This window comes from Cupriavidus phytorum (assembly GCF_003254285.1).
Taxonomy (GTDB): Bacteria; Pseudomonadota; Gammaproteobacteria; order Burkholderiales; family Burkholderiaceae; genus Cupriavidus; species Cupriavidus phytorum.
Genome location: NZ_QKZN01000004.1, coordinates 171,066 through 396,278, shown reverse-complemented (window position 1 = coordinate 396,278; position 225,213 = coordinate 171,066). Strand labels below are relative to the sequence as shown.

The window sequence follows — 225,213 nt, the reverse complement described above, 5'->3', positions numbered from 1 at the left end:
GTGCGCTCCTCGATGCGGTCGACGCCGGTGCGGGTGGTCACCGCGGCCGATTCGGTTTCCCAGTCGACCTGCACCGCGGCAATGTCCTCGATCGATTCCACCAGGCGCTGGTTGCGCAGGTAGCCCAGCACCAGGTGTTCGGGCGCGCCGCCCAGCGTCATCAGCGTGACCAGCTCGCGCTTGTCGAGATAGACCGTCAGCGGCCGCTCGCCCGGCAGGTAGGCCGCGCGCACGCGCCCTTGCTCGTCGACGACTTCAACCTCTTCGATCAGGGGAACGGCTGCCTGGGTAAGCTCGGGACGCAAGGTCATGACGAGGGACTCGGGGCTGCGGGTGAGGCCCCGAGCGGCACACGCTGGGGGCGGAAGTTACGGCGCCTTTGCGGGGGATTGTACCGCGCCTGCCGCGGGCGCACCGGCGGTGCTGGCAATGGCCGGGGCTGGCGCCACGAACGGTCCCGGATCGGCGCAGGCGGCGGTCTGCACCGGCTCGCGCGCCTGCTGCCCGTGCGCCTTGCGGTCGGCCAGGTAATGCGCGGCGATCTTGTCCTGGGCACGGCACAGCTGGTACGCCGCAACCTTGTCGGACCAGGCGGCGCGCGCCCTGGTCTCGGCGGCCTTGGCCTGCTGGGCTTCGGTCGGCGTGGGCAGCTTGGCCAGCGCGCTCGGGGCGAAGGCTGTGCAGGCGGCACCGGCAACGGCAATCAGCGTCAGGATGCGTGTCATGGTTGTGGATTCCTGCTGTGTCGTGGGATTCGCTCGCCAGGCCTGCATCAGGCTTCGCCGGGACTCTGCCGCGCCGGCCGGGCCGCGGTGGCATCCGGGCTGGCCGAACGCTGGGCCGGGATCTTGCCGGACTTGATGTCGTCGTACCAGAGCTCGTGGTGCTCCTTGGCCCAGGCCTCGTCGACCCAGCCATCGCGCATGGCGCGGTACGCGCCTTCCATGCCGATGGTGCCCATATAGATATGGCCGCACGCCATGGCAGTCATCAGCACCGCCGAGATCCCGTGGATCACGTTGGCGATCTGCATGGTGGCGCGGTAGTAGTCCATGCCCGGCACGATCATGTCGAGCACCCAGCCCGACACCGACAGCACCAGGCCGAACACGAACACGCCCACCCAGAACCACATCTTCTCGCCGGCGTTGAAGCGCCCGCTCGGCACGTGCTTGGCCGAGGCCAGCCCGCCGAGGCTGGTGACCCAGCGGACGTCGTCGCGGCTGGGCAGGTTGTCGCGCAGGAACACCACGAAGGCGACGATCACCGAGAGCGTGAAGATCGGCCCCACCACGTTGTGCAGGTTCTTCAGGATGTAGCTGAGCCAGCCGAACAGCATATGGCCCATCAGCGGCAGCAGGAAATGCTTGCCCAGCAGCATCACGATGCCCGACACCGCCAGCACCACGAAGGAAATCGCCATGGTCCAGTGGACGATGCGCTCGAGCGGGGTAAAGCGCTCGATCATGCGGCCAGTCTTGGGCGTGCGCAGCGGGATGGTGCCGCGCCACAGGAAGAAGCCGAGGATCACCACCGGCACGATCAGCAGCAGCCAGCCGCCCCAGACCGTGATCACGCCGTTGCGGAACAGCCGCCACGACTGGCCGGTGCGCTGGATCAGCACCCCCGCTTCCTTGTCGGGCAGGCTGCTGTAGTGGCGCTGGTCGGAATTGACCTCGCGCCACATCGGCGCGTTGTTGCCGGGCTGCGTGACGCTGCGCTGCTGCTGCGACCTGGCCTCGGCGGCGATGTCGCGCGGCGGGATATTGAAGATGTTCTCGGACGCGATGCCGGCCAGCGGCTGGGCCGGATGCGTGGCCGGGTTGTTGGCGTCGGCGTTGGCCGATGCGGTCGCCGGTCCGGTCGGCGGCCCCGGCGCGGGTGCCGGGGCCTGTGCCACGGCATTGCCGGCCGCGGCCAGCGCCAGCGCGCCGGCAGTCAGCCAACCCCGCCAGCCACGCCAGCCTCCGGCGCGGCATCGATTGTGCGACGGCGTCATAGCCCCTCCTTCAGTTCCCGGCTGGCGGGAAGTCCACACGGCGGCGCGGTCATTGCACCCGGTTGTACTCGTTCTGCAACTGGTTGCGCTGGCGGATCTGGTTATTCCAGCTGTTGCGGTCGCCCGCGGTCCAGCCCTTGGCCACGAACGGATCGTCCGGGGCGCCCTGGAACGCCTGGGCGTCGGCCTTGCGGTGCGACGGGCCGATGGTCTGCGGCTTCTCGCCGCACGCGGCCAGCAGTACGCCGCACAGCGACACCAGTGCAACGACGCGGATGCGGTTCATGACGCTTTCCCCCCTGCAGGTGCCGTGGCGGCCGGCGCGGTCGGCGCGGCGGGCGCGGCTGGTGCCGGCGCGGGCTGCTGCGCCGGGGCCGCGGGCTTCGTGCCGGCCTGGGCATTGCCATAGGCGGTGCCCCAGCCGAACACGTCACCGCCGGTGCCGCGCTTGATCACGCGATTGCGCAGGATGTCGGCAATCACGTCGCCGTCGCCGCCCAGCAGCGCCTTGGTCGAGCACATCTCGGCGCACAGCGGCAGCTTGCCTTCGGCGAGCCGGTTGCGGCCGTACTTCTCGAACTCGGCCTCGCTGCCGTTTTTCTCCGGACCGCCCGCGCAGAAGGTGCACTTGTCCATCTTGCCGCGCACGCCGAAGGTGCCGGTCGACGGAAACTGCGGCGCGCCGAACGGGCAGGCGTACGAGCAGTAGCCGCAGCCGATGCAGACGTCCTTGTCGTGCAGCACCACGCCGTCCTCGGTGCGGTAGAAGCAGTCGACCGGGCAGACCGCCATGCAGGGCGCGTCCGAGCAGTGCATGCAGGCCACCGAGATCGATTTCTCGGCGCCGACCATGCCGTCGTTGACCGTGACCACGCGGCGCCGGTTCACCCCCCAGGGCACCTCGTGCTCGTTCTTGCAGGCAGTGACGCAGCTGTTGCACTCGATGCAGCGCTCGGCGTCACAGATAAATTTCATGCGTGCCATGGTGTTCCTCTGCGCTTAGGCAAACCGCTCGATCTGGCAAATGGTGGTCTTGGTTTCCTGCATCATCGTCACCGCGTCATAGCCATACGTGGTGGCGGTATTGACTGCTTCGCCGCGCACCACCGGCATCGCGCCCTCGGGGTAGTAGTCCTTCAGGTCCTTGCCCTGCCACCAGCCCGAGAAGTGGAACGGGACAAAGGCGGTATCCGGCCCGACCCGCTCCGTGACCAGCGCGCGCACCTTCAGCCTGGCGCCGGTCGGCGTCTTGACCCAGCAGTAGTCGCCGTTGCGGATGCCCCGGTCGGATGCGGCGCGCGGGTTGATCTCGACGAAGTTCTCCTGCTGCAGCTCGGCCAGCCACGGGTTGGAACGGGTTTCCTCGCCCCCGCCCTCGTACTCGACCAGGCGTCCCGAAGTCAGGATGATCGGGAATTTCTCGGCCACCTTGTTCTCGAGATTGCGCTGCTGCACCGACTTGTACAGCGTCGGCAGCCGCCAGAACGCCATCTTGTCGTCGTGGGTCGGGTACTTCGCGACCATGTCGGGACGCGTGGAGTACAGCGGCTCGCGGTGCTGCGGGATCGGGTCCGGGAAGTTCCATACCACCGCGCGCGCCTTGGCATTGCCGAACGGATGGCAGCCATGGTTCTTCAGCACCACGCGCTGGATGCCGCCGGACAGGTCGGTCTTCCAGTTCTTGCCCTCGGCCTTGGCCTTCTCGGCATCGGTCAGGTCGTCCCACCAGCCCAGCTTCTTCAGCAGCACGTGGTCGAACTCGGGATAGCCGGTGGTGATCTCCGCGCCCAGCGAGTGCGAGCCGTCCTCGGCCAGCAAGTTGACGCCATCGCGCTCCACGCCGAAATTGGCGCGGAAGTTGCCGCCCCCGTCCATCACGTGCTTGGTGGTGTCGTACAGGTTGGGCGAGCCCGGGTGCTTCAGTTCCGGCGTGCCATAGCATGGCCATGGAAGCCCGAAGTAGTCGCCGGTGAGGTCGTAGCCGGTGACCGGGTCCTTGCCCGACTTGCAGCGCAGCGTCTTGACGTCGAACATCTGCATATTGCGCATGTGCGACTTCAGCCGTTCGGGCGACTGGCCGGTGTAGCCGATGGTCCAGTTGCTGGCGTTGATCTCGCGCAGGATCGATTCCGGCTCGGGTTCCATCCAGGTCCGGCCTGCCCGCTTGACCTCGATCATCTTGTAGTTCTTCGACAGCTCCTTGCCGAAGCCGAGCTTGTCGGCGAACGCCTGCATGATGGTCTGGTCGGGCATCGACTCGAACAGCGGCTCGATCACCTTCTCGCGCCATTGCAGCGAGCGGTTCGAGGCCGTGCACGAGCCCGAGGTCTCGAACTGCGTCGCCGCCGGCAGCAGGTACACCGCCCGGTTGGGGTTGACCTTGTCGCCCTCGGCCGGCGGCATGTTGGCCATGGCCGCAGTCGCCGACGGGTAGGGGTCCACCACCACCAGCAGGTCGAGCTTGTCGAGCGCCTTCTTCATTTCCAGGCCGCGCGTCTGCGAGTTCGGGGCATGGCCCCAGAAGAACACGCCGCGCACGTTGTTGTCCTGGTCGATCAGCTCGTTCTTCTCGGTGACGATATCGATCCAGCGCGACACCGTGGTGCCGGACTTCTCCATCATCGCCTGCGACACGAACTGCTTCTTGATCCATTCGTAGTCCACGCCCCAGACTGCCGCGTAGTGCTTCCACGCGCCGGTGGCCAGGCCGTAGTAGCCCGGCAGCGAATCGGGGTTGGGCCCCACGTCGGTGGCGCCCTGCACGTTGTCGTGGCCGCGGAAGATGTTGGCGCCGCCGCCCGCCACGCCGATATTGCCCAGCGCCAGCTGCACGATGCACGAGGCGCGCACCATCGCGTTGCCGATGGTGTGCTGGGTCTGGCCCATGCACCACACCAGCGTGCTGGGCCGGTTCTTGGCCATGGTCTCGGCCACCAGGTAGACCTGCGCCTCGGGCACGCCGGTGACCTCCTCGACCTTGTCGGGGGTCCACTTGGCCAGCACCTCTTCCTTGACCTTGTCCATGCCGTAGACCCGGTCGTTCAGGTACTTCTGGTCTTCCCAGCCGTTCTTGAAGATGTGGTACAGCACCCCGAAAAGGAAAGCGATATCGGTGCCCGAGCGGATCCGCACGTAATGGTGCGCCTTGGCCGCGGTGCGCGTGAAGCGCGGATCGACCACGATCACCTTGCAGCCGTTCTCCTTGGCATGCAGCAGGTGCAGCATCGACACCGGGTGCGCCTCGGCCGCGTTGGAGCCGATATACAGCGCCGCCTTGGCGTTCTGCATATCGTTGTACGAGTTGGTCATCGCACCGTAGCCCCAGGTGTTGGCCACGCCCGCCACGGTGGTGGAGTGGCAGATGCGCGCCTGGTGGTCGGTGTTGTTGGTACCGAAGAACGACACCCACTTGCGCATCAGGTAGGACTGCTCGTTGCTGTGCTTGGAAGACCCGACGAAGAACATCGAGTCCGGGCCGCTCTGCTGGCGGATCTCCTTCATCTTCGCGGTGATCTCGTCGAGCGCCTGGTCCCAGCCGATGCGCTGGTACTTGCCGTTGACCAGCTTCATCGGGTACTTGAGCCGGTATTCGCCGTGGCCGTGCTCGCGCAGCGCCGCGCCCTTGGCACAGTGCGCGCCCATGTTCAGCGGCGAATCGAACACCGGCTCCTGGCGGATCCACACGCCGTTCTGCACCACCGCGTCGACCGCGCACCCCACCGAGCAGTGGCCGCACACGGTGCGCCTGACCACGATGCCGGTCTTGCCGTCGCCGGCGGCCTTCTTGTCGTCGGCGGCGTCGGCCTTGCGCAGCAGCGTCAGCTGCGAGGCCGCGAGCCCGGCGCCGACGCCGATGCCGGAGCGCTTGAGGAAGCTGCGGCGGTCCATGGTCGGCATGGCGCCGGCCAGGCTGGCCGCGAGTCGTTGGGAGAGCCGGCCGGAGCTTGCGCCGGCGGATTCCGGCCGATTGACGAGGCCGTCAGCGAGGCGGGCGGATGCGCCCTGCGCCGCGCGTTTGCGGGTCAAGATCATGTCTCACCTCAGAAACGGACGATTGGATAGCGTCCGGTTGCAGGCGGCGCGCCAGACCACGCCGCCGTGGCAGTTACACCAGCGTGGTCCGGTAATACTTGCGGATGTGGTCGGAGACCCGGTAACCCTTGCTGTCCGACGGAGGATCGGTGGGTTCCGGCAGGGTTGCAGCCTGGCCCGGCATGGCGGGTGTGCGCGTGCTCAGCGCTGCCGCACCGGTGGCGGCGGCTACAACTCCGGCGCCCGCGAGAAACGTGCGGCGCGCGACCCTGGTTGGCTTCTCTCTCATGTGGGGGCTCCTCGGTTGTCAAAGCCCGATGGTTGTGCCGTTATGCGTTGTTATGCATATTCTAGAATCAACTGGAAGGAAAGACCATGACAAGCACGGGTTTTTCCTTACCTTCTGCTCCAACTTGAGCTAAGAAACCTGCGCCTTGCGCCGCATCGGTCCCGCGCTCAGGTCATTTCGAGCGCCACCGCCTCGACCCCGGCGAAGGTGCCCAGCAGTCCGGCCACGCTGCGATAGAAGCGCGCCTGCGGATGCGCCGCCACCGCCTCGCACAAGGGCTCGATCCAGGGCTGCAGATGCTTCGCATAGAAGCGCTGCTGCTCGCCCAGGTTGGACACCGACAGGTCGTCGCCTGCCACCAGGAAGCGCATCACCTCGCACAGCGTGGCGATGTGGTCCTCGGTCTCGCTGACGCCTTCGTGGCGCTCCAGCCCGTAGCGGGCCAGGTCCTCGCGCAGCGCCACCAGCGGGCGCTCGTTGAGGAAGCCCGTCATATAGAAAGAGCCGTAGAGGAACACGTCCTGGCGCCCCACACCGACGAACAATTGCCGGTACTCCTCCTCGGCCTCGGCCGCGGTGGTCTCGCATGCTGCGTCGCACAACGCATTCCACGCCTTGCCCAGCACGGTCTGCGCGTCTTCGCCGACGGCGCGGTTGGCCGCGATGTGATGCAGCAAGGCGGCGTCCGGGGCGCGGTAGAACAGCGTCGCCAGCAGCCCGTACAGGTCGGCGCGGGCGGTGTCTTCGCTGTCCGTGGGGTCGGCGGGCGGCGCGGCGGTGAGCTGGATCGGCTGGAAATCTGTCATGTCGTGATGAATTGTGCCCGGTGGCCCCGGGCCGGGTCTCAGCGCAGGGTGGCGCCGGTGACGGCGCCGGGGTCGTGTTCCATCATGTCCACCACGCGGCAGTCCGGGCACATCCTGAGGCGCTCCGCGGCGGCGCCGGCAAAGGCCGGATGTCCGGCCAGGCGCACCAGCATCGACTCGACCATCTGCGCCGTGCCGAACGGCTTGGCGCAGCGCACGCAATGGAACGGCTGGGCCTCGTTGAGCGTGACCGGGCGCCGGGCCGCGTCGCCGGCCAGCAGGCGCGGCACCAGCGTCACGGCGTCCTCCGGGCAGGTCTTCTGGCACAGCCCGCACTGCACGCAGTTGCGCTCGATAAAGCTGAGCACGGGGCGCTCGGGGTTGTCGCGCAGCGCCTGCGACGGGCACGCGCCGACGCAGGCCAGGCACAAGGTGCACTTGCCGGTATCGACGGCGATGGCGCCGATGGGCGCGCCCGCCGGCAGCGGCACGCTCTGCGCCGGCGACGGCGCATGGCGCACCAGGTGGTCGAACGCGAAGTCGAGCAGCTCGCGCTTGGCCGCGACCGGGCCGAAGGGCGCGGGCGGCAGCGCGTTGCGCGCCGGACGCAGCGCCGCCAGGCCGGCATCGAGCGCGTCCGTGTCGGCGGCCTCGACCAGCGACAGCGCCTCGTCGTCATAACCCAGGCCCGACAGCAGGGCGCGCCCGACCGCCATCTGCTCCAGCAGTGCCGTGCGGTATTGCGGGGCCTCGTCGCCGGTCAGCAGCACCGCGACGCGGCTCGCGCCCCAGCACAGCGCGGCCAGCCACAGCTCCAGTCCCACCGAGGCCGGATGGAACAGCGACAGCGGCATGACCTGCGCGGGCACACCGCGCGCCTTGCCGCCGCGGGCGGCGCGGCCCAGCGCCAGCAGCGCGGGCGTGCCGGATTCCTCGCCGTGCAGCAGCACCACCGGGTCGCGCGCGCCGGCCTGCCGGTAGGCGGACAGCAGCGTGCGCAGCCGCGCGCCGGTGGTCTCCGGGCCGGGGTAGCCATAGCTGATGGCACCGCTGGGGCAGACCGTGGTGCAGGCGCCGCAGCCCATGCACAGGTTGGGCGTGACCTCGATGCGGCCCTTGCCGTCATGCCAGCGAGAGGTGATGGCCTGGGTCGAGCAGATATCGATGCAGGCGGTGCAGCCGGTGGTCTGGTTGCGACCGTGCGCGCACAGGCTGTCCTTGTAGCGGAAGAACTTGGGCTTCTCGAACTCGCCCACCAGGCCGGCCAGCGCCAGCGCCTGGGCCTGCTGCCGGGCGGGGTCGGCGCCGGCATGCAGGTAGCCTTGCGGCGGCTGGTGCATGGTGAAGGCGGGCGTATCGCACAGGTCGAAGACCAGGTCGAAGCGGCCCGTGCCGGTGCCCTGCGGACGGTCGAAGTCGATCGCCGCGGCGGCGCCGCAGGCGCGCACGCAGTCGCGATGCGCGCGGCAGCGCGACAGGTCGATCTGGTAGCTGAAGTCGATCGCGCCCTCGGGACAGGCATCGATGCAGGCATTGCAGCGCGTGCACAGGTCTAGGTCGATCGGGTTGCTGCGGCCCGCGCCGGTTTCCCAGCTGGCCTCGAAGGCGCCGAGCCAGCCGGTCAGCGCGGCCAGCTGGCCGCTGTGGACCGGATAGGCGCGCGCCGCGGGCTGCGCGGCGGTACCGTCGCGCGGGTCGCCGCCGGTCAGCAGCACCGTGACTTCGAGCTGCATCGCCGCCAGCCGCTCGGCCCAGGGCAGCGCGCGCGCGGCCGGCCCCAGCACCAGCACCGCGCCGTCGCTGCGGTAGTCCACCACCGGCACCGGCTCGGGTTCGGGCAGCGCCGCCACCGCCAGCAGCGCGGCGATCTTGGCATTGGCGGTCCTGGGGTCGCGCCGGGCACCCTGCGACCAGCCGCCGGTTTCGCGGATATTGACGAAGCGCACCGGCGCGGTCACGACCGCCTGGCCATCGCGGCCCTGCGCGGCTTGCGCGGCCACCTCGGTAAACAGCTGGCGCTCTTGCGTGCAGGCGACGATCACGTCCTCGGTGCCGTCCAGCGCGGCGGTGAAGTCACCGATTTCGCGCCGGCACAGCAGTCGATGGACCTTGAGCGGCCCCTGCCTGGCGTCGCGGGTTGCGTCTGACAATGCCGCCCCGTCCAGCGGCATGGTGTCGTTGCAATTGCAGATCAGCGTCGGCATGGCGAATGCGGCTGACCGGTCCGGACGTCCCTTCTTGGCGGGGGTCTGCGGGCCGGCGGATTGTGGGGATGCCTATTGTAGGCTGCGCTGCCGCCGGGGGCTACGCGCGATTATGCGGATATTGCCGCGGGTCTTGCTGGCCCTGTTGTTCGCTTTGACTGGCGTGCGGCGGCGGCGTTTCGGCGCCTGCCGGTGCATCGGCCTGCACCAGCGGCGCGTCGGCGTCTTCGCCTGGTGCTGCGGCCGCCTGCTGCGGTTCCTGCTCCGCGACCGTTTGCGCTGCCGGCGGTACCTGTTCCGGCTCCGACAGCCGGGCCGCGGCTTCGGCCGCGGCGCGTTCCTCGTCGGTCGGCTCGAACAGGCCCAGCGTCTCCGCCTGGCGCAGCTGGCGCAGGATCTCGGGCGGGATCGGGTCCGGCTTGCTGTAGTCGTCGATATAGATATCGAGCCCGTCCATCACATTGAAGTGCGGATCGGCAAACAGTGTCTTCAGCGCGGCGCGCTTGACCGACTCGTCCACGCCGCGCGCGACGAAGCGGGCGATCTCGTCACCGGGCCGCAGCGCCGCGACATCGGCCAGCGTCGGCGGCGGATCCCGCGGCGCCTCGGCAGCGGCTTCGACGGTCGCAGGGACAGGCTCGCTGTCGGTCTGTAGCGGCTGCGGCGGTTCGGCGGGAACGGCCACGCCTTCGCGCACCGCGGCCTTGCGGCGCGACCAGCGCGACAGGAAGGACGATTCGCTCATGGGCAGGGCCGCTTGTCGATGGTGTCAGGGATCAGTAGCGGGCGCGCTGGTCGGGCGCCTTGAAGGACTCGGGCCGGCGCCGCTGCTTGGGCTCGGGCCGGTAATGTTCGTTGACGTAGGCTTGCAGCCAGTCGCGCTGCTCCGGCGCCAGCGGCACGTTCTCGACGGTTTCGCCGGCATCCAGCCAGCGGCCGGCCTCGTTGTACGACAGCGCCACGGTGACCGGCACCGGATGCGCATCCTCTGCGTCGCCCTTGCCTTCATCCTCGGGCATGCGCCACAGCACGAACCAGCAGGGCGTGGCCGAGGTCAGGTTCAGGTAATAGCCCTCGCCCTGGTCGCGGAACAGCTCCACCTCGTAGCCCGGGTACAGCCAGCGCGCGCCGTGGGCATCGTGCTCCAGGCATACCGGCTGCGTGCCGAACTCGCCCAGGTCGGGCAGCACCGCGTCCAGCTGCCATTTCCAGGGCTGCCAGCGATTCGCCAGCGCCACCTTGCGCATCACCACGGCCATGGTGACGGCGGGGCGGGCGCCGGGCGGCGGCAGGTTGGCGGTGGGCTGGCTGTCCATGGCGGCAGGCGGGCGCTCAGGTGTTCTGCACGACGATGCTGGGGAACTTGCTGGTCATGTCGCGCGCCTTGTCGGCGACCTTGATCGCCACCTTGCGCGCGATGGCTCGGTACATCTCGGCCACCGGGCTGTCGGGCTCGGCCACCACGGTCGGGCGGCCGGAATCGGCCTGCTCGCGGATGCTCAGGTTCAGCGGCAGGCTGCCGAGCAGGTCGACGCCGTAGTCAGCGCACATCTTCTCGCCGCCGCCGTGGCCGAAGATATGCTCGACATGGCCGCAGTTCGGGCAGCAATAGACCGCCATGTTCTCGACGATGCCGAGGATGGGAATGCCCACCTTCTCGAACATCTTCAGGCCCTTCTTGGCATCCAGCAGCGCGATGTCCTGCGGCGTGGTCACGATCACCGCGCCGGTGACCGGCACCTTTTGCGACAGCGTCAGCTGCACGTCGCCGGTGCCCGGCGGCATGTCGACGATCAGGTAATCGAGGTCGCGCCAGTTGGTCTGGCGCAGCAGCTGCTCCAGCGCCGAGGTCACCATCGGGCCGCGCCACACCATGGGGTTGTCCTGCTCGATCAGGAAGCCGATCGAATTGGCCTGCAGGCCGTGGCCCTCCAGCGGCTCCATGGTCTGGCCGTCGGCGGATTCGGGGCGGCCGTCGATGCCCAGCATCATCGGCAGGCTGGGACCATAGATGTCTGCGTCGAGCATGCCCACGCGCGCGCCTTCGGCAGCCAGCGCCAGCGCCAGGTTCACGGCCGTGGTCGACTTGCCCACGCCGCCCTTGCCCGACGCCACCGCGATCACGTTCTTCACGCCCGGCAGCAGCTTGACGCCGCGCTGCACCGCGTGGGCGACGATCTTCATGCTGACGGCCACGCTGACATTGGTCACGCCCGGCAGCTGCCGCACCGCGGCCACCACCAGCTTGCGGATCGGATCGAACTGGCTCTTGGCGGGATAGCCGAGTTCGACCTCGAGCGATACCTCGCCGCCATCGACGCGGATGTTCCGGGCCGAGCGGGTGGAGACCAGGTCCTTGCCCGTATTGGGGTCGATGACGGTGCGCAGGGCTTCGGTAACCTGCTCAGTGCTGAGGCTCAAGACAAACTCCGCTTGGTATGTGGGAAACGGGCGCATGATGGCCTGCGCCTAATGTATCAAAGTATGCAGCACCGGCCATGAACGCCGGAAATCTGCGCGCAATCCCCTCTGTTGGGTGGGGGATTACAGACAATTACAAATCTCACAAGCTTGCACTTGTGCGCGCGCCGCCATATCCATATTGTAGTGCGGTTGGACGGCCCGGCATGCCGACACCGCCAGCGGTGCCGCGCCCGGCCGGGCCGACGCGCACAATGGGTTACCTGCCGCTTGCCTTGGCGTTACCATCGCGACGCGGTACCAAGAACATTTACGGGAACATCAGAAGGAGAAAGCATGAAGATCAAGCTCGTTACCGTTTCGCTCGCCGCCGCCACGCTGCTGGCCGCTGGCTGCGCCACCGAACAGCAAACCCACACGGCGGTTGGTACCGGCGTCGGCGCCGCGGTCGGCGCGGGGCTTGGCAACCTGATCGGCGGCAACACCACCGGCACGCTGGTGGGCGCGGCCGTCGGCGGCGCCATCGGCGGCGCGACCGGCTACAACTGGAACGCGATCCGCGGCAAGCTGAACAAGGACACCGCGGGCACGGGCACGCAGATCACCGAGCAGCCGGACGGCTCGCTGAAGGTCAACATCCCCAGCCAGGTCACCTTCGACACCGACAGCGCCACCATCAAGCCGTCGTTCCGCTCGGTGCTCGACCAGGTCGCGCAGACCCTGGGCCAGCACCAGGACGTCAGCGCCAACGTGGTGGGCCATACCGACAGCACCGGCAACCCCAACTACAACATGCAGCTGTCCCAGCGCCGCGCCCAGAGCGTGGCCGGTTACCTGGGTGATCGCGGCGTCGCACGCAACCGGCTGAGCGCCGAAGGCCGCGGCCAGAGCCAGCCGGTCGCGGACAACGCGACCGAGGCCGGACGGGCACAAAATCGCCGCGTCGAAATTTTTTTGAAACCAATTCAAGGGTGACCCTGTCATAGAAACAGGTGCCGCTTGCCACCGTTGCTGGCTCGCGATGGGTGGCTGACCTCCCGGGCGGTACCTGATTTCTCCTCCTTTTCCGTTGTGGAAAGCTGCGCCGGCACTGACCGGCGCTTTTTTTTTGCTCGCGAGCAGCCGGCGTGTGTCCCATTCCGCGATGCGGAACCGCCGCGCGGCGGCCGGCCAGTTGTTAAAATAGCCCCTTCCCGGCAAGCGCCCGCCCGTCCTGGCTGGCGCCGTCCCCCTCGATTTCCCCGCTCCTGACCGGCTCCTGTTTATGACCGCACGTCGCATCCTCGTCACATCCGCCCTGCCCTACGCCAACGGCCAGATCCATATCGGCCACCTGGTGGAGTACATCCAGACCGATATCTGGGTGCGGTTCCAGCGCATGATGGGCAACGAGGTCTACTACGTCGGCGCCGACGACACCCATGGCACCCCGGTCATGCTGCGTGCCGAGAAGGAAGGCATCACCCCGAAGCAGCTGATCGACCGCGTCTGGACCGAGCACAAGCGCGATTTCGACAGCTTCCTGGTGTCCTTCGACAACTACTACAGCACCGACGCCGAGGAAAACCGCGAGCTGTGCGAAAAGATCTACCTGGCACTGAAGGCCGAGGACCTGATCGCCGAGCGCGAGGTCGAGCAGTTCTACGACCCGGTCAAGAACATGTTCCTGCCTGACCGCTTCATCAAGGGCGAGTGCCCGAAGTGCGGCGCCAAGGACCAGTACGGCGATTCGTGCGAGGTATGCGGCACCACCTACGTGCCGACCGACCTGAAGAACCCCTACTCGGTGGTGTCGGGCGCCACCCCGGTGCGCAAGTCGTCGGCCCACTACTTCTTCAGGCTGTCCGATCCGCGCTGCGAGAGCTTCCTGCGCGAGTGGGTGGCCGACCTGGCGCAGCCCGAAGCCGCCAACAAGATGCAGGAATGGCTGGGCGCCGAGGGCGAGGCCTCGACCCTGTCCGACTGGGACATCTCGCGCGATGCGCCCTACTTCGGCTTCGAGATCCCGGGGGCGCCGGGCAAGTACTTCTACGTGTGGCTGGACGCGCCGATCGGCTACTACGCCAGCTTCAAGAACCTGGCGCAGCAGCGCGGCATCGATTTCGACGCCTGGGTCGGCCCGCACTCGACCGCCGAGCAGTACCACTTCATCGGCAAGGACATCCTGTACTTCCACACGCTGTTCTGGCCGGCGATGCTGCGCTTCTCGGGCTACCGCACCCCGACCAATGTGTTCGCCCATGGCTTCCTGACCGTCGACGGCGCCAAGATGAGCAAGTCGCGCGGCACCTTCATCACCGCGCAGAGCTATATCGACACCGGCATGAACCCGGAGTGGCTGCGCTACTACTTCGCCGCCAAGCTCAACGCCAGCATGGAAGACCTCGACCTGAACCTCGACGACTTCATCGCGCGCGTGAACAGCGACCTGATCGGCAAGTACGTCAACATCGCCAGCCGCGCCGCGGGCTTCCTGGTCAAGCGCTTCGACGGCAAGGTCGACGAGGCCGCGCTGGCCCATCCGCTGCTGGAGCAGTTGCGCCAGGCCGCGCCGCAGGTGGCGCACCTGTATGAAAGCCGCGAGTACAGCAAGGCGCTGCGCCTGGTGATGGAGCTGACCGATGCCGTCAACGCCTTCGTCGATACCGAGAAGCCGTGGGAGCTGGCCAAGGACGACAGCAAGCGCGCCGCGCTGCATGCGGCGTGCTCGGTCTCGCTCGAGGCGTTCCGCCTGCTGACCATCTACCTGAAGCCGGTGGTGCCCAACGTGGCCGCGGGCGTGGAGCGCTTCCTCAACGTCGCGCCGCTGGACTGGCGCGCGATCGACCAGCAACTGTCGGCCGCCAGCCCGGTGCAGCCCTACCAGCACCTGATGACGCGCGTCGATGCCAAGCAGGTCGACGCGCTGCTGGCCGCCAACCGCGAATCGCTGCAGGCGACCGCGGCGCCGGCCGCCAACGCTGACGCAAACGCCAACGCCGCCGCGATCGAGCCGATCGCCGACACCATCACCATTGACGACTTCGCCAAGATCGACCTGCGCGTGGCAAAAATCGTCGAATGCCAGAAGGTGGAAGGCTCGAACAAACTGCTGCAGCTGACGCTGGACCTAGGCGAAGGCCGCACCCGCAATGTGTTCTCCGGCATCCAGTCGGCCTACACGCCCGAGCAGCTGGTGGGCAAGCTGACCGTGGTGGTGGCGAACCTGGCGCCGCGCAAGATGAAGTTCGGCGTCTCCGAAGGCATGGTGCTGGCGGCCTCGGCCGCGGATGAAAAGGCCGCGCCCGGCCTGTACATCCTGGAGCCGCACAGCGGCGCGGTGCCGGGCATGCGCATCGGCTGATCGTCCGGTATCGTTCCCTCTCCCGACACGCGGGAGAGGGTGCCATCCCGCGGCACGCTCGTGACGCGGTTACTCCCGGTGGCGAATCGCCATCCCATCCCTCGGGGCGCGCCAACGCGCCCGCCACAGCCGCCTGAATTCTGCAATGCAGAACAATACAGCGGCAAATCCCCGTCCTCTCCCCGGCTCTATGCACACGCGGCATGTCATACATGGTTCCGGCGCATCGCGCTTGTGACCCCCAGGCTGGCCGCGTAGATTCCACCTCGCAGAATCACAAACCACAAAAACAAGAAGCCGGCGGCGCAGACCGCTTGCGCGCTTGCGTGCCGCCGCTTCGCATGGAAGGGGACATTTGTGAAGAAGCTCCTGATCGCCAATCGCGGCGAGATCGCGTTGCGCGTGCAGCGCGCCGCCCGCGATCTCGGCATCGCCACCGTGGCCGTCTACGCCAGCGACGACGCCAACAGCCGCCACCGCCTGCTTGCCGACGAAGCCGTCGCACTGCAGGGCGAAGGTGCGGCGGCCTATCTCGACATCGACGCCATCCTCGCCGCGGCGAGGGCCACCGGCTGCGATGCCATCCACCCCGGCTACGGTTTTCTCAGCGAGCGCGCCGACTTCGCCAGCGCCTGCGCGGCGGCACAGATCGTCTTTGTCGGGCCCGAGCCCGAACACCTGGCCCTGTTCGGCGACAAGGGCCGCGCATTGGCGCTGGCCGCCCGCTGCGGCGTGCCGGTCATGCCGGCCACGCCGGGCGGCGCCACGCTCGATGCGGTGACGGCCTTCTTCGACGAGCAGGACGGCGCCGGCGTGGTGCTCAAGGCCGTTGGCGGCGGCGGCGGGCGCGGCATGCGCGTGGTGCGCGAACGCGACGCCCTGGCCGAAGCCTATGCGCGCTGCCGCTCCGAGGCACGCTCGGCGTTCGGCATCGACGCCCTCTACGCCGAGCGCCTGGTGGCGCGCGCGCGCCATATCGAAGTGCAGATCGCCGGTGACGGCGACAGCGTGATCGCGCTGGGCGAGCGCGACTGCACGCTGCAGCGCCGCTTCCAGAAGGTGGTGGAGATCGCGCCCAGCCCGGCGCTCGATGCGGCGCTGCGCCAGCGCATCGTCGACGCGGCCTGCACACTGGCGCGCGAGGCGCGCTACCGCAGCCTGGGCACGTTCGAATTCCTGGTCGAAGCGCCAGAGCATGACGCCGGCCGCGATGGTGCGGCCCTGCCCTTCGTCTTTATCGAGGCCAACCCGCGCCTGCAGGTCGAGCACACTGTCACCGAGCAGGTCACCGGGATCGACCTGGTCGCCGTCCAGCTGGGACTGGCGCAAGGGCGGCGCCTTTCCGAGCTGGGGCTGGACCCGCGCCACCCGCCGCGCATGCGCGGCTTTGCGATCCAGGTGCGCGTCAATGCCGAAGCCACCGACGCGCAGGGGCTGGCGCGGCCGGCACAGGGCCGGCTGGAGCGCTTCGATCCGCCCACCGGGCCGGACGTGCGCGTCGACACGCATGGCTATACCGGCTATGCCCCGTCCGCGCATTACGACACGCTGCTCGCCAAGCTGATCGTGACCTCGGCCAGCGACCACTTCGCCGACGCGGTGCGGCGCCTGCAGCGCGCGCTGGCCGAATTCAATATCGCCGGCATCGCCACGAACCTGGACCTGCTGCGCGCGCTGGCAGAGCGCGATGACTTTGCCAGCCAGCAGGTGCATACCCGCTATATGGAGACGGCGCTGCCCGCGCTGCTGGAATGCGCCGCGCAGATCGGCGCGCAGCACGCGGCCAGGCACGCGCTCGCGGGCGCCGCCGTGGCGCCGGTGGCGGCCTCGCCGAGCAGCGCCAGCTTCGACGAGCAGCTGGGCGAAGGCCTGAGCGCGGTGCGCGCGCCGATGAACGGCCGCGTGATCGAGCTGGCGCGCGAGAACGACGTGGTCAAGGCCGGCCAAACCGTGGCGGTGCTCGATGCGATGAAGATGGAACATGCCATCGTGGCCGAACACGCGGGACGCGTGATCGACCTGCGCACCGCATCCGGCGAGCAGGTGGCCGAAGGCCAGGTGCTGCTGGTGCTGGAGCCCGCCGACGCCGGCGCGCATGCCGGCGCCGACGCCGAACGCGCCGACCCCGCGGCGATCCGCCCGGACCTGCAGCGCGTGCTGGACCGCCATGCCTTCCTGTACGACGCGGCCCGCCCGGAGGCGGTGGCGCGCCGCCGTGCGCGCGGCCAGCGCACCGCGCGCGAGAACGTTGACGACCTGTGCGATGCCGGCAGCTTCCGCGAATACGGCGGCCTGGCGCTGGCGGCGCAGGCCAGCCGGCGCAGCGAGGCCGACCTGATCGCCAACACCCCCGCCGACGGCCTGATCACCGGCACCGGCACCGTCAACGGCAGCCTGTTCGCGCCGGAACGCGCGCGCTGCGCGGTGCTGGCCTACGACGCCACGGTGCTGGCCGGCACCCAGGGCAAGCGCAACCACACCAAGACCGACCGCATCCTCGAGGTGGCACTGCGCAACCGCCTGCCCACGGTGATCTTTGCCGAGGGCGGCGGCGGGCGCCCGGGCGATGTCGACTTCCCCACCGTGGCCGGCCTGTACCAGCCGTCGTTCGGCGCCTTCGCCGAGCTGAGCGGCGAGGTGCCGGTGATCGGCATCGCGTCGGGGCGCTGCTTCGCCGGCAATGCCGCGCTGCTGGGCTGCTGCGACCTGATCGTCGCCACGCGCAACGCCAACATCGGCATGGCCGGTCCCGCCATGATCGAAGGCGGCGGCCTGGGCGTGTTCCGGCCCGAGGACATCGGTCCGGCCGCGGTGCAGTACCACAACGGCGTGGCCGACCTGCTGGTCGACGACGAAGCCGCGGCCGTGGCCGCAGCCAAGCACTACCTGTCGATGTTCCAGGGCCGCATCGACGCATGGCAGGCGCCCGACCCGCTGGCGTTGCGCCAGGTGGTGCCGGAAAACCGCCTGCGCGTGTACGACACCCGTGCCGCCATCGACGGGCTGGCCGACGTCGGCAGCGTGCTGGAGCTGCGCGCCGGCTTCGGCACCGGCATCCATACCGCGCTGGTGCGCATCGAAGGCCGGCCGGTGGGCATCCTCGCCAGCAATCCGCGCCACCTCGGCGGCGCCATCGACGCCGATGCCGCCGACAAGGCCGCGCGCTTCATGCAGTTGTGCAACGCGCACGGGCTGCCGATCGTGTCGCTGATCGACACGCCGGGCTTCATGGTCGGCCCCGAGGTCGAGGCCCGCGCCCAGGTGCGGCACGTGTCGCGCATGTTCGTGATCGGCGCCAAGCTGCGCGTGCCGTTCCTGGCGGTGGTGCTGCGCAAGGGCTATGGCCTGGGCGCGATGGCGATGGCCGCGGGCGGCTTTCGCGCGCCCAGCTTCACGGTGTCGTGGCCGACCGGCGAGTTCGGCGGCATGGGGCTGGAGGGCGCGGTGCGGCTGGGCTTCCGCAAGGAACTGGAAGCACTGCCGGCGGGGCCGCAGCGCGATGCGCTGTACCAGCAGCTGGTGGCGCAGATGTACGAGCGCGGCCATGCCATCAACGCCGCGGCGGCGCTGGAGCTCGATGCCGTGATCGATCCCGCCGCGACGCGGCAGTGGCTGGTCAGCGGCCTCGAAGCGGGCGCGGCCGACCCGCACCGATCGCACCGACCGATACGCCCCTTCGTCGACGCCTGGTAGGCGCGATGGCTGACCACACCAAGCGGACCACACAAGAGCCAAGCAAGAGGAGACAGCAGATGGACGAACAGGCGTTCTTCGCGGACCTGGAAGCCCGGCATCGCAAGATCTGGCCAGCCGGCCTGCCCGACGCACCGATCTACCCCCATGGCGAGGTCCCGCTGGGCGACTACCTGCGCGCGTGGGCGCGCAAGCGCCCGCACCATGCCGCGCTGGTCTGGTACGGCACCACCGTCACCTATGCCGAACTCGACGACCTGTCCGAGCGCTGCGCCGCGCTGCTCAGGGGCCGCGGCGTCGGCGCGGGCGACCGCGTCGCGGTGATGATGGGCAACTGCCCACAGTTCCACGTGGTGTTCTACGCCATCCTGAAGCTGGGCGCGGTGTACGTGCCAGTCAACCCGCTGTTCAAGGAACAGGAGCTGGTGTATGAACTGAACGATGCCGGCGCCACCACCATCATCGTGCAGGACCAGCTGGCGCCGCTGCTGATGTCGGTGCGCGCGCAGACCGCGCTGCGGGCGGTCTACACCACCAGCGCCGGCGCCATGCTGCCGGCCCAGCCCGAACTGCCGCTGCCGGCCGGGCTGGATGCGCCCGCGCTGGCCGTCGATGGCGCCATCGACCTGCTGCAGGCGCTGCGCGAGACCGCGCCGGTGGCGCTGCCGCCGGTCGACCTGGACGCGCTGGCCGCGCTGAACTACACCGGCGGCACTACCGGCCTGCCCAAGGGCTGCATGCACACGCAGCGCGACATGCTGTACACCGCGGCAGCCTCGTATGCGCTGACCGGCGGCGTCGACGCGGCGCGGCTGGCCGAGGGCTCGGACGACGTGATGCTGAACTTCCTGCCGATGTTCTGGATCGCGGGCGAGAACCTCGGCCTGATCTACCCGATCTTCAGCGGCGCGACCGTGGTGCTGCTGGCGCGCTGGGACCCGGTCGCGGTGATGGCCGCGATCGAGCGCTACCGCGTCAACCGCACCTTCGTCGTGGTCGACAACGCGGTCGAGCTGATGAACCACCCGGAGTGCGGCCGCTACGACCTGCGCTCGCTGCAGCATACGCGCGCGGCCTCGTTCATCCGCAAGATCACGCCCGACATCCGCCAGCGCTGGCACGCGCTGACCGGCAGCGTCATTGCCGAAGGCGCGTGGGGCATGACCGAGACCCATACCAGCGACACCTTCACCACCGGCATGCAGGACGACGACATGGACCTGCGCGGCCGCCCGGTCTTCGTCGGCCTGCCGGTGCCGGGCACGCGCATCAAGATCTGCGACTTCGACACCGGCGCGGTGCTGCCGGTCGGCGAGGAAGGCGAGATCGTGGTCAGCACGCCGTCGCTGTTCAAGGGCTACTGGGGCCGTCCCGACGTCGACGCCGAGGTGTTCCGCGACGGCTGGTTCCGCACCGGCGATATCGGCGCGTATGACGAGGCCGGCTACCTGCATTTCCTGGGCCGGCGCAAGGAGATGCTGAAGGTGCGCGGCATGAGCGTGTTCCCGTCCGAGCTGGAGGTGCTGCTGTCGCGCCACCCGGCGGTGCTGGGCTCGGCCGTGGTGGGCCGCCCGGACCCCGACAAGGGCCAGGTGCCGGTGGCCTTTATCCGCCTGCGCCCCGAGCATGCCGACGGCACCAGCGCCGAGGCATTGCACGCCTGGTGCCGCGAACAGATGGCGGTCTACAAGGTGCCCGAAATCCGCATCCTGCCCGAGTTTCCGCTGACCGCCACCGGCAAAGTGCGCAAGGTGGAACTGCAGGCGCTGCTGGACACCGAGGCCGGCGGCTGAGCGCAGCCCGGGCGGCGCAAGCCCGGCCGGCAGTACCGACCCGGCGCAACCATGGAGCCATCGGCCATGCACGATCGATCCACCGGCAACACCAGGGAAGACCGCCACTTCGTCACCGCGCTGGCGCGCGGGCTCGAGGTGCTGGCGTGCTTCCGCACCAGCGACCGCGCACTGGGCAACCAGGAAATCGCGCGGCGCTGCCAGCTGCCCAAGTCCACGGTCTCGCGCCTGACCTCGACCCTGACCCGGCTGGGCTACCTGGCGCGCGTCGAAGGCAGCCAGCAGTACAGCCTCGGCACGGCCTGCCTGCGGCTGGGCAGCGCCATGCTGTCGCGGCTGGATATCCGCAAGGTGGCGCGCCCGCTGATGCAAGAGCTGGCGGATTTTTCCGGGGGCACGGTGTCGCTGGGCACGCGCGACCGCTTCTCGATGATCTATGTCGAACATTGCCGCAGCAGCGCGGCGATTGCGCTGACGCTCGATACCGGCTCGCGCATTCCGGTGGCGACCTCGGCAATCGGCCGCGCCTGGCTGGCGGTGGCCGCAGACGCCGAGCGGCAAGCCTTCATGGAGCAGGTGCGCGATGTCGACGACATGGCCTGGCCACGGCTGCGCCGCGGCATCGAACAGGCGCTGGCCGATCACCGCGAGCTCGGCGTGACCTGCTCGATGGGCGAGTGGCAGGCCGATGTCAACGGCATCGCGCGCGGCTTCGAGCCCGGCCAGGGCATGCCGCCCATGGCGCTCAACGTGGGCGGGCCGTCGTTCCGGCTGTCGCCGTCGTTCCTGCTGCAGGAAGTGCGGCCGCGCCTGCTAGAGGTGGTGCGCCAGCTCGAGAGCAGCTTCCCGCGCTGAGCGCGCCCGTTGTTCACACCCACAGCGCCGCCACGAGACGGCGCAACCGGAGGAGCACCATGCAAGTGAAGACACTGTCTGACGCCACCCGCCACCGGCTGCTGGCCGGCCTCGTCGCCGCGGCCATTGTGCCGGTCGCGCATGCCGCGCCCGCGCCCGCCACCGGCAGCCTTACCGTCGCCTTTGGCGCGGAGTCGACCACGCTCGACCCGGTCAAGATCTCGGCCGGCGTCGACCACTACTTTGTCGGCCAGATCTTCGAGATGCTGGTGCGCCGCAACGCCGCGCTCAAGGACGAGAACTGGCTGGCGGAAAGCTGGAAGCTCGACCCCGGCAAGGACGGCAAGCCGGTGCTCGACGTGCAGCTGCGCAAGGGCGTGCGCTTCCATAACGGCGACCCGCTGACGTCGGAGGACCTGGAGTTCTCGTGGCAGCGCCAGCGCGATCCCAAGAGCAGCTTCTTCTCGCACTATGTGTCGTCGGTCGAGCGCTTCGAGATCGTCGATGCGCACCGCTTCAAGCTGCATTTCAAGGAGCCCGATGCGCAGTTCATCGTCGGCAACATGCAGCTGTGGGCCATGCCAAAGAAATACATCCAGAAGGTGGGCGAGGAAGAGTTCGCCCGCAAGCCGGTGGGCACCGGGCCATGGAAGTTCGTCTCGCGCACGGTCAAGGACGAACTGAAGCTGGAAGCCTTCGACGGCTACTGGAACAAGGACAAGCGCCCCGGCATCAAGGACCTGACGATCAAGGTGATCCCCGAGGACCTTACCCGGGTGGCGGCGTTCAAGACCGGCAAGGTGGATTTCATCGACAACGTGCCGCCGTCGATGGTGGAAGAGTTCAAGAAGATGCCCGGCGTGAAGACCGTCACGCTGGTCAGCGGCAACAACCTGTTCCTGAACTTCAACACGCAGATGCCGAAATCGCCGTTCAATGACGTGCGCGTGCGCCAGGCCGCCGCGCATGCCATCGATGTCGACGCCATCATCAAGCGCGTGCTGTTCGGCCAGGGCGAGCGCTATGCGCAGGTGGGCAAGGCCTCCAACGGCTACGACCCCGCGCTCAAGCCCTATGCCTTCGACCAGAAGCGCGCCCGCGAGCTGCTCAGGCAGGCCGGCTATCCCAATGGCTTCGACACCCCCTGCTACAACCTCACCACGCCGCGCGAGCCGGGCGTGAAGGAAGTCGGCGAAGCCATGTACGCCTACCTGAGCGCGGTAGGCATCCGCTGCCAAGTGCGCAACCTGGAGTACGGCGCCTGGATCAGCCTGGGCAAGCGCGGCCGTTCCGGCCCGCCCGAGATGGACGGCGTGCTGAGCTGGATGTGGTCGCAGGGCCTGCCCGGCGATCCCGGCCTGGCGTGGTCGGGCCACCTGCACAGCTACCAGGCCGGCGGCGGCTGGGGCACCTACTCGTACACCAGCGACCCCGAGGTCGACGCGCTGCTGGAAAAACAGCGCCAGACCATGGACCCCGCCGCGCGCACCGCGCTGCTGCAGCAGATCGCGCGCCTGAAGCAGGAGCGCGTGCTGGGCGGCCTGCCCACCTACCGCCCGCTGGTGACCTTTGCCTGGCGCGACAACAAGATCGACTACGTTCCCTGGCCGATCCGCGACTACTGGCGCTCGTTCCAGGAAGTCAGCTGGAAGCCCCGCTGACCCGTCGCCGCGCCCGGCCGCATCGATCCCTGCGCGCCGGCGCGGCATCCCCGCCGATGACTCCCCCGACGGAGCCCGCCATGCCCATAGCCAAACGCCTGCTGCACGGCCTGATCAGCATCCTTGGCGCGAGCGTGATCATCTTCCTGATCTCGCGCCTGTCCGGCGACCCGCTGGCCTTGCTGCTGCCGGCCGACGCGCCGCCCGAGGTCATCGAACAGACCCGCCAGCACCTCGGCCTGGACCAGCCACTGGTGGCGCAATACCTGGTGTTCCTGCGCAACGCCGTCACCGGCGACTTCGGCAACTCCTACCGCTGGCAGGAGCCGGCGCTAGGCCTGATCCTGGAGCGGCTGCCGGCCACTGTGGAGCTGGCGCTGGCCGCGCTGGCGTTCTCGATCGCGATGGCGGTGCCGTTCGGCGTGCTGTCGGCGGTCTACCGCGGCTCGTGGTTCGACCGCTTCGCCAAGGTCTTCGCCATGGCGGGCCAGGCCATGCCCAACTTCTGGGTCGGCCTGCTGCTGATCCTGTTGTTCGCGGTGCAGCTGAACTGGCTGCCGGCCTTCGGGCGCGAATCGTGGAACAGCCTGGTGCTGCCGGCGATTGCGCTGGGCTGGTATCCGGTGGCGGCGCAGACCCGCGTGGTGCGCTCGGCCATGCTCGATGTGCTCGACAGCGACTACATCCGCATGGGCCGCGCCATGGGCCTGCCCGAGCGCGTGCTGATCTGGAAGTATGCGCTGCGCAACGCGGCGATTCCGCTGGTGACGATCCTCGGCGTCTACTTCGCGGCGATGCTGGGCGGCGCCTTCGTGGTCGAGGTCATCTTCGCCTGGCCCGGCGTTGGCCGCACCGTGGTCGAAGCCGTGTTCGCGCGCGATTTTCCCGTGGTGCAGGCGGGCGTGATGCTCACCTCCGTGCTGTTCGTGCTGTCCAACCTGCTGGTCGACCTGAGCTACGGCCTGATCGACCCGAGGATCCGCCATGCCTGAGATCGCCATGCCCCCTGCCGGCGCCACCGCGCCGGTGCGCCAGCGTCCGCGGCGCAACCTGCGCGGCCTGCCGTGGTTTGCGCTGGCGGTGCTGCCGCTGCTGCTGGCCTGCGCCATCGGCGGCGAGGCGCTGCTGCCGCACGACCCCAACGGCCTCGACCTCGGGCTCGCGTTCCAGCCGCCGGCGTGGCTGGCCGGCGGCAGCTGGGCCTATCCGCTCGGCACCGACAACATGGGCCGCGACCTGCTCACGCGCATCATGGCCGGCACCCGCATCTCGCTGGTGGTCGCGCTGTACGCCATCCTGATCTCCGGCGGCATCGGCACCGCCGCCGGCATGCTGGCCGGCTACTTCGGCGGGCGCCTGGACGCGCTGATCATGCGGCTGGTCGACATCCAGATGTCGATCCCGGCGCTGGCGCTGGCGCTGGTGCTGGCGGCGGTGCTGGGGCCGGGCTTCGAGACCGTGGTGCTGGTGATCGTGGTCACCTACTGGACCTGGTACGCGCGCATCGTGCGCGGCGAGGTGATGTCGCTCAAGCAGCGCGACTACGTGGCGCTGGCGCGCGTGGCGGGCTGCGGCACGCTCACGATCTTCCGCCGCCACCTGCTGCCCAACCTGCTCAACACGCTGCTGGTGCTGGCCACGCTGCAGGTCGGGCAGGTGATCATCTTCGAGGCCTCGCTGAGCTTTCTCGGCCTGGGCATCCAGCAGCCCGACGTGTCGTGGGGACTGATGCTGGCCGATGCGCGCAACTACATCACCAACGCGTGGTGGGCCATCACCATGCCCGGGCTGGCGATCATGGCCACGTGCCTGGCGTCGAACCTGCTGGGCGACTGGCTGCGCGACCACTTCGACCCGAAACGGAGGCAGCTATGACCGGCCCGGACCCGCACGTGACCCAACGCCCGTTGCCAACGGCCGCCCCCGACACGTGCTCGCACGGCGCGCCGATGCTATCTGTGCAGGGGCTGACCACGCACCTCGAACTGCGTCGCGGCATGGTGCGCGCGGTCGACGGCGTCGACCTGCATGTGAACCAGGGCGAGACCCTGGGCGTGGTGGGCGAGTCCGGCTCGGGCAAGTCCATGACCATCCTGTCGATCCTGCGCCTGCTGCCGCGCCAGGGCGGCGTGCGCCTGGGAGGCAAGGTGCTGCTCGATGGCGTGGACCTGCTGCAGCTGCCGGAAAAGACCCTGAGCACGCAGTACCGCGGCCGCAAGATCGCGATGATCTCGCAGGACCCGCTGACCTCGCTGAACCCGGTGTTCTCGGTCGGCGACCAGGTCGGCGCACCGCTGCCTTACCACGGCCAGGCTAACGGCCGCGAAGCGCGTCGGCGCCAGGTGGTGCAGGTGCTTGACAGCGTGCGCATCCCCTCGCCCGAGACCCGGCTGGACGACTATCCGCACCAGTTCAGCGGCGGCATGCGCCAGCGCGTGGTGACCGGCATGGCCATCGCCAGCGCGCCGCGGCTGCTGGTCGCCGACGAGCCCACCTCGGCGCTGGACGTGACCATCCAGGTGCAGATCATGGCGCTGTTCCGCAGGATCCAGGCGCAGACCGGCGTCGGCATCATCCTGATCACGCATGACCTGGGCGTGGCGGCCAGCATCTGCCACCGGGTCGCAGTGATGTACGCCGGCCGCATCGTCGAGACCGGCGACGTGCGCACGCTGTACCAGCGCCCCGCCCATCCCTATACCCAGGCGCTGCTGCAGGCGATTCCCCGCTTCGGCGACCGGCGCGAGCGGCTCTACGCGATCCCGGGCAGCCCGCCCAGCCTGGTCGACCCGCCGCACGGCTGCCGCTTCGCCGCGCGCTGTCCGCACCGCAAGCCGCTGTGCGACGACGCCTATCCCCCCGAGATCGAACTGGAATCCGGCCACAAGGTCAGCTGCTGGCTGGCCTCGGCCGGCTGAGACCGCGCAAGCCAGGAGGCGCCATGCTGCTTGAAGTGCAAGACCTGAAGAAGCATTTCCCCGCGCGCGGCGGTGGCACCGTGCGTGCCGTCGACGGTGTCAGCTTTGCCGTCGATGCCGGCCAGACCTTTGCGCTGGTGGGCGAGTCCGGCTGCGGCAAGACCACCATCGCGCGCCAGCTGCTGCTGCTCGAGCGCCCCAGCGCCGGCGCCATCCGCTTCGACGGCCGGGACGTGCTGGCGCTGGACCGCAAGGGCGTGCTGGCCTACCGGCGCCAGGTGCAGGCGGTGTTCCAGGACCCGTCGTCGTCGCTCAATCCGCGCCTGAAGGTCAGCATGCTGCTGGCCGAGCCGTTGCTGGCGCACGGCCAGGGCGGCAACCGCGCCGCGCTACGGGCCCGGCTGCTGGAGCTGCTGGAGATCGTCGGCCTGCCGCCCGGCGCGCTCGACCTGTACCCGCACGAGTTCAGCGGCGGCCAGCGCCAGCGCATCGCGGTGGCGCGCGCGCTGGCGCTGCAACCGCGGCTGCTGGTGCTGGACGAGCCGACCTCGGCGCTGGATGTGTCGATCCGCGCGCAGATCGTCAACCTGCTGGCGGAGATCCAGCGCAGCTTCGGGCTGGCCTACGTGGTGATCGCGCATGATCTGGCGCTGGTGGAGCACTTCAGCTCGGCGGTGGGCGTGATGTACCTGGGCAATATGGCGGAAAGCGGGCCCAGCGCCGCGGTCTTCGGCGCGCCGCGCCATCCCTATACGCAGGCGCTGCTGGGCTCGGCGCCGCGGCCCGATCCGGACCACCAGCCCGCCGAAGGCCTGATCCTGGGCGATATCGGCTCGGCGCTGCACCCGCCGCCGGGGTGCAAGTTCCATCCGCGCTGCCCGCGCGCGCTGCCGGCGTGCGCGACGGAGGTGCCGCCGATGCGGCGGCTCGACCCGGCCGCCGGCGCTGCCATGCCGGCGCACCAGGCCGCCTGCCACCTGCTGCAGTGAAGCTTCACTGAAGGCCGGCAGCAGGCAGGCGCGGGCCGCCGGGCCCGGCCAACTGCGTCAGCCGCCCTGCATGCGCGACGGATCGTCGCTGCGCGAGGTGGTGGTGACGCTGCCGTCGCTGTTGAAATGCACGTTGAAGAAGGCCTTGTCGGTCGAGGTTTCCATCCAGCGGTAGCCCCACACCTCTTCCTTCTTCAGCGCGAATGCCTCCACCTTGGTGGGCTTGCCGAGCAGGCGGCGGATGTCGTCCTTGCTCATGCCGGCGCGCACGCGCGCGAAATTCTCGGCCGACAGCACCTGCTCGATCTTCGCCACCTTGCCGTCGGGCCCGATGGTGACCATCCACGTGGTGGTGCCTTCGGGGCCGCGCGGGTATTCCAGCCGGCGCCCGCCGTCGGCCTCTTCCCAGACGATCTCGGGCTTGCCGGCCTGGCGGCGCAGCTCTTCCTCGGTCGACTGGCCCGGCACGATGCCCTTGAACAGCTCGCTGTCGGGCTTGATCGCGTTCCAGGTGTTGCGCGCGGTCTCGCCCGCCTTCTTCATGGCTTCGTCGACCTTCTGCTGGTCGCAGCCGAACAGCGCAAGCATCGAGGCAATCAGTCCCATGGCGGCAAGGCGTCGCGGCGACGCGGCAAAGGTCGAAGGGCGAACGGTCACAGCAAATTCACCGGCGCACCGGCTCGGCAATGACGGCCGAGGCCGCCTGTGCGGCGCTTTCGGGGTCGAGTGGCTGGCTTTCATCCTGCTGGCTCCTCCTGGTGCCGCGATTCGGGGCCCCGCTGAACAGGTTGGCCCAGGTATCGAAGCGGCGGTTGAACAAGACCGACAAACCGTTGATGGAACCGCCCTTGGCAATCAGCGACCAGCGCCGCGAGAACTGCCAGGTCAGCTTCACCACGTTCGAGGCCGAGGTCAGGCTCTGCTCGTAGCCCACCGACATGCGTTCGGTGATGGCCTTGCCCATGCTGACCACCTGCTGGTCGTTCAGGCCCGCGGTGCTGGGCCCGATCGAGAATTCGTCGATGCCGAAATGCGAGACGATGCCCTTGCCGGCCCTGCCGCCGATCAGCCCCAGCGCGGCGCCGCCCAGCGCCGAGCCGCTCAGCTGGCGCTGCTGGCCGGCGCCGGCGCTTTCCGCGCCGTAGCCGAACATCAGCCACGACAGCTTGTCCTCGTCGGGGACGTTGGGCTCCGACACCAGCCGCACGCGCGGCAGCCGCACCGTGCCGGTGACCTCGACGCCGGCCTCGACCTCCTGGTTGCGGCGCATGGCGCGGATGTTCATGTTGGGGTTGTCGATCGGGCCGTTGAAATTGATGATGCCGCGTTCGATGTCCAGCTTGCGGCCGAAGGCCTCGTAGGTGCCGTCGGTGACCCGCACCGTGCCGGTGGCCTTCATCGGCGCCAGCGGTTCGCTCTTCACGCCCATCTGCCCGGCCAGCAGCAGGTCGGCGCCGGCGCCGCGGAAGCGGAAGTTGTTGCCGAGGTCGACGGTCAGGTCGATCACCGGGCTGAAGCGGCTGGCGGGCTTGCTTTCCGGCACCGGCGTGGCCGCCGTCTTGACCGCGCGCTGGTCCTTGCGCCGGATCACCACGACATCGTCGCCCAGCACCGGCGCGCCGGCCTTGGGCAGGTCGAACAGGCCGCGGTCGACGCGGAACTTGCCGCGGATCACCACCTGCTTGTTCTCGTTGGCGATGCTGGCATCGCCCGACACCACCAGGGTGCGTTCCGGGCTGGCGAACAGCTGCAGCTTGTCGGCGACGATGCGGCCGGTCAGGTTGGGATCGGCCTCGCCCAGCTTGATATTGCCGGTGGCGGTGAGCTTGCCCTCGCCGCCATGGAATTCCACCTGCCTGAGTTCGACCGTGTTCTGGTCCAGCACCACGCGCACGGTGCCGTCGGTCAGGCGCAGCCCCTGGTCGTACAGCGTGACCGCGAGGTTGTCGCCGTTGATGGTGCCGGTCAGCAGCGGCGCCGCCACGGTGCCCGCCAGCCGCATCGCCGCGGCCAGGCGGCCGTCGAAGGCGTACTGCGGGCCGGTCAGCGCTTCCAGCGACTTCAGCCGCGGCACGTCGACGGTGACGGTGCCGCCCAGCGTCGAGGCCGGGCCCACGGTCTGCAGCCCCTGCTCCTGCACCAGCCCGGCCGAGGCATCGACCACCACCTTGCCGATGCGGCCCGACACCATGCCGCCGCGCAGCGCGATGCGGTTGCCGCCGGCGTCGGCGCGCAGGCTGGTCTCGCCCAGCCCGAGCGTGGTGAAGCCCCGGCCCGCGTTGACCGACAGGTCGCCGCTGCGCCGGCGCACTTCCGCAAAGCCGGTGGCGGTCTCGGCCAGCGCCAGGTTCCAGCGGCCGTCGATGACCAGGTCGGAGCGCACCGGCGGGCGCTCGCCGGTGATGGTTTCCATCAGCTCCAGCACGCGCGCCACCTGCAGGCCGTCGAGGCTGCCCGCGCTGCGGATGCGGCCGTGGTCCCAGTCCAGGTTGTCGATCGCCAGCGTGGCGCGGTCCAGCAGCAGCCGCGTCGCGCCCAGGCGCACGCGCTGGTCGGCCACCAGCAGCTGCGTCGGCGCGGCCAGGCGCAGATTGATGGTGCTGCGCTCTTCGAGCGTGCGGATGGTGCCGCTCCAGCCCTGCTGGCCGCGCCACGCGCCCTGCCCCGCCAGCGCCAGCTGCAGTGGCCGCTGGTTCAGGCTGCCGGCTGCCTTGACGTCGAAGGCGTGGTTGGCCTGGGTGCCGTTGAGGGTGGCGTCGAGCGTGGCGAGGCTGGCGTGCGGGCCGCGGTAGCCGCGCGCCGCCAGCTGCACCGACAGCGGGCCGTCGAGCCCGCCGCGGATCTCCGCGCGGCCGCTGGCGCTGGCCAGCTTGTGCGGGCCCACTTCCAGCGTTTGCGCGTTGTAGTCGGCCACCACCTCGGGCTTCTTCAGCGTGCCGGTGATGGTGGCGTCGAGCTTGAGCTGGCCGGCCACGCCGAACTTCAGCCGCTCCAGCTGCGGCGCGTCGACCGCCAGCTTCAATGCATCGCCGCGCGCGCCGAAGCTGCCGCGCAGGCTCGCCTGGTTGCCGGCCATGCTGAGCGCGGCCTCGCTCGGCAGCAGGCGCTCGCCCCCCAGGCGCAGCTTGCCGCCGCCGGTCATCGGCAGGCCCGCGTATTCGCTTTCGTGCACGGCAAAGTCCAGCGCCACGCCCAGTTGCGGGGCGAGCTCGCCGGTCGCGCTGAAATCCGCATTGATCCGGCCCGCGGCCACCTTGGCCAGGCGCGACGGATCGAACGCCGACAGCTTGCCCTTGAAGCTGTACGGCTGCTTGTCCTTCAGCCCCAGCTTGCCCTCGGCGGTCAGCAGGCCGGTGCCGACCACGGCGCGCAGCGCGGCCAGGGTTAGGGTCTCGGCGTCCATGCTGGCGTCGGCAAACAGCTTGAGTTGGCCGCCGGACAGCTCAAGCGCCACGCTCTGGCGGCCCGGCTCGATGCGGACCACCACCGGGCCCGACAGGCTGGCGCTGGTCAGCGAGCCATGCAGCGCCGCCGGGTCCAGCCTGCGCACGTCCAGGTCGAAGCCGCCGCGGCCGCCGCGCAGCGAGCCGCTGCCGGCGATCTCGGCCTTGCCCGGCAGCGCCACGCGCAGGTCCGACACCGTCTGCGCCGCCTCGCTCAGTTCGACCCGGGCGCGCACCGACTGCACCGGCAGCCGTTCGCGGTCGAGCGGGCCGGCCTCCAGGTTGCGGATCTCGATCTCGCCGGCGACCGCCAGCGGCTCCGGCGCGGCCGCGGGCGCGGAGGCAGCCGATGCCGGCGACGGCGCGGATGCCGCCGGCGCGGAAGCCGCGGGCGCCGAGGCCCCCGCCGCGTTGCTGCCGGCCGCTACGCCATCCACCGGCCGCAGCTCGGCATGCACGGTCAGGTTGGCGTGCGGCGCCGACGGGCTGAACAGGCGCGGGTTGATGCGGTCGCCGTCGACCAGCAGGTGCGTGAACGGCACCTTGCCGAACGGCGTCAGGTCGGCGCCGGCACGCAGGTGGATGCGGTCGCCGCTGGCCTGGACCTCGGCGCGCAAGGCGTCGAGGTTGCCGTTGGCGGTCGCGTTGACGGCGAAGGCCTCGTGCTGCCAGCTGCTTTCCAGCAAGGCTTCGGCGCTGAGCGCGAACGGCGCGGCGGCGCCCAGCTGCGCGTTGGCGGCGAGCTTGCCGTAGGGCGTTTCCAGCTTGTCGACGCTGACGCGATGGCGCTGGCCGTCGCTGTGCAGCGCGCCGGCCAGGTTGCCGAATACCATCGGCTCGGCCGTGGGCGCCGGGCCCTGCACCAGCGCCAGGCGTTCGAGCGTCAGCGCATCGACATCGATGGCCAGCGGCAGTTCGAGCGAAGCGGGCTTCTGCATCGGTTCGGTGCTCGGCTCCGACGGCCCGAGCCGCACTTCGGCCTTGCCGATGCGCAGCCACTGCACATGCAGCCGCCGCGGCTGCCAGCTCAGGTTCCAGCTGCCGTCGACGCGGTCGACCGTCACGCGCGTCTGGCCGCTTTCGAATACCACGTCGCGCAGGCGCAGGCCGTGCGCCACGGTGCCGCCTTCGAGTTGGCCGCTGAGCATGCCGGCCGACAGCCGCGTGGCCAGCGTCCACAGGTGGCGCGTGCCGGCCTCGGTGCGCAGCGCCGCCACGCCGGCGGCCGCCAGCACCACCACCAGCAACAGCAGGATGCCGGCCAGCCAGGCCAGCGCGCGCCACAGCCGCCGGCGCTTGCGCGGCGCCGGACCGGACGGCGGCGGCGCGGCGTCGCCGCCGCCGGGCACGGAAGGCAGGTCGTGCACGTTCATCAGAACGCCACCCCCAGCGAGATATGCGGCCGGAACTGCTGCTCCTGGATGCCATAGCCCACGTCCAGCTGCAGCGGGCCCACCGGCGTGCGCCAGCGCACGCCGATGCCCACGCCGTTGTAGATGGTCACGCCGCGCAGGTCGTTGGCGGCGGTGCCGGCATCCCAGAACACGGCCACGCCCCAGTCCGGCTTGAACCAGTACTGGTACTCCAGGCTGCCGGTGGCCAGGTACTTGGCCGGCAGGATGCTGGCGCCGCTGGGCGTGCCGATCGACTGGTAGGTGTAGCCGCGGATCGAGTCGGTGCCGCCGGCGCGGAAGCGCAGCGTCGCCGGGATCTGGCTGGCGCTGTCGCCGGTCAGGTCGGCGCCCAGTTCCAGCCGCGCCACCACCAGGTCGCGCTTGCCCACCGGCACGTACTGGCGGATCCGGCCGTACAGCCGCAGGAAGGTGGCATCGCTGAGCAGGTTCTTGGCGGCTACCCCGATCTGGGTGTTGATCACGTTGCCGCGGCGCGGGAACACCGGGTTGTCGACATCGCGCCGGGTCCAGGCAAAGGCCGGCACCAGCGCCTTGCTGATCTGCGCGGGCTGCCCCACCGGCAGCAGCTTGTCGTAGTAGAAATCCAGCGACGTGGTCACGTCGTATTTCTCGCGCGAGCGCGAGCGCTTCAGGCCCGCGCGCAGGCTGGTGGTGTCGGTGTTCTCGATGTCGATGGTGCGCTCGTAGCTACTGTAGACGCTGTTGCGGTAGGCACCGCGCGACGGCGGCATCGCCGCCTCGGCGAACAGGTAGGAGCGCTTCTGTTCGATGCGCGCCTGCGAATCGAAGGTCCAGGCACGGTTGAACAGGTTGTAGTAGGAATAGCGCCCTTCGACCTGGGCCCCGGTATCAGTGGTGAAGCCAACGCCGCTGTTGAGCCGGTGCACCGGATATTCGCGCACGCGCACCGACACCGGCGCGGTGACCACGCCGTCGGGCGCCTGCTCGGCATCGGGCGGCGGCTCCAGGTCGACCTGCACGTTGGAGAAATACGGCTGGTTCTGGATCGCGCGCTGCAGCTCCAGCAGCCGCTCCACCCGGTACGGCTCGCCCTCGTTGAGCGGGTTGACGTTGACGATGATCTGTTCCGGGTAGCGGCGCGTGCCGGTAACCTTGAGCGGGCCCAGGCGGTAGGCCGGGCCGCTGACATAGTGCGCCGACAGGTCCGCGCGCAGTTCGTCCGGCTCGACCCGCGCCTGCGACGCGGCCAGCCGCGCGCCATAGTAGGTGTGGCTCTGCAGCGTCACCAGCGCGTCTTCCTTGGCCTTGTCCCAGTCGTCCTGGCGGAACGGGTCGCCCGCGGGCAGGCCCCACTTGGCCTTCATCTCCGCCACCTGTTCAGGCGACTGGGTCGCCGCCGGGCCGGTCACCTGCAGGTCGACGTTGCGGATCAGCGTGCGCGCGCCGGGGTCGACCATCACATGGACCACGCGCTGGTCGCCCTCGCCCTCGACGCGGGTGGTGGTGGTCGGATCGAAATAGCCCTCGGTCGAGGTGAAGGCCCGCACCTGCTCGCCGACGGTCTCGACCATGTAGTCGAACTGGTCGGGCGACAGGTCGGCGCGGTCCTTGTAGCGGGCCAGGTCGAGGTGCTCCTCGAGCATCTCGCGGATCGGCTTGGGCGCCTCGACCTCGACCTTGTAGGCGGCCTGGACCGGACCCGCGGCAAGTGCCAGCACCAGCGCCGCAAGCACGCCCGGTGCGCGTGCGGCAAAGCGCCTGGCGGCACGGCCAGCCGAGTCAGCGGTGTTAGCGGTGTCTTGCGGCATCGCCCCATTGTCCACACATACAAAGTCGGTATTTGACCACACCCGGCCGCGCGCCCGGAACTTTCCCACGCGTTGCGGTGCCCTCGCGGCCCCCGGCTACGGTCTGGCGTGCATCCCGGGGGGCCGATACTGTAAAATCATGGCCCACTGTACCTATATGGCGCCCGCACGGGTGCATCCCGGTTGAACATGGCCCTCTACGAATCCGATATCACCCAGTTCCTGAAGCAGCTCAAGCAAGAGCGCCCGACGCTGGAGGCCGAGCAGCGCGACGGCCGCGCCCTGCTGTGGGACAAGGCACCGATCGACCTAGAAGAGCGCGCCCGCGCCCAGGCTTCGCGCGTGGCGCAGAAGCCCTACGTCTACTCGCAGGACAACTGATCCGCGCCCCCGACCCCAAGCGCGAGCCCAGCGCATGAGCGCAGCCGACCAGGACAAGCTGCCGCTGCCCGTGGAGCTGCCCGCGGTGGCGCCCGCTGCCGCCGCCGGCCCGGCCGGCCCTGCCGACATGGTCGACGGGATGGCGTTCGCGCGCCTGTACGGCGAGCCGCTGTTCAAGCTGCCGCAGGATCTCTACATCCCGCCGGATGCGCTCGAGATCTTCCTGGAAGCCTTCGAGGGCCCGCTGGACCTGCTGCTGTACCTGATCCGCAAGCAGAACTTCAACGTCCTCGACATCCCGATGTCGCAGGTGACGCGGCAGTACCTGTCGTATATCGAGCAGATCCGCAAGACCAACCTGGAGCTGGCGGCGGAGTACCTGCTGATGGCGGCGATGCTGATCGAGATCAAGTCGCGCATGCTGCTGCCGGTCAAGAAGGCCGACAGCGACGAAGAAGCCGAAGACCCGCGCGCCGAGCTGGTGCGCCGCCTGCTGGAATACGAGCAGATGAAGCTGGCCGCACAGCGCCTGGATACGGTGCCGCAGCTGGGCCGCGACTTCCTGCGCTCGCAGGTCTATATCGAGCAGAGCCTGGCGCCGCGCTTTCCCGAGGTCGAAACCGTCGACCTGCAGGCGGCCTGGGCCGACGTGCTCAAGCGCGCCAAGCTCAACCAGCACCACAAGATCTCGCGCGAGGAGCTGTCGGTGCGCGAGCATATGAGCCAGATCCTGCGCCGGCTGCAGCATGCGCGCTTCATGGAGTTCTCCGAGCTGTTCGAGGACGCGGTGCGCTCCGGCAAGGGCGTGCCGGTGGTGGTGGTGAACTTCATCGCCATGCTCGAGCTGTCGCGCGAATCGCTGGTGGAGATCACCCAGGCCGAGCCGTTCGCGCCGATTTATGTGCGATTGGCGTACAGCCCCAGCTGACCCGTCCGAACCGCCGAGGCCAGCCCCGTCCCAGTTGATCTACAATCCGCCGACAGCCGGCCCAGACCGGCACGGCAGCCGCCGCGCGCCGCGGACCGGCGTCCGGGTTACCCCTACACGACCAGCACACCAAGGCAGATGAAAGTCATTTCCTCCATCCAAGAGCTGCGGGACCAGTTGCGCGGCCAGAACCGCGCGGCCTTCGTCCCCACCATGGGCAACCTGCACGAAGGCCACCTGTCGCTGATGCGCCTGGCGCGCCAGCATGGCGACCCGGTGGTGGCATCCATCTTCGTCAACCGCCTGCAGTTCGGCCCGAACGAGGATTTCGACAAGTACCCGCGCACGCTGCAGGACGACATCGAAAAACTGCAGAGCGAAGGCGTCTACGTGCTGTTCGCGCCCTCCGAGCGCGACATGTACCCGGTGCCGCAGGAATACCGCGTCGAGCCGCCGCACGACCTGGGCGACATCCTCGAAGGCGAGTTCCGCCCCGGCTTCTTCAAGGGCGTCTGCACCGTGGTGATGAAGCTGTTCTCGTGCGCGCAGCCGCGCGTGGCGGTGTTCGGCAAGAAGGACTACCAGCAGCTGATGATCGTGCGCCAGATGGTGCAGCAGTTCGCGCTGCCGATCGACATCATTCCCGCCGAGACCGTGCGCGCCGAAGACGGCCTGGCGCTGTCGTCGCGAAACCGCTACCTGAGCCCGGACGAGCGCGCCGAGGCACCGGTGCTGTACCGCACCCTGCACGACGTGCGCGACACCGTGCTCGGCGGCGACCGCGCCTCGGCCAACCTGCTGTCGGTGGAGGCCAGCGCCCGCGCCTCGCTGGAACAGCGTGGCTGGAAGCCGGACTATGTGTCGATCCGCAAGCGCGTCAACCTGCAGGCGCCGACGCGCGAGGAATTCCTCGCCGGCGAGCCGCTGGTGATCCTGACCGCGGCCAAACTGGGCGCGACCCGGCTGATCGACAACCTGGAAATCTGAGCGGCGCAGCCGCGTCCGCCAAGGAAAAAGGCAGGCCCGCAGGCCTGCCTTTTTTCATGCCCGGCGCATGCCGGCGCGCTGCGCGCTCTTCACCACATGGCGCTGGTGGCCGCGCCGCCGTTTCCACCAGATCAGCGTGCCGGTCACGGCGAACGCCAGCGGCGCCAGCCCGAACAGCGTGACGAAGATCCGCCCCGGCAGGCCGAAGGCCTCGCCGGTATGCAGCGGAAACTGCCAGTTCAGCAGCGTGTCGCCGGCAGGGGCTTGCTGCGGGTCGCGCACGCCCAGCGGCGCCCCGGTCCAGGCATCGAGCCAGAGCCGCGTCGCGCCGGTGTGCTGGCGCACCTCGCCGGGCTGGCACAGCCGTATCTCGAAGGCGTCGCCGGGCTTGCGCGGAAAGCCGATGCGGGTGACCTGCGCCTGCGGGAACTGCGCCTGCGCCGCGGCCATGATCTCGCCCGCTTCCAGGGGCCGCGCTCCCGCCGGCGCCGGCGCCGAGACGTGCTTGGCCGGTGGCGTCACCGTCATCACGCCCGCCACGATCGGCGTGACCCACTTGGGCAGGTTCAGGTACCAGCCGGAAAACGCGATCACGGCCAGCACCGGCGCGGCCAGGATGCCGCCGGCGCGGTGCAGCGAATAGTTGAAGCGCGACCATGAACCGCCATGCGTAATGCGGAACGCCTGCACCACCGAGCGCAGCTTCATCTTGGGCCACCACGCCGCCACGCCCACCAGCGTGGTCAGCAACAGCAGCATGCCGGCCACGCCGGTGATGGTCTTGCCGGTATCGCCCGACAGCAGGTAGCGGTGCAGGTGGAACAGCGTGGGCAGCAGCAGCTGGCGCGACAGCCCCGCCTCGCCCCAGACGCGCTCGCCCTTCACCGCCAGCGTGACCGGGTCGACCATGACCTGGCGCGAGCGCCCCGGAACCACGCCGCCGGGGCCCTTGACCGGATACCAGGCGATAAAGACGCCGTCGGCGTGGGTCGGCAGCATCAGCAGGTTGGGCTTGCCGTAGGGCGGCGCAGCCAGCCGCTCGGTCACGGCCTGGACCGTGTCCGGGGTCACCGGCGCCGTCATCGGCGCGGACGCCACCAGCAGGTCGGGATTGAGCCAGGCGTCGAGTTCATCGCGCCAGGCGATGGTCATGCCGGTCAGCCCCATCAGGACGAACAGCAGGCCGAGACTCAGGCCGATATAACGATGCAGCTTGACGAGGACGACGCGCAGGCGGCCGGTGACCATGACGGGGTGAAGTACGTTGAGCGGACGCTGCAAGGCGCGGAATATGGCGGAAAAGCCATCTCCATGCCACGATGCGAATGCGAAGGATTCGCGATTCTAGCAGGGCCGCTGCTTGCCGCCGCATGCCACGATGGACCGCGCCGCAACCTCAGCGCCGCAGCGGCGCCAGCAGTGCCCCCAGGTCCAGGTGCGCGGCCATGGTGTCGGCCAGGCGCTCGATCGACGCTTCGCGCAGCGCGTCCAGGTCCACCGCCTGGGCCTGGTCCAGCCCGGCCCAGCGCAGCAGCGCCTGGCAGGCCGCGGGGTCGTCGAACAGACCGTGCACATAGGTGGCCAGCACCTGACCGTCGGCCGAGCGCGCACCGTCCGGCCGCATGGTGCCGTCGCCGCGGTCCAGCCACACGGCGGGCCGCTCCAGGCCCTTGCCGGTGGTGACGCCGAGGTGGATCTCGTAGCCACGCACCGGCGCGTCGGCCGCCTCCGGCGCGAGCCGGCCGTGCACCTGGCGCAACTGCTTGTCGGCGGCCAGCGTGGTGTCGTAATCGAGCCAGCCCAGCCCCGCGCTGCTGCCGGCGGGGCCCTCGCGGCCATCGGGATCGTGCACCTGCCGCCCCAGCATCTGCATGCCGCCGCAGATGCCGATCAGCTTGCCGCCGTAGCGCAGGTGCCGCGCCAGCGCCGCGTCCCAGCCGTGGGCGCGCAGGAAGTCGAGGTCGCCGCGCACGTTCTTGCTGCCGGGCAGCACCACCAGGTCGGCCGGCGGGATCGGCCGGCCCGGGCCGACAAACTGCAGGTCGACTTGCGGGTGCGCGCGCAGCGCGTCGAAGTCGGTATGGTTGGCGATGCGCGGCAGCACCGGCACGATCACGCGCAGGCGCTGCGCGGCCTGGCCAGCATCGGCCTGCGCGCCGATGATGGCGTCCTCGGCATCCAGGTGCAGGCCGTGCAGGTACGGCAGCACGCCGAACACCGGCTTGCCGGTGCGCGCCACCAGCCAGTCCAGGCCCGGCTCCAGCAGCCCGATATCGCCGCGGAAGCGGTTGATGATGAAGCCGGTCACGCGCGCGCGCTCGCTCTCGGACAGGCAGTCGAGCGTGCCGACCAGGTGCGCGAACACGCCGCCGCGGTCGATGTCCGCGACCAGCACCACCGGGCAGTCGACCTGCTCGGCAAACCCCATGTTGGCGATGTCGCGCTCGCGCAGGTTGACCTCGGCCGGGCTGCCGGCGCCCTCGACCAGCACCACCTCATGGGCCTGCGCCAGGCGCGCGTGCGAGGCCAGCACCGCCTGCATCGCCTGCGGCTTGTAGGCGTGGTAGGCGCGCGCGTCCAGGTCCAGCCGCGCGCGGCCGTGGATGATGACCTGGGCCCCGGTGTCGCTGCTGGGCTTGAGCAGCACCGGGTTCATGTCGGTATGCGGCGCCAGCCGCGCGGCCTGCGCCTGCAGCGCCTGGGCCCGGCCGATCTCGCCGCCGTCGGCGGTGACGGCGCTGTTGAGCGCCATGTTCTGCGGCTTGAACGGCACCACGCGCGTGCCGGCGCGCGCCAGCACCCGGCACAGGCCGGCGACGATGGTGCTCTTGCCGGCATCGGAGGTGGTGCCCTGGACCATCAGGGTGCCGCGCAGGGCACCCGCCGGCAGGGATTGCGAAGAGTCGGATTGCATCGCCGGATTATCGCACCGGCCCGCACGCGGGCCGTGCCATGCCGGGATGCGGCGGCTACAATACGCGGATGGAAACCCCGGCCATCGCACCCGCCAACGCGTCCGGCACCGCCCCTGCCGCGCAGCCGCGCGCTGCCGCCAGCGGCACTGGCGGCCGCCAGCTCACCCTGGTGCTGGGCGGCGCACGTTCCGGCAAGAGCCACTTTGCCGAACAGCTCGCCACCGACCACGCCACCGTCACCGGCGGGCCGGTCACCTACATCGCCACCGCGCACCAGGACCCGGCCCACGCCGACCAGGAACTGGAGGTGCGCATCGCGCTGCACCGCGCCCGCCGCCCGGCCGACTGGCGCCTGGTGGAAGAGCCGGTGCACCTGGCCGATGCGCTCTATGCCAACGCGCGCCACGACGGCTGCATCCTGGTCGATTGCATGACGCTGTGGATCAACAACCTGCTTTTCCCCAACGGCCGCAGCTATCCCGAGCATGGCGTGATCACGCCGCCGGCGGCGTTCACCGAAGAAATCGAGGCGCTGCTCAACGCGCTGCCGACGCTGCCCGGCCACGTGATCCTGGTCTCGAACGAGATCGGCTTCGGCGTGATCCCGATGGGCGCCATCACCCGCTTCTATGTCGATGAACTGGGTCGCCTGAACCAGAAGCTGGCCGCCGCGGCCGACTGCGTGCGGCTGCTGGTGGCGGGCATCCCGGTGGCGGTCAAGGGGCCCGATCCCGCATGCTGATGCTGGCCTGGCCGGCATGCGTGGCAGCGGCATGGATCGGGACACTGCTGGACCGCTGGCTGGGCGAGCCGCGCCGCTGGCATCCGCTGGTGGGCTTCGGCCGCATCGCGGCTGCGCTGGAACGCCGCCTCAACCCTCCCTCGCAACGTCTTGCGCCCTGGCGCCGGCGCCTTGCCGGCCTTGCCGGCTGGTGCGTGCTGGTGCTGGCCCCGGCCGCGCTGGCATGGTGGCTGGTGGCCGCGGCGGCGCGCTGGCATCCGCTGGCCGCGCTGGCGCTGCATGCGCTGGCGCTGTACGCGGCGCTGGGGGCGCGCAGCCTGCACCAGCATATCGCCCCGATCGCCGACGCGCTGGGCGCGGCCGACCTGCCCGCCGCGCGCGCGCTGACCGCGCGCATCGTCTCGCGCGACACCGCCGATGCCGACGCCGAGGCGCTGGCCCGCGCCGCCTGCGAATCGGCGCTGGAAAACGGCAACGACGCGGTGTTCGGCGCGCTGTTCTGGTTCCTGGTCGGCGGCGCGCCGGCCGTGATCGTGTTCCGGCTGGCCAATACGCTCGATGCGATGTGGGGCTACCGCACGCCGCGGCTGGTGTATTTCGGCTGGGCCGCGGCGCGTCTCGACGATGCGCTCAACCTGGTGCCGGCACGGCTGACCGCGCTGTCGTATGCGCTGCTCGGCGCCACCGCGCAGGCGCTGCGCTGCTGGCGCACGCAGGCACCGGCATGGTCGAGTCCCAATGCCGGCCCGGTGATGGCCGCGGGAGCCGGCGCGGTCGGCGTGCGGCTTGGCGGCCCGGCGCGCTATCACGGTGAAATCGAGCCACGACCGCCGCTGGGCGCCGGCACCGCGCCGCAGGCGGCGCATGTGATGGCCTGCCTGCGGCTGGTCGAACGCACGCTATGGCTATGGCTGGCGCTGGCGACAGCCAGCGCGCTCGCCGCCTTGATGGTTTCCGCACCGGCATGAGCACGGCGCTGCCCCCGATCCGCCATGGCGGCGACCTGCTTGCCGCGGTGCGGCGCTACCGGCGCGCTGCTGACGACTGGCTCGACCTGTCCACCGGCATCAACCCCGACGGCTATGCCGTGCTGATGCTGCCGCCGCAGGTATGGCAACGCTTGCCGCAGGACGACGACGGCCTGGCCGAACTGGCCGCGGCGGCATGCGGCGCGCCCCATGCGCTGGCGGTGGCCGGCTCGCAGGCCGCGATCCGCACGCTGCCGGCGCTGCTGCGCCCGGGACGCGTCGGCATCGCCGCGCTGGGGTACAGCGAATACGCGCCGGCGTTCGCCGCCGCGGGGCACACCGTGGTGCTGCTGGACGAAGCCGACTTCAACCGGCCTGATCTGGCCGACGCGCTCGACCATCTGGTCGTGGTCAACCCCAACAATCCGACCGCGCGCGTGCTGCCCGCCGCCACGCTGCTGCGCTGGCATGGCGCGCTGGCGGCACGCGGCGGCACGCTGCTGGTCGACGAAGCCTTTATCGATTGCCTGCCCGGCGGTTCGGTCGCCGCGCACAGCGGGCGGCCCGGGTTGGTGGTGCTGCGCTCGATCGGCAAGTTCTACGGGCTGGCCGGCATCCGCTGCGGCTTCGTGCTGGCACAGCCGGCGCTGCTCGACGCGCTGCGCGCGCGCCTGGGCCACTGGACCGTCGCAGGCCCCGCGCGCGAGGTGGCGCGCCGCGCGCTGGCCGACCTGCCCTGGCAGCAGGCCACGCGTGACCGGTTGCAAGCGTGCGGGGCACGGCTGGCCGCCGTGCTGGACCGCCACGGCCTGGCGCCGGTGATGCACCCGCTGTTCTGCTGGGTCCCGCATGGCGACGCCGCGCGGCTGCACCACGGCCTGGCGCAGCACGGCGTCTGGACCCGTTATTTCGATGCCGCCGGCGGCTGCGCGCCGAGCCTGCGCCTTGGCCTGCCGCCGGACCAGCCGCTGGCCTGGCAGCGGCTGGACGCCGCGCTGGCGGCCGCCGTTTGATCCTCTGACGCTTGCCATGCCGAACCGCCCCATCCTTTTGATCGCTTCCGTGCTGCTGTTCGCGGCGCTGCCCGCCACTGCCACGGTCTCGGTCATCGACGACGCCGGCCAGACCGTGACCCTGGCGCAGCCGGCGCGTCGCGTGGTCTCGCTGGCGCCGCACGTCACCGAGATGCTGTTCGCAGCGGGCGCGGGCGACCGCATCGTCGGCACGGTCAACTACAGCGACTACCCGCCGCAGGCGCGCGAGATCGCGCGTGTCGGTGACAACAAGGCGCTCGACCTCGAGCGCATCGCCGCGCTCAGGCCCGACCTGATCGTGGTGTGGCGCCACGGCAATGCGCAGAAGCAGGCCGACCGGCTGCGCGCGCTCGGCATCCCGCTGTTCTACAGCGAGCCGCGCCGGCTGGCGGCGATCCCGGACAACATCGAGAAGCTCGGCACGCTGCTCGGCACCGAGGCCACCGCGCGGCGCGCCGCCGATGGCTTCCGCCAGCAGGTGGAAACGCTGCGCAAGACGTATGCGGCGCGCCCGCCGGTGACGGTGTTCTACCAGGTCTGGCAGCAGCCGCTGATGACGCTAAACGGCCAGCACCTGGTCAGCGACATGCTGGCGCTGTGCGGCGGCCGCAACCTGTTCGCGGCCGAGGCGCCGCTGGTGCCGACCGTATCGGTCGAAGCGGTGATCGCCGGCAATCCCGAAGCGATGGTGACGGCGGGCATGGGCGCCACGCGCTCGGACCAACCGTTGCCGGATTTCGAGATGTGGCGGCGCTGGAAGCAGGTCACGGCGGTGGCGCGCAACAACCTGTTCGTGATCGACGGCGACCTGCTCAACCGTGCCGGCCCGCGCGTGGTGCAAGGTGCGGCGCAGCTGTGCAAGGACCTCGACACCGCGCGCAGCCGGCGGCCGGCGCGCTGATCAGCCGGCGCGGTTCCACCAGCCCAGCCGCGCCCCGCCCTGCTCCAGCCTGAAGCCGCAACTGGCGCCAAAGCCCAGCTCCCAGTTGACCGTGGTCGCCAGCGGCACACCCAGCCAGTGCGCCGCCAGCATGCGCATCGGCCCGGCATGGCCGACCACCCAGAGACATTGCGCGCGCTCCCCGGCCAGTGTCGCGGCCCAGCCGGCGACCCGCGCCATCGCCTGCGCCGGCGATTCGCCGCCATGCGGACGCGCATGCAGAAGATCGGCCGCCCACTGGTCGAGCGCGCCGCGGTCGATCGCATCCCAGGCCACGCCCTCCCAGCTGCCGAAGTCGATTTCGCGCAGCGCAGGTTCGGTGTCGATGTCCGGCACGCCGCCGGGCCATGCCTGGGCCAGTGCCTGTGCCGTGCCCAGCGCGCGCGCCAGCGGGCTGGCCACGATGCGATCCGGTGCCGGCAGGCCGGCAACGATGCGCGCGGCAGGCGGCGTCAGCGGTGCCAGCAGCGGCAGGTCGAGGCAGCCGTAGCAGGTTCCTGCCGGCACCTGCGGCTGCGCATGGCGGATCAGGACCACGTCCATGCCGCGGCCACCAGGTAGAGCAGGATTTCGGCGCATTGCTGGGCCATGCCCAGGCAGTCGCCGGTATAGCCGCCGATGCGGCGCACGAAGTAGCGGCCTAGCAGCAGGCGCAGCACCAGCAACGCCGCCACGGCCGCCGCGCAAAACCATGGCGATACCAGCCACAGCGGCACCAGCCCGCACAGCAGCGCAAACACCAGGCCCGTGCCGGCCAGCTTCTGCGCCACCGGCTTGGCCTTGCCCTCGGGGCGCACGTAGGTCAGCGTGGCGAGATAGCTGACCGCCATCGCGCGGCTGGCGGCATGCGCGGCGACCAGCACGGCAAGCAACAGCGCGATGCCGCCGCGCCCGGCGATCGCCACCAGCAGCTGCCACTTCAGCAGCAGCGCCACTACCAGCGCGATCGCGCCGAATGCGCCGATGCGCGAGTCGTGCATGATGCGCAGCACGTCGTCGCGCTGCCACGCACCGCCGAAGGCATCGACGCAATCGGCCAGCCCGTCTTCATGGAAGGCGCCGGTCAGCAGCAGCGTCGCGGCCATGCCCAGCAGCACGGCCACGCCGGGCGGCCACCACAGCGCCGCACCCCAGGTGGCCAGCGCGCCCGCGCCGCCCACCAACAGCCCGACCAGCGGGAAGTAGCGTGCGGCGGCATGCAGGTAGTGCGGTTCGAAGCCGACCCAGCGCGCCAGCCAGCCCGGCAGCGGCACGCGCGTGAAGTAGCCCAGCGCCGTCAGGAAATAGCGCAGTTCGCCGGCCGCACCCGCGCGGCCGCGGGGATCGGGGCCGGGTTCGTGGGCGGGTTCGGGAATGGGCACCGGGTCGGTCGGCGCGCTCATGGCGATGCGGTGCTGACGCCGGCGCCGCTGAAGGTTGCCATCTCGTTCAGGAACGCCGCCGCCGAGGCCAGCAGCGGCCACGCCAGCGCGCAGCCGGTGCCTTCGCCCAGGCGCAGGTCCAGCGCCAGCAGCGGCGCGGCGTCGAACTGCGCCAGCAGCGCGCGGTGGCCGCGCTCGTGCGAGCAGTGCGTGAACACGCAGTACTGCAGCACCTTGGGGTCCAGCCGCTGCGCCACCAGCAGCGCGGCCGTGGCGATAAAGCCGTCGACCAGGATCACCATGCGGCTGGCCGCGGCCGCCAGGAAGGCGCCGGCCATCATCGCGATCTCGAAACCGCCGAAGGTGGCCAGCACGTCCAGCGGCGCCTGCGCCTCGGCATGCCGCGCCAGCGCGCCGGCCAGCACCTCGCGCTTGCGCGCCAGGCCGGCGTCGTCCAGGCCGGTGCCGCGCCCGATGCAGTCCTCCAGCGGCAGGCCGGTCAGCCGCTGCATCAGGCACGCCGCGGCCGAAGTATTGGCGATGCCCATCTCGCCGAAGCCGATCACGTTGCAGCCCTGCTGCGCATGGCGCAGCACGCGCGCCATGCCGGCGGTCATGGCCGCGGCGGCCTGCTCCGGCGTCATCGCCGGCTCCTCCGCGAAATTGCGGGTGCCGTCTGCGATGCGGCAGTTGACCAGCCCCGGCGCCGCCGGCAGCGGCACGCGCACGCCCGCATCGACGATCTCCAGCGCGATGCCGTGCTGGCGCGAGAACACATTGATCGCCGCGCCGCCGGCCAGGAAGTTCTGCACCATCTGCGCCGTGACCTCGGCGGGATAGGCGCTGACACCGGCGTCGGCGACGCCATGGTCGGCGGCGAACACGATTACCGTGGGCCGCCGCAGCACCGGCCGCGCGCTGCCCTGGATCAGGCCCAGCTGCAGGGCCAAGGCTTCAAGCCGGCCGAGCGCGCCGAGCGGCTTGGTCTTGTCATCGATGGCGGCCTGCAGCACGGGGCGCAGCGCAGCGTCGAGCGGAGGGATTTCGGGAAACTGCATGATGCCTGGATCGGGTACTCAGAAAAAAAACGGGCTACATTTCCACGCCGCGCTGGGCCTTGATGCCCTGCTGGAACGCGTGCTTGACCGGGGTCATGTCGGTGACGGTGTCGGCCGCCTCCACCAGCGCCGGCGGCGCGCCGCGGCCGGTAATGACCACGTGCTGCATCGGCGGGCGCGCGCGCAGGTCGGCAATGACCTGCTCCACATCAAGATAGTGCAGCTTGAGCGCGATGTTGAGCTCGTCGAGCAGCACCAGGCCGATGCCGGGATCGCGCAGCATGGCGCGCGCCACCTCCCACGCGGCCTCGGCCTTGGCCACGTCGCGGGACCGGTCCTGGGTTTCCCAGGTATAGCCTTCGCCCATCACGTGGAAGGCGCATTGGTCGGGAAAGCGGCGCAGGAACATCTCTTCGCCGGTGGGCTGCGCGCCCTTGATGAACTGGACCACGCCGGCGCGCATGCCATGGCCGAGCGCGCGCACCACCATGCCGAAGCCGGAGCTGGACTTGCCCTTGCCGTTGCCGGTGGTGATGACGATCACGCCGCGCTCGTCCTGCGCGGCGGCGATCTTGGCGTCGACGACCTCCTTCTTGCGCACCATGCGCGCCTTGTGGCGGGCATCGCGGTCGGGATCTTGTGCGGCGGGGTTGTGGTTTTCAGTCATGGTGTGAGTTCGGTGTGGTCGCGCGCGCGCCATCGGGAATCAGCGCGGTATGCGCGCCGTCGCTGACGCTGACGATCGCGGTACGCAGCGCGCGCGAGCAGTGTTCGGGGGTCAGCACCTGCGCGGCGGGGCCGTGCAGCGCGGTGCCGTCTTCAGCCATCAGCAGGGCATGGGTGGCGTAGCGCAGCGCCAGCGTCAGGTCGTGCAGGATCACCACGATGGCGTGGCGCCCCGCGCGGGCCAGCGCGGCCAGCTGCTCCAGCACCAGGATCTGGTGGCGCAGGTCCAGGTGCGAGACCGGCTCGTCCAGCAACAGCAGCGGCGCCTGCTGCGCCAGCGCGGCGGCCAGCGACACGCGCTGGCGCTCGCCGCCGGACAGCGTCAGCACATCGCGCGCGGCCAGCGCCTCGATATCCATGGCGCGGATCACGTCGTGCACGATGCGGTCATCCTCGCGCCCGCTCCAGCCCCAGCCGGACAGGTGCGGATGGCGGCCCACCCGCACCGCGTCGAGCACCGGCATCGGGAAGGTGTCGTGCACCGCTTGCGGCAGATAGGCGCGCTGGCGCGCCAGCAGCGCGGGATCGACCAGCGCCGGCGCGGTGCCGTCGATCTCGACGCTGCCGCCGTCGGCGTGGCGCAATCCGGCCAGCACCGTCATCAGCGTGGACTTGCCGGCGCCGTTGGGGCCGGCGATGCACCACAGCTCGCCCGGGCCGATGGCCAAGGTCAGGCGCTCCACCAGCACGCGCTGGCTGGTGCGCAGCCGCAGCTCGTGCAGCGCCAGCCGCGGACAGGCAGCGAGCGGAACCGACCAGTGCGCGCCCGAGTTCATCGCGGCCTCCGCAACAGCAGGTACAGGAAGGTCGGCACGCCCAGCAGCCCGGTGATCACCCCTACCGGCAACTGCGCCGGCGCCACCACGGTGCGCGCGATCAGGTCGGCGGCCATCAACAGCGCGCCGCCCAGCAGCGTCGCGGCCGGCAGCAGCATGCGCTGGTCGTTGCCCCAGGCGAGCCGCACCAGGTGCGGCACCACCAGCCCGACAAAGCCGATCGAGCCCGCGGTGGTGATGGCGGCAGCAATGCACAGCGATGCCAGCATGAAGGTCGCCAGCCGCACGCGCCCGACGCGCACGCCCAGCGCCTGCGCCACGGTCTCGCCCAGCAGCATCACGTTGAGCGCGCGCGCCATCGGCATGGCCAGCAGCAGCGCCGCCACCAGCATGGCGAGCGCGCCGCCGTAGCTGGCGGTGCCGCCCAGGTCGCCGGTGAGCCAGAACAGCATGCCGCGCAGTCGCGACTCCGGCGCGATTGACAGGATCAGTGTAATGACCGCGCCCCAGCCGGCGGCCAGGATCACGCCGGTCAGCAGCAGCCGCGCGCCGGCCTCGCGATGGCCGCCCTGCACCTGCGGATGCAGCAGGTCGCGCCGCGCCAGCGATGCCACCAGCACCATCGCCAGCAACGCGCCGAGCGCCGCGGCCGCCTGCACGCCCCACCACGGCGCCAGCGCCAGCATCGCCAGCAGCGCGGCGGTGGAGGCGCCGCCCGATACGCCCAGCACGTAGGGCTCGGCCAGCGGGTTGCGCAGCAGCACCTGCATCAGCGCCCCGGACAGGGCCAGCAGCCCGCCGCAGGCAAAGGCCGCGGCCGCGCGCGGCAGGCGCAGTTCATGCACGATGGCACCGGCGGTGCCGGTGTCGGCGCCACTCAGCGCCAGCCACAGCTGGCGCGCATCGAGCGCAACGCTGCCCAGCGCCAGCGACAGCGCGAACGCCAGCAGCGCCGCGAACGCCAGCACCAGCCAGATCGCCAGGGCGCGCCGGAAGTCAGACATGGCGCTCAGCCATGGCGCGCCCGCGCGCTCATCGCTGGCGCCAGCCCAGCGTGATGAAGCCCGCGCGCCCCTGCGTGTTGTAGGGGTAGGCGAGCTGGTAGTCCTTGTCGAACAGGTTTTCGACGCGGGCGGCGATGAACCATTGCTTGTCGATGTTGTAGCGGGCGTTGAGGTTGACGATACCGTATCCGCCCAGCCGGCGCGAGCCGGAGTCCATGCGCGACGACGACAGCAGCCATTCGCCGCCGAAGCGCCAGTTGCCGACATTGCGGCCCACGTCCAGCGCGGCATGGCGGCGCGCGCGGCGCAGCAGCTGGGTGTTGGTCTGCTCGTCGACCGGGTTCTGGAAGGTCACACTGGCGCCGATGTCGGTGCCGTAGACGCTGGCACGCCACGAGGCCTCGACGCCCTGCACCTTGGCCTCGTTGACGTTCTGCGCCAGGAACATGCCGTTGGGCTGCAGTGCCGACACGATCAGGTCGTGGTAGCGCGTCTCGAACGCGGTCACGCGCAGCAGGCCGGCGCTGGCGGTGGTGTATTGCACGCCGGCCTCGACCGACTTGGCACGCTCGGGCTGCAGGTTGGGCTGGCCGAAGTTGGGGTAGTACAGCTCGTTGAAGGTCGGCGCGCGGAAGGCATTGCTGGCGCTGGCGATCAGCTTGAAGGCATCGGTCAGGTTGTAGCCGTAGCCGGCGAAGAAGCTGCCCTGGTTGCCGAAGTCGGAATAGTGGTCGTTGCGCGCGTTGAGATGCAGCTGGTGCTTGCCGAAGCGCCCGTCATAGCCGCCGAACACCGAGAACACATTGCGCGTGGGCGCGCCGTAGGCGCTGGAATCCAGCTCCTGCTGCAGGTAATCGGTGCCGAACAGCAGCGTGTGGCCGGCGGCCAGCGCGTATTCGTTCTGCCAGTTGAACTGGCGGTTGCGGGTATTGAAGGTGCCGTTGGGCCTGCTGTTGAGGAAGGTGTCGCTGCGGTCCTCGCTCTGCGACAGCTTGAAATGCGTGGTCCAGTCCGCGCCCAGCTTGCCGTTGACGAAGGCCGACAGCGTGTACAGCTCGCTGTTGGTGCGGTTCTCGTCGGTGGGGCGGCCGAAGGCGCTGTCGAACGACAGCTTGCTCTTCGAGTAGTAGCCGGTGATGCCGGCATCCCAGTCGGGCGTGAAGCGGTGCTTCACCTGTCCCGACACGCTCTGGTTCTCGTACGGGTTGTCGTTGGGGTTGGCGCGCGGCGCCTGCTTCGTATTGATCGACGAAAAGCCGTCGGTCTTGAACGCCGAGCCGGTCAGGTTGAACGAGGTGTCGCCAACCTGGCCGCCATAGCCGACCGTGCCCTGGCGCGTATTGTTGCTGCCGTACTCGACCGCGGCGTTGGCTGCCGGCGCCTGGCCCGCGCCGCTCTTGGTGAAGATCTGCACCACGCCGCCGATCGCGTCCGAGCCGTACAGCGCCGAGACGTTGCCGCGCACCACCTCGATACGGTCGATCTGGTCCGGCAGGATATTGGCCAGCTGCGCGGTGCCGCTGCTGGCCGACGACACCCGCACGCCATCGATCAGGATCAGGGTCTGGTTGGAGTTGGCGCCGCGCATGAACAGCGAGGTATTGCTGCCCATGCCGCCGTTGGTCGCAAACTCGACGCCGGCCTGGCTGCGCAGCAGCGTGCGCAGGTCCGGCGCCTGCGCATTGGCGATGTCCTGCTGCGTGACCACCGTGGTGTGCGGCAGCGCCTCGGTGATCGACTGCGCGGTGCGGGAGGAAGTGACCACCACCGGCGCGAGCTGCGCGGTGCGGCTGTCCGCCGCCTGCGCGGAAGCGGTACCGGGAACCAGGGTGAACGAGGCCATGGCCGCCAGGATGGCGGGCACGGACGGACGCACCGCCGGGCTTGCCGGGCGGGTCGACCTGTGAAGCGATGAACGCATGATGCAGGACTGGATAGGAACGGCCGGGCCCGTTCCCCCGCGGGCCATATGGCGATGAGGCGTGCCGCGCACGGGCGGCAGCCCGCGTTCAGGCCGGTATCCGGGCTGGCGACACGGAACCGGCGCCTTCCCGAACCTGCGGTTCAGTGGCGTGTGGCCGGTCCTGCGGGCATGTGGCCTGAGATCCGATGACGGATCGGCCTTGCCAGCGATGTGGCTGGCGCATGCGCACCGCGGTCGCTTACCGTTGCGGGGGCAGCACAGGTTGGCCTCTCCGGCGCGCAGCCGGCCCGGCTCCCTGTTTCCCGTTGAACTGCCCTTTCGCCAGGGACGAAAAGGGCGAGCACCTGGAACGTGCGCGAGTCTATGGCGTTTCGCCCCCCGCGTCAACGCGACGACCTCACTGCGCGCATGGCCCGCGTGGTAGCGTTTTGTCACACTCTCGCGGCGTCTTGGGTGCAGAAGCCTGCAACTTCCGTGCGGGCGGCCGGTCACAAACCTTTCCTCCGCATTGTGCATGCCGGCGCATCGGCTAGAATCGCGATACCTGACACTACTCCCATCATGACAGGCCCTATGCTCACCGAACTCGAACAACTGGCCGCCAAGATCGGGCGCGTGCTGCACCATGCGGACACCCTGGCGGCGGAGAACCAGCGGCTGCGCGACGAGATCGCGCGGCTGGAGGGCGAAGCCGCGCAGTTGCGCGGCGAGCGCGAGGCCATGGCCGCCGACCGCGAACTGCTCAATATCAAGATCGAGGAGGCGCAGCTGCGCATCCAGTCCATCCTTGACAAGCTGCCGACCGCCAGCGACACGCGCCAGCTCGACCTGCTCGGCGAAGAGGCCGAGGCGCACAAGGCCCCCGGAGAACACGCATGAGCAACAAGCAAGTCGAAGTCAACATCGCCGGCCAGGCTTACCGCTTCGCCATAGCGCCCGAGAACGAGGCCGCGCTGCTCGAGGCCGTGGCCCTGGTCGACACGCAGATGAACAAGCTGCGCAGCGGCAGCGCGGCCAAGGGCGTCGAGCGCGTGGCGGTGATGGCCGCGATCAGCATCGCCTCGGACCTGCTGTCGCTGCAGCGCAAGCAGCAGGCCGAGGGCGCGATCCCGGTCGACGCCATCCGCGCGCGCATCCGCGAACTGAACGACCGCGCCGACGAAGCGCTGCGCCAATATGCCCACGTGGGCACCGGTACGCGCGGCTGAGCACAAAGCTGGGATGTGCTGCGGATGCCGCGCTGCCGCGCAAAATGTAACGACACGCGCGAGCACACTTGGTATGCCCTGCAACGCGGTGTATAGTGTAGCCAGACTGCACGAGGCACCACAGAAGTGCAGCTGACAGGTCAGGTTACCGCGCCTGGCCGCCGTTTTCATCCCATCCTTGTTAGAAACGGCAAACGTCTGACATCCAGCACGTGGACAGTCAGACGTTTGACAGTTTCCCTGCCTGGTTCGTGAGGGTCATAAACTCCTTGAACCGATATGCATTGCATGGTGCGGGATTATGTCGCGTGGGCGAGCGCGTCGTCGCATTCATAGTCCGGGCCTGGCCTGGACTCCCTGAGTGGATGATGTACCCGAAATGCGACTTCCGCAGCCACTCTGAACCTCACTTGGGTTCAGGATGCCGACCCAGCGGCCGAGGCGGGGACCCCCTAAAAGGCGGTGGTTTTCTGAACCATCGCCTTTTTCTTTGCCTTCTGTCTTTGCCTTTTCTTTGCCCGCATGCTTGCCCGTGTCTTGCGCACGGGCCTTCCTTTCCTGAGCAGCGCCGTGAGCCCTAACCAGAACCAACGCGCCCGCCAGTACTGGCTGATGAAATCGGAACCCGACGAGGCCAGCATCGACGACCTCGCCCGCGAACGGACGCTGCCGTGGACCGGTGTGCGCAACTACCAGGCGCGCAACTTCATGCGCGATGCCATGCACATCGGCGACGGCGTGCTGTTCTACCACTCGTCGTGCCCCGAGCCCGGCATCGCCGGGCTGGCCGAGGTCTGCTCCGCGCCCTACCCCGACCCTACGCAGTTCGACCGGAAGAGCCCGTATTTCGACGCCGCCTCCAAGGCCGAGGCGCCGCGCTGGCTACTGGTCGACGTGCGCTTCGAACGCAAGAGCCGCCTGATTCCGCTGGCCGAGCTGCGCGAGCACGAAGCGCTGGCCGACATGGTGGTGCTCCGGCGCGGCAACCGGCTCTCGATCACGCCGGTGACGCCGGCGGAATGGCGCTATATCACCGGCAAGCTGATGGACTGACCGGCCGGGCGCAGCCGCAACCAAGCAGGCCTTGCGCGGCAAGGCTGACGACAAAAACAACGACTTGCTGACACGATGCCGTTCGACAACCTGCCGGTGCTGATCCCCGCCCTGCTCGCGCTGGGCGCCTTCACCGGCTTCTGCGCCGGGCTGCTCGGCGTGGGCGGCGGCATGATGATGGTGCCGTTCCTGACGCTGCTGTTCACCAGCCTGGGCTTTGCCGGCGAAGCCATCGTCCATATGGCGATCGCCACCTCGATGGGCACCATCCTGTTCACCTCGCTGTCGTCGGTGCGCGCGCACCACAAGCGCGGCGCGGTGCGCTGGCCGATCGTGCTGGCGCTGGCGCCCGGCATCGTGATCGGCGGCATGGTCGGCGGCGGCAAGGTCTTCGCGGCGCTGAAGACCAGCTGGCTGTCGCTGGCGTTCGCGGGCTTCGTCGGCTTTTCGGCGCTGCAGATGCTGCGCAACCGCCGGCCCAAGCCGGGGCGCCAGCTGCCGGGCTTTGCCGGCATGGCCGGCGCGGGCGGCGTGATCGGCTTCCTGTCCAGCCTGGTGGGCGCGGGCGGCGCCTTTGTCTCGGTGCCGTTCATGACCTGGTGCAACGTGCCGATCCACAATGCGGTGGCGACCTCGGCCGCGCTCGGCTTCCCGATCGCCGCGGCCAGCGTGGCGGGCTATGTCTGGAGCGGCTGGCACGCGCCCGGACTGCCGGCAGCCTCGCTCGGCTATCTCTACCTGCCCGCGCTGCTGGTGATCGCCGCGGCCAGCGTGCTGACCGCGCCGCTGGGCGCGCGCACCGCGCACCGCATGGATGTGGGCCAGCTGCGCAAGGTCTTTGCCGTGCTGCTGCTGTGCCTGGCCACGTATATGTTGTGGAAGGCCTGGCAGGCATTCTGACGATCCACGTCACCCGCACGGGGGAAGCAAGATCGCTCGCGCGACGCCACCGCAACAATCGTTTGCAATGTCGAGGAACGATCGCCCTCGCGGCCACGTCTGATACCCATCACGTCTTGATTGGGAGAACCACATGAAGCAATGGCTCGCCGCCACCCTGCTCGGCACCACCGCCGTCGTCGCCTCGGCGCACGGCGGTCCCACCGAAACGCCGTCGGGCGTGCTGTCGCTGACCGCGCAGGCCGTCACCGAGGTGCCGACCGACATCGTGCACCTGACGCTGGCCGCGGAACAGGAGGGCGCCGAACCGGCGGCGATCTCCTCGGGCCTGTCGACCCGGACCCAGGCCGTCATCACGCAGGCGCGCCGCGTCCAGGGCGTGACCGCCGAATCCGGCGGCTTCACCATCCACCCCAGCACCGACCGCAACGGCCGCATCAGCACCTGGCGCGGGCGCTCCGAGGTCATCCTGAAGTCGCGCGATTTCGCGGCGGTGTCCAGGCTCGCGGGCGAGCTGGCCAGCCAGATGCAGGTGCAGAACATCGCCTTCTCGCTGTCGCGCGAAGCGCGCGAGGCTGCCGAGGCCAAGCTCGCCGAGCAGGCCATTGCCTCGTTCCGCAACAAGGCGCAGGCCACCACCAAACTGTTCGGCTACAACAGCTACACCATCCGTGAAGTGAACGTGAACGAGACCGGCATGGTGCCGCCGGTGCCGCGCATGTACGGCGCCGCCAAGGCCATGATGGCCGACGCCGCGGTGCCGGTGCCGGTTGAGGGCGGCAAGACGCAGGTGACGGTGTCGGTCAACGGGTCGGTGCAGATGCTGAAATAAGCTGGCGTTCGATCGACCACTTGTGTGCTCCCTCTCCCGCTTGCGGGCGAGGGAGCACCCCCCAGCCTTCCGCGGTTCCTCACAGCCCCGCAAACTTCTCCCGCAGCACGTTCTTCTGCACCTTGCCCATGGTGTTGCGCGGCAGCTCGTCCACCACGTGCACGCGCTTGGGCACCTTGAAGTTGGCGATGCGGCCCTTGAGGGTGCCGATCAGCGCGCGCTCGTCGATGTCCGCACCGGGCTTGCGCACTACCACCGCCACCACCGCCTCGCCGAAATCCACGTGCGGCACGCCGATCACGGCGCTCTCGGCCACGCCCGGCATCTCGTCGATAAAGCTCTCGATTTCCTTCGGGTAGACGTTGTAGCCGCCCGAGATGATCAGGTCCTTGCTGCGCCCGACGATGGTCAGGTAGTAGTCCGGCACGGCGCGCTCGCCGGCCTGGCTGACGATGGCACCACCGAAGCGGCCGACGTCGCCGGTCTTGAACCAGCCGTCGTCGGTGAACTCTTCGCGGGTCTTTTCCGGCATGCGCCAGTAGCCCTGGAACACGTTCGGGCCCTGCACCTCGACGTTGCCGATCTCGCCTGGCGCGCAGCGCTTGCCGTCGCCGTCGACCACGCGCACCGACACCCCCGGCAGCGGCATGCCGACGGTGCCGCCGATGCGCTCGCCCAGCGCCGGGTCATAGGGGTTGGACACCAGCATCACGGTCTCGCTCATGCCGTAGCGTTCCAGGATGGTATGGCCGGTGCGCTCGCGGAAGGCGTCGAAGGTTTCCAGCAGCAGCGGCGCAGAACCCGACACGAACAGGCGCATGCGGCGGCAGGTGTCGTCGTCGAAGCGCGGCTCCTGCAGCATGCGCACGTAGTAGGTCGGCACGCCCATCATCACGGTGCAGCGCGGCAGGAATTTCAGCACTTGCGCCATGTCCAGCCTGGGCGCCCAGATCATCTTGGCACCGGCCAGCAGCGCGCCATGCGAGGCGACGAACAGGCCGTGCACATGGAAGATCGGCAGCATGTGCAGCAGCACGTCGTCGCTGCGCCAGCCCCAGAATTCGTGCAGCGTCTGCGCGTTGGAGGCCAGGTTGCGGTGGCTCAGCATCGCGCCCTTGCTGCGGCCGGTGGTGCCGGAGGTATAGAGGATGGCGGCGAGGTCATCGTCGGCGCGCGCCACCGTCTCGAAGGTGTCGGGCTTGCCCGCCGCGCGCGACAGCAGCGAGCCGCTGCGGTCGTCGTCCAGCGTAAACACATGGTTCACGCCGTGGCGGAACGCGACCTTGGAGACCCAGCCGAAATTCTTGCTGCTGCAGACCACCACCGACGGCTCGGCATTGCCGACGAAGTAATCGATCTCGGCCTCCTGGTAGGCCGTGTTCAGCGGCAGGTAGACGTAGCCGGCACGCAGCGTGGCCAGGTACAGGAACAGCGCTTCGGGCGATTTTTCCACCTGCACCGCCACGCGCGCGCCTTCGGGCAGGTGCAGCGAGGCCAGCAGGTTGGCCAGCTTGGCGGTGGCGCGGTCAAGGTCGTCCCAGCTGTAGTACAGGCCGTCGTGCGTCTCGATGCAGCAGGCGGTACGGTCAGCGGGGAAGCGGGATTCGAACAGGGCGAACAGGTTGGCGTTCATGGCAGGAAGCGAACGAGAGGCTCAAAAAAGCTGGCTGAAAAATCGAAGACATCGGTGGTGGGAAGCAGTGCCGTCGGCGCGCCCTACTCCCCGCGAAAATGTGGTGGCCGGCGCGCCAGGAAGGCAGCGACGCCTTCGGCGTGGTCCGCGCCTTCGGCATAGGCGAAATGCGCGTCCAGGTCGGCCGGCGACAGCGGCGCCGGCGACGGCGCGAGCCGGTGGATGGTGGCCTTGTTGATGCGCGCCGCGGCGGGCGCGCCGGCGGCGATGCGGCGCACCGTGGCGTCGACCTCCGCGGCCAGCGCGGCGGGCTCGACCACGCGCGTCAGCAGGCCTTTGTCGCGCGCCTCGGCGGCATCGAAGACGCGGCCCTCGAGCAGGATCTCGAGCGTCGCGGCGCGGCCCGCCAGCGCCAGCAGGCCTTGCAGCTCGCCGGGCGCCATCGGGAAGCCGAGCCGGTTGATCGGCACGCCGAAGCGGCTGTCCGACGCGGCGATGCGCAGGTCGCAATGGCAGGCGATTTCCAGCCCGCCGCCCACGCACACGCCTTCGATCATCGCCACGGTGGGATGCGTGCATTGCGCCACCGCCGCCAGCGCGGGCGCGATGGTGGCCATGTGGTAGTGGCGCACCGCGGCCTCGTCGCCGCGCTCGGCGGGAAACTCGGCAATGTCGGCGCCGGCGGCAAAGTTGCCGTCGGCACCGCGCACCACCACGCAGCGCAACGAGTTGTCCGCCGACAGGCGCGCAAAGCCCGCCGCCAGCTCGCGCCACATCTGCGCGGAAATGGCGTTGAGCTTGCCCGCGTGCGCCAGCGTCACGGTGGCGGTGGTGCCCTGCGTGGCAAATCGCACGGTGCCGCTCATGGGCGCGTCCCCCGGCTTCGGATCGGCATGGGCATAACCTTGCGTCAGTCCATCTTGGCGCCGGACTGCTGCACCACCTGGGCCCAGCGGCGGATCTCGGCGTGCTGGAACTGGCCGAACTGCTCCGGCGTGAACGCCGGCGTTTCCGAGCCGTTGTTCAGCCAGACCTGCTTCAGCTCCGGCGTGTTCAGCGCCTTCTCGGTCTCGGCGTAGAGGCGGTCGACAATGTCTTTCGGCGTGCCCTTGGGCACCCACATCGCGTACCAGGTCGACACCTCGTAGTTGGGCACGCCGGCCTCGGCCGCGGTCGGCACGTTGGGGAAGGCGGGCGAGCGCTTGTTCGACGCCACCGCCAGCGCCTTGATGCGGCCCGCGCGGATATGCTGCGCCGACGAGCCGAGCCCGTCGAACATCAGGTCGACCTGGCCCGCGATCAGGTCGGACAGTGCCGGGCCGGCGCCCTTGTAGGGGATATGGGTGATGAAGGTCTTGGTCTGGATCTTGAACAGCTCGCCCGCCAGGTGGTGCGACGAGCCGTTGCCGGCCGAGCCGTAGTTGAGCTTGCCGGGGTTGGCGCGGGCGTAGGCAATCAGCTCCTGCAGCGTGTTGGCCTTGACGCGGTTGGGGTTGACCACCACCACCTGCGGCGGCTGCGCGATCACCGTGACCGGAATGAAGTCCTTCTCGATGTCGTAGTCCAGCTTCTTGTAGAACGACGGCGCGATGGCGTGGTGGGCGCCGCCGATAAACACGGTGTAGCCGTCCGGCGCGGCCTTGGATGCGAGGCTGGCGCCGACCGTGCCGCCGGCGCCACCGCGGTTGTCGATCACGAACTGCTTGCCCAGCTGCTTGGACAACTGCGCGGTCAGCGGGCGCGCGAAGGCGTCGGTGCCGCCGCCGGCGGGGAACGGCACGATCACGGTGACCGGCTTGGACGGCCAGGTATCGGCGTGCGCGGGGACGGCGAGCATGGCGCCGGCACCGATGCCGGCCACGCCGAGGACCAGGCCCGCTGCGCGTGCGCAGGCGGCCAGGCTGAACTGACGACGATTCATCTTTGTCTCCTCTCTCTTCTGGAAAGTCAATCTGATGGCCGCGCGCGCCCGCATGGGCACTGAGCGGCTGGCTTTGCTTCTACGACATGGCTCCCGACAAAACGTCGCGGCGCGCCAGGCGCCGCGGGTGCAAGGGCAAGGACAATCCCCGTGACCGGACCAGGATCACAGCAGCTTGCCGACGCTGCGGCTGATGCGCGGGTTGCCTGCGCCCAGGCGTGCCAGATTGTCATCCAGCGCCTCGGGCACGTAAAGGTAATTGACCATCATGCCGCAGCTCTGGCTGCGGCCCTTGCGCGACAGGTCGGCGCCCCAGTTGAGCCGTTCCACGCAGGCGCCGTTGCCGAGGTGGAAACGCGCCACCGGGTCGGCCGGCATCGACTGGTTGCGCTCGCGCACCAGGAAATGCGCGGCCAGCGTCAGCGCGGTGTCGCGCACCACGGCATCGGCGGCATCCGGCGCCAGCGCCTCAAGCCACGCCGCGCCGTCGACGGGCGCGTCGCCGTGGCGCTCGCTCCAGCGCGCCAGCCGCTTGTCGCCCAGCACGCGCGCCACGGCCTCGCCGTCCTGCTTGCGCAGCCAGTCGGCAAAGCCCGGGATCGGGGACAGCGTAGCGAACTGCTTGACCTTGGGGAATTCGCGCTGCACTTCCTCGATCACGCGCTTGAGCAGGAAGTTGCCGAAGCTGACGCCGCGCAGCCCCGCCTGCGTATTGCTGATCGAATAGAAGATCGCCCACTTGACGCGGCGCAGGTCTTCCAGCGGCGCGGCTTCGTCCAGCAGGGTATGGACGTCGGCGGCCATCTCGGGGGCAAACGCCACCTCGACGAAGATCAGCGGCTCGCGCGGGATGCGCGGGTGGAAGAAGGCGTAGCAGCGGCGGTCGGAATCGAGCCGGTTGCGCAGGTCGGTCCACGAGGCGATCTCGTGCACGGCCTCGTAGCGGATCAGCTTTTCCAGCAGCGACGCGGGCGAGTCCCAGGTGATCGGCTGCAGCTCGAGCAGGCCGACGTCGAACCAGTTCGAGAACAAGCCCTCGAGGTCGTCGTCGAGCGGGCGCAGCCCGGGCATGCGGCGCTGCCAGCGCAGCATGTCGGCGCGCAGCTGGATCAGGAAATGCAACCCGCAGGCGCTGTTGCCGCGCTGGCCATGCAGCGCGGCCAGCCGCTTGAAGAAGCGGATGCGGGCGTTGGACTGCGCCTGGCCCGCGCGCGCGCCCTTGTCGCCCTCGGCCGCGGCCTCTTCGCTGCCGTTGCTGGCCACTTCGGCCAGCACCGCCAGCATGCCGTGCCGCGTGGCCTCGCCGGCGGCTTCGTATTCGGCCTGCCAGGCCTGCGCGGCGGCATTGGCAGCGCCGTCGGTCAGGCGCGCATCGAAGCACAGGCGCAACTGCTCGCGCTGGCGGCGCACCACGCGCGCCGGCAGTGGCGCCTCGCCATCGGCCGGCGTGGCGGCCCTGGCGTCGCCATTGGCCCTGGCGTCGGCCTCGCCCTTGCGCCCCCACCAGCGGCCCAGCCGCGACAGGATATTGGAGCTGGACGGCTCGCTCTCGCCCAGCGGCGCGCTGATCTTCTGGTCACCCGTATCGAAGGAGTTCATGCGGTACCTGCCTTTGATGCATCGATGTGAACGTGGGGAAACTGTGGCTGGCGTGGCGGTGTGCGGGAGTCAGTCTTCGGCGCCCGCCACGCGCAAGGCCGGCGGGGCGCGCACGCCCGCCTTTACCTCGGGTAGGTCGGTTACGTCCTGCGCCATCGCGGCGCCGCCGGCGTCGAGCGCCTGCAGCGCGCCGCGCTGGCGCAGCAAGTGGGTCTTCATCATGGCTTCGGCGCCTTCCGGGTCGCGCGCCTTGAGCGCGGCAAACACGCTCAGGTGCTCGGCGCACGATTCGTGGATCCGCCCCGGCAGCTTCAGGCTCTTGTGGCGCGACAGCCGCAGCACCTTGCGCAGGTCGCTGATCAGCCCGCTCAGCCAGCGGTTGCCCGCCAGCCGCTGGATCGCTTCATGGATCTGGGCGTTGGTCTCGTAGTAGGCGTCGATATCGCCGGCCTGCGCATAACGCGCCAGGTCCGCGTGCAGGCCGTCGAGCGCGTCGAGGTCGGCACGGGTGGCGTTGCGCGCAGCCTCATAGGCGCAACGCCCTTCGAGCAGCGCCATCAGCGGGAAGATCTCGTCGAGGTCCTGCTCGGACAGTTCATTGACGAAACAGCCGCGGCGCGGCTCCAGCCGCACCAGGCCTTCGGCGGCAAGCACCTTGAGCGCCTCGCGCAGCGGCGTGCGCGAGATGCCCAGGGTTTCGGCCATCGCGCTTTCGTCGATCCAAGCGCCCGGCACCAGCGTATGCGCGTCGATCATGGCGCGCAGCCGGTCTGCCACTTCCAGGTACAGCGCCTGCTGGACGATGCGCATGCCATCTCCTGTATCGCACGGAGAATCCAATGGCGTGTGCATCGGATCCCATAATTCATAATTATGGATTAGGGCGCGAACGATACAAGGACTTTCGATGGTGCACTGCAAGGTCGTGCGTGCAGGTCCAGCGGGAATGATGTGATGAGGTGCGGCGGGCGTCCCTTGCCTCCCCGCAAGGAAACGCCCGCGCCTGAAAAGAACTGCCGAACTGCGTGATTCATCGCTGGCGGATACGAATGCATCCGTCGCGTGGGTCCATGGATTGACCTGGCGCTGGCCCCGCGCCACCCCTGTTGCAAACGCGCCAACGCGCGTGGATTTTCCCGTGCCCTTTGATCCGTGCAGCGCGGCTAGCGTAACTCTCGACCCGAAGAGCCGTACTCCCCCCTGGCACTGCCGTTGGCGGCTGTGGCTCGCCGCTCATCTTGTAACAATGACACTAGCGATTTACGTGCCAGTCGGGCTAAGCCCTTGATTTTATGGATGGCACCGAACCGCGATTTGTTACAGGATGAGATCAGTGTAACAGGATGTTTCCAAAGTGTTACGAGGGTTTTCCATGGTGGGGACCTTGCGACATGGGCTGGCTGCGCGCGGCCATACAAATTGTGCCGTCGGCGATATTTATCGGTGTCAGAATGTGAGGCCGTCGCCGCAATCGCCTTGCCTGCCATCGTTGCGTTTTTGAAACAGGCGCCGGCCGCCGCGGATATCCCCGCCGGCTTCCTGTAGCCATCGCACATCACTCTGGAGGTCATGCCATGCAAGCTGGCAGCAGCGATTTCACCCTGGCCGCCACCCCGGCCGAACCGGCATCGCCCGCCGGCCCTCGCGCCGCCGCGCTGCGGCCGCTGGGCCTGAGCTTCACTGGGTCGGGCTCGGAATATTTCCGCATCTGGATCGTCAATGCGCTGCTGACCCTCGTCACGCTGGGCATCTATTCCGCCTGGGCCAAGGTGCGCACGCTGCAGTATTTCTATCGCAATACGCGGCTGGACGGCGCCAGCTTCGACTATCACGGCAAGCCGTCGGCGATCCTGAAAGGCCGGGCCATCGTATTCGGGCTGGTGCTCGCGTTCCAGTTCGCGTCGACCTTCTCGCCGTTCCTGGCGCTGGCGATGCTGCTGGTGCTGCTGGCGGTGTTCCCGTTGCTGCTGGTACGCTCGCTGCGCTTCCGCATGGCCAACTCCAGCTACCGCGGCCTGCGCTTCGGCTTTACCGGCGGCGATGCCGAGGCCTACCGGGTATTCGTGCTGTGGCCGCTGGCCGCGGTAGCCACGCTGGGCCTGCTTGGTCCGCTGGCGCACCAGCGCTTCAAGCGCTACCAGCACAACCACACCCGCTTCGGCACGGCACCGTTCGGCTTCCACGCCGGCGCAGGCGATTTCTACCGGGCCTACCTGCGCGCCTTCGGCGTGGTGCTGGCGGGCACGCTGGTGATGGCCGCGGCCGGCTTCCTGATGGCGCCGGGGATCGGCAATTTCGGCGCGGCGGCGCTGCTTGGCTTCGGCATCGCCGGCTTCTACCTGGGCATGCTGTCGGTCAGCCCCTACCTGATGGCGCGGCTGCAGAACGTGGTGTGGAGCCACACCACGCTGGCGCCGCACGCGTTCCGCAGCGAGGTCAGCGCCGCGCGCATGGTCTTTATCTTTGTCACCAACCTGATTGCGATCGCGCTGACGCTCGGCCTGTTCCTGCCGTTCGCGCGCGTGCGCGCCACGCGCTACCGGCTGCAGTGCGTGACCATGCTCGCGGCCGGCCCGCTCGACAGCTTCGTCGCCGGCGAAGCGCAGCAGGTGGGCGCGCTGGGCGACGCGGCGGTAGACTGGTACGACATCGACATCGCGCTCTGACGCGCCATGGTCCCGGTCACCTTCTTCGACGGGCGCTCGTCGCGCGCGCATCCGGCCACGCTGGCCGTGGAGGCGCAGCAGGCCGTGCTGCGCGACGCCGACGGCACCGAATTGCGGCGCGCGCCGCTGTCGCAGCTGCGCGTGTCGGAGCGCGTGCGCCGCGCGCCGCGGCTGGTCACCTTCGTCGACGGGGCCTTCTGCGAGGTCACCGACCATGCCGCCTTCGACCAGTTGCTGGCGGCCACCGGCCACCGCGACGGCCTGGTGACGCGCGCGCAGAACAGCTGGCGCCTCGCCGGCCTGGCCGTGGCGGCGCTGGTGGCGGTGCTGGTGCTGGGCTACTACGTCTTGCTGCCGTGGGGCGCGGGCATGCTGGCACGCGCGGTGCCGGCCGAACTGGAGGCCCGGCTCGGCCAGCTGACGCTGGAGAGCCTGGACCACGGCATGCTCGCGCCGACGCAGCTGCCGGCCGCCGAGCAGGCCCGCATCCGCGAGGGCTTCGCGGCGCTGCGGCGCCCGCGCGATGCGGCGCACGAATACCAGGTCCTGTTCCGCCAGGGCGGGGAGATCGGCGCCAATGCGCTGGCCTTGCCGGGCGGCACCATCATCGTCACCGACGAGCTGGTCGGCCTGGCGGGCACCGGCGCCGGCCTGATGGGCGTGCTGGCCCACGAGGCGGGCCACGTGGCGCGACGCCACGGGCTGCAGCAGGTGATCCAGGGCTCGGCCCTGGCCGCGTTGTCGGCCTACCTGTTCGGCGATATCTCGTCGGTGCTGGCGGGCGTGCCCGCCGCCATGCTGACCTTGCGCTATTCGCGCGACCACGAGCGCGAGGCCGACGCCTATGCCATCGACGTCATGCAGCGCAACGGCCTTCCGCCCGCGGCGCTGGCCGACGTGCTGGTGGCGCTGGAGCAGCGCGAGGGCAAGCCCGACGAAGCGCAGGCCGGGCGTGGCGAGGACTTCCTGTCGACGCACCCGCACACGCAGGCGCGCATCGACGCGCTGCGCCGTGCCGGCCGCTAGCGCGCGCTGGGCAGGCGGGGCTCAGGCCGCCGGCTGCGGCGCGCCGGCGCCGGGCTGGCGGCGGTAGGCCCAGATCACCATGGCGATGCCCGCCAGGATCATCGGCAGGCTCAGCCACTGGCCCATCGACAGCTTCAGCGCCAGCAGGCCCAGGAAGTTGTCGGGCTCGCGCGCGAATTCCGCGGCGAAGCGGAACGCGCCATAGCCGATCAGAAACACGCCCGACACCGCGCCCATCGGCCGCGGCTTGCGCGCGAACAGCCACAGGATGATAAACAGCGCCACGCCCTCGCCGGCAAACTGGTAGAGCTGCGACGGATGGCGCGGGATGTTGTCGCCTGCCTGCGGGAAGATCATGCCCCACGGCAGGTCGGTGGCGCGGCCCCACAGCTCGCCGTTGATGAAGTTGCCGATGCGCCCGGCGGCCAGCCCGCACGGGATCATCGGCGCGATGAAGTCGGTCACTTCCATCCAGTGGCGCCGGCGCAGCCGGCCGAACAGCCACATCGCCACCACCACGCCGAGGAAGCCGCCATGGAAGGCCATGCCGCCCTCCCACACCTTGAAGATCTCCATCGGATGCGACAGGTAGTACGACGGCTTGTAGAACAGCACGTAGCCGAGCCGCCCGCCCAGGATCACGCCCAGCACGCCGAAGAACAGCATGTCGTCGAGGTCGCGCGTGGTCCAGCCCTTGGCAGCGATATGCGGCTGGCGGATGCGCAGGCGCCCGAACCACAGGAACATGACGAACCCGGCCAGGTACATCAACCCGTACCAGCGGATCGCAAGCGGGCCCAGGTGAATCGCAACCGGGTCGAACTGGGGATGAATCAGCATGTTGGCGTGAATGGTGGTTGTGGGGCAGCGGCGGCGCCGGCGGTGCGGCGCCTGGTATGACGCGCGGGTGCGGCGAAGGTTGCACGGCAATGCCAACGCCTGACCCGTGCACGTATCGTAGCCCGTAATGATGTCACAAATCCCCGCGCGCACCGCGCGGCGGACCCCGGGGCCGGCGCGCGCCGGCGCCCGAACAATCCATTGACACGCCAAAACGCACGCGTCATTCTTGCCCCATCACAGCGCCCGCCGCGCGCCCGCACGGCGGCATAGAACAAGGATCCCGGAGACCCCACCATGGCATTCAACAAGCGCTCCCGGCACATCACGCAAGGCGTGGCGCGCTCCCCCAACCGCTCGATGTACTACGCGCTCGGCTACCAGAAGGAGGACTTCGACAAGCCGATGGTGGGCATCGCCAACGGGCATTCGACCATCACGCCGTGCAATGCCGGCCTGCAGCGCCTGGCCGACGCGGCCATCGACGCGATCCGGGCCGCCGGCGCCAACCCGCAGGTGTTCGGCACCCCGACCATCTCCGACGGCATGTCGATGGGCACCGAGGGCATGAAGTATTCGCTGATCTCGCGCGAGGTCATCGCCGACTGCATCGAGACCGCGGCGCAGGGCCAGTGGATGGACGGCGTGGTGGTGATCGGCGGCTGCGACAAGAACATGCCGGGCGGCATGATCGCGCTGGCACGCACCAACGTGCCGGGCATCTATGTCTACGGCGGCACCATCAAGCCGGGCCACTGGAAGGGCAAGGACCTGACCATCGTGTCGTCGTTCGAGGCCGTCGGCGAGTTCACCGCGGGGCGCATGAGCGAGGAAGACTTCGAAGGGGTGGAACGGAACGCGTGCCCGTCCACCGGCTCATGCGGCGGCATGTACACCGCCAACACCATGAGCTCGTCGTTCGAGGCGCTGGGCATGTCGCTGCTGTATTCGTCGACCATGGCCAACCCGGACCAGGAAAAGGTCGACAGCGCCGCTGAATCGGCGCGCGTGCTGGTCGAGGCCGTCAAGCGCGACCTCAAGCCGCGCGACATCATCACGCGCGAGTCGATCGAGAACGCGGTGGCGCTGATCATGGCCACCGGCGGCTCCACCAACGCGGTGCTGCACTACCTGGCGATCGCGCATGCCGCCGAGGTGGAATGGACCATCGACGACTTCGAGCGCATCCGCCGCAAGGTGCCGGTACTCTGCAACCTCAAGCCCTCGGGCCAGTACGTGGCGACCGACCTGCACCGCGCCGGCGGCATCCCGCAGGTGATGAAGATCCTGCTCAGGGCCGGCCTGCTGCACGGCGACTGCATCACCATCACCGGCCGCACCCTGGCCGAGGAACTCGAGCACGTGCCCGACGCCCCGCGCGCCGACCAGGACGTGATCCTGCCGATCGAACGGGCGCTCTACGCCGAGGGCCACCTGGCCATCCTCAAGGGCAACCTTGCCGAGGAAGGCGCGGTCGCGAAGATCACCGGCCTGAAGAACCCGGTCATCACCGGCCCGGCGCGCGTGTTCGAGGACGAGCAGAGCGCGATGGACGCGATCCTGGCCGACCGCATCAACCCGGGCGACATCCTGGTGCTGCGCTATCTCGGCCCCAAGGGCGGCCCCGGCATGCCGGAGATGCTGGCGCCGACCTCGGCCATCATCGGCAAGGGCCTGGGCGAGTCGGTCGGCTTTATCACCGACGGCCGCTTCTCGGGCGGCACCTGGGGCATGGTGGTCGGCCACGTCGCGCCGGAAGCGTACGTCGGCGGCACCATCGCGCTGGTGCAGGAGGGCGACTCGATCACCATCGACGCGCACCAGTTGCTGCTGCAACTGAACGTGTCGGACGAAGAACTGGCCCGGCGCCGCGCCGGCTGGAAGGCGCCGGCGCCGCGCTATACGCGCGGGGTGCTGGCGAAGTTCGCGCGGCTGGCATCGACGGCGAGCAAGGGGGCGGTGACGGACTGAGGCGTCTCGCATGCCGGCGGTCTGCTCCCCTCTCCCGCTTGCGGGAGAGGGGCCGGGGGAGAGGGCCGGCGCACGCAAGAACGACGGCATTCACTTCGTGGAAGCTCCTGCCCTCTCCCCCGCCCCTCTCCCAGAGGGAGAGGGGAGAAAACCCGAGCGATGGCTCAGGCTTCAATCCCCACCCGGCGCCTTCTCCATCTCCTCCAGCGTCGCGTCCAGCCACTCGACCAGCCGCGCTTCCAGCGACTGGGTCAGCTCGCTGGCCAGTTGGGCCGTCAGCGGCGCCAGCCGGGACTGCAGCGTGGCTTCGGTGTGGGCCGCGACCACCTGCGGCCATTCGGTGCGAAAGCGCATCATCACGCGGCTCAGCAGTTCCGTACGCACCGCGCGCAGGTCGTCGTCGCCGGCGTTGGTGTCGGTATCGGTGGCGGCGTCCGTCTGCGCGGCGGGCGGGGCCGGCACGATCGCGTCGTCCAGCGCGGCGTCGCCGGTGTCGCCGACCTGCATCACCATGCCGGCATCGTCCATGCCAAAGGTGTCGATCACGCCGTCGTCCGCCGCGGCGCCCGCCTGCGCCGGCGCTTTGGTGTCGGCTTTGGTGTCGGCTTCGGTGTCGGCTTCGGTGTCGGCTTCGGTGTCGACATCAGGCAGGTCGACCACCTCGGTCAGCAGCGGGATGCTGTCGTGCGGTTCCGGCCGCGGGATCACCCGCGAGGTGGTGCGTTCGCTCATGCGGCGTCTCCCTTGGGCTGGCCGATGTCGTGGTGCGTCAGCGGATAGCCGCGTTCGCGGTAGAAGCGGTAGCGCTGGCGGCCGGCCTCGCGCGCGGCGTCGCCGGCGCCGACCACCTCGATCAGCCGCTCGAAGCTGGCAAACTGCGCCGGCGCCTGCTCAGCCAGGTTGATCAGCAGCTGGTGGTGCGGCACGCCCTCGGTGGTGGCGGCCAGCAGGATCGGGGTCACCGCCGCGTTCGGACTTTCCAGCCCGCAGTGCGGCAGGAAGTCCAGCGGGGAGAAGGTCCACAGGCGCGCGTCGAGGTCCGCCAGCTGCGCCGGGGCGCCGTGGATCACCACCTTCTGCCCGGCGCCGTAGGCCTTGCGGACCAGCCGGCAGACATAGCCGAGCACATCCGGCACGTTGCTGTGGAAGTCGATGCGCGTCATGGACGGTTGCCGCTCCTGCTCCGTTGCGCCGCGCTCAGGCCGCGCGGTCCATCAGGAACTGCGTCAGCAGCGGCACGGGGCGGCCGGTGGCGCCCTTGGCCGCGCCGCTCTTCCACGCGGTGCCGGCGATGTCCAGGTGGGCCCAGTCGTACTTCTCGGTGAAGCGCGCCAGGAAGCAGGCCGCGGTGACGCTGCCGGCCGGGCGGCCGCCGATATTGCCCATGTCGGCAAAGTTGGACTTGAGCTGGTCCTGGTATTCGTCGTCCAGCGGCATGCGCCAGGCGCTGTCCATGGCGCGGCGGCCAGCCTGCAGCAGCGCGTCGGCCAGCGCGTCGGAGCGCGCGTACAGGCCGCTGTTGACATGGCCGAGCGCGATGATGCAGGCGCCGGTCAGCGTGGCCACGTCGATCACCGCGGCCGGCTTGAAGCGCTCGACATAGGTCAGCGCGTCGCACAGGATCAGGCGGCCCTCGGCGTCGGTGTTGAGGATCTCGATGGTCTGGCCCGACATGCTGGTGACCACGTCGCCCGGCTTGGTAGCGATGCCGCTGGGCATGTTCTCGCAGGTGGGCACCACCGCCACCACATTGAGCTTCAGGCCCATCTCGGCCACGGCCTGGATCGTGCCTAGCACCGAGGCGGCGCCGCACATGTCGTACTTCATCTCGTCCATGCCCTCGCCCGGCTTGAGCGAGATGCCGCCGGTATCGAAGGTGATGCCCTTGCCGACCAGCACCACCGGCGCCTGCTTGGCGCCGGCGCCGTCGTAGCGCAGCACGATGAACTGGGGCGGCTCCGCGCTGCCCTTGGTCACGGCCAGGAACGCGCCCATATTGAGCGCCTCGATCTGCTTGCGCCCGAGGATCTCGGCCTTGAGCTTGTGGCGCTTGGCGATGCTGCGCGCGGTATTGGCCAGGTAGGTCGGGGTGCAGATATTGGACGGCAGGTTGCCGAGGTCGCGCGTCAGCTCCATGCCGTTGGCGATGGCGGTGCCGCGCACCGCGGCCTGGGTCGCGGCGCGGGCGTCGCCGCTGTCGACCGCGATCACGACCTTGCGCAGCGAGGACTTGTCATTGCCGTTGGGCTTGCCGCTGGCCGCATTCTGGGCGTTGGCGCGCTTCAGTCCGGGATGGCGCTCGAGCAGGCGGTAGCCGGCTTCGCGCACCAGCGTGATGGTGGTGATCACGGCCCACGATACGTCGCGCTGCTGCGGCGCCTGTTGCGCCAGGCACCACAGCGCCGAGGCCGCGCGCGTGGACGACAAGGCACGCACCGCGGTGCGCACCGCGTCGGCGAAGGCCTTGTCTGTGAAATCGGCTTCCTTGCCCAGGCCCACCAGCAGCACGCGCGCGGCGCCTACGCCGGCCACTTCGTGAAGCATCAGCTGGGTGCCGCGCTTGCCTTCGAAGTCGCCCTGCTTGACCAGCCGTCCCACCAAGCCCTTGGTGGCCACATCGAGGGCCTTGGCTACGCCGCCGAGGTTCTGGCCTTCGAACAGGCCGACCACCAGGCAGTCGGTCTTGGTCGCCAGGAAACCATTTTGGCCGGCTTTGCTCCAATCCAGGGCTTTTGTGCTAAATTCCATCGCGCTTCCTTCCAGGGGCTCGTTAGACACGAAAGCCTCCATTATCCGCGATTTTTACCCCGCGACCTGCCGCCGCTGATACGCCCCGGTCACGTTGACAGCACGCTGTGCCGTCAGCCAGCTGTTCTGCCAGGCACCTCGCACGGCACATCGCCCGCTCCGGCCGGCAGCCCGGAACCGAACCCGCATGATCCTTCAACAAGCCCTGCGACGCGAGCTTGCCTACACCGCCGGGGCGGTGTTCCTGGTGATGCTGACCTTCATGCTCACCTCGCTCGTGATCCGCATCCTGGGGATGGCCGCCAACGGCAAGGCCAGCCCCAACGACGTGCTGATGCTGATCGGCCTGGCCACCATCGGCTACCTGTCGATCCTGCTGTCCGCGACGCTGTTCATTTCCACCCTGATCGTGCTGACGCGCTGGTACAAGGATTCGGAAATGGTGGTGTGGTTCTCGGCCGGCATCTCGCTGCGCGACCTGGTCAAGCCGGTGCTGCAGTTCGCCGCGCCCTTCATCGTGCTGGCGCTGCTGCTGGGCCTGTTCGCGTGGCCGTGGGCCAACCAGCAGAGCGCGCTGTTCCGTGACCGCTTCGAGCAGCGCGGGGTGATGTCGATGATCGCCGCCGGCCGCTTCATCGAGCCGGCCAAGGCCAACTACGTGCTGTTCATCGAGGGCATCGACGCCGACATGAAGCATGCGCGCAATGTCTTCGTCGCCAATGCCGAAGCCGACAAGATCGGCGTGGCGCTGGCGCACCAGGGCCAGTTCGAGACCATGCCCAACGGCGACCGCCTGGTGGTGATGGAGAATGGCCGCCGCTACTCCGGCACGCCCGGCCAGATCGACTACCGCATCGTCGAGTTCGAGCGCTACGCGGTCAAGGTGGACAACAAGCCGCCCGAGTCCGAGGCCAAGCTGCCACCCAAGAGCCGCGACACCATCGAGCTGATCCGCAACCCCACGCGCGAGAACCTGGGCGAGCTGATCTGGCGCATCTCGCTGCCGATCCTGGCCTTCAACTTCGTCATGATCGCGATCCCGCTGGCCTACGTGAACCCGCGCCTGGGCCGCTACACGCCGCTGGTGTTCGCGGTGCTGATCTACCTGACCTACAGCAACCTGATCAACCTGTCGCAGTCCTGGGTGCGCAACGGCTCGATCCCGTTCTGGCTGGCCTGGTGGCCGATCCACCTGGCCGTGTTCCTGGGCGCGCTGCTGTTGTTCCGCTATCGCCAGAACCGCAGCCTGGGTGGCTGGCGCGCCGTGTTCGGGCTGCGCAAGCGCGATGCCGCCGCCGCCGGAGGCCGGGCATGAGGATCCTGCGCGTCTACGAACGCTATTTCGGCCGGCTGGTCTATAGCGTGTTCGCCTTCATCCTGTTCGCGGTGCTGTCGCTGTTCGTGTTCTTCGACATGCTCAACGAGCTGGAGAACGTCAACGCCCAGTACACCTCGCTGGTGGCGCTGTTCCACGTCCTGCTGCAGGCGCCCACGCGGGTGTACGAGGTGCTGCCGATCGCGGTGCTGATCAGCGCGATCTATGTGTTCTCGCAGCTCGCCAGCCAGTCCGAGTACACCATCTTCCGCGTGGCCGGCCTGAACACGCGCCAGGCGCTGTTTTCGCTGTTCAAGCTGGCGGTGCCGCTGGCGCTGGTGACCTTTCTGTTCGGCGAGTTCATCGGCCCGCGCGCCGAGCAGTATGCGCAGAAGGTCAAGCTGGAGGCGATCGGCGCGACGGTGTCGTCGGGCTTCCGCTCCGGGGTCTGGGTCAAGGACCGCGACAAGGATGCCGCCGGCGATGGCGAGATCACCCGCTTCGTCAACGTGGCGGGGCTGCGGCCGGACCAGACCATCACCGGCATCACCATGTACGAGTTCGACCCCCAGTACCGGCTGCGCGTGATCCGCGTGGCGCAGGAGGGGCGCTACCAGGGTGGCCAGTCGTGGGAGCTGCAGAACGTCAGCGAGACCCGCTTCGTCGAACTGGCGCCCCAGGCCCAGGGCGCGCAACCCGCGCCCGGCGCGCCGGCGCGCGACGCGCTGGCGCCGGACTTCCGCGCCGAGCAGGTCAAGTTCCCGCGCGTGGCCATGCATTCGGAGCTGACCCCGCAGATCCTGTCGGTGCTGCTGGTCACGCCGGAGCGGATGTCGACGCTGGACCTGTTCCGCTATATCCGCCACCTGCGCGACAACAAGCAGGACACCCAGCGCTACGAGATCGCGTTCTGGAAGAAGGTGATCTACCCGCTGACGTTGTTCGTGATGGTGGCGCTGGCACTGCCGTTCGCCTACCTGCACGCGCGCGCCGGCGCGGTCGGCGTCAAGGTGTTCGGCGGCATTATGCTGGGGCTGTCGTTCCATCTGTCGAACACGCTGTTCTCGCACGTCGGCCTGCTGCATACCTGGCCGCCGATCATCTCGGCGCTGGTGCCGGGCACGCTTTACCTGATGGTGGCGCTGCTGGCGCTGCGTTGGGTCGACCGGCACTGAGCACGGCCATGACAGTTTCAAACCGAGCCCTGGTCCTGTTCGCGCACGGCGCGCGCGATGCGCGCTGGCGGGAGCCGTTCGAGCGGCTGCAGCAGAAGCTGGTGGCCGCCCTGCCCGGCTGCGCGGTGCGGCTGGCGTTCCTGGAGCTGATGTCGCCGCTGCTGCCGGATGCGCTGGCCGAACTGGCGGCGCAAGGCGTGACCGAGGTCACCGTGGTGCCGGTGTTCTTTGGCCAGGGCGGACATATCCGGCGTGATTTGCCGGCGCTGATCGACCAGTGCCGGCAGGCCCATCCCGGCTTGCGCATCCATTGCGCCGCCGCAGTGGGCGAGTCGGATGCTGTGCTGGACGCGATTGCGGCATATTGCGTGGCGGCGTTGCCTGGGGCTGCGCCGGAAGCCTGAGGTACTGGCGACGTCAACGAAAAACCCCGTGCCGGAGTATCCGCCACGGGGTTAGTTTTTTCTGCAAGACATCAATGACCGCTGCACTGCTCCCCTCTCCCGCTTGCGGGAGAGGGGTTGGGGGAGAGGGCCGGCGCTGGCAAGAACGACGGCATTCACTTCGTGGAAGCTCCTGCCCTCTCCCCCGCCCCTCTCCCATAAATGGGAGAGGGGAGAAAACCCTCAGGCAGCGCGCGGCGTGCGCACTTCAGTCACGCCCGCATCCTCCCGCGGCGCCTCGGTCGCACGCGCGGCCAGCGCGGCGCCGATCATCAGCAGGCTGGGCTGCACCGGATCGATCCACGCCGCCGCTTCACCGGCCGCCATCTGGCCGAGCGTGAATTCGCGGCTGCGCTGTTGCGGCGTGGTGGCGGCTTCCACCACCCAGGCCGGCGTCGATGCGGGCTTGCCGTGCGCGATCAGCTGCGCGGCGATCGATGCGGCCTGGTCGCGGCCCATGTAGTAGACCAGCGTGTCGGCCTTGACCGCTGCTTCGATATCGGCCGAGCCCTCGCCGTCCGCGGCCTTGGCCTGCGTGGCAAAGGCCACGCTGCGCGACACGCCACGCTTGGTGAGCGGCTTGCCGATGGCCGAAGCGGCGGCCAGCGCGGCGGTGATGCCGGGCACCACCTCGTACTCGATCCCGGCCGCTTCCAGCGCCTGCAGCTCCTCGTCGGCGCGGCCGAACAGCATCGGGTCGCCGCCCTTCAGACGCACCACGCGCTGGTACTTGCCGGCGAGGTCGACGATCTGGCGGTTGATGAACAGCTGCGCGGTCGAGCGCTGGCCGCAGCGCTTGCCGACCTCGACCAGCTCGGCGTGCGGACACCAGGCCAGCATCTCCGGCGACACCAGCGCGTCGTGCAGCACCACCTGGGCTTCGCCCAAAAGCCGTGCACCACGCACCGTAATGAGGTCTGCCGCACCGGGGCCTGCCCCGATCAGGTACACCTTGCCGAAAGTCTTCTGTGCCTGCTTGCCCATCTCCAGCCCCTTGTCCGCGCGATCCTGTTCGTTACCGATCAGGAGAACGCACGGATCATGCCTGCGGCCACCGTGTGGTTGGTCGCCTCGTCGATCAGCACGAACGCCCCGGTGGCCGGATTATCGCCGTAGGCATCGCACACGATCGGCTTCTGCAGCGAGATCTGCACCGAGCCGATGTCGTTCAGGCGGATCTCGTGGCGGCCGGTCTCGTGCGACAGCGTATGCACGTCCAGCACGCGGTCCACCGCCGACACGCGCGCGAACACGCTCGCCGTGGTGTGCTTGAGCACGTACTTGCGCGCCGGGTTCAGCGATTCGTCGTCGAACCAGCACAGGTCGGCCTGCAGCTTCTTCGCGGAAGCCGTGCCCGCGTCGGCGGCAACGAACATGTCACCGCGTGATACATCGACGTCCTCGGCCAGGCGCACGGTGACGGTGTCGCCGACATTGGCCGACTCGGCCGCGCCGTTGGGCGTCAGCACCTCGGCGACCACGGCTTCGCGGTTGGCCGGCAGCACGCGCAGCTTCTGGCCGACGCGCACGGTGCCGGCTTCGACGCGGCCGGCATAGCCGCGGAAGTCGTCCGACTGCGAACCGTCCTGGCGGATCACCAGCTGCACCGGGAAGCGCAGCGCGGCATCGTCCTCGGGCGCGGCTTCTTCCACCGGCAGGTCTTCCAGCAGCGGCAGCAGCGGCTCGCCCTGGTACCACGGCATGGCATCGCTCTCGTGCACGATGTTATCGCCGCGCAGCGCCGAGACCGGCACGTAGCGCACGTCCTTCAGGCCCAGCTGCTCGGCCAGTTCGGCGTAGGCGGCGCGGATCTCGTTGAAGGTCTGCTCGCTGTAGTCGACCAGGTCCATCTTGTTGACGGCGACGATCACGTGCCGGATTTCCAGCAGCTTCAGGATCGCCGAGTGGCGCTTGGTCTGCGCCAGCAGCTCGGCGCGGCCGTCGGTGACGGTCACGCGCGTGGCATCGACCAGCACGATCGCCGCATCGGCGGTCGAGGCGCCGGTGACCATGTTGCGGGTGTACTGCTCGTGGCCCGGCGTATCCGCGATGATGAACTTGCGGCGCGCGGTCGAGAAGTAGCGGTAGGCCACGTCGATGGTGATGCCCTGCTCGCGCTCGGCTTCCAGGCCGTCGGTCAGCAGCGAGAAGTCGATCTGCTCGCCGGCGGTGCGCTTGTTCTTGGCGTTGGCCAGCGCGGTCAGCTGGTCGGACAGCACGGCCTTGCTGTCGTACAGCAGGCGGCCGATCAGCGTGCTCTTGCCGTCGTCGACCGAGCCCGCGGTGATGAAGCGCAGCAGGCCTTGGTGGGTTGCTTGGTGAGTCATGTCTGGATCCTTTGCTGCGTGCGGCTTAGAAGTAGCCTTCCTTCTTGCGGCGCTCCATCGAGGCTTCGCTGGTCTGGTCGTCCATGCGGGTGGCGCCGCGCTCGGTGATCTCGGTCACCGCGGTCTCGGCGATGATCGCTTCGGGCGAATCGGCAACGCTGGCCACCGGGCAGGTGCAGCTGATGTCGCCGACGGTGCGGAAGCGCACCGACAGCACCTCGCTGACGTCGCCGTCCTGCTTGGGCGTGATCGGCGTGACCGGCACCAGCAGGCCGTTCTTGCGCACCACCTCACGCTGGTGCGCGTAGTAGATCGGCGGCAGCGCCAGGTTCTCGCGGGCGATGTACTGCCACACGTCGAGCTCGGTCCAGTTCGAGATCGGGAACACGCGCATCTGCTCGCCCGGCGCCATGCGGGCGTTGTACAGGCTCCACAGCTCGGGGCGCTGGGCCTTCGGGTCCCACTGGCCGAACTCGTCGCGGAACGAGAAGATGCGCTCCTTGGCGCGGGCCTTCTCTTCGTCGCGGCGGGCGCCGCCCATCAGCGCGTCGAACTGGTGCTCGCCGATGGTTTCGAGCAGCGTCACCGCCTGCGCCGCGTTGCGCGAATCGGTGTCCTTGCGCAGGCGCACGGTGCCGCGCTTGATCGAGTCCTCGACATGGCCGACCACCAGGCGCGCACCGAGCTCAGCCACGCGCTGGTCGCGGAACGCGATCACTTCCGGGTAGTTGTGGCCGGTGTCGATATGCACCAGCGGGAACGGCAGCTCGATCTTGCGCTCGCCCAGGCGGAACGCCTTCAGCGCCAGGTGCAGCATCACGATCGAATCCTTGCCGCCGGAGAACAGCAGCGCCGGGTTGCGGCACTCGGCCACCACCTCGCGGATGATGTAGATCGATTCCGCCTCGAGGCGGTCGAGATGGTCGTTCTGTACCTGCAACAGGTGCGCCACGCCCGAGGTGGCTTCTGCGATGTCGTTCATGATGCCCATTTTGTTCCGGCCTCAATGCTTGATGTTCTGTTCGTGGAGCCCGCACTCCTTCGAGTCCTTGCTCTCCCACCACCACCGTCCCGCGCGCACGTCCTCGCCCGCGCGTACCGCGCGCGTACACGGCTCGCAGCCGATGCTGGGATAGCCCTTGGCATGCAGGTCGTTGAGCGGCACCTGGTGCCGTTTCAGGTAGGCCCACACTTCAGCCTCGCTCCAGTCCGCCAGCGGGTTGAACTTGGGGATGCCGCGGGCTTCGTCCAGCTCTTCGAACGGCAGCTCGGCGCGGGTCACGGCCTGCTCGCGGCGCTGGCCAGTCAGCCAGGCATCGGCGTGCGACAGCGCGCGGTTGAGCGGCTCGACCTTGCGGATGCCGCAGCACGACTTGCGCGCGTCGATGCTGTCGTAGAAGCCGTTCAGCCCGTGCTTCTTCAGGTAGTTCTCGACCGCCTCGGCATCCGGCGTGAACTGCTCGATGGTGTAGCCGTAGTGCGCCTGCACCTTGTCCAGCACCGCCAGGGTCTCGGCGTGCAGGCGCCCGGTCTGCAGCGTGAACACGCGGATGCCCGCGCGCACGGCTTCGCTGCCGCGCAGGATCGCGTCAGTCAGCACCATGTCCTCGGCCGCCAGGCTCGAGGCAAAGCGCGCGCGGAAGAAGCGGCCGGCGATGCCCGCCAGGCGCTCGGCCAGCTCGCGCTCCTTCTGCTCCAGCGCTTCGATGCTGCCGGTGTACTCGGGCGCGACCCACAGCGCGGGGGGCCGCAGCGCGGATACCGCGCCGGCCTCGACCACGGGGATATCGCTCAGCACGGTGCTCATGCCGTTTCCCTCGGCTGCGCGCCGACGTCGGCGCGCGCGCGGCGGAACAGCGGCAGCGGCTCGTCGACCGACGCCTGGTAGGTCACGGTGAATTCGGTAAAGCCCTTGATCGCGTCGTCGATGCTCTTGTCCGCACGGACGGCGAAGGCATCGAAGCCGCAGCGCTTCATGAAGTTGAGCTGGTCGCGCAGCACGTCGCCGATGGCGCGCAGCTGGCCTTGCCACTGGTAGCGGGTGCGCAGCAGGTAGGCGGTGGAGAAGCCACGGCCGTCGCGGAACACCGGGAAGTCGACCGCCACCAGCGAGACCCGCTCGAAGTACGCGGCGGCATCGCCCGGCTCGTCTTCCGGCGCCAGCCACACGCCGGTGCGGGCCGCGTCGCGGCCGGCCAGCAGCGCTTCATTGGCCTTCCACACCGACAGCGGGAACAGCACCGCGTCCTGCCCTTGCACGGCGGCAGCGATGCGCTCTTCGGTCAGCGGCTGCTCTTCCGTGGCGCGCAGCACGGTCCAGTTGTCTTCGACGATCACCGGGGTGACGTTGGCACTGCCGGTTGCATCCTGGCGTTGCAGTTGAATAATCTTTGCCATGTTCAGTCTCTCCGGTCCTCAGGCTTCGGCGCGCTCGCGCGGCTGCTTGTCGGCATAGACGCGCTCCTTGAACGGGGCGATGCCGATGCGGGACAGGGTTTCGATAAAGCGTTCGTCCTCGATGCGGTTGGCGACGAAGGTGTCGATGATGCGGCTCACCACGTCGGGCATTTCCTCGGCGCTGAACGACGGGCCGATCACCTTGCCCAGCGCGGTCTGGTTGCCCTGCGCACCGCCCAGCGTGACCTGGTACCACTCGGAACCGTCCTTGTCGACGCCCAGCACGCCGATATTGCCGACGTGGTGGTGGCCGCAGGCGTTGATGCAGCCCGAGATGTTCAGCGAGATCTCGCCCAGGTCGTAGACGTAGTCGAGATCGTCGAAGCGGTCCTGGATCGCCTGCGCGATCGGGATCGACTTGGCATTGGCGAGCGAGCAGAAGTCGCCGCCGGGGCAGGCGATGATGTCGGTCAGCAGGCCGATGTTGGGCGTCGCCAGGCCGGCCTTCTTCGCCAGCTGCCACAGCGCGTACAGGTCCTGCTTCTTCACGTCGGGCAGCACCAGGTTCTGTTCGTGCGCCACGCGCAGCTCGCCGAAGCCGAACTGGTCGGCCAGGTCGGCCACGGCTTCCATCTGCGCATCGGTGGCGTCGCCCGGGGGCGAGGCCACGCCCGGCTTGGTCGACAGCGTCACCGCGGCGTAGCCCGGCACCTTGTGGCCGTGCACGCTGCGGCTGACCCAGCGCGCGAAGGCCTTGTCCTCGAGCAGGTGCTTTTCGTACGAGGCATCGGTGTCGGCCAGCTTTTCATACGCCGGCGGCGTGAAGTACTGCGCCACGCGGTCGAATTCGGCCTGCGTCAGCGTAGCCGGACCGTCCTTGCTGTGCTGCCACTCTTCCTCGACTTCCTGGGCGAACTTGTCTGCGCCGATCGCCTTCACCAGGATCTTGATGCGGGCCTTGTACTTGTTGTCGCGGCGACCGTAGCGGTTATACACGCGGATCGCCGACTCGATGTAGGTCAGCATGTGCTGCCACGGCAGGTCGTCCTTGATCACCGTGCCCAGGATCGGGGTACGGCCGAGGCCGCCGCCGGCCAGGATGCGCAGGCGCGTTTCGCCGTCGGCATTCTTGTAGGCGTAGACGCCGATGTCGTGCATCTGCACCACGGCGCGGTCGTCCTTCGAGGCCGAGATCGCGATCTTGAACTTGCGCGGCAGGAAGGCGAATTCCGGCTGGAACGTGCTCCACTGGCGCAGCAGCTCGGCCAGCACGCGCGGGTCCACCGACTCGTCCGGCGCCACGCCGGCGAAGTGGTCGGTGGTGATGTTGCGCACGCAGTTGCCCGAGGTCTGGATCGCGTGCATCTCGACGCTGGCGAGCTCGGCCAGCACGTCGGGCACGCGCTCCAGCTCCATCCAGTTGTACTGGATGTTCTGGCGGGTCGAGAAGTGACCGTAGCCGCGGTCGTACTCGCGCGCGATATGGGCCAGCTTGCGCAGCTGCTTCGACGACAGCAGGCCGTACGGAATCGCCACGCGCAGCATGTAGGCGTGGCGCTGCATGTACAGGCCGTTCTGCAGCCGCAGCGGCAGGAATTCTTCCTCGGTCAGCTCGTCCGACAGGCGGCGGCGCACCTGGTCACGGAACTGGGCGACGCGCTCGGCGACGATGCGCTGGTCATATTGGTCGTACTGATACATGGCGGGGTCCGTTCAGTATTCGTTGAATTCAGGAAACGAGCTTGATGGCGACGAGTGTCAGGGTCGTCGCCAGGGCGGCACGCACCAGCCGCTCGGGCAGCGCCCGCGACAGTTGCGCGCCCAGCCAGATGCCGGGGATCGAACCCACCAGCAGTGCCAGCAGCAAATTCCAGTCGACCGTGCCGAGCCATACGTGGCCCAGCCCGGCCAGCGCCGTCAGCGGGACGGCGTAGGCAATGTCGGTGCCGGCCACTTCGGCCGGCTTCATGTGGGGATACAGCAGCAGGATCAGCGTGGCGCCGACCGCGCCGGCACCGATCGACGAGACCGTGACCAGCACGCCGATCACCGCGCCGACGATAATGGTGGCAACCACCTGCCTGCGGCCATGCAGCTGGAAGCGCGGGTTGCGTTCCAGCCAGGCCAGCATCTGGCGGCGAAACAGCAGCGACAGCACCGTCAGCAGCACCGACACGCCGATGGTCACGCGGATCGCATGCAGCCACCGGCCGTCGAGTTCGCCGGCGCTCTTCAGCACCAGGATGGCGGCCACCGCCGCCGGCAGGCTGCCGATGCACAGGCGCCGCACCACCTGCCACTGCACGTGACCGTGGGCGCGATGCGCGATGGTGCCGAAACCCTTGGTGATGGACGCGAAGGCGAGGTCGGTGCCGACCGCGGTGGCGGGCGAGAAGCCGAACAGCAGCGTCAGCAGCGGCGTCATCAGCGAGCCCCCTCCCACGCCGGTCAGTCCGACGAGGACGCCTACGAACAGACCGGAAAAGGTATAGGCCAGGGACATGGGGGACTCGGTGTGGCGTGGCCCGCGGATCTCGCCGTGGAACTGGCCGCGGCGGGAAGGCGCACCGAGGGCAGGCCGTTCATTAACAAAGTTCGAGAATCGTAATAAACTGGCCTCATACCTCAAACTAATAAGAAGTTGTTTGTTTATACGACCGCAGATATATGAACTTGCACCAGTTCCGCTTCGTGCGGGAAGCCGTCCGGCAGAATTACAACCTGACCGAGGCCGCTAAAGCGCTCTATACGTCACAACCCGGCGTATCCAAGGCCATCATCGAGCTGGAAGAAGAATTGGGGGTCGATATCTTCACGCGCCACGGCAAGCGCATCCGCAGCCTGACCGAGCCCGGCCGCCGCATCCTCAGCTCGGTCGAGAAGATCCTGCAGGAGGTGGAAAGCCTGAAGCGCGTCGGCATGGACTATGCGGCACAGGACCAGGGCAACTTCACCATCGCCACCACGCACACCCAGGCGCGCTATGCGCTGCCGCGCGTGATCAGCGAGTTCACCAAGCGCTATCCCAAGGTGCGGCTGTCGATCCAGCAGGGCAACCCGGCGCAGATCGCCGACATGCTGCTGCATGACCAGGCCGACATCGGCATCGCCACCGAAGGCATCTCCAGCGACAAGAATCTGGTGTCGCTGCCGGGCTACCAGTGGACCCATATGGTGATTACGCCGCCCGAGCACCCGCTGCTGGATAAAAAGCACCTGGCGCTGGAAGACCTGATGGGATACCCGCTGATCACCTACGATGCCAACTTCGCCGGGCGCACCAAGATCGACAAGGCCTTCGCGCTGCGCCACCTGACGCCGGACATCGTGCTCGAGGCCATCGACGCGGACGTGATCAAGACCTATGTGGAAATCGGGCTGGGCGTGGGCATCGTCGCCGGCGTCGCCTATGATGCCGAGCGCGACCGCAACCTGCGCGGCATTGCCGCCGGGCACCTGTTCGGCAGCAACGTGACCCACCTGGCCGTCAAGCAGGGGGCCTACCTGCGCAGCTTTGTCTACACCTTCATCGAACTGTTCTCGCCGACGCTCAACCGCAAGCTGGTCGAGCAGGCCATGTCCGGCGAACACGAAGCCTACGAACTCTGAGGCGGCCACCGCTGCCGCCCCGCTCTATATAAGAAGTCAATCCACGATGCCTGCCCTGCCTATCCCAACCTGCCGTCCGGAGGTTCTGTGAGCGACCTGCCCCGCATCCACTGGACCGAAAACGGCGTCGAGCACAGCGCCGCCTGGCGCTCTGAGGCCGGCCTGCCGCCGCCGCGGCGCGTGGTCGTCGCCGACGACACCACCAGCGCCGACAGCGCCTACCGCCTTGCCTGCGAAGGCACCGCGCTGCTGTGGCGGGGCGATTTCCAGAACGCGCGCCAGTTGCTGAATGCGCTGGCGCGCCGCACCGAGCGCAAGCCCAAGAAGGCCAGCCGCCCCGGCCACAAGGCCCGGGACAAGAGCCAGGCGGCGTCGCCCACCGAGGCTTTCCACCTGCACCGGCTGGCGCAGTCGCAGCGCGCCCGCACGCTGGGCATGCTGCTGCTGCCGTTCGAGGCCGGCCACCAGATCCCGCTGCGCCGCGCGCCCGATGTGCAGCAAGCGTGCGAACAGGTCTACGGCCCGGCCGGCGAGCCCTACGTGGCCTCGCTGCGCGAGCTGCTGGGCATGATCGGCGCGTTCGAGTGGCGCAGGAAGGGCGTCGAGATCCCGGCGCTGGAAGACCGCATCCACCCGTGGTACGGCGTGTTCTCGCCGGTGCGCGGCGAGTACATCGACCTGGTCGCGGCCGAGCCGCTGCCGGCCAAGACGCTGGCCTTCGATATCGGCACCGGCACCGGCGTGCTGGCCGCGGTGCTGGCCCGCCGTGGCGTGCAGCGCGTGGTCGCCACCGACCAGGACCCGCGCGCGCTGGCCTGCGCGCGCGAGAACATCGCCCGGCTCGGCTACGCCGAGCAGGTCGAGGTGATCGAGGCCGACCTGTTTCCTGCCGGCCGGGCGCCGCTGGTGGTATGCAACCCGCCGTGGGTGCCGGCACGGCCCAGTTCGCCGGTCGAGCGCGCCGTCTATGACCCCGACAGCGCCATGCTGCGCGGCTTCCTGCAAGGGCTGGCCGATCACCTGGAACCCGGTGGCGAGGGCTGGCTGCTGCTGTCCGACCTGGCCGAGCACCTTGGCCTGCGCCAGCGCGACGAACTCGCGGGCTGGATCGAGGCGGCCGGGCTGAAGGTGCTGGGCCGCTCCGACATCCGCCCGCGCCACCCGCGCGCCGCCGATGCTGCCGACCCGCTGCACGCGGCGCGCTCGGCGGAAGTCACCTCGCTCTGGCGCCTGGGCGTGCGCTAAGCCTGCTAGCGCCGCCGCAGGGGCAACGGTGCCCCGCTGGCCGAGTTCGGCTATCCTTTCCCGTCACATATAAGAACGGAGGAGACCATGCTGAAGCTGCCCCTGCGCCCCCTGCTGCTTGCTGGCGCGCTGTTCCTCGCTGGCGCCGCCCGTGCCGACATCCGCGTCGGCATCGACGTGTCCACCACCGGGCCGGCCGCCTCGATCGGCATCCCGTCCAAGAACACCGTGCTGATGTGGCCGCCGACGCTGGGCGGCCAGAAGGCGCACTACATCATCCTGGATGACGGCACCGACCCGGCGGCCGCGGTGCGCAACGTGCGCAAGCTGATCTCCGAGGAGAAGGTCGACGTGATCGTCGGCCCCAACATCACGCCCACCGCGATCGCCGCGCTCGACGCCGTGGCCGAGGGCGAGACCCCGATGGTGGCGCTGGCCGCCTCGGCCGCCATCGTCGAGCCGCAGACGGACGCCAAGCGCCGCTGGGCCTTCAAGATGCCGCAGAACGACTCGCACATGGCCACCGTGCTGACCGAGTACATGAGCAACCACGGCGTTAGGACGGTCGGCTTTATCGGCTTTGCCGACGCCTACGGCGAAAGCTGGTGGCGCGAGTTCTCGAAGCTGGCGGAGCTACGCAAGATCCGGGTGGTGGCCAGCGAACGCTTCTCGCGCAACGACACCTCGGTCACCGGGCAGGTACTCAAGCTGATGGCGGCCAACCCGGACGCGATCCTGATCGCCGGCGCCGGCACGCCGTCGGTGCTGCCGCAGAAGACGCTGGGCGAGCGCGGCTACAAGGGCAAGGTCTACCAGACCCACGGCATCGCCACCTGGGACTTCCTGCGCATGGGCGGCAAGGACGTCGAAGGCACGCTGTTCCCGACCGGACCGGTGGTGGTGGCGCGCCAGCTGCCCGAGAGCCATCCGGTGCGCAAGGTCGCGCTGGACTTCGTCAATCGTTACGAAGCAAAGTACGGCGCCGACAGCGTGACGCAGTTCGCCGGCGATGCCTGGGGCGCATGGATGCTGCTCGACGACGCTGCCCGCCGCGCGCTGAAGACCGGCGCCCAGCCCGGCACGCGCGAGTTCCGCGCGGCCATGCGCGACGCGCTGGAAACCACCACCAATCTCACCATCCCCAACGGCGTGATGAACCTGAACCCGAAAGACCACCAGGGCTTCGACCAGCGTTCGCGCGTGATGGGGGTGATCCGCAACGGCAAGTTCGCCTACGCGGGCGACAAGTAGCCCGCCGCATCGACGCATCGACGCATCAATGCAACAACGCATCACGAAAGGAAGCCTGGCATGAGCACCACTCCCACCCCCGTCACCATCGCCTTTATCGGCCTGGGCGCCATGGGCTCGCACATGGTGCGCCACCTGCTGGCCGCCGGCCACACCGTGCGCGCCTTCGTGCGGCGCCCGGAGGCCGCCGAGGCCGCGCGCGCGCTGGGGGCAGAACCGTTCTTCACGCCCGCCGAGGCAGCCCGCGGCGCCAGCGTGGTCTTCACCAACGTGACCTCGTCCGAAGACGTGCGCGAGGTGCTGCTGGGCGCGCAGGGCGTGATCCACGGGGCCGCGCCCGGCACCATCTGCATCGACCACAGCACCATCTCGCCCATCGTCACGCGCGAGATCGCCGCGGCGCTGGAAGCGCGCGGCATCGAGGCGCTCGACTGCCCGGTCTCGGGCGGCACCATGGGCGCCGAGGCCGGCACGCTGACCATCATGGTCGGCGGCAAGGCCGAGATGCTGGAACGCGTGCGCCCGCTGCTGGAGCGGCTCGGCAAGACCATCACCCATATCGGCGACCACGGCGCCGGCCAGGTCGCCAAGCTGTGCAACCAGATCGCCCAGGTGGTCAATATCGAAGGCATTGCCGAAGCGATGCGCTTTGCCGCCGCGCAGAACGTCGATACCGGGCGCGTGTTCGAGGCCATGGCGACCGGCATGGCCGGCAGCCGCATGCTCGACCTGATGGGCCCCAAGATGGTGGCGCGCAACTTTGCCGCCGGCATCGAGGCGCGGCTGCACGACAAGGACTTCGGGCTGGCGCGCGATATCGCCGAGGAAATCGGCCTGGCGCTGCCGGCGATGCAGGCCACCTCGGCGCAACTGCGCGCGCTGATGGACAAGGGCTGGGGCAAGGACGATACCTCGTCGCTGCTGCGCGTGCTGGAGGGCTGAAGCCCCGGCGCGCGCCGGCGGCTCAGCGCGCCACCAGCCGCAGCACCGCTTGCGTCAGGGCACCGTCCGCGCTGGCCAGGCTGTCCAGCACATTGAAGTGATGGCAGTCCGGCAGCACCAGGTCGCTCGCCGCCGGATGCGCCACCTTGGCCGGCCACGCCGCCCGGATCAGCGCATGCTGGCGGTGGTATTCGGCCGCCTCCAGCTGGCCCACGGCGATCGCCAGCGGTGCATCGTCGGCCGGCGCCATGTATGCGGGCGACAACCGCGCAACATCGGCCTGCGATAACTTCAGGTCGCACTGCAGGAAGGCCGCGCGCCGCAGCGGCTCCAGGTCGTACAACCCGCTCACCGAGAGGCCGCCGCGGACCAGCCCAGCGGGCAGGTCGGCGCCAAACTGCGGCCAGCGCGCGGCCATCAGCATCGCCACCAGGTGGCCGCCCACCGAATGCCCCGCCACGAACAGCCGCTGCGGGTCATGGCCGAGACGGTCCGCCTGCCGGTACAGCCAGGCCACGCTGCGCAGCACCTGCTGCACGATTTCCGGCACCGTCGCCGTCGGCACCAGCGTGTAGTTGACCACCGCCACCGACACCCCCAGCGCCGGCAGGGCGCCGGCGACGAAGCTGTGGTCGTGCTTGTCCAGCGCGCGGTAATAGCCGCCGTGCACGAATACCAGCAGCGGCGGCAAGGCCCCGTTGGCGCGCTGGGCCGGGAAGTAGTCCAGGGTCTCGCCGGAAGCGTGGCGCAAGTCCGGGCGCAAGTCCGCGCCGGCATAGCTCAGGTCTGCCAGGTACTGGCCGCGCGCACGCACCTGCGCGGACCACTGCGCCCAGCGTGCCAGATGCGCCGGGTTGTCCGGCACGTTGGCGCGGTTGTTGTACTCGCGGTCATAGAAGGCGGGGTCCTGCGAAGGCAGGCTGGCAAGGCGCGCAAGCAAGTCTGGGTCGGTCATGGCGGTCGGGATCGGCACAATCGGTACGGTGGGCGGGCGCAGGACTGGACGCCATGCTACCGGATTTGCCTGCCCCCGGACCGGCCCGGCGCCGGTTGTCCGGCGGCTGGATTTCCGGCATAATCCCCGGCTCAGCCCGGCATCGGTTCCGATGCCGTCACACCTGCCCGGGTGGTGAAACAGGTAGACGCAGGGGACTCAAAATCCCCCGCCGCAAGGCGTGTCGGTTCGAGTCCGACCCCGGGCACCATCACACGATCTTCCGGAAACAAGATCTCCCGAAAATCCAGATAGCTGGAAGGTTTCGTAGCCCATGCCCCGCGCCGGGGATTTTCATCAGCTTGTGGTCAGCTACAGTTCCGGTACCGTGACGTGGCGCGAGCCTCACTCCGAGGACGACATGAGTATTCCGAACAAATGGCGCGAGCCGTTCAGAGAAGCGTCAATCGAACGCCAGACCATAGGCGAATCAGGCGCTGACGTTTTCCGCATCCGCCGCCATGACGGAAAGGAACTGTTCCTGAAGTCCGAGCCGGCAGGGTCGCTCAGTGAACTTCCCGACGAGATTGCCCGTCTCCGCTGGCTGAATCGGCTTGGCCTGCCCGCGCCCTCGGTTCTCGACACGACCACGGAAGAAAACCGCCACTGGCTGCTCATGACTGCGCTGCCCGGGCGGGACCTGGCCAGCGCCACCGACCTGTCGCCGCCACAAGTCATAGGTATCATGGCGACGGCATTGCGCGCCCTGCATCGGGTGCCCATTGCGGAATGTCCCTTCGACCACCGTCTGGAGCAACGCATAGCGGCCGCCAAAGACCGCGTCAGTGCCGGCCTCGTCGATGAAACGGACTTCGACAAAAACAGGCTGGGACGAACCGCCACGGATTTGTTCAAAGAGCTTTTGTCTTCAAGGCCCCAGGGCCCGCATGATCTCGTGGTAACCCACGGGGATGCCTGCCTGCCGAACTTCATGGCTGATGCAGGTCAGTTCACGGGCTTTCTCGACTGCGGCCGACTCGGCATCAGCGATCGTTTTCAGGACCTGGCACTTGCAGCACGCAGCATTGAGCGCAATCTCGGGCCGAACTGGGTCGCGCCGTTCTTTCGTGAATATGGGGTCGTGCCTGACGAGCGACGCCTTGCGTTTTACTGCTTGCTGGACGAATTCTTCTGACCCGTCCACCGCTTGAGGTCCGCTGACGGCCTCGTAGAGCCTGCCAGCGGAATGCGCCATGCTCAGACCTCGATTTCGTCGAGCTTGTGCGTGACCGTCGTCTTAGGCAATGCGCGGTTTTGCTTTCCTGTGGCGCTGTTCAGGTCGCGCGAGCAGATGTGTTCAATGGCTGCACCGCCAGCCGCATTCCCATCGCCTCGAGAATGGCCGACAGGCTGCTGAGCGCCGGATTGCCCTTCGGCGAAAGCGTGCGATAGAGCTGGGTAGGATTCAGGTGCGCCCGCTCGGCCACGGCCTGAACACCGCCAAAGGCCTGCGCCATCTGGCGCAGCACGACCAGCAACTCTGCCTGGTCACCATCGGCCAGGATGCCATTGATGACCTCCAGCGCCAGTGCCGGATCGCTGTGGTACAGCTCGGCCATCGCCTCGTCATGGGGCCTGCTTCTCATCATCCGATCTCCGTTGCCAGTCCTGCCAACAGCCCACCGCTCGGGCGATATCCGCGTCCTGCGTCCGCTTGTCGCCACCACACAGGAGCAGCACCACGCGATGACCGGACACGGCGTAATAAACCCGATAGCCCGGCCCGACGTCGATGCGCAGCTCCCACACGCCTTCACGGCAGAACTTGTGGTCGCCGAAATTGCCCAGCTCGACCCGGGCCACCCGGCGAATCACCGCCACCTTGGCCTGGCTGTCACGCAGCTGCCGAAGCCAGTCCAGGTAGAGATCCTGATGCTCGCCCGGCGTCAAGTAGTGCTCGATTCGGTAGAGATGCATTTTCGTCTATAAACGAATAAAGATCAAGCCACCGACTCGGGCGTTGCACAGGACCACTTTGGAAATTTGCCGTGGTACCAGCCGGTTCGGTCACATCGCTTATACCTCCAATGCCTTCCGGCCGACGTTTCAAGGTGTGTCGGACAGCGCCCACTGGTGCCCCGGGGCGCGGCTTCCTATCCTATGGCATTGCCATCCCATCAACCCCGGAGCGACCATGAGCCGACTGACCCTACCCGCCCTAGCCTGCGCCGCGCTGCTGGCCGGCTGTGCCGGCGCCAATATGGAAAGCCTGACCCAGGCCGGCGGCAGCCTGTTCACCGCCGCCACGCTGTCGGACAGCAACGTCAAGACGCTGTCGGACCAGTCCTGCGCCGAGATGGACAAGAAGAACACCATCGCGGCGGCCAACAGTACCTACGCGCGGCGCCTGGCCACCGTGATGAGTGGCCTGGGCAATACCGGGCTGCCGCTCGACGCCAAGGTCTACGTGACCAAGGACATCAATGCCTGGGCCATGGCCAACGGCTGCGTGCGCGTCTACAGCGGGCTGATGGACCTGCTCAGCGATGATGAAGTGCGTGGCGTGGTGGGCCACGAGATCGGCCATGTGGCGCTGGGCCACACCAAGGCGGCGATGCAGGTGGCCTATACCGCGGCCGCGGCGCGCGGCTTGCTGGGATCGACCGGCATCGCATCGCTGACGGCGCTGTCGTCGTCGCAGATCGGCGCGCTGGCCGAGCAGTTCGTCAACGCGCAGTTCTCGCAGCGCCAGGAAACCGCGGCCGATGATTACTCCTTCGACCTGCTGACGAAGAACGGCGCCAACCGCCAGGCGCTGGCATCCGCGTTCCGCAAGATGTCGCAGCTCGATGGCGGGCAATCGAGCATGCTCAGTTCGCACCCGGGTTCGCTCGAGCGCGCCAAGCATATCGAGGCACGCCTGGCCGGCGGGCGCTGAGCCCGGCGCATTCGCCGCTGCCGCCGCACCCATCCGGGTGAGGCGGCACCCCGCTTCGGCCAGGTACGTCGCGTCCCTTTGCGCCACGCTGATCCGTACCGGCCCACGCAGCCGCGCCACCGCTGCGCACTATGTTGACTGCGTTTAATTCACCGACAAAAGCTTTCACTACGCCTGCCTCAAAGCGGCGCAGATAATCCCTCTCGCCGCCTCGATACGGCCATGCTGACACACGCAGTGCGTGCGTGCCATCACCGCAATCGGCCAGCGTCGCGGTTATCGCGCGTGTGACAGGCGGTGCGCCGCACCACCGCAATGCCGCGCCTGCGCCCCCCGAGAGCAGAACGCCAGCGCCCCCACGCCCGGATCGCCCACCTCGCCCAACCTGCCTCACTCGTTCAGGAGCCTTCGATGGACTGGTTGCATGAGATTTTCCAGAAGTCGCCCGAATCCGCGCTGTTCCTGTCGCTGGCGGTCGGCTACGCGATCGGCAAGATCACGTTCGGGCGTTTCCAGCTGGGCGGCGTGGCCGGCTCGCTGCTGGCCGCGGTGGTGATCAGCCAGGTCGGCGTCGAGATCGACAACGGCGTCAAGGCGGTGATGTTCGCCGTCTTCATCTACGCGGTGGGCTATGAAAGCGGCCCGCAGTTCTTCAACTCGCTGAACCGCAGCTCGCTGCGCGAGATCGCCATGGCGGTGTTCATGGCGGTGTGCGGCCTGGTCACGGTGGTGGTGCTGGCCAAGCTGTTCCATCTCGACAAGGGCCTGGCCGCAGGCCTCGCCGCCGGCGGCATGACGCAGTCGGCCATCATCGGCACCGCGGGCGACGCCATCACCAAGCTGGGCCTGCCACCCGACCAGGTCAAGACCATGCAGGCCAACGTCGCGATCGGCTATGCGGTGACCTATGTGTTCGGCTCGCTCGGCGCGATCATCGTCTGCGTCAACATCCTGCCGCGCTTCATGAAGGCGGACCTGAAGACGGATGCCAAGAAGGTCGAGGCCAAGCTCAACGGCGGCCTGCCGCAGTATGGCCCGGGCCAGCGCGGTGCGCTGCCGCGGCTGGTCGGGCGGTTGTATCGCGTCAACGATGCGACCGGACAAACCGTCGCGCAGCTGGAGATGGCCGGCGAAGACCTCGTCACCGTGGAAAAGGTGCAGCGCGCCGGCAAGCAGATCGAGGTCACGCAGGACCTGGTGCTGCAACACGACGACCTGGTACTGCTGGTGGGACGCCGCGACGCCATCGTGCCGGCCGCCGCGCAGATCGGCGAGGAAGTCGCCGATGCCGACGGCATGGGCGCGGTGATGCAGTCGCGCAACGTGGTGTTCACCGCCAAGGGCATGAACAACAAGACCGTCGCCGAGATCGTCGACATGGTGGGGCGCGACATGCGCCATGGCGTCTATATCGAGCGCATCGAGCGCTATGATCACCCGCTGCCGCTGCTGCCCGAGTTGAAGCTGCAGCACGGCGACATCCTCACGCTGTATGGCACGCCTGCCGACACCAAGCGCGCGGCGGGGATGGCCGGCTACGAGCTGGTGCCGAGCGAGAAGACGGACTTCGTCTACTTCGGCGCCGGCGTGCTGGTGGGCCTGCTGATCGGCCTGCTGGTCTGGCGCATCGGCTCGATCCCGCTGACACTGGGCGCGGGCGGCGGCGCGCTGCTGTCGGGGCTGGTGTTCGGCTGGGCACGGTCCAAGCACAAGATGTTCGGCGCCATGCCGACCGCCGCTTGCCAGCTGCTGAAGGATTTCGGCCTGGCCGCGTTCGTCGCCATCGTCGGCATCAACTCCGGCCTGCAGGCAGTGACCACGCTGCGCCAGAGCGGCCTGACCATCTTCCTGCTGGGCGCGGTGGTGACGCTGCTGCCGCTGTTCCTGACCATGCTGTTCGGCCGCTACGTGCTGAAGTACGACAACGCCGCGCTGCTGGCCGGCGCGCTGTCGGGCTCGCGCAGCGCCAACCCGGCCTTCGGCGGCATCCTGGACAAGGCCGAAAGCCCGGTGCCGACGGTGCCGTTCGCCATCACCTATGCGCTCGCCAACGTGCTGCTGACGCTGCTGGGCCCGCTGGTGGTGGGCCTGGTCTAGCGCGTTTCCCTTTGCCCTCTCCGCTGCTGCGCGGGCCGTGCCGCCGGTAACGCCCGCCACCCAACCGACAAGCGTCTACACAGGAGCAAGCCATGAGCAAGTTCGATATCTCCAAGCTGTCCAGCCTCTCGCCGTTCGAACTGAAGGATGAACTGATCAAGCTGGCCAGCAGTGACGCCGAGCGTCTCATGCTGAACGCCGGCCGCGGCAACCCCAATTTCCTGGCGACGGTGCCGCGCCACGGCTTCTGGCAACTCGGCCTGTTCGCGATGCGCGAATCGGAGCGCTCGTTCTCGTACATGCCGGAGGGCGTGGGCGGCTTTCTGCGCCGCGAAGGCATCGAGGAGCGCTTCGATCTGTTTGCGCGCGAGTTCGCCGATACCCCGGGCGTGAAGTTCCTGGCCGGCGCGGTGTCGTACGTGCGCGACCAGCTGGGGCTGAGCGCGACCGATTTCCTCTACGAAATGTGCGAAGGCATCCTCGCCTGCAACTATCCGGTGCCGGACCGCATGCTCAAGCTGTCGGAGAAGATCGTCGGCCAGTACATCCGCAAGGAGATGATCGGCAACCACCCGTTCATCGGCGAGTTCGATTTGTTCGCGGTCGAAGGCGGCACCGCGGCCATGACCTACCTGTTCAACTCCATCCGCGAGAACCGCCTGCTCAAGCCCGGCGACACCATTGCGCTGGGCATGCCGATCTTCACGCCGTATATCGAGATCCCCGAGCTGAACGACTACCAGCTGGAGGAGCTGACGATCGACGCCGATCCCGACTCGCGCTGGCAGTATTCGAAAAAGGAGCTCGACAAGCTGCGCGACCCCAAGGTCAAGGCCTTCTTCCTGGTCAACCCGAGCAACCCGCCGTCGGTGCGCATGAGCGACGAGAGCCTCGAATATCTCGCCTCGATCGTCGAGGAGCGCCCCGACCTGATCATCCTGACCGACGATGTCTACGGCACCTTTGCCGACAACTTTGTCTCGCTGTTCGCGATGTGCCCGAAGAACACCATCCTGGTGTACTCGTTCTCGAAGTACTTCGGCGCTACCGGCTGGCGCCTGGGCGTGATCGCCACGCACCGCGACAATATCTTCGACCTGCAGATCGGCAAGCTGCCGGATGCGGATCGCCGGGAACTGAACCAGCGCTACAGCTCGATCACCACCGAGCCGGAGCAGCTCAGGTTCATCGACCGCCTGGTGGCCGACAGCCGCACCGTGGCACTGAACCATACCGCCGGCCTGTCCACGCCGCAGCAGGTGCAGATGGTGCTGTTCTCGCTGTTCTCGCTGATGGATACGCCGGACAACTACAAGAACGCGATGAAGCGGCTGATCCGCAGCCGCAAGGCTTCGCTGTATCGCGAGATCGGCATCGCGCCGGAAAGCGATGATCCGAACGCGGTCGACTACTACACCCTGCTGGATATCGAGCAGCTGGGCGGCAAGGCGATCGGGCCGGACTTCGTCAAGTGGATCATGAACTCGGTCGAGCCGAACGAGCTGCTGTTCCAGCTGGCCGACGAAGCGGGCGTGGTGCTGCTGCCGGGCCGCGGCTTCGGCACGCGCCACCCCTCAGGGCGGGTGTCATTGGCCAACCTGAACGAAGCCGACTACGCCAAGATCGGGCGCTCGATCCGCAAGCTGTTCGAGGCCTATGTCGAGAAGTACAACGCGGCGACGGGGAGCAAGGCCGACAAGAATGTCGTGAAGAAATAAGCCTTCGTTGACGTGTTCACGCCCGGCATTGCCGGGCTTTTTCTTTTCCGGTCAGCCGCACCCCGCCAGATTCACCGCGATTCCACAAACTCCAGCACCGTCGCCAGCATGCCGCGCAGCGCCGGCTGCAGCGCCGTCGCACGCGCCTCGTCGTAGGCGAACGGATATACCTCGCTCATGTAGGCGCACTGCGACAGCTCCAGCTGCACCGCGTGCACGCCATCGGCCGGCTTGCCGTATTGCCGCGTGATGTAGCCGCCCTTGAAGCGCCCGTTGAGCACCGCGGTGTGGCCCGGTACCGCACTGGCCTGCTCCAGCAGCCGGCCGGCGAGCGCGGCGTCGCAGCTGTCGCCGTTGGCGGTGCCGAGGTTGAAGTCGGGCAGCTTGCCGTCGAAAAAGCGCGGCAGCACCGAGCGGATCGAATGTGCGTCCCACAGCGCGACCGTGCCATGCTCGGCCTTCAGACGTGCCAGCTCGGCGGCCAGTGCCCGGTGGTACGGGTGCCAGATCGCGTCGCGGCGCGCGGCGATCTCGGCGTCGTCGGGACCATTGCCGTCGGCATAGAGCGGCGTCTTGTCGAAGGTATCGACCGGGCACAGGCCGGTGGTGTCCTGGCCGGGATACAGGTTGGCGTTATCGGGCGGGCGGTTCAGGTCGACCACATAGCGCGAGTGCGTGGCCGCCAGCACCGACGCGCCCAGTTCGCGGGCGAAGTCGTACAGGCGTTCCAGGTGCCAGTCGGTATCGGGCACGGTGCGGGCCTCGGCGGTAAGGCGCTGCGAGACCGATGCGGGCAGGTGCGTGCCGACATGCGGCATCGATACCAGCAACGGGCGCGTGCCCCGGTGCAGGGTGAAGGCGGGGGTATCGGTGGAAAAGGACATGGTGGTTGCGATGCAGTGGGCGTGCGCCCGGTTTCAGTCGGCCAGCAGGCTGGCGCGCGCCGCGATGAACAGGCGCCCGGCTTCCGCCTGCAGCGGATGCGCGCCATGCTGCACGCGGCTGCGGCCGGCGGTGCGGACTTCCGCTAGTGTCTCATGGCCGTGGCAGGCGAACACGTGCGTGGCCAGTGCCTGGGGCCCGTCAAGGCCCGCCAGGGTCGGATGCGCGCCGTCCAGCACGACGAAGTCGGCCTGCTGGCCTGCTGCCAGTCCGGCCACCGCGCGACCCGCGGCACGTGCGCCGCCGGCCACGGCTTCCAGGTAGAGGCGGTCCGCGACCTGCGCGTGGGTGTCGGATGCCAGCACGTTGCGCCGCTGCAGGCCAAGCCGCTGCCCGTATTCGAACAGCCGCAGTTCCTCCGCCACGCTGACGCTGGCATGGCTGTCCGAGCCGATGCCCCATGCACCCTGCTGCGCCAGGTAGGGCGCGGCCTCGAACACGCCGTCCCCCAGGTTGGCCTCGGTGGTCGGGCAGATGCCGGCCACCGCGCCGCTGTGCGCCAGGCGCCGGCGCTCGTCCCAGTCCATATGGGTGGCATGCACCAGGCACCAGCGCGCATCGACTTCGACATGGTCGAACAGCCACGTTACCGGCCGCGTGCCCGACCACGCGATGCAGTCGTCGACCTCTTTCTGCTGCTCGGCGATATGGATATGGACCGGCGCCTGCGCGTCGATGTCGCGCAGTCCCGCCAGCGCATGCAGCAGGCTTGCCTCTGGCACCGCGCGGAGCGAGTGCGGTGCCAGTCCGAGGCGCGCGCCGGATTGCTTGCACGCCGGAACCAGCCGTTCGAGCAGCTTCAGCATGGCATCGGTGTCGTGCAGGAAGCGCTGCTGCCCGGCCAGCGGCGGCTGGCCGCCAAAGCCCGCGCTCTGGTACAGCACCGGCAGCAGCGTCATGCCTATGCCGGTGCGCTGCGCCGCGCGCAGCAGCCGCAGCGACATCTCGGCGGCATCGACATAGGGCCTGCCGCCTTCGTCGTGATGCACGTAGTGGAACTCGCAAACGCTGGTATAGCCCGCGCGCAGCATCTCGACATAAAGCTGGGTCGCGACCGCCTCCAGTGTGTCGGGCGAGAGCCGCTGCGCGAAGCGGTACATCAGCGTGCGCCAGCTCCAGAACGAATCGGCGCCGGCCGGATCGTCGCCCTGCGGGCGGCTGCGGAATTCCGTCAGGCCGGCGAAGCCGCGCTGGAACGCATGCGAATGCAGGTTGGGCATGCCCGGCAACACCGGGCCGGCCGCCTGCGGCACGCCGGCGGCAGGCGCCGCGCCGGCCTGCACGGCGGTAAAGCGCCCGTGCTCGTCCCAGGCCAGCAGCACGTCGCGGGCCCAGCCTTCCGGCAGCAGCGCGAACGGCGCGAACAGTTGCGTGGCGCTCATGCCGTGCCTCCCGCGCCGGCATGGATGCGCCCCTGGCGCACCACCGTCGCGACCGGATTGCGGCCGAACCAGTACGCCAGCTCGGCGGGCGAATCGATGCGCCACAGCGCGAAATCGGCCACCCGTCCCACTGCCAGGCGCCCATGGCGATCGGCGGCGCCCAGCGCTCGCGCCGCGTGCGCGGTGACGCCGGCCAGCGCTTCGGGCACCGTCAGGCGGAACAGCGTGCAGGCCATATTCATCATCAGCAGCAGCGAGGTTACCGGCGAGGTGCCGGGATTGTGGTCGGTGGAGATCGCCATCGGCACGCCGTACTGGCGCAGCAGCGCGATCGGCGGCAGCTTGGTGTCGCGCAGGAAGTAGTAGGCGCCCGGCAGCAGCACCGCGACCGTGCCGGCCTCGGCCATCGCGGCCACGCCCGCCTCGTCCAGGTGCTCGAGATGGTCGGCCGAGAGCGCGCGGTGGCGTGCCGCCAGCGCGGTGCCGCCGAGGTTGCTGAGCTGCTCGGCATGGAGCTTGACGCGCAGCCCGTGGCGCGCGGCGGCGTCGAACACGCGCTCGGTCTGCGCGATCGAGAAACCGATCGACTCGCAGAAGGCATCGACGGCATCGACCAGGCCCTCTTCGGCCAGCGCCGGCAGCATGGTGTTGCAGACCAGCTCGATATAGTCGTCGGCCCGGCCCGCGTATTCCGGCGGCAGCGCATGCGCGCCGAGGAAGGTGGTGTAGACCGAGATGCCGAAATGCTCGCCCAGCCGGCGCGCCACGCGCAGCTGCTTGCGCTCGGCTTCCAGGTTCAGGCCATAGCCGGACTTGATCTCGATGGCGGCGACGCCCTCGGCCAGCAGCGGCTGCAAGCGCGCCGCGGCCTGCGCGAACAGCGTGTCTTCGTCGGCGGCGCGCGTGGCGCGCACCGTCGAGACGATGCCGCCCCCGGCGCGCGCGATCTCTTCATAGCCGGCACCGGCCAGGCGCATGGCGAATTCGTCGGCGCGCTGGCCGCCGTAGACCAGGTGCGTGTGGCAATCGACCAGCCCCGGCGTGATCCAGGCGCCGTTGGCATCATGCCGCGGCGCACCGCGCCAGGCTTCTGGCAGGTCCGCTGCCACGCCGAGCCAGGCGATGCGTCCGTGCTCGACCACCAGCGCGGCGTCGCGGATCGCCTGCGCGGGATCGGCGTCGGGCAGCAGGTGACAGTTGTGCCAGACACCGTCCGCGCTGGGCGCGGCGTATGCATGGGTCAGCGTCATTGAGCGGGCTCCATTTCCAGGGTGACGCACAGGCACAGCGCCGCGTCACCGGCGGGTTCAAACGCAAGGCTCGATGCGGACGCGGCTGCGCCAGCCAACAGGCCGTCGCCCGCCTGCAGCAGCGTGGCGGCGTCCTGCGCCTGCCAGGCACCGCTGACGGCCAGCAGGCACAGCGTGTGGCTGCCGGTGCGGACCGCAAACCCTGTGCGGAACGCTTCGACGCGCGCACGGCAGTGTCCGCGCCGTGTCATCACGTTGAAATCGCGCGTGGCGCCATCGAGCAGCGTCGCCTGCAGACCGGTATCGCCGGAAAATGCGAAGGGCTCGCCGACGCCGGCCAGGCGATGGCTGAAGCTGCCGTCGTCCGCGCGCAGGGTCACGCCGGCGCCGTCGAGCAGCACGATCTGGCGGTCGATGCCTGGGAACGCCGAGAACGGGCCATCGCGCTCGATATCGGCCACGCTCAGGCGCCAGACAAAGTCATCCATGCCGGCACCCGGCGGCCACACCGCGATCTCGCGCGTGTTGCCGCCACCGTTCTTCCAGCGCGTGGGCGCGATGTCGGCCAGCGCGAAGGATTGAATCAGCGCCGGGCTCATGCGCCCTTCACCATCGGCAGGTCCAGGCCCTTCTCGTGCGCGCAGGCGATGGCGAGGTCATAGCCCGCATCCGCATGGCGCATCACGCCGGTGGCCGGATCGTTCCACAGCACGCGCTCGATGCGCTTTGCCGCCGCGTCGGTGCCATCGCATACGATCACCACGCCGGAATGCTGCGAGAAGCCCATGCCGACGCCACCACCGTGATGCAGGCTGACCCAGGTGGCGCCGCCCGCGGTGTTCAGCAGTGCGTTCAGCAGCGGCCAGTCCGACACCGCGTCGGAGCCATCGCGCATGGCTTCGGTCTCGCGGTTGGGCGACGCCACCGAGCCGCAGTCCAGATGGTCGCGGCCGATTACCACCGGCGCTTTCAGTTCGCCCGACTTCACCATCTCGTTGAAGGCCAGCCCGGCGCGATGGCGCTCGTCCAGCCCCACCCAGCAGATCCGCGCCGGCAGGCCCTGGAAGGCGATGCGGTCGTGCGCCATGTCGAGCCAGCGATGCAGGGCCTTGTCCTCGGGGAACAGTTCCTTCATCTTGGCGTCGGTCTTGTAGATATCCTCGGGATCGCCCGACAGCGCGACCCAACGGAACGGCCCCTTGCCGCGGCAGAACAGCGGGCGGATATAGGCCGGCACGAAACCGGGGAAATCGAAGGCGTTCTGCACGCCTTCGTCGAACGCGACCTGGCGGATGTTGTTGCCGTAGTCGACCGTCGGCACTCCCATCTTCTGGAAGTCGAGCATGGCCTGCACGTGTCTGACGATCGACGGACGCGCGGCGGCCTCCACCGACTTGGGATCGTGCTGGCGCGCATGCTCCCACTGCGCGACGGTCCAGCCTTGCGGCAGGTAGCCGTTGACCAGGTCGTGCGCCGAGGTCTGGTCGGTGACGATATGCGGGCGCATGCCGCCGGCCTGCGCGCGTTTTGCCAGTTCCGGCACGATGTCGGCGGCGTTGCCGAGCAGGCCGACCGAGATCGCTTCCTTCTTTGCCGTGGCCTCGGCGATCATCGCCAGCGCCTCGTCGAGCGTGGTCGCCTTCTTGTCGAGATAGCGCGTGCGCAGGCGGAAGTCGATGCGCGACTCCTGGCACTCGATCGCCAGCACGCACGCACCCGCCAGCACGCCCGCCAGCGGCTGCGCGCCGCCCATGCCGCCGAGGCCCGCGGTCAGGATCCACTTGCCAGACAGGTCGCCGCCGTAGTGCTGGCGGCCGGCCTCGACAAAGGTCTCGTAGGTGCCCTGCACGATGCCCTGGGTGCCGATGTAGATCCACGAGCCCGCGGTCATCTGGCCGTACATCATCAGCCCGGCGCGATCGAGTTCATTGAACTTGTCCCACGTGGCCCAGTGCGGCACCAGGTTGGAGTTGGCGATCAGCACGCGCGGCGCATCGGCATGGGTGCGGAACACGCCGACCGGCTTGCCCGACTGCACCAGCAGCGACTCGTCTTCACCGAGCCGGCGCAAGCTGTCCAGGATCGCGTCGAAGCATTCCCAGTTGCGCGCGGCCTTGCCGATGCCGCCGTACACCACCAGGTCCTGCGGACGCTCGGCCACGTCAGGATCGAGGTTGTTCTGGATCATGCGGTAGGCGGCTTCGATCAGCCAGTTCTTGCAGTGCAGCTGGGTGCCGCGCGGCGCGCGGATCTCGCGCTGGCCGCGTTGCAGGGATTGGGATTCGGGAGCGTTCATCGTTTGTTCTCCTTTTGGGATGGCGCTGGTGGCGCGATCGGTTTCTGGTGTCGCTTGGTGCGTGATTGGGGCTGGATGCGCTGGCCCTCTCCCCCGCCCCTCTCCCGCACGCGGGAGAGGGGAGACACCAGACAGCACCTGAGAGGCCGCCGGTTTGCTCCCCTCTCCCGCGCGCGGGAGAGGGGCCGGGGGAGAGGGCAGGCGCGTCAACTTGCGTTGGTCGGCAAAATTGCCCTCACCGCAGCCGGCCACCCCGCCCCCGCATCGCCCTGCACCACCCACTGCTTCATCGCTTCGATATCCGGCGCCAGGTAGCGGTCGCCTTCGACAAAATCCACCCGCGCGCGGATGCGAGCCAGTTCCTGCTCCACCATCGGCGACGACTTCAGCGGCCGGTGGAATTCGATCCCCTGCGCCGCGGCCATGGCCTCGATGCCGACCACCACCGCGGTGTTGGCCGCCATCTCGCCCAGCCGGCGCGCGCCGTAGGTGGCCATCGACACATGGTCTTCCTGGTTGGCCGAGGTCGGCAGGCTGTCGACGCTGGACGGATGCGCCAGCGACTTGTTCTCCGAGGCCAGCGCGGCCGCCGTTACCTGCGCGATCATGAAGCCCGAGTTCAACCCGCCGTCGCGCACCAGGAACGGCGGCAGGCCGGACAGGCCGGTATCGAGCAGCAGCGCCAGCCGGCGCTCGGAGATTGCGCCGATCTCGGCGATCGCCAGCGCAATGATGTCGGCGGCAAAGGCCACCGGCTCGGCGTGGAAGTTGCCGCCGGAGACCACATCGCCCTGCTCGGAGAACACCAGCGGGTTGTCCGACGCGGCATTGGCTTCGATCTGCAGGATGCGCGCGGCGTGCTGCAGGTTGTCCAGGCACGCGCCCATCACCTGCGGCTGGCAGCGGATCGAATACGGGTCCTGCACCCGGCCGCAGGCCTTGTGCGAATCGACGATCTCGCTGCCATCCAGCATCGCGCGCACCGCGCCGGCCACGGCGATCTGGCCGGCCTGGCCGCGTGCCGCATGGATGCGGGCATCGAACGGCTTGACCGAGCCCTTGATCGCCTCCAGCGACAGCGCGCCTGCGACCAGGCCCGCGGCAAAGGCATCTTCGGCGGCGAACAGGCCGGCCAGCGCCAGCGCGGTCGACACCTGCGTGCCATTGAGCAGCGCCAGGCCCTCCTTCGGACCCAGTTCGAAAGCCTGCAGGCCGGCATGCGCCAGGCCTTCGGCGGCCGGCACGCGCTTGCCGCCGACCAGCACCTCGCCCACGCCGATCAGCGTGCACGACATATGCGCCAGCGGCGCCAGGTCGCCCGAGGCGCCAACCGAACCCTTGGCCGGGATGCAAGGCGTCACGCCGTGGTTGACCAGCGCCAGCAAGGCCTCGATCAGCTCCGGACGCACGCCCGAATGGCCGCGCGCGAGACTCACCGCCTTGGTCGCCAGGATCAGCCGCACGGTGTCTTCGGCCAGGTCCGGGCCGGTGCCGACGCTGTGCGACAGCACCAGGTTGCGCTGCAGCTGGGCCAGCTTGTCGTTGGGGATGCGCGTCTGCGCCAGCTTGCCGAAGCCGGTGTTGATGCCGTAGACCACGGCGTCGGCGTCGATGATGTCCTGCACCGTGGCCTGCGCGGCGCGCACGCCGGCCCAGGCTGAATCGGCCATGGCCAGGCGCACTTCGCCACGGTAGATACGGCGCAGGTCGGCCAGGGTGACTTGGCCCGGCTGCAGGGTCAGCAGCGGACGGGAGGCTTGGTCATGTGGGCTGGCAGTCATTTGTATGTTCCTGTCTATACAGCTTAGGTAAAAATTTTAGGTAACGGGCTGATTCTTGTGGAATCAGCCGAACGCAGGGTTGCCGTCGGCGCGGAAGCGGCTGCCGAGGCGATAGCGGTTGCCCGGATGCAGGCAGCGCACGAAAGTCACCGGCACGCCGTTGGTCCAGGTGCGGCGCGTCAGCATCAGGCAGGCCTGCGTCGGCGGCATCTCCAGCTGCGCGGCCTGCTCTGGCGTCGCGGCAATGGCATCGACCACATGCTCGACCTGGTCGTAAGGCACGTGGCGCAGCAGGTATTCGCCGGGCTGGGTCGCGCTGAAATCCTGCGTGATGAAGTCGGGCGCCACGCGCGGATTGACGTAGCGGTCCTCAAGCTGCACCGGCACGCCGTCCTCGCGGTGCACGCAGACGGAATGGAACACCGACTCGCCGGTGCGCAGCTCCAGCGCCGCGGCCACCTCGATCGACGCCGAGACCCGCTCCACCAGGATCACGTCGCAGGCGTAGTCATGCCCGCGCATGCGGATCTCGTCCTGCAGGTTGACCACCGACAGCAGCGTCGACTGCGGCTTGTGCTCGGCGACGAAGGTGCCCACACCGGCCACGCGCACCACCCGGCCCTGCTCCTGCAGCTCGCGCAGCGCCCGGTTGACGGTCATGCGCGAGACCCCGAAGCGGTTCACCAGTTCCTGCTCCGACGGCACCCGGTCGCCAGGCTGCCACGCGCCGCTCTGGATCTGGCGGGCGATGTACTCCTTCACCTGCTGGTAGAGCGCGGTGGGAGAGGCAGAAGCGGAAGTCGGGGTGCCGGCGGCGTGGTTCATAGGGTCTTAGTGCTCGGCCGCGGCCATGGCCTCGGCGCGGATTTCCTCGGTCAGCCGCGCCTTGAGCGCGGAGAACTCCGGCGTGGTCTTGATCGTGTAATGGCGCGGATGCGGGAAATCGACCGCGATCTCGCTTTTGATCCGACCCGGCCTGGCGGAAAACACCGCCACCCGGTTGGCCATGAAGATGGCCTCGTCGATATCGTGGGTCACGAATAATACCGTCTTGCGCGACGCCTCCCAGATGCCCAGCAGCAGCTCCTGCATCAGCACGCGGGTCTGGTTGTCGAGCGCGCCGAAGGGCTCGTCGAGCAGCAGTATCTTGGGATCGTTGGCCAGCGCGCGCGCAATCGCGGTGCGCTGCTGCATGCCACCCGACAGCTGCTTGGGGAAATGGTGCTCGAAGCCGCGCAGCCCCACGCGCTGGATAAAGAAGTCGCTGCGTTCCTTCTGCTCGGCCGCGCTCATGCCGCGCTCGCGCAGGCCGAAGCGCACGTTCTGCTCGATCGTCAGCCACGGGAACAGCGTGTACGACTGGAACACCATGCCGCGGTCCGCGCCGGGCGCGAACACCGGCTGGCCGTCGAGCAGCACGCGCCCGCTGGTCGGCGTATCCAGCCCCGCGACGATGCGCAGCAGCGTGGATTTGCCGCAGCCCGACGGGCCCAGGATGGTGACGAAGTCGTTGTCGCGGACCTCGAAATCGACCGGCTGCAGCGCCAGCGTCTGGCCGCCGCGCGGGTTGGAGAAGGTCCGCGAGACCTGCTGGATGGACAGTGCGCTCATTGGATCGAACTCCACGGGAACAGGCGCTGGTTGGCGCGCTTGAAGACAAGGTCCGAGACCAGGCCGATGCAGCCGATCACGATGATGCCGAAGATGATCTGCCCGGTATTGAGCAGCGCCTGGCTGTCGGTGATCATGTGGCCGATGCCCGACGACGAGCCGATCAGCTCGGCCACGATCACGTAGGTCCAGGCCCAGCCCAGCACCAGCCGCAGGATTTCGGCGATTTCCGGCGCCGCGCCCGGGATCAGCACGCGCCGCACGATGCCGGCGCTGTTGGCGCCCAGCGTGTACGCGGCCTCGACCAGGTCCTTGCGCGCGCCGCCGACCGCCACCGCCACCATCAGCACGATCTGGAAGAACGAGCCGATGAAGATCACCAGCAGCTTCTGGGTCTCGCCGATGCCGGCCCACAGGATCAGCAGCGGGATGAAGGCCGACGCCGGCAGGTAGCGGCAGAACGAGACAAAGGGCTCGAAGAAGGCCTCGGCCGCCTTGTACGCGCCCATGAAGATGCCCAGCGGCACCGCGATCACCGCCGCCAGCACGAAGCCGCCGACCACCCGCCACACGGTCATGCCGATGTCGCCGATGAAGTTGTACTCGGTGAACAGAGTCATGCCCTCCCTGGCCATCGTCATCGGGTCGGCCAGGAACGTGCGCGGCACGAAGCCGCCCAGCGTCACCACGGCCCACACGCCGAAGAACAGCACGAAGAAGGACAGGCCCAGCATCCAGCGGGTGTTGGGCGCCACCGGCACCAGCGGTGCCAGCCACGGATGGCGCCGGCGCTGCGGCGCTTCCCCGGCGGGGGCCGCCACGGCTGCGGCCGGGGCGGGTGAACCTATACGGGCTTGCGTCATGACGTCACGCCTCCTGAAAACTGCCGGGTTACTTGAGGAAACGCGCGTCGTACAGCTTGGTCACGTCCGGCACCTGGCGGATCACGCCGATGTCGAGCAGCACCGCGGCGGCTTCCTTGCTGAAGCTGGCGAGCTCGCCCTCGAAGAATTTCTTGTTGGCCTCGCGGTCCTGCCAGCGCAGGTAGGCCGACGACTTGGCGAACTGCTCGCCGGTCTGCTTGACCGCCGCGCCCATGATCTCGTTGGCCTTGCCCGGCTCCTTGCGGATCATCTCGAGCGCCTCGAAGTAGCTGTCGACCAGCGCCTGCGCGGCCTTGGGATTGTCCTTGAGCCACTTGGGCGCGCAGCCGAGCGTGTCGGTCACCATCGGATAGTCGAGCGTGGTGGCCAGGATCTTGCCCTTGTCCGGGTTCTGGCGCACCGTCGACAGGTACGGCTCATAGGTCATGGCGCCGTCGTTCTGCCCGGCGACGAAGGCCTGCGCCGCGGCCTGCGGCGACAGCGTGGTGGTCTTGACGTCCTTGAGCGACATGCCGTTCTTCTTCAGCATCCAGGCCAGCCCGAAGTAAGGCGCGGTGCCCGGCGCATCGACGCCGATGGTCTTGCCCTTGAGGTCGGCAAAGCTCTTCACGTCGGCGCGCACGGCCAGGCCGTCGGCGCCGTAGGACTTGTCGAGCTGCACGATCTGGGTGATCGGCACACCATTGGCGTTCCACGCCACATGGGTTTCCACGGTGGTGGCAGCGCACTGGATCGCACCGGAGGCCAGCGCCAGGTGGCGGTCCTTCTGCGGGATCATCTTGATCTCGACGTCGACGCCGTTCTTCTTGAAGATGCCCGCCTTGTCGGCCAGCGTCAGCGGCGCGAAGCCGGTCCAGCCGCTCATGCCCAGCGTCACCGGCGTGTTCTGCGCCTGCGCCGCGCCGGCCGCCAGGGCCGCGGCCAGCATTGCGACCTGTCCTGCCACCCGACCGCGAAACCTGCTTGGATTCCTCATCTGTACGCTCCTTTGGTGTGTCCGTCGACGGCAGGCCATGCGTGTGGCCGTGCTCGTTTTCGGGCATTAAACAATGCCTGTATATACAAGTCAACGTAGGGCTTCCACCAAGCAACCAGGCGGATAATCGCCTTAAAAAGCGCATTCTGTCGCGGAACCGGCCTTCGTGCGATGCACCGTAATGGACCTGGCGTGCGCGCCGGCACCAGTCAGGCGCGTGAAAAGTGTTGCTGTATAGACAGGAACCAGAAGACGCCGAGGGAGAGCAAGCCCCGTGCCATCGGCACGGGGACCACGCTGGAGCAATCAGCCGAAGAAGTCGGCGACGGTGGGATAGCGCAGCCGCAGGCGCAGTTCGCGCTTGAGCCGGCGGTTGTCGAGGCGGCGCGACTCGCTCATGAAGCTCAGCAGGGTCTTGTCGATCACCTGGAGCGCCTCGCCGCGCGTGATGCGCGGCGGGCGCGGCAGCCCGCGGCGCTCGGCGACGAGGTCGAAGTAGTCCGCCATGCGCAGCTCGGTATCGTCGCTGGCGTGGACCACGCGCTGCGGGCGGCCGCGGAACAGCGCCGCCACCATGATGCGGGCGAGGTCGTCGGCATGGATGTGGCTGGTGTAGACGTCGTCCTGCGGCACCAGTGCCGGCGTGCCGCGCTTGAGCCGCGCCAGCGGCAGGCGATCCTCGGCGTAGATGCCGGGGATGCGCACCACGCTGGCGCGCCAGCCGGCGTCGCGGCCGAATGCGCGCACCGCCTGCTCGGCGGCGACGCGGCGGCGCGCGCGCGCGGTCTGCGGCCGCACCGCATGGAATTCGGCCACGCGGGCGCCCTGGCGATCGCCGTAGACGCCGGTGGTGCTGGCGTAGACAAACGCAGCGCGGGGCCGGGTACGGTCGGGTAGAATGGCGGGCTCGCCGGGCAGCATGCCGGCAGCCGTGCTGGCACGGCGTCCCGCAGTCCGGCGCCATGCAGTCCGTCGCAATGCGGCGAGCAGTGCACGCGTGCGCGGATCGCCTTCGCCCTGCCCGGGCGGCGGCGCCAGGTCCAGCACCCGCGTGGCCAGGCCGCGCAGCCGTGCCAGCGTGGCCGGCCGGTCGAGGTCCGCCACCAGCGGCACCGCACCGGCGGCGCGCAGTTCGGCGCGGCGTGCCGGCTGCGAGGTCACGGTGAAGATACGCATGCGCGACGACAGGATTCGCAGGCAGCGCGTCCCCACATCCCCGCAGCCGACGATCAGCAGGCGCGGGCGGCCCAGCCGGCGCGATCGCGCCGGCAGTTGCGGCGGTTGTGAAAGGCGCGAGGCCTGCAGCTTCGACAGAATTTGGCTCATAGACCGATTATGGCTTATCAAGTAACCGTCATGCCCAGCGGCCACAAGTTTGAAGTGGCCGCGGACGAAACCATCCTCGGCGCGGCCCTGCGCCACAGCATCGGACTGCCCTATGGCTGCAAGAACGGCGCCTGCGGTTCGTGCAAGGGCCGTGTGCTCGAAGGCAGCATCGTGCAGGGCGACCATGCCCCGTCAGCGCTGACCGCGCAGGAAAAGACCGAGGGCCGCGCGCTGTTCTGCTGCGCCAATGCCAGTTCGGACATCACCATCGAATGCCGCGAGGTCCACGGCGCCGGCGACATCCCGATCAAGAAGGTGCCGTGCCGCGTCACTTCGCTGGAGCGCCTGGCCGACGACGTGATCGCGATCAAGCTGCAACTGCCGGCGACCGAGCGCATGCAGTACCTGGCCGGCCAGTACGTCGAATTCCTGCTGCGCGACGGCAAGCGCCGCAGCTATTCGATCGCCACGCCGCCGCACGAGGACGGCCCGATCGAACTGCATATCCGCCATATGCCGGGCGGCGCCTTCACCGACTACGTGTTCGGCGCGAAGGAAGGCCAGCCGGCGATGAAGGAGCGCGACATCCTGCGCTTCGAAGGCCCGCTGGGCAGCTTCTTCCTGCGCGAGGAATCGGAAGCGCCGATCATCCTGCTGGCGTCCGGCACCGGCTTCGCGCCGATCAAGGCCATCGTCGAGCATGCCGCCTACACCGGCATCCAGCGCCCGATGACGCTGTACTGGGGCGGCCGCCGGCCCAAGGACCTGTACATGCATGCGCTGTGCGAGCAGTGGGCGCGCGACCTGCCCAACTTCCAGTACGTGCCGGTGGTCTCCGACGCGCTGCCGGAAGACAACTGGCAGGGCCGCACCGGCTTTGTCCACCAGGCCGTGATCGCCGACTTCCCCGACCTGTCGGGCCACGAGGTCTACGCCTGCGGCGCGCCGGTGATGATCAACGCCGCGCGCGGCGACTTCACGCGCCAGTGCAAGCTGCACGAAGACGCGTTCTTCGCCGACTCGTTCACCTCCGAGGCCGACCTGCACGCGGCCCCGCCGGCGGCCTGAGCGCCGTCCGCGCGCCGTTCCGCCAGCGCAACAATGCCCGGGCCCGCCAAAATTCGTTTTGACACCCGGGCCCGTGCGCCTTATATTTGCCCGCATGCACATGACCTTCAACCGACGCCGCAGCTTCCGTACGTCGCTCCCCGCTGGGGTGCCGCGCGGCTGACCGTCGACTGCGTCTGTTCATGTCAACGAGCCACGGGCAACCCCCGTGGCTTTTTGTTTTGGTTGCGTCTTGCGCGCCCGTCCGTCCATCGTTACACGCCGACCCCTGGAGTCCGCCATGGCATTTGCTGAGTATCCCGTCCAATCCCTGATGTACATCACCAACCGCCCCGAACTCGTGTTCACCGAAGGCAAGGGCTCCTGGCTGACGGACCACAACGGCAAGCGCTACCTGGACTTCGTGCAGGGCTGGGCGGTGAACTGCCTGGGCCATTCCAACCAGGGCATGATCGACGCGCTGGTGGCCCAGTCGCACAAGCTGATCAACCCCAGCCCGGCGTTCTACAACGAGCCGATGCTGAAGCTGGCCAAGCAGCTGACCGACCACAGCTGCTTCGACAAGGTCTTCTTCGCCAACAGCGGCGCCGAGGCCAACGAAGGCGCGATCAAGCTGGCGCGCAAATGGGGCCGCAAGCACAAGGACGGCGCCTTCGAGATCATCACCATGGACCACAGCTTCCATGGCCGCACGCTCGCCACCATGAGCGCGTCGGGCAAGGCCGGCTGGGACACCATCTTCGCGCCGCAGGTGCCGGGCTTCCCGCGCGCCGAACTCAACGACCTGGCCTCGGTCGAGCAGCTGATCACCGACAAGACCGTCGGCATCATGCTCGAGCCGGTGCAGGGCGAAGGCGGCGTGATCCCCGCCACGCGCGAGTTCATGCAAGGCCTGCGCGCGCTTGCCGACAAGCACAAGCTGCTGCTGATCGTCGATGAAGTGCAGGCCGGCTGCGGCCGCTGCGGCACGCTGTTCGCCTACGAGCTGGCTGGCGTCGAGCCGGACATCATGACGCTGGGCAAGGGCATCGGCGGCGGCGTGCCGCTGTCGGCGCTGCTGTGCAAGGCCGAGGTCGCCAGCTTCGAGGCCGGCGACCAGGGCGGCACCTACAACGGCAACCCGCTGATGACCGCGGTCGGAAGCGCTGTGATCGAGCAGCTGACCGCGCCGGGCTTCCTGGACGAGGTCAAGGCCAAGGGCGACTACCTGAAGGAGCAGCTGCTGGCGCTGTCGGCCGAATTCGGCCTCGGCGGCGAACGCGGCGAAGGCCTGCTGCGCGCGCTGCTGCTGGGCAAGGACATCGGCCCGCAACTGGTGGAAGAAGCACGCGACATGGGCCCGCAAGGCCTGCTGCTGAACGCTCCGCGCCCCAACCTGCTGCGCTTCATGCCGGCGCTGAACGTCACGCGCGAAGAGATCGACCAGATGATCGGCATGCTGCGCACGCTGCTGAAGAAGCTGGCCTGAGCAAAAAAGGCCTCGCACGAGGCGAGGCCTGAGGGCTACTGACAAACTCTGCCTGCTGCAGGTTTGCTTCCCTCTCCCGCTTGCGGGAGAGGGGTCGGGGGAGAGGGCAGGAGCGTCAAAAGGCTGAGGCCTGCGGGTTAAAACCCTTGGCCTCGCTTGATGTGGCTCCTTGCTAAACCACCCCTCTCCCCAGCCCTCTCCCCCTGAGGGGAGAGGGAGAAGAAGGCCCAGACAAGCTCGAACGGCTTCGGTGCACCCAAAACCGCCCGCCTTTGCTAAGGCCTTTGCTAACGCCTTTACTCGCCCAGGTAGGCGGCCCGCACCTTGGGGTCGTCCAGCATCTGGCTGGCCTCGCCGCTCATGGTGATCAGGCCGGACTCCATCACATAGCCGCGGTGCGCGGCCTGCAGCGCCAGGCGCGCGTTCTGCTCGACCAGCAGCACGGTCACGCCCTGCGCCGAGATATCGCGCACGACCTCGAAGATCTTCTCCACCATGATCGGCGACAGGCCCATCGACGGCTCGTCCAGCAGCAGCACCTTGGGCTGGCTCATCAGCGCGCGCGCCATCGCCAGCATCTGCTGCTCGCCGCCGGACATGGTGCCCGCCAGCTGGTTGGCGCGCTCCTTCAGCCGCGGGAAGATGCCGAACATGCGCTCGACGTCGGCCTTGATGCCGGACTCGTCGTTGCGCGTGTAGGCGCCCATCTGCAGGTTTTCGGTGATGGTCATGCGCGCGAACACGCCGCGGCCTTCCGGCACCATCGCCAGCCCTTGCTTGAGCAGCGCGTAGCTGGGCACGCCCTTGATCGACTTGCCCATGTATTCCACGTCGCCGCCGGCCCAGCCCTGCAGGCCGGTGATGGCCTTCATGGTGGTGGTCTTGCCGGCGCCGTTGGCGCCGATCAGCGTGACCAGCTCGCCGTCGCGGATTTCCAGGTCGATGCCCTTGACGGCCTGGATGCCGCCGTAGGCAACCTTCAGGCCGGAGATCTTCAGTACTGTCTGTTTCATTGCAGGCTGATTCATTACGTCCGCTCCCGCCATCAGTGCGCCGAGGTGCCGAGGTAGGCCTCGATCACCGCGGGGTTGTTCTGCACCTCGTGCGGCAGGCCCTGGGCAATCACCTTGCCGTAGTCCAGCACCGTCAGGCGGTTGCACAGGCCCATCACCAGCTTCACGTCGTGCTCGATCAGCAGGATGGTCTTGCCATCGTTCTTGATCTTGTCGAGCAGGCCGCGCAGCTCGACCTTCTCGGTCGCGTTCATGCCGGCGGCGGGCTCGTCCAGCGCCAGCAGCTTGGGCTCGGTCGCCAGCGCGCGCGCGATCTCGAGCCGGCGCTGGTGGCCGTACGACAGGTTGCGCGCGGTGAAGTTGGCGTACTTGCCGATGCCGACGTAGTCGAGCAGGTCATGCGCCATGTCTTCGATGCCCTCTTCCTCGCGCCGCACCGAGGGCGGGCGGAAGATCGCGCCGAACACGCCGGCCTTGGAGCGCACGTGGCGCCCGACCATCACGTTCTCGAGCGCGGTCATGTCGCCGAACAGGCGGATGTTCTGGAACGTGCGCGCAATGCCGGCCTTGGCCACCTCGTGCACGGCGGTCGGCTGGTAGGGCTTGCCGCCCAGCACGAACTCCCCCGAATCCGGCGTGTACAGGCCGGTGATCACGTTGAAGAAGGTGGTCTTGCCGGCGCCGTTGGGGCCGATCAGCCCGTAGATCTCGCCCGGCTTGATCTGCAGCCCGACATCGGACAGCGCCTGCAGGCCGCCGAAACGCTTGTTGACCCCCTGTACCGACAGGAGGAAATCGTTGTTGCTCATGTCTTCCTCCGGTTTAGAGACGGCCGATACTGCCCGCGCGGCGCACCACCGGGCGGTCTTCCTTGCGCGGCGACGGCCAGATGCCGGCCGGGCGGTACAGCATCACGCCGACCAGGGCCAGGCCGAACAGCAGCTGGCGCAGCACCTCGGCATCGACGATCACCTGGCCGAACAGGCCGGTCTGGATCGGCTCGGCGACCACGCGCAGCAGTTCCTGGAAGCCCACCAGCAGCACGCCGCCCAGGATCACGCCCGGGATATGGCCCATGCCGCCCAGCACCACGATCGCCAGCACGTAGATCGATTCCCACAGCGTGAACGATTCCGGCGAGACGAAGCCCTGGAACGCGCCGAACACCGCGCCCGAGGCGCCGCCGAACGACGCGCCCATGGCGAACGCCAGCAGCTTGATATTGCGGGTGTTGATGCCCATCGCCTTGGCGGCGATCTCGTCTTCGCGGATGGCAACCCAGGCGCGGCCGATGCGCGAGGTCTGCAGGCGCAGGCACACGAACACGATCACGATGACCAGGAACACCAGCAGGTAGTAGTACATGAACACCGGCGAGAACTTGAGCCCGAAGATCTCGTGCGACTTCGAGAAATCGAAGCCGAAGATATGCACCGGGTCGACCGCGGTAATCCCCTTGGGCCCGTTGGTGATGTTCACCGGGCGGTCCAGGTTGTTCATGAAGATGCGGATGATCTCGCCGAAGCCGAGCGTGACGATGGCGAGGTAGTCGCCGCGCAGCTTGAGCGTCGGCGCCCCCAGCAGCACGCCGAAGGTGGCGGCCACCAGGATCGCCAGCGGCAGCACGAACCACATCGACAGGTGGATGCCGGTCGGGAACAGCTGCTGGATCCACTCGAACTGGTTCGCCAGGTGCGGCGAGCCCAGCAGCGCCATCATGTAGGCGCCCACCGCATAGAACGCGATATAGCCCAGGTCGAGCAGGCCGGCAAAGCCGACCACGATGTTCAGGCCCAGCGCCAGCATGATGTACAGCAGCGCAAAGTCCAGCACGCGGACCCAGTAGTTGCCGCCCAGCGTCTGGACGATGAACGGGGCGCACAGCGCCACCACCAGGAAGCCAATCAGTGCGGCCAGGGTCTTGGCCGGCACCTTGGTCGGTGCCGCGACGGCGGCCGTGGATGGAATCGGGGTATTCATGGATTCGCTCTCCTCAGGCGCGATCCGCCACGCGTTCGCCCATGATGCCGGACGGACGGAAGACGAGCACGGTGATCAGTACGATGAAGGCGAAGACATCCTGGTAGTTCGAGCCGAACACGCCATTGGTCAGGTCGCCGATATAGCCGGCGCCGAGCGCCTCGATCAGGCCCAGCAGCATGCCGCCGACCATGGCGCCCGCGAGGTTGCCGATGCCGCCCAGCACCGCGGCGGTAAACGCCTTCAGGCCGGGAATGAAGCCCATGTAGAAGTGGGCGTTGCCATAGTTGGTGGCCATCATCACGCCGGCCAGCGCGGCCAGCGTCGCGCCGATCATGAAGGTGGCGGAAATGACGAAATTGGGGTTCACGCCCATCAGGCCGGCGACCTTCTGGTTCTCGGCGGTGGCGCGCATGGCGCGGCCGAGCTTGGTGCGGTTGACCAGGGCCAGCAGGCCCGACATCACCATCACGGCCATGCCGATGATGACCATCTCCTTGCCGGTGATGGTGGCGCCGGTGGCGCCGATGTCGATGGGTTCCGAGGGCAGCAGCTGCGGGAAGGTCAGCGGGTTGCGCGACCAGATCAGCATGCCCATCGTCTGCAGGATGATGGAAACCCCGATCGCGGTGATCAGCGGGGCCAGCCGTGGCGCATTGCGCAAGGGCCGGTAGGCGACCCGCTCGATCGAATACGACAGGATCGCGCAGACCGGCATGGCGATCAGCGTGGCGATCACCAGCGTCAGCCATTCCGGCAGGCCGGGAGCGAACTTCTGCAATCCGAGGATGGCTGACAGGGCGGTCAGCGCGCCGATCATCAGCACATCGCCGTGGGCGAAGTTGATGATGCCGAGAATGCCGTAGACCATGGTGTAGCCCAGTGCGATCAGCGCATAAATGCTGCCGAGCACCAGACCGTTCACGATCTGCTGGATAAAGATATCCATGAAAACTCCTGCTTCAGTCCCTGACCTTACGGCATGGTGTGGATGCCGGGGGGACCATGGTGTGTGATGGGTAACGTTGCGGTGGTTGGTTTGCTGGTGAGCGGCCTGCCCTGCTCCATCCATGGTAAGGATGCTTCTACATTAGGCGAGGCTAAAAAGAACGGCACCGCAAAATACTCACGGTGCCGTTCGGATGGGCCGGTAAGCCCAGATTACATCTTCACGACGTCGAGGACGGACTTCTTCTTGTCCTTGTACTCGTACAGCGTGATGGTGCCTTCCTTCATGTCGCCCTTCTCGTCGAAGGCGATATTGCCGATCACGCCCTTGTAGTTGGTCTTGGGCATTTCGGCCAGGATGGCAGCCGGTTCGGTCGAGTTGGCGCGCTTCATGGCATCGACGATGACCATCACCGCGTCATACGTGAACGGCGCGTAGATCTGCACCGGCGCGTTGAAGCGGGCCTGGTAGCGCTTGTCGAAGTCGGCGCCTTGCTCCATGCGCGACAGGGCCAGGCCTGCCTCGGAGCAGATGATGTTGGTCACGGCGTCGCCGGCCAGCTCGGCCACCTTGTCGGTGCAGACGCCGTCGCCGCCGACGATCTTGGCGCCGATGCCCAGTTCCTTGGCCTGCTTGGCGAACGGGCCGCCGGTGGCGTCCATGCCGCCGTACATGATCACGTCCGGCTTCTTGCCCTTGATCTTGGTCAGGATGGCCTTGAAGTCGGTGGCCTTGTCGTTGGTGGCTTCACGCGCAACCACGTTCACGCCGGCGGCCTTGGCGGTCTTCTCGAACTCGTCGGCCAGGCCCTTTCCGTAGGCGGTGGCATCGTCGACGATCGCCACGCTCTTGGCGTTCAGGGTCTTGGCGGCGTAGTTGGCCAGCGCCGGGCCCTGCTGGGCATCGGTGGCCACCACGCGGTAGGTGGTCTTGAAGCCCTGCTTGGTGTAGTCCGGGTTGGTCGACGACGGCGAGATCTGCACGATGCCGGCATCGCTGTAGATCTTCGACGCCGGGATCGACACGCCCGAGTTCAGGTGGCCGACCACGGCCACGACCTTGGCGTCGACCAGCTTCTGCGCCACGGCGGTGCCGGTCTTCGGGTCAGCGGCATCGTCTTCGCCGACCAGTTCCAGCTTGACCTTCTTGCCACCGACTTCCAGGCCGGACTTGTTGACTTCTTCCACGGCCAGGCGGGCGCCGTTTTCGTTGTCCTTGCCAAGGTGCGCGATGCCGCCGGTCAGCGGGGCCGCGTGGCCGATCTTGACGACGGTCTCGCCGCCACCGGCCGCGGGCGCTGCGGGAGCCGCGGCTGCCGGCGCCGAAGAGGCCGGATCCGCCGGCTTTTCTTCCTTCTTGCCGCAAGCTGCGACCAGCGCCACTGCGGCCGCGATCGGCAGAATCTTGGCAAACGTGATTTGCATGAGTGATCTCCTAGGATTCACAAAAACAGGGATTTGCAACGCCTCCCGGACGTTTCCCTGGACCGCCGTTGTTTAGTTTCAATTTGAAACGCGCGCATTGTATCCCCTTTCTTAGTCGATGCAATACGCGACGCAACATCCTTGACCATTTACCGCGCATTTGAGCTAGGGAATTTCCCCAATGCACAGATTGCGGCAATTCCCGCTCACATGACGCGGCCGCCCCTCCTTCTTACAAGAACCGTGCCTGCGGCGCCCCAGGCGGCAAGGAAGCAGCGCCGGCACCACCTATAATGCACCATTATTAATTAGGCGTTTCATTTATATAGCGTGGTGCTTCGCTCTAATGTGCAGAATGTAGCGCCGCACCATAATAGGGAAAACCCCAGCTTCGGGGATTACCCTGATTAGCGCCAGGCACGAATGGCGGGCGCCCCTGGCACCAGCAGCGGGCATTATTCCCGGGCCGGCCCTGGCCACAAAAAAAAGGGCGCCGCAACCGCGGCGCCCCTTTATCAGGCCAGGCATTCAGGCGGGCATGCCCGCGCCATATTCAGGCGGCTGCGCTGGTGGGCAGCAGCCCGCGCGGCAGCGGGAACGCCATGTTTTCCTCGATGCCGTCGAGCGGACGCACCTGGCGCGCACCCAGTTCGCGCAGGCGCTCGACGATGGACTGGGCCAGCGCCTCCGGCGCCGATGCCCCGGCGGTCAGGCCGATGCGGCGCTTGCCGGCGACCCACTCGGGCCGCACCTGCTCGGGCGCGTCCACCATATAGGCCGGCACGCCCAGGCGCTCAGCCAGCTCGCGCAGGCGGTTGGAGTTGGAACTGTTGGGACTGCCGACCACGATCACCACCTCCACCTGCGGCGCCATGAACTTCACCGCGTCCTGGCGGTTCTGCGTGGCATAGCAGATGTCCTGCTTCTTGGGCTCGCGGATCTCGGGGAAGCGGGCCTTGAGCGCGGCCACGATCTCGCGGGTCTCGTCCACCGACAGCGTGGTCTGGGTGACGTAGGCCAGCCGCGACGGATCGGCGACCTGCAGCGCCGCGACATCGGCGACCGACTCGACCAGCACCATGCCGCCGTTGGCCTGGCCCATCGTGCCTTCGACCTCGGGGTGGCCGCGATGGCCGATCATCACGATCTCGCAGCCCTGAGCGCGCAGCTTGCTGACTTCGACATGCACCTTGGTCACCAGCGGGCAGGTCGCATCGAAGACGTGCAGGCCGCGCCGGGCAGCGTCTTCGCGGACTTCGCGCGACACGCCGTGGGCGCTGAAGATGACGGTGGCGCCGGCGGGCACCTCGTCGAGTTCGCCCACGAACACCGCGCCCTTGCGGCGCAGGTCGGCCACCACATACGCGTTGTGGACGATTTCATGGCGAACGTAGATGGGCGCGCCGAAGCGCTCGAGCGCGCGCTCGACGATCTCGATGGCGCGGTCCACGCCGGCGCAGAAGCCGCGCGGCTGGGCCATCAGGATTTCTGCGTCGGGGGCGGGGGTCAGGTCGGGCATGCTGCGGTATCCGGACAGGTTCGACGTGGCAACGTTCAGAGAATGCCGATCAGCTGCACGTCGAACAGGATGGTCTGCCCAGCCAGCGGATGGTTGAAGTCGAACAACGCGGCGGTCTCGCCGATCTCCTTGAGCACGCCGGCGTACTTGCCGCCGCCGGGCGCGTTGAACTCGACCAGGTCACCCGGGCTGTAGTCCTCTTCGAACGAACTGTTCTCGCGCAGCGTGGCCAGCGACACCCATTGCAGCAGTTCGGCGTTGCGCGGGCCGAAGGCCTGCTCCGGCGCCAGGCGATAGGTCATGCGCTCGCCTTCGGGCATGCCCAGCAGCGCCTGCTCGAGCGTCGGCGCGAACTGGCCCTGGCCCAGCAGCAGCGTCGCGGGCTTTTCCTCGAACGTGCTGACGACCTCGGTGCCGTTCTCGAGCGCGATGCTGTAGTGCAGGGTCAGGAAGGAGTCGGCCTGGACAGTCTTGCGGCCAGCCGTGCCGCCGTCGGCTTCCGACGCGAAAGTTTGCAAATTCATGGGTGATCAACCAGGGAACAACCCGTATTGTATTCGACTGGCCCCTACCCCGCCGCCCCCAGGGTTGCAGGCCCTGTTCCCGACGCGACTACCCTGGATGCCCATGACCATTGCCAAATGGCCCGCCTGCGAGCGGCCCCGCGAGAAACTGCTGGAAAGCGGCGCTGCCGCACTGTCTGATGCCGAACTGCTGGCCGTGCTGCTGCGCGTGGGCGCCGCCGGCAAAAGTGCCGTCGACCTGGCACGCGAGCTGCTGCACCGCTTCGGCTCGCTGACCGCGCTGTTCGCGGCCGAGGGCGAGGCGCTGGCCGGCGTCCGTGGCATGGGCGTGACCAAGTTCGCCCAGCTGCAGGCCATCCCCGAGCTGGCGCGGCGCGCGCTGGCCGAATCACTGCGGCTGCCGGCCGGCTTCAATTCGCCCGAGTCGGTGCGCAGCTACCTGCGCCTGACCCTGGCTCCGCTGCAGCACGAGGTCTTCATGTGCCTGTTCCTGGACCCCGGCAACCGCATGGTCGCCAGCGAGGAGCTGTTCCGCGGCACGCTGACGCGGACTTCGGTCTATCCGCGCGAGGTCGCGCGCCAGGCCCTGACGCATAACGCGGCCGGCATCATCGTCGCCCACAACCATCCGCGCGGCACCACCGCTCCCAGCCAGAGCGACATCCACCTGACGCGCGAACTGGCGCGCACGCTCGACCTGATCGACGTGCGGCTGCTGGACCATTTCATCGTCGCGGGGCACGAAATCCGCTCGCTGGCGGAATCCTGCGAGCGCCTGCCCGGGCTGTGACGCCTACGGCACCACAGGAGCGGGCGTGCAACACTGCCGGCGCCAGAGCGCAGAAAGCATTGATTCGCTGGAGGAATCCGGTCTATAATGCCCGTTTTGCTGAAGTCTCAACCGCTGCAGTCCGGGCCCGCGCGCCTTTTGTTGATCTGTTGCGAACATTGTCCACGAATAGAAGATTTAGGAGTGCTTCATGGCACGCGTCTGTCAAGTGACCGGGAAAGCGCCGATGGTCGGCAACAACGTTTCCCACGCAAACAACAAGACCAAGCGCCGTTTTCTGCCCAACCTGCAGAATCGTCGTTTCTTCGTTGAATCCGAAAACCGCTGGGTGAGCCTGCGCGTCTCGAACGCCGGCCTGCGCCTGATCGACAAGAAAGGCATCGACTCCGTGCTCGCCGACCTGCGCGCACGCGGCGAAGTCTAATTAGGAGTACATCATGGCAAGCAAGGGCGGCCGCGACAAGATCAAGCTGGAATCGACCGCAGGTACCGGTCACTTCTACACCACCACCAAGAACAAGCGCACCATGCCGGAAAAGATGGAGATCATGAAGTTCGATCCCGTCGCCCGCAAGCACGTCGCTTACAAGGAAACCAAGATCAAGTAATTGATCCGGTCTCCCTCAAGAAAGCCCCGCCCTGCAGCGGGGCTTTTTGTTGCCCGCCGATATTGCGCATCGCGCTCGCATCGGCCCTGCGGACTGATGCACGGGATGGCGCGCCGGGTGTAGACTTTGCCGTTTCCCCCAATCTGCCAAGCGCCGTGCCGGCGCTCTCCTTGCACCATGAATTTCGACGTCGCCATCGTCGGCAGCGGCCTGGCCGGCCTTACGGTCGCATTGCAACTGGCCGACACCCACCGGGTGGCCATCCTCAGCAAGCGCGCCATGACGCAGGGCGCCAGCGACTGGGCACAGGGCGGGATCGCCGCGGTGCTGGATTCCGGCGACAGCCACGACGAGCACACCCAGGACACGCTCGTTGCCGGTGCCGGGCTGTGCGATGAAGAGGCCACGCGCTTTATCGTGGAGCATGGGCGCGAAGCCATCCAGTGGCTGATCGACCGCGGCGTGCCGTTCACCCGCGACGCGCAGGCCGAACTGGGCTTCCACCTGACGCGCGAAGGCGGCCATAGCCGCCGGCGCATCATCCACGCCGCCGACGCCACCGGCCATGCCGTGGTCAGCACGCTGCTGCAGCAGGCCACGCAGCACCCGAACATCACCATCCTGGAAGACCACTTCGCGATCGACCTGATCACGTCGCGCAAGATGGGGCTGCCGGGCAACCGCTGCTACGGCCTCTACGTGCTGGACGACCGCACCGGCGCGGTGCACACCATCACCGCCACGCACACCGTGCTGGCTGCCGGCGGCGCCGGCAAGGTCTACCTCTACACCACCAATCCGGACACCGCCACCGGCGACGGCATCGCCATGGCCTGGCGCGCGGGCTGCCGGGTGTCGAACATGGAGTTCATCCAGTTCCACCCCACCTGCCTGTACCACCCCTACGCCAAGTCCTTCCTGATCTCCGAAGCGGTGCGCGGCGAAGGTGGCCTGCTCAAGCTGCCCGACGGCACGCGCTTCATGCCCGAGCACGACGAGCGCGCCGAACTGGCGCCGCGCGACGTGGTGGCGCGCGCGATCGACTTCGAAATGAAGAAGCGCGGGCTGGATTGCGTCTATCTCGATATCACGCACCAGCCCGAGGCCTTCCTGAAGGAACACTTCCCGACCATCCATGCGCGCTGCCTGGAACTGGGCATCGACATCACGCGCGAGCCGATTCCGGTGGTGCCGGCCGCGCACTACACCTGCGGCGGCGTGGTGACGGACACCATGGGGCGCACCGATATCGGCGGTCTCTACGCCGTGGGCGAGACCGCCTGCACCGGCCTGCATGGCGCCAACCGGCTGGCTTCGAACTCGCTGCTCGAATGCATGGTGATCGGCCGCGCCGCCGCGGAAGACATCGCCTCGCAGGACAAGGCCGGCGCGCCCAATATCATGCTGCCGGCGTGGGACGAGAGCCGTGTCTCCGATGCCGACGAAGAAGTCGTGGTGTCGCACAACTGGGACGAGTTGCGCCGCATGATGTGGAACTACGTCGGCATCGTACGCACCAGCAAGCGCCTGGAACGCGCGCAGCATCGCATCGTGCTGCTGCGCGAGGAGATTGCCGAGTACTACGCCAATTTCCGCGTCACCACCGACCTGCTGGAACTGCGCAACCTGGTCGAAGTCGCTTCGCTGATCGTGGACAGCGCCTATTCGCGGCATGAAAGCCGCGGGCTGCATTTCAGCCGGGACTATCCGGATTCGTTGCCGAAGGCGCTGCCGACGGTGATGCAGCCGCCTGCCGGCCGCAAGCGTTGACGACGCGTTTGCCAAGCAAAACGGGGTGGCGCCACATGGCCCACCCCGTTATTCATCTGGCCGGAGCCAGCCTCAGCCGATGATCCGCAGCGAGTAATCCGTCGCGCGCACGTCCTTGGTCAGCGCGCCCACCGAGATCCGGTCGACACCGGTCTCGGCAAAGGTGCGGATGGTGTCGGCATTGACGCCACCCGATACCTCCAGCAGCGCCCTGCCCTGGTTGATCTTCACGGCGTCCTGCATCATCGGCACGGTGAAGTTGTCGATCAGCACCGACGTGGCACCGGCCGCCAGCGCTTCCTCCAGTTCGGCCAGGCTCTCGACCTCGATCTGCACCGACGCCTGCGTATCGAGCGCCAGCGCCGCCCGCATCGCCGCGCCGATGCTGCCGGCCGCGGCGATATGGTTTTCCTTGATCAGGATGCCGTCGTACAGCGCCAGGCGCTGGTTCTCGCCGCCGCCGATGCGTACCGCGTACTTCTGCGCCAGGCGCAGCCCGGGGAGCGTCTTGCGGGTATCGAGCACGCGTGCACGAGTGCCGGCGATCAGGTCGGCGTAGCGGCGCGTCACGGTGGCCACGCCGGACAGCAACTGAAGGAAATTCAGCGACGGGCGTTCGGCGGTCAGCAGCGAGCGCGCCGGGCCCGTGATCTCGCAGACCACCGAGTCCGGTGCCATGCGGTCGCCTTCCTGCTGCAGCCAGCGCACTTCCAGCGCCGGGTCGACCGCGCGCATGCACGCGTCGAACCATGGCTGGCCGCACAGCACCGCTGACTCGCGCACGATCACGCGCGCGTGCGCGGTCTTGTCCGCTGGCACCAGCAGGCCGGTCAGGTCGCCGCTGCCGACATCCTCGGCGATCGCGGCCTCTACATTGGCCTGCAGCGCTGCCTGCAGCGCCGGGCCATAGCTATCGAAAACCGGATTCACGCTCATGCCGGGCCGATCCCCTGGAACAGCGCTTGCTCGTTGGCGAGATCGGCCGACGGACGTACATTGCGCTTCTGCGCGGCAGCGAAATCCAGCATGCGGTTGATGCAGGTTACGGCCTGGCGGCCGATCACGGGATCGACATGGATCTCGTTGCGGCCAGTCTCGAGCACCTCGGCAAGGTTGGTCAGCGCATTCATCGCCATCCACGGACAGTGCGCGCAGCTCTTGCAGGTGGCGCTGTTGCCGGCGGTCGGCGCTTCGATGAAGTGCTTGCCCGGCGCGGCCATGCGCATCTTGTGCAGGATGCCGTTGTCGGTGGCGACGATGAATTCGGTCGCGTCCAGCTTCTGCGCGGCCTCGATCAGCTGCGAGGTGGAGCCGACCACGTCGGCCTGCGCCACCACGTTCTCCGGCGATTCCGGATGCACCAGGATCTTGGCGTTGGGGAATTCGCGGCGCAGCAGGTCCAGCTCGATGCCCTTGAACTCGTCGTGCACCAGGCAAGAGCCCTGCCACAGCAGCATGTCGGCGCCGGTCTGCTTCTGGATATAGCTGCCCAGGTGCTTGTCCGGTGCCCAGAGGATCTTCTTGCCCTGCGCATGCAGGTGCTCGACGATCTTCAGGCCGATGCTGGAAGTCACCATCCAGTCCGCGCGCGCCTTCACCGCGGCGCTGGTGTTGGCGTAGACCACCACGGTGCGGTCCGGGTGCGCATCGCAGAAGGCGGCGAACTCGTCGGCCGGGCAGCCCAGGTCGAGCGAGCAGGTCGCGTCCAGGTCCGGCATCAGCACGGTCTTTTCCGGGCTGAGGATCTTGGCGGTCTCGCCCATGAAGCGCACGCCGGCCACCACCAGCGTCCTGGCTTCATGGTCGCGGCCGAAGCGGGCCATTTCGAGCGAGTCGGAGACACAGCCGCCGGTTTCCTCGGCGAGGTCCTGCAAGTCGGCGTCGACGTAGTAGTGCGCCACCAGCACCGCGTTGCGCTCCTTCAGCAAGCGGCGGATACGCGCCTTCAGCGACTGCCGCTCATCGGACGACAGCACCGGCGGCACCTTGGCCCAGGCATGGGCCACGCAGCTGCCGCCAGCGGCGTTTTCGGCACCCGCCAGGTTCGGCTTCTCGAACTCGACGGTCTTGATCGATTGTGGGGTCATCTCCGGGTACTCCTCTAGACCTCCGCCAACAGGGTGCGGCCGGCCAGAACATGGGGGAGTTTATCTAAAACAAAAGCCCCGCCATGGGCGGGGCTTTGTCAAACCATACGGCGCGGCCGAATTGTATCAGGCGTAGCGGCGCAGGCGCAGCGAGAAATCGTGCAACGCCTGGATACCGCTGGCCTCGGCACGGTGGCACCAGGCCTGCAGCTGCTGCAGCAGCTGCTCGCGCGTCAGGTTGGAACGGCCCCAGATGGCGGCCAGTTCACGGCGCATTTCGACGAAGGTCTGCAGCGCCTTGTTCTGCTCGACGATGCTCGCCAGCTGCTCGCGCTGCTGGGCGGCCAGCTTGGTTTCCTCACGGTGGAACCACTTGCTGGCGGGCTTGAAGCTGCGGTACTCGGCGACGCGGCCTTCCTTGAGCTTTTCCAGTTCCTGGCGGAACGCGCCCTTGACGGCCTTGGCGTAGCGCGCCATCACGTCATAGCGGTTGGCGATGATGGCTTCCAGCGTGTTGTGGTCGACCGGACGGGCCTCGACCAGGCGCGCCTTGGGCGGGATCTTCTTGACCTTGGCCAGGCCGACCGCCTGCATCGCGCGGATATAGCCCCAGCCCACGTCGAACTCATACCACTTGATCGAGAACTTGGCCGAGGTCGGGTAGGTGTGATGGTTGTTGTGCAGCTCTTCGCCGCCGATGATCAGGCCCCACGGCGACACGTTGGTCGACGCGTCCTCGCAATCGTAGTTGCGGTAACCCCACCAGTGGCCCAGGCCATTGATGATGCCGGCGGCATGGATCGGGATCCACAGCATCTGCACCGCCCACACGGTCATGCCGATCACCCCGAACAGCGCCAGGTCGATGATCAGCATCAGGCCGACACCCTGCCAGGTGAAGCGCGAGTACAGGTTGCGCTCGATCCAGTCATTGGGGCAGCCATGGCTGAACTTGGCGATGGTTTCCTTGTTCTTGGCCTCGGCACGATACAGCTCGGCGCCTTCCAGCAGCACCTTGCGGATGCCGCGGGTCTGCGGGCTGTGCGGATCGTCTTCGGTTTCGCACTTGGCGTGGTGCTTGCGGTGGATCGCGGTCCACTCGCGCGTCACCATGCCCGTGGTCAGCCACAGCCAGAAGCGGAAAAAGTGTTGAGCGATGGGGTGCAGATCCAGCGACCGGTGCGCCATGCAGCGGTGCAGGAAGATGGTGACGCCGGCGATCGTGATATGCGTCATCACCAGCGTGTAGATGACGATCTCCCACCAGGTCCAGTTGGCAAGGCCGTTGGCGGCCCAGTCAAGAATAGTGTCGAACAAACTGTTCTCCGTCGGTTAAACAGGGACTTTCCCGTGCAATCCGGCTTGGCCGGTACACACAACGCGCAGAAAAAATAGCTGCGAATCTATTGATTGCGATAGCTGTCTGGCGCTTGCCACGGGACCCGAAGTCGCTCCGGGCTCCCCCAGGGCAGGCACGCGCGGCGCCGGCCGTGGCTAGCGGCTCATGAAGCGAGCCGGGTACGAGCCGCTGCAATCTGGCGGCTGTCTGATGTGGGAGCGGGATGTCTCAACCCGCGACAACCCGGCATTCTACCGGATCGCCGAGGGCGCAAGCATACGCTATTTCCCGGATTTGGACGGGGAGCAACGGTTTTCGTTCCACGGGTGGCGCATCCGTCTCGCGACCGGCGTCCCTCCTTGCCCGGAGCGCTCAGGAGGCGTTTGCGGCCTCTGGCAACGTACTCGCCTTTGGACCGCCGGGACCCGCAGGCAGCGTCTCATGCATCACACGCAACTCGCGCTGCGGGTACGGAATGGAGATGCCGTGCTCGCGCAGCGTGCGCCAGATGGCGCGGTTCATCGCCGATTGCACGCCGAGCTTGCCGTTCTGCGGATCGGCCACGAACACCGCGACTTCATATTCGATGCCGCTGTCGGCGAACAGCACCAGGAAGGCGGCCGGCTCGGGGTCGGGCAGCACGCGCGGCAGTGTTCGCACGCATTCGGTCAGCAGCGCGATCACGGTCTCGGGGTCGGCGCTGTAGTCGGCCTGCACGCGGGTCGCCACGCGCACGTTGGTATTCGAGAACGAATGGTTCTGCACCGACTGCGCCACCAGCTGCTCGTTGGGCACCAGCGTCTCGCCGTCGCCGTTGCGCACCACGGTGTAGCGGGTGCGGATCTGCGACACGATGCCGGTGTACTTGTCGACCGTGATCTGGTCGCCGAGCTTGACCGAACGGTCCAGCAGGATGATGAAGCCAGAGATGTAATTGCTGGCGATCTTCTGCAAACCCAGCCCCAGGCCCACGCCCAGCGCGCCGCCGAAGACCGACAGCACGGTCAGGTCGATGCCCACCAGCGACAGGCTCAGCAGTAGCGACACCAGCAGCAGCACGGCCTTGGAGATCCGCGTCAGCACCACCTTCAGGTTGCCGTCGAGGTTGGCCGACCGCATCAGCCGTTCTTCCAGCCACGAGCCGAACCACAGCGCCACCAGCACCGTCAGCAGGATCCAGACCACCGCCATCAAGGTCTCGGCCACGCTGATCTTCTGCTTGCCGCCGATCGAGAAGCGCACGCTCTCCATCCAGCCCACCACGTCGCCGAGCACGCCCAGCACGTACAGGGCCATGCCGACCCAGACCAGCGTGGTCAGCACCTTTTCCACCAGCAGCAGCATGCCGTGCAGCTGGCCGCTGCCGGACATCACGCGGCGCAGCACGTAGAAGGTGAAATTCAACGCGGTGATGCCGAACAGCGGCACCAGCGCCAGCCGCAGCACGCTGACCGGAATCAGCGGCGCCAGCGCGAAGCGGGCCACCAGCACCAGCGCCCAGCCGGCCAGCGGAAACATGGCGCGCTCGAGGCTGGCAGCGGCGAAGCGCACAGAGAAGCTCGAGTCCTCGTAGCGCGCCTCCAGCCGCCGCACCACGAAGCGCGCCAGCGGCCACGCCACCGCCAGGCAGCCGGCCAGCACCAGCAACTGCCAGAAAAAGCCGGGGCCGCCGGCATCGCGGATCAGGTCGTCCAGCATCTTGCCGAACATCGAATGCGAGGCCTTCAGGTCCTTCAGGCCGCCGAGGTCGGACAGGGTTTCACCGTTCATGGTGCAGATTCAAGGTTGGCCGCCCGCGCGCGGCGGGCGGCGCGGCTGGAAACCGCGATCAGCTGGTGCGCTCGAGCACCGCGGCAAAAAAGCCATCGGTCTGGTGCAGGTGCGGATACAAGGCGAACATGCCGTTGTCCGGCAGGCCCGGCACTTCGATCTTCTGCTCGGCCAGCACTTCGGCGGCCGGCACCAGGCGGAAGTTGGGATGCGCGGCGAGGAAATCGCGCACGATCTGCTCGTTCTCGGCTTCGAGCACGCTGCAGGTCGCGTACACCACGCGGCCGCCGCCCTTCACCAGGCGCGCCGCGGAGTCCAGGATCGCGGTCTGCTTGGCGGTCAGTTCCAGCACCGACTCCGGCGATTGCCGCCACTTCAGGTCGGGATTGCGGCGCAGCGTGCCCAGCCCGCTGCACGGCGCATCCACCAGCACGCGGTCGGCCTTGCCGGCCAGGCGCTTGATCTTGGCGTCGCGCTCGGAGTCGATCAGCACCGGATGGACATTCGACAGGCCGCTGCGCGCCAGCCGCGGCTTCAGGTTGGCCAGGCGTTTTTCCGATACGTCGAAGGCATAGAGCCGGCCGGTCGAGCGCATCGCCGCGCCCAGCGCCAGGGTCTTGCCGCCCGCGCCGGCGCAGAAGTCGACCACCATCTCACCGCGCCGCGGCGCCACCAGGCTGCACAGCAGCTGGCTGCCCTCGTCCTGCACCTCGACCAGGCCGTTGACGAAGATCGGCAGCTGGTTCAGCGCCGGCTTGCCGGTCATGCGGATGCCGGCCGGCGCCATCGGCGTGGGCTCGGCGCCGAGGCCGGCGGCCTTCAGCTCGGCCAGCGCGGCCTCGCGGCTGGTCTTGCCGAGGTTGACGCGCAGGTCCAGCGGCGCCGGGCGCAGCCAGGCATCGCCCAGGGCCGCGGCAAAGGCTTCGCCGTGCTGGCGCACCAGTTCGTCGTACAACCATTCGGGCAGGTTGGCGCGCACGCGCGGCGCCAGGCTGGAGCGCTCGATGGTGGTCAGGCGGTCCAGCCACTCTGCTTCATCGGGATACAGAAACGGCGACAGCGCGTCGCGGCCCAGCGTCGCCGCCAGGCCCAGCAGTGCCAGCCGGCGCGAGGCCGCGCCGGTGCCGCTCTCGGCAAACTGGGCAAACTCGACGCGCCGGCGCAGCACCGCGTAGATCGCTTCGGCGATGATGCCGCGCTCGCGATGGCCGAGCTTGGCGTTTTCGCGGAAGTAATAGCTGACCACCGCATCGGCCGGACGCGCGAACAGCATCACCTTGCCCAGCAGGCGATCGATATGCTGGATATGGGTGGCATGCAGCCCGCCATGCGTGCGCGTAGGGGCGCCGTTGGCGCCGCCGGCCCCACCGGCATTTGGCGACTTGCGGATCGGGCTGCTCTTGCCCTTGCTGCGCGCGGGGGCGCGGCCCTCGCCGCGCGGGGAACGGTTTCCTGCCTGGGTACGGCTCATGCCTGGACTCCTGCCGCCGGGGTCGCGGCGGAGATGGCCATCAGCAATTGCGGTTCGGCCGGGTTGATAACGTTGACCACGCCGTTCTGCAGTTGCAGCCGGTCCTCGACGAACCACTGCACGGCGCGGGGGTAAATCACGTGCTCGCACGCAAGCAGGCGCTCGGCCAGGGTCGCGGGCGTGTCCGCCGGCAGCACGTCGAGCGCGGCCTGGATCACGATCGGGCCATGGTCCAGCTCCGGGGTCACGAAATGCACGGTCGCGCCATGCAGCTTGACACCGGCATCCAGCGCCTGCTGGTGGGTATTCAGGCCGGGGAAGCACGGCAGCAGCGACGGATGGATATTCAGCAGCCGGCCCGCGTAGCGGTCGACAAAGCCGGGCGTGAGTATACGCATGAAACCGGCCAGCACCACCAGGTCGGGGGCATGGGCGTCGATGGCCGCGGCCAGCGCCGCGTCGAAGGCGGCGCGATCGGGGTACTGGCGATGGTCGACCACGCCGGTTTCAATGCCTTGCTGGCGCGCAAACTGCAAGCCCGCGGCGTCCGGCCGGTTCGACAGCACCGCCGCCACGCGGGCGGGCCACCCGCCGTCCGCGCAGGCACGGACGATGGCTTCCATATTGGAGCCCCGCCCGGAAATCAAGATGACAATTTTTTTCATCGCGCAATTCTACCAAGGCAAGGCGCTAAACTCCGGTAAAGCCAAACCAGTACGTGCTTAATTCACGAGATCCGGACAGGCGCCGATTAACTGGCCTGTGGTAGCGAAGCCCTATAACCCGATTGATGGATTGTGACGCTTCGCCCCCTCTGCTAGAGTGGCCCCACGTCCACGCGCCATTCCTGTGCATGACACAGGTTCTCCGGAGAGGTGACAACAAGGACGAAACGGGATATTTGAACGGGAATTCGCATGTCGAACGCTGCACCGACGTTGTTGGTGGTCGATGATCATCCTATGGCCTTGTCAGGGACCACCGCCTTCCTGGCCGAAGTCATGCCGGATGTGGCAGTCCATGCCGCCGGCAGCGCCCGCGAGGCCCTGGCCAGCCTGCAGCAAGGCTTGCGCCCCGATATCGTGCTGCTCGATATCTGGCTGAATGACGGTACCGGCTTCGATGCCATGCAGAGCTTCAAGACCGTCATCCCGGGTGCGCGCTTTATCTTCATGTCGGCCGAGGCCACCCCTGAAATCGTCGGCCGCGCCCGTGCGCTGTCGGCGTGCGGCTTCGTCGGCAAGCACCTGGACGCCAACGCCTTCACCGCCGCGGTGCGCAAGGTGCTGGCCGGGGACACCGCTTTCCCCACCGACGAAGCCCTCAACGGGCGCGCGCAATCGTTCGGCCCGGCCCACGGCATTCCGGTCACGCCCGCCGAACTGGGCCTGACGCCGCGCCAGGGTTCGGTGCTGGCGCTGGTGCTCGAAGGCCTGCCCAACAAGGTGATCGCGCGCCGGCTGGGGCTGACCGAGAACACCGTCAAGGAACACGTGTCCGCGATCCTGCAGCGCCTGGGCGTGCGCACCCGCATGCAGGTGATGTCGCGCATGGAACGGTTCCGGCTGCGCCAGTAAGGCGCCCCCAGCGCCCTCCCCGCTCGCGACGGCGCGCCGGCTGCCGGCCTCAGGCCGGGCGCAGCCAGCGCCGCAGCAGCATCCGCAGCGAGGCGGGGTCCACTGGCTTGGGCAGCACGAAATAACCCGCCTCTTCCGCCGCCGCCAGCGCGGCCGACTTCAGGTCGCCGGTCAGCAATGCGCTGCGCGCCTGCGGCTGCGTGTTCTGCCAGCGCTCGAGCAGGTCCAGGCCGTTCTCGCTGCCGGGCAGGCGCAGGTCGCAGAAAATGATGTCCGGGCGCAGGCCCTGGGCGAACAGCTTGTCGGCCTCGGCACCGTGCGCGGCGCAGGCCACGCGGATGCCCCACGCCTCCATCAGCGCGATCCAGGCCTTGCGGATCTGGCTGTCGTCGTCGACCACCAGCACCGTGCCCTGCAGGCGATCGGGCTTGGCCTCCTCGGCCTGCGCCATGGCACGCATCTCGCGCACGCTGGCCACGGTCTCGGCCGGCACCGGCGCCAGCGCGAACCAGAACACCGAGCCCTTGCCCGGCACCGAGCGCACGCCATAGGTGCCGCGCATCAGCCGCACGCATTCCTTGAAGATCGCCAGCCCCAGTCCCAGGCCCTGCGAGGGATCGCGCTGCGGGTTGTGGACCTGGTAGTAGGGCGAGAAGATGTCAGGCAGATGCTCGGGCGTGACGCCGGCACCGGTGTCCCAGACCTCCAGCCGCACGTTCTTGCGGCGCTGGCGCGCGGTCACCAGCACGCCGCCGCGCTGGGTATAGCGCAGCGCGTTCTGCACCAGGTTGAACAAGGCGCGGCGCAGCAGCACCGGCTCGGCCATCGCGTACAGCTCGTCGGGCACGCGCGGGGTCAGGGTCAGCCCGCTTTCGCGCGCGTCGGCGGCAAACTGGCTCATCACGTCGCGGATCAGCGCGCCCAGCTCGCACGGCTCCAGCGTCGGCAGGACCTTGCGCCCTTCCAGCTTCGACAGGTCCAGCAGCGAGCGGAACAGCAGGTCGATGGTCTGGGTGCCTGCCGCCACCTGCTCCACCAGCGGATGCAGCGCGCTCGACTGGTTGCGCGCGCGCAGCGCCTCGACCAGCATCACCAGCGCGTGCACCGGCTGGCGCAGGTCATGGCTGGCCGCGGCGAGGAAGCGCGACTTTTCTTCGCTGGCATGCAGCGCCCGCTCCTTCTCGTCCTGGAACTGCTTGGCCAGGCGCCGGCTGTCGCCCTCCAGCTGGATCGCGCGCACCAGCGTCACCTGCAGGTTGAAGGCGTGGCGCGACAGCATCAATGCGTAGATTGCCAGCAGGCCCTGCACATAGATGCCGTGGCCGGGGAAGGCGAATTCCGCCATCAGCAGGTTCGGCACCAGGATCGGCACGCCGGCGTAAAGCAGGTTCGACGGCACCGGGGCCTGCGATACCGCGCCGCCGGCGAGCACCCCGAGGGTCAGCAGGTACAACACGCTCGAGAACACCGTCGAGCCGGTATACAAATGCAGCAGCGCCGAACTGCCCCAGGTCACGCCGGTCAGGAAAGCAACCGCGCGCATATTGTTCCACCACTTGTGGGTGTGCGCGGAGCGGCTCATCAGGGCGTGGTCGCGCTGGTAGCCAATGTAGAACCACAGCCCGCCGGTGGTGAGCAGCAGCATCACCGCGCACCAGCCCAGAAGCGCGGCGGGGCTGACGTCGTTCCAGAAGCCGAGGGTGGTCAGCGCGGGCAGCAGCACCGAGGCGACGATGGCGGTCGGCGCATTCTTGTGCACGATCGCCATCAGCTTGGCGCGCGTCTCGACATCGAGCCGGGCGCTCGACTGAGGCAAGCCGGCGGGCAGGAGCCGGGAAAAGAACCGATAGGTCAGCGCTTTCAACTGGGAATCGGGAAGGGGCGAAGATCGGGCATACCGCGCTGGATGTCCGCAGCGATCCCGTAGTGAGCCAAAGTGGCGCCTATCATGCCGCCTTTTGCGGCATCGCGCCATGGCGGGAGGGCCGGTTGCGGCACAAAAGCCGCAGCGCGGGGATCGGCCGGGGGCGGCGGCAGCGGCAAGCCGACCCATTCGCCTTATAATGCTCGCTTTACCCGAATCGTTTCCCGCCGTCCCCGTGAAAGTCTTCCGCGGCCTGCCCAACGCCGAGAGCCGGGCGCCCTGCGCGCTCACCATCGGCAATTTCGACGGTGTGCATCGCGGCCACCAGTCGCTGCTCGCGCGTGCGCGGGCGGCGGCGGATGCGCGCGGCCTGCCGCTGTGCGTGATGACCTTCGAGCCGCATCCGCGCGAGTTCTTCACGCCGGACAAGGCCCCCACGCGCATCGCGCTGCTGCGCGACAAGCTGGAAAGCCTGCGCCGCAACGGCGTCGACCGCGTGGTGGTGGAACACTTCAACGCCCACTTTGCCGGCCAGTCGCCGCAGGAATTCGTCGAGAACGTTCTCTGGCATGGCCTGCATACCCGCTGGCTGCTGGTCGGCGACGATTTCCGCTTCGGCGCCAAACGCGCCGGCGATTTTGCCTACCTGCAGGAGGCCGGGCGCCGCTACGGCTTCGATGTCGAGCAGATGGGCTCGGTGTCCGAGGGCGGCATCCGCATCTCCAGCTCGGCGGTGCGCCAGGCGCTGGCCGATGGCGACCTCGAGCACGCGCGGCGCCTGCTCGGCCACGGCTACGCCATCAGCGGCCACGTGATCCACGGCCGCAAGCTGGGCCGCGACCTGGGCTTCCCGACGCTGAACCTGCGCATCTCGCACAAGCGGCCCGCGGTCAGCGGCATCTTCGTGGTGCAGGTGCATGGCATCGCCGACCATCCGCTGCCCGGCGTGGCCAGCATCGGCGTGCGCCCCACCATCGAGGACGCCGGCCGGGTGCTGCTGGAAGTCCACCTGTTCGATTTCAATGAAAGCCTGTACGGCAAGCTGGTGCGGGTCGAATTCATGAAGAAGCTGCGCGACGAGGCGCGCTTCGACTCCCTGGACGAACTCACCGCCGCGATCGCCAAGGACAGCGCCGATGCGCGCGCCTTCTTCGGCCTGACGGCGCCGGGCGCGGCGGCGGCTGCGGTGGCCGCGGACGGCAGCGGCGGCCGCGATTTCGCCACCTCCGCCACCGACCGAATTAGGTAGCGGCCAGCGCCCCGCCTCCCGCTGCGCGGGCCCGGTTCGCACGCCGCCTGCCCCAGCCTTCATGCACGCCCGCCGGCCACTGCCGACCGCGCGCCAACCGAATTGCCCTGAGAATCGAAATGTCTGACGACAAACGCGCCAAGCCCGAGAAGAACAAGTATCCCGTCAACCTGCTCGACACGCCCTTCCCGATGCGTGGCGACCTGCCCAAGCGCGAGCCGCAATGGGTCAAGCAGTGGCAGGACAAGCAGCTCTACAAGAAGATCCGCGCGGCGCGCAAGGGCGCGAAGAAGTTCGTGCTGCACGACGGCCCCCCCTATGCCAACGGCGATATCCATATCGGCCACGCCGTCAACAAGGTGCTCAAGGACATGATCATCAAGGCGCGCGGCCTGACCGGGCTCGACGCCGTCTACGTGCCGGGCTGGGACTGCCACGGCATGCCGATCGAGATCCAGATCGAGAAGAAATTTGGCAAGGGGCTGCCGGTGCAGGAAGTCCAGGCCAAGGCGCGCGCGTACGCCACCGAGCAGATCAAGCGCCAGATGGTGGACTTCGAGCGCCTGGGCGTGCTCGGCGACTGGGACCACCCCTACCTGACCATGAACTACAGCAACGAGGCGGACGAACTGCGCGCGCTCGGCAAGATCATGGAAAAGGGCTATGTATTCCGCGGCCTGAAGCCGGTGAACTGGTGCTTCGATTGTGGCTCGGCGCTGGCCGAGGCCGAAGTCGAATACAAGGACAAGGTCGACCTGTCGATCGACGTGGGCTTCCCGTTCGCCGAGACCGACAAGCTGGCGCACGCGTTCAAGGTGCCGGTCGAGCAGATCGACGCCAGGCCGGGCTGGATCGTGATCTGGACCACCACGCCGTGGACCATCCCGAGCAACCAGGCGCTGAACGTGCACCCCGAGGTGGAATACGCGCTGGTCGACACCCCGCGCGGCCACCTGATCCTGGCCACGGAGCGGGTCGAGGAACAACTGAAAGTCTATGCCCTGGAAGGCAAGATCGTCGCCACCGCCACCGGTGCTGCGCTGTCGGAAATCCGCTTCCATCACCCGCTGGCCAGGATGGACGCCGGCTATGACCGCCTGTCCCCGATCTACCTGGGCGACTACGTCACCACCGACACCGGCTCGGGCATCGTGCACTCGGCACCTGCCTATGGCGTGGAAGACTTCCAGTCGTGCAAGGCGCATGGCATGCCGGATGCGGACATCATCAGCCCGGTGATGGGCAACGGCGTCTACGCCGCCACGCTGCCGCTGTTCGGCGGCTTGTCGATCTGGGATGCCAACCCCAAGATCGTCGATGCGCTGCAGGAATCGGGCAACCTGTTCAACTCGCACAAGTACACCCACAGCTACATGCACTGCTGGCGCCACAAGACGCCGATCATCTACCGCGCCACCTCGCAGTGGTTCGCAGGCATGGACGTGGACCCGGCCGAGGAAAACGGCAAGCCCGTGCCAACGCTGCGCGAGACCGCGCTGGCCGGCATCGAGGCGACCGAGTTCTATCCGTCGTGGGGCAAGCAGCGCCTGCACAACATGATCGCCCACCGGCCGGACTGGACCCTGTCGCGCCAGCGCCAGTGGGGCGTGCCGATGGCGTTCTTCGTGCACAAGGAAACCGGCGCGCTGCATCCGCGCACGCCCGAACTGCTGGAACAGATCGCCAAACGCGTCGAGCAGCACGGCATCGAAGCGTGGCAGACGCTGGATCCGGCCGAACTGCTGGGCGACGAGGCCAGCCAGTATGAAAAGAACCGCGACACGCTCGACGTCTGGTTCGATTCCGGCACCACGCACTGGACCGTGATCCGCGGCTCGCACCGCGACGACCTGTACGATGCGGCCGCCGACGAGGCCGACGGCCGCCTGGCCGACCTGTACCTGGAAGGCTCGGACCAGCACCGCGGCTGGTTCCACTCGTCGCTGCTGACCGCCTCGATGCTGTATGGCAAGCCGCCCTATAAGGCGCTGCTGACGCACGGCTTCACCGTCGATGGCGAAGGCCGCAAGATGTCCAAGTCGGTCGGCAATACCGTGTCGCCGCAGGACATCGCGAACAAGATGGGCGCCGAGATCATCCGCCTGTGGGTGGCCTCAACCGATTATTCCGGCGAGCTGTCGATCTCGGACGAGATCCTCAAGCGCGTGGTGGAAGGCTATCGCCGCATCCGCAATACGCTGCGCTTCCTGCTGTCGAACCTGTCCGACTACGACCACGGCAAGCATGCGCTGCCGGCGGCCGAGTGGCTGGAGATCGACCGCTACGCCGTGGCGCTGACCGCGCAGCTGCAGAAGGAAGTGCTGTCGCACTACGAGGCCTATGAATTCCACCCGGTGGTGGCCAAGCTGCAGACCTTCTGCTCGGAGGACCTGGGCGGCTTCTACCTCGACGTGCTGAAGGACCGTCTCTACACCACCGCGCCGGACTCGAAGGCGCGCCGCGCCGCGCAGAACGCGCTGTACCACATCACCCAGGCGATGCTGCACTGGATGGCGCCGTTCCTGTCGTTCACCGCCGAGGAAGCATGGCAGGTGTTCGCCCATGGCACCGCGCACACCGACACCATCTTCACCAGCACCTATTACGCCGTGCCGGAAGTCGACGATGCCGACGACCTGCTGCAGAAATGGCATACGCTGCGCGAAGTGCGCGCCGAGGTCACGCGGCAGCTGGAAGCGGTGCGCGTGGAAGGCGAGATCGGTTCGTCGCTGCAGGCCGAGCTGACCATCCAGGCCGGCGGTCCGGTGCTGGCGGCGCTGCAGAGCCTCGGCGACGACCTGCGCTTCGTGCTGCTGACCTCGTCGGCCAAGGTCGCGCCCGCGCCCGAGGCTGGTGACCTGCTGGTGACGGTAACCCCGTCGACGCATGCCAAGTGCGAGCGCTGCTGGCACTACCGCGCCGACGTCGGCCACAACCCCGACCACCCCACCCTCTGCGGCCGCTGCGACAGCAACCTGTTCGGCGCCGGCGAACACAGGAGCCATGCCTGATGGCATCGACCACGTCCCGTTCGGCGCGTCCGGCGCGCCGCAACAAGGCTGCCACCACCACCCCGCTGCTGTGGATGGCCTTTGCGCTGCTGGTGGTGCTGCTCGACCAGTTCTTCAAGATCGTGATCGTGCGCAGCTTCAGCTATGGCGAGTCGCGCCCGGTGACCGGCTTCTTCAACCTGGTGCTGGTCTACAACAAGGGCGCGGCGTTCAGCTTCCTGGCTGACGCCGGCGGCTGGCAGCGCTGGTTCTTCACCGGCCTGGGCGTGGTGGTGGGCGCGTTCATCGTCTGGCTGCTGTACCGCCATACCGGCCAGCGGCTGTTCTGCTTCGCCGTGTCACTGATCCTGGGCGGCGCGGTCGGCAACGTGATCGACCGCGTGGTCTACGGCCACGTGATCGATTTCCTGGACTTCTACGTGGGCAGGTATCACTGGCCGGCTTTCAATGTCGCCGACTGCGCGATCACGGTGGGCGCGGTGCTGCTGATCGTCGACGAGCTGCGGCGGGTGCGCAAGCACTGAGCGGCGCCACTAACTTTCCCTTCCCTCCCCAGCCAGGTTCCCCACCATGGATTTGCGCGGCAAGCACATCGTTCTCGGCCTGACCGGCGGCATCGCCTGCTACAAGTCGGCCGAACTGGTCCGGCTGCTGACCAAGGCCGGCGCCACCGTGCAGGTGGCCATGACCGAGGCGGCGACACATTTCATCACCCCGGTGACGATGCAGGCGCTGTCGGGCCGGCCGGTCTTCCTGTCGCAATGGGATGCGCGCATCGACAACAACATGGCGCATATCGATCTCTCGCGCGAGGCCGACGCCATTGTCATCGCCCCTGCATCCACCGACTTCATGGCGCGGCTGGCCAACGGCCTGTGCGACGACCTGCTGAGCACGCTGTGCATCGCACGCGACTGCCCACTGCTGGTGGCGCCGGCGATGAACCGCCAGATGTGGGCCGCCCCCGCCACCCAGCGCAACGCCGCCCAGCTGCGCGCCGACGGCGTGGTGATCCTGGGCCCGGGCAGCGGCGACCAGGCCTGCGGCGAGGTCGGCGACGGCCGCATGCTGGAGCCCGAGGAGTTGCTCGACGACATCATCGCCTTCTTCCAGCCCAAGCCGCTGCAAGGCAAGCGCATGCTGATCACCGCCGGCCCGACCTTCGAGGCGATCGACCCGGTGCGCGGCATCACCAACCTGTCGTCCGGCAAGATGGGTTTCTCGATCGCGCGCGCGGCGCGCGAGGCCGGCGCCGAAGTGCTGCTGGTGGCCGGCCCCACCGGCCTGCCCACCCCGCGCGGCGTGATGCGCACCGACGTGCGCAGCGCGCAGCAGATGCATGACGCGGTGATGGCGCAGCTGCCCGGCGTCGACGTCTTTGTCGCGGTGGCCGCGGTGGCGGACTGGCGCCCGGCCGAGGTCGCGCAGCAAAAGCTGAAGAAGGCCAGCGATACCGATACGCCGACGCTGCAGTTCGTGCAGAACCCGGACATCCTGGCCGCGGTCGCGGCCCGCGCCGATGCGCCGTACTGCGTCGGCTTTGCCGCCGAAAGCGAGAACCTGGAGCAGTACGGCGAACAGAAGCGCCAGCGCAAGGGCGTGCCGCTGCTGGTCGGCAATATCGGCCACCATACCTTCGGCCTGGACGACAACGAGATCGTGCTGTTCGACGCCGCCGGCATGACGCGGCTGCCGCGCGCCGACAAGCTGTCGCTGGCACGCCAGCTGGTCGCGGCCATCGGCCAGCGCCTGCCCGGTCGCGCACGGCCCTGACTTTTGCAACGCATTCCCGAGATTGTCTATGACCCAGCCTCTGAACCCGACCGTCGAAATCAAGGTGCTCGACGCGCGCCTGAACGAATGGGGCCTGCCCGCTTACCAGAGCGAGATGGCCGCCGCCATCGACCTGCACGCCTGCGTCGACGCGCCCGTGGCGATCGCGCCGGGCACGCCCGCGCAGCTGGTGCCGGCCGGCATCGCCGTGCACATGGGCAACCCGTACATGGCCGCGACCATCGTGCCGCGCTCGGGCCTCGGCCACAAGAAGGGGCTGGTGCTGGGCAATTCGATCGGCGTGATCGATGCCGACTACCAGGGCCAGATCATGGTCAGCGTGTGGAACCGGAACGCGGCGGGCACCGAGCCGATCGTGATCCAGCCGGGCGAGCGCATCGCACAGATGATGTTCGTGCCAGTGCTGCGGCCGGTGTTCTCGACGGTTGAAGAGTTCAGCCAGGACAGCGAACGCGGTGCGGGCGGCTTTGGCTCGACCGGCGTGCATCACGCCAAGGCCAGCGCCTGACGAGTTGTCGGCCTCGGCAGGAAGTACTGGCGCCCCGCGGGGCGCCAGTTTGCATTTCAGCCCTGCTGCTCGAACAGCAAGGCCACGCCGCTGGCGGCATCCGCCGGCACCAGGGTCTCGCGCGGACCCAGGTCGTGGGTCGGCACGCCCTGCTCGCGCCAGCCGGCGCGGGCCGCCGCAAGGTCGTTGGTGCGCAGGCGGATCGCCGCATAGCCCGGCCCGTCGCGCCGGACATGCGTGGTGCCGGTGGCTGACGCCAGCGCCTGCGGCGTACTGAGCACCAGCGTGGCGTTGTCGACCGCCAGGCTGCTGACATGTTCGCTCAGCTGCGTCAGCTCGCCGCCGGTCAGCTCGGCATAGGCGCGCGCGGCGGCATCCACCAGCGCCGGCGCCACCACCAGGAACATGGTGGCGATGCTCTGTGCACCGTTGGCATGGTGCATCCATTCGGGCCGCCACAGCAGCTCGGGCGTGCGATGCTCGCAGACGAAATAGCGCGCGCCCGGCGCGTCATCGAGCGCAGTCACACGGAAGGTGGCCGGATGCTCGCTGCCATCGTCCAGCCGCACTGGACGCGAGAATTCGATCGGTTCCGAGGTATGCCAGCCGTCCGCGCGCAGCCGCGCCGCGGTGGCAAAGGCATCGGCGCTCTTGCAGGACATCGCCGCACAGCCGCCGCCGCGCTGCTGGGCGTCCCAGTAATACTGACGGCTGGGACTGGGCGCGGTCACGTGCAGCAACTCGAGGTAGTCCCGCTGCAGCATGATGCAGTGGTTCTGCGAGCCCAGCGTATGGTAGCCGCGCGGCGTCAGCGTGAAGCCGAGCCGCTGCCAGGCCTGCGCGCCGGCGTCAAGGTCTGGGCACACCACCACGGCGTGATCGAACATTTCTGCTTGCGTTGCCATCGGCATCCCCCCGGACGCATGGCGCACGGCGGCGCCGGACTGGTTTATTCGAACTGGATATTGGCCTTGCGCGCCACCGCCTGCCATTTGTCATGCTCGCGGCGGACCAACTGGCCCAGCTCGGCCGGGCTGCCGCCGACGATTTCGAAGCCTTGCGCGCCGAGCGCTTCGACCACGCGCGGCTGGCGCAGCGACTCGACCAGCGCGCCGTGCAGGCGCGTCACGGTCGCCGCCGGCAGGTCGGCCGGACCGAACACACCGATCCACGAATACGCCTCGAAGCCCTTGAGGCCCTGCTCGGCCACCGTGGGCACCTGCGGCAACTGGCGCAGCCGGCTGGTGCCGGTCACGCCCAGCACCTTGATCGTGCGCGCGGCCACGTGCGCCTGCACCGCGGCGTAGCTGCTGAAGAAGATGTCGACTTCATTGGACAGCACCGCCTGCACCGCCGGGCCGCCGCCCTTGTAGGGCACGTGCAGCATATGCACGCCGGCCTCGGTCGCCAGCGCCTCGGCCGCGAGCTGGTTCAGGCTGCCGATGCCCGACGACGCATAGCGCACGCCGTCATGCCTGGCTCTGGCCAGCGCCACCAGTTCGCGCACGTTCGACGCCGGCAGCGCCGGGTTGGCGGCGATCACCAGCGGGAAGCGCACCAGCTGCGAGATCGGCGAGAAATCGCGGAAGGTGTCGTAGGGCAGCTGCTTGTAGGCAAACGGGTTGATCGCATGCGTGTCGAACGCCATCAGCAGCGTATTGCCGTCGGGACGCGCGCGCGCCACGGTGCTCGACGCGATCAGCCCGCCCGCGCCCGGCTTGTTGTCCACCACCACGGTCTGCCCCAGCGCCGCCTTCAGCCCGGGCTGCAGCTGGCGCGCGACGATGTCGACGCTGCCTCCCGGCGGAAACGGCAGCACCAGTGCGATCGGACGCTGGCTGGCGGCGCCATCGGCAGCGCTGGCGGCGCTGGCATGGAGCATCGGGCCTGGCAAGGCGCCGAGCGGCAGGATCTTGAGCAGCAGGCGGCGGCGCCGCGTGCGTTCGGCAGAGGACATCGGGGCGTTCGGTTTCGGGGCGCTGGAGGCGTGGGGCGGCAGGGAAAAAGAAACGGGGCGGCCAGTCTGGCCGCCCCGCTATTTTGCCCGATGATCGACCCCGTTGCTGACAACGCGGCCGAATATCGCTCAGGCTTCTGCGCGCTGCTCCTCGGGCGCCTCGGGCGGTTCGGGCTCGATCTCGGAGAAATCGAGCTTGATCTGGTCCTGCTCGTCCAGATCCACCACCACCTTGCCGCCGGAGACCAGGCGGCCGAACAGCAGCTCGTCGGCCAGCGCCTTGCGGATCATGTCCTGGATCAGGCGCTGCATCGGCCGCGCCCCCATCAGCGGATCGAAGCCCTTGTGCGCCAGGAACTTGCGCAGCTTCTCGCTGAAGCTGGCTTCCACCTTCTTCTCGTGCAGCTGCTCTTCCAGCTGCATCAGGAACTTGTCCACCACGCGCAGGATGATTTCCTCATCGAGCGAGCGGAAGCTGATGGTGGCATCCAGCCGGTTGCGGAACTCCGGCGTGAACATGCGCTTGATGTCGGCCATCTCGTCGCCCTGCTCGCGCGAGCTGGTGAAGCCGATGGTGGCGCGGTTCATGGTCTCCGCCCCCGCATTGGTGGTCATGATGATGATCACGTTGCGGAAGTCGGCGCGCCGGCCGTTGTTGTCGGTCAGCGAACCATGGTCCATTACCTGCAGCAGGATATTGAAGATATCCGGATGCGCCTTCTCGATTTCGTCCAGCAACAGCACGCAGTGCGGCTTCTTGGTGACGGCCTCGGTCAGCAGGCCGCCCTGGTCGAAGCCGACATATCCCGGCGGCGCGCCGATGAGGCGGCTCACCGCATGGCGTTCCATGTATTCGGACATGTCGAAGCGCAGCAGCTCGATGCCCATGATGAAGGCCAGCTGCTTGGCGACCTCGGTCTTGCCCACGCCGGTGGGGCCCGAGAACAGGAACGAGCCGATCGGCTTGTCGGTCTTGCCCAGGCCCGCGCGCGACATCTTGATCGCCGACGCCAGCGCCTCGATCGCCGGATCCTGGCCGAACACCACCGACTTCAGGTCGCGTTCCAGCGTCTGCAGCTTGCTGCGGTCGTCCTGGTTCACGCTCTGCGGCGGGATGCGCGCGATGCGCGAGACGATATCCTCGATCTCGCCCTTGCCGATGGTCTTCTTCTGCTTGGACTTGGGCAGGATGCGCTGCGCCGCGCCGGCCTCGTCGATCACGTCGATGGCCTTGTCCGGCAGGTGGCGGTCGGTGATGAAGCGCGCCGACAGCTCGGCCGCGGCGGTCAGCGCCGACGACGCGTACTTGACGCCATGGTGTTCCTCGAAACGCGACTTCAGCCCGCGCAGGATCTGCACGGTCTGGTCCACCGACGGCTCGACCACGTCGATCTTCTGGAAGCGCCGCGACAGCGCCGCGTCCTTCTCGAAGATGCCGCGGTATTCGGTGAAGGTGGTCGCGCCGATGCACTTGAGCTGGCCCGACGACAGCGCCGGCTTGAGCAGGTTGCTCGCGTCCAGCGTCCCGCCCGAGGCGGCGCCCGCGCCGATCAGCGTGTGGATCTCGTCGATGAACAGGATCGCGTTGGGATTGTCCTTGAGCGACTTGAGCACGCCCTTCAGGCGCTGCTCGAAATCGCCGCGGTACTTGGTGCCGGCCAGCAGCGCGCCCATGTCGAGCGAGTAGACGGTGGCCTTTTCCAGGATATCCGGCACCTCGTTCTTGGTGATGCGCCATGCCAGGCCTTCCGCAATCGCGGTCTTGCCGACACCGGCCTCGCCCACCAGCAGCGGGTTGTTCTTGCGCCGGCGGCACAGCACCTGGACCACGCGCTCGACTTCGCTTTCGCGGCCGATCAGCGGATCGATCTTGCCGGCCTTGGCCAGCGCGTTCAGGTTCTGGGTGTATTGCTCGAGCGGGCTTTCCTTGCCGTCGCCGCCCTCGCCCTCGCCGGCCGCCTCGCCGTGCTTGGCCGGCTCGGACTGGTCCTTGCGGATGCCGTGGCTGATGAAATTGACCACGTCCAGGCGCGTCACGCCCTGCTGCTGCAGGTAATAGACCGCGTGCGAATCCTTCTCGCCGAAAATCGCGACCAGCACGTTGGCGCCGGTAACTTCCTTCTTGCCGTTGGAAGTCGACTGGACGTGCATGATGGCACGCTGGATCACGCGCTGGAAACCCAGCGTGGGCTGGGTATCGACCTCGTCGGTACCCGGCACCACCGGCGTGTTGTCCGCGATGAAGTTCTTAAGGCTGGTGCGCAGGTCCTCGATATTGGCCGCGCAGGCGCGCAAGACTTCAGCTGCCGTGGGATTGTCGAGCAATGCCAGCAGCAGGTGCTCCACGGTAATGAACTCGTGGCGTGCCTGCCTGGCTTCGACAAAAGCCATATGCAGGCTCACTTCCAATTCTTGCGCAATCATGCTTCCTCCATCACGCACTGCAGGGGGTGCCCCGCCTGCCGCGCGTGCGTTGACACCAGCTCGACCTTAGTCGCCGCGATATCCCTGGTGTAGATACCACAGACGCCCTTTCCTTCCCGGTGCACGGTCAGCATGATCTGCGTCGCCGTTTCCCGGTCCCTGCTGAAATACTGCTGCAGGATCATCACGACAAACTCCATCGGAGTGTAGTCGTCGTTCAGCAGCACCACCTTGAACATGGCAGGCGGTTTCAGCGCCTGCTCTTTGCGCTCCAGGATGGTGCCCGCTTCGCGTTGTGGGACATTCGCAAGCCGTGTAGCCATGGCTTTATTCTAACCCTTACTCGCAACTCTGCAATTTGGGGAAAAGGCGGTGGATTCAAGAGTCCGGCCACCGGTTTTCCGTGGTGAATGGGAGCGGATAGTTCCGCGGTAGGCCTTGCAAGGCACGTCGCCGCACTGGCCGAAAATCCGGGCCGGCGGCCGCCGATTCATGGCAACGGTAACACCAGGCGCCGTCCTGTTCCTGCCACACCCTTCTGGCAGTGGGGAATCCGCCAGCTTGACAGTCTCCGGCTTTGCCAGAAAAATCGGCCGCACACCCACCGAAGGCAGCGAGCCAAAGCAACAGCCAAGGCGGGTGATCCGTGAGCAGGGAGGCCCACGGCCCGCGGCGGCGAGTCAGCAACCAGACTGGCCGCCTCGCGATAGCACCCGCCGCGCGTCATCGCCGGCCGCATCTCAGCACGCGGCCAGCCATGGCGCCGCAGTCCGTGCCGGCTGGCAAGCTTCCCCGCTTGAAAATCTGCTATTTCGTTGGGGGAGTATATGGCAAGCGGTATCGTCAAATGGTTCAATGACGCCAAGGGATTCGGGTTCATCAAGCCGGACGAGGGCGAAGAAGAACTGTTTGCGCACTTTTCGGCTATCCAGATGGCGGGCTTCAAGACGCTGAAGGAAGGCCAGCGCGTCTCGTTCGAGGTGGTCCAGGGCCCGAAGGGCAAGCAGGCCACCAATATCCAGGACGCCAGCTAAAGCGCGCCGCGACCGCATCCCCGGCCGCAGAGCCACCGGAGCGGTCAACCAGGGTGTGGGGGGATTCTTCCCCCGGGACGGGACCGATGCCAGCGCCCCGCTGGCCGCCAGGGGCGGCGCGGCGGGCACCGGCTCGCATCAGCGGCACGCACACCCGATCGAAAGCCCGGCCTGGCGCCGGGCTTTCTGGTTTTTGGGCCGGCCTTCCTTGCGCCGCCCGCTCGCGCGGGCTCAGGTCCAGCCGTCGATCTTCAGGCCGCTGGCCTGTTCGGCCTCGTCCTTGGTGACCTTGCGCACAGTCTGGCCGAAGGTCCAGACATGGCCCTCGGCATCGCGGGCGGTGTAGGTGCGGTCGCCATAAAACTCATCCTGCGGCTCGCGCAGGATCACGGCGCCGGCGGCCCGCGCCCGTTCGCAATGTTGGTCGAGCCCGTCGGGCAGATGCACATGCACGGTCTGGGTGTTCTTGCCGCCGATCGATGCCGGGCTGGCGGTAAAGTCGGCCCACTCGCTGCCCACCATCAGGTAGCTGTCGCCAAAACGCATTTCGGAATGCACCAGCTGCCCTTGCTGGTCGCGGATCACCATGACCCGCTCGAACCCGAACGCCCGCTCCAGCCAGTCCAGCGCCGCCAGCGGATCCTTGTAGAACAGGGCCGCGCCAAACGCGGTGCGGCGGAAGGGATCGTCCATGCCAGTCTCCCCGGGCCGGATGCCCGTCAGTCCTGACGTTCTAGCCAACGACGCGGCGGCGGGCAAGAAAAAAACCCCGGTACGGGGTTTCCGTTACCGGGGTCTTGTCGACAGCTCGCCCGCCGTGGCGGGAGTCTGTGCTTACATATTGTCGATCATCACCTGCCCGAAGCCCGAGCACGACACCTGCGTCGCGCCTTCCAGCAGGCGGGCGAAATCGTAGGTGACCTTTTTGGACAGGATCGACTTCTCCATCGACGCGATGATCAGGTCGGCGGCCTCGGTCCAGCCCATGTGGCGCAGCATCATTTCGGCCGACAGGATTTCCGAGCCTGGGTTGACGTAATCCTTGCCGGCGTACTTCGGCGCGGTGCCGTGGGTGGCCTCGAACATCGCCACCGAGTCCGACATGTTGGCGCCCGGCGCGATGCCGATGCCGCCGACCTGCGCCGCCAGCGCGTCAGAGATGTAGTCGCCGTTCAGGTTCAGCGTGGCGATCACCGAGTATTCGGCCGGGCGCAGCAGGATCTGCTGCAGGAAGGCGTCGGCGATGGCATCCTTGACCACGATGTCCTTGCCGGTCTTCGGGTTCTTGAACTTGCACCACGGGCCGCCGTCGACCAGCTCGGCGCCGAATTCCTTCTGTGCCAGCTCGTAGCCCCAGTCGCGGAAGCCACCTTCGGTGAACTTCATGATGTTGCCCTTGTGCACCAGCGTCACCGACGGCTTGTCGTTGTCGATCGCGTACTGGATCGCCTTGCGTACCAGCCGCTCGGTGCCCTCGCGCGACACCGGCTTGACGCCGATGCCCGAGGTCGCCGGGAAGCGGATCTTCTTCACGCCCATCTCGTTTTGCAGGAAGGCGATCAGCTTCTTGGCCTGGTCGCTTTCTGCGGCCCATTCGATGCCGGCGTAAATGTCTTCCGAGTTCTCGCGGAAGATCACCATATCGGTCTTTTCCGGCTCGCGCACTGGCGAGGGCACGCCCTTGAAGTAGCGTACCGGGCGCAGGCAGACATAGAGGTCCAGCTGCTGGCGCAGCGCCACGTTGAGCGAGCGGATGCCGCCGCCGACCGGCGTGGTCAGCGGCCCTTTGATCGACACCACGTATTCCTTCAGCACGTCCAGGGTCTCATCCGGCAGCCACACGTCCGGGCCGTAGACCTTGGTCGACTTCTCGCCGGCGTAGATCTCCATCCAGGCGATCTTGCGCTTGCCGCCGTAGGCCTTGGCCACGGCCGCGTCGACCACCTTGATCATCACCGGGGTGATATCGAGGCCTGTACCGTCGCCTTCGATATAAGGAATGATCGGGTTGTCCGGGACACTGAGCGAAAAGTCCTGGTTGACCGTGATCTTTTCGCCTGCCGGAACCTTGATGTGTTGGTACATGACGTCTCCAGTTACGGAACGGTTGTGACTGCCGCCGGTTCGTGGCCGGACGGCGAGATTCGGGGAGATGGCGCTGTGCATTGTAGCGGGCCTGGATGGCCGCCCATACTGCCGTGCATCATGCCGGCGCCATGCCTGATCGGCTTCAGTCTTATATAAGACACAAGACTAATTTTATATTATGCAGCAATTTTTCATCATCCGCCAATCGGGCCGGACCCCGATCCGGCCGACCTGACCGACCTGCACACGCGCCACTGCGGCATACTTGCGCCCCATGACCCTGATCGCCCTGAACAAGCCGTTTGGCACCATGAGCCAGTTCTCGGAACATCCGACGCGGCCGACGCTGGCGTCGTACGTGTCGGTCCCCGGCGTCTATCCGGCCGGCCGGCTCGATGCCGACAGCGAGGGCTTGCTGCTGCTGACTGACGATGGCGCGCTGCAGGCGCGCATCGCCGACCCGCGCCACAAGCTCGAGAAGACCTATCTGGCGCAGGTCGAAGGCATTCCCGACGCGAACGCCCTCGCCCGTCTGCGCGCCGGGGTCGATCTTGGGGACTTCGTGACCCAACCCGCGACGGTACGCGCCATCGAAGCCCCCGACTGGCTGTGGCCGCGGCATCCGCCGGTGCGCTTTCGCGCCGCCATCCCGACCGCGTGGCTGGAGCTGAAGATCCGCGAAGGCAAGAACCGGCAGGTGCGGCGCATGACGGCGGCGGTGGGGTTTCCGACGCTGCGGCTGATCCGGGTGGCCATCGGCGCGCTCGACCTGCGCGCGCTCGGGCTCGCGCCCGGACAAAGCTGCGAGGTGCCGCTCGCCGAGTCGGGCCTTCCGCTGGCATCGCCTGCTGCACGCCCCCTCCCGGGCCAGCGCGCTCATGTCTCAAAGACCAGACAGGCGAACGACGCCAAGCGGCGCTTGCGTTACAAAAAATAACAGATCGACCGTCAACGCTGCCAACAGCGGCCTCGTTCTTGTCGGGGACACGTCCAACCACGCGTCACCACTTTCCCGACTGCTTTTATCCTTCGAGGTAATACGCCATGAAAAAACTGATCGCTGCACTGGTTGTCGGCCTGTTCGCCACCGGCGCCTTCGCCCAGGCCGCTGCGCCTGCCGAGCCGGCCACGCCCGCGGCCGCGGCCGCGGCCACCAAGGAAGCCCCGAAGAAGACCGCCAAGAAGAAGGCCACCCACAAGAAGCACAGCAAGAAGAAGGAAACCGCTGCTGCCGCAGCCCCGGCCGCGTAACCACGGCTGGCGCCGCTGCCGGGCCGTGCGCCGGCACCAAACAAAAAAGGCAGGCCGCCACCAGGGCGCCTGCCTTTTTTGTTTGGTGCCGGTTGCACCGCGCGCGGCGTGCCACGCGTGCAACCTGCGTTATGCTTGCGGCTGCCCGACGCCGAGCCTTCCCGGACTGACCATCATGCCCCTGTTGTCGAAGACCCTGACCTCACGCTGCTGCCTGCTGCTTGCCGCACTGGCGGCCGGCGTTGCCAACGCCCAAGGCGCGCTGCCGGTGGCGCAGCTGACCGCGGGCATGTATGCGATCCAGGCCGAAGTCGCCGCCACGCCGGCGGCGCGCGAGCAAGGCCTGATGTACCGGAAGTCGATGGCGCCGAATTCCGGCATGCTGTTCGTGTTCGAGCAGAAGGCGGGCCACTGCTTCTGGATGCGCAATACCGAGCTGCCGCTGTCGATTGCGTTCCTGGCCGACGACGGCACCATCGTCAATATCGAAGACATGGCGCCGCGTACCGAAAACAACCATTGCCCGAAGGCGGCCATCCGCTATGCGCTGGAAATGAACCAGGGGTGGTTCGCGCAGAAGGGCATCAAGGCCGGCGCGAAGATCGGGGGATTGCCGCAGCCGCGCTGACCGGCGGCCGCGCGCGGCCGCCGGCAGGGCAGCCGGCCCGGGTGCCACTCAGTCGCGGAAGTTGTTGAAGTCCAGCGGTGCCTCGGACACATCCTTGCGCAGCATGGCGATCACGTTCTGCAGGTCGTCGCGCTTGGTGCCCGACACGCGCACCGTGTCGCCCTGGATGCTGGCCTGTACCTTGATCTTGCTGTCCTTGATCATGCGCACGATCTTCTTGGACAGGTCGCCGGTCACGCCCTTCTTGATGGTGATCACCTGCTTGACCTTGTCGCCGCTGATCTTCTCGGTCTTGCCGTAATCCAGGAAGCGCACGTCGACGTTGCGCTTGGCCATCTTGCTGATCAGCACGTCCTTGACCTGGTCCAGCTTGAAATCATCGTCGGCAAAGGCGGTCAGTTCGTTTTCCTTGTGCTCGACCCGGGCGTCGGAGCCCTTGAAATCGAAGCGCGTCGAGATTTCCTTGTTGGCCTGCTCGACGGCGTTCTTCACCTCGACCATATTCGCTTCGCACACTACGTCAAACGACGGCATTGCATTCTCCTTGTGATCCGTATGCCCGGAAGCCGGCCGCGCACGGCGCTTCCGTATAATCCAGCCTACCTCGCAGTTCCGGGTCGCGCACACCAGCGGCGGCCGCGTCACCTTTCCCTTGCATGGCAGATTTCCACGAATTCTATCCCCTGCGTCGCCACAATACATTCGGATTCGATGCGCGCGCCCGCCTTGCGGTGCACGTGCGCAGCGAGGCCGACCTGATCGCGGCGCTGGCCGACCCGCGCGCCGCAGGCCTGCCGCTGGTGGTGCTTGGTGGCGGCAGCAATGTCGTGCTGACCGGCGATCTCGACGCGCTGGTGCTGCTGATGGAAATCCCCGGCTACCAGGTCGAAGCCACCAGCGCAGGCGGCGATGCCTGGCTGGTCACCGTGGGCGCGGGCGAAAACTGGAACATGCTGGTCAACCGCACCATCGCCGACGGCATGCCGGGGCTGGAAAACCTGGCGCTGATCCCGGGCACCGCCGGTGCGGCGCCGATCCAGAACATTGGCGCCTACGGGGTGGAACTGCGCGAGCGCTTTGCCGGCGTGCGTGCCTATGACCGGCACACCGGCACCTTCGCCTGGCTGGACCTGCAAGCGTGCGACTTCGGCTACCGCGACAGCCTGTTCAAGCGTGCCGGCGCCGGACGCTACATCATTACCGCGGTCACGCTGCGCCTGCCGAAGGGATGGCAGCCGGTGCTGTCGTACGGCGAACTGGCGCGCGAACTGGACGGCCAGGCCGCGCCGGACGCCGCCACCATCCGCGACGCCGTGGTCGCGATCCGCTCGCGCAAGCTGCCCGACCCTGCGCAGCTCGGCAATGCCGGCAGTTTCTTCAAGAATCCGCTGGTCAGCGCCGCGCAGCGCGACGCCTTGCTGCAGGCGCATCCGGACCTGGTCAGCTATGCGCAGCCCGACGGCTCGTACAAGCTAGCGGCCGGCTGGCTGATCGACCGCTGCGGCTTCAAGGGCGTCACCGACGGCCCGGTGGGCGTCTATGGCAAGCAGGCGCTGGTGCTGGTACACCACGGCGGCGGCACCGGCGCGATGCTGCTGGCGCTGGCCAACCGCATTGCCGATACGGTGCAGGCCCGCTACGGCGTGCGCATCGAGCCCGAGCCGGTGGTGCTGTAAAGCTGGCGAGTCAGCCGCGCCGGCCCGCCGCGACTGTCACGCGAAGTGGCAGACGTAGTCCAGCGTCTCCTGCACCTCGATATCGAAGCTGCTGTTGCCCGGCACGCTGAACTGCTGGCCGGCACCGTAGGTCTGCCAGTCTTCCGAGCCGGCCAGGCGCACGCGGCAGCTGCCGGCGTTGATTTCCATGATTTCGGGAGCGCCGGTGTTGAAGGTCAGCGAGGCCGGGAAAATCACGCCCAGCGTCTTGCGGGTGCCATCCGGAAACAGCACGGTGTGGCTCACGCACTTGCCGTCGAAATACAGGTTGGCTTTCTTGACGACCGATACGTTGTCGAACTGGCTCACTTCCATCTCCTTGGGTGTCTTGCGAAAGACGTAAAAAGAGGGGCCGCAACGGCCCCTCTCCTGTTCACCCCGGGCGCGCTCAGTAGCGGCCGCAGAGCAGGTATTCCATCAGCGCCTTCTGCACGTGCAGGCGGTTTTCCGCCTCGTCCCAGACCACGCTCTTGGGGCCGTCGATCACGGCGGCCTCGACTTCCTCGCCGCGGTGCGCCGGCAGGCAATGCATGAACAGCGCGTCGGGCTCGGCGCGGTCCATCATCGCGGTGGTGACCATCCAGTCCTTGAAGGCGCGCTTGCGGGCATCGTTCTCCGCCTCGAAGCCCATGCTGGTCCACACGTCGGTGGTGACCAGGCTGGCGCCCTGGCAGGCCGCGAGCGGGTCGTCGAAGACCTTGACCAGCCCGGAGGCGGAAGCCGGCACCATGGCCGGGTCCAGCTGATAGCCAGGGGGCGCCGAGAAGTGGAAGGTGAAACCGAGGCGCTCGGCGGCCTGGATCCAGGTGTACGCCATGTTGTTGGCGTCGCCGATCCACGCCACCGTCTTGCCGCGGATGCTGCCGCGCTGCTCGATATAGGTGAAGACGTCGGCCAGCACCTGGCACGGGTGGTATTCGTTGGTCAGGCCGTTGATCACCGGCACGCGCGAATGCGCGGCGAAGCGATCGATGATGTCCTGGCCGAAGGTGCGGATCATGATGATGTCGACCATGCGCGAGATCACCTGCGCCGCATCCTCGATTGGCTCGCCGCGGCCCAGCTGCGAGTCGCGTGTGTTCAGGAACACCGCGTGGCCGCCGAGCTGGTGGATGCCGGCTTCGAACGACAGGCGCGTACGCGTGGAATTCTTTTCGAAGATCATGGCCAGCGTGCGGTCATGCAGCGGGTGCCAGGTCTCGTAGTTCTTGAACTTGGCCTTCAGGATCCGCGCGCGGTCCAGCAGGTACTCGTACTCGTCGGGAGTGAAGTCGCTGAACTGGAGGTAATGCTTGATCGGGGTTGAGCTCATAAAACAAAGAAGGCGGCTCGGTGGGGACACGCCGTCACGAACTGTTCTTGCAAACTGTTCATGATCGAAGCGCGTCGCGGAGCCGCCTTTCGCGTCGCATACGCAATTTAACTGCAAGGATCATAAGGGATTATTTCTGCTTTGGCGAGCCCGGATCAACCCGGCCGCGGCCTGCAGCACCGTTGCGCTGACAGCTTCCTGACAGGATTTCGCCCTTATGCGCAACTCTTATATAAGATATAATACTGGCTGATTCACGCGGGGCCCGGCATACCCATGCCAGTGCCCGCCGCCGGCATCAAAAGTGCCCCTGCAGGACACCGACGCCCCGCCTTCCGGCTGGAACCAGCGCGAACCAATCGCGTCCCGGCCGCGTCAAACGGGCGCCCCGTCCAGCGGGCTTACCGTCGAGTCATCCGCCTCACCCGCAGTGTCCAGCCTCATGAACCCCAACGTTCGCGAATACTTTATCCAAGGCATTACCAAGGAAGGCAAGACCTTCCGCCCGAGCGACTGGGCTGAACGACTGTGCGGCGTGATGGCGCAGTTCCGCCCCGAAGGCGACAGCGGCGACCCGCGCCTGACGTACTCGCCGTACGTGCGGCCGATCTTTGCCGGCAACGTCAAATGCGTGGTGGTGGACGTGCGCCTGCGCGACATCGAACCCAAGGCGCTGGACTTCGTGCTCAACTTCGCGCGCGACAACAACCTGCAGTTGGTGGAAGCCTGCTCGCTCGAATAAGCCCGGCGGCGCCGGAAAGCAAAAAAGCTCGTCGGATGACGAGCTTTTTTATTGTCGGCGGCATGCCAGTGGGCACCCGCCTCTGCTGGGCCGCGTGAGCGGCCCGGGCAGCTACGAGGCTGCTATCAGGCAGCCATGGCCTTGATGGCGGCCGACAGACGCGACTTGTGACGTGCAGCCTTGTTCTTGTGCACGATCTTCTTGTCGGCGATGCTGTCGATCACGGCTTGCGAGTTCTTGAAGATCTCGGCGGCAGCGGCCTTGTCGCCAGCGTCGATGGCCTTGCGGACGGCCTTGACGGCGGTGCGCAGACGCGAACGCAGGCTGGAGTTGTGAGCGTTCTGGGCAACGGCCTGGCGGGCGCGCTTGCGGGCTTGTGCGGAATTTGCCATGTAAAAAATATCCTGAATTCAGATGCGTGCCGCGGGGGACACAACAATTAAGTCATATCGAGCGACCCGGGATGCACTGACACACGAATCCGGAACGCAACTGTCCTTGTGAATCGGCAATTATACACAGATGCCGGAGCATGTGACAAGACCGCCGGGACTTTGCCGGCGCAGGCCGGGCGACGCAGCGCGATCCGTATAATAAGCGCCACATTGTGCCGGGCCACGTGGCGCGCCGGCAACTTTACTGCCCGGACCGCGTCTCAAGAAGCTCGCGGTGCCGACAGCACCGGCCCACCGTTCCCGCACCCGTCCGCATCTTGAACCTGCTCAAAGCGCTCGCCACCATCAGCAGCCTGACGATGCTCTCGCGCATCACCGGCCTGGTGCGCGAGATCCTGATCGCCCGCGCCTTCGGCGCGTCGGACATGACCGACGCGTTCAACGTGGCCTTCCGCATCCCCAACCTGTTGCGCCGCATCTTCGGCGAGGGCGCGTTCTCGCAGGCCTTCGTGCCGATCCTCGGTGAATACCACACCAAGCGCGGCGATGCCCCGACCAAGGCCCTGATCGATGCGGTCGCCACCGTGATGACCTGGGTCCTGATGGCCGTGTCGCTGCTGGGCGTGATCGGCGCGCCGTTAGTGATGACGGTGGTCGCCACCGGTTTCCGCGGGCAGGCCGATACCTATACCGCGGCCGTGTTCATGACGCGGGTAATGTTCCCGTATATCGGGCTGATCTCGCTGGTGGCGCTGGCCTCGGGCATCCTCAATACCTGGCGCAAGTTCGCGGTGCCGGCCTTTACGCCGGTGCTGCTCAACCTGTGCCTGATCGTAGCGGCGCTGTTCGTCGGCCCCCACATGGATCAGCCGATCTACGCGCAGGCGTGGGGTGTGCTGATCGGCGGCGTGCTGCAGCTCGCGATCCAGGTGCCGGCGCTGCGGCGCCTGGGGGTGATGCCGCGCATCCGCGTCAACCTGCGTGCGGCGTGGTCGGATCCCGGCGTGCGCCGCATCCTGCGCCAGATGGGTCCGGCGCTGCTGGCGGTATCAGTCGCGCAGGTCAGCCAGATCATCAATACCAATATCGCTTCGCGGCTCGCGGCGGGCAGTGTTTCGTACCTGACCTATGCCGACCGGCTGATGGAATTCCCGACCGCGCTGCTGGGTGTCGCGCTGGGGACGATCCTGTTGCCGAGCCTGTCCAGGGCCAACGCCTCGGGCGACCATGCCGAGTACTCGAGCCTGCTCGACTGGGGCCTGCGCCTGACGTTCCTGCTGGCCGTGCCGTGCGCGGTCGGGCTGTTCGTGTTCGGCGCGCCGCTGACCGCGGTACTGTTCAACTATGGCAAGTTCGACGCCCATGCGGTCGAGATGACGCGGCAGGCGCTGGTCTCGTACGGCGTGGGCCTGATGGGCCTGATTTCGATCAAGATCCTCGCGCCGGGATTCTATGCGCGCCAGGATATCCGCACGCCGGTCAAGATCGCGCTGCTGGTGCTGGTGATCACGCAGGCCTGCAACGTGGCCTTCGTGCCCTGGATCGGCCATGCCGGGCTGGCGCTGTCGATCAGCGCCGGGGCCACGCTCAACGCGCTGCTGCTGTTCTTCGGCCTGCGCCGGCGCGGCCTGTACCGCCCGGCGCCGGGCTGGTGGCTCTTCCTGGCGCAGCTGACCGCTTCGGTGCTGTTGCTGTCGGGCATGCTGCTCTGGTTCGCGCGCAACTTCGACTGGATCGGCCTGGGCGCGACGCCGCTGCTGCGCATCGCACTGCTGGCTTCGTGCCTGGTACTTGCAGCGGTGGTCTACTTCGGTACACTGTGGCTCATGGGACTGCGCTACTCTGCCTTCAGGCGCCGGGCCGGCTGATGGGTCTGCGGCAACTGCCATTGCCGGCTGAGCGCCTGGCATGGGTGACCCACGCTGCGCGCGGTGCCGGCGGCTGCACCGGGAAACCGACATGACATCCACCAAAGTCCTGGATTATTTCGCCAGCCTCGTGGCCGACGAAAACGGCATCCCGCTGACCGAAACCGCGCTGTCCATCGCGCAAGACGCCTATCCCGACCTGGACCTGCAGGGCGAGCTGGCGGCGCTGGACGTGCTAGCGCTGCGGCTGAAGCGGCGGATTGCCGAAGGCACCCCCGCGATCCAGCGGCTGCGGCTGCTGAACCATTTCTTCTATCGCGATCTCGGCTTCGGCGCCAACGCGAACGACTACTACGACCCCGACAACTCCTACCTGAACGTGGTGCTGCGCCAGCGCCGCGGCATCCCGATCTCGCTGGCGGTGCTGCATATGGAGCTGGGCCAGCAGATCGGCCTGCCGCTCAAGGGCGTGTCGTTCCCCAACCATTTCCTGCTGCGCATGACGATCCCGGCCGGCGAAGTGATACTGGACCCGCTCACCGGCGAGACCCTGTCGAAGGAACAGTTGCAGGAGATGCTGGACCCGTACCTGGAGCGCGAGGGCATCAGCGATGCCAGCCAGGTGCCGCTGGGCCTGTTCCTGCGCGCCGCCAGCCACCGCGAGATCATCGCGCGCATGCTGCGCAACCTGAAGGCGATCTATCTGCAGGAGTCGCGCTGGCAGCGGCTGCTGGCGGTGCAGAACCGGCTGGTGATCCTGCTGCCGGGTTCAATCGAGGAAGTGCGAGACCGGGGCCTGGCCTATGCCAACCTGGAGTGCTTCCGCCCCGCGCTGGCCGACCTGGAAGCCTATGTCCAGGCCCGCCCCGACGCCGCCGATATCGGCCAGATCCGCGAGCGCATGCCCGCGCTGCGGATGATGAGCCGCAGCCTCAGCTGAGGCGGCGGGCTTGACTCATGCGGCTCAGCGCTCGACGCGCGTGGGCCGGCGGCGATTGCCGCGCACCAGCTTCCACAGCCCACCCAGCACCAGCGGCACCACCGCCGCGCCGATGCCGGCCAGCACGATCAGGTTCAGGTACTGGCGGATGAACGGCAGGTTGCCAAAGAAGTAGCCGGCAAACACCAGGCCGACCACCCATGCCAGGGCGCCGATCACGTTGAACATCTGGAAGCGCGCGAAGGTCATCTGCGACACCCCGGCGACGAACGGCGCGAAGGTGCGCACGATCGGCACGAAGCGCGCCATCACCAGGGTCTTGCCGCCATGCCGCTCATAGAAGTCATGGGTGCGGCGCAATGCATCCTGGTCCAGAAAGCGCCACTGGTGGTCGAACACCTTGGGCCCGATCCAGTTGCCCACCATGTAGTTGACGGTATTGCCCGAAATGGCCGCCACCAGCAGCAGGCCGATCAGCACCCATTCGTTCATGGCGCCGGTCGCGCAGAAGGCGCCGGCGATAAACAGCAGCGAGTCGCCCGGCAGGAACGGCAGCACCACCAGCCCGGTTTCGGCAAAGACGATCAGGAACAGGATGGCATAGACCCAGTGGCCGTACTGGTCGATGACCGTGCCGAGGTATTTGTCGACATGCACCAGCATGTCGATGAGCTGCAAAGCGAGATCCAAGTCGTTCCCCGTATGGTGGTTTGACGGTTTTTTTCCAAGCGGCGCCGGTGTCCGATCCACGCCGCCATGGCCTGAATCATACAAGAGCGGCCGCGCCTTTCCCTCTCCCCGGCAACCCGTCTGCGTGGGGGAACGTCCACGTATAATCGCCGGATGCCCGCCTCCCCTTCCAGCACTGCCTTGCGCACCACCCAGCAGCCGCGCCCGATCCGGCCGCTGCCGGACCAGCTCATCAGCCAGATCGCCGCCGGCGAAGTGGTCGAACGGCCGGCGTCCGTGGTCAAGGAACTGCTCGAAAACGCGCTCGATGCCGGCGCCACGCAGCTCGGCATCCGCCTGGAGGAAGGCGGCGTGCGGCGCATCGTCATCACCGACAACGGCTGCGGCATTCCCGCCGCCGAGCTGCCGGTGGCGCTGATGCGGCACGCCACCAGCAAGATCGCCTCGCTCGACGAACTCGAATCGGTGCTGACGCTCGGCTTTCGCGGCGAGGCGCTGGCCTCGATCGCGTCGGTGTCGCAGATGTCGCTGACCAGCCGCACCGCGGCCGATGCCCACGCCACCCAGGTCAGCGCCGATTCCGGCGCGGTCCAGCCTGCGTCCGGCGGCGTCGGCACCACGGTCGACGTGCAGCACCTCTACTTCAACACGCCGGCGCGCAGAAAGTTCCTCAAGACCGAACAAACCGAGCTGGGCCACTGCCTGGAGATGGTCCGGCGCGTGGCGCTGGCACGGCCGGACGTGACCATCTCGGTCCACCACAACGGCAAGCCGCTGGAGCACTGGAACGCCGGCGACGTCGCCACACGCACGGCGCAGGTGCTGGGCAACGACTTCGCCCGCGCCCGGCTGGCGCTGGACGAGCACGCCGACACCCTGAGCCTGTACGGCTTTGCCGGACTGCCGACCGCCTCGCGCGGGCGGCCGGACCAGCAGTACTTCTTTGTCAACGGCCGCTTCGTGCGCGACAAGCTGCTCAACCATGCGGTGCGCAGCGCCTACCAGGACGTGCTGCACGGCGACCGCTTCCCGTCGTATGTGCTGTGCCTGGACCTGCCGCCGGAGATGGTCGACGTCAACGTGCACCCGTCCAAGATCGAAGTGCGCTTCCGCGAATCGCGCGCCGTGCACCAGTTTGTCTACCACGCGGTGCAGCGCTGCCTGGCACGCCAGGCCGGCGCCAACGGCGACAGCCTGCATACCGATGCCGACGGCGAGATCACGCTGCCGCCCGGCGCCGCGACGCCGGCGGCCGCAGCGCGTCCTGGCGCCGGCGGCCCGGGCCAGTGGATCAACTATTCCGCGGCCCGGCAGACCGAGCTGGGCATCGCCCAGCCGCGCCAGGCCTACCTGGGCATGGTGCGCGAAGCCACCGCGCCGGCGCCACGTCCCTATGGCGCGCCCGCAACGCCCTCGGGCGGCTGGTCCGGCGCGTCGGCGCAACCGCCGGCATGGCTGGCCGACGTCGAGGCAGCGCGCGCCGGCGATCCGCCCGGCCTGCTGGACCGGCTGGCGACGGCACCGACGCCTGACGAACCCGGCGCCGCCGACGAACACCCGCTCGGCTATGCCATCGCCCAGCTGCATGGCATCTACGTGCTGGCGCAGAACGCGCGCGGTCTGGTGCTGGTCGACATGCACGCGGCGCACGAGCGCATCCTCTACGAGCAAATCAAGGCCGCACTGGACGCGCGCGAGCTGGCGGTGCAGCCGCTGCTGATCCCGGTCACGCTGACCGCCAGCCCGGTAGAGATCGGCGTGGCCGAAGAACACCAGCAGACGCTGACGCTGCTGGGCTTCGATATCGCCCCGGTGTCGCCGACCACGCTCGCGGTGCGCGCGGTGCCGGCGCTGCTGCAGCAGGCCGATGCCGAGGCGCTGGCGCGCGACGTGCTGCGCGACCTGCACGCCTACGGCGGCTCGCGCGTGCTGGCCGAGCGCCGCAACGAACTGCTCGCCACGCTGGCCTGCCACAGCGCGGTGCGCGCCAACCGCAAGCTCACGGTCGAGGAAATGAACGCGCTGCTGCGCCAGATGGAGCAGACCGAGCGCGCCGACCAGTGCAACCACGGCCGGCCCACCTGGGTGCAGCTGACCGTGACCGAGCTCGACCGGCTGTTCCTGCGCGGGCAATAAGCCCGCTCGCCTCTTCGATCCAAGGCTTTCGATGTCCGCCGTACCCCACGATTCCGCCTCGCATCCGCCCGTGGTCTGCCTGCTCGGCCCCACCGCGTCAGGCAAGACCGCCGCCGCGCTGGCGCTGGCGGCCGACGCGCCGGTGGAGATCATCAGCCTGGACTCGGCGCTGGTGTACCGCGAGATGGATATCGGCACCGCCAAGCCCACCCGCGACGAACTGGCCGTGGCGCCGCACCACCTGATCGACATCATCGACCCGGCCGACAGCTACTCGGCCGCGCAGTTCGTCGCCGATGCCGAACGCCTGGTCGCGCAGATCCGCGCGCGCGGCCATGTGCCGCTGATCGTCGGCGGCACCATGCTGTATTACAAGGCGCTGACGCAGGGACTCAACGACCTGCCGCAAGCCGACGCCGCGCTGCGCGCCGAGCTCGACCAGCTTGCCGCCGAACGCGGCTGGCCGGCGCTGCATGCGATGCTGGCGGAGGTCGACCCGGTCACCGCGGCACGGCTCGCGCCCAATGACGCGCAGCGCATCCAGCGCGCGCTGGAGATTTACCGGCTGTCCGGCCAGCCGATGTCGGCGCTGCTGGCGCGCCAGGCCGAGGGCCGAACCTTTGCCGGCGCGGCCGACCAGCGCTACCGCGTGATCGCGCTGGAGCCGTCGGACCGGCTGGCGCTGCATGACCGCATCGCCCGGCGCTATGACGCCATGCTGGCGCACGGCTTTATCGAAGAGGTCGAGCGGCTGCGCGCGCGCGGCGACCTGCATCCGGGACTGCCGTCGATCCGCTGCGTCGGCTACCGCCAGGTGTGGGAATACCTGGACGGCGAGGCCGACTTCGCCACCATGCGCGAGCGCGGCATCGCCGCCACGCGCCAGCTGTGCAAGCGCCAGCTGACCTGGCTGCGCAGCACGCCCGAGCGGCTGGTGGTGGATTGCCTGGCGCCCGATTATGTCGACCAGGTGCGCAGGCTGGCGGACTTCGGACACTGAACCGGCGGCATGCCGGCTGGCATGGCGAGTGACGGACAGGCGATAATTGCCGATCCCTGACCTCGCAAGGCCGACCCGCATGTCCAAGCCCACCTTCACGCTGCGCCCCGCCACCGCCGCCGACAGCGAAACCCTGTTCAACCTGATCCTGGCGCTGGCCGAATACGAAAAGCTGACCCATCTGGTCGAAGCCACGCCGCAGAAGATCGAAGCGGCGCTGTTCGGCGCCACGCCGCATGCCGAGGCCGTGCTGGTGGAAGTCGATGCCGATGTCGACGGCAATGCAGGCCGGAAGGCGGTCGGCTTTGCCCTCTTCTTCCACAACTTCTCGACCTTCCTGGCCAAGCCGGGCCTCTACCTGGAAGACCTTTACGTCGATCCGGCCTGGCGCGGGCACGGCCTGGGCAAGGCGCTGCTCAAGCATCTGGCCGCGCTCGCGGTCGAGCGCGGCTGCGGCCGCTTCGAATGGTCGGTGCTGGACTGGAACCAGCCGTCGATCGACTTCTACCGGGCCATGGGCGCAGACGTGCTGCCCGACTGGCGCATCTGCCGCGTGACCGGCCCCGCACTGGACCGGCTCGGCGCTGAGTAAGACGGCAACCGGTCCACCATCGGTGTTATACACTTGATGCCGAACCGCCATACAATGGCAGCACCGACTGTCTTTTTTCCGGACCGCGCCAACCGCCATGCCACGCACCAAAGCCGAACCGACCGCCAGGCCCGCCGACGGACTCCCTGAGACCGACGCGGACGGCGCGCGCGGCGCATCGGTCGAGGAAATCGCCGACCGCATCCTGACCGCGATCTGGGAGCACCGCCTGCCGCCGGGCACCAAGCTGGTCGAGGAAAAGCTGGGCGGCGTGTTTGGCGTCAGCCGCACCAAGGTGCGGCTGGCCTTCGCCAAGCTGGCGCACGAGGGCGTGCTGACCGTGCATCCCAACCGCGGCACTTTCGTTTCCAGCCCCAGCGTGGCCGAAGCGCGCCAGGTGCTGCATTCGCGCCACCTGCTGGAACCGGCGCTGGTGCGCGACCTGGCCGGCGCGATCAGTGCGAAAGGCGTGCGCGCGCTGCGCGAAACCACGCGGCAGGAATCGCAGGCGCGCGACAGCAACGACCGCCGCGCCATCATCCGGCTGTCGGGCGAGTTCCACTGCAAGCTCGCGGAAATGACCGGCAATCAGTACCTGGGCAAGTACATGCGCGAGCTGTGCTCGCTGACCTGCCTGATCATCGCGCTGTATGACGCGCCGGGCGTGCCGTCGTGCCCGCATCACGAGCACGACGATATCGTCGATGCGCTCGAGGCCGGCGACGGCGAACGCGCCGCGCGGCTGATGGCCGAGCACCTCGGCCACGTCGAAAGCACCCTGCGGCTGGAGTTGCCGGCCGAGGAAAAGATCGACCTGGAAGCAGTGTTCGCCGCGGTCTGAGCCGCGGCGTTACCTTGAAAGCAAGCCGCGGCGCGGCTTAGCGGTGCTCGATGCGCGCCGCCAGCGCCGCCGGCAAACCCAGCGTGGGCTTGGCATCCGGGCGGCGGAACGTGCCCGCGGTGGCCTTGCGCGGCTGCAGCGCGACCAGCGCCTCGGCCTGCTTGACGGCGGCGGCCATCTGGTCGACCACCGGCACCGGAATGCGGTCGCGCACGCGCGCCGCCAGGCCGGCCAGCGGCGCGCCGGCCAGGATCACCACATCAGCCTCGTCCTCCACCACCGCGCGGTTGGCCAGTTCCACCAGCACGGCTTCCTTCTCTTCCTGCACGTCCGACACCGAGGCAAAGCTGCCGTCGAGCATGCGGATCCCGGCCAGCCGGCCACGCAGGCCATGCATGTCGACGCATTCCTCATACCACGGCCCCAGCGCCCGCGCGAAGGTGACGATGGCAAAGCGCCGTCCCAGCATGCACGCCGACAGCATCGCGGCCTCGGCCATGCCCACCACCGGCAGGTCGAACAGCTCGCGCGCGCCCATCAGGCCGGGATCGCCGAATGCGGCGATGACCGCCGCGTCGAACTGATCGTGGTGCTCGGCCAGCATTTCCAGCGCGATCGCGCCGCCGATCTGCGCCTCGGCGCGGGTGGCGATATACGGCACGCCGCGGCTGGCGGTCAGCGGCACCAGCTCGGTGCCGGGCGCGGCGGCTTCAGTGGCCGCGGCCATCAGGCGCGCGGTGATGCCTTCGCTGGTGTTGGGATTCAGAACAAGGATTCGCATGTCAGGGATCAGGCAGGGTTGACTAAGGACGCCAGCACGCTCTCGGCCAGCTTTGCAGCGGCCAGCACGCTGCGGTCGGCACCGCGCGGGCCGGCGATCTGCAGGCCTACCGGCAGGCCGTCGCGGCCGCTGCCGCAAGGCACCGAGATCGCCGGCGCCAGTGCATGGTTGAAGAAGGGCGTGAACACGGCATGGGCGCGCGGCTCGACCGCGACGCCGCCGATGCGCTCCGGCCCCAGGCGGTCGTTGCGCCAGGCCACGCAGGGCGTGGTCGGGCACAGCAGCAGGTCATAACGGGTAAAGAAGCCGGCCACGGCCAGCGCGATCTGGCGGCTGGCCTCGCGCGCGCGCGCCACCTCGGCGCCAGTCCACGCCAGGCCGCGTTCGATCTGGCGCGCGACGTCGGCATCGAACACCTCCGGATCGCGGCGCCACGCGTCGCCATAGAGATTGGCCAGGCCGACATGCTGCAGCGGCATCAGCGCAGCCTCGTCGGCGCCCTGCGGCCAGACCGGGTCGGCGCGTTCGATGCTCAGCCCCGCGCCCTGCAGGCGCGCCACGGCCTGGTCGAAGGCCTGCGCGACATCGTCGTCGACCGGCGTGTCCAGCCCCAGGCGCGGGCTGACCGCGATCTTCAGCGTATGCAGCGGCCGTGCCGCGGCCAGCGCAAAGCCCAGCGTGTCGGGGTCGCGCGGATCTGCACCGGCCAGCGCCTCGAACATCAGCTCGGCATCGGCGACGGTGCGCGTGATCGGCGCAATCACCTGGATGCCGTTGAAGGCATGGGCGAAGCCGACCGAATCCGGAATCGCGCCGTAGGAGGGCTTGAAGCCGACCACGCCGGCATGCGCGGGCGGACGCCGGCTGGAGCCGCCGCCATCGGTGCCCAGCGCCAGCGGCGCCATGCCGGCCGCCACCGCTACCGCGCAGCCGCCCGACGAGCCGCCCGCGGTCAGCGTGGCATCGAGCGGATGGCGCGTCAGGCCATAGACCTTGTTGGTGGTCAGTCCCTTGCAGGCGAACTCCGAGGTGTTGCCCATGCCGAGCACGATCGCGCCGGCGCGGCGCAGGCGCTCGACCGCGATCGCGTCGGCGGGCGCGATGAAGTCACGGTACAGCTGCGAGCCCTGCGTCACGCGCCGGCCCTGGCTCCAGATCACATCCTTGACGATCACCGGCACCCCCGCCAGCAGCGGGCGCTCGCCCTGCGCCAGGCGCGCGCGCAGTTGCGCCAGGTCGGCATCGACCAGTTCCTGGCGTTGTTCGAAGACGGCGTTGAGCTGGTCGTTGCGCGCCGCGATGCGCGCCTGGAAGGCCGCCGTTACCTCAGCGGGGTCGAGGCGCCCGGCGGCGACGCGGGCCGCGATGGTGGCGGCATCCAGGCGGTTGGTCAGTTCCATGTCTACAGTGTCGGTCAAAGTATCGATCGCGCAAGGCGGCGCTCACAGCGTGCCGCCCGAGGTGCGGTAGCGCGGCCGCGCCATTTCGGGCAGGCCGCATGGCAGGAACTCGCCGTGGCCGGCCTCGGCCATGACCTCGCCCTCGTGCGCTACCACCTTGCCGCGCACCAGCGTGGTCACCGGCCAGCCGGTCACGCGCAGGCCCTCGTACGGGGTGTAGTCGACGGCATGGTGCAGTTCCTCGTTGCGGATCGTCACTTCGCGCTGCGGATCCCAGATCGCCAGGTCGGCATCGGCGCCGATGGCGATGGTGCCCTTGCGCGGATGCAGTCCATAGAGCTTGGCCGGGTTGGTCGAGGTCAGCGCGACGAACTGGTTGACCGAGATGCGGCCGCCCACCACGCCTGCCGAGAACAGCAGCGGCAGCCGCGTCTCGAGTCCGGGGATGCCGTTGGGGATGTACTGGAACGGGACTTCCTGGCCGCCGGGCTTCTTGCCCTGCGCGTCTTCGTAGCGGAACGGTGCATGGTCGGACGAGAAGATGGTGAAGAGGCCGTCGGCCAGGCCGTCCCAGATCACCTGCTGGTTGCTGCGGTCGCGCGGCGGCGGGCTGCACACGCACTTGGCGCCGTGGTAGCCGGGCTGGTCGAGGTCTTCGGCGGTCAGGAACAGGTACTGCGGGCAGGTCTCGGCAAAGATCTTCATGCCGCGGTTGCGCGCCCAGCGGATCTGCTCGACCGCTTCCTTGCCCGAGACATGGACGATCAGGATCGGCACGTCGACCAGTTCGGAGAAAGTGATGGCGCGGTGCGTGGCCTCGCGCTCGATCGCCATCGGCCGCGCCAGCGCATGGAACTTCGGCGCGGTATTGCCGGCCGCCTCGAGCTTGTCGGTCAGCCAGGCGATGCAGTCCGAGTTCTCGGCATGCACCATCACCAGCGCGCCTTCCTGGCGCGCCACCGACAGCACCTCGAGGATCTCGCGGTCGTTCAGCTTGAGGTCGTCGTAGGTCATGTAGACCTTGAACGACGAATAGCCTTCGCGGATCAGGCCCGGCAACTCGTCGTTCAGCACCGCCTCGGTCGGGTCGGCCACGATCAGGTGGAAGGCGTAGTCGACCACCGACTTGCCGCCGGCGCGGCGATGGTAGTCGGCCACCGCGGCGCGCAGCGAATGGCCCTTCTCCTGCGCGGCGAACGGGATCACCGTGGTGGTGCCGCCGCACGCGGCCGAGACCGAGCCGGTGCGGAAGTCGTCCGCCATGCGCAGGCCGTCCGGCATCGGCTGGTCCAGGTGGCAGTGCGCATCGACGCCGCCGGGCAGCACGAGCTTGCCGTGGGCGTCGATGACCTGCGCGGCCTCGCCCAGGTCGTGGCCAAGCTGCACGATGCGGCCGCCGGCGATGCCGATATCGCATTGCATGGTGTCGCTGGCGGTCACCACGGTGCCGTTGCGAATGATGAGGTCGAACTGTTTCACGGTACGGTCTGGTTGTGAGGACTAGGAGAGAGCGGCCGCGCTTCAGCGGTCGGCGTCGGCCAGGTGCATGCGCGCGGTTTCACGCGCCGCGAACGCCGCCACCGCGATCAGCGCGCACACCGCCGCCAGGTAGAGCGCCACCGGCATGGTGTTGCCGAAGCGGTCGAGCAGGCCCACGGCGATCAGCGGGGCCAGCGCGCCGCCGAACACGCCGGCAAACTGGAAGCCCAGCGAGGCGCCGGTCACGCGCACCCGGGTGGCGAACAGCTCGGGCAGGAACGACGCCAGCGGCGAGAACATGAACGACACCAGCACCATGCCGACGAACGAGGCCAGCATGATCAGCGCCGGGCTGCCGGTCTTGACCATGGCGAAGAACACGAACGCCCACACCGCGCCGCCGATGCCGCCGATCATCAGCACCGGGCGACGGCCGATGCGGTCCGCCAGCAGGCCGGCGATCGGGATGAACAGGATCTGCGCCACCGCGCCCAGCAGCACGGCATTGAGCGCGATGCTCTTGGGCAGGCCGAGCTTGGTCGGTACGAAATACAGCAGGAACAGCGTGAACACGTAGAAGGCGATGTCGCCGCCCAACCGCGCGCCGAATGCGATCAGCAGCTGCTTCTTGTAGTTGCGCAGCACTTCCATGATGGGCGCGCGCGCTTCGGCATGCGATTCCTCCAGCTTCTCGAACATGCCGGATTCGCGCACGTTGGAACGGATATACAGCCCGACGCCCACCAGCAGCGCCGACAGCAGGAACGGCACGCGCCAGCCCCAGCTGAGGAAGGCTTCTTCCGATACCTGCCAGGTCACCAGCGCGAAGATGCCGTTGGCCAGCAATAGCCCGATCGGCGCCGCCAGCTGCACCAGGCTGCCAAGGATGCCGCGCCGTTTCCCTTCGGGATCGAGCTCGTTGACCATGATCGCCGCCCCGCCCCACTCGCCGCCCAGCGCCAGGCCCTGCACCACGCGCAGCAGCACCAGCAGCAGCGGCGCCAGCGCGCCGGCGGTGGCATAGGTCGGCAGCAGGCCGATGCCGAAGGTGGCCAGGCCCATCATCAGCAGCGTGATGATCAGGATCGACTTGCGGCCCATCTTGTCGCCGTAGTGGCCAAAGATCGCCGCACCGAGCGGCCGCGCCACGAACGCCACGCCGTAGCTGGCGAAGGACAGCAGCGTCGCCGTCAGCGGATCGCTCTGCGGGAAGAACAACTTGGGGAAGACCAGCGCGGCGGCCGATCCGTAGATGAAGTGGTCGTAGAACTCGAGCGTGGTGCCGGCCAGGCTGGCCCCGGCAACGCGCGCGACTGACTGTTTCTTGGCCGACGCGCCGTTGTCCGCGGCGTCGATGCTGACTGCTTGCATGGTGGATCCTCCAATGGTCCCTGGCCGGTCCGGTGCGCGCCGTTCGCTGGCGTCGCGCCGGGTTGTCTCCGACGAGGCATGCATGTGCCTCGCCTTTGCTCAGTACATTAGGCCATAAACCGCCATACAATCAAGCTAAATATTGTTTGTCAGAAATGGTGCATATGCATGCTGGGTTTTCGTGCAATGCACGAATGCGGCATGGTTCGCAAAATGGCCTGCCTCCCCGACACTGACATGGGGTAAACACCTAGCAGGCGGCAGAGATAAAAAAACGGCGCATGCCCGAAGGCATGCGCCGTTTTTTTTGGGGAACGCTGAGGCCGCGTCAGATCACGATGGTCTGGGCCTCGCCCTCGGCCCGCTCGCGGATCTCACCGATCTGCCACACGGCTTCGCCGGCGGCTTGCAGGTGGCGGATGGCACGTTCGGCGTCTTCCTTGGCGACGATCACGACCATGCCGATGCCGCAGTTGAAGACGCGGTGCATTTCATCGTCAGCGACGCGGCCCTGCGCCTGCAGCCACTGGAACAGCGGCGGCAGCGTCCAGGCATCGCGATGCAGCACCGCGGTGACATCCTGCGCCAGCACGCGCGGCACGTTCTCGGTCAGGCCGCCGCCGGTGATGTGGGCCATGCCCTTGACCGGAAGCGTCTCGATCAGCGACAGCAGCGGCTTCACGTAGATCCGCGTCGGCGCCATGATCGCGTCCTGCAGGCGCTGGCCGTGGAAGTCGGCGTTCAGGTCCGGCTTGGCCACCTCGATGATCTTGCGCACCAGCGAGTAGCCGTTGGAATGCGCGCCCGACGAGGCCAGGCCCAGCACCACGTCGCCCGGGGCGATGGTGCTGCCGTCGATGATCTTCTTCTTCTCGACCGCGCCGACGGCGAAGCCGGCCAGGTCGTATTCGCCGTCCGGGTACATGCTCGGCATTTCGGCGGTCTCGCCGCCGATCAGCGCGCAGCCGGCCAGTTCGCAACCGCGGGCGATGCCCTGGATCACGGTGGCGGCGGTGTCGACGTCGAGCTTGCCGCAGGCGAAGTAGTCGAGGAAGAACAGCGGCTCGGCGCCCTGCACCAGGATATCGTTGACGCTCATGGCGACCAGGTCCTGGCCGACGGTGTCATGGCGGTTCAGCTGGAACGCCAGCTTGAGCTTGGTGCCCACGCCATCGGTGCCCGACACCAGCACCGGCTCCTGGAACTTCTTCGACAGCTCGAACAGCGCACCGAACCCGCCGATGCCCGCCATCACGCCCTCGCGCATGGTGCGCTTGGCAAACGGCTTGATGCGGTCGACCAGCGCGTCGCCGGCATCGATGTCAACACCGGCGTCGCGGTAGGAAAGGCCTGCCTGGCCGGCGGTCGGGGATGCGCTCATGGGAACCTGCTTGTCCTGGAGGAAATAAAGTGAGGAATTCGGCCCTCGGGCCACCGTCGCTTCCGTCGCGTGGCATCGGAAGGCGGGCGCGAGTCCAGTAGAATCGCAATTTTAACGGATAGAGGCCCCCCGCTTCCAGTTTCCGGCGAGATCGCGCCGCAAACCGCGCTGCCGCCCTCCTGCAACCCTTGATGAATGCCCCGCTGTTGAACCAAGAGGCCAAGCGCATCCTGCTGTGGATCGTCGTGGCCATGGCGCTGTTCGCCGCCATTATCGCGCTGGCGCCGGTGCTGACCCCGTTCCTGTTCGCATTCATCTTCGCCTATATCCTCAACCCCGGCGTCGACTGGCTGCAGCGCCGCCGCGTGCCGCGCGCGATCGGCGTGACGCTGATGATCCTGCTGCTGACGGTGGTCTGCGTGATGCTGGTGCTGCTGCTGATCGCGGTGCTCCAGCGCGAGATCCCGCAGGTGCGCGAGCAACTGCCGATCCTGCTGAAGAAACTCAACTCGGTGGTGTCGCCGCGGCTGGCCGAGTTCGGCGTGCGCGTGCGCTTCGACTTCCCCGGCCTGCGCAACATGATGTCGGACCGCTTCGCCGCCAGCCCGGAAGACCTGCTGGTGGTGCTGCTGAACTACGTCAAGATGTCGGGTTCGGCGCTGATCGCGGTGGCGGGCATCGTCTTCATCGTGCCCATCGTCATGTTCTACCTGATGATGGACTGGCACATGGTGATGCGCCGCATCGAGGGCGTGGTGCCGCGCCGCTGGGTGCCCAAGGTGCGCGAGCTGACCAACGAGACCGACGCGCTGCTGTCGCAGTACCTGCGCGGCCAGATCCTGGTGATGGTGATCCTGGCGGCGATCTACTCGATCGGGCTGACCATCGCCGGCTTCGATATCGGCGTGCCGGTCGGGGTCTTCACCGGGCTGGCGGTGTTTATCCCGTATATTGGCTTCGGCGTCGGCCTGGTGATGGCGATCCTGGCCGCGCTGCTGCAGTTCGGCAACTGGTACGGGCTGGCCGCGGTGGCGGTGGTCTACGGCTTCGGCCAGTTCATCGAGAGCTTCTACCTGACCCCCAGGCTGGTGGGCGAACGCATCGGCCTGCACCCGCTGGTGGTGATCTTCGCGCTGCTCGCCTTCGGCCAGCTGTTCGGCTTCTTCGGCGTGCTGCTGGCGCTGCCGACCTGCGCCGTGCTGCTGGTGGGGGCGCGCCAGCTGCGGCGGGTTTACCTGGCCAGCGATCTCTATCGAAAATAACGGCTGCTGCCCCTGTCCGCTACCCGCTGTCCGCCATCCGCTCCACGAATCTAGCCGAAGTTAGCCATACGTCATGTCCCCGCGTCCCAAGCAACTGTCGCTCGAGCTGGGCAGCCCGCCGCCTTCGACCTTCGAGAATTTCGTGGTGGCGTCCAACCGCGAGGCGGTGCAGCGGCTGCGCGAGCTGCCGCCCGCGCTGGCGCAGGAGCATGCCAGCGATCGCCTGATCTACCTGTGGGGCGAGGTCGGTTGCGGCCGCACCCACCTGCTGCACGCGGTGTGCGAGGCCGGGCCGCAACACGGCATCCGCTGCCGCTACCTGAGCCCGCACCACCCGCTGTCCGATTTCCTGTTCGACCCCTGGTGCCAGCTCTATACCGTCGATGACGTCGAGCTGCTCGACGAAGCGCGCCAGATTGCGGTGTTCTCGCTCTACAACGAGGTGCGCGCGCACGGACGCACCGCGCTGGTGGTGGCGGGCGGCCTGGCGCCGCGCGCGATGCCGGTGCGCGAAGACCTGCGCACCCGGCTGGGCTGGGGCCTGGTGTACCAGGTCGCGCCCCTGTCCGACGACGACAAGAAGGCCGCCGTGCTGCATGCGGCACGCGAGCGCGGCCTGCAGCTGTCGCCCGAGATCACGCACTGGCTGGTGACGCGGCATTACCGCGACATGCCCAGCCTGATGGCGCTGCTGGACGCGCTCGACACCTATTCGCTCGAGCGCAAGCGGCCGGTCACGCTGCCGCTGCTGCGCGAGATGTTCGCCGAATTCCGGGATTAGGCGACCGCCCCGGCACCGCATGCTCCCCTACCCCCATCCTGCCTTCAGGTAAAATCGCCGCCCATGAATCTGGCACTCTTTGACCTCGACCACACCCTGATCCCGACCGACAGCGACCATGAATGGGGCCGCTTCCTGGTCCGCCTGGGCGTCGTCGACGAGGTAATCTACCGGCAGAAGAACGACGAGTTCTACGGCCACTACAAGGCCGGCACGCTCGATATCCAGGCCTTCCTGCGTTTTGCGCTGGCGCCGCTGGCGGCCAACCCCCGCGACCGGCTCGATGCCATGCGGGTGCGCTTCATGCACGAGGTGATCGACCCGGTGATCACGCCGCAGGCGCGCGCGCTGGTCTACAAGCACCTCGAGGCCGGCGACCTGTGCGCCGTGGTCACCGCCACCAACAGCTTCGTCACCGCACCGATCGCCGCCGCCTTCGGCATCAAGCACCTGATCGCGACCGAGCCGGCCACCGTCGACGGCAAGCCCGAGAGCCAGTTCACCGGCGAGGTCTTCGGCGTGCCCAGCTTCCGCGAAGGCAAGATCACCCGCGTCGAGGCCTGGCTCAAGGCCCAGGGCGCGGGCTGGGACAATTTCGAGACCACCACCTTCTACAGCGACTCGGCCAACGACCTGCCCCTGCTGGAAAAGGTCTCCGAGCCGATCGCCACCAACCCGGACGATCGCCTGCGCCACCACGCCGCCGCGGCCGGCTGGCGCATCATGGATCTGTTCTGACGTGATCAAGAAGCTCATTACCCGGCTGCTGGGCAAACCCGGCCCCAAGCAGCGCCGTACCGGCCGCGCCCATACGCCGCGCATCGTCAACGTCGACGAACACCGGATCGACCCCACGCTGCTGTCGCGCAATGCCGTCAAGGTCACCTCGACGCTGCAGCAGGCCGGCTACCAGGCCTATATCGTCGGCGGCGCCGTGCGCGACCTGCTGCTCGGCATCAAGCCCAAGGACTTCGACGTCGCCACCAACGCCACGCCCGAGCAGGTGCAGTCGCTGTTCCGGCGCTCGCGCATCATCGGCCGGCGCTTCCAGATCGTGCACGTGACCTTCTACGGCGGGCGCGAGCAGGAAATCATCGAGGTCTCGACCTTCCGCGCGCTGGTCGACGCCATCGCCAGCGAGACCCTGCCCGAAGGCCGGCGCCTGAAGCGCGCCGAGCTCGACAGCAAGACCCATGCGATCGATGCCTCGGGCCGCGTGCTGCGCGACAACGTGTGGGGCTCGCAGGCCGAAGACGCGGAACGCCGCGACTTCACCATCAACGCGATGTACTACGACCCGGCCGCGCAGACCGTGCATGACTACCATCGCGGCATGGAAGACATCCGCGCGCGCCTGCTGCGCATGATCGGCGACCCGGCCACGCGCTACCGCGAAGACCCGGTGCGGATGCTGCGCGTGGTGCGCTTCGCCGCCAAGACCGGCTTCGACATCGACGAGGCCACGCGCCTGCCGATCGCCGGCCTGGCCGAGCTGATCCACAACGTGCCGAGCGCGCGCCTGTTCGACGAGATGCTCAAGCTGCTGATGTCCGGCCACGCCTGGGCCTCGCTGCAGGAACTGCGCAAGGCGGGCCTGCACAAGGGCCTGCTGCCGCTGCTGGACGTGGCGCTGGAGCAGCCCATGGGCCAGCGCTTCGTGCAGCTGGCGCTGGACAACACCGACCGCCGCGTGCAGGCCGGCAAGCCGGTGTCGCCGGGCTTCCTGTTCGCCGCGCTGCTGTGGCACCACGTGCTGCAGCGCTGGAACAAGCTGCGCGACGAGGGCGAGCACGCCATCGCCGCGCTCAACACGGCCATGGACACGGTGCTGGAAAAGCAGACCGGCCAGCTCGCGATCCAGCGCCGCTTCGTCACCGACATGCGCGATATCTGGGGCATGCAGCCGCGCTTCGAGAAGCGCGTGGGCCGCATGCCGTTCCGGCTGCTGGAGTCGCCGCGCTTCCGCGCCGGCTACGATTTCCTGGTGCTGCGCTGCCAGTCCGGCGAGCTGCCGGAAGAGCTGGCCGCCTGGTGGAACGATTTCCAGAACGCCGAACCGCACGAGCGCGAAGACCTGATCGACGCCGTGCGCAGCGCGCGCGGCCAGGGTGGCGGCCAGGGTAGCGCGCAGGGTGCGGAAGGCGAAGGCCCGGCGCGCAAGAAGCGCCGCCGGCGCGGTCCGCGGAAATCGGATAAAGTTTCTTCCCGGAGCGACTCGGACGCGGGCGAGGCAGCACATGCCGGCCCCGGCCAGCCGGAGGAAACGTAAATGACTCTCGCCTTCATCGGCATCGGCGCAAATCTTGGCGATGCCCGCCAGGCCATCAAGGACGCCATCGTGTGCCTGGCCCAGCAGGTCGGCATCACGGTGCTGGCGCGTTCCTCGCTCTATCGCACCGCGCCGGTCGATGCCGGCGGCGACGACTACTACAACGCGGTGGTCAAGGTGCAGACCTCGTTCACCGCATCGCAGCTGCTGCGCATCTGCCACCACATCGAAGACCAGTTCGGCCGCGAGCGCCCGTTCCGCAACGCGCCGCGCACGCTCGACCTGGACCTGCTGCTGTTCGGCGACGAACAGCATGACCACGAGCACCTGACCGTGCCGCACCCGCGCCTGACCGAGCGCGCCTTCACGCTGGTGCCGCTGCTGGAGCTGGACGCCGCGCTGGCGATCCCGGGGCGCGGCCGCGCCGCCGACTACCTGGCCGGCGTGGGCGCGCAGCGCATCGAGAAGGTCTCCACCTGCAAGTGCCTGCGCATGCAGGCCGCCGCCGGCGAACCTGGCAATGGCGGCACGCCCGGCTGATCCCGCCCGGCGGCGCCCGCGGCGCTGCCATCCTCCTCACTGACGCCCGGAGCGCCATGCTCGATCACCTGCGCCGCATTGTCGTCGAAGGCCCCGTCGGATCGGGCAAGACCTCGCTGGCCCAGCGCCTGGCGCGCACGCTGCACGCCCAGGAACTGCCCGACAACGCCCGCCGCAGCCCGTTCCTCGAGCCGTTCTACCGCGACCCCGCGCGCCACGCGCTGGCGCTGCAGCTGTGGTGCCTGACCCAGCGCGCGGTGCAGCTGCAGCAGTGGCAGGCGGGCGTCGCCTCGGGCCAGCGCATGGTCAGCAACTTCCTGATCGCCAAAGACCGCCTGCATGCCGCGCTGACCCTGTCCGGGGATGAACTGGCCCTCTACGACGCCATCGCCGCCCGGCTGGCGCTGCCGCCGCAACGCGCCGACCTGGTGATCGTGCTGCAGGCGACGCCGTCGCTGCTGCGCGAGCGCATCGTGCGCCGCGGCGAGCCGGGCGAGGCCGGCATCGACGAGCACTACCTGCAGCGCCTGGCCGGCGCCTATGGCGAACTGTTCCACCGCTACGACGACGCCCCGGTGCTGGTGGTCGACACCGCCCACTTCAATCCGGTGGACAATGACGACGATTTCCGTACACTACTGTCGCGCATCGAAAACATGCGCGGCCGCAAGGCCTTTCTCAATCTCGCCGCGCCCTGACAGGCATCCTCGCCTGCCAGACACAACACAATAACGACGGCTGTCGTTGCCGTGCGGGCAGCCCTCCCGGCACCGGCAAGGCCGTCCTACACGGGCACTGCCATGAGCTACCTCCTCGATCCCTCCCGCAAGACCATCACGATTCCCAAACTGCAGGCGATGCGTGACGCCGGCGAGAAAATCGCCATGCTGACCGCGTACGACTCCAGCTTCGCCGCGCTGCTCGACTATTGCGGCGTCGAGATGATCCTGGTGGGCGACTCGCTGGGCAATGTGATGCAGGGCCAGCAGACCACGCTGCCGGTCACGCTGGAACAGATGGCCTATCACACCGAATGCGCGGCGCGCGGCAACCAGACCGCGCTGCTGCTGACCGACCTGCCGTTCGGCACCTATCCGACCCCGGAAGCCGCGTTCGCCAGCGCCGTCACGCTGATGAAGGCGGGCGCGCAGATGGTCAAGCTCGAAGGCGGCGACTGGCTGGCGCCGATCGTGAAATTCCTGGTCGAGCGCAGCATCCCGGTGTGCGCGCATATCGGCCTGACGCCGCAGTCGGTGCACGCGCTGGGCGGCTTCAAGGTGCAGGGCAAGACCGACGCCGGCGCGGCCCAGCTCAGGCGCGACGCGCTCGCGCTGCAGGCCGCCGGTGCCCAGGTGGTGCTGATGGAAGCGGTGCCCGCCGCGCTGGCCGGCGAGATCACGCAGTCGCTGGCGGTGCCCACCATCGGCATCGGCGCCGGCGCCGACTGCACGGGCCAGGTGCTGGTGCTGCAGGACATGCTCAACATCTACCCCGGCCGCAAGGCCAAGTTCGTGCGCAACTTCATGGACGGCCAGCCGTCGATCGAGGCCGCGGTGCGCGCCTACGTGGCCGCCGTCAAGGACGGCAGCTTCCCCGCCGTCGAGCACACCTTCTCCGCCTGACGCGGTGGAGATCGGCAGCGCCACCGCCGAAGCCTTCCGCCTGCTGGCGAGCGGCGACGCCGGGCTGTGGTTCATCGTCTGGACTTCGCTGGTGGTGGCGGTGCTGGGGCTGGCCATCGCCACCGTGCCGGCCATCGCCGCGGCCTGGCTGATCGCCACGCGACAGTTCCCGGGCCGGCGCGCGGTGGTGGTGGTGGCGCAGGCCTTCCTGTCGTTCCCGACCGTGCTGGTCGGGCTGATCCTCTACCTGCTGCTGACGCGCCAGGGTCCGCTGGGCAGCCTGCACCTGCTGTTCACCCCGGCCGGCATGGTGCTGGGGCAGGCCGTGATCGGCTTTCCGGTGGTGCTGGCCTTTGCGCTGTCGACACTGCAGGGTGCCGACGTGCGCCTGCGCGAAACCGCCTGGGTGCTGGGCGCCGGCCGCTGGCGCACCTTCGTCACGGTGCTGCGCGAACTGCGCTTCGGGCTGATGGCGGCGGTGGTCGCCGGCTTTGGCCGGGTCATTGCCGAAGTGGGCTCGGCGCTGATGATCGGCGGCAATATCGAGGGCTCGACCCGCACCATCACCACGGCCATCGCGCTGGAAACCAGCAAGGGCGAATTCGCGCAGGGCATTGCGCTGGGCCTGGTGCTGGTGGCGCTGGCGCTGCTGGTCAATATCGGCATGGCCTGGCTGCAGGGTGCCGGAGGCTTTCGCCGATGACACCGACCGTTGCCGCCGACCACGGCCCGCTGCTGATCGTGCGCGGGCTGGCGCGAAGCATCGGCCTGCGCAAGCTGTTTGCGATCGACACGCTGGTGATCCCGCGCGCCACCGCGATCGTGATGACGGGCATGAACGGCGCCGGCAAGACCACGCTGCTGCGCATGCTGGCGGGGCTGGAGCCCGCGCCCGGCGCGGTCGCGCACTGGACCGATGCGCACGGCCACGCCCACAGCGCGGCGCTGACACCGTTGCCGCCCGCGCTGCGCCGGCGCATTGCCTACCTGCACCAGCACCCTTACCTGTTCCGCACCTCGGTGCGCGACAACATCGCCTACGGCCTGCGCGCGCGCGGCCTGCCGCGCCATGACATCGACCTCCGCGTGGGCGAGGCACTTGGGTGGGCCGGGGTCTCGCACCTGCAGGACACCGCGCCCGAATACCTGTCCGGCGGCGAAATCCAGCGCGTGGCGCTGGCGCGTGCCAAGGTGCTCGAGCCGGAGCTGCTGCTGCTCGACGAACCCACCTCCAGCCTCGACGGCCACGCGCGCGAGCAGGTGATCGCGCTGGTCGGTGATCTCGCCGCCGAAGGCCGTACCGTGGTGATGATCTGCCACGACCGCGAGCTGATCAACCTGCCGGGCGTGGTGCGCTGGAAACTCGGCGACGGCGTGCTCGACACCCATCACCCGTAGTCATCGCGCTAGACCATCGCGCCAGGCCATCCACTGCGCCGGCAACACGCCACGCAAGGCGTTGACCAGCACGATGGCCTCGGCGCGCGCCAGCATCGCGCGCGTGACCACCGCTTCTTCGACCGGCTCGCCCGGCACCCCCAGCGCCGCGCCGCCCGCCTCCAGCACCACCGCCCGCATCACGCCCGGCAGGATGTCGGCCGACAGCGGCGGCGTCAGCCAGCGGCCATCGATGCGCGCGAACACCGAGCTGCGCCCGCCCTCGAGCAGTTCGCCGCGCGTGTTGAAGAACAGCCGGTCGAAGCCGCCGGCACGCTCGGCGGCCTGCCAGCCGGCATCGAAGACCGCGCGCGCACTGGTCTTGTGGCGACGCAGCGGGTCGGCAGGCGGTAGCGGATCCGGCGCGAGGTCGACACCGACCGGCCCCGCCGGCAACGGCGCCAGCGCGCTGCTGGCGAAAGACAGCGTGCCGGACTTGTCCACGCTGAGACGCAGGCGCCAGCTGCCGGCGCCCAGTTTTGCTGCCTGCGCGGCCACCGCGTCGCGCGCGGCGTCGGCGTCGAAAGCAAAGCCGAACGCGTGCGCCGACGCCCCGATGCGCGCCAGGTGCCGCGCCAGGTGCGGGCACGCACCGTCTTGCACGCGCAGGGTCTCGAACAGCGTGAAGCCGGGATCGTGCCGGGTCAGGAAGCGCGCCTTCCAGCCGCATTCGGCGAATTCCTCCGCCGCCACGCTGTCATGGACGATGCCGCCGCCCACGCCCATCTCGCCGGGGCGCAGCGCGCTGGCCGCGGGCGGCGCCAGCACCAGCGTGCGGATCGCCACCGACAGCGCGAACGGACCGGCCATGGCCGCGCCGGATGGCGCCTCGATCCAGCCGATTGCGCCGGTGTAGAGCCCGCGCGGCGCGCGCTCGAGCTCGGTGATGATTTCCATGGTGCGTCGCTTGGGCGCACCGGTGATCGAGCCGCACGGAAACAGCGCCACCATCAGCGCGCCGAAGCCGGTGCCGGGCCGCGCCGTCGCGGTCACGGTCGAGGTCATCTGCAGCACCGCGCCGAACGGCTGCACCGCGAAGCGCTCCGGCACCGCCACGCTGCCCGGCTGCGCGATGCGGCCCAGGTCGTTGCGCAGCAGGTCGACGATCATCACGTTCTCGGCCCGGTTCTTGGCATCGGCGGCCAGCGCGGCGGCGGCCTGCGCATCGCGCTCGGCATCGCCGGCGCGCGGCGCGGTGCCCTTCATCGGCCGGGTCAGCAGATGGCCCTGGCCATCGTGGCGCACGAACAGCTCGGGCGACAGCGACAGCACCATGGCGTCATCCGGCAGCCGCGCCAGCACGCCATAAGGCACCGGCTGCGCGGCGCGCAGCGCCGCGTACAGCGCCACCGGATCGCCGAAGGCATCGCAGCGCAGGCGCTGGGTGTAGTTGACCTGGTAGGTGTCGCCCGCTTCGATCCACTGGTGGATGCGCGCGATGGCGTCGTCGAACGCAGCACGCGAAGTATCGGAAGCGATATCCATCAGGCCCGCGGGCTTCACCTCTGCATGGGACTGCAGCCACGCCGTCACCGCCGCGGCATCGAGCCGTTGCACCTCGCGGAACCACAGCAGGCGCAGCGCGCCGTCATGGAACGGCATGGCGTTGTCCGTATGCACCGGCGCATCGACCAGCGCACCACCGAATTCGTAGGGCGCGAACAGGGTGGCGTGCCAGCCCTGGCGCCACCCTTCGGCAAGCATGGCGTCGAGCCGGGCGATGTCGCTGCCGGGCGGCAGGAGGTCTTCGTGGACGAAGCCGGTGTAGAGACGGGATGCGGCTTGCCCGGCGGGTGCGGTGGCGTCGTCGAGCAGGACGTAGGCGTCAACGCCGCCCGCTCGCGTACTCCCCTCTCCCGCTTGCGGGAGAGGGGCTGGGGGAGAGGGGGGACGCTGGATGCTTGCTACCACGGGAAATCGTCAGGAAAAACAGGATTGCCGGCGTACCGACAGGGCGCAGGCATGCATTATCGCGCGGCGCAGGCATGGTGGCGATGGACGCGCCGGCCCTCTCCCCCGGCCCCTCTCCCGCAGGCGGGAGAGGGGAGCAAACCCGCGGTGCGCCGGCGTCATGCGCCAAAAACAAAACCGGCCACGCTTGCACGTGGCCGGTTCCATTCCGCCAAGCCGGATCAGCTGAAGAAGCTCTTCACCTTGTCCAGCCACGAGGTTTCCTGCGGGCTGTGGCGCGAGCCGCCCTCGTGCACCGAGCGGTCGAACTGGCGCAGCATTTCCTTCTGCGCCTCGGTCAGCTTGACCGGCGTCTCGACGTTCACATGCACGTAGAGGTCGCCCGGGTAGCCGGAGCGCACGCCCTTGATGCCCTTGCCGCGCAGCCGGAAGGTCTTGCCGGACTGGGTGGCCTCGGGCACCGGGAAGGTGGCCTTGCCGCTCAGCGTCGGCACTTCCAGGTCGCCGCCCAGCGCCGCGGTGGCGAACGAGATCGGCATCTGGCAGTGCAGGTCGTCGCCGTCGCGCTCGAACACCGCGTGCGGCTTGATGTGGACTTCCACGTACAGGTCGCCCGGGGGGCCGCCGTTGATGCCCGGCTCGCCGTTGCCGGACGAACGGATGCGCATGCCTTCGTCGATGCCGGCCGGGATCTTCACTTCCAGCGTCTTCTGCGACTTCAGCTTGCCCTGGCCGTGGCACTTGGTGCAGGGCTTGGGGATGAACTTGCCGCTGCCGTGGCACTTCGGGCAGGTCTGCTGCATGGTGAAGAAGCCCTGCGACACGCGCACCTGGCCGGCGCCGTGGCAGGTCGGGCAGGTTTCCACGCTCGAGCCGGGCTCGGCGCCATTGCCGTGGCAGTGGTCGCAGTCGTCCCAGTGCGGCACGCGGATCTGCGCCTCGTGGCCGTGCGCGGCCTGCTCCAGCGAGATCTCCATGCTGTAGCGCAGGTCCGCGCCGCGGTAGGCCTGCGGGCCGCCGCCACCGCGCCGGCCGCCGCCGCCCTGGCCGAAGATATCGCCGAAGATATCGCCGAAGGCCTCGGCAAAGCCGCCGTAGCCCTGCGCGCCGCCGAAGCCGCCCGCCATGTTCGGGTCTACGCCGGCATGGCCGTACTGGTCATACGCGGCCTTCTTCTCCGGGTCGGAAAGCATCTCGTAGGCCTCCTTGGCCTCCTTGAATTTTTCCTCGGATTCCTTGCTGTCCGGATTGCGGTCCGGGTGGTATTTCATCGCGAGCTTGCGATAAGCCTTCTTGACTTCGTCTTCGCTCGCGTTCTTGCCTACCCCGAGCACTTCGTAATAGTCACGTTTTGCCATGGTGGCTCATTACCTCATTGGCCGGCGGGTGCAAGCGGCACGGGCCGGCGAATAGCAAAAAAGCCGAGCGCGGCATCCGACGGCGGTTTCCCGCAGGTCTGATGGCCGTCGCCCGGCGTCGGGGCGGGAGCGGCGCCGGCCAGTGCCTGCACCGCCGCCCGCGTATCCCGATTACTTCTTGTCGTTGACTTCCTTGAATTCGGCGTCCACAACGTTGTCGTCCTGCGGCTGGGCCTGCTGCTGGCCGCCGGCAGCACCCGCGGCACCGGCCGCGGCGCCTTCGCCGGCCTTGGCCTGCATGTCGGCGTAGACCTTCTCGCCCAGCTTCTGGCTGACTTCGGACAGCGCGCTGACCTTGGCGTCGATCTCGGTCTTGTCGCCGCCGCGTGCGGCGTCTTCCAGTTCCTTGATCGCGGCCTCGATCTTTTCCTTCTCGCCCGCGTCCAGCTTGTCGCCGTACTCGGTCAGCGCCTTCTTGGTCGAGTGGATCAGCGCGTCGGCCTGGTTGCGGGCATCAGCCAGCTCGCGGGCCTTCTTGTCTTCCTCGGCGTTGGCCTCGGCATCCTTGACCATGCGCTGGATCTCGTCTTCCGACAGGCCCGAGTTGGCCTTGATGGTGATCCGGTTTTCCTTGCCGCTGGCCTTGTCCTTGGCGCCCACGTGCAGGATGCCGTTGGCGTCGATGTCGAACGAGACCTCGATCTGCGGCGTGCCGCGCGGTGCCGGCGGAATGCCCTCGAGGTTGAACTCGCCCAGCAGCTTGTTGCCGGTGGCCATCTCGCGCTCGCCCTGGTACACCTTGATGGTCACGGCCGGCTGGTTGTCGTCGGCGGTCGAGAACACCTGCGCATGCTTGGTCGGGATGGTGGTGTTCTTGGTGATCATCTTGGTCATCACGCCGCCCAGGGTCTCGATCCCCAGCGACAGCGGCGTCACGTCCAGCAGCAGCACGTCCTTGCGGTCGCCCGACAGCACCGAGCCCTGGATCGCGGCACCGACGGCCACGGCTTCGTCCGGGTTCACGTCCTTGCGCGCTTCCTTGCCGAAGAACTCTTTGACCTGCTCCTGCACCTTGGGCATGCGGGTCATGCCGCCGACCAGGATCACGTCGTCGATGTCGCTGACCTTGACGCCCGCATCCTTGATCGCGGTGCGGCACGGCTCGATGGTGCGGGTGATCAGCTCTTCGACCAGCGATTCCAGCTTGGCGCGGGTCATCTTCAGGTTCAGGTGCTTCGGACCCGAGGCATCGGCCGTGATGTACGGCAGGTTGATCTCGGTCTGCTGCGAGCTCGACAGCTCGATCTTGGCCTTTTCGGCGGCTTCCTTCAGGCGCTGCAGCGCGAGCACGTCCTTGGACAGGTCGACGCCCTGGTCCTTCTTGAACTCGCCGATGATGTAGTCGATGATGCGCTGGTCGAAGTCTTCGCCGCCCAGGAAGGTGTCGCCGTTGGTCGACAGCACTTCGAACTGCTTCTCGCCGTCAACGTCCGCGATCTCGATGATCGAGATGTCGAAGGTGCCGCCGCCGAGGTCATACACGGCGATCTTGCGGTCGCCCTTCTCGTTCTTGTCCAGGCCGAAGGCCAGCGCGGCCGCGGTCGGCTCGTTGATGATGCGCTTGACGTCCAGGCCGGCAATGCGGCCGGCGTCCTTGGTCGCCTGGCGCTGCGAGTCGTTGAAGTAGGCCGGCACGGTGATCACGGCTTCGGTCACCGGCTCGCCGAGGTAGTCCTCGGCGGTCTTCTTCATCTTGCGCAGCACTTCGGCCGAGACCTGCGGCGGCGCCAGCTTCTGGTCGCGCACCGACACCCATGCGTCGCCGTTGTCGGCCTTGACGATGGCGTACGGCATCAGGCCGATATCCTTCTGGACTTCCTTCTCTTCGAACTTGCGGCCGATCAGGCGCTTGACCGCGTACAGCGTGTTACGCGGGTTGGTCACGGCCTGGCGCTTGGCGGGCGCGCCGACCAGGATCTCGCCGTCTTCCATGTAGGCGATGATCGACGGGGTGGTGCGGGCACCCTCGGAATTCTCGATGACCTTGGGCGTGTTGCCTTCCAGGATCGCGACGCAGCTGTTGGTGGTACCGAGGTCGATACCGATGATCTTACCCATTATTCTCTCCTCTTGAGCCAGCGCTATCCGCGCGGCTGCAATTCAACCTGAGGCCGAAATGTGGCCGTCCGGGGGCTTTTCAAGGGCAGAACCGGCAAATCCGAGTAATTTTCTCGGTTTCTGCCCTCATTCAACGGCAGCCGCTGCCCCGGCTTGAGCCGGCAGTGCTGACAAGCCGTGTTATGTGGCCCTTGAATTACTTCTTCGCGGCATCGCGATCGCGCTGCCACAGCACGTCGGAGCCGCCGCCCACCCGGTTCAGCACCCGCGCCAGCACGAACATCAGGTCCGAGAGCCGGTTCAGGTACTGGCGCGGCGCCTCGTTCAACGCCTCGGCCGCGCCCAGCGCCACCAGCGCGCGCTCGGCGCGCCGGCACACGGTGCGGCAGACGTGGGCCTGCGCCGCGGCGCGGCTGCCGCCGGGCAGGATGAACTCGGCCAGGCGCGGCAGGTTGGCGTTGTATTCGGCCAGCCAGGTGTCGAGCTGCGCCACCTGCTCAGGCTTGAGCAGCGTGTAGCCCGGAATGGAAAGCTCGCCGCCCAGGTCAAACAGGTCGTGCTGGATATGCAGCAGCGCGGCGCGCACGTCGGCGGGCAGGTCTTCGGTCAGCAGCACGCCGACGTGGCAGTTCAGTTCATCGACGTCGCCGATCGCGGCGATGCGCAGGCTGTCCTTGCCGGTGCGGCTGCCGTCGCCCAGGCCGGTGGTGCCGGCGTCGCCGGTGCGGGTGGCGATCTTCGACAGGCGGTTGCCCATGCCGGTCTCCTTGTCAGCGGTTGGTCGTTGGGAAATGGCGCATTATCGCGCCAGAGCGGGTGACTTAGCCATGCGCGGCGCAACCGCCGGCTGCCGCTTGCGCGGTCATGGGCTTGTGCGGCTATCGGCCGCGCGCTCGCCCCCGGAAGGTGCACCAGCCGCCGTGCGGCGTAGAATGCAGTTATTCGTCCATTCGATAACCGGGTCGCGCCCCAGCCTGCCGCCGGCACCCTCGGCGGCCTCTCAGTCCATGAGGCCGCACCGACCCGTCGGAGACCCGCATGAACCACCCCACGCCGTCCGCCACTCTCGCCCGCCGTCCGCTGCCGCCCGCCATCGCCGACGCCCTCGCCGCACGCTTCGGCGAGCGCTTTACCACCTCCGCCGGCGTGCGCGAGCACCATGGCCGCGACGAATCGCCGTTCCCCCCGGCGCTGCCCGATGCGGTGGTGTTTGCCCACAGTACCGAGGAAGTGGCCGAGGTGGCGCGCCTGTGCAACCAGCACGGCGTGCCGCTGATCCCGTACGGCGCGGGCTCGTCGCTGGAAGGCCACCTGCTGGCGGTGGCCGGCGGCATCAGCCTGGACCTGTCGCAGATGAACCGGGTGCTGGCGGTGCAGCCCGAAGACCTGACCGTGACCGTGCAGCCCGGCGTCACGCGCAAGCAGCTGAACCAGGAGATCAAGGACACCGGCCTGTTCTTCCCGATCGACCCGGGCGCGGACGCGTCGCTGGGCGGCATGTGCGCCACGCGCGCTTCGGGGACCAACGCGGTGCGCTACGGCACCATGCGCGAGAACGTGCTGGCGCTGACCGTGGTGACCGCCGACGGCCGCGTGATCCGCACCGGCACGCAGGCGCGCAAGTCGTCGGCCGGTTATGACCTGACCCGGCTGTTCATCGGCAGCGAAGGCACGCTCGGCATCATCACCGAGGTCACGGTGCGGCTGTACCCGCAGCCCGAGGCGATCTCGGCCGCGGTGTGCGCCTTCCCCAGCATGGGCAGCGCGGTGCAGGCGGTGATCCAGACCATCCAGCTGGGCGTGCCGGTGGCGCGCGTGGAATTCGTCGATGCGCTGGCGATCCGCGCCATCAACCGCCACGACAACCTGACCCTGCCCGAGACCCCGCACCTGTTCTTCGAATTCCACGGCACCGAGGCCGGCGTGCGCGAGCAGGCCGAGACCGTGCAGCAGATCACCGCCGAATTCGGCGGCCAGGGCTTCGAGTGGGCCACGCGCCCGGAAGACCGCAGCCGGCTGTGGAACGCGCGCCATACCGCGTATTTTGCGATGCTGCAGCTCAAGCCCGGCTGCAAGTCGGTCACCACCGACGTGTGCGTGCCGATCTCGCGCCTGGCCGACTGCGTCACCGAGACCGAGAAGGACCTGAACGCGTCGGCGCTGCCCTGCCCCATCGTCGGCCATGTCGGCGACGGCAACTTCCACGTGGCGATCCTGGTCGATCCCGACAAACCCGAGGAAATGGCCGAGGCCGAGGCCATCAACCAGCGCATCGTCGAACGCGCGCTGGCGATGGGCGGCACCTGCACCGGCGAGCACGGCGTGGGCCTGCACAAGCAGCGCTTCCTGGTGGCGGAGCACGGCGAGGACGCGCTCGACCTGATGCGCGCGATCAAGGATGCGCTCGACCCCAACCACATCCTCAACCCCGGCAAGATCTTCAGCGCCGCGCGCGCCGGCGCGCAGTAAGGCGCCCGACCGCCGAACGCAGGGATGGCTTCCATGTTCAACCGCGTGCCGCCGCTGCACCTGCTGATCGCGTTCGAAGCTGCCGCGCGCCTGGGCAGCTTCGCGCGCGCGGCCGAGGAGCTGTCGGTGACGCCCAGCGCGGTCTCGCACCGGATCAAGAACCTCGAGGAGCTGTGGGGCGAAGACCTGTTCGTGCGCGCCAACGCCGCGCTGCGCCTGACCGCGGCCGGCACGCGCTACCTGCGCAACGTGCAGGACGCGCTCAAGTCGCTCAACGAGCTGGCGCGGCCCGAGTACAACAAGATGCGCACCCGCCTGCGCGTGGCGATCCCGCCCACTTTCGGGCGCCAGCACCTGGTGCCGCGGCTGCCGGAGTTCGGCGCGCTCTACCCGCATATCGACCTCGAGCTGCACCTGGCGATCCCGTTCCTCGACGTCAAGGCCGAGGACACCGATGTCGAGATCCGCTACGGCACCGGCCGCTACCCGGACCTGAAGACCACCAAGCTGCTGGTCGAGCCGGTGTTCCCGGCGTGCGGGCGCGAGTACTACGAGCGCGTCAACGGCCGCGCTATCACCCGGCCCGAGCACCTGCACGGCCTGGTGCTGCTGCGCAGCCCGCTGGAGCCGTGGAAGCCGTGGTTCGAGACCGCCGGGCTGGACTGGCCCGAGCCCCAGACCGGCCCGCAGTTCAACGACATCGGGCTGATGCTGGAGGCGATCGCCTCCAACCAGGGCGTGGCGCTGGTGCGCCAGCGCATGGCGCGGCACTGGCTGTCGCTGGGGCAGATGGTGCGGCTGCTCGATGTGGAATCGGTATCGCCGCACGGCTACTACATCGTCGAGCGCGAGCAGGCACCGCTCAAGCCCGAGGCGCGCTATTTCGTCGACTGGCTGCTGAGCCTGGACTGGTAGGAGACCGCCCGTATGCAGAATCTGGAGATCCGGCTGCTGACGCCCGCCGATGCAGAGGTCTTCCACGCGCTGCGCCTGCAGGGCCTGGCCGAGGCGCCGGAAGCCTTTGCCGCCAGCCTGGAAGAAGAACAGGACCTGCAACCCGAGGCGGTGGCGCAGCGGCTCGCGCCGAGCCCCGACAAGGCTGTGTTCGGCGCCTTCGACGGCAGCGCGCTGGCCGGCGTGGTCGGCATCATGCGCGAGCCGCGCCGCAAGCACTGGCACAAGGCATCGATCTTCGGCATGTACGTGGCGCCGGGCTGGCGCGACAAGAAGCTCGGCCGCGCGCTGATGGAGCGCGCGCTGGAGCAGGCCGTCGCCATGGAGGGCGTGCGCCAGGTGATCCTGTGCGTCAATGCCGGCAGTGCGGGCGCGGTGCGCTTGTACGAATCGCTCGGCTTCGAGCGTTTCGGGCTGGAGCCCGATGCGTTGTACGTCGCGCCGCACTTCCACGACAAGCTCGACATGGTGCTGCGGCTGCCGGCCGCCCCGGCGCGGCCGGATCTCTGAAGGCGGCCCCCGCCTGTCCCGCCTTACCGCTGGCGGGCCGCCGGTGCTACGCTGAAACCGGCGCCCGTGCCCGCCGGGCATGATGAGCATTTTTGATCGGCCCGGCATGCCGAATTCACGTCCGGCGTGGTGCCCGCGCCAGGTGGCCTGCGCTATAGTCACCCGTCCCCCGCGGCTGGCACTGCACCGCCGCGGCCGGCAGGCCCGCAAACGATCACCACAGGCCGCCGCCCAGGAGACCCCACAGGAGTCGTTCATGAATGCCCCGCACGAAGCCCAAACCCTCGCTCCCGGCGCCGCCGAGAGTCCGGCCACGGCCGCGGCCGCGGCCGCCGCCGACGGCCGCCGCGACGCGCTGCTGGCCGGCCTGGCGCAGATCCTGCCCGACGCCGCGGTGCTGTGGAAGCCGGAAGACACCGTGCCCTATGAGTGCGACGGCCTGGCCGCATACCGTCAGGTGCCGATGGCGGTGGCGCTGCCCGACACCGAGGAGCAGGTCTGCGCCATCCTGCGGCTGTGCCACCAGCTGGGCGTGCCGGTGGTGCCGCGCGGTGCCGGCACCAGCCTGTCGGGCGGTGCCATGCCGATCGCCGAGGGCCTGGTGCTGTCGCTGGCCAAGTTCAAGCGCATCCTGTCGGTCGACCCGTATGCGCGCACCGCGGTGGTCCAGCCCGGCGTGCGCAACCTGGCCATCTCGGACGCCGCCGCGCCGCACAACCTGTACTACGCGCCCGACCCTTCGTCGCAGATCGCCTGCACCATCGGCGGCAACGTCAGCGAGAACTCCGGCGGCGTGCACTGCCTGAAGTACGGCCTGACCGTGCACAACGTGCTGCGCGTGCGCGCGGTGACGATGTCGGGCGAGGTGGTGGTGTTCGGCTCCGAGGCCCCCGACGCGCCCGGGCTGGACCTGCTGGCCGTGCTGATCGGCTCCGAGGGCATGCTGGCGGTGGTGACCGAGGTCACCGTGCGCCTGATCCCCAAGCCGCAGCTGGCGCAGGTGATCATGGCCTGCTTCGACGATGTCGAGAAAGGCGGCAACGCGGTCGCCGACGTGATCGCCGCGGGCATCATCCCGGCCGGGCTGGAGATGATGGACAAGCCCGCCACCGCCGCGGTGGAGCAGTTCGTGCATGCGGGCTATGACCTCGATGCCGCCGCGATCCTGCTGTGCGAGTCCGACGGCACCCCCGAGGAAGTGGCCGAGGAAATCGAGCGCATGAGCGCGGTGCTGACGGCATCGGGCTGCACCCGCATCGTGGTCTCGCAGAACGAGGCAGAGCGCCTGCGCTTCTGGAGCGGCCGCAAGAACGCCTTCCCGGCGGCGGGGCGGATTTCGCCCGACTATTACTGCATGGACGGCACCATCCCGCGCAAGCACATCGGCACGCTGCTCAAGCGCATCGAGGCCATGGAAGTGAAGTATGGCCTGCGCTGCATCAACGTGTTCCATGCCGGCGACGGCAACATGCACCCGCTGGTGCTGTTCGATGGCGGCGACCAGGACGAATGGCACCGCGCCGAGCTGTTCGGCGCCGACATCCTCGAGACCTGCGTCGAGCTGGGCGGCACCGTCACCGGCGAGCACGGCGTCGGCGTGGAGAAGCTCAACTCCATGTGCGTGCAGTTCTCGACCGCTGAGCGCGACGCCTTCTTCGGCGTCAAGGCCGCCTTCGACCCGGCGCGGCTGCTGAACCCCGACAAGGCCATCCCCACGCTGGCGCGCTGCGCCGAATACGGCAAGATGCACGTGAAGAAGGGCCTCCTGCCGCATCCCGAGCTGCCGCGCTTCTGAGCCCCGCCATGCGAGAGAATCCACGCCGGCGCCAGCACCACGAAGCCGTGGTGCGCCAGCGCCTGGGCCAGCCCGAGGCCGGCTGGCGCCAGCGCTGGTACACCATCATCTTCGAGGCTGACACGCGCGAGGGCCGTCTGTTCGATGTCGCGCTGCTGCTCGCCATCGTCACCAGCGTGATGATCGTGATGCTCGACAGCCTGCCCGCGGTGAACCAGCGCGCGGGCGGGGTATTCACGGCGCTGGAATGGATGTTCACGCTGCTGTTCACGGCCGAGTACGCCATGCGCCTGCTGGTGGTGCGGCGGCCGTGGCGCTATGCGCTGAGCTTCTACGGCATCATCGACTTCATCTCGATCATGCCGACCTGGCTGGCGTTCTTCGTGCCGGAACTGCATTTCCTGATCGACGTGCGGCTGCTGCGGCTGCTGCGCGTGTTCCGGATCCTGAAGCTGACGGTGTACTTCGAGGAAGCCGAGATCCTGTACCGTGCGCTGGTCAACAGCCGGCGCAAGATCTTCGTGTTCCTGGCGGCGGTGTTCATCATCACCGTGATCCTGGGCACGGTGATGTACGTGGTCGAGGGCCCGGAGCACGGCTTCCACAGCATCCCGGTCAGCATGTACTGGGCAGTGGTGACGCTGACCACCACCGGCTTCGGCGACATGGTGCCGAAGACGCCGCTGGGGCAGTTCATCACCTCGCTGACGATCCTGCTGGGCTACGGCATCATCGCCTTCCCCACCGGCATCGTGGGCGCCGAGCTGGCCGCCAGCATCATGAAGCGGCCGCTGACCACGCGCACCTGCACCCATTGCCTGACCGAGGGGCACGAGCCCGACGCACAGTATTGCAAGCACTGCGGCAGCCCGCTGCCGGCCTATCAGAACGACCGGCCCGAAGTCCCGGGCGGCCGCGACGGTTCGACCTGACCCTGGGCCTCGCCATAACACCCTCCCCATCTCGCACGACTATGCAAGCCACCCTCGACGCCTTCCGCGACGCCGTCAGGCAAGCCACCGAGACCCGCACCGCGCTGCGGCTGCGCGGCGGCGGCAGCAAGGACTTCTACGGCCAGCCGCCGCAAGGCCAGCTGCTGGACACGCGTGCCTACACCGGCATCGTCGACTACGACCCGGCCGAGCTGGTGATCACCGCCCGCTGCGGCACGCCGCTGGCCGAGATCGAAGCCGCGCTTGCGGAAAAGCGCCAGATCCTGGCATTCGAGCCGCCCCACTTCGCGCTGCCCGGCCAGTCCAGCGTGGCGACGCTGGGCGGTGCCGTCGCCGCCGGGCTGTCAGGCCCGCGCCGGCAGTCGGTGGGCGCACTGCGCGACTTCGTGCTGGGCGCGCAGCTGATGGACGGGCGCGGCGAGGTGATGGACTTCGGTGGCCAGGTGATGAAGAACGTCGCCGGCTATGACGTGTCGCGGCTGCTGGCGGGCTCGCTCGGCACGCTGGGGCTGATCCTGCAGGTTTCGGTCAAGGTGCTGCCGGCGCCGTTCGACGAGGCCACGCTGCGCTTCGAGATGGCGCAGGCCGAAGCCATCCGGCAACTGAACCAGTGGGGCGGGCAGCCGCTGCCGCTGGCGTCTTCGGTGTGGCATGCGGGCGTGCTGCACGTGCGCCTGTCCGGCGCCGGCGCCGCGGTGCGCGCGGCCTGCGCCCGGCTCGGCGGTGAGCGCCTGGACGCAGCGGCCGCGGCCGCGCTGTGGCAAGCGCTGCGCGAGCAGACCCACCCATTCTTCGCCACGGCGCACGCCGGCCGCGCGCTGTGGCGGCTGGCGGTGCCCACGGTGGCCGCGCCGCTGGCGCTGCCGGGCGAACAGCTGATCGAATGGGGCGGCGGCCAGCGCTGGTGGCTGCCCGAAGAGGGCTCGGCCAAGGCCGACGCCGAAAGCGTGCGCGCGGTGGCCCAGGCCGCCGGCGGGCATGCCACGCTGTTTCGCCACGGCGACAAGTCGATGGGCGTGTTCACGCCGCTGGCATCGCCGCTGGCCGCGATCCACCGCCGCCTGAAGGAGACCTTCGACCCCGCCTGCATCTTCAATCCGCAGCGCATGTACCCCGGGCTCTGAACCCGCGGGCCAAGACACTCCAGGCACTACACCCCACATCATGCAAACGACCCTGGCCGATTTTCTCCGCGACACGCCCGAAGGCGAGGAAGCCAAATCCATCGTCGGCAAATGCGTGCATTGCGGCTTCTGCACCGCCACCTGTCCCACCTACCAGCTGCTCGGCGATGAACTGGACGGGCCGCGCGGCCGCATCTACCTGATGAAGCAGGTGCTCGAAGGCCATGCCATCACCGAAAGCACGCGCCTGCACCTGGACCGCTGCCTGACCTGCCGCAACTGCGAATCGACCTGCCCCTCCGGCGTGCGCTACGGTCGCCTGGTCGACATTGGCCGCCAGCTGGTCGACGACAAGCTCGAGGCCGAAGGCGTGCGGCGTCCCGCCAGCCAGCGCATCGCGCGCTGGGTGCTGCGCGAGGGGCTGACGCGGCCGGCGCTGTTCGGCACGGCGCTGCGCCTGGGCCAGATGGTGCGCCCGCTGCTGCCAGGCACGCTGCGCGCCAAGGTGCCGCCGCTGTCGGCCAGCGCCGCGCCCGGCGCGTGGCCGCGCAACACGCATGCGCGCAAGATGCTGTTGCTCGACGGTTGCGTGCAGCCGGCGATGTCGCCCAACATCAATGCCGCCACCGCGCGCGTGTTCGACCGTGTCGGCGTACAACTGGTGGTGGCGCGCGAGGCCGGCTGCTGCGGCGCGATCCGCTTCCACACCGGCGACCACGATGGCGGCCTCGACAATATGCGCCGCAATATCGACGCCTGGTGGCCGCATGTCGAAGCCGGCGCCGAAGCCATCGTGATGACCGCGTCGGGCTGCGGCGCAATGGTCAAGGACTATGGCCACCTGCTGCGCAACGATCCCGCCTATGCCGAGCGCGCGCGCCGCATCTCGGCGCTGACGCGCGACCTGTCCGAGGTCCTGCCGGACTTCGCCGACGACCTGCACGCCGCCGCCGGCGCGGTGCCGCGCGACGGCCGGCGCGTGGCCTACCACCCGCCGTGCACGCTGCAGCACGGCCAGCAGATCCGCGGCAAAGTCGAAGCGCTCTTGACCGGCCTCGGCGTGGAAGTCAAACTCTGCGCTGACAGCCACCTGTGCTGCGGCTCGGCGGGCACTTACTCGGTGCTGCAGCCGGAACTGTCCCAGCGCCTGCGCGACGACAAGCTCGCCAAACTGCAGGCGACGCAGCCCGAAGCCATCGTCTCGGCCAATATCGGCTGCATCTCGCACCTGCAGGGCGGCACCGATACGCCGGTCATGCACTGGATCGAACTGGTCGACCGGATGCTGGGATAGCCCCCGACCGGAGCAAGGCCCTGTGGTTGTCTCCCCTCTCCCGCTTGCGGGAGAGGGGCGGGGGAGAGGGCAAGCGGTTCAAGATGCGATATCGCTTCGAGACACGCCCGCCCTCTCCCCCGGCCCCTCTCCCATAAATGGGAGAGGGGAGGAAGAGCCAACCAAACACGCCCCCATGCTCCAGACCTTTGCCATCCTGTTGGTTTTCCAGTCCGTCGGCGAGGTGATCAGCTACGCGCTGACCCTGCCCGTGCCCGGCCCTGTGCTCGGCATGATCCTGCTGTTCGGCTGGCTCGTCTTCGACGACCGGCTGCTGCCCGTGATCCAGGGCACCACCACCGAACTGCTCAAGCACCTGTCGCTGCTGTTCGTGCCCGCCGGCGTCGGCATCATGGTCCACGCCAACCGCATCGAGGGCGAGTGGATGCCGATCCTGGTCGCGCTGGTGGTGTCCACCTGGCTGGCCATCGCCACCACCGCGGTGGTGACGCGCATGCTGATGCGCAAGCGCTCCGGCACCCCCGACGCGCCGCCCGCCGACGCCAAGGGAGAACAGGCATGATGACGCCGCGCCTGAACGAGATCTGGGTCTACCTTGCCGCCAGCCCGCTGGTGGGCCTGACCGCGACGCTGCTGGCCTATGTGTTTGCCTTCCGCATCTACGAGAAATCGCGCTTCTCGCCGCTGGCGAACCCGGTGATGATCGCGGTGGCGCTGCTGGTCACGGTGCTGACCGTCACCGGCACGCCCTACAAGACCTACTTCGACGGCGCGCAGTTCGTGCACTTCCTGCTGGGGCCGGCGACGGTGGCGCTGGCGGTGCCGCTGTACCTGCAGCTGCCCAAGCTGCGCACCCATGTATTCCCGCTGCTGGCGGGACTGGTGGCGGGCTCGGTGGTGGCAGTGGTGTCGGCGGTGGGCATTGCCTGGCTGCTGGGTGCCTCGCCGGAAACCGTGCGCTCGCTCGCGCCCAAGTCGGTGACGATCCCGATCGCCATGGGCGTGGCCGAGAAGATCGGCGGGCTGCCGTCGCTGACGGCGGTGCTGGTGATGGGCACCGGCATCATCGGGGCGGTCAGCGCGACCATGCTGCTGAACCTGCTGCGCATCCGCGACTACAGCGTGCGCGGCTTTGCCACCGGCGTGGCGGCGCACGGCATCGGCACCGCGCGCGCGTTCCAGGTCAACCAGGAGGCCGGCGCCTTCGCCGCGCTCGGCATGGGCCTGAACGGCGTGCTGACCGCGATCCTGGTGCCGGTGATGGCGGCGTGGATGCCGCACTGACCTCCCGTCCCTGACATCCTCCTGACAGCACGCTGTCAGCAGCCCCCGCGCATGATGCGAGCTCCTCACTCCCCTACCTATGGATCCCAGGAGCCCATCATGAGCCAACGTCTGATCAACTGGCTGGAAATCCCCGTCGTCGACATGCCCCGCGCCATCGGCTTCTACGAGCAGGTCTTCGAGGTCCGGCTGCGCCGCGAAACCATGAGCCAGGTCGACATGGCCGTGTTCCCGCATCCCGATCCCGGCGGCACGCTGGTCGCCGGCGAAGGCTACCGGCCCAGCAACTACTACGGCACGGTGCCGTACCTGCACGCGCCGGAACTCGATGCGCTGCTGGCGCGTGCCGCGCGCGCCGGCGGCAAGACCGTGTTCGGGCCGCTGCGCCTGCCGGGCGAGATCGGCCGCATCGCGCATATCACCGACAGCGAAGGCAACCGCATCGGCCTGCACGAGCCGGTGGCCGGATGACCGCCATGGACCACGCCGACCGATGAGCCGCCGCGCCGACCGCCTGTTCCAGATCGTGCAGGTGTTGCGCGGCCGCCGCCTGACCACGGCGGCGCTGCTGGCGCAGCGGCTCGGGGTCTCGGAACGCACCGTCTACCGTGATATCCAGGCGCTGTCGCTGTCGGGCGTGCCGGTCGAGGGCGAGGCCGGCATCGGCTACCGGCTGCGCGCCGACTTCGACGTCCCGCCGCTGATGTTCACCGCCATGGAAGTGGAAGCGCTGGTCGCCGGCTTGCGGCTGCTGAAGGCCTGGGGTGGCGGCGCGCTCGCCGCCGCGGCCGATCCCGCGCTGGAGAAGCTGATGGCGGCGCTGCCGCCGCCGCGCCGGCTGGCGGCTCAGCAAAGCCGCGTGTTTGCGCCCGAATACGTCAACCAGGCGCATGTGCGCGAGGCCTTCGACGTGGTGCATGGGGCGCTGGGCGCGCACAAGCTGCTGCAGCTCGACTACTGCGACGTGCAGCAGCGCATCACCGAACGCGTAGTGATGCCGCTGGGGCTGTTCTTCTGGGGCAATGCCTGGCTGCTGGCGACGTGGTGCACCACGCGCGAGGACTATCGCAGCTTCCGGCTCGACCGCTGCCGCGCCATCCGCATGCTCGACGACCACTTCCACGAGACCCCGGAGCGCTCGCTCAACGGCTTCCTGCGCGCGGTGCGCGCCGGCGGCGGTTGAGGCTCAGGCCGCCGGGTCGGACAGCAGCCGCTCGATATCGGCGCGCAGTTCTTCCGGCTTGGTGGTCGGCGCATAGCGCTTGAACACGGTGCCGTCGCGGCGCAGCAGGAACTTGGTGAAATTCCACTTGATGCCCTGGGTACCGAGCACGCCACGCTTTTCGGTGGTCAGCCACTGGTACAGCGGATGGGCATTGGGACCGTTGACGTCGATCTTGGCGAACATCGGGAAGCGCACCGCGAAACGCGTCTCGCAGAACTGGCCGATCTGCTGCGCATCGCCGGGCTCCTGCTTGCCGAACTGGTTGCACGGGAAGCCCAGCACCTCCAGGCCGCGCCCGTGATACTCGTCATAGAGCTTCTGCAGGCCCTCGTACTGCGGGGTAAAGCCGCATTCGCTGGCAGTATTGACCACCAGCATCACCTTGCCCTGGAACTGCGACAGCGGCACCGGCTGGCCGGCGAGCGAGTTGGCTTCGAACTGGTAGACATTGCTCATGGCAGACTCCTGTAGGTAGCCCAAGCATACCGCCACGCGCGGCAATGCGCAGCCATGGTCAGCACTGCGCAGCCCTCAGATGACGTTGAGATGCTCGGTGCCGGCGCCCAGGTCCGAGTCCTTGGCGTGGGTGCTGTGCAGCTTGATCATCAGGCGCAGGTCGTTGAGCGAGTCGGCGTTGCGCAGTGCGTCCTCGTAGGTGATCTTGCCCTGCTCGTACAGGTCGAACAGCGCCTGGTCGAACGAGATCATGCCCTGCTCGCGCGACTTCTTGATGACTTCCTTGAGCTCGTGGATCTCGCCCTTGAAGATCAGGTCGGCCACCAGCGGCGTGCCGATCATGATCTCCACCGCCGGCACCCGGCCCTTGCGGCCGGCGCGCGGCAGCAGGCGCTGCGAGATCATCGCCTTCAGGTTCAGCGACAGGTCGATCAGCAGTTGCTGGCGCTTTTCCTCGGGGAAGAAGTTGACCACGCGGTCGATCGCCTGGTTGGCGTTGTTGGCGTGCAGCGTGGCCAGGCACAGGTGGCCGGTCTCGGCGTACTGCATCGCGTACTCCATGGTCTCGCGGTCGCGGATCTCGCCGATCAGGATCACGTCGGGGGCCTGGCGCAGCGTGTTCTTCAGCGCCACGTGCCAGGACTCGGTATCGATGCCGACCTCGCGCTGCGTGACGATGCAGTTCTGGTGCGCGTGCACGTACTCGATCGGATCCTCGATGGTGATGATGTGGCCGTAGGAGTGCGCATTGCGGTGGTCCAGCATCGCCGCCAGCGTGGTCGACTTGCCCGAGCCGGTCGCGCCGGTCACGATCACCAGCCCGCGCTTGGCCATGACCACGTCATGCAGCGTCTGCGGCAGGTCCAGGTCGGCCACCGACGGAATGCGCGTATTGATGGTGCGCACCACCATGCCGGCCTTGCCCTGCTGGATGAAGGCCGACACGCGGAAGCGCCCGGCCTTGGGCGCGCTGATCGCAAAGTTGCATTCGCGGCTGGTATCGAAGTCCTGCACCTGGCGCTCGTTCATCACCGAGCGCACCAGCCCCAGCGCCTGGGTCGGGTTCAGCGGCTGCTGCGACACCGGCGTGATCTTGCCGTCGACCTTGATCGCCGGCGGGAAGTCCGACGTGATGAACAGGTCCGAGCCGCGGTTGCTGACCATCAGCTCGAGCAGGTCGTTGATGTACTTGGCGGCGGATTCGCGGTCGAGCATGGCGGTGTCCTGCTGGAAGAAGGGTGAAGGCGCAGGCGGGCCTCAGCCCATGAACGCGTCCGGGTTCTTGGCAATCGCGCGCGCGTCGTTGTAGCTGATGACGCTGCGCTTGATCAGGTCCGACAGGCACTGGTCCAGCGTCTGCATGCCCAGCCCGCTGCTGGTCTGCATCATCGAGTACATCTGCGCGATCTTGTTCTCGCGGATCAGGTGGCGGATCGCGGGCGTGGCGATCATGATCTCGTGCGCGGCGGTGCGGCCGTTGCCGTCGCGGGTCTTCAGCAGCGTCTGCGAGATCACCGCCTCGAGCGATTCGGACAGCATGGTGCGCACCATGTCCTTCTCTTCGGGCGGGAACACGTCGACCACGCGGTCGATGGTCTTGGCCGCCGAGCTGGTGTGCAGCGTGCCGAAGACCAGGTGGCCAGTCTCGGCCGCGGTCAGCGCCAGGCGGATGGTCTCCAGGTCGCGCAGTTCGCCCACCAGGATCACGTCGGGGTCTTCGCGCAGCGCCGAGCGCAGCGCGTTGGCAAACGAATGCGTATGCGGCCCCAGCTCGCGTTGGTTGATCAGGCTCTTCTTGGAGCTGTGCACGAATTCGATCGGGTCCTCCACCGTCAGGATGTGGCCCATGTCGTTTTCATTGCGATGGTCGACCATCGCCGCCAGCGTGGTGGACTTGCCCGAGCCGGTCGGGCCCGTCACCAGCACCAGCCCGCGCGGCTTCATGCACAGGTCGGCAAACACCGCCGGCGCGCGCAGCTCTTCCAGCGTCAGCACCTTGGACGGAATGGTACGGAACACCGCGGCGGCGCCGCGCTGGGTGTTATAGGCATTGACGCGGAAGCGCGACAGGCCGGCAATCTCGAACGAGAAATCGATTTCGAGGCGTTCCTCGTAGGCCTTGCGCTGGGTGTCGCTCATGATGTCGTACACCATGGCGTGGACATCCTTGTGCGTCATCGAGGCGACGTTGATGCGCCGCATGTCGCCGTGGATCCGCACCATCGGCGGCATGTCCGCGGACAGATGAAGATCGGACGCCTTGTTCTTGACGGCGAAAGCCAATAGCTGCGCGATGTCCATCTATAATGACCCCACCCTGATTTGTTATCGGTACTTGACGTACCTTTTATATATGTTCGCCGGATTATGTCTGTGATTGCCGCCAACTTGCAAGCCGTGCGCCAGGGCATTGCGGCGGCAGCACAACAGGCCGGCAGGCAACCCGCGGACGTCGCCCTGCTGGCCGTTTCCAAGACCGTTTCCCCCGACCGCATAAGGGCCGCATACGCCGCCGGACAGCGCCAATTCGGCGAGAACTACGTCCAGGAAGGCATCGACAAGATCGCCGCGCTGGCCGACCTGCGCGACCGCCTGCAATGGCATTTCATCGGCCCGTTGCAAAGCAACAAGACGCGGCCGGTGGCGGAACATTTCGACTGGGTCCACACCATCGACCGGCTCCGGATCGCCGAGCGGCTGTCGGCGCAGCGCCCGGCCGGCATGCCGGCGCTGCAGGTCTGCATCCAGGTCAATATCAGCGGCGAAGCCAGCAAGAGCGGCGTCGCCCCGGCCGAGGTGCCCGCGCTGGCGCATGCGGTCGCCGCCCTGCCCAATCTGCGGCTGCGCGGGTTGATGGCGATCCCCGAGCCTGAGCACGACCCCGCCGCGCAACGCCGACCGTTCGCCGCCATGCGCGCCATGTTGCAGTCGCTGCGCGCCGACGGCCTGGCGCTCGACACGCTGTCGATGGGCATGTCGGGCGACATGGAGGCCGCCATCGCCGAGGGCGCCACCCTGGTGCGGATCGGCACCGCCATCTTCGGCGCGCGCGGCTGACGTCCGCGCCCCGACCGGAAACTTTCAGACCCCAGAGACCTTCATGCTCGACACCCTCACCTTCGGTTTTCTTGGCGGCGGCAACATGGCTTCCGCACTGATCGGCGGCCTGATCGCGCGCGGCGTGCCCGCCGGCGCGATCCGCGTGGTCGACCCGTTCCCCGAAGCGCAGCAGCGCCTGGCGCGCGACCTCGGCGTGCATGCCGCCGGAGCGCCGGACGCCGTCTTCGGCGCCAGCGATGTGCTGGTGCTGGCGGTCAAGCCGCAGCAGTTCCGCGACGCCGCGGCGCAGCTGCTGCCGCACCTGCCGGCCGATGGCCCGGGCAACCTGGTGATCAGCGTGGCCGCCGGCATCCGGCTGCAGGACATGCAGCGCTGGCTCGGCGGGCGCGACCGCGTGGTGCGCGCGATGCCGAATACGCCGGCGCTGTCGGGCATGGGCATGACGGGGCTGGCCGCACCGGCGGCGCTGTCGGCCGAGGATCGCGCGATTGCCAGCGCCGTGGCCGAGGCCGTCGGCAAGTGCGTGTGGGTCGATGGCGATGACCAGATCGACGCCGTCACCGCGATTTCCGGCAGCGGCCCGGCCTATGTGTTCTATTTCATCGAGGCCATGCAGCGCGCCGCCACCGAACTGGGGCTCAGCGCCGAACAGGGGCGCGAGCTGGCGGTGGAGACCTTCCGCGGCGCGGCCACGCTGGCGGGGCAGTCACCCGAGCCAGTGGCAACGCTGCGCGAGCGCGTAACGTCGAAGGGGGGCACCACCTATGCGGCGCTGACCGCGATGGACGCTTCGGGCATCGCCGATGCCTTCGTGCGCGCGATGCACGCGGCCGCGGCGCGTGGCAAGGAGATGGGGGCGGAGTTCGGGAAGGATTGAGGTACTGCAACGCCAGCAGCAAGCTCCCCTCTCCCATAAATGGGAGAGGGGAGCAAACCCTCAGTCAGCGTAGCAATCGCCGATAGCAATCACCGCACCGCATACGCCAGCGCCGTGCCCGCAAACATGCAGGCCCCCAGCCAGTTGTTGTGCCGGAACGCCGCGAAGCACCGCATCCGGTCGCGCTCGCGGATCAGCGTGTAGTGGTAGCCGGCACAGCCGATCGCAGCAACCAGCCCCACCCAGTACGGCCAGCCCAGCCCAAGCAGCACGCCCGCCCATGCCATCAGCGCAAAGAACGCGGCGTAGCACAGCATGATCGCCGCCACGTCGAAGCGCCCGAAGGTGATGGCCGAGGTCTTCATGCCGATCAGCAGGTCGTCGTCGCGATCGACCATGGCATAGGCGGTGTCATACGCCACCGCCCAGAACACATTGGCCAGCAGCATCAGCCACGCCACCGGCGGCACCTGGTCCTGGATCGCGGCGAACGCCATCGGGATGCCGAAGCCGAACGCGATCCCCAGGTAGGCCTGCGGAATCGCGAAGAAACGCTTGAAGAACGGGTACGTGCCCGCCACCACCGCCGCCACCACCGCCAGCCACTTGGTCAGCGCATTCAGCGGCAGCACCAGCATGAACGCCACCAGCGCCAGCACGGCGGCCACCGCCAGCGCTTCCCATGCGGCAATCTTGCCGGCGGTCAGCGGCCGCTCCCGCGTCCGCTTGACGTGCTTGTCGAAGTCCCGGTCGGCCCAGTCGTTGATGGCGCAGCCGGCCGAGCGCATCAGGAAGGTGCCGGCGACGAAAATCCAGAACAGGCCCCAGCGCGGCGGCCCGTCTGCCGCCATCCACATGGCCCACAGCGTCGGCCACAGCAGCAGCAGCGTGCCGATGGGCTTGTCGATGCGCACCAGGCGCGCGTAGAGGGCAAGGCGTTCAAGCATGGGGGTCGGGGGCAACGGCGAGAGGGTCTGCACGGCGTGGATCCGGGGCGGGCGATTCAATGAAAACGCGCCGCAGCCCGGACGGCTGCGACGCGCGGTGCCGGCCGCCGCGGGCGCGGCAGCCAGGAGAGCGGGCCGGCCTCAGGCCAGCATCGAGCGCAGCATCCACGCGGTCTTTTCATGCGTCTGCATGCGCTGGGTCAGCAGGTCGGCCGAGGGCTCGTCGCCAGCGGCATCGATCACCGGGAAGATCGAGCGCGCGGTGCGCACCACGGCTTCCTGGCCTTCGACCAGCTTGCGGATCATGTCGGTGGCCTCGGGCACGCCCTCTTCCTCGGCGATCGACGACAGGCGCGCGTATTCCTTGTAGGTGCCGGGGGCCGGGTAGCCCAGCGCGCGAATACGCTCGGCGATCGAGTCCACGGCCAGCGCCAGTTCGTTGTACTGGGTCTCGAACATCAGATGCAGCGTATTGAACATCGGACCCGTCACGTTCCAGTGGAAGTTGTGGGTCTTCAGGTAGAGGGTATAGGTGTCCGCCAGCAGCTTGGACAGCCCTTCCGCGATCTTCTTGCGGTCCTTGTCGGAAATACCGATATTCACGCTCATCTCGTTCTTCTTTGCCATGGTAGATACGCTCCGTTCTGGGTATAGCCACGAGGCGCGCCGCCGGGCTTGCCGAATCGTGGCGATTCGGGGGCCGGGCGGCGCGGTACCCCGCATTATTGCACCGGGCAACGGTCCCGGCCAAACCCCGCGCCGGGCGGCCGTTGCCGGGCGGGCGCTTATTGCAGGTTGAGCGCCCGCTTCACGCCCTCGCCGTAGGCCGGGTCGGCCTTGCTGAAGTGTTCCAGCTGCACGCGCACGATGGCCTCCGGCACACCCTGCATCGCCGCCGCGATATTGGCGAACAGGCGCTGGCGCTGGCCTTCGTCGAACAGGCGGAACAGCGCGCCGGGCTGGCTGTAGTAGTCGGTGTCGACGCGGTGGTCCCAGCGGTCGGCGGCGCCGTCGAGCGCCAGCGGCGGCTCGATGGCGCGCTCGCTGGCGGCGTAGGCGCTTTCGCGGTTGGGCTCGTAGTTGAGCTTGCCGCCCTGGTTGCCGTCCACGCGCATCGCGCCGTCACGGTGGAAGCTGTTGTGGAACGGGCATTTCGGCGCATTGACCGGGATCTGGGCGTGGTTGATGCCCAGGCGGTAGCGCTGCGTGTCGCCATACGAGAACAGCCGTCCCTGCAGCATCTTGTCGGGCGAGAAGCCGATGCCGGGCACGATGTTGGCCGGGTTCATCGCGACCTGCTCGACCTCGGCAAAATAGTTGTCCGGGTTGCGGTTGAGCTCGACCACGCCCACGTCGATCAGCGGGTAGTCCTTGTGCGGCCAGACCTTGGTCAGGTCGAACGGGTTGATGTGGTATTTGGCCGCCTCGGCCTCCGGCATGACCTGCACGCGCAGGTTCCAGCGCGGGAAGTTGCCGCGCTCGATATTGTCGAACAGGTCGCGCTGGGCGCTCTCGCGGTCGTTGGCCACCACTTTGGCGGCTTCCTCGTTGGTCCAGTTCTCCACGCCCTGCTGCGACTTGAAGTGGAACTTGACGTAGAAGCGCTCGTTATTGGCGTTGATGAACGAGTACGTGTGCGAGCCGAAGCCGTGCATCTGCCGGTAGTTCTGCGGCAGGCCGCGATCGCTCATCAGGATGGTGACCTGGTGCAGCGATTCCGGATGGCGCGACCAGAAGTCCCACACCGCGATCGGGTCGCGCAGGTTGGTACGCGGGTTGCGCTTCTGCGTGTGGATGAAGTCGGGGAACTTGAGCGGGTCGCGCACGAAGAACACCGGCGTGTTGTTGCCGACCAGGTCCCAGTTGCCTTCGTCGGTATAGAACTTGATCGAGAAGCCGCGCACGTCGCGCTCGGCGTCGGCCGCGCCGCGCTCGCCGGCGACGGTGGAGAAGCGGATGAACAGCGGCGTTTCCTTGCCGACCTCGGCAAACACCGAGGCCTTGGTGTACTTCGTGATGTCGTGCGTGATGCGCAGCGTGCCGTAGGCGCCGGAGCCCTTGGCGTGGACGCGGCGCTCGGGGATGACTTCACGGTCGAAGTGGGCCAGCTTTTCGAGGAACCAGACATCCTGCAGCAGCATCGGGCCGCGGGGGCCGGCGGTCTGCGAGTTCTGGTTATCGGCGACCGGTGCGCCGGCAGCAGTGGTGAGAGTGTCCTTCTTGCTCATCTTTTCCTCTTTGTGGGTCGGCTGAAAGGGAACGCCGCGTCAGTGCGCGGCGGCATAGCAGGCCAGGCAATCGAGCAGGCAGCGCCCCATGCGGAGGGAAAAACGGGGCTGGGTCGGTGTCGTTGTCAGTGACTGGGCGCTGGTGCTCATCATCGGTTCCTGTCTTGCGTCGACGCCATCCGCATCGACAGGAGCCAGTCTACAAATTATCTATCAGGTTGAGAATTTAATTATTTATACCTATGTATTAGGTCAAATCTATTTGGGGTTAGTGAAACTTATGCCAGCGGCAAGTGAGCGCCCCAAGGCAGCGCGACGAAATGACCCGTTCGGAAAGCAGAAATGACAACAGCCGCAGCGGAGTCTCCGCTGCGGCCGTTGCTTGGACGGTTCTTCGACGCGACCGCTCAGGCGGCTTCGGCCAGTTCCTTGGCGTCGAGCTTGCGCACGCCTGGCAGGTCGCACGCGGCGACGGCGTTGGCCAGCGCTTCCATCGCCGGCAGGCGGGTGAAGCTCTTGCGCCAGGCCAGCACCACGCGCCGGTCGGGCACCGGGTCGGCAAACGGCACGTACGACAGCATGTCGCCCTTGGCTTTCAGGTCGGGCACCGAGGTGCGCGGCAGCACGGTGATGCCGACCCCGCTGGCCACCATATGGCGAATGGTCTCGAGCGACGAGCCCTCGAAGGTCTTCTGGATGCCGTCGGCCGCCTGCGAAAAGCGCGACAGCTCCGGGCACACGCCCAGCACGTGGTCGCGGAAGCAATGGCCGCTGCCCAGCAGCAGCATGGTCTGCTGCTTCAGTTCCTCGGGATCGACCGCGTGCGCCTGTGCCAGCTGGTGGCCACGCGGCACTGCCACGACAAAAGGTTCGTCATAGAGCGGGCGCACCGTCAGGCCGGAATCGGGGAATGGCTCGGCCATCACCGCGCAGTCGATCTCGCCCTGCTTGAGCAGCTCGATCAGCTTGTGGGTGTAGTTCTCCTGCAGCATCAGCGGCATCTGCGGCACGGTGTCGATCATCTGCTTGACCAGCGACGGCAGCAGGTACGGCCCGATGGTGTAGATCACGCCCACGCGCAGCGGCCCCGCCAGCGGGTCCTTGCCCTGCTTGGCGATCTCGCGGATGGCCATGGTCTGCTCCAGCACACGCTGGGCCTGCGCCACGATCTGCTCGCCGACCGACGTCACCGACACCTCGGAGGTGCCGCGCTCGAAGATCTGCACGTTGAGTTCGTCTTCCAGCTTCTTGATGGCGACCGACAGCGTCGGCTGCGACACGAAGCAGGCTTCGGCGGCCCGGCCGAAATGGCGCTCGCGCGCCACGGCGACGATGTACTTGAGTTCGGTGAGCGTCATGACTTATCAAATCCGGGTAGGCGATAGATTTTACCTTCGATTGTCGGATCTGTCAGAGTGCCCGCTTCACGCGAGCCGGTATGGGCAGGCTCCGCCACAAAGCCGGCCAAAGACGTCAATCAGGCCTTCAGGTAGTGCTCGCGTCCACCCAGCCAGCGCGACAGGTGCGCTTCGACCGCTTCCGGATAGTGCGCCAGCATCAGCTCGGCCGCCGCCTGGGCGTACTCGACCAGCCAGGCATCGGTCTGCAGGTCGGCAAAGCGCAACATCGCCTCGCCGGACTGGCGCGCGCCGAGGAATTCGCCCGGGCCGCGGATCTCCAGGTCGCGCCGCGCGATCTCGAAGCCGTCGGTGGTCTCGCGCATGGTCGCCAGGCGCTCGCGCGCGGTGGGTGACAGCGGCGCCTGGTACATCAGCAGGCAGACCGATTCGGCGCTGCCGCGCCCGACCCGGCCGCGCAGCTGGTGCAGCTGCGCCAGGCCGAAGCGCTCGGCATGCTCGATCACCATCAGCGAGGCATTGGGCACGTCCACGCCGACCTCGATCACGGTTGTGGCCACCAGCACCTGCAGCCGGTTGGCGCTGAAGTCATCCATCACCGCGGCCTTCTCCGCCGGCGGCAGGCGCCCGTGCACCAGGCCCACGCGCAGGTCGGGCAGCGCGGCCACCAGCGTCTCGTAGGTCTCGACCGCGGTCTGCAGCTGCAGCGCCTCGCTTTCCTCGATCAGCGGGCACACCCAGTAGACCTGGCGGCCTTCGGCGGCGGCATGGTGGATGCGCCCGATCACCTCGTCGCGGCGCTCGTCGTTGACCAGCCGCGTGACGATGGGCGTGCGCCCCGGCGGCAGCTCGTCGATCACCGAGACGTCGAGGTCGGCGTAGTACGTCATGGCCAGCGTGCGCGGGATCGGCGTGGCCGACATCATCAGCTGGTGCGGCACGGTTTCGGCCGGGCTGAGCGCGACCGGTGTATCGGCCGCGCCGGCCTTGCCGCGCAGCGCCAGGCGCTGCGCCACGCCGAAGCGGTGCTGCTCGTCGACCACCGACAGCCCCAACTTTGCAAAACGCACGGTGTCCTGGATCAGCGCATGGGTGCCGATCACCAGCTGGGCTTCGCCCGATTCCACGCGCGCCACCGCCGCGCGCTTGTCGCGCGCCTTCTGGCTGCCGGCCAGCCACGCCACCGGCACGCCCAGCGGCTCCAGCCACGCCGACAGCTTGCGGAAATGCTGCTCGGCCAGGATCTCGGTCGGCGCCATCAGCGCCGCCTGGAAACCGGCATCGATGGCCTGGCACGCCGCCAGCGCGGCGACGATGGTCTTGCCGCTGCCGACGTCACCCTGCAGCAGCCGGTGCATCGGGTGCGGCAGGCTCATGTCGGCGGCGATTTCGCCGACCACGCGCTGCTGCGCGCCGGTGAGCCGGAACGGCAAGGCCGCCAGGAAGCGCGTCAGCAGCCCGCCCTCGCGGCGCGGCATGGTCGGCGCGGTCTTGTCGCGGCGCGCCGCGTGCGCGCGCCGCAGCGAAATCTGCTGAGCCAGCAGTTCGTCGAACTTGACGCGCTGCCAGGCCGGATGCGAACGGTCGGCCAGCGCGGCCTCGCTTTCCTGCGGCGGCGGCGCATGCAGCAGCCGCAGGCAGTCGGCCAGCGGAAGCAGCTGCAGGCGCGCCAGCGGCCCCTTCAGCACCGGTTGTGGCAGCGTCTCGGGCAGGGGCGTGCGCGCCAGCGCGCCGCCGATGGCCTTGCGCAAATAGGCCTGCGGGATGCCGGCGGTGGACGGGTACACCGGCGTCAGGCGGTCGGGCAGCGCCTCGCCCGCCAGCACCGGGCGCACCGTCGGATGGACCATCTCGGCGCCGAAGAAGCCGCCGCGCACCTCGCCGCGCACGCGCAGGCGCACGCCTTCGGCCATCTGCTTGGTCTGGCTGCCGTAGAAGTTAAGGAAGCGCAGGGTCAGCTCGCCGCTGTCGTCGGCAAGCTTCACCACTAGCTGGCGGCGCGGGCGGAAGGTGACTTCGTTGGAGATGACCTCGCCTTCCACCTGCGCCGGCAGCCCGAGTCCGGCACGGTGGATGGCCTCGGCGATCGGCACCACCGTGGTCTCGTCCTCGTAGCGCATCGGCAGGTGCAGCACCAGGTCGACCGGGCGGCGCAGGCCCAGCTTGGCCAGGCGGGCGGCGGCCGTGGATGCGCCCGAGCCTGCGGCCTTGCCCTTGGCTGCGCCGGCCTTGCCGCGCGCGGGCGCCGCCGCGTCATTGGCGTCGGCAGGGTCCTGGATCGGTTCGGCGGCGGTTCCGGGCATCGGTGGAAAAGTTGGCAGCGGTCGCTGCGGGCTTCTGGACTGGCTGGCGCGGTGCCGGCGAATGGCCGGTATCACGCCCGGGCCGGCGGCAAGCGCGCCCCTGGCCTTACAATATCGGATTCGCCGATTGTACCCATGCCGGCTGCCAAACCGGGCAGCGGAGTGACGCGCCAGGCCCGGCGCCCGCCTCCGCCACTGCCTGCAGACCGCACAGACCGCCCCTCCCACGATGTTGACGCTTTCCGATTTCGACTTTCCGCTGCCGCCCGAACTGATCGCCCAGAGCGCGCTGCCCGACCGCAGCGCCAGCCGGCTGCTGGTGGTGGAGCGGCTCGCCCCCGGCGACACCGCCGACGCGGTGCGCATGGCCGACCGCGCCTTCAGCGACATCGTCGACTACCTGCGTCCGGACGACCTGCTGGTGTTCAACGACACCCGCGTGATCAAGGCCCGCTTCTTCGGCCACAAGCCCAGCGGCGGCAAGGTCGAGGTGCTGGTGGAGCGCGTGCTCGACACCCATACCGTGCTGGCCCAGGTGCGTGCCTCCAAGACGCCGGCCGAAGGCAGCGCCCTGCACCTGGCCGACGATGCCTTCGCCGTGACCGTGGGCCCGCGCGTGGACCAGTTCTTCACGCTGCGCTTCCCCGAGCCCGCGCTGGACCTGATCGAGCGCTACGGCCGCCTGCCGCTGCCGCCGTATATCACGCACGATCCGGACGCCTACGACGAAACCCGCTACCAGACTGTCTACGCGCGCAGCCCCGGCGCGGTCGCCGCGCCCACCGCGGGCCTGCATTTCGACGACGCGCTGTTCGCCCGGCTCGATGCCGCGGGCGTACGCCGCGCCTTCCTGACGCTGCACGTGGGCGCCGGCACCTTCCAGCCGGTGCGCACCGAGAATCTCGCCGAGCACAAGATGCATTCGGAGTGGTACGCGATTTCGGAGGACCTGGCGCAGGCGGTGCGCGACGCGCGCGCGCGCGGCGGCCGCGTGATCGCGGTCGGCACCACCTCGCTGCGCGCGCTGGAATCGGCCGCGCAGCCCGACGGCACGCTCGCCGCCGGCAGCAGCGATACCGATATCTTCATCACGCCCGGCTACCGCTTCCGCCTGGTCGACGCGCTGATCACCAACTTCCACCTGCCCAAGTCGACGCTGCTGATGCTGGTGTCGGCGCTGGCCGGGGTGCAAGCCATCCGCGCCGCCTACCGCCATGCGGTCGAGCAGCGCTACCGCTTCTTCAGCTACGGAGACGCCATGCTGCTGACCCGCCAGCCGGACGCCGCCGCCGCGGCCTGATCTCAGACTATTCGACATGCTCAACTTCGAACTCATCACCACCGACGGCAACGCCCGCCGCGGCCGCGTCACGCTGAACCACGGCGTGGTCGAAACGCCGATCTTCATGCCGGTGGGTACCTATGGCTCGGTCAAGGCGATGTCGCCGCTGGAACTGAACGAGATCGGCGCGCAGATCATCCTCGGCAACACCTTCCACCTGTGGCTGCGCCCGGGGCTGGACGTGGTCAATGCCCATGACGGCCTGCACCGCTTTATCGGCTGGGACAAGCCGATCCTGACCGACTCCGGTGGCTTCCAGGTGTTTTCGCTCGGCGATCTGCGCAAGATCACCGAAGATGGCGTCACCTTTGCCTCGCCGGTCAACGGCGACAAGCTCTTCCTGTCGCCCGAGATCTCGATGCAGATCCAGCGCACGCTGAATTCCGACATCGTCATGCAGTTCGACGAATGCACCCCTTACGAGATCGATGGCCGCCCCGCCACGCATGAGGAAGCGGCCAAGTCGATGCGCATGAGCCTGCGCTGGGCCAAACGCTCGCGCGACGAGTTCGAGCGGCTGGCCAATCCCAACGCGCTGTTCGGCATCGTCCAGGGCGGCATGTACGAAGACCTGCGCGACGAGTCGCTGGCGGGGCTGTCCGAGCTGGACTTCCACGGCTTTGCCATCGGCGGGCTGTCGGTGGGCGAGCCCAAGGAGGACATGATGCGCGTGCTGGAGCACGTGGCGCCGCGCCTGCCGGCCAACAAGCCGCACTACCTGATGGGCGTGGGCACGCCCGAGGACCTGGTTGCCGGCGTCGCCGCCGGAGTCGACATGTTCGACTGCGTGATGCCGACCCGCAACGCGCGCAACGGCTGGCTCTTCACCCGCTACGGCGACGTCAAGATCAAGAACGCCGCGCACCGCAACGATCCGCGCCCGCTCGACGAGAGCTGCGCCTGCTACACCTGCCGCAATTTCTCGCGCGCCTACCTGCACCACCTGCATCGCGTCGGCGAGATCCTGGGCGCGCGCCTGAACACGATCCACAACCTGCACTATTACCTGCAGCTGATGCGCGAGGTGCGCGAGGCGATCGAGCAGCACCGCTTCACCGATTTCCGCCGCCAGTTCGCTGCCGACCGCGCCCGCGGCACGCAGTGACGGCGCGGCCGGTCCGAGAACTTTAGCGGCCGTGCCGGTCGAATAGCGGGGTCATTTCCATCGTCATTCCCGCGCAGGCGGGAATCCAGCGTCTTTTGAAGTCACTGGGTTCCCGCCTGCGCGGGAACGACATGCAAGCTGTGAGTCGCCCCGGCATCACCCCGAACAAACCCGTATTCCGCCCTAGAATGCCAGGGGCGGGCTGAATGCGAATGGTAGAATGTTCGATTAATTGACTGACTTTTGTGACGGAGAATCAACGTGCTGATTTCTAACGCATTTGCCCAGACCGCCGGTGCCGGCGGCGCGGCTGGCGGCCTGATGAGCTTCCTGCCCATCATCCTGATGTTTGGTGTGCTGTGGTTCATCATGATCCGCCCGCAGATGAAGCGCCAGAAGGAAGCCAAGGCAATGCTCGAAGCGCTGGCCAAGAACGACGAAGTCGTCACTGCCGGCGGCATCCTGGGCCGCGTGACCAAGGTCACCGACCAGTACGTCAGCCTGGAAATCGCCGAAGGCACCGAGATCACGGTGCAGAAGAATGCCGTGACCACGGTGCTGCCCAAGGGCTCGCTGAAGGCGCTCTGATCCCCGGATCGCTCGCGACTCCCGCCTTTGTCTTTTCCGGCATGCCCGTTCGCGCATGCCCCGGCAGCCGCCTGATCCAGCCCGACGAAGCCCTAGCGGCTTCGCTCCGCGGCTGCCAGGCGGCTGTTTGCCAAACCGGTTCGGCCCCGCCGACGTGGCGCGCCACGCCTGCGCCGGCCCCGCCAACCGCTGAATGACTGGCCCGAGATGAATCGTTATCCGCTTTGGAAATACCTCGTGATCCTGGTGGCCCTGGCCATCGGCATCATCTACACCTTGCCGAACTTCTTCGGCGAGGCGCCCGCCGTGCAGGTGTCCTCGGGCAAGGCCACGGTCAAGGTCGACCTGTCGATGCAGAAACAGGTTGAAGAGATCCTGGCGCAGAACCAGCTGCAGCCCGACGGCGTCTTCTTCGATATTTCCGGCCAGTCGGGCTCGGTCAAGGCGCGCTTCCGCACCACCGACGAGCAGCTCAAGGCCAAGGACGTGCTGTCGCGCGCGCTGAACCCGGACGCGTCCGACCCCGCCTACGTGGTCGCGCTGAACCTGCTGTCTGGCTCGCCGCGCTGGCTGACCTCGCTGCACGCGCTGCCGATGTACCTGGGCCTGGACCTGCGCGGCGGCGTGCACTTCCTGCTGCAGGTCGACATGAAGGGCGCGGTCGACAAGAAGCTCGACAGCCTGGCCGGCGACGCGCGCACCCTGCTGCGCGACAAGAACATCCGCCACGGCGGCATCGACCGCGACGGCGAGCGCCTGACGGTGCGCTTCAACAACGCCGACGACGCCAGCCGCGCGCGCGCGCTGCTGACCGACAACGTGCGCGAAGTAGCCTTCGCCATGGACGGCAACAACATCGTCGGCACCTTCACCGAGGCCGCCCGCCGCGCCGTGCAGGACGCCGCGGTCAAGCAGAACATCACCACCCTGCACAACCGCGTCAACGAACTCGGCGTGGCCGAGCCGGTGATCCAGCAGCAAGGCGCCGACCGTATCGTGGTGCAGCTGCCCGGCGTGCAGGACACCGCCAAGGCCAAGGACATCATCGGCCGCACCGCCACGCTGGAAGCGCGCCTGGTCGACAACGACGCGCCGCGCAGCCCGCGCCCGGGCGACCCGATCCCGTTCGGCAGCGAGCTGTTCACGCAGGGCAACGGCGCCCCGGTGGTGCTGAAGAAGCAGGTGATCTTCACCGGCGACCGCATCGAAAGCGCCTCGGCCGGCTTCGACCAGAACCAGCAGCCTTCGGTCAACATCAAGCTCGACGCCCAGGGCGGCCGCGTGCTGCGCGATGTCTCGCGCGAGAACCTGAAGAAGCCGATGGCGATCGTGCTGTTCGAGAAGGGCAAGGGCGAGGTGCTGACGGTGGCGACGATCCAGTCCGAACTGGGCTCGAGCTTCCAGATCACCGGCTCCTACTCCACCGAGGCCGCCAACGACCTGGCGCTGCTGCTGCGCGCCGGCTCGCTGGCCGCGCCGATGGAGATCATCGAAGAACGCACCATCGGCCCGTCGCTGGGCGCCGACAACATCGAGAAGGGCTTCGATTCGGTCGCCTACGGCTTTGCCGCCATCGGCGTGTTCATGATCCTGTACTACATGCTGTTCGGCGTGTTCTCGGTGGTCGCGCTGGGCGTCAACCTGCTGCTGCTGATCGCGGTGCTGTCGATGCTGCAGGCCACGCTGACGCTGCCGGGCATCGCCGCCATCGCGCTGGTGCTGGGCATGGCCATCGACGCCAACGTGCTGATCAACGAGCGCATCCGCGAGGAACTGCGCGCCGGTGCATCGCCGCAGATGGCGATCGCGGTCGGTTTCGACCGCGCCTGGGCCACCATCCTGGACTCCAACGTGACCACGCTGATCGCGGGCCTGGCGCTGCTGGCATTCGGCTCGGGCCCGGTGCGCGGCTTTGCCGTGGTGCACTGCCTGGGCATCCTGACCTCGATGTTCTCGGCGGTGTTCTTCAACCGCGGCCTGGTCAACCTCTGGTACGGCCGCAAGAAGAAGCTGCAGAGCGTGGCCATCGGCCAGATCTGGAAGCCGGGCAATACCACCGACACGCCGGTCGCCAAGTAAGCGGCCCGCGGCACAACACGTAGTACAGAACAGGATTCAACATGGAATTCTTCCGCATCCGGCGCGACATTCCGTTCATGAAGCACGCGTTGATCTTCAACGTGATCTCCTTCCTGACGTTTGCCGCAGCCGTGTTCTTCCTCTGGCAAAAGGGCCTGCACCTGTCGATCGAATTCACCGGCGGCACGGTGATGGAGGTCAGCTACCAGCAGGCGGCCGACCTGGAAAAGATCCGCGGCCAGGTGGGCAAGCTGGGCTACACCGACGTGCAGGTGCAGAACTTCGGCACCTCGCGCGACGTGATGATCCGCCTGCCGCTGCAAAAGGGCCCGGACGGCAAGCCCGTGACCTCGGCGCAGCAGAGCGAACAGGTGATGGGCGCGCTCACCGCGGCGGCGCCTGACGTCAAGCTGCAGCGCGTCGAGTTCGTCGGCCCGCAGGTGGGCAAGGAGCTGGCCACCGACGGCCTGCTGGCGCTGCTGTGCGTGGTGGCGGGTATCGTGATCTACCTGTCGTTCCGCTTCGAGTGGAAGTTCGCGGTGGCGGGCATCATCGCCAACCTGCACGACATCGTCATCATCCTGGGCTTCTTCGCCTTCTTCCAGTGGGAATTCTCGCTGTCGGTGCTGGCGGCGATCCTGGCGGTGCTGGGCTACTCGGTGAACGAATCGGTGGTGATCTTCGACCGGATCCGCGAAGCCTTCCGCAAGTACCGCAAGATGACCACCCACGAGGTCATCGATCACGCCATCACCAGCACCATGTCGCGCACCATCATCACCCACGGCTCGACCGAAATGATGGTGCTGTCGATGTTCTTCTTCGGCGGCCCGACGCTGCACTACTTCGCGCTGGCGCTGACAGTGGGCATCCTGTTCGGCATCTACTCGTCGGTGTTCGTTGCCGCGGCGCTGGCGATGTGGCTGGGCGTGAAGCGCGAAGACCTGGTCAAGGGCGAGAAGAAGGGCGAGTCGACCGACCGCAACGACCCCAACTACGGCGCGCAGGCTTGAGCCCTGCCCTGCCGCAAAACAGAACGGCGCCCCGCGGGGCGCCGTTTTTCATGGCGGGCAGAAAAAACTCAGGCCGGCATCGAGAAGCGCTCGATCCACGCGGCCAGGCGGTCGGCGGCGAAGCTCTCGCTGCGCGGGGCGGCGCGGCAGACGATGGTGTCGCCGTCGCGCACGAACTTCAGCGCGCCGCCGGCCTCCTCCAGCCACAGCAGGCTGGCCAGCCAGGCGGCGTGCTGCGCCGACACCGCGGTGCCCACGGGCTCGGACAGGAACTCGGCCAGCGCGGCCGGCTGGGTCCAGACCACCGTATCGCCGTCGCGGCGCACCACCTCGCTGCCGAGCGCGTCGGCAATGACCGCGGCGGCATCGGCGGCGCCCTTGCCGGCGTTGGCGCCACGCAGCTCGGCCAGGCGTGTGCCGACGGCATGGCCAAAGCTGCCGCTGCGCTCGGCTTCGGCGCGCACCAGGTCGGCATAGTCCATGCGTTGCCAGTCAGGATCGGCGTTGCGGGCCCCCGCCAGATCGACCGCGGCGAGGTAGGTCTCGACCGGCTGGAAATGGCCGGGACCGATCAGGCTCGCGCATAGCGCGTGCAGCATGCCGATGCGGGTCGCCACGGTCTGGGTCTGCAGCACCGCCAGCTTCTCGCGCACCAGCTGGTCGCGCTCCTTGCGCAGACCGGACATTTCCAGCGCCTGCTTGAGCTCCATGCGCAGCGCGGTGATGTCCCACGGCTTCTTGATATAGCGATGGATCTGCCCCTGGTTCACCGCCTCGACAGTCTGGTCAAGTTCCGAATACGCGGTGGTCAGGATGCGCACGATATGCGGATAGCGTTCGCGCGCATAGCGCAGCAGTTCGTTGCCGTACTCGCCCGGCATGCGCTGGTCCGAGACCAGCACGGCCAGGCTGTCAGCGTGAGCGTCCAGCAGCGTCTTGCCCTCCTCCACCGAACCGCCAGTCACCACCGGCGCCAGCGCGCCGATGGCCCGCTGGAAATATTTGACGGCAGTCGCCTCGTCATCGACGAACAGAATCGCCGGGGGTGGTGCCTGGGTGGCAATCGGTTCGCTCATCGGTCACTCCTAATCATTCGATTTCTGAAATTTGGAAAGTCCAGCGTCACTGTGGTCCCGGCACCGGGAGCGGAGGCGATCCGGATGCCGCCGCCGAAGGACTGCATGACGCGGTTGCAGAAAATCATGCCGAGGCCACTGCCGCCAGCGCTGGCGTGCGTAGTGACCGGATCGACCAGCAGGCGTCCCATCACCTCTGGCGGGATGCCGGGGCCGTTGTCGCAGATGCGGATTTCCTGGTTAGGCTGGGTTGTCACCACGAAGCGCAGGGACGGCTGGTCCACGTCCGCCAGCGCGCGCAGCGCATTGCTCATGACTGAAGACAGCACCAGCGCGACGCAGTTGGGCAGCGTCTGCACCGGGAAATCGCCCTGCATGTCGACGTCGACCCACTGGCGCTGCCCGCCTGTGAACGGATAGGTGTCCAGCAGCGACGTCACCAGCGCACCCGCGCTGACCTCGGTGCCGGCGTCGGCCGCCGGCGTCTTGCTGACTCCCGCGCTGTTGCGCACCGACTCCAGGAACGACGACAGCACCGCCAGGCAATACTGCGCGTTGTCGTACATGGCGCCCGCGGCCTGCCCGATCTCGCCCTGCCGCTGCTCGCTGTAGTCGGCCTGGACGCGGCTTTCGATGCCGCGCGCGAAGTTGGCAATGGCGGCCAGCGGCGTGTTCAGTTCATGCGCCAGGAAGGCCAGGGTTTCGTCGATCGCCATCAGGCGGTGCTGGCGCAACGCCCGCTCGAGGTGGCGCTCGCCGGCCAGGTGCAGGACCTGGCGCACGTCGCTGACACTCAGCGGCTTTTCCAGGATGCGGAAGACTTCGCCGCTGTTGACGGTCCGCAACAGCATGTCCTTGTCGGCGTAGGCCGTCACCAGGATGCGCACGATCTGCGGGTAGGCCTGCGCGACCTCGCGCAGCAGGTCGCCGCCATCGCGGCCGGGCATGCGGAAATCGGTGACCAGGATCGCGATGCGCCCCCCCTCGGCGCGCAGCGTCGCCATCGCCTCGTCGGCGCCGGCGGCAAGCAGGACCTCGTACTCGCTGCCGACCGCGCGCGCAAAGTACTTGCGCGCCATGTCCTCGTCATCGACATAGAGGACGACATTTGGCCGCGCTTGCTGGGCTTCGCTCATGCGAGTTACTCCGCGCGTGGCAGGTCAAAGCTGAACGCGGCCCACTGGCCCAGTTCGCTTTCGGCAAACAGCTGGCCGCCGTGGCGCTCGATCACGGCATAGCTGATCGACAGCCCCAGGCCCAGGCCCTGCCCAACTTCGCGCGTGGTGAAGAAGGGCTCGAACACCCGCGCCAGGTGTTCGGGCGCAATGCCGGGGCCATTGTCGCGCACGGTCACGTGCAATCGGCCTTCGGACCAGCGCACCGTGGTATGGATCGCGGGCGCGGTGGTGCCGGCCTTGCGCATGGCCAGCGCCGCATTGGAAAACAGGTTGATCAGCACGCCGATGATGGCGGCCTCGTCGCCCAGCACCAGCGTGTCGGCGGGCAGCTCGCGCGTTACCTTGACGCCGCGCAGCTCATGCGCGGTCAGGCGGATCGACGAATCCAGCGCCTTTTCGAACATGAACGGGGTGCCTTCCACCTCCGCGCCCGGCTTGCGGTAGGCGAAGGTCTTCAGGTCCGAGACGATATGCTGGATGCGCTGCATGCCCTGCTTGGCATCCACCAGGCATTCGGTCACCGACTCGCTTTCCTTGGCCTGGGGCTCTTCCATCGCCACCTCGATCGCCATCAGGCAGAAGTTCACCGGGTTGTTGACCTCATGCAACAGCCCCGCGGCCAGGGTGCCGATCGCGGCCATCTTTTCCTGCTGCAGCATCTGGCCCTTGATGTCGACCAGCTTGCGGTTGATGACCTCGAGCTCGGCGTTCTTCTCGGCCACCTCGGCCTTGAGGCGGAACAGCATGAAGCGCGCGCGTTCGTTGAAATACGTGTAGACCGCGCTGGCCGCGGCGGCAAATAACAGGAACAGCGAATTGACGATAAAGGTGCCGAGCGGATCGATGCCGCCGGGGTGGAACAGGCAGGCCAGCACATACAGCAGGTACGAAAGCACGCCGAACACCAGGTTCTGCCACAGGCCGAACGGCAGCGCGATGCCCGACGCGAAGATGGCCAGGTTCAGCCCGACGTAGTACGGCGAATGCACCCCTTCGGTCTGCGAGATCATCCAGGCAATCATGATCTGCGGCAGCAGCAGCCAGGTCAGCGTCAGCCAGGGCGCGAAGCGGCGTCCGGCGGCGCTGTACAGGACCACCACCACTGCGGCGATCAGCAGCGACACCACCACACGCGCCACTGCAAAGGAAAACTGCTGCTGCGGATACTGTCCGTAGTCGAGGCCCACGCCCAGCAGGACCAGCACGATCGCGGTATAGGCGCCGCCGCGGCTGAAGGCCAGGCGAAAGTCGACCAGTTCGGACTGGTAGCCGGCGTAGAGTTGGTTGGTGCTCATGGCGTGGCCCGCTAGGACAGCCTCAGTCAATGGTGGCTTCCGCGAAGACGTTGACCCCGGTGCTGTCGACGTAGACGCGGTGCGAATGCGAGTGCTCGGGCAGCAGTTGCGCCATGCCGGCATCGTCACGGTAGATCAGGTACCACTCGAGCAGGTGCTCCATGCCGAATTTCTCCGGATTGTCGGCATGGACGTTGGTCACCAGGAGCTGGCCGCCGGAGCGCGAGCGCGAGGCGAAGTACGACAGCAGGCGGGCGCAGACCTTGTCCGACAGGTAGTCGAACAGGCCGGCGCAATAGACCGCGTCGAATTCGCGTGCGGCGGCATCGTCCGGGGAGATGCGCCGCTTGAGCAGCTCGTGCACCGACTGGTGCACCATCTCGACGGAAAACTTGTTGCCGGCGCTTTGGGCCGAGCGCTCGATCGACTTGCGCGTGTATTCCAGCGTCTCTTCGCTGAAATCGACCAGCTGGAACGACAACAGCTCCGGATTCGGGTATTCGCGCACGAAGCGCTGGATTTCGAAGGCGGGGCCGCAACCGACATTGAGCACCCGGAACGCCCGCCCGGCGGCGCGCGCGCGTTCGGCCTGGCGCGTGAGGAAATCGATCAGCAGGTCGATGCGGTTGCGGTGCGCGGTCGCCACCGCCGCCTTCAGGAATGCGGTATTGACGATCTGGAAGTAGGTGGTCGGACCTTGCTGGGGATCGCCCAGGATCTGGTTCACCATTTCGTAGTCGCCGGCATAGCCGAGCGGCTTGGTGAAGGTGCGGTAGACGAACGGCGCACGCAGCAGCAGCGGATGCAGCGCCGACTGCGCGTAGGTGCGGTGCACCGGGGCGATTTCGGCGTCCACGCGCTGGGCCTCGCCCTCGAGCCAGTCCAGGTAGGTCTTGGTCTTGGCCATGATCGGCGTGGCCAGCTCGTAGAAGACGTCCTGTCGCAGCTTGCCTTCGGTCTTGGGCAGCGACTCGGTCAGGTCGACCTGCTCGACCCAGCGCGACACTTCGGACAGGAAGGCGCGCATCTCGTTGACCACGATCTGGTAGTCGCGCCGGATGTTGAAACGCGTGTCCCAATCCTGCACGAACAGCTCGGCTTCGCGCGCGACCGACTTGGGCTCGTTGTTGAGATCGGACAGCTCGCGCCACTCGTCGATCAGCGTCAGCGACACCACCGCGGTCAGGCCGGTATTCACCAGGCTCATCACCACGGCCTTGCCGAGATAGGCATTCTTGGCGCCCATGCGGACGCTGAGCTCACTCAGCACCTCGCTGACCTGCACGATCGAATACGGGTTGTAGATTTCCATCACCAGAGACTTTCTCTGGAGATTGATGATCGTGCCCCGCACCTGCTCGCCCTGCGAGTTGCGGAAACTAACTACCGGATCGATTTGCGTTTTGGAGTACACGGTATAGCGCCAGGGAAAACCGGGAAACGCTGCGGGCCATACAGCCAGGGCAGAACGGCCGGGTACAGCATGAGGGGCGAGGGGGTCGCGGGAAAGGCTACCGGTATCGGGACATGCAGCGAATGCTCATAGTGATGCGCTCGGGCCAGTTGCGGGCATGGCTGCCCCCCGCCGTGGCAGGAGTCGCAATACCCCGGATCATGGTGGTTTGCCGCGGGCCATTGTACTGTGCCCGTCGCAACTCGCACAACAAAGTGCCGTGGCGGCCCCCCGCATGGTGCAATACAACAAAAAAGGCCGGCATGGGCCGGCCTTCACTACGGTCTTGCCCGCCGCAGCGGGCCGCGCGCTCAGTCGGCGCGCACGCCTTCCACCTGGATGGCGAGCTTGACCTCGGGCTTGAAGCCCATCTTGACGCCATAGTCCAGGCCGAAATCGGCCCGGTTGAACTGGCCCACGGCGTCGGCGCCGCAGGCTTCACGCTTGAGCATCGGGTGCTGGATGCACTTGAATTCGCGGATTTCCAGCTTGACCGGCTTGGACACGCCGCGCAGCGTCAGCACGCCGTCGACCTCGGTCGGCACGTCGCCCTTGAACTTGGAGAACTTGCCTTTGTAGGTGGCCTCGGGGAAGGCCTGCACGTCGAACATGTCCGGGCCCTTGGCGTGCTGGTTCAGCTTGGCATTGCCGAAATCGATCGAAGCCGGGTCGATGTTGACCTCGACCGAGCCCGCTTTGGCGGCGCGGTCCAGCGTCACCACGCCGCTGGACTTGTCGAACTTGCCGCGCCAGGTCGACAGGCCGCCCAGGTGGTCGGCCTCGAAGCTGGGATAGGTATGGGTCGGATCGAGGTTGTACGTCACGGTGTTGGCCGAAGCCACGCCGAAGGCGGCGGTTGCGGAAACGGCCGCGACGGCGGCAACGAGGGAACGCAGTTTCATGGTGTCTCCCGACAAATCAGGGTTGGGATGGAGCGGTTCAGGGTAGGTCCTGGGGTACGTCAGCGGTATGCCGGCCTTACTTCTTGGCCAGCACGATACGGAATTTGATCTGGACATCGTCGGCGACAACGGAGGTGTCCTTCCATTCGCCGTCGCCGATATTGAACGCGGTGCGCTTGATCGGCAGCGCGCCCTCGAACACCTGCGCGCCGCCCTCCTGGCGATAGGTGGCGGGCACGACGACGTCCACGGTCTTGCCCTTGATGGTCAGCTTGCCGGCCACGTCGTACTTGCCCGGCGTGCCGTTCTTGATGCTGGTCGACTGGAACACCGCCTTGGGGTATTTGGCGGCGTCGAACCAGTCCTTGCCCTTCACTTCCTTGGTGGTCTCGGCATCGCCGATCTCGAAGCTGGCCACGTCGATCTCGATCTTGGCCGTCGATGTCGCCAGCTTGGCGGGATCGAAGCTGACGTTGGCGTCGAACTTCTTGAACTTGCCTTCCATCGGCACGCCGATCTGGCGTGCCACCGCGGTGACCGAGCTCTTGGCGGCGTCGACCTGGGCCCAGGCCAGGTTGGCGGCGATGCCGGTGGCGGCCAGCACGGCGGCCAGGGTGGCGCGGAGAGTGGCCGAGCCGCGGCGGGAATTGCGTTTCATCTGGGAAAACTCCTGTCAGGGACGGCGCAGCCGCGCCGCGGAACGAAAATGGTTGGCGCGCCAGGTTCAGCGCAGGAACGGCAGCATCCGGCCCAGCGTGCCGTCACGGTCGACAAACTGGTGTTTCACCGCCGCCGCCGCATGGACAACGACCACCGCGGCCATCAGGTAGTTCAGCCAGATATGGGTGAACTTCAGCACTTCCTTCAGCGCATCGCTTTTCTCGATCAGCGCCGGCATCTTCCACAGGCCCAGGTAGACCACCGGCACACCCGCGGCCGAGCTGTACAGGTAGCCGCTGATCGGCACGATCACGATCAGCAGGTACAGCAAGTGGTGAGCGCCGGCCGCCGCCCTGGCCTGCCACGCCGGGGTGCCGGGCGCCACCGGCGGCGCGGCGTGGGTGGCGCGCCACAGCACGCGCAGCACGGCGATGGCGAAGATCGTCACGCCCAGCCATTTGTGCCAGGAGTACAGCTTGAGCTTGGTCGGCGTCAGCCCCGGAATGCCGGTCATGTACAGGCCCAGCCCGAACGCGGCGAATATGGCCAGCGCCACCAGCCAGTGCAGGGCAATCGCAGTGGCACCGTAGCCGGCGGGGGCAGTGGCGGTAGAACGCATCGGATTCCTCTCGCCCGCGGCACGGGCGTTTCACAATTTTGGGGAAGGCACTGGCGCGATCCAACCGCCGTGCGCTTACGATTCTCGCATTATTGCGGCGGGATGTGCGCCAGTGCAGGACAGTCCTTCATTAAGTTATTCAAATGCTTTGAAGCGACATTCCGGCGCCGGGATCACAACAGCACGGCAGGCGCCAGCGCGGCATGCCGAAAAAACAAAAAAGCCATCCCGCAGGATGGCTTTCGGTTCGCGCCGCTGGCTGGCGGCGGGAAAAAGTGGCGTCAGATGCGCTCAGCGAGCTTCACTGCCTTGCCGATATAGCTGGCGGGCGTCATCTCCAGCAGCAGCTGCTTGGCGTCGTCCGGGATCGCCAGGCCATTGATGAAGGTTTGCAGCGCTTCGCGCGAGATGCCCTTGCCGCGGGTCAGCTCCTTGAGCTGCTCGTACGGATTGGGCACGCCAAAGCGGCGCATCACGGTCTGCACCGGCTCGGCCAGCACTTCCCAGCAGTTGTCGAGGTCTTCGTCGAGGCGCTCGGGGTTGGTCTCGAGCTTGCCCAGGCCGCGCAGGCAGGCCTCGTACGCCAGCAGGCTGTAGCCGAAGGCCACGCCGATATTGCGCAGCACGGTCGAGTCGGTCAGGTCGCGCTGCCAGCGCGACACCGGCAGCTTCTCGGACAGGTGGCGCAGCACCGCGTTGGCCAGGCCCAGGTTGCCTTCCGAGTTTTCGAAATCGATCGGGTTGACCTTGTGCGGCATGGTCGACGAGCCGATTTCGCCGGCCTTGGTCTTCTGCTTGAAGTAGCCCAGCGAGATATAGCCCCAGACGTCGCGGTTCAGGTCGAGCAGGATGGTGTTGGCGCGGGCGATCGCGTCGAACAGCTCGGCCATGTAGTCGTGCGGCTCGATCTGGATGGTGTACGGGTTGAAGGTCAGGCCCAGGCGGGTTTCGATGACCTGCTTCGAGAACGCTTCCCAGTCGAACGCGGGATAGGCCGACAGGTGGGCGTTGTAATTGCCCACGGCGCCGTTCATCTTGCCCAGCAGCTCGACCTGCTCGATGCGCTGGATCGCGCGCGCCAGGCGCGCGGCGACGTTGGCCATTTCCTTGCCGAGCGTGGTCGGGCTGGCCGGCTGGCCGTGGGTGCGCGACAGCATCGGCTGGGCGGCATTGAGCCTGGCGAGCTCGACCAGGCGCGCGTGCACGCGCTTCAGCGCCGGCACCACCACGCCCTCGCGCGCGCCCTTGAGCATCATGCCGTGCGAGGTGTTGTTGATGTCTTCCGAAGTGCAGGCGAAGTGGATGAACTCGCTGGCGGCTTCCAGTTCGGCGTTGCCCTTGACCTGCTCCTTGAGCCAGTACTCGACCGCCTTCACGTCATGGTTGGTGACCGCCTCGATTTCCTTGATGCGGGCGGCGTCGGACTCGCTGAACTTGTCGACCAGCGCCAGCAGCGCGGCCTCGGACGCGGCCGAGAACTTCGGCATGTCGGGCAGGCCGGCCTGTGCCAGCGCGATCAGCCAGTGCACCTCGACCTTGACGCGGTTGCGCATGAAGGCCGCCTCGGACAGCCATTCGCGCAGCGCATCGGCCTTGGCGGCGTAACGGCCATCGATCGGGGACAGGGCGGTGAGCGGCGAAAGCGAGGAGGAGGTCATGCTGGAAACCGGGAAAGGGAGGAATAGAAGAAGGCGAACAAGGGGCGCCGCGGGGGCTGACGGCGCTGGCAAGCGCCGACGGGGCGATGCGCCCGTCACGCCGCATCGGCGGGCGGCCGGCGCTGCGCAACGCGCGATTTTACCACCCCTGCCCCCGCTCCGGGCGGCGGCAAAGCGCGACCGCGGGGCATCGGTGCGCGAGCCCGCATTCGCCATGCGCCGCGGGTATACTCGCGCACGCCGTTCCAGTAGCCTGTTATGAAGTGCATCGGGCAAGCCATCGCTGCCTCCCCGCCGCCGCTGCCGCCGAGCGACGATGCACTTCATAACAAGCTCAAGGGGAGAACATGAAGCTGTATGCATCCCGGACCAGTCCGTACGCGCGCAAGGTGCGCGTGGTGATGGCGGAGAAGAAGATCGAGTGCCAGCTGATCGAAGAAGACGTCTGGTCGCCTGAAACCCGCATCGGCCAGTACAACCCGCTGGGCAAGGTGCCATGCCTGGTAATGGAAGACGGCGGCGCGATCTTCGATTCGCGCGTGATCGTCGAGTATGTCGACACGCTGACGCCGGTCAGCCGGCTGATCCCGCAGGGCGGGCGCGAGCGCCTGGAAGTGCGCTGCTGGGAAGCGCTGGCCGACGGTCTGCTCGACGCCGCGCTGCTGGTGCGCCTGGAGGCCACCCAGCGCGAGCCGCACGAGCGCAGCGAGCGCTGGGTGCAGCGCCAGCGCGGCAAGATCGACGCGGCACTGGTGGCCATGGCCCACGGCCTGGCCGACCGCCCGTTCTGCACCGGCACGCATTACTCGCTGGCCGACGTGGCGGTGGGCTGCGCGCTGTCCTACCTGGACTTCCGCTTCCCGGAGATCGCCTGGCGCGAGCGGCATCCGAACCTGGCCGCGCTGGAAGAAAAGCTGTCGAAGCGGCAGTCGTTCATCGATACCGAGCCGCCGCGCGGCTGACGCCTAGCCCCGGATGAAAAACACCCGCCTGGCGCGGGTGTTTTTCGGGCTGTGGTGTGGGTTTACCGGGTCCTTACTGGATGATCCCGCCCCCCAGGCAGATATCGCCGTCATACAGCACCGCCGACTGCCCGGGCGTGACCGCCCATTGCGGCTCGGCGAACGCCAGCGTCAGCGCCTGCGCGTCGACCGCCTGCACCGTGCAGGCGGCATCGCTCTGGCGATAGCGGGTCTTGGCCGCCATCGCCGCGCCCGCGGCAGGCGGCTCGCCGGCCACCCAGGACAGGTCCGACGCGGTCAGCACCGGCGTCAGCAGCCACGGATGGTCGTGGCCCTGCACCACGTAAAGCGTATTGTTGGCCATGTCCTTGCGCGCGACATACCAGGCGTCGCCGTTGCCGTCGCGGCTGCCGCCCAGTCCGATGCCCTTGCGCTGCCCCAGCGTGTAGAACGCCAGGCCGATATGCTCGCCGACCACCCTGCCCTCGGGCGTCTTCATCGGCCCCGGTCTGGTGGGCAGGTAGCGGTTCAGGAAATCGCGGAACGGACGCTCGCCGATAAAGCAGATGCCGGTCGAGTCTTTTTTCTTCGCGTTCGGCAGGCCAATCTCGGCGGCGATCTCGCGCACGCGTGTCTTCGGGATCTCGCCCAGCGGGAACAGCGTGCGCGACAGCTGCGCCTGGTTCAGCCGGTGCAAAAAGTAGCTCTGGTCCTTGGTATGGTCCAGCGCCTTGAGCAGCTCGAAGCGGCCGGCCGCGTTCTGGCGCACGCGCGCATAGTGGCCGGTGGCGATGGTTTCCGCGCCCAGCGACATGGCATGGTCCAGGAAGGCCTTGAACTTGATCTCGGCATTGCACAGCACATCCGGGTTGGGCGTGCGGCCGGCTGAATATTCGCGCAGGAAGTCGGCAAAGACGCGGTCCTTGTATTCGGCGGCGAAGTTGACCGCCTCGACGTCGACGCCGATCAGATCGGCCACCGAGACCACGTCAAGCCAGTCCTGGCGCGTGGAGCAGTATTCGCTGTCGTCATCGTCTTCCCAGTTCTTCATGAACAGGCCGATGACCTCGTAGCCCTGCTGCTTGAGCAGCCACGCGGTGACCGACGAATCGACCCCGCCGGACATCCCCACCACGACACGCTTGGCGGCACCGCTCACGGCTGCGCCCCCGCTTGCAGCACCGACGGGTGCGTGTACAGCGCGTCCAGCGCAAAGCGCTTGCCGGCCAGGTAGTCGTCCACGCACGCCATCACCAGCGGCGAGCGATGCCGTTCCGGGCACGCGCGCAGCTCGTCGGCGCCCATCCAGACCGTGCGCACGATGCCGGTATCGAGCTGGCGGCCGGCGTCGAGCGAGCCGAGGTCGCCGGTAAAGGCAAAGCGCACGTAGGTCACGTCGCCGCCGGTGCGCGACGACAGCGAACGCCCCATGTAGCAGCCCAGCAGCGCGCGCGGCTCGAAGGTGTGGGCGGTCTCTTCCAGGGTTTCGCGGATCACGGCGCGGATCAGGCTTTCGCCCGGATCCAGGTGCCCGGCGGGCTGGTTCAGGCGCAGCCCGTCGGCGGTTTCTTCTTCCACCAGCAGGAACCGGCCGCCGCGTTCGATCACGGCGGCAACGGTCACGCTGGCATTCCAGTCACTTGACATGATGCTCAATTTTTAGGCAATCCCGCATTCTACCGGTTGCGGGCCCATCGTGCAGCGCCGCGGGAGCCACCGGCGCCCCTCGTTCCGGGCCCGGCAAAAGCCGACCAGCCGGTCACCATTGCAAGTCAGATTCCTGTAAGCTGCGGAAAAATTGTGCGCTGCGGCTTAACCCGGTCCGGCAGCGCGCACGGGCCAGACGTCGGTCCGTCCAACCAGACAAGACGCCAGCTAAAGGAGAAATTGACGATGTACATCGGCATCCCGCAGGAGACGCGGGCCGGCGAGACTCGCGTCGCCGCCACCCCGGAGACCGTCAAGAAATACGTCGCCCAGGGCCACAAGGTCGTGGTGCAGGCCGGTGCCGGCCTGAACGCCAGCCAGCCCGACGGCGCGTATGAGGCGGTCGGCGCCACCATCGGCAGCGCCGCCGACGCGCTCGGCGCGCAACTGGTGCTGAAGGTGCGCGCGCCGGATGCCGCCGAACTGGCGCAGATGAAGCCCGGCGCGGTGCTGGTGGGCATGCTCAACCCCTTCGATGCCGAGAACAACGCGCGCATGTCCGCCGCGAACATCACCGCCTTCGCGCTCGAAGCCGCGCCGCGCACCACGCGCGCGCAGAGCATGGACGTGCTGTCGTCGCAGGCCAATATCGCCGGCTACAAGGCCGTGCTGGTGGCCGCGCACCACTACCAGCGCTTCATGCCGATGCTGATGACCGCCGCCGGCACCGTCAAGGCCGCGCGCGTGCTGATCCTGGGCGCCGGCGTGGCCGGCCTGCAGGCCATCGCCACCGCCAAGCGCCTGGGCGCGGTGATCGAAGCGTCCGACGTGCGCCCCGCGGTCAAGGAGCAGATCGAATCGCTCGGCGCCAAGTTCCTCGACGTGCCGTTCCTGACCGACGAAGAGCGCGAGATCGCGCAGGGCGTAGGCGGCTACGCGCGTCCGATGCCGCCGGACTGGATGAAGCGCCAGGCCGAGCTGGTGCACCAGCGCGCAATTCAGGCCGACATCGTCATCACCACCGCGCTGATCCCGGGGCGCAAGGCGCCGGTGCTGCTGCAGGAAGCGACCGTGGCGCAGATGAAGCCGGGCTCGGTGGTGGTGGACCTGGCCGCCGCGCAGGGCGGCAACTGCCCGCTGACGGTGGCCGACCAGGTGGTCAACCACAACGGCGTGATCCTGATCGGCCATACCAACCTGGCCAGCATGGTCGCAGCCGACGCCTCGGCGCTCTATGCCCGCAACGTGCTGGACTTCCTCAAGCTGGTCGTCGACAAGGACGGCCAGTTCACGCTCAACCTCGAAGACGACATCGTCGCCGCCTGCCTGATGTGCAGGGACGGCCAGGTCGTGCGCGAGGCGGCGTAACTCCAACGGGCGCAGCGCGCCCACTGCTTTCGCTTCAGATATAAGGACGTATCACCCATGCAACGCATCATGCTCCGCGCCAAGCTCCACCGCGTCACCGTGACGCAGGCGGACCTCAACTACGAGGGTTCGTGCGGCATCGACCAGGACCTGCTGGACGCTGCCGACATGAAGGAGTTCGAGAAGATCGAGCTGTACAACGTCAACAACGGCGAGCGCTTCTCCACCTACATCATCAAGGGCGAGCGCGGCAGCGGCGAGATCTCGCTGAACGGCGCCGCCGCGCGCCGCGCGCACCTGGGCGACCAGCTGATCATCTGCACCTATGCGCCGATGACGGACGAAGAGATCGCCACGTACAAGCCCAAGGTCATCCTGGTGAACGAGAAGAACGGCATCAAGGAAATCAAGAAGGTCTGAATATCAACCCCTGATGGGTTGCTCCCCTCTCCCGCTTGCGGGAGAGGGGCCGGGGGAGAGGGCAGGCGCCGGCAATTGCGACGGCCTGTACTTCGTTGAGGCTCCCGCCCTCTCCCCAACCCTCTCCCGCAAGCGGGAGAGGGAGCACGCCACCGGCAATGAAGAGCCACGGGCGGCTGGCGTGCCCCGCCGTAATACTGCAAAAACAACACAGCAACACGCAGCATCCCGGTTTCAAAGCAACGGAGGAGAAGTCGATGGAGATGGTGAACCACACGGTGATCAACCTGATCATCTTCGTGCTGGCGATCTACGTGGGTTACCACGTGGTCTGGACGGTCACGCCGGCCCTGCATACACCGCTGATGGCGGTAACCAACGCGATCTCGGCCATCATCATCGTCGGCGCCATGCTCGCCGCGGGCCTGACCGAAGGCGGCGTCGGGCGCGTGATGGGCACGCTGGCGGTGGCACTGGCCGCGGTCAACGTGTTCGGCGGCTTCCTGGTCACCCAGCGCATGCTGGAGATGTTCAAGAAGAAGGAACCGAAGGCCAAGGCGCCCGAGGCCAAGCCGGCACTGGCCAAGGAGGGCGCGTGATGGCAGGCCTTGTCAGCATGAACCTCGTCACCCTGCTCTACCTGGTGGCCTCGGTGTGCTTTATCCAGGCGCTCAAGGGGCTGTCGCACCCGGCCTCGGCGCGCAAGGGCAATGCCTTCGGCATGATCGGCATGGCCATCGCGGTGGTCACCACGCTGGTGCTGATCATCAAGCTGAAGAACGAATTCCTCGCCGCGGGCACGGCCCAGTCGTCGGTGGGCACCGGCCTGACGCTGATCTTCGCGGCGCTGGTGGTCGGCGGCGGCATCGGCGCCTACGTGGCGCGCAAGGTGCAGATGACCAAGATGCCGGAGCTGGTCGCGGCGATGCACTCGCTGATCGGCCTGGCCGCGGTGTTCATCGCGGTGGCGGCGGTGGCCGAGCCGGCGGCGTTCGGCATCAGCCCGGCCGGCTCGCACCTGATCCCGCTGGGCAACCGCATCGAGCTCTTTATCGGCTGCTTCGTCGGCGCGATCACGTTCTCGGGCTCGGTAATCGCCTTCGGCAAGCTGGCGGGGCGCTACAAGTTCCGCCTGTTCCAGGGCGCGCCGGTGGTGTTCGCCGGCCAGCACATGCTGAACCTGGCGCTGGCGGTGGCCATGGTCGGCTTCGGCATCGCCTTCTTCATGACGCAGGAATGGCTGCCGTTCCTGGTGATGCTGGCGATCGCCTTCGTGCTGGGCGTGCTGATCATCATCCCGATCGGCGGCGCCGACATGCCGGTGGTGGTGTCGATGCTGAACTCGTACTCGGGCTGGGCCGCGGCGGGCATCGGCTTCTCGCTGAACAACCCGATGCTGATCATCGCCGGCTCGCTGGTGGGTTCGTCTGGTGCGATCCTGTCGTACATCATGTGCAAGGCGATGAACCGCTCGTTCTTCAACGTGATCCTGGGCGGCTTCGGCGGAGATGCCGGCGCCGGCGCGGCCGCCGGCGCGCAGGCGCAGCGCAACGTCAAGTCGGGCTCGGCGGATGACGCCGCCTTCCTGATGGGCAACGCCGAGACCGTGATCATCGTACCCGGCTACGGCCTGGCGGTCGCGCGCGCCCAGCACGCGCTGAAGGAACTGACCGAGAAGCTGTCCGAGAAGGGCGTGACCGTGAAGTACGCGATCCACCCGGTGGCGGGCCGCATGCCGGGCCACATGAACGTGCTGCTGGCCGAGGCCGAGGTGCCGTACGACCAGGTCTTCGAGATGGAAGACATCAACAGCGAGTTCGGCCAGGCCGACGTGGTGCTGGTGCTGGGCGCCAACGACGTGGTCAACCCGGCGGCCAAGACCGATCCCAAGTCGCCGATCGCGGGCATGCCGATCCTGGAGGCGTACAAGGCCAAGACCATCATCGTCAACAAGCGCTCGATGGCCGCCGGCTATGCCGGCCTGGACAACGAGCTGTTCTACATGGACAAGACCATGATGGTGTTCGGCGACGCCAAGAAGGTGGTCGAGGACATGTTCAAGGCGGTCGACTAAGGCCGCACAGCCGATCCGGCCCGCGCCCCCGCGGCGCGGGCTTTCGCGGTTCCGGCGCGGTTCACCGCCCTGGCCCGCCGGCCCTGCTGGGACAAGGGCCGCCCCCCCTTCCTGCCCTGCCGCAGGCGGCCCAGGCCGCAAGGCGTGCCTTGCAAGGCAGCCGTGGCGCGCTATACTGGCCTGCGAATACGCACGCTGGCTTGCCACTTGCGCCACGCCTGTGCCAACCCCTGCCCGCCGCTCCATGACCTTCAATCCGCACGACAGGAATCTGTCGGTCTTCCATCACCCGGTCCTGACTGTCCTTGTGGATGACAGCAAGTCCTTCATCGACAGCCTGGCGTTCCAGATGGATGCCGCGCGCGGGGTGATCACCTTCACCGACCCGCGCGAGGCGCTGCAGTGGATCCGAGAAGCCTACGCCACCCGCTTCCCGGGGTTCCTGCCGGTGCGCGTGACCCACGACGACCTGACCTTCCTGACCGAGCGCCGCACGGTCCAGCTCGACATCGACCGCATCTACCGCCAGATCCACGACGTCAACCGCTTCCTGCAGCCCGGCGTGGTGGTGGTCGACTATTCGATGCCGCAGATGGACGGCCTGGAGTTCTGCCAGGCGCTGCAGGACCTGCCGTGCAAGACCATCCTGTTGACCGGCACCGCCGATGAAAGCATCGCGGTGCAGGGCTTCAACCACGGGCTGATCGATCGCTATGTGAAGAAGCACGACAGCAATATGGTGGAGCGGCTCGACCAGGAAATCGAAGCGATGCAGCAGGCGTACTTCGCCACGCTGTCGCGCACGCTGCGCGAGCTGCTGACGCGGCATTCGTTCTCGTTCCTGTCCGATCCGGCCATGACCGAGCGCATGCGCCAGCTGACCGCGCGCTACGGCTTTGTCGAGTACTACCTGTACCCCAATCCCGCCGGCATCCTGCTGCTGACCGCACAGGGCCACGCCACCCTGATGGTGATCGAGACCCGCGCCGGGCTGATGACGCAGGTGGAGTCGGCCGAGGCCTACGATGCCCCCGCCGCGCTGATCGAAGGCCTGCGCGAGGGCCGGCTGGTGCCCTTCTTCTGGCCCGGCAACGGCATGTACACGCCGGCCTGCGTCGATTGGGAACAATACTGCCTGCCGGCCGAGCGCTGCGAAGGCCGGGAAGAATTCTTCTACGCGCTGTTCGACCTGCCGCGCCACCTGCTGCAGGAGCCGGTGGTCAGCCTGCAGAGCTTCCTGGCGGACTTCAGCCGCAATCCGGATGCGCTGACGGGGCGCAAGCGCCCCTGACGCCACAGCACCGCTGCGCAGGCGGGGTCAGTCCGCCTGCGGCGCCCGGTTGGCGCCGCGCACCATGTCGAAACGGAACAGCCGGCACTCGATATTGCCGTTGTAGAGCGGCGTGCGGCGCGATTCCTTCAGCCGCAGCCGGCGCGGGAAGCCCAGGTCGCCGGTGAACACCCACGCCTGCCAGCCCGCGAAATGCTGCTTCAGGGTGGTGGCAAAGGCGCTGGCGAACTGGTTGGCGGCGGCCTCTTCGACCTCGTCGCGCGGCTGTTCGTCTTCCGGCGCGCGGCGCTGTCCGCGCACCGCGATACGCTCGCCATACGGCGGATTCATCAGCAGCAGGCCCGGCTCGTCATAGGGCGGCTGCACGAAGCGCGCGTCGACCTGCTTGGTGCGCGCCTCGCCCGGCAGGCCGGCGCGTTCCCAGTTGGCGCGCGTGATCGCCAGCATGTCGGTGGAGATGTCCGAACCGACCACCTGCAGCTCATCGGCCGAAGCCAGCATGCGCGCGCGCTGCGCGTCCGCCTTCAGCTTCTGCCAGGCCTTGGTGTCCATGCCCTTGAGCCATTCGAAGGCAAAGCTGCGGCTGCCGCCCGGCGCGATGCCCAGCGCCACCTGCGCGGCCTCGACCAGGAAGGTGCCGCTGCCGCACATCGGGTCGTAGAAAGGCCGGAAGGTCTGGCCCGGAACCCAGCCCGCGAGGCGCAGGATGCCGGCCGCGAGGTTTTCCTTCAGCGGGGCCTCGCCTTTCTCGGTACGCCAGCCGCGCTTGAACAGCGGCTCGCCGCTGGTGTCGAGGTACAGCGTGCAGTCGCGCTCGGTCAGGTGGGCGTAGATGCGCACATCCGGGCTGACGGTGTCGACGCTCGGCCGGGCGCCCAGCCGCTCGCGCATGGCATCGCAGACGCCGTCCTTGACCCGCAGCGCGGTGAAATTGAGGCTGCGCAGCGGCGACTTGTGCGACGTAATGTCCACGCGCAGCGACTCGTCGGGCGAGAACCACTGCTCCCAGCGCACCCCGCGCGCCAGCGTGTAGATGTCGTCCTCGTGCCGGTAGCCGCGCGCGGCCACGCGCATCAGCACCCGGCTGGCAATGCGTGAATGCAGGTTGACCGCATAGGCGGCAGCCATCTCGCCCGAGAAGTTGACGCCGCCCGGCACTTCCTGGTGCACCGCGAAGGGTGCCAGCGTGGCCATGCCCGGCATCGCGGCGATCTCGCGCAGCTCTTCGGCGAGCGCGCTCTCCAGGCCGCGCGGGCAAGGGGCAAAGAAGGCTTGGGTCATGAGAGGGATTCCTGCAAACAAAAACGTCCGCCGTGGCGGACGGGGAAATATCAGTAGCTTAGGTCAGGCCGCGGCCAGTGCGCGGTCGAGAAAGTCGAGGCGGTCCTGGCCCCAGAACGGTTCGCCGTCGAACACGTACCACGGCGCGCCGAACACGCCGGCAGAGATCGCATCCTGCGTGTTCTGCGCATAGGCGGCCTGCACCGACTGGGCCTCGCTGGCCTTGAGCAGGCCGGCGCCATCGAGGCCGGCCTCGTCGGCGATCTGCGCCAGCGTGGCGGCATCGGCAATATTGCGCTGCTGCGCCCACACCGCCGCGCCGATCGCGCCGGTCAGTGCCATCGCGCGCGCGGTGCCGTGCGCCAGTTGCGCCGCAATGATCAGCTTGCTGGCGGCGTCGCCGGACACCGGAAAGAACGTCGGCTCGACGTTCAGCGGGATGTTCAGGAACGCGCTCCAGCGCCTGAGCTCGACCAGCCGGTAGGCCTGCCGCTGCGGCGGGCGCTGCGCCAGCGGCAGCCCGCCCGAGACCGAGAACACTTTGCCGAGGTCGCACGGCTTCAGGTTCACCTGCGCGCCGTGGCGCGCGGCGATGTCGCTGAAACGGGCATGGCCCATGTAGACGTACGGCGATTGCGGCGTCAGGTAATAGTCGATCAGCTTGCTCATCTTGGTTTCCGCAACGGAACAGGCAGCAATGTAAAAGAGGCCAGCCTCAGAACGGCTTGACCACGACCAGGATCACCACTGCCAGCAGCACCAGCACCGGCAGCTCGTTGAACCAGCGATAGAACTTGTGCGAACGCGCGTTGCGCCCCGCCTCGAACTTGCGCAACAGCACGCCGCAGCCGTGGTGGTAACCGATCAGCACCAGCACCAGCGCCAGCTTGGCATGCATCCACCCCTGCCCTGTGCCGCGGCCGATGCCATAGCCCAGGTACAGCCACAGACCGAATACCACCGCGGGCACCGCCAGCATGGTCATGAAGCGGAACAGCTTGCGCCCCATCAGCAGCAGGCGCTCGGTGCTGGCGGCATCGGTTTCCATCGCCAGGTTGACGAAGATGCGCGGCAGGTAGAACAAGCCGGCGAACCACGAAACGACGAAGACGATATGCAGCGCTTTGACCCAGAGCATCGGCGGACAGACCTTGGCTTGCGATGGTTATTGTTGTTGGCGGGCCGGCTTCAGCTCCGACATCAGGTCCGGATCTCGCCGTGCCCGAACACCACGTACTTGAGCGAGGTCAGCCCCTCCAGCCCGACCGGGCCGCGCGCGTGCAGCTTGTCGTTGGAGATGCCGATCTCCGCGCCCAAGCCGTACTCGAAGCCATCGGCGAAGCGGGTCGAGGCATTGATCATCACGCTGGCCGAATCGACCTCGCGGATAAAGCGCATGCCCGCCGAGTAGTTCTCGGTGATGATCGAGTCGGTATGGTGCGAGCCGTATTCGTTGATATGCGCGATGGCTTCATCGAGGCCAGCGACGGTCTTGATGGCCAGGATCGGTGCCAGGTATTCCAGGCGCCAGTCTTCCTCGGTGGCATCGACCAGGCCGCCGAAGCCTGCCGCTTCCAGCGTGGCGCGGGTGGCCGGGCACACGCGCAGCTCGACGCCCTTCTGCTGGTAGATGCGGCACAGCGGCGGCAGCGCCGCGGCGGCGATGTCCCGCGACACCAGCAGCGTCTCCATGGTGTTGCACGGCGCATAGCGCTGGGTCTTGGCGTTGTCGCAGACGCGCACGGCCTTGTCCAGGTCGGCTTCGGCGTCGATATAGACGTGGCAGATGCCGTCCAGATGCTTGATCATCGGCACCCGCGCCTCTTCCATCAGCCGCGCGATCAGGCTCTTGCCGCCGCGCGGCACGATCACGTCGACATACTCGGTCATGGTGATCAGGCGGCCGACCGCGGCGCGGTCGGTGGTCTCGATCACCTGCACCGCCTCGGACGGCAGGCCGGCCGCGGACAGGCCCTCGGCCACCAGCGCGGCCAGCGCGGTGTTGGATTCGATCGCCTCGGACCCGCCGCGCAGGATGGTGGCGTTGCCCGACTTCAGGCACAGCGCGGCGGCGTCGATGGTCACGTTGGGGCGCGACTCATAGATGATGCCGATCACGCCCAGCGGTACGCGCATCTGGCCCACCTGGATGCCGGTCGGACGGAACTTCATGTTCGAGATCTCGCCGATCGGGTCGGCCAGCGCGGCGATCTGCTCCAGGCCTGCGGCCATGGTGTCGATGGCCTTGTCCGACAGCGTCAGGCGGTCGACGAAGGCGGCGTCCTGGCCGTTGGCGCGGGCGCGCTCGACGTCGCGCGCGTTGACGGCCTTGAGCTTGTCGGCATCGCGGCGGATTGCCGCGGCAATGGTCAGCAGCGCACGGTTCTTGTCGGCGGTGGAAGCACGCGCCATCGCGCGCGACGCGGCGCGGGCCTGGCGGCCGACGCGGTCCATGTATTGGTTGAGGTCGAGCTCGGTCATTTCAGTGGCCCTGGGGATTGGCCGTCAGTGTGTGTGTTCCTCCCCTCTCCCGCGCGCGGGAGAGGGGTTGGGGGAGAGGGCCGGTGCATCAACGGGCGTTGTCGCCCTCACCACCGCCTGCCCTCTCCCCCGGCCCCTCTCCCGCAGTTGGGAGAGGGGAGCAAACCGTCAGGGATCCAACCCCTCAGCGCGCAATCATCAGCGCCAGCTGCTGCAAGCCGTCCCACGGCTCGGCCGGCAGCGGCGCGGCGCCTGGCGGCGGCAAATCCTGCAGGCCTTTGACCTGGCGGTCCAGCCGCGCGGCCAGCGCCAGGGCTGCTTCCAGCCGTGGCTGCGACAGGCGCTGCGCGGCCTGCGGCACCAGCCGCTCGCGCGGGCCCCAGACGCGCAGTTCGCGCATCAGCACGCCCGCCGGCTTGCCGGCCGCCAGCCCTTGCCGGACCTTGGATAATACGCGAATTTCCTCGGTCAGCGCCCACAGCACCAGCACCGTGGCCTCGCCCTCGCCGCGCAGCCCTTCGAGCATGCGCACCAGCCGCGGCACGTCGCCCGAGAGCATCGATTCCGACAGCTTGAAGACATCGTAGCGGGCCACGTTCAGCACCGCGTCGTGGACCTGGTCGAAGCTTAGTTCGCCGGGCGGGTACAGCAGGCCCAGCTTCTGGATTTCCTGGTGCGCCGCCAGCAGGTTGCCCTCGACCTTGTCGGCAATGAACTGCAATGCGCGCCGTCCGGGCTCACCGCCCTGCACGCGCTGCTGCTGCAGCGCCAGCCGCTCGCCGACCCACGCCGGCAAGCGGGTCCGGTCCACGCTGTCGACCTTGATCGACACGCCGGCGCCTTCCAGCGCCTGGAACCAGGCTGACTTGGACGCGGCAAAATCCAGTCGCGGCAGCGTCACCAGCATCACCACGTCGGGCGACGGCTGCGCGGCCACGGCGCGCAGCGCCTCGCCACCGTCCTTGCCGGGCTTGCCCGAGGGGATGCGCAGCTCGACGATCTTGCGGTCGCCGAACAGCGACATCGACTGCTGCGCCTCGACCAGCCGCCCCCAGTGGAAGCCGCGCTCGGCCACCAGCACCTCGCGTTCGGAGAAACCGGCTTCGCGCGCCGCCGCGCGCAGGCGGTCAACCGCTTCCAGTACCAGCAGGTGCTCGTCGCCATGCACCACGTACAGCGGCGCCAGCCCCTTGGCCTTGGCCTGGCGCAGGTGCGCGTCGAGCCCGTCGAGCTTAAGCTGCATGCCGTCAGCCTGCCCGCGCGCTCAGATCGCCTTGACGGCGGCCAGCCGGCGCATCAGCTGCTGCACGATGTCGCGCTGCATGTCGCGGTACAGCTGCTGCTCTTCGTAGTCCTTGGCCAGCGTATTGGCTTCGTTGTAGGTCAGGTCGCGCGTCAGCACCAGTTGCGACGGCGCGATCAGTTCCTTGCCGGCGGGGTCGCGCAGGCGGAAGGTGAAGCGCTGGGTCAGGCGGTATTCGCGCACCACGCCCTCGGTCGTAATCGACAGGATGGACTTGGTGCGGGTGTCCTGCAGCACGTCCAGCAGCGCGTCGGCTTCTTTCTGGTCGGCCACCACCTGGGTGTCCGAGCCGCCGCGGATGGCGCGGCGCAGGTCCGCGCCCATCAGCGAGTTGGGCGGGATGCCGATATACAGCCGCTTGAAGGCGAAGTCCGAGTTGCCGCGCAGATGGAAGCCGCAGCCGGCCAGCAAGCCCGTGGCCGGCACTGCCAGCAGGGCCGCGAGCAGCTTGCGGCGTCCCAGGTTCAGTCGCTTCATGGTTGGCGATTCCTTTGTCAGGTTCCGGCGGGCGGACGGCGCTGTCAAAGCACCACGTTGACCAGGCGGCCAGGCACCACCACGATCTTCTTGGGCGCCTTGCCTTCGGCAAACTTGGCCACGGTGTCGCTGGCGGCGGCCGCGGCCTCGATCGCGGCGCGGTCGGCGTCGGCGGGCACGGTGATGCTGCCGCGCACCTTGCCGTTGATCTGCAGCACCAGTTCGATCTCGCTGCGCACCAGCGCGGCTTCATCGACCTGCGGCCACGGGGCGTCGAGCAGGTCGCCGGCCTCGGCGGCATAGCCCAGCTGCTCCCACAGGCCGTGGGTGATGTGCGGCACCACCGGGTACAGCACGCGCAACAGGATGCCGAAGCACTCGCGGCGCG

Annotated in this window: 206 protein-coding genes, 1 tRNA gene, 1 other RNA gene and 1 riboswitch (2 of these 209 running past the window's edge); of the genes, 95 read left to right on the top strand and 113 right to left on the bottom strand. The window is 68.1% G+C overall.

All coding sequences use genetic code 11. The features are described 5' to 3' along the window. The 12 genes from C7416_RS13140 to apbC form a co-directional block, all read right to left on the bottom strand. Positions 1–311, bottom strand: partial view of a formate dehydrogenase accessory sulfurtransferase FdhD gene (locus C7416_RS13140; protein ID WP_111519334.1) — the 5' end (the start) only. Its footprint begins 520 nt before the window's first position; the window shows 311 of its 831 coding nt (coding positions 1–311); its start codon is at positions 309–311; its stop codon lies beyond the left edge, outside the window. Positions 312–368: 57 nt separating this feature from the next. After that, positions 369–725, bottom strand: a complete 357-nt coding sequence (locus C7416_RS13135) for a hypothetical protein (RefSeq protein WP_111519333.1) — start codon at positions 723–725, stop codon at positions 369–371. Positions 726–772: 47 nt separating this feature from the next. Continuing rightward, a complete protein-coding gene (locus tag C7416_RS13130) occupies positions 773–1,999 on the bottom strand; it encodes a formate dehydrogenase subunit gamma (protein WP_111519332.1) in 1,227 nt (408 codons plus the stop codon). A 49-nt stretch (positions 2,000–2,048) separates the two neighbouring features. Next, entirely contained in the window at positions 2,049–2,285 is a 237-nt protein-coding gene (locus C7416_RS13125) for a hypothetical protein (RefSeq protein ID WP_018008073.1), read from the bottom strand. Beyond that, positions 2,282–2,983: a formate dehydrogenase FDH3 subunit beta gene (gene fdh3B / locus C7416_RS13120; protein WP_111519331.1), complete on the bottom strand. Its 702-nt coding sequence runs from the start codon at positions 2,981–2,983 to the stop codon at positions 2,282–2,284. The genes C7416_RS13125 and fdh3B overlap by 4 nt, the downstream gene beginning before the upstream one ends. Positions 2,984–2,998: 15 nt before the next feature. Further along, positions 2,999–6,031 (bottom strand): molybdopterin-dependent oxidoreductase, encoded by a 3,033-nt coding sequence (locus C7416_RS13115; RefSeq protein ID WP_111519330.1) that lies wholly within the window; start codon positions 6,029–6,031, stop codon positions 2,999–3,001. A 73-nt stretch (positions 6,032–6,104) separates the two neighbouring features. Beyond that, a complete protein-coding gene (locus tag C7416_RS13110) occupies positions 6,105–6,320 on the bottom strand; it encodes a formate dehydrogenase (RefSeq protein ID WP_111519329.1) in 216 nt (71 codons plus the stop codon). Between the two features lie 167 nt (positions 6,321–6,487). Then, positions 6,488–7,126 (bottom strand): TorD/DmsD family molecular chaperone, encoded by a 639-nt coding sequence (locus tag C7416_RS13105; protein WP_111519328.1) that lies wholly within the window; start codon positions 7,124–7,126, stop codon positions 6,488–6,490. Positions 7,127–7,164: 38 nt separating this feature from the next. Next, positions 7,165–9,330 (bottom strand): 4Fe-4S binding protein, encoded by a 2,166-nt coding sequence (locus C7416_RS13100; RefSeq protein ID WP_111519327.1) that lies wholly within the window; start codon positions 9,328–9,330, stop codon positions 7,165–7,167. A 100-nt stretch (positions 9,331–9,430) separates the two neighbouring features. Next, positions 9,431–10,075, bottom strand: a complete 645-nt coding sequence (locus tag C7416_RS13095; protein WP_111519326.1) for a DUF3306 domain-containing protein — start codon at positions 10,073–10,075, stop codon at positions 9,431–9,433. A gap of 31 nt (positions 10,076–10,106) precedes the next feature. Next, positions 10,107–10,646: a DUF3305 domain-containing protein gene (locus C7416_RS13090; RefSeq protein WP_111519325.1), complete on the bottom strand. Its 540-nt coding sequence runs from the start codon at positions 10,644–10,646 to the stop codon at positions 10,107–10,109. 16 nt (positions 10,647–10,662) lie between these two features. Continuing rightward, on the bottom strand, positions 10,663–11,751 hold the full coding sequence (gene apbC, locus C7416_RS13085; RefSeq protein ID WP_111519324.1) for an iron-sulfur cluster carrier protein ApbC: 1,089 nt from the start codon (positions 11,749–11,751) through the stop codon (positions 10,663–10,665). 336 nt (positions 11,752–12,087) lie between these two features. Between apbC and C7416_RS13080 the strand changes: the two genes are divergently transcribed. The 10 genes from C7416_RS13080 to C7416_RS13035 all read left to right on the top strand — a co-directional run bounded on the left by C7416_RS13080 (position 12,088) and on the right by C7416_RS13035 (position 27,003). Continuing rightward, a complete protein-coding gene (locus tag C7416_RS13080; protein ID WP_111519323.1) occupies positions 12,088–12,726 on the top strand; it encodes a YiaD family glycine zipper/OmpA-like lipoprotein in 639 nt (212 codons plus the stop codon). 289 nt (positions 12,727–13,015) lie between these two features. Continuing rightward, complete coding sequence (gene metG, locus C7416_RS13075) at positions 13,016–15,094, top strand: methionine--tRNA ligase (protein WP_111519322.1); 2,079 nt, start codon at positions 13,016–13,018, stop codon at positions 15,092–15,094. Positions 15,095–15,451: 357 nt separating this feature from the next. Then, positions 15,452–18,787 carry an acetyl-CoA carboxylase family protein gene (locus tag C7416_RS13070; protein ID WP_111519321.1) on the top strand — a complete coding sequence of 1,112 codons (3,336 nt, stop codon included), beginning with the start codon at positions 15,452–15,454 and terminating at the stop codon, positions 18,785–18,787. 59 nt (positions 18,788–18,846) lie between these two features. Then, positions 18,847–20,580 (top strand): AMP-binding protein, encoded by a 1,734-nt coding sequence (locus C7416_RS13065; protein ID WP_111519320.1) that lies wholly within the window; start codon positions 18,847–18,849, stop codon positions 20,578–20,580. 66 nt (positions 20,581–20,646) lie between these two features. Continuing rightward, positions 20,647–21,435, top strand: coding sequence for an IclR family transcriptional regulator (locus C7416_RS13060; RefSeq protein WP_111519319.1), 789 nt, complete (start codon positions 20,647–20,649; stop codon positions 21,433–21,435). A 59-nt stretch (positions 21,436–21,494) separates the two neighbouring features. After that, positions 21,495–23,096, top strand: a complete 1,602-nt coding sequence (locus tag C7416_RS13055; RefSeq protein ID WP_111519318.1) for an ABC transporter substrate-binding protein — start codon at positions 21,495–21,497, stop codon at positions 23,094–23,096. 80 nt (positions 23,097–23,176) lie between these two features. Continuing rightward, positions 23,177–24,088, top strand: a complete 912-nt coding sequence (locus tag C7416_RS13050; protein ID WP_111519317.1) for an ABC transporter permease — start codon at positions 23,177–23,179, stop codon at positions 24,086–24,088. Further along, positions 24,081–24,971 carry an ABC transporter permease gene (locus tag C7416_RS13045; protein ID WP_111519316.1) on the top strand — a complete coding sequence of 297 codons (891 nt, stop codon included), beginning with the start codon at positions 24,081–24,083 and terminating at the stop codon, positions 24,969–24,971. Before C7416_RS13050 ends, C7416_RS13045 begins: the two co-directional genes overlap by 8 nt. Continuing rightward, positions 24,968–26,014 carry an ABC transporter ATP-binding protein gene (locus C7416_RS13040; protein ID WP_111519315.1) on the top strand — a complete coding sequence of 349 codons (1,047 nt, stop codon included), beginning with the start codon at positions 24,968–24,970 and terminating at the stop codon, positions 26,012–26,014. Before C7416_RS13045 ends, C7416_RS13040 begins: the two co-directional genes overlap by 4 nt. A 23-nt stretch (positions 26,015–26,037) precedes the next feature. Next, the gene (locus C7416_RS13035; protein ID WP_111519314.1) at positions 26,038–27,003 is read left to right on the top strand and encodes an ABC transporter ATP-binding protein; all 966 of its coding nucleotides are present in this window, start codon (positions 26,038–26,040) and stop codon (positions 27,001–27,003) included. A gap of 57 nt (positions 27,004–27,060) precedes the next feature. On the opposite strand, the gene bamE is transcribed toward C7416_RS13035, so the two are convergent. From bamE to C7416_RS13020, 3 genes are read right to left on the bottom strand one after another with little or no spacing between them, the layout of a single operon-like run. Beyond that, positions 27,061–27,609: an outer membrane protein assembly factor BamE domain-containing protein gene (bamE, locus tag C7416_RS13030; RefSeq protein ID WP_111519313.1), complete on the bottom strand. Its 549-nt coding sequence runs from the start codon at positions 27,607–27,609 to the stop codon at positions 27,061–27,063. A gap of 58 nt (positions 27,610–27,667) precedes the next feature. After that, positions 27,668–31,819, bottom strand: a complete 4,152-nt coding sequence (locus C7416_RS13025) for a translocation/assembly module TamB domain-containing protein (protein ID WP_111519312.1) — start codon at positions 31,817–31,819, stop codon at positions 27,668–27,670. Further along, entirely contained in the window at positions 31,819–33,630 is a 1,812-nt protein-coding gene (locus C7416_RS13020; RefSeq protein WP_111519311.1) for an autotransporter assembly complex protein TamA, read from the bottom strand. Before C7416_RS13020 ends, C7416_RS13025 begins: the two co-directional genes overlap by 1 nt. 189 nt (positions 33,631–33,819) lie before the next feature. Between C7416_RS13020 and C7416_RS13015 the strand changes: the two genes are divergently transcribed. The 3 genes from C7416_RS13015 (at position 33,820) to panC (ending at position 35,926) form a co-directional block, all read left to right on the top strand. Next, positions 33,820–34,011, top strand: a complete 192-nt coding sequence (locus tag C7416_RS13015; RefSeq protein WP_018008060.1) for a DUF3460 family protein — start codon at positions 33,820–33,822, stop codon at positions 34,009–34,011. Positions 34,012–34,045: 34 nt separating this feature from the next. Continuing rightward, positions 34,046–34,939, top strand: a complete 894-nt coding sequence (locus tag C7416_RS13010; RefSeq protein WP_111519310.1) for a segregation and condensation protein A — start codon at positions 34,046–34,048, stop codon at positions 34,937–34,939. A 138-nt stretch (positions 34,940–35,077) separates the two neighbouring features. Next, the gene (gene panC, locus C7416_RS13005; protein WP_111519309.1) at positions 35,078–35,926 is read left to right on the top strand and encodes a pantoate--beta-alanine ligase; all 849 of its coding nucleotides are present in this window, start codon (positions 35,078–35,080) and stop codon (positions 35,924–35,926) included. Positions 35,927–35,980: 54 nt separating this feature from the next. On the opposite strand, the gene C7416_RS13000 is transcribed toward panC, so the two are convergent. Further along, on the bottom strand, positions 35,981–37,174 hold the full coding sequence (locus C7416_RS13000) for a PepSY-associated TM helix domain-containing protein (RefSeq protein WP_111519308.1): 1,194 nt from the start codon (positions 37,172–37,174) through the stop codon (positions 35,981–35,983). 148 nt (positions 37,175–37,322) lie between these two features. Then, complete coding sequence (locus tag C7416_RS12995; protein WP_111519307.1) at positions 37,323–38,840, bottom strand: cobyric acid synthase; 1,518 nt, start codon at positions 38,838–38,840, stop codon at positions 37,323–37,325. A 38-nt stretch (positions 38,841–38,878) separates the two neighbouring features. Here C7416_RS12995 and cobU point away from each other — a divergent pair, with 38 nt between their 5' ends. Genes cobU through C7416_RS12975 form a run of 4 tightly spaced genes read left to right on the top strand, consistent with a single transcriptional unit; the run spans position 38,879 to position 42,486 of the window. Continuing rightward, positions 38,879–39,583 (top strand): bifunctional adenosylcobinamide kinase/adenosylcobinamide-phosphate guanylyltransferase, encoded by a 705-nt coding sequence (gene cobU / locus C7416_RS12990; protein ID WP_018008055.1) that lies wholly within the window; start codon positions 38,879–38,881, stop codon positions 39,581–39,583. Next, complete coding sequence (locus tag C7416_RS12985) at positions 39,577–40,551, top strand: CobD/CbiB family cobalamin biosynthesis protein (protein ID WP_111519306.1); 975 nt, start codon at positions 39,577–39,579, stop codon at positions 40,549–40,551. The genes cobU and C7416_RS12985 overlap by 7 nt, the downstream gene beginning before the upstream one ends. Beyond that, positions 40,548–41,564: a threonine-phosphate decarboxylase CobD gene (gene cobD / locus C7416_RS12980; protein WP_111519305.1), complete on the top strand. Its 1,017-nt coding sequence runs from the start codon at positions 40,548–40,550 to the stop codon at positions 41,562–41,564. The genes C7416_RS12985 and cobD overlap by 4 nt, the downstream gene beginning before the upstream one ends. Positions 41,565–41,580: 16 nt before the next feature. After that, the gene (locus tag C7416_RS12975) at positions 41,581–42,486 is read left to right on the top strand and encodes a cobalamin-binding protein (RefSeq protein ID WP_111519517.1); all 906 of its coding nucleotides are present in this window, start codon (positions 41,581–41,583) and stop codon (positions 42,484–42,486) included. On the opposite strand, the gene C7416_RS12970 is transcribed toward C7416_RS12975, so the two are convergent. From C7416_RS12970 to C7416_RS12940, 7 genes are read right to left on the bottom strand one after another with little or no spacing between them, the layout of a single operon-like run. Further along, positions 42,487–43,068, bottom strand: a complete 582-nt coding sequence (locus tag C7416_RS12970) for a histidine phosphatase family protein (protein WP_111519304.1) — start codon at positions 43,066–43,068, stop codon at positions 42,487–42,489. Beyond that, on the bottom strand, positions 43,053–43,907 hold the full coding sequence (locus C7416_RS12965) for an adenosylcobinamide-GDP ribazoletransferase (RefSeq protein ID WP_181461226.1): 855 nt from the start codon (positions 43,905–43,907) through the stop codon (positions 43,053–43,055). The genes C7416_RS12970 and C7416_RS12965 overlap by 16 nt, the downstream gene beginning before the upstream one ends. Beyond that, complete coding sequence (gene cobT / locus C7416_RS12960) at positions 43,904–44,944, bottom strand: nicotinate-nucleotide--dimethylbenzimidazole phosphoribosyltransferase (RefSeq protein ID WP_111519303.1); 1,041 nt, start codon at positions 44,942–44,944, stop codon at positions 43,904–43,906. Before cobT ends, C7416_RS12965 begins: the two co-directional genes overlap by 4 nt. A 34-nt stretch (positions 44,945–44,978) precedes the next feature. Next, the gene (cobO, locus tag C7416_RS12955) at positions 44,979–45,611 is read right to left on the bottom strand and encodes a cob(I)yrinic acid a,c-diamide adenosyltransferase (protein WP_111519302.1); all 633 of its coding nucleotides are present in this window, start codon (positions 45,609–45,611) and stop codon (positions 44,979–44,981) included. Next, the gene (locus C7416_RS12950) at positions 45,604–46,446 is read right to left on the bottom strand and encodes an ABC transporter ATP-binding protein (protein WP_111519301.1); all 843 of its coding nucleotides are present in this window, start codon (positions 46,444–46,446) and stop codon (positions 45,604–45,606) included. Before C7416_RS12950 ends, cobO begins: the two co-directional genes overlap by 8 nt. After that, positions 46,443–47,450, bottom strand: coding sequence for a FecCD family ABC transporter permease (locus C7416_RS12945; RefSeq protein WP_111519300.1), 1,008 nt, complete (start codon positions 47,448–47,450; stop codon positions 46,443–46,445). The genes C7416_RS12950 and C7416_RS12945 overlap by 4 nt, the downstream gene beginning before the upstream one ends. Before the next feature lie 28 nt (positions 47,451–47,478). Further along, on the bottom strand, positions 47,479–49,371 hold the full coding sequence (locus C7416_RS12940; RefSeq protein ID WP_111519299.1) for a TonB-dependent receptor domain-containing protein: 1,893 nt from the start codon (positions 49,369–49,371) through the stop codon (positions 47,479–47,481). A 74-nt stretch (positions 49,372–49,445) separates the two neighbouring features. Next, positions 49,446–49,738, bottom strand: a riboswitch (cobalamin riboswitch). Positions 49,739–49,947: 209 nt separating this feature from the next. On the opposite strand from C7416_RS12940, the gene C7416_RS12935 reads away from it, so the two are divergent. The 6 genes from C7416_RS12935 to C7416_RS12910 all read left to right on the top strand — a co-directional run bounded on the left by C7416_RS12935 (position 49,948) and on the right by C7416_RS12910 (position 53,367). After that, positions 49,948–50,253 carry an MreC domain-containing protein gene (locus C7416_RS12935; protein ID WP_018008044.1) on the top strand — a complete coding sequence of 102 codons (306 nt, stop codon included), beginning with the start codon at positions 49,948–49,950 and terminating at the stop codon, positions 50,251–50,253. Next, positions 50,250–50,582, top strand: a complete 333-nt coding sequence (locus C7416_RS12930) for a cell division protein ZapA (RefSeq protein ID WP_062801552.1) — start codon at positions 50,250–50,252, stop codon at positions 50,580–50,582. The genes C7416_RS12935 and C7416_RS12930 overlap by 4 nt, the downstream gene beginning before the upstream one ends. Before the next feature lie 234 nt (positions 50,583–50,816). Beyond that, positions 50,817–51,034: non-coding RNA, 6S RNA (gene ssrS / locus C7416_RS12925), on the top strand. 118 nt (positions 51,035–51,152) lie between these two features. Beyond that, positions 51,153–51,635 (top strand): EVE domain-containing protein, encoded by a 483-nt coding sequence (locus tag C7416_RS12920; RefSeq protein ID WP_290367825.1) that lies wholly within the window; start codon positions 51,153–51,155, stop codon positions 51,633–51,635. A 75-nt stretch (positions 51,636–51,710) separates the two neighbouring features. After that, positions 51,711–52,535 (top strand): sulfite exporter TauE/SafE family protein, encoded by an 825-nt coding sequence (locus tag C7416_RS12915; protein ID WP_111519297.1) that lies wholly within the window; start codon positions 51,711–51,713, stop codon positions 52,533–52,535. Between the two features lie 133 nt (positions 52,536–52,668). Beyond that, positions 52,669–53,367, top strand: a complete 699-nt coding sequence (locus C7416_RS12910; RefSeq protein WP_111519296.1) for an SIMPL domain-containing protein — start codon at positions 52,669–52,671, stop codon at positions 53,365–53,367. Positions 53,368–53,446: 79 nt separating this feature from the next. Here C7416_RS12910 and C7416_RS12905 read toward each other — a convergent pair whose 3' ends face one another. The 5 genes from C7416_RS12905 to C7416_RS12885 form a co-directional block, all read right to left on the bottom strand. Further along, positions 53,447–55,000: a malonate--CoA ligase gene (locus C7416_RS12905; protein WP_111519295.1), complete on the bottom strand. Its 1,554-nt coding sequence runs from the start codon at positions 54,998–55,000 to the stop codon at positions 53,447–53,449. Between the two features lie 83 nt (positions 55,001–55,083). After that, on the bottom strand, positions 55,084–55,866 hold the full coding sequence (locus tag C7416_RS12900; RefSeq protein ID WP_111519294.1) for an enoyl-CoA hydratase/isomerase family protein: 783 nt from the start codon (positions 55,864–55,866) through the stop codon (positions 55,084–55,086). 44 nt (positions 55,867–55,910) lie between these two features. After that, entirely contained in the window at positions 55,911–56,921 is a 1,011-nt protein-coding gene (locus C7416_RS12895; RefSeq protein WP_111519293.1) for a Bug family tripartite tricarboxylate transporter substrate binding protein, read from the bottom strand. Positions 56,922–57,086: 165 nt separating this feature from the next. Beyond that, the gene (locus tag C7416_RS12890; RefSeq protein ID WP_111519292.1) at positions 57,087–58,520 is read right to left on the bottom strand and encodes a malonyl-CoA decarboxylase domain-containing protein; all 1,434 of its coding nucleotides are present in this window, start codon (positions 58,518–58,520) and stop codon (positions 57,087–57,089) included. A 69-nt stretch (positions 58,521–58,589) separates the two neighbouring features. Continuing rightward, positions 58,590–59,330, bottom strand: a complete 741-nt coding sequence (locus C7416_RS12885; protein WP_111519291.1) for a GntR family transcriptional regulator — start codon at positions 59,328–59,330, stop codon at positions 58,590–58,592. Positions 59,331–60,094: 764 nt separating this feature from the next. Here C7416_RS12885 and C7416_RS12880 point away from each other — a divergent pair. Next, the gene (locus C7416_RS12880; RefSeq protein ID WP_111519290.1) at positions 60,095–61,186 is read left to right on the top strand and encodes a YjgN family protein; all 1,092 of its coding nucleotides are present in this window, start codon (positions 60,095–60,097) and stop codon (positions 61,184–61,186) included. 6 nt (positions 61,187–61,192) lie between these two features. Beyond that, complete coding sequence (locus tag C7416_RS12875; protein ID WP_111519289.1) at positions 61,193–62,212, top strand: M48 family metallopeptidase; 1,020 nt, start codon at positions 61,193–61,195, stop codon at positions 62,210–62,212. 21 nt (positions 62,213–62,233) lie between these two features. On the opposite strand, the gene lgt is transcribed toward C7416_RS12875, so the two are convergent. Then, the gene (gene lgt / locus C7416_RS12870; RefSeq protein ID WP_111519288.1) at positions 62,234–63,052 is read right to left on the bottom strand and encodes a prolipoprotein diacylglyceryl transferase; all 819 of its coding nucleotides are present in this window, start codon (positions 63,050–63,052) and stop codon (positions 62,234–62,236) included. A gap of 297 nt (positions 63,053–63,349) precedes the next feature. Here lgt and ilvD point away from each other — a divergent pair, with 297 nt between their 5' ends. After that, positions 63,350–65,023, top strand: coding sequence for a dihydroxy-acid dehydratase (gene ilvD, locus C7416_RS12865; protein ID WP_111519287.1), 1,674 nt, complete (start codon positions 63,350–63,352; stop codon positions 65,021–65,023). Positions 65,024–65,194: 171 nt separating this feature from the next. On the opposite strand, the gene C7416_RS12855 is transcribed toward ilvD, so the two are convergent. The 3 genes from C7416_RS12855 to C7416_RS12845 are packed head-to-tail and all read right to left on the bottom strand — an operon-like array spanning position 65,195 to position 67,771. Continuing rightward, positions 65,195–65,755 (bottom strand): hypothetical protein, encoded by a 561-nt coding sequence (locus C7416_RS12855; RefSeq protein WP_111519286.1) that lies wholly within the window; start codon positions 65,753–65,755, stop codon positions 65,195–65,197. Beyond that, positions 65,752–66,186: a DNA polymerase III subunit chi gene (locus C7416_RS12850; RefSeq protein WP_111519285.1), complete on the bottom strand. Its 435-nt coding sequence runs from the start codon at positions 66,184–66,186 to the stop codon at positions 65,752–65,754. The genes C7416_RS12855 and C7416_RS12850 overlap by 4 nt, the downstream gene beginning before the upstream one ends. 34 nt (positions 66,187–66,220) lie before the next feature. Beyond that, positions 66,221–67,771 carry a leucyl aminopeptidase gene (locus C7416_RS12845; RefSeq protein WP_111519284.1) on the bottom strand — a complete coding sequence of 517 codons (1,551 nt, stop codon included), beginning with the start codon at positions 67,769–67,771 and terminating at the stop codon, positions 66,221–66,223. 187 nt (positions 67,772–67,958) lie between these two features. On the opposite strand from C7416_RS12845, the gene lptF reads away from it, so the two are divergent. The 3 genes from lptF to C7416_RS12830 are packed head-to-tail and all read left to right on the top strand — an operon-like array spanning position 67,959 to position 70,665. Then, a complete protein-coding gene (gene lptF, locus C7416_RS12840; protein WP_111519283.1) occupies positions 67,959–69,086 on the top strand; it encodes an LPS export ABC transporter permease LptF in 1,128 nt (375 codons plus the stop codon). Beyond that, positions 69,083–70,261: an LPS export ABC transporter permease LptG gene (gene lptG / locus C7416_RS12835; protein WP_111519282.1), complete on the top strand. Its 1,179-nt coding sequence runs from the start codon at positions 69,083–69,085 to the stop codon at positions 70,259–70,261. The genes lptF and lptG overlap by 4 nt, the downstream gene beginning before the upstream one ends. A gap of 8 nt (positions 70,262–70,269) precedes the next feature. Then, entirely contained in the window at positions 70,270–70,665 is a 396-nt protein-coding gene (locus C7416_RS12830) for a sirohydrochlorin chelatase (RefSeq protein WP_111519281.1), read from the top strand. Positions 70,666–70,887: 222 nt separating this feature from the next. Here the strand turns inward: C7416_RS12830 and cobA are convergent, their stop codons facing one another. Genes cobA through C7416_RS12795 form a run of 7 tightly spaced genes read right to left on the bottom strand, consistent with a single transcriptional unit; the run spans position 70,888 to position 77,931 of the window. Then, entirely contained in the window at positions 70,888–71,688 is an 801-nt protein-coding gene (cobA, locus tag C7416_RS12825; protein ID WP_111519280.1) for a uroporphyrinogen-III C-methyltransferase, read from the bottom strand. A 38-nt stretch (positions 71,689–71,726) separates the two neighbouring features. Next, positions 71,727–73,031 carry a sulfate adenylyltransferase subunit 1 gene (locus C7416_RS12820; protein WP_111519279.1) on the bottom strand — a complete coding sequence of 435 codons (1,305 nt, stop codon included), beginning with the start codon at positions 73,029–73,031 and terminating at the stop codon, positions 71,727–71,729. A gap of 25 nt (positions 73,032–73,056) precedes the next feature. Beyond that, the gene (gene cysD / locus C7416_RS12815) at positions 73,057–74,022 is read right to left on the bottom strand and encodes a sulfate adenylyltransferase subunit CysD (protein ID WP_111519278.1); all 966 of its coding nucleotides are present in this window, start codon (positions 74,020–74,022) and stop codon (positions 73,057–73,059) included. Positions 74,023–74,034: 12 nt separating this feature from the next. Beyond that, entirely contained in the window at positions 74,035–74,838 is an 804-nt protein-coding gene (locus C7416_RS12810) for a phosphoadenylyl-sulfate reductase (protein WP_111519277.1), read from the bottom strand. After that, positions 74,835–75,428: a DUF934 domain-containing protein gene (locus C7416_RS12805; protein WP_111519276.1), complete on the bottom strand. Its 594-nt coding sequence runs from the start codon at positions 75,426–75,428 to the stop codon at positions 74,835–74,837. The genes C7416_RS12810 and C7416_RS12805 overlap by 4 nt, the downstream gene beginning before the upstream one ends. A gap of 18 nt (positions 75,429–75,446) precedes the next feature. Continuing rightward, positions 75,447–77,129 (bottom strand): nitrite/sulfite reductase, encoded by a 1,683-nt coding sequence (locus C7416_RS12800; protein ID WP_111519275.1) that lies wholly within the window; start codon positions 77,127–77,129, stop codon positions 75,447–75,449. Positions 77,130–77,157: 28 nt separating this feature from the next. Then, positions 77,158–77,931, bottom strand: a complete 774-nt coding sequence (locus C7416_RS12795) for a sulfite exporter TauE/SafE family protein (protein WP_111519274.1) — start codon at positions 77,929–77,931, stop codon at positions 77,158–77,160. Positions 77,932–78,095: 164 nt separating this feature from the next. On the opposite strand from C7416_RS12795, the gene C7416_RS12790 reads away from it, so the two are divergent. The 4 genes from C7416_RS12790 to C7416_RS12775 all read left to right on the top strand — a co-directional run bounded on the left by C7416_RS12790 (position 78,096) and on the right by C7416_RS12775 (position 82,475). Further along, on the top strand, positions 78,096–79,037 hold the full coding sequence (locus tag C7416_RS12790; RefSeq protein WP_111519273.1) for a CysB family HTH-type transcriptional regulator: 942 nt from the start codon (positions 78,096–78,098) through the stop codon (positions 79,035–79,037). A gap of 87 nt (positions 79,038–79,124) precedes the next feature. Beyond that, positions 79,125–80,282 carry a methyltransferase gene (locus tag C7416_RS12785; protein ID WP_111519272.1) on the top strand — a complete coding sequence of 386 codons (1,158 nt, stop codon included), beginning with the start codon at positions 79,125–79,127 and terminating at the stop codon, positions 80,280–80,282. Positions 80,283–80,369: 87 nt separating this feature from the next. Further along, positions 80,370–81,533 (top strand): ABC transporter substrate-binding protein, encoded by a 1,164-nt coding sequence (locus C7416_RS12780; RefSeq protein ID WP_111519271.1) that lies wholly within the window; start codon positions 80,370–80,372, stop codon positions 81,531–81,533. Between the two features lie 24 nt (positions 81,534–81,557). Further along, positions 81,558–82,475, top strand: a complete 918-nt coding sequence (locus C7416_RS12775) for an NAD(P)-dependent oxidoreductase (protein ID WP_373425003.1) — start codon at positions 81,558–81,560, stop codon at positions 82,473–82,475. Between the two features lie 22 nt (positions 82,476–82,497). On the opposite strand, the gene C7416_RS12770 is transcribed toward C7416_RS12775, so the two are convergent. After that, positions 82,498–83,430, bottom strand: coding sequence for an alpha/beta hydrolase (locus C7416_RS12770; protein WP_111519269.1), 933 nt, complete (start codon positions 83,428–83,430; stop codon positions 82,498–82,500). Positions 83,431–83,595: 165 nt separating this feature from the next. Here C7416_RS12770 and C7416_RS12765 point away from each other — a divergent pair. Together C7416_RS12765 and C7416_RS12760 are read left to right on the top strand one after the other, a co-directional pair. Next, positions 83,596–83,680: transfer RNA gene (locus C7416_RS12765), tRNA-Leu, on the top strand. Between the two features lie 150 nt (positions 83,681–83,830). After that, complete coding sequence (locus C7416_RS12760) at positions 83,831–84,604, top strand: APH(3')-II family aminoglycoside O-phosphotransferase (protein ID WP_181461225.1); 774 nt, start codon at positions 83,831–83,833, stop codon at positions 84,602–84,604. A gap of 139 nt (positions 84,605–84,743) precedes the next feature. Here the strand turns inward: C7416_RS12760 and C7416_RS12755 are convergent, their stop codons facing one another. Beyond that, the gene (locus tag C7416_RS12755; protein WP_111519514.1) at positions 84,744–85,055 is read right to left on the bottom strand and encodes a helix-turn-helix domain-containing transcriptional regulator; all 312 of its coding nucleotides are present in this window, start codon (positions 85,053–85,055) and stop codon (positions 84,744–84,746) included. Beyond that, on the bottom strand, positions 85,036–85,386 hold the full coding sequence (locus C7416_RS12750; RefSeq protein WP_111519268.1) for a type II toxin-antitoxin system RelE/ParE family toxin: 351 nt from the start codon (positions 85,384–85,386) through the stop codon (positions 85,036–85,038). Before C7416_RS12750 ends, C7416_RS12755 begins: the two co-directional genes overlap by 20 nt. Positions 85,387–85,603: 217 nt before the next feature. On the opposite strand from C7416_RS12750, the gene loiP reads away from it, so the two are divergent. The 3 genes from loiP (at position 85,604) to C7416_RS12735 (ending at position 90,162) form a co-directional block, all read left to right on the top strand. Further along, positions 85,604–86,347 carry a metalloprotease LoiP gene (gene loiP, locus C7416_RS12745; RefSeq protein ID WP_111519267.1) on the top strand — a complete coding sequence of 248 codons (744 nt, stop codon included), beginning with the start codon at positions 85,604–85,606 and terminating at the stop codon, positions 86,345–86,347. Between the two features lie 411 nt (positions 86,348–86,758). After that, positions 86,759–88,444 carry an aspartate-alanine antiporter gene (gene aspT, locus C7416_RS12740; protein ID WP_111519266.1) on the top strand — a complete coding sequence of 562 codons (1,686 nt, stop codon included), beginning with the start codon at positions 86,759–86,761 and terminating at the stop codon, positions 88,442–88,444. A 92-nt stretch (positions 88,445–88,536) separates the two neighbouring features. Continuing rightward, a complete protein-coding gene (locus tag C7416_RS12735) occupies positions 88,537–90,162 on the top strand; it encodes a bifunctional aspartate transaminase/aspartate 4-decarboxylase (RefSeq protein WP_111519265.1) in 1,626 nt (541 codons plus the stop codon). Between the two features lie 71 nt (positions 90,163–90,233). Here C7416_RS12735 and hutG read toward each other — a convergent pair whose 3' ends face one another. The 11 genes from hutG to C7416_RS12675 form a co-directional block, all read right to left on the bottom strand. After that, complete coding sequence (gene hutG / locus C7416_RS12730; protein ID WP_111519264.1) at positions 90,234–91,046, bottom strand: N-formylglutamate deformylase; 813 nt, start codon at positions 91,044–91,046, stop codon at positions 90,234–90,236. Between the two features lie 33 nt (positions 91,047–91,079). Continuing rightward, the gene (locus C7416_RS12725; RefSeq protein ID WP_111519263.1) at positions 91,080–92,486 is read right to left on the bottom strand and encodes a formimidoylglutamate deiminase; all 1,407 of its coding nucleotides are present in this window, start codon (positions 92,484–92,486) and stop codon (positions 91,080–91,082) included. After that, a complete protein-coding gene (gene hutI, locus C7416_RS12720; RefSeq protein ID WP_111519262.1) occupies positions 92,483–93,736 on the bottom strand; it encodes an imidazolonepropionase in 1,254 nt (417 codons plus the stop codon). Before hutI ends, C7416_RS12725 begins: the two co-directional genes overlap by 4 nt. Next, a complete protein-coding gene (locus tag C7416_RS12715) occupies positions 93,733–94,335 on the bottom strand; it encodes a HutD/Ves family protein (protein WP_111519261.1) in 603 nt (200 codons plus the stop codon). The genes hutI and C7416_RS12715 overlap by 4 nt, the downstream gene beginning before the upstream one ends. Next, a complete protein-coding gene (hutU, locus tag C7416_RS12710) occupies positions 94,332–96,032 on the bottom strand; it encodes a urocanate hydratase (protein ID WP_111519260.1) in 1,701 nt (566 codons plus the stop codon). Before hutU ends, C7416_RS12715 begins: the two co-directional genes overlap by 4 nt. Positions 96,033–96,238: 206 nt before the next feature. Further along, entirely contained in the window at positions 96,239–97,813 is a 1,575-nt protein-coding gene (gene hutH, locus C7416_RS12700) for a histidine ammonia-lyase (RefSeq protein ID WP_111519259.1), read from the bottom strand. Between the two features lie 63 nt (positions 97,814–97,876). Next, on the bottom strand, positions 97,877–98,638 hold the full coding sequence (gene hutC / locus C7416_RS12695; protein WP_018008004.1) for a histidine utilization repressor: 762 nt from the start codon (positions 98,636–98,638) through the stop codon (positions 97,877–97,879). 6 nt (positions 98,639–98,644) lie between these two features. Then, on the bottom strand, positions 98,645–99,424 hold the full coding sequence (locus C7416_RS12690; protein ID WP_012353726.1) for an ABC transporter ATP-binding protein: 780 nt from the start codon (positions 99,422–99,424) through the stop codon (positions 98,645–98,647). Then, positions 99,421–100,287, bottom strand: a complete 867-nt coding sequence (locus tag C7416_RS12685) for an ABC transporter permease (protein ID WP_012353727.1) — start codon at positions 100,285–100,287, stop codon at positions 99,421–99,423. The genes C7416_RS12690 and C7416_RS12685 overlap by 4 nt, the downstream gene beginning before the upstream one ends. 28 nt (positions 100,288–100,315) lie before the next feature. Then, a complete protein-coding gene (locus tag C7416_RS12680) occupies positions 100,316–101,284 on the bottom strand; it encodes an ABC transporter substrate-binding protein (RefSeq protein ID WP_111519258.1) in 969 nt (322 codons plus the stop codon). 306 nt (positions 101,285–101,590) lie between these two features. Then, positions 101,591–102,610 (bottom strand): NAD-dependent epimerase/dehydratase family protein, encoded by a 1,020-nt coding sequence (locus tag C7416_RS12675; protein WP_111519257.1) that lies wholly within the window; start codon positions 102,608–102,610, stop codon positions 101,591–101,593. Between the two features lie 9 nt (positions 102,611–102,619). Between C7416_RS12675 and C7416_RS12670 the strand changes: the two genes are divergently transcribed. Beyond that, positions 102,620–103,678 carry a CDP-6-deoxy-delta-3,4-glucoseen reductase gene (locus C7416_RS12670; protein ID WP_111519256.1) on the top strand — a complete coding sequence of 353 codons (1,059 nt, stop codon included), beginning with the start codon at positions 102,620–102,622 and terminating at the stop codon, positions 103,676–103,678. Positions 103,679–103,958: 280 nt separating this feature from the next. Then, the gene (locus C7416_RS12665) at positions 103,959–105,146 is read left to right on the top strand and encodes an acetylornithine transaminase (protein WP_062801612.1); all 1,188 of its coding nucleotides are present in this window, start codon (positions 103,959–103,961) and stop codon (positions 105,144–105,146) included. Positions 105,147–105,442: 296 nt separating this feature from the next. On the opposite strand, the gene C7416_RS12660 is transcribed toward C7416_RS12665, so the two are convergent. The 7 genes from C7416_RS12660 to C7416_RS12630 form a co-directional block, all read right to left on the bottom strand. Then, positions 105,443–106,159 carry an ABC transporter ATP-binding protein gene (locus C7416_RS12660; protein ID WP_018007998.1) on the bottom strand — a complete coding sequence of 239 codons (717 nt, stop codon included), beginning with the start codon at positions 106,157–106,159 and terminating at the stop codon, positions 105,443–105,445. A gap of 32 nt (positions 106,160–106,191) precedes the next feature. Then, complete coding sequence (locus tag C7416_RS12655) at positions 106,192–106,968, bottom strand: ABC transporter ATP-binding protein (RefSeq protein WP_062801615.1); 777 nt, start codon at positions 106,966–106,968, stop codon at positions 106,192–106,194. 13 nt (positions 106,969–106,981) lie between these two features. After that, a complete protein-coding gene (locus tag C7416_RS12650; RefSeq protein WP_062801616.1) occupies positions 106,982–108,139 on the bottom strand; it encodes an ABC transporter permease subunit in 1,158 nt (385 codons plus the stop codon). Between the two features lie 13 nt (positions 108,140–108,152). Further along, positions 108,153–109,088 (bottom strand): branched-chain amino acid ABC transporter permease, encoded by a 936-nt coding sequence (locus tag C7416_RS12645; protein ID WP_062801617.1) that lies wholly within the window; start codon positions 109,086–109,088, stop codon positions 108,153–108,155. Positions 109,089–109,300: 212 nt separating this feature from the next. Beyond that, complete coding sequence (locus tag C7416_RS12640; protein WP_111519255.1) at positions 109,301–110,512, bottom strand: branched-chain amino acid ABC transporter substrate-binding protein; 1,212 nt, start codon at positions 110,510–110,512, stop codon at positions 109,301–109,303. 553 nt (positions 110,513–111,065) lie between these two features. Next, positions 111,066–112,031: a 4-hydroxy-3-methylbut-2-enyl diphosphate reductase gene (ispH, locus tag C7416_RS12635; protein WP_111519254.1), complete on the bottom strand. Its 966-nt coding sequence runs from the start codon at positions 112,029–112,031 to the stop codon at positions 111,066–111,068. Between the two features lie 35 nt (positions 112,032–112,066). Further along, positions 112,067–112,555, bottom strand: coding sequence for an FKBP-type peptidyl-prolyl cis-trans isomerase (locus C7416_RS12630; RefSeq protein WP_012353738.1), 489 nt, complete (start codon positions 112,553–112,555; stop codon positions 112,067–112,069). 103 nt (positions 112,556–112,658) lie between these two features. On the opposite strand from C7416_RS12630, the gene radC reads away from it, so the two are divergent. The 4 genes from radC (at position 112,659) to nadB (ending at position 115,723) form a co-directional block, all read left to right on the top strand. Then, positions 112,659–113,345 carry a RadC family protein gene (gene radC / locus C7416_RS12625; protein ID WP_111519253.1) on the top strand — a complete coding sequence of 229 codons (687 nt, stop codon included), beginning with the start codon at positions 112,659–112,661 and terminating at the stop codon, positions 113,343–113,345. A gap of 190 nt (positions 113,346–113,535) precedes the next feature. Beyond that, the gene (rpmB, locus tag C7416_RS12620) at positions 113,536–113,769 is read left to right on the top strand and encodes a 50S ribosomal protein L28 (RefSeq protein WP_006575661.1); all 234 of its coding nucleotides are present in this window, start codon (positions 113,536–113,538) and stop codon (positions 113,767–113,769) included. Positions 113,770–113,782: 13 nt separating this feature from the next. Next, positions 113,783–113,953: a 50S ribosomal protein L33 gene (rpmG, locus tag C7416_RS12615; protein ID WP_010814980.1), complete on the top strand. Its 171-nt coding sequence runs from the start codon at positions 113,783–113,785 to the stop codon at positions 113,951–113,953. A 177-nt stretch (positions 113,954–114,130) separates the two neighbouring features. Further along, a complete protein-coding gene (gene nadB, locus C7416_RS12610) occupies positions 114,131–115,723 on the top strand; it encodes an L-aspartate oxidase (protein WP_111519252.1) in 1,593 nt (530 codons plus the stop codon). A gap of 72 nt (positions 115,724–115,795) precedes the next feature. On the opposite strand, the gene nadC is transcribed toward nadB, so the two are convergent. From nadC to purN, 6 genes are all read right to left on the bottom strand, one after another. Then, on the bottom strand, positions 115,796–116,659 hold the full coding sequence (gene nadC / locus C7416_RS12605; RefSeq protein ID WP_111519251.1) for a carboxylating nicotinate-nucleotide diphosphorylase: 864 nt from the start codon (positions 116,657–116,659) through the stop codon (positions 115,796–115,798). Beyond that, complete coding sequence (gene nadA, locus C7416_RS12600; RefSeq protein WP_111519250.1) at positions 116,656–117,810, bottom strand: quinolinate synthase NadA; 1,155 nt, start codon at positions 117,808–117,810, stop codon at positions 116,656–116,658. The genes nadC and nadA overlap by 4 nt, the downstream gene beginning before the upstream one ends. A gap of 126 nt (positions 117,811–117,936) precedes the next feature. Beyond that, positions 117,937–119,127, bottom strand: a complete 1,191-nt coding sequence (locus tag C7416_RS12595; protein ID WP_062801624.1) for a DesA family fatty acid desaturase — start codon at positions 119,125–119,127, stop codon at positions 117,937–117,939. 394 nt (positions 119,128–119,521) lie between these two features. Beyond that, complete coding sequence (locus tag C7416_RS12590; protein WP_111519249.1) at positions 119,522–120,919, bottom strand: mechanosensitive ion channel family protein; 1,398 nt, start codon at positions 120,917–120,919, stop codon at positions 119,522–119,524. Positions 120,920–120,977: 58 nt separating this feature from the next. Further along, a complete protein-coding gene (locus C7416_RS12585; RefSeq protein ID WP_111519248.1) occupies positions 120,978–122,390 on the bottom strand; it encodes an RsmB/NOP family class I SAM-dependent RNA methyltransferase in 1,413 nt (470 codons plus the stop codon). Further along, positions 122,387–123,055 (bottom strand): phosphoribosylglycinamide formyltransferase, encoded by a 669-nt coding sequence (purN, locus tag C7416_RS12580; RefSeq protein WP_111519247.1) that lies wholly within the window; start codon positions 123,053–123,055, stop codon positions 122,387–122,389. Before purN ends, C7416_RS12585 begins: the two co-directional genes overlap by 4 nt. Positions 123,056–123,307: 252 nt before the next feature. Here purN and C7416_RS12575 point away from each other — a divergent pair, with 252 nt between their 5' ends. Beyond that, a complete protein-coding gene (locus tag C7416_RS12575; protein WP_111519246.1) occupies positions 123,308–123,967 on the top strand; it encodes a response regulator in 660 nt (219 codons plus the stop codon). Positions 123,968–124,016: 49 nt separating this feature from the next. Here the strand turns inward: C7416_RS12575 and C7416_RS12570 are convergent, their stop codons facing one another. Further along, positions 124,017–125,831, bottom strand: a complete 1,815-nt coding sequence (locus tag C7416_RS12570) for a hybrid sensor histidine kinase/response regulator (protein ID WP_111519245.1) — start codon at positions 125,829–125,831, stop codon at positions 124,017–124,019. Between the two features lie 235 nt (positions 125,832–126,066). Here C7416_RS12570 and C7416_RS12565 point away from each other — a divergent pair, with 235 nt between their 5' ends. From C7416_RS12565 to dut, 5 genes are all read left to right on the top strand, one after another. Next, entirely contained in the window at positions 126,067–127,080 is a 1,014-nt protein-coding gene (locus tag C7416_RS12565) for a bifunctional riboflavin kinase/FAD synthetase (protein WP_111519244.1), read from the top strand. A gap of 119 nt (positions 127,081–127,199) precedes the next feature. After that, positions 127,200–130,091, top strand: a complete 2,892-nt coding sequence (gene ileS / locus C7416_RS12560) for an isoleucine--tRNA ligase (RefSeq protein ID WP_111519243.1) — start codon at positions 127,200–127,202, stop codon at positions 130,089–130,091. Beyond that, positions 130,091–130,615, top strand: coding sequence for a signal peptidase II (lspA, locus tag C7416_RS12555; protein WP_062801631.1), 525 nt, complete (start codon positions 130,091–130,093; stop codon positions 130,613–130,615). The genes ileS and lspA overlap by 1 nt, the downstream gene beginning before the upstream one ends. 46 nt (positions 130,616–130,661) lie before the next feature. Further along, positions 130,662–131,864 carry a bifunctional phosphopantothenoylcysteine decarboxylase/phosphopantothenate--cysteine ligase CoaBC gene (coaBC, locus tag C7416_RS12550; protein ID WP_111519242.1) on the top strand — a complete coding sequence of 401 codons (1,203 nt, stop codon included), beginning with the start codon at positions 130,662–130,664 and terminating at the stop codon, positions 131,862–131,864. 28 nt (positions 131,865–131,892) lie between these two features. Further along, on the top strand, positions 131,893–132,393 hold the full coding sequence (dut, locus tag C7416_RS12545; protein WP_111519241.1) for a dUTP diphosphatase: 501 nt from the start codon (positions 131,893–131,895) through the stop codon (positions 132,391–132,393). A gap of 56 nt (positions 132,394–132,449) precedes the next feature. Here the strand turns inward: dut and C7416_RS12540 are convergent, their stop codons facing one another. The 4 genes from C7416_RS12540 to clpS all read right to left on the bottom strand — a co-directional run bounded on the left by C7416_RS12540 (position 132,450) and on the right by clpS (position 137,097). Next, on the bottom strand, positions 132,450–133,298 hold the full coding sequence (locus tag C7416_RS12540; protein ID WP_111519513.1) for a VOC family protein: 849 nt from the start codon (positions 133,296–133,298) through the stop codon (positions 132,450–132,452). A gap of 44 nt (positions 133,299–133,342) precedes the next feature. Beyond that, the gene (locus tag C7416_RS12535; protein ID WP_111519240.1) at positions 133,343–134,350 is read right to left on the bottom strand and encodes a tripartite tricarboxylate transporter substrate binding protein; all 1,008 of its coding nucleotides are present in this window, start codon (positions 134,348–134,350) and stop codon (positions 133,343–133,345) included. A 129-nt stretch (positions 134,351–134,479) separates the two neighbouring features. Beyond that, on the bottom strand, positions 134,480–136,774 hold the full coding sequence (clpA, locus tag C7416_RS12530; protein WP_018007976.1) for an ATP-dependent Clp protease ATP-binding subunit ClpA: 2,295 nt from the start codon (positions 136,772–136,774) through the stop codon (positions 134,480–134,482). Next, a complete protein-coding gene (gene clpS / locus C7416_RS12525) occupies positions 136,771–137,097 on the bottom strand; it encodes an ATP-dependent Clp protease adapter ClpS (RefSeq protein WP_010814998.1) in 327 nt (108 codons plus the stop codon). The genes clpA and clpS overlap by 4 nt, the downstream gene beginning before the upstream one ends. 504 nt (positions 137,098–137,601) lie before the next feature. Here clpS and C7416_RS12520 point away from each other — a divergent pair. Then, positions 137,602–137,808, top strand: a complete 207-nt coding sequence (locus C7416_RS12520; RefSeq protein ID WP_012353757.1) for a cold-shock protein — start codon at positions 137,602–137,604, stop codon at positions 137,806–137,808. 231 nt (positions 137,809–138,039) lie between these two features. Here C7416_RS12520 and C7416_RS12515 read toward each other — a convergent pair whose 3' ends face one another. Both C7416_RS12515 and icd read right to left on the bottom strand, forming a co-directional pair. Then, positions 138,040–138,501, bottom strand: coding sequence for a VOC family protein (locus tag C7416_RS12515; RefSeq protein WP_111519239.1), 462 nt, complete (start codon positions 138,499–138,501; stop codon positions 138,040–138,042). Positions 138,502–138,642: 141 nt separating this feature from the next. Next, positions 138,643–139,893 carry an NADP-dependent isocitrate dehydrogenase gene (gene icd, locus C7416_RS12510; RefSeq protein WP_111519238.1) on the bottom strand — a complete coding sequence of 417 codons (1,251 nt, stop codon included), beginning with the start codon at positions 139,891–139,893 and terminating at the stop codon, positions 138,643–138,645. Between the two features lie 277 nt (positions 139,894–140,170). On the opposite strand from icd, the gene C7416_RS12505 reads away from it, so the two are divergent. From C7416_RS12505 to C7416_RS12495, 3 genes are all read left to right on the top strand, one after another. Further along, the gene (locus C7416_RS12505) at positions 140,171–140,833 is read left to right on the top strand and encodes a pseudouridine synthase (protein WP_111519237.1); all 663 of its coding nucleotides are present in this window, start codon (positions 140,171–140,173) and stop codon (positions 140,831–140,833) included. A gap of 107 nt (positions 140,834–140,940) precedes the next feature. Continuing rightward, positions 140,941–141,147 (top strand): hypothetical protein, encoded by a 207-nt coding sequence (locus C7416_RS12500; RefSeq protein ID WP_111519236.1) that lies wholly within the window; start codon positions 140,941–140,943, stop codon positions 141,145–141,147. Positions 141,148–141,322: 175 nt separating this feature from the next. Beyond that, positions 141,323–141,775, top strand: a complete 453-nt coding sequence (locus C7416_RS12495; RefSeq protein ID WP_111519235.1) for a DUF192 domain-containing protein — start codon at positions 141,323–141,325, stop codon at positions 141,773–141,775. Positions 141,776–141,823: 48 nt separating this feature from the next. Here the strand turns inward: C7416_RS12495 and C7416_RS12490 are convergent, their stop codons facing one another. After that, positions 141,824–142,309: a YajQ family cyclic di-GMP-binding protein gene (locus C7416_RS12490; protein ID WP_012353763.1), complete on the bottom strand. Its 486-nt coding sequence runs from the start codon at positions 142,307–142,309 to the stop codon at positions 141,824–141,826. 122 nt (positions 142,310–142,431) lie between these two features. On the opposite strand from C7416_RS12490, the gene murB reads away from it, so the two are divergent. Continuing rightward, the gene (murB, locus tag C7416_RS12485; protein WP_111519234.1) at positions 142,432–143,451 is read left to right on the top strand and encodes a UDP-N-acetylmuramate dehydrogenase; all 1,020 of its coding nucleotides are present in this window, start codon (positions 142,432–142,434) and stop codon (positions 143,449–143,451) included. Positions 143,452–143,487: 36 nt separating this feature from the next. On the opposite strand, the gene ppnP is transcribed toward murB, so the two are convergent. After that, positions 143,488–143,799 carry a pyrimidine/purine nucleoside phosphorylase gene (ppnP, locus tag C7416_RS12480; RefSeq protein ID WP_062801641.1) on the bottom strand — a complete coding sequence of 104 codons (312 nt, stop codon included), beginning with the start codon at positions 143,797–143,799 and terminating at the stop codon, positions 143,488–143,490. 79 nt (positions 143,800–143,878) lie between these two features. Next, on the bottom strand, positions 143,879–144,802 hold the full coding sequence (gene argF, locus C7416_RS12475; protein ID WP_111519233.1) for an ornithine carbamoyltransferase: 924 nt from the start codon (positions 144,800–144,802) through the stop codon (positions 143,879–143,881). A gap of 442 nt (positions 144,803–145,244) precedes the next feature. On the opposite strand from argF, the gene C7416_RS12470 reads away from it, so the two are divergent. Continuing rightward, positions 145,245–145,544 (top strand): DUF3579 domain-containing protein, encoded by a 300-nt coding sequence (locus tag C7416_RS12470; RefSeq protein ID WP_012353767.1) that lies wholly within the window; start codon positions 145,245–145,247, stop codon positions 145,542–145,544. Between the two features lie 125 nt (positions 145,545–145,669). Here the strand turns inward: C7416_RS12470 and rpsT are convergent, their stop codons facing one another. Continuing rightward, positions 145,670–145,936, bottom strand: coding sequence for a 30S ribosomal protein S20 (gene rpsT, locus C7416_RS12465; RefSeq protein ID WP_006579059.1), 267 nt, complete (start codon positions 145,934–145,936; stop codon positions 145,670–145,672). Between the two features lie 320 nt (positions 145,937–146,256). On the opposite strand from rpsT, the gene murJ reads away from it, so the two are divergent. Together murJ and C7416_RS12455 are read left to right on the top strand one after the other, a co-directional pair. Next, positions 146,257–147,807, top strand: coding sequence for a murein biosynthesis integral membrane protein MurJ (gene murJ, locus C7416_RS12460; protein ID WP_111519232.1), 1,551 nt, complete (start codon positions 146,257–146,259; stop codon positions 147,805–147,807). 91 nt (positions 147,808–147,898) lie between these two features. Then, positions 147,899–148,747: a SirB1 family protein gene (locus C7416_RS12455; protein WP_062801644.1), complete on the top strand. Its 849-nt coding sequence runs from the start codon at positions 147,899–147,901 to the stop codon at positions 148,745–148,747. 24 nt (positions 148,748–148,771) lie between these two features. On the opposite strand, the gene C7416_RS12450 is transcribed toward C7416_RS12455, so the two are convergent. Further along, positions 148,772–149,425, bottom strand: a complete 654-nt coding sequence (locus C7416_RS12450) for a DedA family protein (protein WP_111519231.1) — start codon at positions 149,423–149,425, stop codon at positions 148,772–148,774. A gap of 165 nt (positions 149,426–149,590) precedes the next feature. Between C7416_RS12450 and mutL the strand changes: the two genes are divergently transcribed. From mutL to C7416_RS12430, 4 genes are all read left to right on the top strand, one after another. Beyond that, on the top strand, positions 149,591–151,573 hold the full coding sequence (gene mutL, locus C7416_RS12445; RefSeq protein WP_111519230.1) for a DNA mismatch repair endonuclease MutL: 1,983 nt from the start codon (positions 149,591–149,593) through the stop codon (positions 151,571–151,573). Positions 151,574–151,604: 31 nt separating this feature from the next. After that, on the top strand, positions 151,605–152,573 hold the full coding sequence (gene miaA, locus C7416_RS12440; protein ID WP_111519229.1) for a tRNA (adenosine(37)-N6)-dimethylallyltransferase MiaA: 969 nt from the start codon (positions 151,605–151,607) through the stop codon (positions 152,571–152,573). A 79-nt stretch (positions 152,574–152,652) separates the two neighbouring features. Then, entirely contained in the window at positions 152,653–153,165 is a 513-nt protein-coding gene (locus tag C7416_RS12435) for a GNAT family N-acetyltransferase (RefSeq protein WP_111519228.1), read from the top strand. Positions 153,166–153,262: 97 nt separating this feature from the next. Next, positions 153,263–154,006, top strand: a complete 744-nt coding sequence (locus tag C7416_RS12430) for a GntR family transcriptional regulator (protein WP_111519227.1) — start codon at positions 153,263–153,265, stop codon at positions 154,004–154,006. Between the two features lie 37 nt (positions 154,007–154,043). Here the strand turns inward: C7416_RS12430 and C7416_RS12425 are convergent, their stop codons facing one another. The 5 genes from C7416_RS12425 to purM all read right to left on the bottom strand — a co-directional run bounded on the left by C7416_RS12425 (position 154,044) and on the right by purM (position 160,418). Then, entirely contained in the window at positions 154,044–154,787 is a 744-nt protein-coding gene (locus C7416_RS12425; protein ID WP_111519226.1) for an aspartate/glutamate racemase family protein, read from the bottom strand. A gap of 8 nt (positions 154,788–154,795) precedes the next feature. Next, positions 154,796–156,187, bottom strand: coding sequence for an amidase (locus tag C7416_RS12420; RefSeq protein ID WP_111519225.1), 1,392 nt, complete (start codon positions 156,185–156,187; stop codon positions 154,796–154,798). A 42-nt stretch (positions 156,188–156,229) separates the two neighbouring features. After that, positions 156,230–157,666, bottom strand: a complete 1,437-nt coding sequence (gene hydA / locus C7416_RS12415) for a dihydropyrimidinase (RefSeq protein WP_111519224.1) — start codon at positions 157,664–157,666, stop codon at positions 156,230–156,232. A gap of 42 nt (positions 157,667–157,708) precedes the next feature. Next, entirely contained in the window at positions 157,709–159,037 is a 1,329-nt protein-coding gene (locus C7416_RS12410; protein WP_062801652.1) for an MFS transporter, read from the bottom strand. A 328-nt stretch (positions 159,038–159,365) separates the two neighbouring features. After that, a complete protein-coding gene (purM, locus tag C7416_RS12405) occupies positions 159,366–160,418 on the bottom strand; it encodes a phosphoribosylformylglycinamidine cyclo-ligase (RefSeq protein ID WP_062801653.1) in 1,053 nt (350 codons plus the stop codon). 191 nt (positions 160,419–160,609) lie between these two features. On the opposite strand from purM, the gene C7416_RS12400 reads away from it, so the two are divergent. From C7416_RS12400 to C7416_RS12360, 9 genes are all read left to right on the top strand, one after another. Beyond that, entirely contained in the window at positions 160,610–161,680 is a 1,071-nt protein-coding gene (locus C7416_RS12400; protein WP_111519223.1) for an AI-2E family transporter, read from the top strand. A gap of 73 nt (positions 161,681–161,753) precedes the next feature. Further along, on the top strand, positions 161,754–162,461 hold the full coding sequence (gene hda / locus C7416_RS12395; protein WP_012353781.1) for a DnaA regulatory inactivator Hda: 708 nt from the start codon (positions 161,754–161,756) through the stop codon (positions 162,459–162,461). A 63-nt stretch (positions 162,462–162,524) separates the two neighbouring features. After that, positions 162,525–163,199: a histidinol-phosphatase gene (locus C7416_RS12390; protein WP_062801656.1), complete on the top strand. Its 675-nt coding sequence runs from the start codon at positions 162,525–162,527 to the stop codon at positions 163,197–163,199. Between the two features lies 1 nt (position 163,200). Further along, positions 163,201–164,730, top strand: coding sequence for a polynucleotide adenylyltransferase PcnB (gene pcnB / locus C7416_RS12385; RefSeq protein WP_111519222.1), 1,530 nt, complete (start codon positions 163,201–163,203; stop codon positions 164,728–164,730). Next, positions 164,731–165,270, top strand: coding sequence for a 2-amino-4-hydroxy-6-hydroxymethyldihydropteridine diphosphokinase (gene folK / locus C7416_RS12380; protein ID WP_111519221.1), 540 nt, complete (start codon positions 164,731–164,733; stop codon positions 165,268–165,270). 56 nt (positions 165,271–165,326) lie between these two features. After that, positions 165,327–165,968, top strand: a complete 642-nt coding sequence (locus C7416_RS12375) for a deoxynucleoside kinase (RefSeq protein WP_111519220.1) — start codon at positions 165,327–165,329, stop codon at positions 165,966–165,968. 102 nt (positions 165,969–166,070) lie between these two features. Beyond that, positions 166,071–166,892 (top strand): 3-methyl-2-oxobutanoate hydroxymethyltransferase, encoded by an 822-nt coding sequence (panB, locus tag C7416_RS12370; protein WP_062801660.1) that lies wholly within the window; start codon positions 166,071–166,073, stop codon positions 166,890–166,892. Positions 166,893–166,896: 4 nt separating this feature from the next. Then, a complete protein-coding gene (locus C7416_RS12365) occupies positions 166,897–167,595 on the top strand; it encodes an ABC transporter permease (protein ID WP_111519219.1) in 699 nt (232 codons plus the stop codon). Next, positions 167,592–168,290, top strand: coding sequence for an ATP-binding cassette domain-containing protein (locus C7416_RS12360; RefSeq protein WP_111519218.1), 699 nt, complete (start codon positions 167,592–167,594; stop codon positions 168,288–168,290). The genes C7416_RS12365 and C7416_RS12360 overlap by 4 nt, the downstream gene beginning before the upstream one ends. On the opposite strand, the gene pabB is transcribed toward C7416_RS12360, so the two are convergent. The 4 genes from pabB to C7416_RS12335 all read right to left on the bottom strand — a co-directional run bounded on the left by pabB (position 168,291) and on the right by C7416_RS12335 (position 174,473). Beyond that, positions 168,291–170,240 carry an aminodeoxychorismate synthase component I gene (gene pabB / locus C7416_RS12355; RefSeq protein WP_111519217.1) on the bottom strand — a complete coding sequence of 650 codons (1,950 nt, stop codon included), beginning with the start codon at positions 170,238–170,240 and terminating at the stop codon, positions 168,291–168,293. A gap of 221 nt (positions 170,241–170,461) precedes the next feature. Beyond that, the gene (gene dnaJ, locus C7416_RS12345; protein ID WP_111519215.1) at positions 170,462–171,598 is read right to left on the bottom strand and encodes a molecular chaperone DnaJ; all 1,137 of its coding nucleotides are present in this window, start codon (positions 171,596–171,598) and stop codon (positions 170,462–170,464) included. 171 nt (positions 171,599–171,769) lie between these two features. Then, complete coding sequence (gene dnaK, locus C7416_RS12340; RefSeq protein WP_111519214.1) at positions 171,770–173,716, bottom strand: molecular chaperone DnaK; 1,947 nt, start codon at positions 173,714–173,716, stop codon at positions 171,770–171,772. Between the two features lie 196 nt (positions 173,717–173,912). Further along, entirely contained in the window at positions 173,913–174,473 is a 561-nt protein-coding gene (locus C7416_RS12335) for a cob(I)yrinic acid a,c-diamide adenosyltransferase (protein ID WP_111519213.1), read from the bottom strand. A gap of 281 nt (positions 174,474–174,754) precedes the next feature. Between C7416_RS12335 and C7416_RS12330 the strand changes: the two genes are divergently transcribed. The 11 genes from C7416_RS12330 to C7416_RS12280 all read left to right on the top strand — a co-directional run bounded on the left by C7416_RS12330 (position 174,755) and on the right by C7416_RS12280 (position 185,282). Then, positions 174,755–176,185 (top strand): FAD-binding oxidoreductase, encoded by a 1,431-nt coding sequence (locus C7416_RS12330; protein WP_111519212.1) that lies wholly within the window; start codon positions 174,755–174,757, stop codon positions 176,183–176,185. A 24-nt stretch (positions 176,186–176,209) separates the two neighbouring features. Beyond that, positions 176,210–177,100, top strand: a complete 891-nt coding sequence (locus tag C7416_RS12325; protein ID WP_018007943.1) for a LysR substrate-binding domain-containing protein — start codon at positions 176,210–176,212, stop codon at positions 177,098–177,100. Positions 177,101–177,121: 21 nt separating this feature from the next. Continuing rightward, positions 177,122–177,649, top strand: coding sequence for a GNAT family N-acetyltransferase (locus C7416_RS12320; RefSeq protein ID WP_111519512.1), 528 nt, complete (start codon positions 177,122–177,124; stop codon positions 177,647–177,649). Between the two features lie 256 nt (positions 177,650–177,905). Then, entirely contained in the window at positions 177,906–179,444 is a 1,539-nt protein-coding gene (locus C7416_RS12315; RefSeq protein ID WP_240988189.1) for an FAD-linked oxidase C-terminal domain-containing protein, read from the top strand. Between the two features lie 8 nt (positions 179,445–179,452). Next, complete coding sequence (locus C7416_RS12310; RefSeq protein ID WP_111519211.1) at positions 179,453–180,376, top strand: ion transporter; 924 nt, start codon at positions 179,453–179,455, stop codon at positions 180,374–180,376. A 41-nt stretch (positions 180,377–180,417) separates the two neighbouring features. Continuing rightward, positions 180,418–181,521: a glycolate oxidase subunit GlcE gene (gene glcE, locus C7416_RS12305; RefSeq protein WP_111519210.1), complete on the top strand. Its 1,104-nt coding sequence runs from the start codon at positions 180,418–180,420 to the stop codon at positions 181,519–181,521. 40 nt (positions 181,522–181,561) lie between these two features. Then, the gene (glcF, locus tag C7416_RS12300; protein ID WP_062801673.1) at positions 181,562–182,815 is read left to right on the top strand and encodes a glycolate oxidase subunit GlcF; all 1,254 of its coding nucleotides are present in this window, start codon (positions 181,562–181,564) and stop codon (positions 182,813–182,815) included. Between the two features lie 175 nt (positions 182,816–182,990). After that, positions 182,991–183,377, top strand: coding sequence for a CidA/LrgA family protein (locus C7416_RS12295; RefSeq protein ID WP_062801674.1), 387 nt, complete (start codon positions 182,991–182,993; stop codon positions 183,375–183,377). Then, entirely contained in the window at positions 183,374–184,099 is a 726-nt protein-coding gene (locus C7416_RS12290; RefSeq protein ID WP_082819011.1) for an LrgB family protein, read from the top strand. The genes C7416_RS12295 and C7416_RS12290 overlap by 4 nt, the downstream gene beginning before the upstream one ends. Positions 184,100–184,198: 99 nt before the next feature. Then, a complete protein-coding gene (locus tag C7416_RS12285) occupies positions 184,199–184,570 on the top strand; it encodes a VOC family protein (RefSeq protein WP_181461224.1) in 372 nt (123 codons plus the stop codon). 22 nt (positions 184,571–184,592) lie between these two features. Continuing rightward, a complete protein-coding gene (locus C7416_RS12280; RefSeq protein WP_111519208.1) occupies positions 184,593–185,282 on the top strand; it encodes a helix-turn-helix transcriptional regulator in 690 nt (229 codons plus the stop codon). 3 nt (positions 185,283–185,285) lie between these two features. Here C7416_RS12280 and C7416_RS12275 read toward each other — a convergent pair whose 3' ends face one another. From C7416_RS12275 to C7416_RS12265, 3 genes are all read right to left on the bottom strand, one after another. Further along, on the bottom strand, positions 185,286–185,780 hold the full coding sequence (locus tag C7416_RS12275; protein ID WP_111519207.1) for a glutathione peroxidase: 495 nt from the start codon (positions 185,778–185,780) through the stop codon (positions 185,286–185,288). Positions 185,781–185,855: 75 nt separating this feature from the next. Further along, positions 185,856–186,995, bottom strand: coding sequence for a PilT/PilU family type 4a pilus ATPase (locus C7416_RS12270; protein ID WP_092306471.1), 1,140 nt, complete (start codon positions 186,993–186,995; stop codon positions 185,856–185,858). A gap of 42 nt (positions 186,996–187,037) precedes the next feature. Next, on the bottom strand, positions 187,038–188,081 hold the full coding sequence (locus tag C7416_RS12265; protein WP_025583874.1) for a type IV pilus twitching motility protein PilT: 1,044 nt from the start codon (positions 188,079–188,081) through the stop codon (positions 187,038–187,040). Positions 188,082–188,147: 66 nt separating this feature from the next. On the opposite strand from C7416_RS12265, the gene C7416_RS12260 reads away from it, so the two are divergent. Further along, a complete protein-coding gene (locus C7416_RS12260; RefSeq protein WP_111519206.1) occupies positions 188,148–188,837 on the top strand; it encodes a YggS family pyridoxal phosphate-dependent enzyme in 690 nt (229 codons plus the stop codon). A gap of 43 nt (positions 188,838–188,880) precedes the next feature. Beyond that, the gene (gene proC / locus C7416_RS12255) at positions 188,881–189,717 is read left to right on the top strand and encodes a pyrroline-5-carboxylate reductase (RefSeq protein ID WP_111519205.1); all 837 of its coding nucleotides are present in this window, start codon (positions 188,881–188,883) and stop codon (positions 189,715–189,717) included. Positions 189,718–189,806: 89 nt separating this feature from the next. Here proC and ubiA read toward each other — a convergent pair whose 3' ends face one another. The 5 genes from ubiA to recG all read right to left on the bottom strand — a co-directional run bounded on the left by ubiA (position 189,807) and on the right by recG (position 196,553). Next, positions 189,807–190,664, bottom strand: coding sequence for a 4-hydroxybenzoate octaprenyltransferase (ubiA, locus tag C7416_RS12250; RefSeq protein ID WP_111519204.1), 858 nt, complete (start codon positions 190,662–190,664; stop codon positions 189,807–189,809). 141 nt (positions 190,665–190,805) lie between these two features. Further along, positions 190,806–191,291 carry a Dps family protein gene (locus tag C7416_RS12245; RefSeq protein ID WP_092306463.1) on the bottom strand — a complete coding sequence of 162 codons (486 nt, stop codon included), beginning with the start codon at positions 191,289–191,291 and terminating at the stop codon, positions 190,806–190,808. Between the two features lie 158 nt (positions 191,292–191,449). Then, positions 191,450–192,892 (bottom strand): catalase, encoded by a 1,443-nt coding sequence (locus tag C7416_RS12240; protein WP_111519203.1) that lies wholly within the window; start codon positions 192,890–192,892, stop codon positions 191,450–191,452. 407 nt (positions 192,893–193,299) lie between these two features. After that, positions 193,300–194,250, bottom strand: a complete 951-nt coding sequence (locus C7416_RS12235) for a LysR substrate-binding domain-containing protein (protein ID WP_062801683.1) — start codon at positions 194,248–194,250, stop codon at positions 193,300–193,302. A gap of 119 nt (positions 194,251–194,369) precedes the next feature. Continuing rightward, positions 194,370–196,553, bottom strand: a complete 2,184-nt coding sequence (recG, locus tag C7416_RS12230) for an ATP-dependent DNA helicase RecG (protein WP_111519202.1) — start codon at positions 196,551–196,553, stop codon at positions 194,370–194,372. 229 nt (positions 196,554–196,782) lie between these two features. Between recG and queA the strand changes: the two genes are divergently transcribed. The 5 genes from queA (at position 196,783) to secF (ending at position 202,680) form a co-directional block, all read left to right on the top strand. Continuing rightward, positions 196,783–197,853, top strand: coding sequence for a tRNA preQ1(34) S-adenosylmethionine ribosyltransferase-isomerase QueA (queA, locus tag C7416_RS12225; protein ID WP_111519201.1), 1,071 nt, complete (start codon positions 196,783–196,785; stop codon positions 197,851–197,853). A gap of 16 nt (positions 197,854–197,869) precedes the next feature. Beyond that, positions 197,870–199,000, top strand: coding sequence for a tRNA guanosine(34) transglycosylase Tgt (gene tgt / locus C7416_RS12220; RefSeq protein ID WP_111519200.1), 1,131 nt, complete (start codon positions 197,870–197,872; stop codon positions 198,998–199,000). Between the two features lie 261 nt (positions 199,001–199,261). Next, positions 199,262–199,588 carry a preprotein translocase subunit YajC gene (gene yajC, locus C7416_RS12215; RefSeq protein WP_012353816.1) on the top strand — a complete coding sequence of 109 codons (327 nt, stop codon included), beginning with the start codon at positions 199,262–199,264 and terminating at the stop codon, positions 199,586–199,588. Between the two features lie 207 nt (positions 199,589–199,795). Further along, entirely contained in the window at positions 199,796–201,667 is a 1,872-nt protein-coding gene (gene secD / locus C7416_RS12210) for a protein translocase subunit SecD (RefSeq protein WP_111519199.1), read from the top strand. A 41-nt stretch (positions 201,668–201,708) separates the two neighbouring features. Continuing rightward, positions 201,709–202,680, top strand: coding sequence for a protein translocase subunit SecF (secF, locus tag C7416_RS12205; protein WP_111519198.1), 972 nt, complete (start codon positions 201,709–201,711; stop codon positions 202,678–202,680). Between the two features lie 68 nt (positions 202,681–202,748). Here secF and C7416_RS12200 read toward each other — a convergent pair whose 3' ends face one another. The 8 genes from C7416_RS12200 to purB all read right to left on the bottom strand — a co-directional run bounded on the left by C7416_RS12200 (position 202,749) and on the right by purB (position 211,521). Further along, a complete protein-coding gene (locus tag C7416_RS12200) occupies positions 202,749–203,756 on the bottom strand; it encodes a response regulator (protein WP_111519197.1) in 1,008 nt (335 codons plus the stop codon). Then, complete coding sequence (locus C7416_RS12195; RefSeq protein WP_111519196.1) at positions 203,753–204,892, bottom strand: hybrid sensor histidine kinase/response regulator; 1,140 nt, start codon at positions 204,890–204,892, stop codon at positions 203,753–203,755. The genes C7416_RS12200 and C7416_RS12195 overlap by 4 nt, the downstream gene beginning before the upstream one ends. Before the next feature lie 5 nt (positions 204,893–204,897). Continuing rightward, positions 204,898–206,229: a sensor histidine kinase gene (locus tag C7416_RS12190; protein ID WP_111519195.1), complete on the bottom strand. Its 1,332-nt coding sequence runs from the start codon at positions 206,227–206,229 to the stop codon at positions 204,898–204,900. 22 nt (positions 206,230–206,251) lie between these two features. Then, positions 206,252–207,643 carry a class I SAM-dependent methyltransferase gene (locus tag C7416_RS12185; RefSeq protein ID WP_111519194.1) on the bottom strand — a complete coding sequence of 464 codons (1,392 nt, stop codon included), beginning with the start codon at positions 207,641–207,643 and terminating at the stop codon, positions 206,252–206,254. Positions 207,644–207,993: 350 nt separating this feature from the next. After that, a complete protein-coding gene (locus C7416_RS12180; RefSeq protein ID WP_111519193.1) occupies positions 207,994–208,584 on the bottom strand; it encodes a YceI family protein in 591 nt (196 codons plus the stop codon). A 76-nt stretch (positions 208,585–208,660) separates the two neighbouring features. Beyond that, entirely contained in the window at positions 208,661–209,242 is a 582-nt protein-coding gene (locus C7416_RS12175) for a YceI family protein (protein ID WP_111519192.1), read from the bottom strand. A 66-nt stretch (positions 209,243–209,308) separates the two neighbouring features. Beyond that, on the bottom strand, positions 209,309–209,863 hold the full coding sequence (locus C7416_RS12170) for a cytochrome b (RefSeq protein WP_062801694.1): 555 nt from the start codon (positions 209,861–209,863) through the stop codon (positions 209,309–209,311). Positions 209,864–210,144: 281 nt separating this feature from the next. Next, a complete protein-coding gene (gene purB / locus C7416_RS12165; RefSeq protein ID WP_111519191.1) occupies positions 210,145–211,521 on the bottom strand; it encodes an adenylosuccinate lyase in 1,377 nt (458 codons plus the stop codon). A gap of 347 nt (positions 211,522–211,868) precedes the next feature. Here purB and C7416_RS12160 point away from each other — a divergent pair, with 347 nt between their 5' ends. Continuing rightward, a complete protein-coding gene (locus C7416_RS12160) occupies positions 211,869–212,483 on the top strand; it encodes a glutathione S-transferase C-terminal domain-containing protein (protein ID WP_062801696.1) in 615 nt (204 codons plus the stop codon). A gap of 73 nt (positions 212,484–212,556) precedes the next feature. Here the strand turns inward: C7416_RS12160 and mnmA are convergent, their stop codons facing one another. Both mnmA and C7416_RS12150 read right to left on the bottom strand, forming a co-directional pair. Then, entirely contained in the window at positions 212,557–213,642 is a 1,086-nt protein-coding gene (gene mnmA, locus C7416_RS12155; RefSeq protein WP_111519190.1) for a tRNA 2-thiouridine(34) synthase MnmA, read from the bottom strand. Next, a complete protein-coding gene (locus tag C7416_RS12150; RefSeq protein ID WP_174076838.1) occupies positions 213,639–214,130 on the bottom strand; it encodes an NUDIX hydrolase in 492 nt (163 codons plus the stop codon). Before C7416_RS12150 ends, mnmA begins: the two co-directional genes overlap by 4 nt. Before the next feature lie 246 nt (positions 214,131–214,376). On the opposite strand from C7416_RS12150, the gene C7416_RS12145 reads away from it, so the two are divergent. The 5 genes from C7416_RS12145 to C7416_RS12120 all read left to right on the top strand — a co-directional run bounded on the left by C7416_RS12145 (position 214,377) and on the right by C7416_RS12120 (position 219,283). Then, positions 214,377–215,498 carry a Re/Si-specific NAD(P)(+) transhydrogenase subunit alpha gene (locus C7416_RS12145; RefSeq protein WP_111519188.1) on the top strand — a complete coding sequence of 374 codons (1,122 nt, stop codon included), beginning with the start codon at positions 214,377–214,379 and terminating at the stop codon, positions 215,496–215,498. A 57-nt stretch (positions 215,499–215,555) separates the two neighbouring features. Further along, positions 215,556–215,918: an aspartate 1-decarboxylase gene (gene panD / locus C7416_RS12140; protein ID WP_012353832.1), complete on the top strand. Its 363-nt coding sequence runs from the start codon at positions 215,556–215,558 to the stop codon at positions 215,916–215,918. Between the two features lie 257 nt (positions 215,919–216,175). Further along, the gene (locus C7416_RS12130) at positions 216,176–216,517 is read left to right on the top strand and encodes an NAD(P) transhydrogenase subunit alpha part 2 (protein WP_035817213.1); all 342 of its coding nucleotides are present in this window, start codon (positions 216,176–216,178) and stop codon (positions 216,515–216,517) included. Beyond that, on the top strand, positions 216,517–217,992 hold the full coding sequence (locus tag C7416_RS12125) for an NAD(P)(+) transhydrogenase (Re/Si-specific) subunit beta (RefSeq protein WP_111519186.1): 1,476 nt from the start codon (positions 216,517–216,519) through the stop codon (positions 217,990–217,992). Before C7416_RS12130 ends, C7416_RS12125 begins: the two co-directional genes overlap by 1 nt. A gap of 244 nt (positions 217,993–218,236) precedes the next feature. Further along, positions 218,237–219,283, top strand: coding sequence for a response regulator (locus C7416_RS12120; RefSeq protein WP_111519185.1), 1,047 nt, complete (start codon positions 218,237–218,239; stop codon positions 219,281–219,283). A 27-nt stretch (positions 219,284–219,310) separates the two neighbouring features. Here C7416_RS12120 and C7416_RS12115 read toward each other — a convergent pair whose 3' ends face one another. From C7416_RS12115 to leuS, 7 genes are all read right to left on the bottom strand, one after another. Then, complete coding sequence (locus tag C7416_RS12115) at positions 219,311–220,564, bottom strand: THUMP domain-containing class I SAM-dependent RNA methyltransferase (protein WP_111519184.1); 1,254 nt, start codon at positions 220,562–220,564, stop codon at positions 219,311–219,313. Between the two features lie 63 nt (positions 220,565–220,627). Further along, positions 220,628–221,233 carry a 2-hydroxychromene-2-carboxylate isomerase gene (locus tag C7416_RS12110; protein WP_111519183.1) on the bottom strand — a complete coding sequence of 202 codons (606 nt, stop codon included), beginning with the start codon at positions 221,231–221,233 and terminating at the stop codon, positions 220,628–220,630. Positions 221,234–221,279: 46 nt separating this feature from the next. Continuing rightward, on the bottom strand, positions 221,280–221,702 hold the full coding sequence (locus tag C7416_RS12105) for a CopD family protein (RefSeq protein ID WP_018006344.1): 423 nt from the start codon (positions 221,700–221,702) through the stop codon (positions 221,280–221,282). A 62-nt stretch (positions 221,703–221,764) separates the two neighbouring features. Beyond that, positions 221,765–223,045, bottom strand: coding sequence for a glutamate-5-semialdehyde dehydrogenase (locus tag C7416_RS12100; protein WP_111519182.1), 1,281 nt, complete (start codon positions 223,043–223,045; stop codon positions 221,765–221,767). 184 nt (positions 223,046–223,229) lie between these two features. Next, positions 223,230–224,288, bottom strand: a complete 1,059-nt coding sequence (gene holA, locus C7416_RS12095; RefSeq protein ID WP_111519181.1) for a DNA polymerase III subunit delta — start codon at positions 224,286–224,288, stop codon at positions 223,230–223,232. A 21-nt stretch (positions 224,289–224,309) separates the two neighbouring features. Next, the gene (locus C7416_RS12090; protein WP_062801706.1) at positions 224,310–224,825 is read right to left on the bottom strand and encodes an LPS-assembly lipoprotein LptE; all 516 of its coding nucleotides are present in this window, start codon (positions 224,823–224,825) and stop codon (positions 224,310–224,312) included. Between the two features lie 44 nt (positions 224,826–224,869). Then, positions 224,870–225,213 carry the 3' portion of a leucine--tRNA ligase gene (gene leuS, locus C7416_RS12085; protein ID WP_111519180.1) on the bottom strand. Its footprint extends 2,278 nt past the window's final position, so the window shows 344 of its 2,622 coding nt (coding positions 2,279–2,622); the start codon falls outside the window, past its right edge — the gene reads right to left on this strand; the stop codon is at positions 224,870–224,872.

What these genes read in the sequence shown, in the direction of transcription:
- C7416_RS13135 (WP_111519333.1), bottom strand. Translation starts at nt 725, where the DNA reads ATGACACGCATCCTGACGCTGATTGCCGTTGCCGGTGCCGCCTGCACA.
- C7416_RS13130 (WP_111519332.1), bottom strand. Translation starts at nt 1,999, where the DNA reads ATGACGCCGTCGCACAATCGATGCCGCGCCGGAGGCTGGCGTGGCTGG.
- C7416_RS13125 (WP_018008073.1), bottom strand. Translation starts at nt 2,285, where the DNA reads ATGAACCGCATCCGCGTCGTTGCACTGGTGTCGCTGTGCGGCGTACTG.
- fdh3B (WP_111519331.1), bottom strand. Translation starts at nt 2,983, where the DNA reads ATGGCACGCATGAAATTTATCTGTGACGCCGAGCGCTGCATCGAGTGC.
- C7416_RS13115 (WP_111519330.1), bottom strand. Translation starts at nt 6,031, where the DNA reads ATGATCTTGACCCGCAAACGCGCGGCGCAGGGCGCATCCGCCCGCCTC.
- C7416_RS13110 (WP_111519329.1), bottom strand. Translation starts at nt 6,320, where the DNA reads ATGAGAGAGAAGCCAACCAGGGTCGCGCGCCGCACGTTTCTCGCGGGC.
- C7416_RS13105 (WP_111519328.1), bottom strand. Translation starts at nt 7,126, where the DNA reads ATGACAGATTTCCAGCCGATCCAGCTCACCGCCGCGCCGCCCGCCGAC.
- C7416_RS13100 (WP_111519327.1), bottom strand. Translation starts at nt 9,330, where the DNA reads ATGCCGACGCTGATCTGCAATTGCAACGACACCATGCCGCTGGACGGG.
- C7416_RS13095 (WP_111519326.1), bottom strand. Translation starts at nt 10,075, where the DNA reads ATGAGCGAATCGTCCTTCCTGTCGCGCTGGTCGCGCCGCAAGGCCGCG.
- C7416_RS13090 (WP_111519325.1), bottom strand. Translation starts at nt 10,646, where the DNA reads ATGGACAGCCAGCCCACCGCCAACCTGCCGCCGCCCGGCGCCCGCCCC.
- C7416_RS13080 (WP_111519323.1), top strand. Translation starts at nt 12,088, where the DNA reads ATGAAGATCAAGCTCGTTACCGTTTCGCTCGCCGCCGCCACGCTGCTG.
- metG (WP_111519322.1), top strand. Translation starts at nt 13,016, where the DNA reads ATGACCGCACGTCGCATCCTCGTCACATCCGCCCTGCCCTACGCCAAC.
- C7416_RS13065 (WP_111519320.1), top strand. Translation starts at nt 18,847, where the DNA reads ATGGACGAACAGGCGTTCTTCGCGGACCTGGAAGCCCGGCATCGCAAG.
- C7416_RS13060 (WP_111519319.1), top strand. Translation starts at nt 20,647, where the DNA reads ATGCACGATCGATCCACCGGCAACACCAGGGAAGACCGCCACTTCGTC.
- C7416_RS13055 (WP_111519318.1), top strand. Translation starts at nt 21,495, where the DNA reads ATGCAAGTGAAGACACTGTCTGACGCCACCCGCCACCGGCTGCTGGCC.
- C7416_RS13050 (WP_111519317.1), top strand. Translation starts at nt 23,177, where the DNA reads ATGCCCATAGCCAAACGCCTGCTGCACGGCCTGATCAGCATCCTTGGC.
- C7416_RS13045 (WP_111519316.1), top strand. Translation starts at nt 24,081, where the DNA reads ATGCCTGAGATCGCCATGCCCCCTGCCGGCGCCACCGCGCCGGTGCGC.
- C7416_RS13040 (WP_111519315.1), top strand. Translation starts at nt 24,968, where the DNA reads ATGACCGGCCCGGACCCGCACGTGACCCAACGCCCGTTGCCAACGGCC.
- C7416_RS13035 (WP_111519314.1), top strand. Translation starts at nt 26,038, where the DNA reads ATGCTGCTTGAAGTGCAAGACCTGAAGAAGCATTTCCCCGCGCGCGGC.
- bamE (WP_111519313.1), bottom strand. Translation starts at nt 27,609, where the DNA reads ATGGGACTGATTGCCTCGATGCTTGCGCTGTTCGGCTGCGACCAGCAG.
- C7416_RS13025 (WP_111519312.1), bottom strand. Translation starts at nt 31,819, where the DNA reads ATGAACGTGCACGACCTGCCTTCCGTGCCCGGCGGCGGCGACGCCGCG.
- C7416_RS13020 (WP_111519311.1), bottom strand. Translation starts at nt 33,630, where the DNA reads ATGCCGCAAGACACCGCTAACACCGCTGACTCGGCTGGCCGTGCCGCC.
- C7416_RS13015 (WP_018008060.1), top strand. Translation starts at nt 33,820, where the DNA reads ATGGCCCTCTACGAATCCGATATCACCCAGTTCCTGAAGCAGCTCAAG.
- C7416_RS13010 (WP_111519310.1), top strand. Translation starts at nt 34,046, where the DNA reads ATGAGCGCAGCCGACCAGGACAAGCTGCCGCTGCCCGTGGAGCTGCCC.
- panC (WP_111519309.1), top strand. Translation starts at nt 35,078, where the DNA reads ATGAAAGTCATTTCCTCCATCCAAGAGCTGCGGGACCAGTTGCGCGGC.
- C7416_RS13000 (WP_111519308.1), bottom strand. Translation starts at nt 37,174, where the DNA reads ATGGTCACCGGCCGCCTGCGCGTCGTCCTCGTCAAGCTGCATCGTTAT.
- C7416_RS12995 (WP_111519307.1), bottom strand. Translation starts at nt 38,840, where the DNA reads ATGCAATCCGACTCTTCGCAATCCCTGCCGGCGGGTGCCCTGCGCGGC.
- cobU (WP_018008055.1), top strand. Translation starts at nt 38,879, where the DNA reads ATGCCGGGATGCGGCGGCTACAATACGCGGATGGAAACCCCGGCCATC.
- C7416_RS12985 (WP_111519306.1), top strand. Translation starts at nt 39,577, where the DNA reads ATGCTGATGCTGGCCTGGCCGGCATGCGTGGCAGCGGCATGGATCGGG.
- cobD (WP_111519305.1), top strand. Translation starts at nt 40,548, where the DNA reads ATGAGCACGGCGCTGCCCCCGATCCGCCATGGCGGCGACCTGCTTGCC.
- C7416_RS12975 (WP_111519517.1), top strand. Translation starts at nt 41,581, where the DNA reads ATGCCGAACCGCCCCATCCTTTTGATCGCTTCCGTGCTGCTGTTCGCG.
- C7416_RS12970 (WP_111519304.1), bottom strand. Translation starts at nt 43,068, where the DNA reads ATGGACGTGGTCCTGATCCGCCATGCGCAGCCGCAGGTGCCGGCAGGA.
- C7416_RS12965 (WP_181461226.1), bottom strand. Translation starts at nt 43,907, where the DNA reads ATGAGCGCGCCGACCGACCCGGTGCCCATTCCCGAACCCGCCCACGAA.
- cobT (WP_111519303.1), bottom strand. Translation starts at nt 44,944, where the DNA reads ATGCAGTTTCCCGAAATCCCTCCGCTCGACGCTGCGCTGCGCCCCGTG.
- cobO (WP_111519302.1), bottom strand. Translation starts at nt 45,611, where the DNA reads ATGACTGAAAACCACAACCCCGCCGCACAAGATCCCGACCGCGATGCC.
- C7416_RS12950 (WP_111519301.1), bottom strand. Translation starts at nt 46,446, where the DNA reads ATGAACTCGGGCGCGCACTGGTCGGTTCCGCTCGCTGCCTGTCCGCGG.
- C7416_RS12945 (WP_111519300.1), bottom strand. Translation starts at nt 47,450, where the DNA reads ATGTCTGACTTCCGGCGCGCCCTGGCGATCTGGCTGGTGCTGGCGTTC.
- C7416_RS12940 (WP_111519299.1), bottom strand. Translation starts at nt 49,371, where the DNA reads ATGCGTTCATCGCTTCACAGGTCGACCCGCCCGGCAAGCCCGGCGGTG.
- C7416_RS12935 (WP_018008044.1), top strand. Translation starts at nt 49,948, where the DNA reads ATGCTCACCGAACTCGAACAACTGGCCGCCAAGATCGGGCGCGTGCTG.
- C7416_RS12930 (WP_062801552.1), top strand. Translation starts at nt 50,250, where the DNA reads ATGAGCAACAAGCAAGTCGAAGTCAACATCGCCGGCCAGGCTTACCGC.
- C7416_RS12915 (WP_111519297.1), top strand. Translation starts at nt 51,711, where the DNA reads ATGCCGTTCGACAACCTGCCGGTGCTGATCCCCGCCCTGCTCGCGCTG.
- C7416_RS12910 (WP_111519296.1), top strand. Translation starts at nt 52,669, where the DNA reads ATGAAGCAATGGCTCGCCGCCACCCTGCTCGGCACCACCGCCGTCGTC.
- C7416_RS12905 (WP_111519295.1), bottom strand. Translation starts at nt 55,000, where the DNA reads ATGAACGCCAACCTGTTCGCCCTGTTCGAATCCCGCTTCCCCGCTGAC.
- C7416_RS12900 (WP_111519294.1), bottom strand. Translation starts at nt 55,866, where the DNA reads ATGAGCGGCACCGTGCGATTTGCCACGCAGGGCACCACCGCCACCGTG.
- C7416_RS12895 (WP_111519293.1), bottom strand. Translation starts at nt 56,921, where the DNA reads ATGAATCGTCGTCAGTTCAGCCTGGCCGCCTGCGCACGCGCAGCGGGC.
- C7416_RS12890 (WP_111519292.1), bottom strand. Translation starts at nt 58,520, where the DNA reads ATGAACTCCTTCGATACGGGTGACCAGAAGATCAGCGCGCCGCTGGGC.
- C7416_RS12885 (WP_111519291.1), bottom strand. Translation starts at nt 59,330, where the DNA reads ATGCGCATCGTCCAGCAGGCGCTGTACCTGGAAGTGGCAGACCGGCTG.
- C7416_RS12880 (WP_111519290.1), top strand. Translation starts at nt 60,095, where the DNA reads ATGCAAGCTGGCAGCAGCGATTTCACCCTGGCCGCCACCCCGGCCGAA.
- C7416_RS12875 (WP_111519289.1), top strand. Translation starts at nt 61,193, where the DNA reads ATGGTCCCGGTCACCTTCTTCGACGGGCGCTCGTCGCGCGCGCATCCG.
- lgt (WP_111519288.1), bottom strand. Translation starts at nt 63,052, where the DNA reads ATGCTGATTCATCCCCAGTTCGACCCGGTTGCGATTCACCTGGGCCCG.
- ilvD (WP_111519287.1), top strand. Translation starts at nt 63,350, where the DNA reads ATGGCATTCAACAAGCGCTCCCGGCACATCACGCAAGGCGTGGCGCGC.
- C7416_RS12855 (WP_111519286.1), bottom strand. Translation starts at nt 65,755, where the DNA reads ATGAGCGAACGCACCACCTCGCGGGTGATCCCGCGGCCGGAACCGCAC.
- C7416_RS12850 (WP_111519285.1), bottom strand. Translation starts at nt 66,186, where the DNA reads ATGACGCGCATCGACTTCCACAGCAACGTGCCGGATGTGCTCGGCTAT.
- C7416_RS12845 (WP_111519284.1), bottom strand. Translation starts at nt 67,771, where the DNA reads ATGGAATTTAGCACAAAAGCCCTGGATTGGAGCAAAGCCGGCCAAAAT.
- lptF (WP_111519283.1), top strand. Translation starts at nt 67,959, where the DNA reads ATGATCCTTCAACAAGCCCTGCGACGCGAGCTTGCCTACACCGCCGGG.
- lptG (WP_111519282.1), top strand. Translation starts at nt 69,083, where the DNA reads ATGAGGATCCTGCGCGTCTACGAACGCTATTTCGGCCGGCTGGTCTAT.
- C7416_RS12830 (WP_111519281.1), top strand. Translation starts at nt 70,270, where the DNA reads ATGACAGTTTCAAACCGAGCCCTGGTCCTGTTCGCGCACGGCGCGCGC.
- cobA (WP_111519280.1), bottom strand. Translation starts at nt 71,688, where the DNA reads ATGGGCAAGCAGGCACAGAAGACTTTCGGCAAGGTGTACCTGATCGGG.
- C7416_RS12820 (WP_111519279.1), bottom strand. Translation starts at nt 73,031, where the DNA reads ATGACTCACCAAGCAACCCACCAAGGCCTGCTGCGCTTCATCACCGCG.
- cysD (WP_111519278.1), bottom strand. Translation starts at nt 74,022, where the DNA reads ATGGGCATCATGAACGACATCGCAGAAGCCACCTCGGGCGTGGCGCAC.
- C7416_RS12810 (WP_111519277.1), bottom strand. Translation starts at nt 74,838, where the DNA reads ATGAGCACCGTGCTGAGCGATATCCCCGTGGTCGAGGCCGGCGCGGTA.
- C7416_RS12805 (WP_111519276.1), bottom strand. Translation starts at nt 75,428, where the DNA reads ATGGCAAAGATTATTCAACTGCAACGCCAGGATGCAACCGGCAGTGCC.
- C7416_RS12800 (WP_111519275.1), bottom strand. Translation starts at nt 77,129, where the DNA reads ATGTATCAGTACGACCAATATGACCAGCGCATCGTCGCCGAGCGCGTC.
- C7416_RS12795 (WP_111519274.1), bottom strand. Translation starts at nt 77,931, where the DNA reads ATGTCCCTGGCCTATACCTTTTCCGGTCTGTTCGTAGGCGTCCTCGTC.
- C7416_RS12790 (WP_111519273.1), top strand. Translation starts at nt 78,096, where the DNA reads ATGAACTTGCACCAGTTCCGCTTCGTGCGGGAAGCCGTCCGGCAGAAT.
- C7416_RS12780 (WP_111519271.1), top strand. Translation starts at nt 80,370, where the DNA reads ATGCTGAAGCTGCCCCTGCGCCCCCTGCTGCTTGCTGGCGCGCTGTTC.
- C7416_RS12770 (WP_111519269.1), bottom strand. Translation starts at nt 83,430, where the DNA reads ATGACCGACCCAGACTTGCTTGCGCGCCTTGCCAGCCTGCCTTCGCAG.
- C7416_RS12760 (WP_181461225.1), top strand. Translation starts at nt 83,831, where the DNA reads ATGAGTATTCCGAACAAATGGCGCGAGCCGTTCAGAGAAGCGTCAATC.
- C7416_RS12755 (WP_111519514.1), bottom strand. Translation starts at nt 85,055, where the DNA reads ATGAGAAGCAGGCCCCATGACGAGGCGATGGCCGAGCTGTACCACAGC.
- C7416_RS12750 (WP_111519268.1), bottom strand. Translation starts at nt 85,386, where the DNA reads ATGCATCTCTACCGAATCGAGCACTACTTGACGCCGGGCGAGCATCAG.
- loiP (WP_111519267.1), top strand. Translation starts at nt 85,604, where the DNA reads ATGAGCCGACTGACCCTACCCGCCCTAGCCTGCGCCGCGCTGCTGGCC.
- aspT (WP_111519266.1), top strand. Translation starts at nt 86,759, where the DNA reads ATGGACTGGTTGCATGAGATTTTCCAGAAGTCGCCCGAATCCGCGCTG.
- C7416_RS12735 (WP_111519265.1), top strand. Translation starts at nt 88,537, where the DNA reads ATGAGCAAGTTCGATATCTCCAAGCTGTCCAGCCTCTCGCCGTTCGAA.
- hutG (WP_111519264.1), bottom strand. Translation starts at nt 91,046, where the DNA reads ATGTCCTTTTCCACCGATACCCCCGCCTTCACCCTGCACCGGGGCACG.
- C7416_RS12725 (WP_111519263.1), bottom strand. Translation starts at nt 92,486, where the DNA reads ATGAGCGCCACGCAACTGTTCGCGCCGTTCGCGCTGCTGCCGGAAGGC.
- hutI (WP_111519262.1), bottom strand. Translation starts at nt 93,736, where the DNA reads ATGACGCTGACCCATGCATACGCCGCGCCCAGCGCGGACGGTGTCTGG.
- C7416_RS12715 (WP_111519261.1), bottom strand. Translation starts at nt 94,335, where the DNA reads ATGAGCCCGGCGCTGATTCAATCCTTCGCGCTGGCCGACATCGCGCCC.
- hutU (WP_111519260.1), bottom strand. Translation starts at nt 96,032, where the DNA reads ATGAACGCTCCCGAATCCCAATCCCTGCAACGCGGCCAGCGCGAGATC.
- hutH (WP_111519259.1), bottom strand. Translation starts at nt 97,813, where the DNA reads ATGACTGCCAGCCCACATGACCAAGCCTCCCGTCCGCTGCTGACCCTG.
- hutC (WP_018008004.1), bottom strand. Translation starts at nt 98,638, where the DNA reads ATGAACCACGCCGCCGGCACCCCGACTTCCGCTTCTGCCTCTCCCACC.
- C7416_RS12690 (WP_012353726.1), bottom strand. Translation starts at nt 99,424, where the DNA reads ATGAGCGCACTGTCCATCCAGCAGGTCTCGCGGACCTTCTCCAACCCG.
- C7416_RS12685 (WP_012353727.1), bottom strand. Translation starts at nt 100,287, where the DNA reads ATGACGCAAGCCCGTATAGGTTCACCCGCCCCGGCCGCAGCCGTGGCG.
- C7416_RS12680 (WP_111519258.1), bottom strand. Translation starts at nt 101,284, where the DNA reads ATGAGGAATCCAAGCAGGTTTCGCGGTCGGGTGGCAGGACAGGTCGCA.
- C7416_RS12675 (WP_111519257.1), bottom strand. Translation starts at nt 102,610, where the DNA reads ATGAGCCAAATTCTGTCGAAGCTGCAGGCCTCGCGCCTTTCACAACCG.
- C7416_RS12670 (WP_111519256.1), top strand. Translation starts at nt 102,620, where the DNA reads ATGGCTTATCAAGTAACCGTCATGCCCAGCGGCCACAAGTTTGAAGTG.
- C7416_RS12665 (WP_062801612.1), top strand. Translation starts at nt 103,959, where the DNA reads ATGGCATTTGCTGAGTATCCCGTCCAATCCCTGATGTACATCACCAAC.
- C7416_RS12660 (WP_018007998.1), bottom strand. Translation starts at nt 106,159, where the DNA reads ATGAAACAGACAGTACTGAAGATCTCCGGCCTGAAGGTTGCCTACGGC.
- C7416_RS12655 (WP_062801615.1), bottom strand. Translation starts at nt 106,968, where the DNA reads ATGAGCAACAACGATTTCCTCCTGTCGGTACAGGGGGTCAACAAGCGT.
- C7416_RS12650 (WP_062801616.1), bottom strand. Translation starts at nt 108,139, where the DNA reads ATGAATACCCCGATTCCATCCACGGCCGCCGTCGCGGCACCGACCAAG.
- C7416_RS12645 (WP_062801617.1), bottom strand. Translation starts at nt 109,088, where the DNA reads ATGGATATCTTTATCCAGCAGATCGTGAACGGTCTGGTGCTCGGCAGC.
- C7416_RS12640 (WP_111519255.1), bottom strand. Translation starts at nt 110,512, where the DNA reads ATGCAAATCACGTTTGCCAAGATTCTGCCGATCGCGGCCGCAGTGGCG.
- ispH (WP_111519254.1), bottom strand. Translation starts at nt 112,031, where the DNA reads ATGCCCGACCTGACCCCCGCCCCCGACGCAGAAATCCTGATGGCCCAG.
- C7416_RS12630 (WP_012353738.1), bottom strand. Translation starts at nt 112,555, where the DNA reads ATGAATTTGCAAACTTTCGCGTCGGAAGCCGACGGCGGCACGGCTGGC.
- radC (WP_111519253.1), top strand. Translation starts at nt 112,659, where the DNA reads ATGACCATTGCCAAATGGCCCGCCTGCGAGCGGCCCCGCGAGAAACTG.
- rpmB (WP_006575661.1), top strand. Translation starts at nt 113,536, where the DNA reads ATGGCACGCGTCTGTCAAGTGACCGGGAAAGCGCCGATGGTCGGCAAC.
- rpmG (WP_010814980.1), top strand. Translation starts at nt 113,783, where the DNA reads ATGGCAAGCAAGGGCGGCCGCGACAAGATCAAGCTGGAATCGACCGCA.
- nadB (WP_111519252.1), top strand. Translation starts at nt 114,131, where the DNA reads ATGAATTTCGACGTCGCCATCGTCGGCAGCGGCCTGGCCGGCCTTACG.
- nadC (WP_111519251.1), bottom strand. Translation starts at nt 116,659, where the DNA reads ATGAGCGTGAATCCGGTTTTCGATAGCTATGGCCCGGCGCTGCAGGCA.
- nadA (WP_111519250.1), bottom strand. Translation starts at nt 117,810, where the DNA reads ATGACCCCACAATCGATCAAGACCGTCGAGTTCGAGAAGCCGAACCTG.
- C7416_RS12590 (WP_111519249.1), bottom strand. Translation starts at nt 120,919, where the DNA reads ATGAACGGTGAAACCCTGTCCGACCTCGGCGGCCTGAAGGACCTGAAG.
- C7416_RS12585 (WP_111519248.1), bottom strand. Translation starts at nt 122,390, where the DNA reads ATGAGCCGTACCCAGGCAGGAAACCGTTCCCCGCGCGGCGAGGGCCGC.
- purN (WP_111519247.1), bottom strand. Translation starts at nt 123,055, where the DNA reads ATGAAAAAAATTGTCATCTTGATTTCCGGGCGGGGCTCCAATATGGAA.
- C7416_RS12575 (WP_111519246.1), top strand. Translation starts at nt 123,308, where the DNA reads ATGTCGAACGCTGCACCGACGTTGTTGGTGGTCGATGATCATCCTATG.
- ileS (WP_111519243.1), top strand. Translation starts at nt 127,200, where the DNA reads ATGTCTGACGACAAACGCGCCAAGCCCGAGAAGAACAAGTATCCCGTC.
- lspA (WP_062801631.1), top strand. Translation starts at nt 130,091, where the DNA reads ATGGCATCGACCACGTCCCGTTCGGCGCGTCCGGCGCGCCGCAACAAG.
- coaBC (WP_111519242.1), top strand. Translation starts at nt 130,662, where the DNA reads ATGGATTTGCGCGGCAAGCACATCGTTCTCGGCCTGACCGGCGGCATC.
- dut (WP_111519241.1), top strand. Translation starts at nt 131,893, where the DNA reads ATGACCCAGCCTCTGAACCCGACCGTCGAAATCAAGGTGCTCGACGCG.
- C7416_RS12540 (WP_111519513.1), bottom strand. Translation starts at nt 133,298, where the DNA reads ATGGCAACGCAAGCAGAAATGTTCGATCACGCCGTGGTGGTGTGCCCA.
- C7416_RS12535 (WP_111519240.1), bottom strand. Translation starts at nt 134,350, where the DNA reads ATGTCCTCTGCCGAACGCACGCGGCGCCGCCGCCTGCTGCTCAAGATC.
- clpA (WP_018007976.1), bottom strand. Translation starts at nt 136,774, where the DNA reads ATGATTGCGCAAGAATTGGAAGTGAGCCTGCATATGGCTTTTGTCGAA.
- clpS (WP_010814998.1), bottom strand. Translation starts at nt 137,097, where the DNA reads ATGGCTACACGGCTTGCGAATGTCCCACAACGCGAAGCGGGCACCATC.
- C7416_RS12520 (WP_012353757.1), top strand. Translation starts at nt 137,602, where the DNA reads ATGGCAAGCGGTATCGTCAAATGGTTCAATGACGCCAAGGGATTCGGG.
- C7416_RS12515 (WP_111519239.1), bottom strand. Translation starts at nt 138,501, where the DNA reads ATGGACGATCCCTTCCGCCGCACCGCGTTTGGCGCGGCCCTGTTCTAC.
- icd (WP_111519238.1), bottom strand. Translation starts at nt 139,893, where the DNA reads ATGTACCAACACATCAAGGTTCCGGCAGGCGAAAAGATCACGGTCAAC.
- C7416_RS12505 (WP_111519237.1), top strand. Translation starts at nt 140,171, where the DNA reads ATGACCCTGATCGCCCTGAACAAGCCGTTTGGCACCATGAGCCAGTTC.
- C7416_RS12500 (WP_111519236.1), top strand. Translation starts at nt 140,941, where the DNA reads ATGAAAAAACTGATCGCTGCACTGGTTGTCGGCCTGTTCGCCACCGGC.
- C7416_RS12495 (WP_111519235.1), top strand. Translation starts at nt 141,323, where the DNA reads ATGCCCCTGTTGTCGAAGACCCTGACCTCACGCTGCTGCCTGCTGCTT.
- C7416_RS12490 (WP_012353763.1), bottom strand. Translation starts at nt 142,309, where the DNA reads ATGCCGTCGTTTGACGTAGTGTGCGAAGCGAATATGGTCGAGGTGAAG.
- murB (WP_111519234.1), top strand. Translation starts at nt 142,432, where the DNA reads ATGGCAGATTTCCACGAATTCTATCCCCTGCGTCGCCACAATACATTC.
- argF (WP_111519233.1), bottom strand. Translation starts at nt 144,802, where the DNA reads ATGAGCTCAACCCCGATCAAGCATTACCTCCAGTTCAGCGACTTCACT.
- C7416_RS12470 (WP_012353767.1), top strand. Translation starts at nt 145,245, where the DNA reads ATGAACCCCAACGTTCGCGAATACTTTATCCAAGGCATTACCAAGGAA.
- rpsT (WP_006579059.1), bottom strand. Translation starts at nt 145,936, where the DNA reads ATGGCAAATTCCGCACAAGCCCGCAAGCGCGCCCGCCAGGCCGTTGCC.
- C7416_RS12455 (WP_062801644.1), top strand. Translation starts at nt 147,899, where the DNA reads ATGACATCCACCAAAGTCCTGGATTATTTCGCCAGCCTCGTGGCCGAC.
- mutL (WP_111519230.1), top strand. Translation starts at nt 149,591, where the DNA reads ATGCCCGCCTCCCCTTCCAGCACTGCCTTGCGCACCACCCAGCAGCCG.
- miaA (WP_111519229.1), top strand. Translation starts at nt 151,605, where the DNA reads ATGTCCGCCGTACCCCACGATTCCGCCTCGCATCCGCCCGTGGTCTGC.
- C7416_RS12435 (WP_111519228.1), top strand. Translation starts at nt 152,653, where the DNA reads ATGTCCAAGCCCACCTTCACGCTGCGCCCCGCCACCGCCGCCGACAGC.
- C7416_RS12430 (WP_111519227.1), top strand. Translation starts at nt 153,263, where the DNA reads ATGCCACGCACCAAAGCCGAACCGACCGCCAGGCCCGCCGACGGACTC.
- C7416_RS12425 (WP_111519226.1), bottom strand. Translation starts at nt 154,787, where the DNA reads ATGCGAATCCTTGTTCTGAATCCCAACACCAGCGAAGGCATCACCGCG.
- C7416_RS12420 (WP_111519225.1), bottom strand. Translation starts at nt 156,187, where the DNA reads ATGGAACTGACCAACCGCCTGGATGCCGCCACCATCGCGGCCCGCGTC.
- C7416_RS12410 (WP_062801652.1), bottom strand. Translation starts at nt 159,037, where the DNA reads ATGCAAGCAGTCAGCATCGACGCCGCGGACAACGGCGCGTCGGCCAAG.
- purM (WP_062801653.1), bottom strand. Translation starts at nt 160,418, where the DNA reads ATGAGCGCATCCCCGACCGCCGGCCAGGCAGGCCTTTCCTACCGCGAC.
- C7416_RS12400 (WP_111519223.1), top strand. Translation starts at nt 160,610, where the DNA reads ATGAATGCCCCGCTGTTGAACCAAGAGGCCAAGCGCATCCTGCTGTGG.
- hda (WP_012353781.1), top strand. Translation starts at nt 161,754, where the DNA reads ATGTCCCCGCGTCCCAAGCAACTGTCGCTCGAGCTGGGCAGCCCGCCG.
- C7416_RS12390 (WP_062801656.1), top strand. Translation starts at nt 162,525, where the DNA reads ATGAATCTGGCACTCTTTGACCTCGACCACACCCTGATCCCGACCGAC.
- folK (WP_111519221.1), top strand. Translation starts at nt 164,731, where the DNA reads ATGACTCTCGCCTTCATCGGCATCGGCGCAAATCTTGGCGATGCCCGC.
- C7416_RS12375 (WP_111519220.1), top strand. Translation starts at nt 165,327, where the DNA reads ATGCTCGATCACCTGCGCCGCATTGTCGTCGAAGGCCCCGTCGGATCG.
- panB (WP_062801660.1), top strand. Translation starts at nt 166,071, where the DNA reads ATGAGCTACCTCCTCGATCCCTCCCGCAAGACCATCACGATTCCCAAA.
- C7416_RS12360 (WP_111519218.1), top strand. Translation starts at nt 167,592, where the DNA reads ATGACACCGACCGTTGCCGCCGACCACGGCCCGCTGCTGATCGTGCGC.
- dnaJ (WP_111519215.1), bottom strand. Translation starts at nt 171,598, where the DNA reads ATGGCAAAACGTGACTATTACGAAGTGCTCGGGGTAGGCAAGAACGCG.
- dnaK (WP_111519214.1), bottom strand. Translation starts at nt 173,716, where the DNA reads ATGGGTAAGATCATCGGTATCGACCTCGGTACCACCAACAGCTGCGTC.
- C7416_RS12335 (WP_111519213.1), bottom strand. Translation starts at nt 174,473, where the DNA reads ATGGGCAACCGCCTGTCGAAGATCGCCACCCGCACCGGCGACGCCGGC.
- C7416_RS12330 (WP_111519212.1), top strand. Translation starts at nt 174,755, where the DNA reads ATGAACCACCCCACGCCGTCCGCCACTCTCGCCCGCCGTCCGCTGCCG.
- C7416_RS12325 (WP_018007943.1), top strand. Translation starts at nt 176,210, where the DNA reads ATGGCTTCCATGTTCAACCGCGTGCCGCCGCTGCACCTGCTGATCGCG.
- C7416_RS12315 (WP_240988189.1), top strand. Translation starts at nt 177,906, where the DNA reads ATGAATGCCCCGCACGAAGCCCAAACCCTCGCTCCCGGCGCCGCCGAG.
- C7416_RS12310 (WP_111519211.1), top strand. Translation starts at nt 179,453, where the DNA reads ATGCGAGAGAATCCACGCCGGCGCCAGCACCACGAAGCCGTGGTGCGC.
- glcE (WP_111519210.1), top strand. Translation starts at nt 180,418, where the DNA reads ATGCAAGCCACCCTCGACGCCTTCCGCGACGCCGTCAGGCAAGCCACC.
- glcF (WP_062801673.1), top strand. Translation starts at nt 181,562, where the DNA reads ATGCAAACGACCCTGGCCGATTTTCTCCGCGACACGCCCGAAGGCGAG.
- C7416_RS12295 (WP_062801674.1), top strand. Translation starts at nt 182,991, where the DNA reads ATGCTCCAGACCTTTGCCATCCTGTTGGTTTTCCAGTCCGTCGGCGAG.
- C7416_RS12290 (WP_082819011.1), top strand. Translation starts at nt 183,374, where the DNA reads ATGATGACGCCGCGCCTGAACGAGATCTGGGTCTACCTTGCCGCCAGC.
- C7416_RS12285 (WP_181461224.1), top strand. Translation starts at nt 184,199, where the DNA reads ATGAGCCAACGTCTGATCAACTGGCTGGAAATCCCCGTCGTCGACATG.
- C7416_RS12280 (WP_111519208.1), top strand. Translation starts at nt 184,593, where the DNA reads ATGAGCCGCCGCGCCGACCGCCTGTTCCAGATCGTGCAGGTGTTGCGC.
- C7416_RS12275 (WP_111519207.1), bottom strand. Translation starts at nt 185,780, where the DNA reads ATGAGCAATGTCTACCAGTTCGAAGCCAACTCGCTCGCCGGCCAGCCG.
- C7416_RS12270 (WP_092306471.1), bottom strand. Translation starts at nt 186,995, where the DNA reads ATGCTCGACCGCGAATCCGCCGCCAAGTACATCAACGACCTGCTCGAG.
- C7416_RS12265 (WP_025583874.1), bottom strand. Translation starts at nt 188,081, where the DNA reads ATGGACATCGCGCAGCTATTGGCTTTCGCCGTCAAGAACAAGGCGTCC.
- C7416_RS12260 (WP_111519206.1), top strand. Translation starts at nt 188,148, where the DNA reads ATGTCTGTGATTGCCGCCAACTTGCAAGCCGTGCGCCAGGGCATTGCG.
- proC (WP_111519205.1), top strand. Translation starts at nt 188,881, where the DNA reads ATGCTCGACACCCTCACCTTCGGTTTTCTTGGCGGCGGCAACATGGCT.
- ubiA (WP_111519204.1), bottom strand. Translation starts at nt 190,664, where the DNA reads ATGCTTGAACGCCTTGCCCTCTACGCGCGCCTGGTGCGCATCGACAAG.
- C7416_RS12245 (WP_092306463.1), bottom strand. Translation starts at nt 191,291, where the DNA reads ATGGCAAAGAAGAACGAGATGAGCGTGAATATCGGTATTTCCGACAAG.
- C7416_RS12240 (WP_111519203.1), bottom strand. Translation starts at nt 192,892, where the DNA reads ATGAGCAAGAAGGACACTCTCACCACTGCTGCCGGCGCACCGGTCGCC.
- C7416_RS12235 (WP_062801683.1), bottom strand. Translation starts at nt 194,250, where the DNA reads ATGACGCTCACCGAACTCAAGTACATCGTCGCCGTGGCGCGCGAGCGC.
- recG (WP_111519202.1), bottom strand. Translation starts at nt 196,553, where the DNA reads ATGCCCGGAACCGCCGCCGAACCGATCCAGGACCCTGCCGACGCCAAT.
- queA (WP_111519201.1), top strand. Translation starts at nt 196,783, where the DNA reads ATGTTGACGCTTTCCGATTTCGACTTTCCGCTGCCGCCCGAACTGATC.
- tgt (WP_111519200.1), top strand. Translation starts at nt 197,870, where the DNA reads ATGCTCAACTTCGAACTCATCACCACCGACGGCAACGCCCGCCGCGGC.
- secD (WP_111519199.1), top strand. Translation starts at nt 199,796, where the DNA reads ATGAATCGTTATCCGCTTTGGAAATACCTCGTGATCCTGGTGGCCCTG.
- secF (WP_111519198.1), top strand. Translation starts at nt 201,709, where the DNA reads ATGGAATTCTTCCGCATCCGGCGCGACATTCCGTTCATGAAGCACGCG.
- C7416_RS12200 (WP_111519197.1), bottom strand. Translation starts at nt 203,756, where the DNA reads ATGAGCGAACCGATTGCCACCCAGGCACCACCCCCGGCGATTCTGTTC.
- C7416_RS12195 (WP_111519196.1), bottom strand. Translation starts at nt 204,892, where the DNA reads ATGAGCGAAGCCCAGCAAGCGCGGCCAAATGTCGTCCTCTATGTCGAT.
- C7416_RS12190 (WP_111519195.1), bottom strand. Translation starts at nt 206,229, where the DNA reads ATGAGCACCAACCAACTCTACGCCGGCTACCAGTCCGAACTGGTCGAC.
- C7416_RS12180 (WP_111519193.1), bottom strand. Translation starts at nt 208,584, where the DNA reads ATGAAACTGCGTTCCCTCGTTGCCGCCGTCGCGGCCGTTTCCGCAACC.
- C7416_RS12175 (WP_111519192.1), bottom strand. Translation starts at nt 209,242, where the DNA reads ATGAAACGCAATTCCCGCCGCGGCTCGGCCACTCTCCGCGCCACCCTG.
- C7416_RS12170 (WP_062801694.1), bottom strand. Translation starts at nt 209,863, where the DNA reads ATGCGTTCTACCGCCACTGCCCCCGCCGGCTACGGTGCCACTGCGATT.
- purB (WP_111519191.1), bottom strand. Translation starts at nt 211,521, where the DNA reads ATGACCTCCTCCTCGCTTTCGCCGCTCACCGCCCTGTCCCCGATCGAT.
- C7416_RS12160 (WP_062801696.1), top strand. Translation starts at nt 211,869, where the DNA reads ATGAAGCTGTATGCATCCCGGACCAGTCCGTACGCGCGCAAGGTGCGC.
- C7416_RS12150 (WP_174076838.1), bottom strand. Translation starts at nt 214,130, where the DNA reads ATGTCAAGTGACTGGAATGCCAGCGTGACCGTTGCCGCCGTGATCGAA.
- C7416_RS12145 (WP_111519188.1), top strand. Translation starts at nt 214,377, where the DNA reads ATGTACATCGGCATCCCGCAGGAGACGCGGGCCGGCGAGACTCGCGTC.
- panD (WP_012353832.1), top strand. Translation starts at nt 215,556, where the DNA reads ATGCAACGCATCATGCTCCGCGCCAAGCTCCACCGCGTCACCGTGACG.
- C7416_RS12130 (WP_035817213.1), top strand. Translation starts at nt 216,176, where the DNA reads ATGGAGATGGTGAACCACACGGTGATCAACCTGATCATCTTCGTGCTG.
- C7416_RS12125 (WP_111519186.1), top strand. Translation starts at nt 216,517, where the DNA reads ATGGCAGGCCTTGTCAGCATGAACCTCGTCACCCTGCTCTACCTGGTG.
- C7416_RS12120 (WP_111519185.1), top strand. Translation starts at nt 218,237, where the DNA reads ATGACCTTCAATCCGCACGACAGGAATCTGTCGGTCTTCCATCACCCG.
- C7416_RS12115 (WP_111519184.1), bottom strand. Translation starts at nt 220,564, where the DNA reads ATGACCCAAGCCTTCTTTGCCCCTTGCCCGCGCGGCCTGGAGAGCGCG.
- C7416_RS12110 (WP_111519183.1), bottom strand. Translation starts at nt 221,233, where the DNA reads ATGAGCAAGCTGATCGACTATTACCTGACGCCGCAATCGCCGTACGTC.
- C7416_RS12105 (WP_018006344.1), bottom strand. Translation starts at nt 221,702, where the DNA reads ATGCTCTGGGTCAAAGCGCTGCATATCGTCTTCGTCGTTTCGTGGTTC.
- C7416_RS12100 (WP_111519182.1), bottom strand. Translation starts at nt 223,045, where the DNA reads ATGACCGAGCTCGACCTCAACCAATACATGGACCGCGTCGGCCGCCAG.
- holA (WP_111519181.1), bottom strand. Translation starts at nt 224,288, where the DNA reads ATGCAGCTTAAGCTCGACGGGCTCGACGCGCACCTGCGCCAGGCCAAG.
- C7416_RS12090 (WP_062801706.1), bottom strand. Translation starts at nt 224,825, where the DNA reads ATGAAGCGACTGAACCTGGGACGCCGCAAGCTGCTCGCGGCCCTGCTG.